The following is a 225,187-nucleotide window of genomic DNA, read 5'->3' on the forward strand; positions in this document are numbered from 1 at the left end:
CGATCAGGCGGTTCCACCAACCATCAACCTGGATAACCCGGATGAAGGTTGCGATCTGGACTTCGTGCCTCACGAAGCGCGTCAGGTTAGCGGTATGGAGTACACCCTGTGTAACTCCTTCGGCTTCGGCGGTACCAATGGCTCGCTGATTTTCAAACGCGTGTAATGGTTTCTTGCCCATAAAAAACGGAGCGCATAGCGCTCCGTTTTTTTTAGTTCACATTTTCGTTACTGATAGGTGAAAGTGAACTGGACGGTGGTGTTAAATTCGCCTGCCGTGACGGTTCCCGTAGGGGTATAGAGGCGGGCCGCGAGAGGAAACTGCGCATTGTGCGTTGTTCTGTCTACATCGACGGTAATCGAGCCCGCGGGTGAGATCTCGTTGAGATGATCGCGGGTCATGATCTGCATCGCCATGCCTGTTGCATCCCCGCTGCTATTGGCAAATTTTGTCTGATCGTCACTGTCTGAATCGCCGGTCAAGGTAGCCTTAACACGTGTCGTTGAGCTGGGGCAGGATGAAAGCGTGAGTGAAAAATCCTGCCATTCTCCGGTTGCCCCAACGCGACTAAAGTTTACCGCTCGTGCTTGATCGAACCTTACTGTCTGATTTTTGGATCCCGCATCCACGGTACAGGCAGACGCCACGACCGTGCCGCTCAGATCGATAGTGGTTGCCTGCGCGGAGCTACAAAGTGCAAACACCAGGCATGCGAGAGTAGATTTTACCCGTTCTATCATCATCCCCATCCTGCATTACTGATAGGTAAAGGTGGCCTGTGCCTGGCCGATAATGGTGCCTGGCATCACGTTGCCGTTGGAAACGGCTCGGGCGCGCATTTTCAAATCATAGGCGTGCGTACTGCTGCTGATGGCGACATTTTGCAACGTGGCGCCACTCTTGTAAGCCGTGTTAGTCGTTTCGTCGGTCAACTCCAGCTTCAGGTTAGTGGCCGTTCCGGTATTTTTATAATAGTTAGTATCGGTATCCGCTGTACCGCCAAAAGTAACGCTAAAGCTGGACGTTGAAGCAGGGCAGTTTGTTAATGCAAGCGTAAAGTTAGTCCAGTTTGTTGCACTTCCGGCAGTGGCCAGACTATCAGCCTGTATATTGTCCCCTAATTTTACCGCCAGCGAGGGGCTATCTCCATTGACCACACAGGGTGAGGCAACAACCGTGCCTGTAATGTCAATATTGACCGAGTTGGCTGAACACGCGCCAGAAAACAGACCTCCGCAGAGCGTTGCCAGAATCGCTATTTTTTTTCCATTCGCGATATTCATTTTCATTCCTTATGTATTAGTTGTAGGTTACTTTAAGTTCAATGGCCGATTTCACATTGCCAGCAGTAACGGTTGCAGCGTCATCAATATAATAAGCGACCTTAAAATCGGGCAGGGTGTAGTCGCCTGAGCCGTCATAAAGGCCCAGATTGATCTCACTGTTGATCTTATGTGCAGAACCATCGGCGTTCTGTACCTGAATATAGACATTGCTGGCGTAACCATCGCCAGTGACCGTATTTAATACCCCATTATTGGCATTGTGTGCGCCGTATACCGCGAATAAGTTATAGGTGATCCCATTAATCGCGCCAGGGCAGTTTTTCAACTCAACTTTTGGAACGTCGGTAATGTTTGATGCGCCACTTGCCAGGCTTGCGCCATACAGTGGGGATAATTTTATTTCCTTTGGTGCGTTAATAGTACAGGCAGTTACAATTGGCTGACTAACTACGCCGGACAGAATCAGGCCCGAATCTAACGCAACCCCATCACCATCAGGGTTATGTACATTCATGGTTACGTCGGGGACAGAAATAATAGTACCTGCTGGTATTTTTTCACTTAATCTGACCAGGCGATACCATACATGGTAGTAACCGTCACGCGCGCTACCATCGACAATTGGCAGATTGATGCGGTAATTGGGAGCTGTGGGATTATCTTGCGGTGAATATCCCGGTACAGATGAAACATGGACCTGATATTGAATACCAATACCTGGATTGCTTGTTGCCCAGGTCACATTGTCGGCAAGTAATTGTCCGTTAACAGACAAATCAATATAGGAGTTTTTTCCTTCGCCGGGGATAGTCTCGGTATAAATGGAATCATTATCATACCAGTCTGTCGTGCCGCCCACGACATTCGGTATAGATAATGTAGAAAATCCATGGTGCATGACATGGAAAGATTGAACTTCAATATAATTTGCGTAGGCGCAATTTATGCCTGACAGACCACATGGAATAAAAATAACAGGGGTTAGCCATTTTTTAAGCATTTTATTTAACGACATGATGCGTTGACCTCTACAATTGCGCTTGATGATGTGCTCTCTGGTAATTGCCAGCGGGTATGACACTGCTTATTTGCACCCCATTTAACGGTTGCACTTCCCTGAAGTGACATACCAGCCAGATAAACCTGTCCACCATCACCGACAATCGAGGTGGTTTTTGCGTTCTTGTCGTCAGTCACGATTGCACCAAACGGAACAGGGCGCCCGTCACGACGGGTTAACGTCATCAAAACGCGTTTACCCACACGTGTGTCAAAATGTGCCCGGACAATAGCCCCTCGGGTTGGCGTAACCGTTTTCGCAGAAAGCTCAACGTCGGCATCATCCGGCAGTTGTTCGGTATTCAGCGACAGCGTGTTTTCACGGTATGGGCTGATAAACGGCACAACGGTATAGCCGCGGAAATCGGTGCTGACGCCCGTCTGGTTAGTGATATCAACACCGCTTGCTCCCGGCGCTTCAACCAGAGCGACGGTCTCACCTAATTCCTGACTCAGCGTAATGCCATTTGCATGCGCAACCACACCGCCGCTGATACCATAATTTACCCGGCGCTGATCGTGGTCGTAACTGTAGGCGCTGTTCATTCTGGCATAGGTACCCTGGTAGTCCAGGCTGGCGCTACCACCGTTACCCCCATCGTGGTTCGTCTCGCTTTCCTGCACGCTCCAGTTGAGGTTCTGATCTTGCAGCGCGGTGCCATTCAGCCCGACCGTATGGCTGGTGCTGCCATGTTTACTGGTATTGAGGTTGTAGGTGGCGCGACTGCTGCTGAGCCAGCGATCCAGCGGCACGCTGATACTCATTGAGAACACCTGGTCCTCGCTGTAAACGGTGTCGCTGTCGCGGGCATCAGTGGTGTTACGGTTAAAGCTGTAGTTCAGGCTCCAGGTGATGCCGTTCCAGCTGTTGCTGTAACCCGCGCCGATTGAGCGCATTGTTCGGTCGCTGTTCCAGTAATCCTCGCTGATGGCGTTTAACGAGATGGACCCCGCGCCTTCCCAGAGATTCTGGTTAAGCAATATCTCGGCACGATTACGCCGGCGTTCGGTATTGTCCTGCCAGTTACTGTCCCGCCAGGTGTCGAGTACTTCCTGCAGGGTGTAATAGCCTGAAGTTGAGTAGCGATAACCCGAAATGGCGATATTGGTCCCCGTTTCGAGAATGTTTTTACTGTAACGAACACGCATTGACTGGCCGATCGCTTTTTCCTGATCCTGTTGGGTTGACCAGGCCTGCGTGCCATCGACGGATACGGCTCCCAGCCCACCAAAGTTTTTACCGATCCCCACAAGTAGCGACTGATAATGTTGCGATAGCTGTCCGCCGCCGTAGGCGGTAAATCCTGCTGGCAGGCCGTAGATGGCCGAGCCCTGAGTAAAGAATGTTTTATCGACGGCGCTGTCGTAAGGACGGTACTGACCGCTGGTCAGGCTGTACTTTAAACGACCTTCACGCTGTAGAACCGGCAGTGAGGCGAAGGGGACCAACTGGTGCTGTTCGCTGCCGTCAGCTTCTTTAATCGTCACGTCCAGATCGCCGCTACTGCCCGTGGGATACATGTCAGTGATCTCAAATGCCCCCGGCGACACATAGCTTTGGTAAATGGTGTAGCCGTTTTGTTTAATGATGACCTGGGCGTTGGTCCGGGCAATTCCGCGAACCACCGGTGCGTAGCCGCGCAGGCTGTCAGGCAGCATGTCGTCATCGGAGGCCAGTTGCGCACCCCGGAAAGGCACGCTGTCAAACAGATCGGAAGGGGAGTTGCTTTCGCCAAGTGTCAGCTGACTTTTGAGCGCGATAATATTTCGCTGAGCGTAGGTATATGCCGAATCCCAGTTATTCTGGGTATTGTCGCCGCTGGTATTGCGTGACCAGGTGCTGTAGTTACGAACGCGCCATGGGCCGATATTTAGCCCTGGGCGCAGGTTCAGGTAATAGCTGTCTGAATCGGTCATATCAGAGTGACGAGCTTGGGTGTTGCCGCCTGTAAAGCTGTAATTAAGCAGCAGCGCATTGATGCCTTCATCCAGGCGTTCTGGAGCAACATATCCACGCGCCTGGTTATTCATCGCCGCCTGAGGGATGCTCAACAAAAGTTGCTGTTTATTGAAGACGAACTGAGTAGCAGCGTTGGGAATAGCGGCCAGGTTTGCGCAATGGTTCTCTCCGGTCAGTTGCGGAAATTGCTCGGTTCGGACGCCAAAGTCACGTAGCATCTCCATGCTTATGCACGGTTGCAATGATGTCTGGCCGTGACTGTCCTTTTGCATGCTAAATTCAATGTCATGTGTGCCAGTCAATGTCTGATTGACCAGCACGTCAACGCGATAAGTACCCGGCATTTGGCCAACACCTTCTTCAAAGGCACTCAGGTCAGAAATGTCTTTACCTGGACCGTCAATACCCAGTAGCGCGGGGTTAAAATATTCCCGGGCACAGGCAGGGTGCGACAACGAGAATGTACACTGCAATGCGATGAAGCAGGCCAGCCTGGTTGGCGAGATCTTATTTTTTTTAGCTCTGATCATTCCGTGATCCTTTCGGAGTCCGAGTATCTAATGAGTGATTACTGCGTCTGGTGTTCCGCGCCAGCTGCGCCGAAGTCACTGATAATTTTCCAGCGAATATTGCCTTTGGCATTTGCCGGAAGACTGAAGGTCGCGCTGGACATGGGCGCAACGTATGTCGCATCCGTAACCGTACTGGCACCGACTTTGACTTCGCTGAAGTTAATGTAATAGGGGGTTGGGTTACTGACCGTAAGCTGTTGATCGCTGCGTTTCCAGCTAGGCTTGCTGGCAAACTTTTCCGGCATTTCAGTAAGCGATGCGGGGCGATAAATGAGTTTGATACGTGTCTTAATCGCAATCTGTAGGGTATTTACGTTGTCTAACTTTTCTGTTGCCGGAATGGTTTTAATGTTCATCCAGAACAGTGACTCACGATCCTGTGGCAGATTCCCGCCCGTATTAATAATACGCAGTTTGTTTTCTTCATTGCCAGCTAAGCGGAACAGGGGCGGCGTGACGATAAACGGTGTTTTACTGGTGTCGTTTTCATCTTTATCAACCCATGACTGAATTAAATAGGAGTATGGGTCTGGGTTTTTGACGTCCAGGGAAGATTCTTTTTTGTCTGCATGATATATAATGCGAGTGCCTCCAATAATAACACCCGCTTGCGCTGTTGCCATTGAAAAAACAAATGCAGCGGCGATTAATGAATTCACTAATTTCATCTGGTTAACCTCAAAATAGCAATGCCGGGAAGCCCCGGCATTGCTTATAGCCAAAGGCGGAAATTTATCGCGCGATGATTAATTGTATGCCAGCGTAAAGTTAGCGGTACCGTTAGCGGAACCCGCCTCAACGGTAGCGGCAGTTGCGATATACTGTGCGCTGAAATTCATGGTAGCGGTGCCAGCAGTCGCATCGATGGTCGCTGCTTTAGATGCGGTTGCCAGCGGTAACGCGGTGCCGTCGCCGTTCAGCAACTGAATAGCAACGCCTTTGGCAACGCCAGTGGTGCCTGCGCCGGTGACTTCCAGATAGTCATTATTAGTGGCGTCTGGTTTGCCGGTGTATTTCACAACAACAGCTTTGCCTTTCAGGTCTGCCGGGCACTCAGACAGTTTCAGGGTAAAGCGAGTATTCGCGGCAACGGAACCAGCCTCTGGCAGAGCAGTTTTAGCGATATCACCTAACTTGACGGTCTGCGGTGCGGTCATGGTGGTGTCAATTTTACAACCTTGCTCGATGATATTACCGGTGAAATTTACCTGTCCATCATCGGCCTGCGCGGCAGAAACCATTCCGAGTGTAGTGATTAAGGCAACAGCCGCTACTTTTCCTTTCATTGATAATGTCCTTGAAGAGTGTGATTGATATAAAACACAGGTGAGTACTCATGGCACACGATGTGATGGTGCTCGATAGTTTTCAGCAAGAAACATTGTCTTGTGTTTTTAAAACCATCTTGCGCACTTGGGTATTCACATGGGGGATTATATCTATGTGCTAAAATATGAACTATAAACTATATCTAATGAGTGTTTTTAATTTAACTTTAATAATCCTCTCCGTGAATAATATTTCATTTATTCATTAATAGATGAATAGCATTTCTCTCATGTATACAGGCGTAGGCGCGCCCAACCTTCCTGTGCTTTTTTACATTTATTCGAAGATAACAGACTTGCGATATCCTCTTTCACCTGCCACCCTAGTCAGGTATTTATATGGAGGGTGAATGTATCTAATTAATGGTGAGTTACAAAAAAAGTTAGATGTGAACGATCGTAGCGTTGAGTTTGGGGATGGTTGTTTTACCACTGCTCGAATTAGCGGCGGCGTTGTTTCACTTTTCAGCCACCATCTGACACGTTTGCAGACGGCCTGCACAAGGTTGGCTATCCCGTTTTATGCATGGGAAACCCTTGCTGCGGAAATGCGGGATATGGCGCAAAAAAAGGGTGATGGCGTATTAAAGGTTGTTATCACGCGTGGAGCTGGCGGTCGCGGCTATAGCCCCGCAGGCTGTCAGCAACCGGTGCGCATCCTGAGCGTTTCTGAATATCCTACGCATTACGCACGCTGGAAAGAAACCGGCGTAACGCTTGCTCTCAGCCCGATCCCCTTGGGTCGCAACCCTTATCTTGCAGGAATGAAGCACCTCAACCGCCTTGAGCAGGTGCTGATTCGTTCTCATCTTGAGCAGACGGATGCCGATGAAGCCCTTGTCCTTGACAGCGATGGGTGGCTTACGGAATGCTGTGCCGCAAATCTGTTCTGGCGCTGTGGGCAGGATGTCTTTACCCCACGCCTCGATCAGGCGGGCGTAAACGGCATTATGCGGCAGTTTATTATCGCCCAACTGGCACTGACCGCGTATCGCGTTGTCGAAGTGAATGCGCCGCTAACGGCGCTCGCGCAGGCTGATGAAGTGCTTATCTGCAACGCGCTAATGCCGGTTGTCCCCGTACAGCGCTACGCAGAGCGAGAGTGGCCCGCGCGCGAACTTTACCACTATTTAGCCCCAATTTGTGAGTCGTCCGATTAGCATGATGAAACTGTTACGCCTTGTTCTGTTACTGTTGGTTGTCCTCGGCGCTGCCGCCGGCGTCGGTGTATGGAAAGTTTTCCAGCTGGCGGACAGTAAGATCCTCATTAAAGACGAGACGATTTTTACCCTTAAAGCCGGTACCGGGCGGATGGCGCTGGGCGAACAGCTTTACAGCGATAAAATCATCAACCGCCCGCGCGTGTTCCAGTGGTTACTGCGTATCGAGCCGGAACTGTCTCACTTCAAGGCCGGTACCTATCGTTTTACGCCCGGCATGACTGTCAGGGAGATGCTGCAGCTGCTGGAAAGTGGCAAAGAAGCGCAGTTCCCGCTGCGTTTTGTCGAAGGAATGCGACTGAGCGATTACCTGAAACAGCTGCGTGATGCACCCTATATCAAGCACACTCTGAAAGATGATCGTTACGAGACGGTCGCCTGGGTGCTGAAATTTGAGCATCCTGAGTGGGTGGAAGGCTGGTTCTGGCCGGACACCTGGATGTACACCGCGGGCACGACGGATGTCGCGATTCTTAAACGGGCGCACAAAAAGATGGTCGCGGCAGTCGATTCCGCCTGGGAAGGGCGTATGGAAGGGCTGCCCTATAAAGATCAAAACCAGTTCGTGACCATGGCTTCGATCATCGAGAAAGAGACTGCCGTTGCTGCCGAGCGCGATCGGGTCGCGTCGGTATTTATCAACCGTCTTCGCATTGGCATGCGTCTGCAAACCGACCCTACCGTTATTTACGGCATGGGCGAGCGCTACAGCGGAAAGATTTCGAGGAAAGATCTCGAGACGCCAACGGCGTATAATACCTACGTCATTAACGGCCTGCCGCCGGGCCCGATTGCAACGCCGAGCGAGGCGTCGCTTAAAGCCGCCGCGCATCCGGCCAAAACACCGTATCTCTATTTTGTGGCTGACGGAAAAGGGGGGCACACCTTTAACACCAACCTTGTCAGTCATAATCGCTCTGTTCAGGACTATCTGAAGGCACTTAAGGAAAAAAATGCGCAGTAAATACATTGTCATTGAGGGACTCGAAGGTGCGGGGAAAACCACCGCTCGCGACGTAGTGGTGGAAACGCTGAACGCGCTTGGCGTCACTGACATGGTCTTCACCCGAGAGCCAGGCGGCACTCAGCTGGCTGAGAAACTGCGCAGCCTGGTGCTGGATATCAAATCTGTTGGTGACGAAGTTATCACTGACAAAGCCGAAGTGCTGATGTTCTATGCGGCGCGCGTCCAGCTGGTTGAGACGGTGATTAAACCCGCTCTGGCCAATGGCAAGTGGGTGATCGGCGACCGTCACGATCTGTCCACTCAGGCGTATCAGGGCGGGGGACGCGGTATTGACCAGACAATGCTGGCAACGCTGCGTAATGCCGTACTGGGTGATTTTCGCCCGGACCTGACGCTCTATCTGGATGTCACTCCGGAAGTGGGCCTCAAACGCGCCCGCGCGCGCGGCGAGCTGGATCGCATTGAACAAGAGTCCTTTGATTTCTTTAACCGCACCCGCGCACGCTATCTAGAGCTGGCCGCGCAGGACAGCTCAATTCGTACCATCGATGCGACGCAATCGCTGGAAGACGTCACGCAAGACATCCAGCAGACCGTTACGCAGTGGCTACAGGAGCAGCAGGCATGAAATGGTATCCATGGTTGCGCCCGCACTTTGAACAGCTGATCAACAGCTATCAGGCCGGTCGGGGGCATCATGCGTTACTGATTCAGGCATTGCCGGGGATGGGGGATGATGCGCTAATTTACGCCATTACCCGTTTCCTGATGTGCCAGCAGCCTGAAGGGCACAAAAGCTGCGGGAATTGCCGTGGCTGCCAGCTGATGCAGGCGGGCACGCATCCTGACTATTACACGCTGGCGCCTGAGAAGGGCAAAAGCGCGCTCGGTATTGATGCCGTGCGTGAAGTCAGTGAAAAACTGTACGAACATGCGCGACTGGGCGGGGCGAAAGTCGTCTGGCTCAACGACGCTGCATTACTGACCGAGGCGGCGGCTAACGCGCTGCTCAAAACGCTGGAAGAGCCGCCGGAGAAAACATGGTTCTTCCTCTCATGCCGCGATCCGGGCCGATTGCTGGCAACGTTGCGCAGCCGCTGTCGTCTTCATCACCTTGCGGTGCCCCAGGAATCATGGTCCTTGAGCTGGCTAGAACGCGAGGTGACAACGTCACAGGAAAGTGCGCTCTCTGCGCTTCGCCTGAGCAGCGGCGCGCCCGCAGCGGCGCTGGCATTACTGCAACCCGACGTCTGGTCGCAGCGAGAAACGCTCTGTAAGGCCGTCGAGGCTTCGCTCAACAGCCAGGACTGGTTGAGCTTGCTGCCTGCACTGAATAGCGATCGGGCCGTTGAGCGTTTGCACTGGCTGGCGTCCTTACTTTTGGATGCGCTAAAGCTCCAGCAGCGGGCAATGCTACTGACAAACCCGGACGCGTGGCCACTGGTGAACCTGCTGGCGAGCCGCCTTTCAGGAACGTCCTTGCACGCTATCCTTCATGATATCTGCGAAAGCCGGGAACAGCTTTTAACCGTAACGGGTCTTAATCGCGAGCTGTTACTGACCGACCAGTTACTGCGTATTGAACATTACCTGCAACCAGGCGTTACGCCGCCTGTTTCCCATCTCTGAGAGAGACATTATGTTTTTAGTCGACTCACACTGCCATCTTGATGGCCTGGATTATCAATCCCTTCACAATGACGTGGATGACGTGCTGGCAAAAGCCGCTGCCCGCGATGTGAAATTTTGTCTTGCCGTGGCGACGACATTGCCGGGGTACCGCGCCATGCGAGAGCTGGTGGGCGTTCGCGATAACGTGGTGTTCTCCTGCGGCGTGCATCCACTGAACCAGGATGAAGCGTACGATGTTGATGAGTTACGCCGACTGGCTGCGGAAGAGGGCGTCGTGGCGATGGGTGAAACCGGGCTGGACTATTTTTACACGCCGGAAACGAAACCGCGCCAGCAGGAATCCTTCCGCAACCATATCCGCATTGGCCGCGAGCTGAACAAACCGGTCATCGTGCATACCCGTGATGCACGCGCCGATACGCTGGCGATCCTCCAGGAAGAAAAGGTGACGGATTGCGGTGGCGTACTACACTGTTTCACAGAAGACAGAGAAACGGCGGGTAAACTGCTTGATCTAGGGTTTTATATTTCGTTTTCCGGGATCGTGACGTTCCGTAATGCAGAGCAGCTGCGTGATGCTGCGCGTTATGTTCCGCTCGACCGCATTCTGGTAGAAACAGACTCTCCGTATCTGGCACCGGTACCGCATCGCGGGAAAGAGAACCAGCCAGCCATGACGCGAGACGTTGCGGAATACATGGCCGTGCTTAAAGGCGTCAGCATCGAAGAGCTGGCCCGCGTCACGACGGAAAACTTCTCTGCGCTGTTCCATATCGACCCCGCCCGCCTGCAATCTGTCTGATACACCTGTTTTTTTTAGGCTCGTAATTAATAAACAAAACGAGTAAAGTTCACCGCCTCATTTGGGGCGGTGAGGATGTATTTAGACACATCCAGACATGCTTTTTGTAAATAACTGCAAGTTTTTCGTCCGTCTTAAGCTGAAACGTGATAGCCGTCAAACAATCCCAGAGGGAATTATTTTACTCTGTGTAATAAATAAAGGGCGCTTAGATGTCCTGTCCACGGCACGGTACTCCCCCCGGGCCAATGCGTGAAAGCGTAAAAAAAGCACAAATACTCAGGAGCACTCTCAATTATGTTTAAGAATGCATTTGCTAACCTGCAAAAGGTCGGTAAATCGCTGATGCTGCCAGTATCCGTACTGCCTATCGCAGGTATCCTGCTGGGTGTCGGTTCTGCAAACTTCAGCTGGCTGCCAGCCGTAGTTTCCCATGTGATGGCCGAAGCAGGCGGTTCCGTCTTTGCTAACATGCCTCTGATCTTCGCGATCGGTGTGGCGCTGGGCTTCACCAATAACGACGGCGTTTCTGCGCTGGCTGCAGTGGTTGCCTACGGCATCATGGTGAAAACCATGGCTGTGGTTGCGCCTCTGGTTCTGCATTTACCGGCAGAAGAGATTGCCGCGAAACACCTGGCAGACACCGGTGTTCTGGGCGGTATCATCTCCGGTGCGATTGCAGCATATATGTTTAACCGCTTCTATCGCATCAAGCTGCCTGAGTATCTGGGCTTCTTCGCGGGCAAGCGTTTCGTTCCGATCATCTCTGGTCTGGCAGCGATTTTCACTGGCGTGATCCTGTCCTTCATCTGGCCACCAATCGGTTCCGCGATCCAGACCTTCTCTCAGTGGGCTGCTTACCAGAACCCGGTTGTCGCGTTTGGTATCTACGGCTTCATCGAGCGTTGCCTGGTGCCATTCGGTCTGCACCACATCTGGAACGTTCCATTCCAGATGCAGATTGGTGAATTCACCAACGCAGCTGGCCAGGTATTCCACGGTGATATCCCACGTTACATGGCAGGTGATCCAACTGCAGGCAAACTGTCTGGTGGCTTCCTGTTCAAAATGTACGGCCTGCCGGCTGCTGCGATTGCAATCTGGCACTCTGCTAAACCAGAGAACCGTGCAAAAGTGGGCGGTATCATGATCTCCGCAGCGCTGACCTCGTTCCTGACCGGTATCACCGAGCCGATCGAGTTCTCCTTCATGTTCGTTGCGCCGATCCTGTACGTTATCCACGCGATTCTGGCGGGTCTGGCGTTCCCAATCTGTATCCTGCTGGGTATGCGTGACGGTACGTCCTTCTCTCACGGTCTGATCGACTTTATCGTTCTGTCCGGTAACAGCAGCAAACTGTGGCTGTTCCCAATCGTGGGTGCGTGCTATGCCGTTGTCTACTACACCATCTTCCGCGTGCTGATCAAAGCACTGGACCTGAAAACCCCAGGCCGTGAAGATGCAACTGAAGACAGCAAAGCAGGTGTGACCAGCGAAATGGCTCCGGCCCTGGTTGCAGCGTTCGGTGGCAAAGAGAACATCACTAACCTGGACGCGTGTATCACTCGTCTGCGTGTGAGCGTTGCCGATGTTGCGAAAGTAGACCAGCCGGGTCTGAAAAAACTGGGCGCAGCGGGCGTGGTTGTTGCAGGTTCTGGTGTTCAGGCAATCTTCGGTACGAAATCCGATAACCTGAAAACCGAAATGGATGAGTACATCCGCAACAGCTAAGCTGTGAGCAGGGGAGACTAAGGCAGCCGAATGGCTGCCTTTTTTATTGCTGCGGTTTGTTGTGCCCGGTAAGCGTAGCGCCACCGGGCTTCTGTCACTCAAAAATCATAACTCGCGCTCACCGAGACGTTCAACGGTGCGCCATAAACCACATAAGAGCCGACGTAATCGTAATACTCTTTGTCAAACAGGTTGTTGACGTTAGCCTGGACGGCAAACTCTTTGGTGACCTGATAACGGCTGAACAGGTTAACCAGCCCGTAACTGCCTTGCTCTGCACGTGATTGTCCCGCCGGGCCGCCGTCCACATCCGTCCACACCTTATTCTGCCAGTTTACGCCACCGCCCACGGTTAGTTCTGGCAGCATTGGCAGTTGATAACGGGTAAACAGCTTCATGGTTGTGCGCGGCTGATCGGAGCTGACTGCGTTGCCGTTTTTATCTTCAGCAATGTAGCGGGTTGCGCCGAACGTTAGCTGCCAGTTATCCGTCAGCGCGCCGTTAAGCTCGAACTCAATCCCTTTACTCACCACACCGTCCAGCGATTCATAAATGGATTCACCGCTCGGCATGTAGGTATAAGTGTTGCTCGCCACGTTATCCTGTTCAATGCGGAAAATTGCCAGCGAGGTGGTCAGGCGGGTATTGAACCAGTCCGCTTTCACACCGGCTTCATAGCTTTTACCCGTGGTTGGGTCGAGGTAACGACCACTGGCATTACGCTTGTCCTGAGGCTGGAAGATTGAGGTATAGCTGACGTAAGTCGACCAGTCTTCATTAATGTCGTAGACCAGGCCCGCGTAAGGCGTGACGTCATCTTTGGTACTTTCCAGACGGGTGTCCGGAGAGCCCGCCGGGTTATAGCGAATGTTATAGTTGGTATAGCGCGCCCCGAGGATCAGGTGCAGCGGATCGGCAAGCGAGAAGCGGGCGGAAGTATAGGCCGATGACTGACGGATGTCGTCCTGGCTATAGAGCTTCCATGGCGTCCACTGAGGATCGGCAATATCCCCGTTCCAGTTTTTGAAATTACCCACGTCGACCATGCCGTATAACGCATCCGGCATCCTATTGTCATAATGGTTGCGCTGGCGGCTGAAGCTGCCGCCAAACATCATTTCGTGCTGACGGCCAAAGAGATCGAATCCGCCGCGCAGGAAGGCATCAACCGCATCCTGTTTGCGCTCGCCTTTGTTCCAGCCACCATAGCCCACCATGCCTGCACCGGTCGCTTGATCGGGATAGCCGGACATATACATCAGTTTGCTGTCGAAATTCGTATCAGCATGCATGCCGTTGATGTGGGCTTCCCAGCCGTTGTCAAAGCGCTGAGTCAGGTTGGCGAAAATGCGGGTGTTATCTTTATCCGAATATGCCCACTTTGGCGCTACGGTCTGGCTACGATCGTAATGGGTTTTACTCCCGTCGCTGTTCCAGGTTGGCAATCCGCCCCAGGTCGGATCCTCGGTGTTGCTTTCCTGGTATTCATAGCCGACAGAAAGGGTCGTGCTGTCGGTCACATCCGCATCCACCACGCCGTAGAGGAATTTTTTACGGTAGTGGTAGTTATCAACAAAGCTGTCGTTATCCTGATAGCCCGTAATCAGGCGGCCGCGTATCTTGCCAGACTCCACCAGCGGCGCCTGCAGATCCAGCACGTAGCGCTGTTTATCCCAGCTGCCGTAGCTGGCACTGACATTACCTTTGAATTCATTGCTGTCTGCATGTTTGCGCACCATATTGACATAGGCCGCCGGGTTTCCCGTCCCGGACATCAGGCCGGTTGCGCCGCGTACCACTTCGATACGGTCATAAATCGCGGTATCGGCGGCAGTATCGCCGAAGTTCCACACTTCGCTGATGGAGGTCGGCAGGTCATCGTACGCATAGTTACTCACGAAGAATCCGCGTGAGTAAAATACGGTACGGTCGCTGTCCTGAACCTGCGCCGTCACGCCAGTGGTATTGGTTAACACCTGACCGATAGACTGCAGGTTTTGATCCGCCATGCGCTGCTGGCTGATGACGCTGACGGACTGCGGAATATCGCGAGGCACGAGGAGCAGTTTGGTCCCGGTGGTGGTGGTCTTGACGCTGTAGTCCCGATCCTGCCCGTCGGACGGGGCTGGCGCGTTATCGAAACCGCCATCAACCACAACGGTATCTTCGTCTGTGGAGGCGGCAAAACTCACGGCTGGCATCAATGCCATAGCAATGCAGGCTGTCAGCAACGAAGGCGTTGCGACAGGCTGACGTTGCCCATCCCTGGTATGATGATTGAAAGACATGATCAAACCCTTAAGAACGGTGAAGGTTGGTAGCATCAGTCCCGCGATCGCGGTCTGACGTCGTTTTCTATGTTAAAAATGCGCATGAAAATGCAAATGCGAAATATACGCATTGCCATTAATGCTGTAAACAGATGTGTCGAGCGGAACTGAAATAATGTTTCAGCCAGTGAATACGCCTGAGCGGTCACTCTTCATTCAGCTGATGAAGATTCAGGAAAGAATTCGGGGGAGAAGGTTGAAAGGACAGGAGAAACTCGCTCATACTCTTGGATTGTGTCACACAGTCTTCCCGAGAGTGTGTTATCAGCGGACGCACCACGCCAGATTTAACAAAAAAGGAAAAGGTCATGGCTGAAGAAACGATTTTCAGTAAAATTATCCGTCGCGAAATCCCCTCGGATATCGTCTATCAGGATGAACTGGTGACGGCTTTCCGGGACATTTCCCCCCAGGCACCGACACACGTCCTTATCATTCCCAATATTCTGATTCCGACCGTAAATGACGTAAAAACCGAGCACGAAGTGTCGTTAGGTCGTATGCTGACGGTGGCGGCGAAAATTGCCGAGCAGGAAGGCATAGCGGAGGACGGTTACCGTCTGATCATGAACTGTAATCGTCATGGCGGCCAGGAAGTTTATCATATTCACATGCATCTGCTGGGTGGACGTCCTCTGGGGCCGATGCTGGCACACAAAGGTCTTTGACATGTTTAAAGGGCGTATTGCAGCGCTGGTAATGACGATGATGATTGTGGGATGCAGCACGCGCCCGGCGATCCCCGTGAGCGATGAACAGACGCTGGTGATGGAGTCCTCCGTGCTGGCGGCGGGTATTACGGCGCAACAGCCCGCGTTAACGGTCAGTGAAATTAAGTCTTCAGCCTCCTCTGCGCTCTTTAACGAACGAAATGAACCCGTGACGGTCCACTACCGTTTTTTCTGGTATGACGTAAGAGGTCTTGAAATGCATCCGCTGGAGGCGCCGCGCAGCGTCACCCTTCCGGCGAGGTCGTCGGTAACGATCTATGACAGCGCCAGCTATTTGGGTGCACATAAGGTAAGACTTTATCTTTATCTGTAAGGGGTGAACTTTGATTAAAAATTTGAGCCGTTATGCGCTCGTGACCGCTTTCGCTCTGTTTCTGGCAGGGTGTGTGACCCGTACTGAACAGCCTGCACCTGTAGAAGAGGCTAAACCGGGTACTGAGCAGCCGACAACGCCAACGGAGCCACAGCCAACCGTGCCGTCTGTACCGTCTATTCCGTCCCAGCCCGGTCCAATTGAGCACCCGGACCAGACGTCACAGCCTACGCCGCGCGTGCGCCATTATGACTGGAACGGTGCAATGCAACCGATGGTCGGTAAAATGCTGCAGGCACAGGGCGTGACGGCAGGCGGCGTGCTGCTGGTCGACAGCGTTAACAACCGTACTAACGGTTCGCTGAACGCGGGCGAAGCGACGGAAACCCTGCGCAATGCCCTGGCGAACAACGGCAAGTTTACGCTGGTCTCTGCTCAGCAGCTCGCGGTGGCCAAACAGCAACTCGGCCTGTCGCCGCAGGATAGCCTCGGCACCCGCAGCAAGGCGATTGGGATTGCCCGCAACGTTGGCGCCCAGTATGTGCTGTACTCTAATGCGACCGGCAACGTGAATACCCCAGCCCTGCAGATGCAGCTGATGCTGGTTCAGACAGGCGAAATTATCTGGTCAGGTAAAGGTGCGGTTACGCAACAATGACAGCACGCGTGATGCGATCCTGACGCGCTATTTTCCGCAGTACCGCCTTATCGCGCCGCAGGCCCACTCCGGGCTTGGCGGCGCGAGTTGTATTCTGGAGCAGGGCGCGCACCGTCTGGTCTTACGACATAATCACGATCCCTTCGCGCCCGCTTTCCATTTTCGTCGTCAGTTTCGTGCCCTCAGACGTCTTCCGTCGGATCTCGTGCCGGAACCCCGTTTTTTCCGACAGGGCTGGATGGCCGTCGACTATCTTGAGGGCGAGGTGAAAAGCGCGCTGCCGGACACCCCGGAGCTCGCGGCGATGCTGTATCATCTGCACCAGCAACAGCGTCTGGGGTGGCGAATCGCGTTACTTCCGCTGCTTGAGCACTACTGGCAGCAAGCCTCCCCGAAAAGACGTACCCCAGTCTGGCTTGCGCATCTCAAACGGCTGCGTAAAGCGGGCGAGCCGCAACCGATTCGGCTCTCACCGTTACATATGGATGTGCACGCCGGGAACATTGTGCATACGTCAGGAGGAGCCAGACTTATTGACTGGGAATATGCCGGAGACGGCGATGTGGCGCTGGAGCTGGCCGCGGTCTGGACGGAAAGTGACGCCGCGCGGCTGACGCTCATCAGAGAGTATGCCAGAGTAGCGCATATTGACGCCGACGCGCTGGCTCGTCAGGTGAGACGCTGGCGACCCTGGGTCATTATGCTGATGGCGGGCTGGTTTGAAATGCGCCTTCAGCAGTCCAGAGATAAACAATTTATTGCGCTGGCAGACGATGCCTGGCGTCAGTTACAAATGAAAGGATAAGAGAGGTGAGTGTGGGTCCAGTCATGTTGAATGTTGAAGGGTTTGAGCTGGATGCGGAGGAGCGTGAAATTCTGGCGCATCCGCTGGTGGGCGGCCTGATCCTGTTTACCCGCAACTATCACGATCCGGCGCAGCTGCGCGAGCTGGTGCGTCAGATCCGCGCCGCGTCGCGTAACCATCTGGTGGTGGCCGTCGATCAGGAAGGCGGGCGCGTGCAGCGTTTTCGCGACGGTTTCACCCATCTGCCGGCTGCCCAGTCTTTCGCCGCGCTGCTCGGGACGGAAGAGGGGGGAAAACTGGCGCAGGACGCTGGCTGGCTGATGGCCAGTGAAATGATTGCTATGGATATCGACATCAGTTTTGCCCCGGTACTTGATGTGGGCCATATCAGCGCCGCGATTGGCGAGCGCTCATACCATGAAGATCCGCGTATTGCGCTGGCAATGGCGACCCGATTTATCGACGGGATGCACGATGCAGGTATGAAAACCACCGGCAAACACTTCCCGGGCCACGGGGCCGTGACGGCGGATTCCCATAAAGAGACCCCGCGCGATCCGCGCCCGGAAGCGGAAATTCGTGCCAAAGATATGTCAGTGTTCCGTTCACTTATCACCGATAACAAACTTGACGCTATCATGCCTGCCCACGTGATTTACAGCGACGTCGACCCGCGGCCGGCCAGTGGCTCTCCGCACTGGCTGAAAACCGTATTGCGCCAGGAGCTGGGTTTCAATGGCGTGATTTTCTCCGACGATTTGTCGATGGAAGGGGCGGCAATTATGGGCAGCTATGCAGAACGCGGTCAGGCGTCGCTGGACGCAGGTTGCGATATGATCCTGGTCTGCAATAATCGTAAAGGGGCTGTTAGCGTGCTGGATAACCTGTCGCCGATCAATGCAGAGCGTGTTACACAATTGTATCATAAAGGTTCATTTAGCCGTCAGGAGCTGATGGATTCGGCGCGCTGGAAGACGGTCAACGCCCGGCTTGAAGACCTGAATGAGCGCTGGCAGGCGCACAAAGCCAGCCTGTAATCCCTCCCGGAAGGCGTAGCATGGTGAGAAGACAATGATCATCTATTTACACGGTTTTGACTCAAACAGTCCAGGTAATCATGAGAAGGTGTTGCAGCTGCAGTTTATCGATCCCGATGTCCGGTTGATCAGCTACAGCACGCGCCATCCGAAGCATGATATGCAGCATCTGCTCAAAGAAGTGGACAAGATGCTGCAGCTTAATATCGACGATCGCCCGCTGATTTGCGGCGTGGGCCTGGGTGGCTACTGGGCAGAGCGGATTGGTTTTCTGTGCGACATACGCCAGGTTGTATTTAATCCTAACCTTTTCCCGAATGAGAACATGGAAGGCAAAATTGACCGCCCGGAAGAGTACGTCGATATTGCCACCAAGTGCGTCAGTAATTTTCGCGATAAAAACCGCGACCGGTGTCTGGTGATCCTTTCGCGTAATGATGAGGCGCTCAACAGCCACCGGGCTGCGGAGCTTCTGCATCATTACTATGAGATTGTCTGGGATGAAGAACAGACCCATAAGTTCAAGAACATCTCCCCACATCTGCAGCGCATAAAAGCCTTTAAAACGCTGGGCTAAGCCACAGTCAGTCACCTCCGGAACCCGGTCGCTAATGCGTACCGGGTTTCTTTTTGTCCAGAATTGTCTACTTTTAAGCCATCAAAACTTGATGCATATCAATTTTGGTATGACCAATGCGCCTGACGTGGTATTCTCAATTCACCTGAATGGTTTCAGTGCTGTAACCTGTTGTTAATTAAGGGTTATTTTTATAACTTTTAATTAACAATTGGTTAATAATTTGAGGGGGTCACGTTGACTACGCCATTGAAAAAGATAGTGATTGTAGGCGGTGGTGCTGGCGGGCTGGAGCTGGCCACACAGTTGGGTAAGAAGCTGGGTCGCGGTAAAAAAGCCAAAATCACGCTGGTGGATCGTAACCACAGTCACCTGTGGAAACCGTTGCTGCACGAAGTGGCGACCGGATCGCTGGATGAGGGCGTGGACGCGCTGAGCTATCTGGCGCACTCACGCAATCACCATTTCCAGTTCCAGCTGGGTTCCGTGGTGGATATCAACCGTGAAAGCAAAACCATCACCTTGGCAGAGCTGCGTGATGAAAAAGGCGAGCTGCTGGTTCCTGAACGCAAACTGGCGTATGACACGCTGGTAATGGCGCTGGGCAGTACCTCTAACGATTTCAACACGCCGGGCGTGAAAGAGCACTGTATCTTCCTTGATAACCCGCACCAGGCACGTCGTTTCCATCAGGAGATGCTGAACCTGTTCCTGAAGTACACCAATAATATGGGTGCGAATGGCAAGGTTAACATTGCGATTGTCGGCGGCGGGGCAACGGGGGTAGAGCTCTCTGCTGAGCTGCACAATGCGGTGAAACAGCTGCACGGCTACGGGTATAAAGGGTTAACAAACGACGCGCTGAACGTCACGCTGGTCGAAGCCGGTGAACGCATCCTCCCGGCGCTGCCTCCGCGTATCTCCGGTGCGGCGCACAATGAACTCACCAAACTGGGTGTGCGGGTGCTGACACAGACGATGGTGACCAGCGCCGACGAAGGCGGTCTGCACACCAAAGACGGCGAGTACATCAAAGCGGATCTGATGGTCTGGGCGGCAGGTATCAAAGCGCCTGATTTTATGAAAGATATCGGTGGTCTGGAAACGAACCGCATTAACCAGCTGGTGACGGAGCCAACGCTGCAAACCACGCGCGACCCGGAAATCTTTGCGATTGGCGACTGTGCTTCCTGCGCGCGCCCTGAAGGTGGCTTCGTGCCGCCGCGTGCTCAGGCTGCGCACCAGATGGCAAGCCTGGTGCTGCATAACATTCTGGCGCAGTACAAAGGCAAACCGATGAAGGCGTATGTCTATAAAGACCACGGCTCTCTGGTATCGCTGTCCAACTTCTCTACCGTCGGTAGCCTGATGGGTAACCTGATGCGTGGCTCGATGATGGTAGAAGGGCGCATAGCACGCTTTGTCTATATTTCACTGTACCGTATGCACCAGATCGCACTGCACGGCTACTTCAAAACGGGTCTGATGATGCTGGTGGGCAGAATCAACCGCGTCATCCGTCCGCGTCTTAAGCTCCACTAATCTTTCACTCCCTCCGGGCCCTCCGGAGGGAGTTTTTAGCATATCATGCTGCCCGTCATGGATTAGGTGCTTAAGAGTTCTCCTAAACATGATATATCCCTCTCCAGTGTCCACTTTTTGATCCTTTGTCTTATTGGCGAAGCCGTGGCTTCATTGCAAAATTGTTACCAATAGCAACAAAGGAGGAAGTCCCGTGAATAAATCTATGTTGGCGGGTATAGGGATTGGTGTCGCAGCGGCGTTAGGTGTGGCTGCTGTTGCCAGTCTCAACGTATTAGATCGCGGCCCGCAGTATGCGCAGGTGGTTTCTGCTACTCCCATTAAAGAAACCGTAAAAACCCCTCGTCAGGAGTGCCGTAACGTCTCCGTGACCCACCGTCGTCCGGTACAGGATGAAAACCGTATTGCCGGCTCTGTTCTGGGTGCAGTAGCGGGTGGGGTAATTGGTCACCAGTTTGGCGGTGGCCGAGGTAAAGATGTCGCGACCGTCGTTGGTGCGCTGGGTGGCGGCTATGCCGGCAACCAGGTGCAGGGTGCGATGCAGGATAACGATACTTACACCACGACTCAGCAGCGTTGTAAAACCGTCTATGACAAGTCGGAGAAAATGCTGGGTTATGACGTGACCTACAAAATTGGCGACCAGCAGGGCAAAATCCGTATGGATAAAGACCCAGGAACGCAAATTCCACTGGATGGAAATGGCCAGTTGGTACTGAATAACAAAGTGTAAAAAAGATGTTCTCTGAACTTAGCTCCTCAAGCGCTCAGGCTGAGGAGCTTTTTTTTACCTCAAATTTTGAGGAGTTCAGGCCACAAGCGTAGTGTGGTTTCGGTTATATTCTGCAGTTTTTCCAGCGTCGCGCCTTCACGCGCGCTGATCGACATACCCTGCAAAATACAGCTCAGGTACTGCGCCAGCATCTGCGGCTGACAATGCGCGGGAATTTCACCGCGCTGCTGGCGTTGAGCCAGAAATGCGCTGAGGGTATCTTCCTGCATGGCATGTCGCGATTTCACCGTATTGGCGATCTCTTTCGACGCTGCCGCCAGGGTGGCGGAGGTGTTAATCATAAAGCAGCCCGCGGGCGTATCTTTACTGGTGAAGCAGGTGGCAACGGCGGTGAAGTAATCCCGTAGCGCCTGTTCAACGCTTTTCTCTTCACAAAACAGCTGGGCTTCGTGTTTCGCTGCAAAGCGCGAAATGTATCTGTCCAGCACTGCCCTGAACAGCCCCTCTTTGTTGGTAAATTCAGCATAGAGCGTCGGTGCTTTGGCGCCGGTGGCTTCTACCAGATCGGAAAGCGAGGTCGCTTCATACCCATGTTGCCAGAAGAGAGTCATGGCCTTATCAAGCGCTGCATCCCTGTCAAACACTTTTGGTCGGCCACGGCTTTTCTTCGCACAACTCGTGACGTCGGTTGTCATTTGCCGTTGGTCCTCTGTTGATTTGTTGAATAACCATTATAAAAATAAACGCAACCCACCACCAGTGCAGAATGCTTAAAAATAAATTAATCATATATGTATGAAAATTAACGACTTTAAAAATTAATTAATGCTCGTTATAAAATTATGTTGACGCGTGAGCTGGATCACATTTATGATTTACCTATCGATCGTTAACTAAATCGCTTACGACCTCCAAATTCATCTGCCAAAGGTAAACATCATGAAAAACGTAAAAACCCTCATCGCTGCAGCCGTACTGAGTTCACTTTCTTTCGCAAGCGTTGCTGCTGTACAAGTTCAGTCAACGCCAGCCGATCAGCATAAAGTCGGGACGATCTCTGCGTCTGCCGGGACTAACCTGGGTTCACTGGAAGATCAGCTGGCACAAAAAGCGGAAGCAATGGGTGCAAAATCCTACCGCATCACCTCTGTGACCGGTCCTAACACGCTGCACGGCACGGCTGTCATCTACAAATAAGCCGGGCATAAACCCTCATTTATGCCACTGCAATAAAAAACGCCCTGCTAAGCAGGGCGTTTTACGTTCTGTTTTACATCGACTGCTGAACGATATCGTGATGCCGGGTGACATCGGTCGGCATGCCTGACCGGGCCTCTATCGCACGTTCCATCACCTGGCTCTCGGTATTCGCATTCGTTTTAAAGCTCACCATCGCAGCATTCAGGTTAATGGGTAACGTCTGCGGATCGTCGCCGATATTTTTTGAGAGCGGCTGGTGAATTTCGACCAGCCGTACGCCGCCCGGCTCCTCAGAGACTTTAATCGGCGTATTGATAATATTCACTTTAGTCCCTGGCGTAACGACGTTGAACAGCGTTTTGATATCGTCATCGCGCAGACGAATACAGCCGGAGCTGACGCGCATACCGATGCCAAAGTCGGCATTCGTTCCGTGCAGCAGGTAAACCCCACCGTATGCCGCCAGGCGGATCGCGTGGTGCCCCATTGGGTTATCCGGGCCAGCCGGAACAACCGCGGGAAGATCGATGCCCTGGGCTTTATAACGGGCGCGAATGTTGGCCGTTGGCGTCCAGGTTGGATTCGCCCGTTTATCCGAGACGGTCGTCACCATCGTCGGTGTCAGGGTGTCGCCGCCCAGTTGACCGATACCGATAGGGTAGACGGTCACTTCATTTTTACCCGGCGGATAATAATAGAGACGTAACTCAGCCAGGTTTATGACGATCCCCTCGCGCGGGGCATCCGGCAGGAGAGTTTGTAACGGGATCGTCAGTACGCTGCCCGCGCGCGGGACATACGGATCGACGCCGGGGTTCGCCTGCAGCAGAGCCAGAAAACCGACGTTATATTTTTTGGCAATGGCTTCCAGTGAACCGCCATTATTTTCAACCACATGAAAGCGGTTTTCCCCGACCAGCTTGCTGCCAGGCGGTGGAAGAGGCCAGGTGTTTGCGCGAGCGGGAAGTGCAACCGCGACGGCGGCAGCCAGCGTAAACAGGGTTATCCAGCGGGTAAAACGCGAAGAGGTCATCATCACCATAATCCATATAAATGATAAGGTTATTGTTTTATAAGGTGTTAATGATAATTATGGCGAAAGGGTGTGTCGGGAAGATCGGGTGAAGTGCAAAGAGTTTGTAAATTGTCCCCCCGGCAGCACTGGCTAACGGGGGGGGAGGGCAGATTACGCGACCGCGTTCTCTTCGAGCTGTCGCATAAAGTTACGCACCCAGTCCATACGGGTTTTGCGATCCGCCAGCTCCTGGGTAAATTTCAGACGGGTTGGCCCATCCAGGCGGAAATACTGCGGCTGTTTTTGCAGCAGGCCAATCAGCCACATCGGGTTGACGTGATTCTTCTCGGCGAATTCAATGACGCCGCCTTTTTCATTACCTTCAAGCTTGCGGATCCCCAGCTTCTGCGCCTGCTGGCGCAGCCGCGCAATATCCAGCAGATTTCTCGCCGCATCGGGCAGCAGGCCAAAGCGGTCAATCAGTTCCACTTTGATCTCTTCCAGCTCATTTTCATTCTTCGCGCTGGCAATGCGTTTGTAGAATGACAGGCGGGTATTCACATCAGGAATGAAATCATCCGGCAGCAGGGACGGCATACGCAACTCGACCTCGGTCTGCTGGCTGGTGAGATCTTCCAGCGACGGCTCGCGTCCGGCCTTCAGGGCATCAACCGCGTTTTCCAGCAGCTCCATATAGAGCGAGAAGCCGATGGTTTCCATGGAGCCGCTCTGATCCTCGCCCAGCAGTTCGCCGGCACCACGGATCTCAAGATCGTGCGTGGCCAGCGCAAAGCCTGCACCGAGGTCTTCCAGCGAGGCGATGGCTTCCAGACGCTTTTGCGCGTCGGTGGTCATCGCTTTCGGATGCGGGGTCAACAGCCAGGCGTAAGCCTGATGATGCGAACGCCCAACGCGACCGCGCAGCTGATGAAGCTGCGCCAGACCAAAGTGATCCGCACGCTCAATAATGATGGTATTCGCCGTCGGGATATCAATGCCGGTTTCAATGATGGTGGTACACACCAGTACGTTAAAGCGCTGGTGGTGGAAGTCGTTCATCACCCGCTCCAGCTCGCGCTCGCGCATCTGCCCGTGGCCGATGGCAATACGCGCTTCCGGTACCAGTTCGGCCAGCCTGTCCGCGGCTTTCTGGATATTTTCAACGTCGTTATAAAGATAATAAACCTGGCCCCCGCGCAGTACCTCACGCAGGATCGCCTCGCGTACCACCAGATTATCGTACTCGCGGACAAAGGTTTTCACCGCCAGACGACGCGCCGGTGGTGTGGCAATAATCGACAGATCGCGCATGCCGCTCATCGCCATGTTCAGCGTACGCGGAATTGGCGTTGCGGTCAGGGTTAGAATATCGACGTCGGCGCGCATCGCTTTGATCCGCTCTTTGTGACGCACCCCGAAGCGGTGCTCTTCGTCGACGATCAGCAGCCCCAGATCTTTCCACTTCACGTCGCTTTGCAGCAGCTTGTGCGTACCGATCAGAATATCGATTTTGCCTTCGCTTGCCTGTTCGAGGATCTGCGTCTGCTCTTTGGCGCTGCGAAAACGTGACAGCATCTCAATGCGCACCGGCCAGTTGGCGAAACGGTCGCGGAAGTTGTCGAAGTGCTGCTGGGCGAGCAGGGTGGTCGGCACCAGTACCGCCACCTGCTTGTTGTTTTCAACCGCCAGGAAGGCGGCGCGCATCGCCACTTCGGTTTTGCCGAAGCCGACGTCGCCGCAGACTAAGCGGTCCATCGCCAGCGGCTGGCACATGTCGCTCAGTACGGCGTTGATGGCCTGGGCCTGGTCCGGCGTGGTTTCAAACGGGAAGCTGTCGCAGAACAGCTGGTACTGCTCTTTATCATGCTTAAAGGCGAAGCCCTCTTTGGCCGCGCGCTGGGCGTAGATATCCAGCAGCTCGGCCGCCACGTCGCGTACTTTTTCCGCGGCCTTCTGGCGCGCGCGCGCCCAGGCGTCGCCGCCCAGCTTATGCAGCGGCGCATTCTCTTCGGCACCGCCTGCGTAGCGGCTAATCAGATGCAGGGATGACACCGGAACATACAGTTTGGCGTCGTTGGCGTAGGTCAGCATCAGGTATTCACCTTTAATGCCGCCGGCTTCCAGCGTGGTCATTCCCTGATAGCGCCCAACGCCATGCTCCAGGTGAACAATGGGCTGGCCCGGATGCAGTTCGGCCAGGTTACGGATCAGCGTGTCCGGGTTAATGGTCCGACGGCTGTCCTGACGGCGCCGCGCGACGCGCTCACCCAGCAGATCGCTTTCGCAAATCAGCGCCAGGTTGTTGAGCGTATCAATAAACCCGTGTTCGGCGGCACCAATCATCAGATAACGGCCGTTTCCGGCCGCGTCGCTCAGGCGCTGAATGCGTTTCGGCGCAACTTTTATTCGCCCCAGCAGCTCGCCGAGTGCTTCGCGGCGGCCTTCACTCTCAACGGAGAACACCACCGGGCCGGTAAAGGACTCCAGGAACTTGCGCAGATTATCCAGCGGCGATTTCTGCTGCGCCTGAACGGCCAGGTCCGGCAGCGTCCGGAAGGCGAGGTTGGTGTTGGCGGCCTTATCGGCAAGCGAATCGGTTTTGAGCTGGATCCGCGGCCAGCGCTTCAGCTCCGCATTGAGTTCGTCGGTACGCAGCCACAGCGCTTCCGGCGGCAGCAGCGGACGCATCGGGTCAACGCCCCGGTTTTCGAAGCGGGCGCGGGTTTCGCTTTCGAAACGGCTGGCGCTGGCGTCGATATCGCCGGTGTTCACAATCAGCGTATTTGCCGGGAAGTAGTTGAACAGGGCCGGCAGCGGCTCGTTAAAGAACAACGGCTGCCAGTATTCGATCCCGGCCGGGAGCGTGCCTTTGCTGACCTGCTGATAGATATGCTCGGCATCACGCTTCACATCGAACTTATCGCGCCACTGGCTGCGGAACAGTTCGATAGCAGTTTTGTCCGTCGGGAATTCATGCGCGGGCAGTAAGTTAATGGACTCTACTTCCTCCAGCGTGCGCTGGGTGTCGGCGTCGAACACGCGCAGGCTGTCAATTTCATCATCGAAGAAATCGAGACGATACGGCTGGTCGCTGCCCATAGGATACAGGTCAAGCAGTGCGCCACGGGTTGCGTATTCCCCGTGCTCCATCACCTGATCGACATGGCGATAGCCGGCACCGTCAAGCTGCTCGCGCAGGGCATCACGGGACAGGCGCTGGCCTTTTTTCATCACCAGCGCATGACCATGCAGATAGCTGTGCGGACAGACGCGCTGCATCAGGGTATTCACCGGCACAATCAGCACACCGCGCTGCATGGTCGGCAGTTGGTAGAGCGTCGACAGGCGCGAGGAGATGATCTCCTGATGCGGAGAGAAGCTGTCATAGGGCAGCGTTTCCCAGTCGGCCAGGCTGAACACCAGGCTATCGGTGAACTGGCGGATTTCGTCGTGCAGGCGCAGGGCATTTTGCATATCCGGGGCAACAAGCACCACCGGGCCGGGGTGTCGCTCAGCAATTTCTGCCACCAGCGTGGCGCACGCCGCGCCCGTAAGTTCACCCAACTGGCGCTGGTCGCCCGCTTTGACAGGCAAGGAATAACGATAGTGTTCAGGCATGGCTATGTCAGAGTCTCTTATGGATATACCAACAGTATTGGGGCATATCACTGATACGCAATGTCTTTATTATCCTCGATCGTTTTACATAAGCAAATTGTAACCGCACGGGGTCACTTTCCGCCCCCAAAACGGGGGCGGAGAGGGCATTAGCGGGTGGACGGTGACAGGGAGAGCGTTGACGGAGGAGAGAAGAAAAGATCGCCAAACAGCGCGGTGGAGAGTTTGCGCACCCCGAGCCCGGCAAGGGTGCAGATAAGCAGGCTGGCAAACGGATAGACCAGAATTAAGCCCAGCTCTGCCCAGACCGGCCAGTATGCGGCATTCATCTCGCCAATCAGGAACAGGCTGAAGGCCTCAATGAGGATGCGGTGGGTGGTATAGATCGCAATGGTGTTTGAGCCAATCACATTCAGCAGATTGTTGGGATGCACGGCGTAACGCTGCTCAATACTGTAGAAAAGCTTCATGATCAACACAATCGACAGCAGGGAAAGCAGGAGAGGAACGTTAGCAAACCACAGCACCACGGAGACGGCGGCGAAAGCGCCTGTCGCCAGCCACGTGCGGCGCAGGTTGAAACTTTTCATCCACGCCATCAGCTCTGCGCCATACCACGCCCCAAGGCTGTAGTAGATCATGTTGCGTACCACGCTGTTCATTCCCCACCACGGCAACGGCAGGAAGTTGATCGCGACGCTCGCCAGTGCCAGCAGCCCGAGCACCGGTAGCTTCCAGCGGCTCAGTAGTTTACACAGCGTGAAGTAGACGACCAGAGCATACAGATACCACAGGCTGGTGCTGGCGGTGAGCATACCGCGTACAAATCCTGAGAGGGAATCGGCGTAGGCCGCGTTCGAGGAGGTGGCAAGCTCACGGTCGGGCGCCAGCCAGGCATTCAGGTGGGTCAATGCCTGCCATTGCAGAATCCCCCACAGAACCAGAACCCAGACAATGCTCCAGATCCGTTTGTCGAGACTGGTTCGCCAGTTCACCTCATCGATATAACGACGGATCAGATAGCCGGAGATAAAGAAGAATACCGGCATGCGGAATGGGGCGAGGTAGAGATTAAAATAGACCCAACATTTCGCGAGAAGGCCGGATAGCGGGTGTTGCAGCCCGCTCAGGTGCGGATAAAAGGTGATGACCGAATGATAGATAACCACCAGGCAGATACACAGCCCTTTTATCTGGTTAATCCATAATGCTTTTTGCTTCATTGTTCGCGACTACCTTAAATTGCCATAAACGAACGAGCAATTGTTGTGAAATGAAACCGGGATGTAACGGGTAACAGTCTGTATCAGGAGGTTTTTCGGAAAAGGTGGAGGTTGCGAGGCGACAATTCAGACAATAGCACGCTGATTTATCTGAATTTTTCGGAAAAATGATTACCAAAGCTTACGGTTTCAGTCATTTACGCTTAACGGATTCGCTTATATACTCGTGGGTCTGCTATCAGCAAACAGACGGATTTCATGTATCAACCTGTCGCACTCTTCATAGGCTTACGTTACATGCGTGGGCGCGCCGCGGACCGCTTCGGTCGCTTTGTCTCCTGGCTTTCGACTATTGGCATTACGCTCGGCGTGATGGCACTGGTGACGGTCCTTTCCGTCATGAATGGCTTCGAGCGCGAGCTGCAAAACAACATCCTGGGGCTGATGCCGCAGGCCGTTCTCTCCTCCACCAACGGTTCGCTGAACCCGCAACAGCTGCCGGAAAGTGCGGCGAAGTTACAGGGTGTCACGCGCGTTGCGCCGTTAACAACCGGCGACGTGGTGCTGCAAAGCGCCCGCAGCGTGGCGGTCGGCGTCATGCTGGGTATTGACCCGGCACAAAACGATCCGCTGACCCCGTACCTGGTTAACGTGAAGCAGACCGATCTGGCCGCCGGAAAATACAACGTTATTCTGGGTGAGCAGCTTGCCGGCCAGCTTGGCGTCAACCGTGGCGACCAGCTGCGTGTGATGGTGCCCTCTGCCAGTCAGTTTACGCCGATGGGGCGCCTGCCAAGCCAGCGCCTGTTTAACGTAATTGGTACCTTTGCCGCCAACAGCGAAGTCGATGGTTATCAGATGCTGGTTAACATCCAGGACGCTTCGCGCCTGATGCGTTACCCGACAGGGAACATCACGGGCTGGCGCCTGTGGCTCGACGCGCCGCTGAAGGTTGATACCCTCAGCCAGCAAAAACTGCCGGACGGCACCAAATGGCAGGACTGGCGCGAACGTAAAGGCGAACTGTTCCAGGCCGTGCGTATGGAAAAAAACATGATGGGGCTGCTGTTGAGCCTGATCGTGGCCGTGGCCGCTTTTAACATCATCACCTCGCTGGGTCTGATGGTGATGGAAAAGCAAGGCGAGGTCGCCATCCTGCAAACCCAGGGGCTCACGCCGCGCCAGATCATGGCGGTCTTTATGGTGCAGGGTGCCAGCGCCGGGATTATCGGCGCGCTGCTGGGGGCGGGGCTCGGCGCACTGCTTGCCAGCCAGCTTAATAATTTAATGCCGATCATCGGCGCGCTGCTTGATGGCGCGGCGCTGCCGGTGGCTATCGAGCCGCTGCAGGTTATCGGTATTGCGCTGGCCGCGATGGCCATTGCGCTGCTTTCGACGCTTTATCCTTCCTGGCGCGCTGCCGCCACTCAACCCGCTGAGGCTTTACGTTATGAATAAGATCCTGTTGCAATGCGACAACCTGTCCAAACGCTATCAGGAAGGCGCTGTGCAGACCGACGTGCTGCACAATGTGAGCTTCAGCGTGGGCGAAGGCGAGATGATGGCGATTGTCGGCAGCTCCGGCTCGGGCAAAAGTACGCTGCTGCACCTGCTCGGCGGGCTGGATACCCCAACCAGCGGCGACGTGATTTTTTCCGGCCAGCCGATGAGCAAAATGTCCTCAGCGGCGAAGGCCGAGCTGCGTAATCGCGAGCTGGGCTTTATCTACCAGTTCCACCACCTGCTGCCGGATTTCACGGCGCTGGAAAACGTGGCGATGCCGTTGCTGATTGGCAAAAAGAAACCGGCAGAAATTAACGCCCGCGCCAGCGACATGCTGAACGCAGTAGGGCTGGGTCACCGTGGCAATCACCGTCCGTCGGAGCTTTCCGGCGGCGAACGTCAGCGCGTGGCCATTGCCCGTGCGTTGGTCAACAACCCGCGTCTGGTACTGGCGGATGAACCGACCGGTAACCTGGATGCGCGTAATGCGGACAGTATTTTCCAGCTTTTGGGTGAACTTAACGCCTCGCAGGGCACCGCGTTTCTGGTGGTCACCCACGATCTGCAGCTGGCAAAACGCATGGGGCGCCAGCTTGAAATGCGCGACGGTCATCTGAATGCAGAACTGACCCTGATGGGAGCGGAGTAATGGCTTCACCGTTATCGTTACTCATCGGGTTACGCTTTAGCCGCGGTCGCCGTCGCGGCGGCATGGTGTCGCTCATCTCCGTCATCTCGACCATCGGTATTGCGCTGGGCGTGGCGGTGTTGATTGTCGGCCTGAGCGCCATGAACGGCTTCGAGCGCGAACTGAATAACCGCATTCTGGCGGTGGTACCGCACGGGGAAATCGAGCCGGTTAACCAGCCCTGGACCCACTGGAGCGATGCGCTTAACAAAGTTGAGAACGTCCCGGGCATCGCTGCTGCCGCGCCCTATATCAACTTTACCGGGCTGGTGGAGAGCGGGGTAAACCTGCGTGCCATCCAGGTGAAAGGGGTGAACCCCGCCCAGGAAGAACGCCTGAGCGCGCTGCCGAAATATGTGCAGAACGGCGCGTGGGCAAACTTTAAGGCCGGCGAGCAGCAGATCATCATGGGCAAAGGCGTTGCAGATGCCCTGAAGGTGAAGCAGGGCGACTGGGTGTCGATCATGATCCCGAACGCCAGCGCCGATCACAAATTGCAGCAGCCGAAACGCGTGCGCCTGCACGTCACCGGTATTCTTCAGCTGAGCGGTCAGCTTGACCATAGCTTTGCGATGGTGCCGATGGAAGATGCGCGGCAGTATCTCGACATGGGCGACAGCGTGACGGGCATTGCCATTAAGGTGAACGACGTCTTTAATGCCAACAAACTGGTACGCGACGCGGGCAGCGTGACCAATAACTATGTTTACATCAAAAGCTGGATCGGCACTTACGGGTATATGTACCGTGATATCCAGATGATCCGCGCGATTATGTATCTGGCGATGGTGCTGGTGATCGGTGTGGCGTGCTTTAACATCGTCTCGACGCTGGTGATGGCAGTCAAGGACAAGAGCGGTGACATTGCCGTGCTGAGAACGCTCGGGGCGAAAGACGGTCTTATTCGCGCCATCTTCGTCTGGTACGGTTTGCTGGCAGGATTGTTCGGTAGCCTGTGTGGCGTGGTGATTGGCGTGGTGGTTTCCCTACAGTTGACGCCAATTATCAACGGCATTGAAAAGCTTATTGGTCACCAGTTCCTGTCGGGTGATATCTATTTTATTGACTTCCTGCCGTCTGAATTGCACTGGCTGGACGTTTTTTATGTGCTGGTCACAGCACTTTTACTGAGTCTGCTGGCAAGCTGGTATCCGGCGCGTCGCGCAAGCCGAATTGATCCGGCGAGGGTATTAAGTGGCCAGTAATTACGTCATGATCTAGCGGCTTTTGGGCCGCCAGGTCAAAAGAGGAATGCACTATGTATTATGGATTTGATATTGGCGGCACCAAAATTGCGCTCGGCGTATTTGATAAAGACCTCAGGCTGCAGTGGGAGACGCGCGTTCCCACGCCGCGCAAGAGCTACGACGAATTTTTAACCGCCATTGCCGCGCTGGTGGCGCAAGCAGATGAACGCTTTGGCGTCAAAGGCAGCGTCGGCATTGGTATTCCGGGCATGCCCGAAACCGACGACGGCACGCTGTATGCCGCCAACGTACCTGCTGCCAGCGGCAAACCGCTGCGTGCCGATCTCTCTGCCCGCCTTGAACGCGACGTGCGTTTAGATAACGATGCCAACTGTTTTGCGCTCTCTGAAGCCTGGGATGATGAATTCCGTCAGTATCCATTGGTCATGGGACTGATCCTCGGCACGGGCGTCGGCGGAGGGATCGTGATCAACGGTAAGCCCATCACCGGGCGTAGCTATATCACCGGTGAGTTCGGCCATATCCGCTTGCCGGTGGATGCCCTGGACGTTGTCGGGCGTGAGTTTCCGCTGACTCGCTGCGGCTGCGGCCAGCACGGCTGTATTGAGAACTACCTCTCCGGCCGCGGGTTTGCATGGCTTTACGAACACTTCTATCATCAGAAACTTGAGGCCCCTCAAATCATTACCTTGTGGGAGCAAGGGGATGCGCAGGCGCGTGAGCACGTTGAGCGCTATCTGGATCTGCTGGCGGTATGTCTGGGAAATATTCTCACTATCGTTGACCCGGATCTGCTGGTGATTGGGGGAGGGTTGTCAAACTTCACTGCGATTACGGAACAGTTGTCCGGGCGTTTGCCCCGACATTTATTGCCGGTTGCACGCGTGCCGCGTATTGAACGTGCGCGACACGGGGACGCAGGAGGCATGCGCGGAGCCGCATTCCTTCATCTCACCGATTAGTTTACGAGGTTTCTATGCTGTCGCGTCGCCAGGGTCGACTCAGCCGTTTTCGCAAAAACAAACGCCGCTTACGTGAGCGCTTGCGTCAGCGGATCTTTTTCAGAGACAGAATGATGCCAGAAGCGATGGATAAACCCAGAGTGGTGGTGCTGACCGGGGCGGGGATCTCCGCTGAGTCAGGAATTCGAACCTTCCGCGCGGCGGACGGACTGTGGGAAGAACACCGCGTGGAGGATGTCGCCACGCCGGAAGGTTTTGCCCGCGATCCGGATCTCGTGCAGGCGTTTTACAACGCCCGCCGTCGCCAGCTGCAGCAGCCTGAGATTGCGCCCAATCCGGCGCATCTGGCGCTGGCGAAGCTGGAAGAGGCGCTGGGGGATCGTTTCCTGCTGGTGACGCAGAATATCGACAACCTGCATGAGCGAGCCGGTAACAAAAACATCATCCACATGCACGGTGAGTTGCTCAAAGTTCGCTGTGCCTGGAGCGGCCAGGTGCTGGACTGGAAAGAGGACGTGCTGCCAGAAGACAAATGTCACTGCTGTCAGTTCCCCGCACGCCTGCGCCCGCACGTGGTGTGGTTCGGCGAGATGCCCCTGGGGATGGATGATATCTACAGCGCGCTGGCGATGGCGGACGTGTTCATCGCCATTGGTACATCCGGCCATGTTTACCCGGCGGCGGGGTTTGTTCACGAAGCGCGACTGCACGGCGCCCATACGGTTGAGCTCAATCTGGAGCCAAGCCAGGTGGGCAGCGAGTTTGAAGAGAAACACTACGGTCTGGCAAGCGCGGTCGTCCCGGAATTTGTCGACAAGCTGCTGAAAGGGCTGTAGCGGCAATGGTGTAAAAAGGCACCCGTCCTGCGGGTGCCTGACGATTTACGAATGAAAGAACGCCAGCGTCTTCTCCAGCGATTTAGCCTGCTCGTCCAGTGAGAGCGCCGCGGCTGAGATCTGCTGCACCAGAGCGGCGTTCTGCTGGGTTGTGCTGTCCATCTGATTCACGGCGGTGCTGACCTGGCTAATCCCCCGATTTTGCTCGTCCAGCGCCTGAACGATATCGTTTATCACCAGATGCACATGCGACACCGCCTCGATAACCTGTTTCATCATCACGCCGGTTTCATTGACCAGCTCAACGCCTTTGTTGACGCGGCCAGACGATTCGGCAATGAGCTGAGAAATCTCTTTTGCTGCGTTAGCGCTCCGCTGGGCCAGGTTACGGACTTCACCGGCCACCACCGCAAAACCGCGTCCCTGCTCACCCGCCCGTGCGGCTTCTACGGCCGCGTTTAGCGCCAGGATATTGGTCTGGAAGGCAATGCCATCGACAATGCTGTTGATCTCACCGATCTTACGCGCGCTGTCATCAATCTCGCCGATCACCGTGACGACGTCGTTCACCAGCGTTTCGCCATGTCCGGCGAGGCTGGCGGCGCGGTCGGTCAGCGTGGTCGCTTTGTGCGCATTGTCGGCATTATTCTTCACCGTGGCCGAAATCTCTTCCATGCTGGCCGCGGTTTCCACAATCGCTGCTGCCTGCTCCTCGGTTCGCGAGGCAAGGTCAAGGTTACCTGCCGAAATCTCGCTGGTGCCACCCCGCACGGAATGGCTGGCATCGCTGATGTTGTCGACGATGCGTTTGAGCTGCATCTGCATGGTGTGCAGGGCGTAAAAAATACTGCGAGTATCTCCCGCGCGCACCGGAATTGTATTGTTCAGCTCCCCGCGGGCGACGGCCAGGGCAATTCCGGCGGCGTCAGAAGGTTCGCCACCCACCGGTCGGTCAACTTTACGCGTAAAGATTTGCGCCATGACCAGGCTCACCACTACGCTACTGAGCACCATAAGGACAATGGCTTTCAGCAAAAATGCACGCGCCTCGGCCATCACCTCACTGACCGGGGTGACGATGGCCAGCTTCCACGGCGTCTGGCTGTTACCAATTGTAATATCCTGCCAGGTAATAAATGCCTCCTCCTTCAGCAGTGGATCGTTTTCCCGGATGACATCATGGCCCGTTATCTTCCCCGCGTAAGGCTTTCCGGTGGCCTGTTTGTCCGGGCTGAATACCACTTTATTTTCCGCTGAGAGGAGCAGGGCATAGCCAGTCCCGTTCCACGGTTTTATTGCCCCAGTCATGGCTTGCAGCGTGGCGAGTGAAAAGTCAGAGGTGACCGATCCCAGAAACTTGCCGTCAGCCATAATGGGGGCGGCAATGGAGGTAAGCATGACGTCTACGCCATTGTACGGGTAGATATAGGGTTCGATGATCACCTCTTTTTGCCGTTGCTTCGGCAGCAGGTAATAATCGCCGCTGCCGGGTGTTTCCAGGTCCGTCAGCAGGTGCAGTGCGGGTTTGCCAGAGGCATCGCGGTCGACATAGCGGGCAAAGCGTCCGGCAGGATCCTCTCCGCTCTGTCCGGCAAAGGCGGCATCCTGATGGTCAAACGCGTTGGGCTCAAAAGCCATCGACATGGAGAGAAACTGCGGGTGGGTCGCAAGATAATGGATCAGCAGCTGGTTGAGACTTTGGCGATCGGAGATGCCCGCATCCCTCAGCGCCAGGGCACTGTTGCCCATATCCCTGGCGGCAGCCAGCGCGGAATCCATCTCCTTACTTACCTGCAAAGACTGCACCTCAGCAATCTGGCGGATATGTTTTTTGGCCAGACTGTCCTGCTGCGCCATCCACTGCCACATCATAAAACCAATCGTGGCGGTAAAGCCTACCGTCACGGTGAGAAAAATGGACAATAGCATTAACGTTTTGACGCTCATTTTTGATCTTCGGACCTTGGCGTTTTGCATTCTTATCTCCCGTAATCGTGTGCGTGTCGGTCAGGCACATATTACTTATCGGATATATCACTCTCTTTCTGTAGAGTACCGGGAGTATTTAATTTAAATTCTGAGAATATAAACCCTGTTAATTAGTGTGGATGCTTTTATTTTGTGCATTCAATCAAAATAGTGCTCGATAATGCTCGTTATCGTCGTGTAGAAAGAGGATGCTAATAAATATTAAGTGGTAGAGGAGGATGGGATATGTACGGATTTATCGCCAGACAACCCATTTTTAACCCGGAGATGAAGACGGTCGCCTATGAACTGCTCTTCAGAGAGGGAATGACAAACCGTTTTCCGGATGTCTCGGCGGAATATGCGACATCCAGAATGATATCAGATCAGTTTTTATGTGTACCCGCGCAACGGATCGCCGGGGAGCACACGTCGTTTATTAATTTTCCCTCCCGGATGGTCATCGACCGGAGCGGAGAAGCGCTCGATAAAGAGAGCGTGGTCATTGAGATACTGGAAGATGCGGTTCCGGGGGCTGAGCTGTTGCAGGCCGTCAGAGAGATGAATGCGCACGGCTACCACTTCGCGCTCGATGATTTCACCCTCGCTCCTGAATGGGATGCGTTTTTACCTTATATTTCGGTTCTGAAATTCGATGTCAGAAATTATACCTTAGCGCAAATTAAACAGTATCTGGCATCGCGTAAAAAAGAGACCGCACATATAAAATATCTCGCTGAAAAAATTGAGACTAAAGAGGAATTTATTCGATTCAGAGATGAAGGGTTTTCTCTGTTTCAGGGTTATTTTTTCTGCCGTCCGGAGATGATTAAATATAAACGCTTATCGCAAAATCAGCTTGCGATTTTCCGCCTGCAAATGGAAATCGGACGTAATAAACCTGATTATCGCATTATCGAATCGCTGATAAAAAGTGATCTCACCCTCTCCTGGAAAATTATGCGCTACATGAAGCACACGGCATTTAAACATGTTGGTGCCTGTAATTTCAGCAAGTTAACCCTGAGTGAGGTACTCCGCTATCTTGGGGAGAATCAGCTGAGACGGTTCGTTGCCGTCGTGGTCCTGGCGAGTGCGGACAATGACACCGTTAGCGAGCTTTATCCGTTGAGCATGATGCGTGGGAAATTCTGTGAATTGATCGCAGAGGCGATGAACGAACCAACGCTGGCTGAAAATGCCTTTCTGTGCGGCCTGTTCTCGCTGCTGGATACTCTCCTTGAACTGCCGATGACCGAGTTGATGAAGCAGATTGCGGTGCCGCAGAGCGTGAGCAACGCACTGTGCCATCAGGAGGGGCAGCTAGCTGATATGATCGCACTCTGTCGTTACTACGAGCAGCAGCAGTGGGAGGAGGCGACAAGACTGAGTCACGCACTGGGGCTATCGGATGATGATGTGGTCGAGGCGATGAGAAGGGCGACGATTTGGGCTGGCGAGAATGCGGCCAGTTAATGCTTCCTCACGCCGTTCGCACGGCGTGAGGAATAGCGCGATGCCGTTTATCGGCCCGCTTTTAGTTTCTGGTAATACTCTTCGTAGAGGCGGCTGGCGTCACCAACGTCGTTCTGCCATTCCCCTTTGCTGATGGTGTCGGCATCCGGATAGAGTGACTTATCGTTAGCCACTTCAGGCTTCAGCAGCTTGCGTGCCGCGAGGTTCGGTGTCGGGTAGCCAATCGTTTCGGCAACCTGCTTCGCCACGTCCGGGCGCAGCAGGAAGTTAATCAGCTTCAGCGCACCCTCCACGTTTTTGGCATTGGCAGGGATCGCGAGGCTATCCATCCAGAAGATCCCGCCTTCTTTCGGCCACACTACCTCCAGCGGCGTACCGGCCTGACGGGCAACATACGCGGAGCCGTTCCACACCATGCCCAGATTCACTTCGCCTTCCATATACGGGTTTGCCGGGTTATCAGAGTTAAATGCCGCCACGTTAGGCATCAGCTTTTTCAGCTCGTTATAGGCCGCTTCAATCTCTTTTGGGTCCGTCGTATTGCCGGAGTAGCCGAGCTTACGCAGCGCTACCTGGAACACTTCGCGCGCGTCGTCGGTTAACAGCAGGCTGCCTTTGTATTCCGGTTTCCACAGATCGGCCCAGCTTGTAACGGTTTTCGGATCGATAGCCTCGCTGTTGACACCAATTGCGGTTGCGCCCCAGATGTAAGGAATGGAGTAGTCGTTATTCGGGTCAAACGGCTTGTTGAGCATCTCCGGATCGAGATTGTTGAAGTGAGTGAGCTTCGTTTTATCGATCTTCTGAATCATGCCCTCTTTGCGCATTTTGTCGACAAAGTAGGTAGACGGCACCACCAGATCATATGCGCCGTCCTTGTAGGTTTTGAGCTTGGCATACATGGTTTCATTCGACTCGTAGGTCGAGTAGATGACCTTGATGCCCGTCTCTTTCGTAAACTGTTCCAGCAGGCCCGGTGGCACATACTCGGTCCAGTTATAGAAGTAGAGCGTTTTACCGTCATCAGCGTGCGCGGCACCCATGCCAAGTACCAGTGCCGCAGCGGCGAGCATTTTTTTCATTTCATTGTCCCCTGAGATTTTGTTTTATCACGAGCAATAATCTGGCTGGCAATCACCAGAACCAGCGAAAACACCAACAGAATGGTCGCCAGCGCGTTCACTTCAGGTGAGACGCCGACTTTGACCATCGAATAGATCTTCAGTGGCAGGATTTCGTAACTCGGCCCGGTCACGAACGAAGAAACAACCACGTCATCCATCGACAGCGTAAAGCTGAGTAGCCATCCTGCGGCTACCGCCGGCATCGCAAGCGGCAGAATGATTTTGCGCAGGATGGTCATCTCGCTGGCCCCCAGATCTTTCGCCGCCTCAAGCATACGCACGTCAAACCCTTTCAGACGTGCAAAGACGGTAACCACCACAAACGGCAGGCAGAAGGTGATGTGGGAAAACAGCAGCGACCAGAAGCCAAGCTGAATGCCCAGCAGCATAAACAGCACCAGCAGCGAAATCGCCATCACGATATCCGGCGACATCATTACCACAAACAGCATGCCGCTGACGAACGGCTTACCGCGAAAGCGATAGCGGTACAATGCCACCGCGGTGAGGGAACCGATCAGCGTGGCGAAGGTGGCGGAGAAAATCGCCATCGTCAGCGAGTGCTGAGCGGCCTGCAACAGACTGTCATTATTCATAAGCAGGCTGTACCAGTTGGTGGTAAAGCCCTGCCAGTTGATGCCGAAGCGTGAACTGTTAAACGAATTCACGATCAAAATGATAATCGGAATATAAAGGTAAGCGTAAATGGCGGTCATAAAACCGCCGCGAAGCAGTCGACCGATCATTCGAGTTCCACCTTCTTATTCAGCAACCGTGAGGCGCGCCAGTAGACCAGCAGCATTAGCCCCATTACCACCGTCAGCGTAATGCTGGTCGCGGATCCGAACGGCCAGTCGCGGATGTTCAGGAACTGGCTCTTGATCACGTTACCAATCAGCAGGTTTTTTGCCCCGCCCATGAGATCTGAAACGTAGAACAGCCCCATTGCCGGGAGCATCACCAGCAGACAACCGGCGATAATGCCGGGCATGGTCAGTGGAATGATAATGCGGATAAAGGTTTGCAGCTTGTTAGCACCCAGATCTTTTGCCGCTTCCAGCAGCGGTTTATCGAGCTTCTCGATGCTGGAGTAGAGCGGCATCACCATAAACGGCAGCAGAATATAGACAAGGCCAATAACCACCGCACCCGGAGTAAACATGATGCGTACAGGGGTATCAATCACCCCCAGCCACAGCAGAAACGCGTTGAGGTAGCCTTTGGTGCTCAGGAAGATTTTTAACCCGTAGATGCGAATCAGCGAGTTGGTCCAGAACGGCACGATCAACAGAAACAGCAAAAGCGGGCGCACCTTTTGTGGCAGCCCGGCCAGGAACCATGCGAAAGGATACCCCAGTAGCAGGCAGGCGACGGTAGCAATCAGCGCCATATTCAGCGAGTGCAGAAGCACGTCAAAATAGAGCGGGTCGAGCAGGCGCGCGTAGTTATCCAGCGTAAAGACCAGCTTAACGAAGTGGGCATCGTCGCGGGTCAGAAAGCTGGTGGCGATGATCATCAGGTTGGGTAAAAAGACAAATAACACAAGCCAACCGACGATAGTGGTAATCACCACCTTCTGGAATTTACTTGTGTTCTTCATCAGCCAGTACAACCTCCCAGCTTTCTACCCAGTTGATAACCATTTTCTGGTCGAGAGAGTGGTCGAAGTCAGGATCGTCCTCGTTAAAGAATTCGCTGACCATTACCATTTTGCCATTTTCCAGTTCGACGACGGACTCCAGCGTCATCCCTTTGTAATTGCGCTCGCGGATATAGCCGATAAGCCCTTCGGCTTCGGTATTACCGTGAATTTCATCGACACGCAGATCTTCAGGACGCAGCAGGACGTTGAGTTTTTGTCCCTTCTCGACGGCGAAGTTCACGGTGATATTGCATTCACGTCCTTCCACGTTCGCGCGCACGCGCCGATCGTCCAGACGTTCAATCACCGTGGCATTAAAGATATTGATTTCGCCAATGAAGCTGGCGACAAACAGGTTTTTCGGCTCTTCGTAAATTTCACGCGGCGTGCCGTCCTGCTCTATTTTGCCATCGCGCATCACCACAATACGGTCTGACATGGTCAGCGCCTCTTCCTGGTCGTGGGTGACGAAGACAAAGGTGATGCCAAGCTTGCGCTGTAGCGCCTTCAGCTCGTTCTGCATCTGCTTGCGCAGTTTGTAGTCCAGCGCGGAAAGCGACTCATCTAACAGAAGCAGGCGCGGTTTATTGACCACGGCGCGGGCAATGGCCACGCGCTGCTGCTGACCGCCGGAGAGCTGGTGGGGTTTTCGCTGAGCAAACTCGTCCAACTGCACCATCCGCAGGGCTTCCGTGACGCGCGGGGGGATCTCGCTGGCCGGCGTTTTTTGCATCCGCAGGCCAAACGCCACGTTCTCAAACACGGTCATGTGCGGGAACAGGGCATAGCTCTGAAAGACGGTATTGACGTGGCGATCTTCGGCAGGAACCTGGGTTATGTCCTGGTTCTCAAGATGGATGTGGCCATTATCGACGCTTTCCAGCCCGGCGATAAGGCGCAGTACGGTTGTCTTGCCGCAGCCGGAGGGGCCAAGCAGCGTAAGAAACTCGCCGTCATTGATGGTCAGATTGAGGTCGGAAATGACCTCTTTGCCATCAAAACTTTTACGAATTCGTTCAAGTTGCACCAGCGGTGAACGAGAACGGGGTTGTGTATTCAATTTTTGCACTGTCCCATATAGACGCCTCAGGCAGCAGGCCGAAGCGGGGTTTGTGTGTAACCACCTTGGTGACTCGTAATGAGGGCGGACATTCTACGGCAAACCTCGGGAATCGCCAATCCTTGTCACTGATTCATAAGCTACATTTACTAACGCAGAACGATATAAACGGAAAATATTCTCGTTTGCGGGATAAAAGTGACCTGACGCAATATTTGCGTTTTGATGCTTATTGATAATGTTGTCACAAAAAGTGAGGGTGACTGCATGGATAAATTACTTGAGCGTTTTTTACAGTACGTTTCGCTGGATACCCAATCTAAACCGGGTTTCCGCCAGGTGCCAAGCACCGAAGGCCAGTGGAAGTTATTAAACCTGCTTAAAGAGCAGCTCGACGCCATGGGGCTGGTTAACGTCACGTTAAGCGAAAAGGGCACTGTGATGGGGACGCTGCCGGCGAATGTCCCGGGTGATATCCCGGCGATTGGCTTTATCTCCCATGTCGACACCTCTCCGGATTTTAGCGGTAAACATGTGAACCCGCAGATTGTTGAAAACTACCGCGGCGGTGATATTGCGCTGGGCATTGGCGACGAAGTGCTCTCTCCCGTGATGTTCCCGGTCCTGCACCAGCTGCTCGGTCAGACGCTCATCACCACCGACGGGAAAACGCTGCTGGGCGCGGATGATAAGGCGGGGATCGCGGAGATCATGACGGCGCTGGCGGTGCTGAAAGGCAAAAACATTCCGCACGGGGATATCCGGGTTGCTTTCACGCCGGACGAAGAGGTGGGGAAAGGCGCGAAACATTTCGATGTGGAGGCTTTTAACGCGCAGTGGGCCTACACCGTCGATGGCGGTGGCGTGGGCGAGCTGGAGTATGAAAACTTTAACGCCGCTTCGGTCACCATTAAAATTGTCGGGAACAACGTTCACCCCGGCTCAGCCAAAGGGGTGATGGTGAATGCGCTGTCGCTGGCGTCGCGTATTCATGCTGAAGTCCCCGCGCAAGAGAGCCCGGAGATGACAGACGGGTATGAAGGTTTCTATCACCTGACCAGCATTAAGGGCACCGTGGATAGCGCCCAGATGCACTACATCGTGCGCGATTTTGACCGTAAAGCCTTTGAAGCGCGCAAGCGTAAGATGATGGAGATCGCCAAAAAGGTAGGCAAAGGGCTGCATCCTGACTGCTACATTGAACTCATCATCGAAGACAGCTATTACAATATGCGTGAGAAGGTGATGGCGCATCCGCACATAATTGATATCGCCCGGCAGGCAATGCGCGACTGCGATATTGAACCGATCTTAAAACCGATTCGTGGCGGTACCGACGGTTCGCAGCTGTCATTTATGGGATTGCCGTGCCCGAACCTGTTTACCGGTGGCTACAACTACCACGGCAAGCATGAGTTTGTGACGCTGGAAGGAATGGAAAAAGCGGTGAAGGTGATTGTGCGCATAGCGGAGTTAACCGCGAAGCGGTGAGACATTGCCCGGTGGCGCTGCGCTTACCGGGCCTAAGATCGAAAAGTAGGCCGGGTAAGGCGAAGCCGCCACCCGGCACATCTCAAGACTCAGTCCTCAAAAAACCAATACCCGCTGTTAACCAGCGCGGCCAGCATGGCGAGGAATGAGGGATCTTCCAGCGCATCGCCAAAGGTTTCAGCAGTCAGAACCATATGGCTGGCAATCGCTTCCAGTGCAGGACGGTGCGGGGAATCCAGCTTCTCGCCATTGACGAAGACCTCTTCACCGATGCGCAGCACGCGCAACCCGCCCAGACGAACCAGCTTGTCGCCCTGCTGAAGGGCATCATAAATCTCGTCAGCCTGATAAGGCGGCTCCGGAGGCGCCACGTCCAGCTCGTGGCGGGACTGGCTAATAAACTCGCCAAACCACTGTCTGAAATGTTCCGGCTCGTTGATCAGATCCAGCATCATACCGCGCAGCTTGTCCAGCTCTGCTGGCAGAATATCTGCCGGATGTTCGCGCGCAGGCACATCCGGATCGCTGTAGCGATAGCTGCCCAGCTCGCGTTGCAGAACATAGTCGGCAAAGCCGCTGATCATCTCGCGACCGCTTGGTGCGCGGAACCCAACCGAGTAGTTGAGCGAGTTTTCCAGGGAGTAACCCTCATGCGGGAACCCAGGCGGAATGTAGAGAATATCGCCTGGCTCCAGCTCTTCATCAATAATCCCTTCAAACGGATCCACCTGAAGCAGGTCCGGATGCGGACAGTGCTGTTTCATCGGCACTTTCTCGCCCACGCGCCAGCGGCGGCGACCCGTACCCTGAATAATAAACACGTCGTACTGGTCCAGGTGCGGACCCACGCCGCCACCCGGAACGGAGAAGGAGATCATCAGATCGTCCATCCGCCAGTCGGGCAGGGCGCGGAACGGGCGCATTAGCGCGGCAGTGGGTTCGTGCCAGTGGTTGACGGCCTGCACCAGCAGCGACCAGTTGTTTTCACCGAGATGATCATAGCTTTCGAAAGGACCGTGACTGACCTGCCATTTCCCGTCCTGGTGACTGACCAGGCGGCTGTCGACTTCGTTTTCCATGGCCAGACCGGCCAGTTCGTCAGGCGAGATAGGGTCGACAAAGTTGCTGAACCCACGTTTCAGAACCACCGGGCGTTTTTGCCAGTAACGTTCAATAAACTCGGGCCAGTTAAGCGTTAAGTGATAATCCATATTTTTTTATTCCGCAGGTTCTTACTGACACGGATTATAACGGAAGCTCAGCCCCCCGGCTGCGAGATCCTCGCATTTTTCACATAACGGGTTAACTATCGTTCGATGTGGGCTGCTGGCGACCAAAAATCACTTCCATTCTGGCGCCGCCCAGCAAACTTTCGCTGGTTTCAATTTTTCCATCGTACTGGTCGACAATTTCACGTGCGACGGCTAACCCCACCCCCTGGCCGGGGCGCAGCGTATCGGCGCGCTGGCCGCGATCGAACACCACATCACGTTTATTGCGCGGGATCCCCGGGCCATCATCTTCAACGATAATATGTAACTCGTTATCCGTCTGACGCGCAGACACTTCCACAAACTCCAGGCAGTATTTACAGGCGTTATCCAGCAGGTTGCCCATGACTTCCATGAAGTCATTCTTTTCGCCGACAAAGCTTATCTCAGGCGAGATATCGAGGCTGATGTTCACCCCTTTACGCTGGTACACCTTGTTGAGGGCGGACGTAAGATTATCCAGCAGCGGTGCCACCGGGTGCAGCTCGCGGCTCAGAAGCGCGCTGCCGGAACGCATACTGGCGCGGTGCAGGTAATAGCCAATTTGCTGTGAGATTCGACTGATCTGCTCCAGCATCACCGGCTCGGCATCATCAACGCTCAGCTTTGAACTGCGCATTGAACGCAGGGTACTTTGCATCACGGCCAGCGGTGTTTTCAGGCTGTGAGTGAGGTCAGTCAGAGTTGTACGGTACTTATCATAGCGTTCACGTTCACTTTTCAGCAGGCGATTGAGATTACGTACCAGACTTGTCAGCTCACGGGTGGTTTCCGGATTGAGTTTTTCGCGATGGTGTTCCTCAAGCTCGCGCACCTCTCGCGCCAGGGATTCAATGGGGCGCAAGCTCCACCACGCCGCCACCCAAAGCAGCGGGATTACCAGCAGCAGGTTAGCGGCCAGAACATAAACGAACCAGCTCCAGACCCTGTAGGAGCGCTTGAGCTCGACAGGAATGGTGTCGATCACCACAATGGTCAACTGCGGCATGTTCATCGTCGCCGGGTAGATATTAATCGCCACGGAGTGCGTCATCTCCGTTTCGGCATCATCCTCGCGGATTTCATTGAGTTTCTGCTGCATAGAGCGATCTTCGCGAATCAGCGAGCTGGTGGTGTTAAGATCGGCTTCTATCTCATGAAAACCATTGGTTTTAAGCCACTCCGGACGAATGCTTTTAACCAGCCACGGGATATCTCTTTGCGCCCACAGCAACTTCCCTTTTTCGTTGTAAATCAGGGCTAAAGTAGGGCTCTGTTGATTCAGGTTCTCGGGCATTTCAACGCTGATACGGTTGTTTTCCCATTTCGCCAGAGTGTAAAACAGATTACTTTCGCCACGTAACAGTCGAAAAGTTGTTTTATCGAAGCTGACGCTGTAACCCACCAGGGCGACCATACCGTAGGAGAGCGACAGCACCAGCACCACTGCGGCCGTTGCCAGCAAAAAACGAACCCGCAGTGAGAGGGGCAGAATATGGCGCAAAATCTGTCTCATTTAGCGTAATTCAAACAGGTAGCCCTGGCCGCGGACGGTCGTGATCACATCCTGCGGGTACTGCGCCTGAATTTTCTTACGCAAACGCCCCATCAGCACATCAATAGTATGGCTCTCGCGCAGCTCCGCGTCCGGGTAGAGCTGGAGCATTAAGGAGTCTTTGCTCACAACCTTGCCACTGTTACGGATCAGCGTTTCCATGATGGTGTATTCGAATGCGGTCAGCTTGATCACTTCATTGTTAATCGAGAGCTCGCGTCGGGAGAGATCCACCTGGAAAGGCGGAATGGAGATAACCTGTGAAGCCAGCCCGCTGTTGCGGCGTAATAGCGCCTGCATGCGCGCGGCCACTTCTTCAATATGGAACGGCTTGGTGACGTAATCATCCGCACCGGCGCTGAGCACTTCAACTTTGTCCTGCCAGCCTTCGCGGGCGGTCAGAACCAGCACCGGGAGAGAAACATCATGGCTGCGCCAGCGACGAATTAACGACAGACCGTCTTCATCAGGCAAGCCTAAATCGACAATGGCGATATCCGGCAGATGTTCATTGAGATAATAATCGGCTTCTTTTGCATCTTCAGCATCGTCCACCTGATGTCCCATCTCCTGAAGCTGAACCTTCAGGTGGTGGCGTAGCAATGCGTTATCCTCAACAACCAGTACGCGCATCATCTTTTCTCCCAGAATATGTAGTACGAATAGTTTAACGCTGATTATGTTGCCGTGGGGATAAACATTCAGTAAACCGGGGAAAAGCAACCCCCTTTCCGGGCGGAAAGGGGGGAAGGGGTGTTACTTCAGCTCGTCGACCATGGTAATGGCGCGGCCAATGTAGTTCGCCGGCTTCATGGCTTTCAGGCGCGTTTTCTCTTCTTCTGGCAGTGCCAGACCGTCAATAAACTGTTTCATGCCTTCAGCATCTACACGCTTGCCGCGAGTCAGCTCTTTCAGTTTTTCATACGGCTTTTCGATGCCGTAGCGACGCATCACGGTCTGAATCGGCTCCGCCAGCACTTCCCAGTTGTGATCCAGTTCGTCCAGCAGACGATCGCGATTCACTTCCAGTTTGCTCACGCCTTTCAGGGTGGACTGGTAAGCGATCAGCGCGTAGCCAATGCCCACGCCCAGGTTACGCAGCACGGTGGAATCGGTCAGGTCACGCTGCCAGCGGGATACCGGCAGTTTGCTCGCCATATGCTGCAGCACGGCATTCGCCAGGCCCAGGTTGCCTTCGGAGTTTTCGAAGTCGATTGGGTTCACTTTATGCGGCATGGTGGAAGAACCAATTTCACCGGCGATGGTTTTCTGCTTGAAGTGGTTCAGCGCAATGTAGCCCCACACGTCACGATCGAAGTCGATCAGAATGGTGTTGAAGCGCGCGATGCAGTCAAACAGCTCAGCGATATAGTCGTGCGGTTCAATCTGCGTGGTATACGGGTTCCACTGAATACCCAGGGAGGTGACAAACTCTTCGCTGAACTGGTGCCAGTCCACTTCCGGGTAAGCGGCGATGTGGGCATTGTAGTTACCGACTGCACCGTTGATTTTGCCAAGAATTTCAACCTGTTCCAGTTGGCGGTACTGGCGCTCCATGCGGTACGCCACGTTCGCCATCTCTTTACCCATGGTGGAAGGGGTGGCTGGCTGGCCGTGAGTACGGGAAAGCAGCGGAATGTCGCGGTATTCCACGGAGAGCGCTTTCACCGCGTCGATGATCTTACGCCAGTAAGGCAGCACAACCTCTTTACGCGCGGTAGAGAGCATCAGCGCGTGAGACAGGTTGTTGATATCTTCAGAGGTACAGGCGAAGTGAATGAACTCTGACACCGCGTGCAGGGCAGGGACGCTTTCCACTTTCTCTTTCAGGAAGTACTCAACCGCTTTCACGTCGTGGTTGGTGGTGCGTTCAATGGTCTTAATGCGCGCGGCATCTTCTTCGCTAAACTCAGCAACGATTTTATCAAGGTAATCGTTTGCCTTTTCGTCAAAAGCAGGAACTTCCTTGATTGCTGCCTGGGCGGCCAGCTTCTGCAGCCAGCGTACTTCAACCTGAACACGGAACTTCAGCAAACCATATTCGCTGAAGATCCCGCGCAGCGCGCTGACTTTATCGCCGTAGCGTCCATCGACAGGGGATACGGCGGTCAGTGAGGATAATTCCATAATTCGCAACTCCGGGAGGTTAACAATGAGCAAGAATTTGTTTTGCCTGAGTGGTCAGGCGATTACGAGAAAACATTAACTGCAGACGGCCACCGCCAACCTGATGCCACAGCACGGCGGCGCGGATCCCTGCCAGCAGGGACGCACGTACTTTTGCCTGCACCTGTGGGCTTTGCAGCACGGCAGGGGATCCGGTGACCTGAATACGTGGGCCCAGCGGGCTGATGACATCAACGTAAATACCGGCCATCGCGCTCAGCAGCGTTTCGGATTGCAGATCAAAATGGTCGAGTTGACGCTGGAGCCCGCCGATACGATCGCCCAGGGTATTGAGCGCGCCTTTCGCCGCGCTCAACTTACGCTCAAGTACCATCAGGCTTAAGGTGTAGCGGGTCAGTTCTGCATTTAACCCTTGACGACTACTGGCGTTAAGCACGCCAAGCAGGGTTTCAAGACCGAGACGAAGATTGGTTTCACTCCCACCAAATACACCCAGAGTTGAACCGGGGTTAAGGTCGATAACGCTGTTGAGTGAAACGTGCAGGGCATCGGCATCGCAATGACCTTGATGCGCCAGCTGTTGCACCAGACGGGCAGACTGGCAAATTCCTGCCAGCGCCAGGGTGATGTCGTAGTAGTTCTTCGCCACATGGTCTCCTTTATGTGTGCACTCTGTTAAACAGCGGGCAGCGGCAGGCGCTGTTCAATGATCCCGCCGCCCAGGCAGATTTCGCCGCTGTAGAAGACAGCAGACTGACCCGGGGTGACGGCGGCAACCGGCTCGTCAAAACGCACGTCAATGCGATCGTCATCGAGCGCGGTAACGGTGCAAGGAATATCGGTCTGACGGTAGCGCGTTTTCACCGTGCAGCGCAGCGTGCCTTTCAGCGGCTCGCGATCGACCCAGTGCAGCTGTTGCGCGATAAGGCCAACGGACATCAGACGCGGATGGTCGTGCCCCTGGGCGACAACCAGAATATTGTTTTCGACATCTTTGTCGACCACATACCACGGATCTTCGCTGCCATCTTTGGTTCCACCGATACCCAGACCTTTGCGCTGGCCTAAAGTATGGTACATCAGCCCCTGGTGCTGGCCGATCTCATCGCCATCAACGGTGACAATTTTACCCGGCTGTGCAGGCAGGTAGCGGCCAAGGAAATCACGGAATTTGCGCTCACCGATGAAGCAGATGCCGGTAGAGTCCTTTTTCTTTGCGGTGATCAGGTCCAGCTCTTCCGCGATTTTACGTACCTGCGGCTTTTCCAGCTCGCCAACCGGGAACAGGCTCTGGGCGATCTGTTCGTGGCTCAGGGTATAAAGGAAGTAGCTCTGATCTTTGTTGCCGTCCAGACCGCGCAGCAGTTGGCTTTTGCCATTCACATCTGCACGACGCACGTAGTGGCCGGTCGCAATGTAGTCTGCGCCCAGATCTTCCGCAGCGAATTCCAGGAAGGCTTTAAATTTGATCTCTTTGTTGCACAGAATATCCGGGTTCGGGGTGCGCCCCGCTTTGTACTCTTCCAGGAACAGTTCAAAGACGTTATCCCAGTATTCTGCAGCAAAGTTAACGGTGTGCAGTTCAATGCCGAGCTTATCGCACACGGCCTGCGCATCGGCGAGATCCGCAGCGGCAGTGCAGTATTCCTCGCCATCATCTTCCTCCCAGTTCTTCATGAACAGGCCCTCCACCTTATAGCCCTGTTGCTGTAACAGGTAGGCGGAAACGGAGGAATCGACACCGCCGGACATGCCGACGATCACTTTTTTCTGGCTGTTATCTGACATGGAATACTCACGACATTGAACTTCAAGGCGGCGTATTCTATCACGCCCCCCCACCATTGGCACCCTCTGTAAACGGCCAGTTAAATGCGCCGATGACTTCCAGCGGTAAGCGGCCAGCAGACTGCCAGCAGCGAATGCTTTCCGCAACCAGCGGCGAGCGCAGGTTTGGCGCGTTAAGGATCTCCTCGGCAGTCACCCACAGGCAGCGGTCGATATCGTCATCCTGCGGCTCTGTGGCGCACATTTCGCTAAGCTCGACGGCAAACAAGAAGCGCAGGAACGGGGTGCTATCGGGCGCAATCCACTGATGCAGTCGGATAAAGTGCTGGGGTTCAGCGTGTATGCCGGTCTCTTCCCACAGCTCGCGTTTTGCTGCCTGCAGTAAGGTCTCATTGGCTTCAAGGTGCCCGGCTGGCTGGTTCCACAGCGCTTTACCGTTAATGCTCTCTTCGACCACAAGGAATTTACCCTGGGCGTGGACCACGCAGGCGACCGTAACATGAGGTTTAAACATAGTGACTCCTTAAGCGGTAACGTCTCGCCATTCACCGTTTGCCAGCGTTTCCAGGGTGTAGCTGCCCATGGCGTAGCGAATCAGACGCAGAGTAGGGAAGCCGACGTGAGCGGTCATGCGCCGAACCTGACGGTTGCGGCCTTCATAAAGGGTGATTTTGAGCCAGCTTGTCGGAATGGATTTGCGTTCGCGGATGGGCGGATTGCGCGGCCATAGCCACTCCGGTTCATTCACGCGTTCAATACCTGCAGGCAGGGTTGGGCCATCGTTCAGCGTTACGCCACGGCGTAATTTCTCCAGCGTTTCTTCGTCCGGTTCGCCTTCGACCTGCACGAAGTAAATTTTGCCCGTGCGTTTTCCCGGCTGTGTGAGCTTTGCCTGCAGAGCGCCGTCGTTGGTTAAAACTAAAAGTCCTTCGCTGTCCCGGTCCAGACGCCCGGCGGCGTACACGCCCTGAACGGGAATGTAATCCTTCAGCGTGCTGCGTCCGGCCTCATCGGTGAACTGCGGCAAAACATCGTAGGGTTTATTGAACAAAATAACCCGCTTCGGCTGGGTTTCTTGCGGTCTTCTGGCGGCTTGTCGCGAGCTGAATCGCTCAACCCGGTGTTTTGTAAAAGAAGTTTTCTTCATGGTATTTTCAGGCGTTATCAATTGCCGCATTATAGCCTAATAACGAAGACCTTTCATGGCGCAGGACATTCAGGTACTATCGAAGGGCTCATTACAATTTATTAACATAAGATCAGTAACAACCAGAAGCGCTCGAAGGAGAGGTTAATGGAAAGCAAAGTAGTTGTTCCGGCGGAAGGTAAAAAGATCACCCTGCAAAACGGCAAGATTAACGTTCCTCACAATCCGATTATCCCGTTCATTGAAGGTGACGGTATCGGTGTAGACGTTACCCCGGCAATGCTGAAAGTGGTTGATGCCGCTGTTGAGAAAGCCTACAAAGGCGAGCGTAAAATTTCCTGGATGGAAATTTACACCGGTGAGAAATCGACTCAAGTTTATGGCCAGGACGTCTGGCTGCCAGCAGAAACGCTGGACCTGATCCGCGACTACCGCGTTGCTATCAAAGGCCCATTGACCACCCCAGTCGGCGGCGGTATCCGCTCCCTGAACGTGGCACTGCGTCAGGAGCTGGACCTGTACGTCTGTCTGCGTCCGGTGCGTTACTATCAGGGCACCCCAAGCCCGGTTAAGCACCCTGAACTGACCGATATGGTTATCTTCCGCGAAAACTCAGAAGACATCTACGCGGGCATCGAGTGGAAAGCAGACTCTGCAGACGCAGAAAAAGTGATTAAATTCCTGCGCGAAGAGATGGGCGTGAAGAAAATTCGCTTCCCTGAACATTGCGGTATCGGCATCAAGCCATGCTCCGAAGAAGGGACTAAACGTCTGGTGCGCGCGGCTATCGAATACGCGATCACCAACGACCGTGACTCTGTGACTCTGGTTCACAAAGGCAACATCATGAAGTTCACCGAAGGTGCCTTCAAAGACTGGGGTTACCAGTTGGCGAAAGAAGAGTTCGGCGGTGAGCTGATCGACGGTGGCCCGTGGCAGAAGATTAAGAACCCGAACACCGGCAAAGAGATCATCGTTAAAGATGTGATCGCCGATGCGTTCCTGCAGCAGATCCTGCTGCGTCCTGCTGAATACGACGTGATTGCCTGTATGAACCTGAACGGTGACTACATCTCTGACGCCCTGGCAGCACAGGTTGGCGGTATCGGAATCGCCCCTGGTGCAAACATCGGTGACGAGTGCGCTCTGTTCGAAGCGACCCACGGTACTGCTCCTAAATATGCAGGTCAGGACAAAGTGAACCCAGGCTCTATCATCCTGTCCGCAGAGATGATGCTGCGTCATATGGAGTGGTTCGAAGCGGCAGACCTGATCGTGAAAGGTATGGAAGGCGCGATCAACGCCAAAACCGTAACTTACGATTTCGAACGTCTGATGGAAGGCGCTAAACTGCTGAAATGTTCAGAGTTTGGCGACGCGATCATCGCGAACATGTAATCCAGACTCTGGGTTAAACAAGAGCGGGGGCCTGAGGGTTCCCGTTTTTTTTGCCTCTGCCTGCAGGAAATAACACGATGCTAGCCACTGTTCTTATCGCTGTCGTTGCATTTATCCATCTTTACATCCTTGTGCTGGAAATGTTTCTGTGGGACACCAGAACCGGGCATAAGGCGTTTAATCTCAGCCCGGAATTTGCGCGTGAAACCCGCGTGCTGGCCGCGAATCAGGGGCTATACAACGGTTTTCTTGCGGCGGGTTTGCTCTGGAGCCTCTGGCTCGGTGAAGAGGGTGTTCATGTGGCCATCTTCTTCCTGGCCTGCGTGCTGATTGCCGGTCTCTTTGGCGCAGTGACCGCCAGCCGGAAGATTCTGTATGTTCAGGCTTTACCTGCGCTTGCCGCCCTGCTTGCGCTGCTTATCTGAAGCAACGCGTTGGTCAACCGTGCGTCGTCCGATATACTTGTGGCTTCATCCTGAGAGGTTTAGACAGTTATGAATAACGACATCCCATTGAAGTATTATGACATCGTCGAAGAATACGCGACGGAAGCCGCAAAGCCTGTCAGTGAGTCAGAGCAGGACCCACTGGCGCATTATTTCCAGCTGCTGCTCACGCGGTTATCAAATAATGAGGAGATTGATGAGGAAGCTCAGCAAGAGATGGCGCGTGAAGCCGGGGTTCATGCTAAACGTATTGATGATATTGCGAACTTCCTTAATCAGTGGGGAAATGAATAGCCTACCGCGCCAGACCCAGGAGCCGCTTCGCAAGCTCACGGCGGGAAACAGATTTTGAAAAATACCATCCCTGAACCAGAGCCTCAGGATATCGTTCAGCAATAAAGCGGAATTGTATTTCGTTCTCAACGCCTTCGAAAACCAGCGTTTTATTCAGTTTTGCGAGGGCGTCGCTAAAGATCACAAAAATGTTCTGCTTATAATGCTCACTGATGCCATCGACCAGCGACTTGTCGATTTTGATCTCATCATATTCAAGAAGCGAAAGCCTGGCCAGGTTGGAGTTTTGCACACCGAAGTCATCAATGGATATTCTGACACCAAGGGACTTTAACTTCTGACAGAAGCCCTCCAGAATATTCGCGGTGGAAACGGCTTTTTCAGAGAGTTCGACTTTTATCAGAGACAGCGGAATGTTGTTGGCTAAACATCCACGGCGCAAAATGCTGATAAATTGTCCATCTTCAATTTCCATTCGACCAACATTGAGCGAAACGACCAGTTGATGCTTAAGCACCAGCGGTGCGATGTCCTTAAGGGATTTCTCAAGAATATGGGTATAATATTTTTTATACAAACCAATTTTCTGGATTAATGGAATAAACAATTCCGGCGAGACGTCACCGTGTTTTGCGTCGCGCCATCTCGATAAAACCTCCACGCCCACTATTTTGCTATCCTGAATGCGAATTATGGGCTGGTAGTGAACGCCAATAGTGTTGGTTAAGACGGCTTTAACCAACGTCCGTTCCAGTGAAAAGCGGTCTTCATTGAGTCGAAAGAAAAATAACGTTATCGCAATCCAGATAAAACATAAAATAGCCACGAGAAAGGCAAACACCGCGGGAGATAACGAGGCCAGTCCTGCATGGTGATGCTTCACAATGACGCATAAATCCCAGGAAGCGCTGCACTGTGTGAGGGTGAGGGTAAATAACGTGGAATGTACCCCATCCTGTTCTTTTACCTCATGGGTTGCTGAAAAAAATATTCTGGCAAAGTCTTTGGTGGTTGCGCTGAGGGAGTAATTGTTGGTAACCGGGGTGAATTTATCGTAAGCGTAGCGGGAGGAGAAGATAATAAGATTATTGTAGATGGCCGCATTGCCCGTGAAAAAATCTTTTCTGGAAAATTGCGCGAGCAGGAATCCTCTGGGTGTTTTATGGAGCTCTGCTGGCAGGGGGACTGGGTTAGCGAGTTTTCCCCAAAAAGCGGTACAGATTATTTTTCCCTGCTCTATAAAACCGATGTCTGCAAAATAGAGGCTGTCGAGCTTAATCTGTCTGTAGCGATCAAGGCTGGCTTTGTCGCATCCCTGAGTGGTCAGGCCTTTGAGTGTCTGCGCCACGCTCTGAGACAGGCCTTCTGAATACTGTAAAAGGGTCTGGGAAATCTCACGCAGTTTGCTTTTCTGCTGGCCCATGATAACCGCATTGACCGTATAAAGAGACAGAAAGACCAGAAACGCTGAAACGATAGTAACGGCAACGATCTTTTTCATTTTCCAGATACCTTGTCCGCTCCCTGATTTTTCAAATCTTATCACAGGCTGGGCTTGCTACAACCCCGATAATATGGGTAGTCAGCCTAATCCAGGTGGATGAACTATGCTTAAGTGCAATTCATTTTCCTCTTAACCTGAGCTTTGTTACAGTGACAAGAGTTGTCAGCCAGGAATGTCAGGCGTGATAAGGTGGAAAAGCTCGTGCATGTCAAAAATACTTTTTACACAACAACCATTACCGTCATCATTGTCTCGTTGATCATTTCATTGTCGCTTGCCGTGCAGATTGCAACCTCCCGACAGCAGTCAATCCAGCAGATCAATACCAGCGTTGCCAACCTGAGCCATACCCTGAATGTCTATACAGAAGGGATCATACGCCAAAGTGAAATGTTGATTACCACCGTTTCCGACACCCTTGAAATTTATGGCATGACTCCGCAACAGGCGACCAATATTCAGCGAATGATAAGCAATCAGGATAACCTTCTTACCCAGATTAATAATGTGGTTGTCTATGATGCGCAGGGGGATATCTTCACCGCCTTGCACGAAAGTTTTGCAGGTCCCCGTAAAGGCGCGGACCGGTCATTCTTTGTCTATCACAAGGAAAATAAAAGCCAGCAGATATTTATTGGCGAGCCAGTGATAAGCAGAACCAATGGTAAATGGGTTATTACCATTAGCCGACGCCTTGAGACTCACACGGGGGCATTTAACGGCGTCGTGGTGGTGACCCTGGGTATCGAAAACTTTCTGGCCCTTTATGGACAGATCAATATCGGACACGCAGGCGTTATTGGCTTAACGACACAAACAGGCGTTTTACTGATTCGCTACCCCTTTAAAAATACCTATATCGGCACGATTTTTTCTGATTCACCTCTCTTCAGGAAATACCTGAAAGTACAAAATACAGGGATAGCCAGCTCCGTTTCCCGGTTTGATAAAATCGAACGCATTTATGCCTATGAGAAAAACAGCCGCTACGGACTGGTCACGACGGTGGCGGTCAGCGCGGATGAAGCCCTTTCCCCCTGGCGCAAGCAGGCGATTCAGCTTGCCTTACTTATTTTCGTTTTTACCGCGATACTCATCGTGGCGTCTTATTTCCTGTATTCCGACTTATCCAGAAAAACACGGGATAACAAAGCGCTAAAGATTATTGCCTCGGAGGATGCCCTGACCGGGCTTTATAACCGACGTATTTTCGATGAAAAAATTCTCTCCGACATCGCGATGTGTGCGGCAGAGGACGCGCCGATTTCGCTCCTCCTCGTGGATGTGGACTACTTCAAAAAGTACAACGATAACTATGGTCACCCGGAAGGGGACAGGTGTCTGGCATTACTGGGAAACTGCCTCAGGGAAAGCCTCACTCGCGACAACCAGCTTGTGGCGCGATATGGCGGGGAGGAGTTTGCATTGATATTGCCTGAATCGGATATCCAGGAGGCGCTCCGCCTTGCACAGGCGATTATTCGCAATGTCTTCTCACTCCACATTGAACACGCGTTCAGTCCTTTCGGGCGGGTCACGGTGAGTGTAGGCATCTCCACTGCGCGTGCTGTCGACATCGCGGGCAGTCAGCAGAATATTATTATTGCCGCGGACCAGGCGCTCTATCAGGCAAAACGCGGAGGCCGTAACCGGCACGCTTTTGTTGGGGTATAACCCAAAAAAAAGCCCACGAAAGCGTGGGCAAGAAATACTGGAAGCAATGTGAGCAATGTCGTACTGAATACCTGAGTATTTCTCTCAACTATTCAGTGTTGAGAAAGATAATCTTTCTCAACAAAAGATGCAACCCCACATTTCCTGGGGAAGGGCATTTTGATGGCAAAATGCGCATCCGGCCAGTGTGAGGCTTATCACAAATTTCCTTTCTCAAATCCTGTGCTATCCTTTTTTGTGTCGTTGATTTAATGACAAAAACCATACAGAGAGGAAAGTTATGGGAATTTTATCCTGGATTATCTTTGGGCTTATTGCGGGTATTCTGGCGAAGTGGATCATGCCGGGCAAAGATGGCGGTGGGTTTATCGTCACCGTAATACTGGGTATTGTCGGCGCGGTAGTCGGCGGCTGGATCAGTACGCTGTTCGGCTTCGGGAAAGTAGATGGCTTTAACTTCGGCAGCTTTGCGGTTGCGGTGATCGGCGCGCTGGTTGTGCTGTTTATCTACAGAAAGATCAAAAGTTAAAACTGAAGCGTTAAAAAAGGTTGCCGGATGGCGGCCTTTTTACATCACGGGTTCACCACCAGCCAAGCTGCGTGCCAGCAAAGGCCACAATGGCGATGATTAACATAATGAGCGTGGTTTTTCTCATTTATGCCCCCGGTGCAGCGTAACCACCGACAAAAAACCACGCCAGAAACACGACCGCCGTTATAAAAATAACGACAGGGAAGAGGATCCCTATTCTCATATCATCACCTTTTTCTTTTTATAACGCCGTAGAGTGTACGGGGTTAATCCATCGCGAGAAAGCGTGTTTTGCTTTTTCCTTTCTTATCCTGATACATCGCCACATCAGCAGCACGTAATGCGCTGTCCGGATCGGTTACGTCTGGGTCCACTTCGATGACGCCGAGGCTGGCTCCCGGATAAATAAGGTTAATGTTACCCAGCCAGTATTCCCCTGCAATGCGGGCGCTGAAGCGCGCTTTAAGCTGATTCATGTGCTCCTCATTGTCGACATGACTCAGAGAGGCCACCAGAAATTCATCGCCGCCCAGCCGACCAATGATATCGTCCTGCTGTTTTTCTGCGGTCAAACGCTTGCCCACTTCAATCAGGAACAGGTCGCCTGCTTCATGCCCATACCGATCGTTAATCAGTTTAAAATCGTCCAGGTCGATAAACGCAATGATGGCGTTACGTTTCAGGTGCCGAGCCAGGGAAAACAGAGTAGTCAGATCCTCAAAGATGGCGCGACGGTTGGGCAGGCCGGTAAGGGCATCGGTATAAGAGTGTGCGATGAGCGCCGCGTTGGCTTCCCGAAGCTGGTTCACCAGAGATTCTTTCTGAATGTACTGACCAATCAACCCGGCGAATAATTTTAACATCTGTTCACCGCGCTCGCTGAGCGGCTTTTTAGCCGTGCTGGTGGCGCAAAGCGTACCGTAAAGCGAGCCATCGGCGAGATGAACCGGAATGCTCATGTAAGTGGTAATACCGAGAGCTTTCGCCGCTTCGCACTCCGGCCAGCGCTCGGGGACATCGTTACTGAAGATGGTGTCGCTATCCAGCGCGCGCTTACACAGCGTTTCATCCCAGGGCACGCTCAGCCCCTCCGGGATCGTCATCTGCTTACTGTTTCGGGCATAAAGGATATGCTGCAGCCGCGCCTGGATATCCACCTTCGTCAGGTAAGTCGACTCCATATCGGTGACGATTTCCAGCATCTCCAGCAGCTGACGAACGAGACTTTCAAGGGATTGCTCAGTAACGAGGGTTTCTGAAACACGGGCAAGGATAATATCCGACATGACGTAGAAAGACTCCCAGGCAGAAGACGTCTGCATCTGCATGTTATGCTGAATTCTTAGGCTTCAGGCATAGTAAAACATGAATGCAGAAAATTTTATATATGGAGAAAGCGGCGCTGAGCCGTTACCCTTAGGCAAAGATGATGTCACAAGGATCGATGCGATGAGATTTCTGCTTCTGGCGCTGACGCTTCCCCTGGTCGCCTGTACCGCAAAAACAACCCCACCCGATGCGCCCAAACCGCCACAGGCCGTAGGTATGGCGAACCCGGCTTCCGTTTACTGTCTGGAAAAGGGCGGGGAACAGATCCCGATTCAAAGCCCGCAGGGTGTTCGTACCGAGTGCAAGCTGCCGGGTGGTGAAGTGATCGACGAATGGACGCTCTATCGTCGCGATCATCCGCAACCCACCAGGTGACAGAGGGGCAGGTGCTGCGATACACTTCTCTTTAGGATTATTCTTAGCCAGTATCTGGCTACTGTTACCGCGAGAGAAGTATGTTTCAGCTTAAACCGGGCAGCATGGCGATGATCATCGGTGCCCGCACGGCGTCTGGCCGTCGCAATATTGGTAAATCTGTTGAGTTGTTTGGTCTTTGCCAGCCTGGCCTGCGTTTTGTAAACCCGGTTAACGGCGTGATGACGCAATTACCCGCAAGTGCGGATCGCGCGCTTTGGCTGGTCACCGGAGACGTCTACGCCTTTGACAATCAGCACGGCTTTGCGTTTGTTCGCGCCGAACATCTGATGCCGCTCACCCCTGATCAAGCCCCGCAAATGCGGGATGAGCTGACAATCAGCTGATCACAAATGGCGTAGCCAGTCGGCTAAAACCAGGGCGTGATTCTGTTCCGTGTTTTTCGCGCCATAGAGGAGGGTGAGAGTCTGCTTGTGTGCCAGCGCCGCAAGACGCCTTCCCTCGTCCTTATGCTGCGCCAGTTCCTCCTGATAGGCTTTACTGAAAGTCGAAAAATCAATAGCTTCGCTATGATACTCCTGACGTAATGCGTTCGATGGCGTGAGTGTTTTACACCATTCGTCATGGGCGAGGTCCGTTTTTTTAACCCCGCGCGGCCAGAGTCTGTCCACCAGCACCCGATAGCCATCGTCCTGGCTTGCCTGCTCATAGACGCGTTTGCACTGAATCATAATTCCACCCTCCCAATTTAAGGTATTGTGATAATTGCAGAAGATCGGTAGTCTGAGGTTCCTTATGTTATCTGATAATACTCTGGCATAAGGAAACTTTCATGGAACACCTCCCGGTTAAAACGACGCTCCGCATTGCGCTGGTTGGCGATTACAATCCTGATGTTATTGCACACAAGGCGATCCCGCTGGCCATTGACGATGCTGCGGCCGTTCTTGACCTCACCGCCGATTACGACTGGCTTGCTACCCCGGAATTAACCAGTTCTGAGGATCTGGTGGGCTACGATGCCATCTGGCTGGTTCCTGCGAGCCCCTATAAAAACACAGAGGCCGCCTTTATCGCCGCACGCTACGCCCGTGAAAACAGTATTCCGTTCCTGGGGACCTGCGGTGGGTTCCAGCATGCGCTGATTGAGTATGCCCGTAACGTGCTGGGCTGGCACGATGCGGCACATGCTGAGACGGATACCGAAGGCACTATGGTGATCGCGCCGCTGACCTGCTCGCTGGTGGAAATATCCGATGCCATTGAACTGCGCAGCAATACGCTGATCGCCAAAGCCTACGGCAAACCCGAAATTGAAGAGGGATATCACTGCAACTATGGTGTGTCGCCGGAATTTGCTCAGGCGCTGGAGAGCGGTGATATGCGCGTGACGGGCTGGGACGAACAGGGGGAAATCCGTGCGGCGGAGCTGATAACCCACCCGTTCTTTGTGATCACTTTGTTCCAGCACGAGCGTGCTGCGCTGGAAGGACGTCCGGTGGTTCTCGTACAGGCAATGCTTCGCGCGGCGCGGGGCTAAAACAGGGCAGACCCGATGGTCTGCCTTCGTGTTTAGCGGGGCGCGATTTCCCGGTCGCGCCCGGCAAGTATCCCGCAGACGGCCATGACGATCGCGGCCAGCGCACAGGCGAGAAGGGGGATGCGCCAGTCTCCTACCGAATCGTGGATTTTACCCATCAACGGCGGTCCGCAGGCAGCGAGCAGGTAGCCGATAGACTGTGCCATACCGGACAATGCCGCCGCCTGATGCGCAGAGCTCGCGCGCAGACCGATGAACGTCAGGCCGAGGATCATCGTTGCCCCGGAGCCAAAGCCAAACACCAGCGTCCACATCACCGCCATATCCGGTATAAACCACAATCCCGCTGCGCTTACCGCGCACATCAGCGCCACTGCACCGGCGATCGTCCGCTGATCTTTCAGCCGATGGAGGATCAGCGGAACGGCAAGTCCCGGCACGGCTGTCGCCAGCTGTAAAAGACCATGCACCGAACCTGCCTGCGCCTCGCTGTAGCCGTGGCTAAGCAGTATCGCCGGCAGCCAGCCGATGATGACGTAATAGATAAGGGAGTTAATCCCCAGAAAGAGCGTCACCTGCCAGGCGAGAGCAGAACGCCAGATTGCGCGGTTATGTAACGCGCCTGCGCCTGTTACCGTCGCAACATGTTTCTGACGCCACTGCGGCAGCCAGAGCAGCAAGGCGAGCAGCGGAAACACCATCAGCATCAGCAGCGCGCCCTGCCAGCCCGCATGACCCTGGGCCAGCGGCACGATTAGCGCCGATCCTAACGCGGCGGCTGCCCCCATCGTCAGGGAATAGGCACCGGTGAGTTTCGCCACCTGGCCCGGAAAGTCACGTTTAATTAAACCTGGTAACAGCACGTTCCCAAGCGCGATCCCGCAGCCAATCACTGCCGTGCCGATGAAAAGCAGGGCAGCGGAAGGCAGGGAGCGAATGGCTATTCCGGCGCAAATCAGCAACAGGGCGATAAACAGGCTACGCTCCATGCCAATACGTCGGGCCAGACCTGCGGCGAGCGGGGAGATCAGGGCAAAAGCCAACAGGGGCAGGGTGGTCAGCAGACCGGTTTGCGCCGTGCTTAAGCCATAATCAAGGCGAAGGGTATCCAGCAGCGGGGCTGCGCCGGTAAAGGTGACGCGAAGCGTGGTGGCGATCATCAGGATGCCTGCAATCAACAGCGCGCCGTGTTTTCCTGAGGTGCGAATAGCAGTAGTCATTATGTTCTCATACGTTCAAGCGAGCGCACACAATACCGATTTTCCCGGCGGTTGAAATCAGGCTAAAATGACAGTTTATCGCTAAAATCGGACAACATGATGATTGGACTGGGACTGGACGGCTACGATCCTGATAGCCAGCATGATGCGGCCGTCGCCTTTCGCATCCGTGTGGTGGCGGAGGAACAATATATTCCCCTGCATCATCACCGCAAGGGACAGCTGATTCTGGCGCTTGGCGGCGCGATTACCTGTGAAGTGGAAAATGCCATGTTGATGGTACCGCCCCAGTACGCGGTCTGGATCCCCGGGCAGATGCCGCACAGTAACAGGGCCACGCCGGGGGCGCAGCTCTGCTTTTTGTTCATTGAGCCCGGTGCCGCCAGTCTGCCCGACCGCTGTTGTACACTGAAAATGTCCCCTCTGGTGCGGGAGCTCATTTTATCTCTGGCAGAAAAATCGCAGGCACAGCTTCAGCTTGCGGCCACATCCCGACTGGTCGATGTCCTGTTTGATGAACTGCCGCTCCAGCGTCAGGAGCATTTACAGTTACCCGTCTCGCCCCATCCAAAAATCCGGCTGATGAGCGAGAAGATGGCTGAAGAGCCCGCGGCCTGGCAGACGCTGGCACAATGGGCAAGCCACTTCGCCATGAGCGAACGCAACCTGGCGCGACTGGTGGTAAAAGAGACCGGATTAAGCTTTCGTCGCTGGCGTCACCAGCTGCAGCTTATTGTGGCGTTACAGCATTTGATCGGCGGGAAATCGGTACAGCAGGTGGCGCAGTCACTGGGTTATGACTCGACCACCGCGTTTATTACCATGTTTAAGAAGGGGCTGGGTCAGACGCCGGCGCGTTACATGGCTAGCCTGACTACGACTTCCCGATAAACAGGGAGACCAGCCCGGCTGCAATCAGCGGGCCCACCGGCACGCCGCGAAAGAGCGCTACGCCCAGCACCGTGCCCACCAGCAGACCCGCAACCAGCGAAGGCTGGCTGCTCATCAGCGTAACGCCGCGCCCCCCGAGCCATGAGACAAAAACACCTACCGCGATAGCCACCAGCGATTTCCAGTTGACAAACGAGTGCAGCAGCGTTGAGGCGGGAAGCGTACCGCTGGCGATGGGCGCCATCACCCCGATGGTTAAAATGATTATCCCGATGGTGAGGCCTTGCTTTTCTATCCACGGGAAAAAGGTATTTAACGGCGTGACGCGTACGATAATCAGCACCAGAATCGAGATGGCGACGGTGGTGTTATGACTGATAAAACCCAGCGCGGCGAGTGCCAGGAGAATGAGCAGAGTAGGGTCAAACATAGGGAATCCTTGCCAAAATAATCGTCCTGCTTACTGTACGCGGAAAAAGGGCGGAGAACAGTTTTAAAAAGATTTTACCGCTGTCATAACCTTGTCATTTACTCGGTTTAAAACGAAGGCAGATATCGCAAAGGGGTCGCTATCATGAACGATCACATGTTTGTTGAAACGCTGATTATCTCCTCATCGTTTTTCGCCATTGCCGCGATTCTCGTCGCCTCCGTGCTGTTGCTGGAGAGAAAAGGCTGACAGTCAGCCTTCACGGTTAGACTTTATGGAAAGTCACCAGCTCAGGACGGGCGATGCGCAGGTAATCCTGGGTATCCATGATCACGGATTTTTCCAGCAGGCCGGCGTTAAACGCGATTTCGTCGAAACGCTCGAACAGCAGCGGGTCGGCGACCAGCGTCAGATCGGGGTGGAAACTAAAAGGCGGAATAGCGCCGAATACGCAGGCGGTAAGGGTACTTACCTCGGCCGGGCTGGCGAGGGAGGCTTTAAGCCCGCCGAAATGGCTGGCAAGCCGGCTCAGGTCTGCCTGCAGATCGGCGGCCAGGATCGCCAGAACATGTTTTTTAACACCGTTTCCCTTCACTTTGCAGACCAGGGCTTTTGCGCCCTGACGCAGATCGGTCCCGCGTATTTCACTTACCGCTTCACATTTCCCGACCGCCTCGTGCTCCATAACGCGAAAACGCGCGCCTTGCCCGGTGAGTAAGGTTATCAGTTGCTGGTGGGTTCCTGTCCCCATAACGTCGTCAGTCATCGTGATTTTCCCGGTGATAATCCAGTATGCAGATGGCTACATTAGCACGAGAAGAACGGCGTCGAAAGAAAACAGCCAGCGCGTTCGCTGGCTGTGAGATTATGCGTTGCTGTTAGCAGACTGCTTGTGGAAGAGCTCCCTGAACACCGGATAAATATCATCCTGGTCACGGATATGTTGCATGGCAAAATTATCAAACATCGATTGCAGATGTTCATACTCCCGCCACAGGGTCTGATGCGCGCGACGGGTAATTTCGATATAGCTGTAGTAACGCACCACCGGCAGAATTTTCTTCGCCAGGATGTCGTGACACAGCGGTGAGTCGTCGGCCCAGTTATCACCATCGGACGCCTGCGCGGCATAGATATTCCATTGCGCCGGGTCGTAACGCTCTTTCACGACTTCATCCATCAGCTTCAGCGCGCTGGAGACGATGGTGCCGCCGGTCTCCTGCGAGTAGAAGAACTCATGCTCGTCGACCTCTTTAGCCTGCGTATGGTGGCGAATATAGACCACTTCCACGTTCTTATAGGTTCTGCTCAGGAACAGGTAGAGCAGGATATAAAAACGCTTCGCCATATCCTTGGTGGCCTGGTCCATGGAGCCGGAGACGTCCATCAGACAGAACATCACTGCCTGGCTGGAGGGCTCTGGGCGTTTTTCATAATTCTTGTAACGCAGGTCGAACGTGTCGATAAACGGAACGCGATCGATCTTCGCTCTTAGCTCGGCAATCTCTTTGCGCAGGCGCTCCTCTTCCAGCAGTTGCGCCGGCTCCGTGTTTTCCACGACCTTCAGGCTACTCTCAAGTTCGCGCAGTTCACGACGTTTGCCTGCCGTCATGGCCGTGCGCCGCGCCAGCGAATTCTGCAACGAACGCACGACGCTGATGTTGGCGGGGACGCCGTTGGCGGTATAGCCCGCGCGATGGGTTTTGTACTCGTTAAGCTGACGATGCTGATTCTTTTTCAGATTCGGCAGCGCCAGGTCCTCAAACAGCAGGTCGAGGTATTCATCTTTTGAAATCTGGAAAACGAACTCATCCTGACCTTCACCGTCCTGGCTGGCCTGTCCCTGACCGCTTCCTGAACCACCGCCGCCGCCCTGAGGACGCTCAATTCTGTCGTTCTGAACGAAGTGGTCATTACCTGGGTGTACGCGATGGCGCAGACCGCCTCGCCCCTGATGAAACATCGGTTCGCTGATGTCATCGGTGGGGATGGAAACAGACTCGCCGCTGTCGACGTCGGTCACCGAGCGTTTGTTGATGGCCTCGGAGATCGACTGTTTAATTTGCGCTTTGTAACGGCGCAAGAAGCGCTGGCGGTTCACCGTGCTCTTGTTTTTGCCGTTAAGACGCCGGTCAATAAACCAGGTCATATACCCCCCGTACTGCATTTGCCAACTTGCGTTTTTGTTGGCCCGGCAGGCGCTAGCGCTGCCGGGCACTTGTTTTAGGACGATTTACGCACGCGCAGATACCATTCGCAGAGCAGGCGAACCTGTTTGCGGGTGTAGCCTTTTTCCATCATACGGTCGACAAAATCGTCGTGTTTCTTCTGCTCATCGGTTGAGGTTTTCGTGTTAAACGAGATAACCGGCAGCAGCTCTTCGGTATTGGAGAACATTTTCTTCTCAATAACGGTGCGCAGTTTCTCGTAGCTGGTCCAGTTCGGATTGCGTCCGTTGTTATGCGCTCTGGCGCGCAGGACGAAGTTCACAATCTCATTACGGAAGTCTTTCGGGTTGCTGATCCCGGCAGGCTTCTCGATTTTTTCCAGTTCCGCGTTCAGGGATTCACGGTCAAACAGCTGGCCGGTATCCGGGTCGCGGTACTCCTGATCCTGGATCCAGAAGTCAGCGTAGGTGACATAACGGTCGAAAATATTCTGTCCGTACTCTGAATAGGATTCCAGGTAGGCTGTCTGGATCTCTTTGCCAATGAACTCGGCGTATTTCGGGATCAGATAGCCTTTCAGGAACTCAAGATAGCGTTCAGCCTGCTCCTGCGGGAACTGCTCGCGTTCAATCTGCTGCTCCAGCACGTAGAACAAGTGAACCGGGTTGGCCGCCACTTCCGCATGGTCGAAGTTAAAGACGCGGGAGAGGATCTTAAACGCGAAACGGGTGGACAGGCCGTTCATCCCTTCATCGACCCCGGCGTAATCACGATACTCCTGATAGGATTTCGCTTTCGGATCGGTGTCTTTCAGGCTTTCGCCATCATAGACGCGCATTTTTGAGTATATGCTGGAGTTTTCCGGCTCTTTCAAACGCGAAAGGATAGAGAAGCGCGACAACGTTTCCAGCGTGCCTGGCGCGCAGGGAGCGTGCACCAGCTCACTGTGGTTGAGCAGTTTCTCGTAAATCTTGATCTCTTCGGAGATCCGCAGGCAATAAGGCACCTTGACGATGTACACGCGGTCAAGGAAAGCCTCATTGTTTTTATTATTACGGAAGGTCACCCATTCGGATTCGTTCGAGTGGGCGAGGATTATCCCGTTAAACGGCAGGGCGGAGATACCTTCCGTCCCGTTATAGTTCCCTTCCTGGGTCGCCGTCAGCAGAGGATGCAGCACTTTGATTGGTGCTTTAAACATCTCCACGAATTCCATGATCCCCTGGTTGGCGCGGCACAGCGCACCTGAATAGCCATAGGCATCCGGGTCATTTTGTGCGAAGTTTTCCAGCTTACGGATATCAACTTTACCCACCAGCGCCGAGATATCCTGGTTGTTCTCATCACCCGGTTCCGTTTTGGCGATGGCGATCTGCTCAAGGATAGACGGCCACACTTTCACCACGCGGAATTTGGTGATATCGCCCCCAAACTCATGCAGGCGTTTTGCCGCCCACGGCGACATGATGGTGCCGAGGTAGCGGCGCGGAATGCCAAACTCTTTATCCAGAATTTGCGCATCTTCCTGTGGATTAAACAGGCACAGCGGATGGTCGTTCACCGGGCTGCGTTCGCCATTAGCGCTCAACACATAAATCGGCACGCGCTGCATCAGCGACTTCAGGCGTTCAGCCAGCGAGGATTTACCGCCACCGACCGGGCCGAGTAAATAGAGGATCTGTTTCTTCTCTTCCAGACCCTGAGCGGCATGCTTCAGATAGGAGACAATCTGTTCAATGGCATCTTCCATGCCGTAGAACTCTTCGAACGCCGGATATCGGGCGACCACCCGATTCGAAAACAGACGGGAAAGCCGTGGCTCCAGGGCAGTATCAACCATGTTTGGCTCACCAATAGCCATCAATAGCCGTTCTGCCGCATTGGCATAGGCACTGCGATCTTGCCGACAAATGGTAAGAAACTCCTGCAGTGTGAACTCTTCGTCCTTGGCAGCTTCATAGCGCTGGCGATAGTGATCGAATATATTCATGGCATGCCGTCCTTTCGTTTTTTAGCACAGGATAAGAGCCGTTCGTATGAGTAGTGGAGGCTCCCGGAAGAGAATCTCTCGCACCTCACTGCCAGAGCAGCAACCTGTGTGCCAGGTCAGAGGCTAAGAACCGCAGGGCGTTCAGGAAAACTCTTCTTAAAATTAAGCGTAGATGGCATTTGCCAAACTTGCATGCTGAGAAAATCTAATTTCAATGACATATCAATAACTCATCCAAAAATTTCCACCTGGGTTATAAGGCTTAAGCACGTTTTTCATTCAGTGGTCATATAAATGAAAGCGTGCTGTCATCTGAAAAGTGAAAAATAACGGGTTAATCAGACTGATTAGCAGGCAAAAAATTTTGGGTTGTACGGGAATGGCGGTTACACTTCTCCCGCTGATTATTTGACTACAGGAAAGAATGGATTGTGACCAAACTCAAACTTCTGGCATTGGGCATCCTTGCCGCGACCGCAGTTAGCACCGCTCAGGCGGAAAGTCAGTGGACGGTTGGCGCGGGTGTTGGCGTCATTAACAGCCCATACAAACAGTACGATCGTGACGTATATCCTGTTCCCGTTATCACCTATGAAGGCGAGAACGTCTGGTTCCGCGGTCTCGGCGGCGGCTACTATCTCTGGAACGACACGGCCGACAAGCTCTCTATCATGGCCTACTACGATCCAACGCACTTCAAGCCGGGAGACAGCGACAGCCGCGCGCTTCGCCAGCTCGATAAGCGCAAAAGTAGCATGATGGCCGGGCTTTCATACGTGCATAACACCGAGTATGGCTTCCTGCGTACTGCCCTGGCAGGTGATACGCTGGACAACAGCAACGGCTTTATCTGGGATCTGGCATGGCTGTACCGTTATACCAACGGCGGGCTTACCCTGACGCCGGGCATCGGTGTGCAGTACAACAGTGAAAACTACAATGACTACTATTACGGCGTCTCTAAAAACGAGTCTCGCCGCAGTGGTCTGAAAAGCTACAGCGCAGATGATGGCTGGGATCCCTACCTGGAGCTGACCGCGAGCTATAACTTCCTTGGCGACTGGAGCGTCTACGGTACTGGCCGTTATGAGCGTCTGAGCGATGAAGTGAAAGATAGCCCGATGGTCGATAAGTCATGGGCGGGTATCTTCTCTGTGGGTGTGACCTACAAGTTCTGATTGTGCATTAATTCAGTGCAATTATTGCATCAAAACGGGGCGCTTGCGCCCCGTTTGCTTTTTTGTGGTGCAGGGCGATTATCGCTTAACAATACGGATCGTCTGCCCTAAACGAGACGGTTTTTCTTCGCTCGCTTTCTGCGGCGTGGTCACGCAGGCTGTTTCTACACAAACGAATGTTTTGTAACCGTCATCAGGAATATCGGCCATGCTGACAGACAATGCCGGACCTGGGTTCCAGCCCACCACATTGCTGTGATGATGATGAACGACCTCAATGCCGCGGTTCAGGGCACCATCGTGGATCACGCTGCAGGCTTCCGGGTGGAGATAGACGCGGTCGGTACGATCGGGGAAAGCCTGAACGCCGTCGCTCAGCTTGCCCTCTTTCGCATTATCAACTTTGTCGATAAAGGTATCGCCGAGGCCGCTCACCTTCACTGCGTTGATGTCACCCACGTTGAAGTAGGTGTGCAGGGCAGACGTGGTTTCGAACTCGCCATGCGCTTCCAGCTCAATTTCGCAGGTTTTACCCAGCTTGAAACGGGCGTACAGGGTGAAATCATGCGGCCACAGGGCGCGGGTTTCATCATTCGCCTGCAGCTCAAAGGTCAGCACGGCACCGTTGTCATCTTCATTGTGCGCTTTCAGCGTCCACTGCTGGTTACGGGCAAAACCGTGAGACGGCAAACCCTGCTGTGTGGACGGGCCGAACCATGGCCAGCAGATGGGGACGCCGCCACGGATAGCAGCCCCTTTTTTGAACGAGGTGGCCTCGCTCAGCCACAGTCCTTCCTCTTCGCCCTCAGGCTTCCAGGAGAGCAGGTGGGCGCCATTCAGCGCCACGGAGGCTTTCACGCGCGGGTGGTCAACGACGATAACATCAGCGCCGTCAATCTGGCGGCGGGAGAGCACAGGGGTAAGTTGTTCGACTACCGGAAGTGCAAATATTTTATTAATCATTAAGCAATCCTCTGTCTAAAAACAATAAAAAAGGCGACCGAAGTCGCCTTTTTGGATCAAACACTCATCTCAACTTATTTGGAGATGTGAGCGATCAGGTCCAGTACTTTGTTAGAGTAGCCAGTTTCGTTGTCGTACCAGGAAACCAGTTTCACGAAGTTGTCGTTCAGTGCGATACCAGCTTTAGCATCGAACACGGAAGTGCACACTTCGCCGTTGAAATCAGTAGATACAACGTCGTCTTCGGTGTAACCCAGAACGCCTTTCATTGCGCCTTCGGAAGCAGCTTTGATTGCTTTCTTAATTTCTTCATAAGAAGCAGCTTTTTCCAGACGAACGGTCAGGTCAACAACGGATACGTTAGGCGTTGGAACGCGGAACGCCATACCAGTCAGTTTGCCATTCAGTTCTGGCAGTACTTTACCTACAGCTTTAGCAGCACCGGTAGAGGATGGGATGATGTTCTGAGCCGCGCCACGGCCGCCGCGCCAGTCTTTGTGAGACGGGCCGTCAACGGTTTTCTGAGTAGCGGTGGTAGCGTGAACGGTAGTCATCAGACCTTCGATGATGCCGAAGTTGTCGTTGATAACTTTAGCCAGCGGTGCCAGGCAGTTGGTGGTGCAGGATGCGTTGGAAACGATGTCCTGGCCAGCGTAAGTTTCGAAGTTTGCACCACGAACGAACATTGGGGTGTTGTCTTTAGAAGGACCAGTCAGAACAACTTTCTTCGCGCCTGCAGTGATGTGTTTACGTGCAGTTTCGTCGGTCAGGAAGATACCGGTAGCTTCAGCTACAACATCAACACCGATTTCGTTCCATTTCAGGTTAGCTGGGTCTTTCTCAGCAGTAACGCGGATGGTTTTGCCGTTAACAACCAGGTGGCCGTCTTTCACTTCAACGGTGCCGTCGAAACGACCGTGAGTTGAGTCGTACTTCAGCATGTACGCCATGTATTCAGCGTCCAGGAGATCGTTGATACCAACGATTTCGATGTCAGAACGTTTCTGAGCAGCACGGAAAACAATACGGCCGATACGGCCAAAACCGTTGATACCTACTTTGATAGTCATATATTCCACCAGCTATTTGTTAGTGAATAAAAGGTTGCCTGTAAAATTACAAAAACCTTACGCAGCGTCAAGCGGAATCGTGTCAATCATTGCGACAAATCAATCCTGTGACTAACGTTTGTGCGACTGACTCGCCTCACTTTCCCTTTGAGCTTGCAACCACATGGGGGCTGCGCCCGGAATTTTAAAGTCCTCGCAGGATAAAAATGTGAACATGATCACAATTGCCTGACCGCCTTTTCGCGACACATAAGTTTAGAACAAAAGTGCACGCAAGGGTGTTAATGTTTTGTTAGAATCCGGGTTAAAAGATGTCTGTTTCTACAGCGAGATGTAAGCATATGTCGAACCAACGTAACCCTGACGATTTGAAAAAAAACCTCACAGAAATGCAGTTTTACGTGACGCAGAACCACGGCACGGAACCGCCATTCACCGGGCGTTTACTGCACAACAAGCGAGACGGCGTCTATCACTGTCTGGTCTGTGATGCCCCGCTGTTTAACTCACAAACGAAATTCGATTCCGGCTGCGGCTGGCCGAGCTTTTACGAGCCGGTGAGCGATGAGGCCATCCGCTATTTGACTGACACCTCGCACGGCATGGTGCGCACGGAAATCCGTTGCGGGACCTGCGACGCGCACCTGGGGCACGTCTTCCCGGATGGTCCACAGCCAACGGGGGAGCGTTTCTGCGTCAATTCGGCCTCCATGAGCTTCACGGATGATGAAAACGGCGACCAGATCAAGGGTTGAAAAAACGATTCAGCAAATTATTCCTTTGAAAGGGAGAGATCGTGAATATTGATGACATGATTAACGGGATGACCCAGGATGTTTATCAGCGTCTGGTCACCGCCGTTGAACTGGGAAAATGGCCGGATGGCGTGGCGCTTACCCCTGAGCAAAAAGAGAACAGTTTGCAGCTGGTGATGCTGTGGCAGGCGCGCAACAATACTGACGCGCAGCACATGACGATCGATACCAACGGCCAGATGGTGATGAAAAGCAAGCGAGAGCTGAAAGAAGATTTTGGCATCACGCCGAAGCCAATTGCGACGCTGAAAATGCAATAAACGTGCGGGCTGATGCCTTCATCCAACCCTCTCCCACGGGGAGAGGGTTTGAATGCGTCGCTACTTTTGCGGGATCCCTAATGACTCTGCCAACTGCTTCGCTAACTGGTTGTTATCGTCCGCGCCATACTCCCAGAACATCGCCCCGGCGAGACCTTTCTGTTTAATGTAGTCCGCTTTGATCGCCACGGAACGTGGGTTCTCATACGAAATCGCAAAGAGCGCCTTGCCGTCGGCTGCTTCCACGGAGAGCCAAGGCACTTTCGCCTGGTCGTCCCAGTGCTCGGTAAAACGCTTCTGCGGATCGTTCAGCAGCTTTTTCACGATATCGTTGTACTTCACGTAGGTATCTTTGGACAGGTCATAGCCGAGCGACCTGAACAAGCCGAGCTCCTGCGGTCCAAAGTAGGGCTGGGTGACCGGATTTTTTTGTGCGTCCGGCTTGCTCCAGTCGATACCCGGCTCAACGGCGCGTTTCGGTACGCGACCGTAAAACCCGATCCCGAGGTTCATCTGCTGTGGTTTCAGTCCCGCGGCCAGATAGTTATTTACCACAAAGTCCACGCTGTATTTATCGGCAGCAGCCACCGTCGGCCAGGCGCTGGAATCATAGAGGTTGGCGTTAAAATACTGGGTACCATACGCCATGTCGTAGGTCATCAGGTTGATGTAGTCGAGCAGGGGAGCGATGGCTTTGACATCCACCCAGCTTTTCGGACTTTCCGCATTGGCACCTACCGCAATGGTCACCAGCTTTTTCTGCCCGAATGCGTCGCGCATCTCTTTCAGCAGCGCGGTGAAGTTGTCCCTGTCGGCTGGCGTGCTGGCAACCAGTCCCCACGCGCCGTTGACCGGGTACTCCCAGTCGAGATCAATCCCGTCCAGACCGTATTTGTCGACAACCTCCTGGGCGGATCGGATAAACACCGCACGACTCTCTTTGGTGGCCGCTGCGCCAGAGAAACCACGCGCACCCCAGCCGCCAACAGAGAGCAGCACTTTAAGGTGCGGGTTTTGTTTACGCAGAGTGGGGATTAAGGCCAGATCGGATGCCACTTTTGGCGAAAGCCAGATCTGATGCAGTTTCGTCGGATCTTTCAGCGCGGCGTTGGTTTCGTCTTTCTCGTTGTTGTAGACCAGACCAAACGAATAGTTCAGGTGGGTGATCTGGCGGACATCCAGTTTATTAATGTCGCCACCCGGTCCGGCGGTGACATCGCCACCCCCGTTGAAATAGCCGACGGACATCAGGGGCGCAGCGGAAGCCAGTGACGCGCAAAGCAAGGGTAATGCTGCCAGCAAGGGCAAACGTTTCATATAATTTCCTCTTTGACTTAATAAAAATAACCACGCCACAGATAAGGCGTGGCGAAAAAACAACCTGACGAGAATAGCATTGCCGCTTCGCTGAGGATGCGAGGGAGTTCACTTTATGGGGATTGGAGAAGAAATGCCGGGTGGCGCTGCGCTCCAGAGAAAGTAGGCCGGGTAAGGCGAAGCCGCCACCCGGCTTAAAAAACTACGCCTGCGTTTCCAGCCAGTCTGCCAGGGTATACAGCGTCGCGCCTTCGGCTGCCATCTCCATAAACGCCTGAGCACTGTCCTGAGGGTGAATGTTGACCCCGCGGCAGCCGTCGGTGATCACGCTGACGGTGTAGCCTGACTGGAGCGCGTCCAGTACGGTAAACTTCACGCAGTAATCTGTCGCCAGCCCCAGCACAATCAGCTCCGTGATTTCATGGTGGCGTAACCACGCGTCCAGCGCGGTCTTCTGACGATGACCGTTATCAAAAAACGCGCTGTAGCTGTCTATTGTCGGGTTTTCACCCTTATGGAACACCGCGTCGATGGCTTTCTGATTCAGGAGCGGATGCAGCGCCGCGCCTTCCGTTTGCTGCACGCAATGATCCGGCCAGAAGGTTTGCGCCAGCCCGTCGAGTTCACCCTGAGTGAACGGTTCGACATTGTGCTGGCTGGCAAAACTGCCGTGGTTAGCCGGGTGCCAGTCCTGGCTGGCGACCACCGCTTCACCGCGGGCTTTACACCAGTCAATCAGCGTATTCGCCACGTCAACGGTGCTGTCACCTTCGGCGACGGCCAGCGCGCCGCCTGCGCAGAAATCATTTTGCAAATCGACCAGTAGCAGGGCGCGTTGCGTCATGAGGCCTCCTTATTCGTCCGGGGTCAGTTCACCGCGCAGATTTTGCATCATGGCGTTGCGAATGGACTGAATGTCCAGATCCTGACTCAGTAAATAGTGAAGTTTAGTCAGCGTCGCCTCAACGGTCATATCGAAACCGCTGATGACACCCGCATGTGCCAGCGCGTTGCCGGTGGCATAGCCACCCATATTCACTTTGCCGGACATACACTGGGTCAGGTTCACCACCACAATTCCGCGTTCGCTGGCTTCCTGAAGCTCTTTCAGAAACTCACCGTTCTGCGGGGCGTTGCCCACGCCGTAGGAGCGCAGGATCAGCGCTTTCACTGGCTGGCGCAGGAAGTTGCGGACCACGTCGGCGGAAATACCCGGGTAAATGGTAACCACACCGATGGGCTGCGGGGTAATCGGATGCACAATCAGCTCGCCAGCGGTATTCGGTGCAGGCGGCGTGCCCAGACGACGGATATGAATCCCCGCTTCCAGCAGCGGCTGCAGGTTCGGTGAGGCGAAGGCGTCAAAACCATCGGCATGGGCTTTCGTCGTGCGGTTGCCGCGATACAGACGGTTGTTGAAGAACAGCGAGACTTCGTTAATCGGGTAATTTGCCGCCACGTACAGGGAGTTCAGCAGGTTGATCTGCCCGTCGGAGCGTAACTCCGCCAGCGGAATTTGCGACCCGGTGACGATAACCGGCTTGCTCAGGTTCTCCAGCATGAAGGAGAGCGCCGAGGCCGTGAACGCCATGGTGTCGGTACCGTGCAGGATCACGAAGCCGTCGTACTGGTCGTAATGCGCTTTAATGTCATCCGCGATGTGCTGCCAGTCTTCTGGCGTCATGTCGGAGGAGTCCATCAGCGGCTCGTATTCATGGATGGTAAAGTCAGGCATTTCCGGACGGTGGAACTCAGGCATCAACGCAAGCTGACGCTGAAGGTGGCCGGAGACAGGAATATAGCCATTTTCAGAGCGCTGCATACCGATGGTACCGCCAGTGTAGGCTACATAAATCGATTTCTTCTGCATGGTAGTGAGTTCTTGTTCTTCAAAAGAAAAAAATCCCCTCTTCGTGAGAAGAGGGGACGGTTTTTAACGGACGTTCGCGCAGGTCAGGCAAAACGCGTAACGACTTTGTGGATCGTTAAAGGCCGCGAGCTTATCGCTTTCCGTCTTCATCGCCTTCGCTGCCGTGGCAACCGGCGCAGGCAGGTAAGCCTGCAGCGCCTCCGGCAGCATGGCGCGAACGGAGACAGACATGCTGTCCATCACCATATCGAAGAATGACGGCTCATCCTGATAATACTCAATGTGCCATTGCTTGAGCTTCGCCAGGTCGGCCGCTTTCTTCACGGCGTCGTCAAAGTCACCCAGACTGTCCACCAGTCCGTTGTTCTTCGCGTCCTGACCGGTCCAGACGTGGCCCTGAGCAATCTGGTCAATCTGTTCTGGCGTCTTTTTACGCGAGTCAGCCACCAGCGTAATAAAGCGCTTATACCCGTTCTCAATGCTCATCTGCATCATCTCCGACACTTCCGGCGGCAGGGATTTCGTTATCGACACATCTGCCAGCGGCGACGTAGAAACACCGTCGGTGTGCACGCCCAGATAATCCAGACTGTTTTCCACAGTGTTAATTACCCCGAAGATGCCGATAGAACCGGTCAGCGTACTTGGGTTAGCCACAATGTAGTTGGCTGGCGTGGAGATCCAGTACCCACCTGATGCCGCCATTCCGCCCATGGAGACGACGACAGGTTTGCCCGCAGCGCGGGCCGCGGCCAGCTCAGCGCGGATCACTTCGGAGGCGCTCACGCTGCCGCCCGGGCTGTTTACGCGCAGAACAATGGCTTTCACTTTCGGGTCAAGGCGCGCGTCACGGATTTGCGACGCGGTGGTGTCACCGCCGACATTACCCGGGGTTTCCTGACCGTCCATGATGGCGCCGTTGGCAAACACCACGGCTACGCTGTCACCGCTCTCGTCCGGTTTTTTCGCAGCGTAGTCATACATACTGATCGCGCTGAAGTTTTTGTCCTCTTTGCTCCAGCCAAACTGTTTGGTCAGGGCTTTTTCGATATCCGCACTGGTACCCAGCGCATCAACGAGTTTATTGTCGAGGGCATATTTCGCGGTATCGCCGTCAACCTTACGCAGACCCTCCAGCACGCCACGTGCGCCCGGGAAGACCTGCTCAGCGGTAATTTGGCGGTTAGCGGCCACGGTGCCCAGATAGTTCTGCCACAGCTCGCCAATCCAGCGGCTGTCCGCTTCACGGGCAGCAGGGGACATATCGTCGCGAATAAACGGCTCCACGGCTGATTTATAGGTGCCGACGCGGAAGACGTGGGTCGTCACTTTCAGCTTGTCGAGCAGCGATTTGTAGTACAGGCCGTTGGTGGCAAAGCCGTGCAGATCGACCGTCCCCTGCGGAGAGAGCCAGATCTTGTTGGCGAAGCTTGCCAGATAATATTGCCCCTGGCTGTAGCTGTCGCCCACGGCGATCACTGGCTTACCGCTGTCGCGGAATTCACGCAGCGCTTTACCGATGTACTGCATTGAAGGCTGGTCGCCTCCGGCAAAATCTTTCAGATCCAGTACGATCCCGGTGATATTTCGGTCGTCTTTGGCCTGACGGATAGTATCGACAATATCGAACAGGGAGTTTTCCTGCAGGCGGTCGGACGTCGCACCAAACAGCTGACGGCCAATGACCCCCAGACGGTTGCTGGTGGACGGTTTATCCACGATGACGCCGGTGATATCGAGTAACAGCGCCCCGCGAGTTGAATGCTGCGCCTGATTCGCATTGCTGATATGCATCCAGATGCCTGCGCAAACCAGAACCAGCAGGATGAAGAAGATGTTCATCACCAGGTTGCGGACGAAGTTGAGCAGTCGCCACGTCCATTTAAAGAAACCGGCAAAGATTCGCCAAAGGGTTCGCATGTATTCTCCCTAACCAGAAAATGACTGTTTCCGTCGCCACTGGACGGTAATGTTGGGTTATCGTAATGACCCAACCGCCACTTGTCAGCAGGAATCGCCTGCCAGGCTGTAACAAAATCTGCGGCCGTGTTAATTTTGTGAGTAAATTTCAATAAAGGAGTTAACCAATGGACGCACTTGAACTGCTTGTTAACCGCCGCAGCGCGTCACGTCTGGCCGAACCTGCCCCGGTGGGCGAGCAGCTGGAAAACATTCTGCGTGCCGGGATGCGTGCCCCCGATCACGGCACGCTGCAGCCGTGGCACTTCTTTGTGATTGAAGGTGAAGGCCGCGATCGTTTCAGCCAGCTGCTGGAGCAGGGCGCGGTTGCCGTCGGGCAGGATGAGAAAGGTATCGATAAAGCGCGCAATGCGCCGTTCCGTGCGCCGATGATCATCGCCGTCGTGGCGAAATGTCAGGCTGGCCATAAAGTCCCGGTCTGGGAGCAGGAAATGTCTGCTGGCTGCGCGGTAATGGCGATGCAAATGGCCGCTGTCGCACAGGGGTTTAACGGTATCTGGCGTACCGGTCCGCTGACCGAGAGCCCGGTAGTCCGTGACGGTTTTGGCTGCGGTGAGCACGATAAAATTGTCGGTTTCCTCTACCTCGGTACGCCGCAGCTTAAAGCCTCCAGCACCATCAGCGTGCCGGACAGTACGCCTTTCGTCAGCCGTTTCTGATAACCCACGCTAAACTGTCTGGATTCTGAGCATCTGCCGCAGAATTCAGACAGTCATACTTACCTCTTTATGGAATGAGCGCTACCATAGCGCGATTGAGATGACAGGAGACGTCCATGAGCGAGCAAACCATTCGTTTAACGCAGTACAGCCACGGAGCCGGTTGCGGTTGTAAAATTTCCCCGAAAGTGCTGGAGACCATTCTGCACAGTGAACAGGCGAAGTTTGTCGACCCGAACCTGCTTGTCGGCAATGAAACGCGTGACGATGCTGCAGTTTATGACTTAGGTAACGGCACCAGCATTATCAGCACCACTGACTTCTTTATGCCGATTGTCGATAACCCCTTCGATTTCGGGCGCATTGCGGCCACCAACGCCATCAGTGATATCTTCGCGATGGGCGGTAAGCCGATTATGGCCATCGCCATTCTGGGCTGGCCAATTAATACCCTCGCGCCGGAAATTGCCCGCGACGTCATTGATGGCGGCCGTTTCGCCTGTCAGCAGGCGGGAATTGCGCTGGCCGGTGGTCACTCGATTGACGCGCCTGAACCTATTTTTGGCCTGGCCGTCACGGGCGTGGTGCCGACCGAGCGCGTGAAGCGCAACAGCACCGCGCAGGCGGGCTGCAAGCTGTTCCTCACCAAGCCGCTCGGCATTGGCGTACTCACGACCGCCGAGAAAAAATCCCTGCTGAAGCCGGAACACAAAGGTCTGGCAACGGAAGTGATGTGCCAGATGAACCTTGCGGGCGCGGCATTCGCCAATATCGACGGCGTAAAGGCGATGACCGATGTGACCGGTTTTGGTCTGCTGGGACACCTCTCCGAAGTGTGTCAGGGCGCGGGCGTGCAGGCACAGGTCTGGTATCAGGACGTACCGAAACTGCCGGGCGTGGAAGAGTACATTGCGCAGGGCGCGGTGCCGGGCGGTACTCAGCGCAACTTTGCCAGCTACGGTCACCTGATGGGCGAGATGCCTGAAGAATGGCGCAACCTGCTGTGCGATCCACAAACTTCCGGCGGCCTGCTGCTGGCGGTCACACCGGAAGCCGAAGCTGACGTTCAGGCAACGGCCGCCGAGTTTGGCATTACCCTGACGGCGATCGGCGAGCTGGTGACCGCACGCGGTGGCCGACCGATGATTGAGATCCGTTAATTCGATGCGGTTGTTTATTGCCGAAAAGCCGAGCCTGGCGCGCGCCATCGCCGATGTGTTGCCGAAGCCGCACCGCAAGGGCGACGGCTTTATCGAATGCGGTAACGGGCAGGTGGTGACCTGGTGTATTGGTCACCTGCTTGAGCAGGCGCAGCCGGACGTCTACGACAGCCGCTACGCCCGCTGGAACCTCAACGATCTGCCCATCGTGCCGGAAAAATGGCGCCTGCAGCCCCGGCCTTCGGTGACCAAACAGCTGAACGTGATCAAGCGTTTCCTGCACGAAGCCTCTGAAGTGGTTCACGCAGGTGACCCGGACAGGGAAGGGCAACTGTTGGTAGATGAAGTGCTGGACTACCTCGAGCTGGCGCCGGAAAAACGCCAGCAGGTACAGCGCTGCCTGATAAACGACCTCAACCCGCAGGCGGTAGAGCGTGCGATCTCGCGTCTGCGTGCCAACAGCGAGTTTATCCCGCTGTGCGTCTCGGCGCTTGCGCGCGCGCGCGCTGACTGGCTGTACGGGATCAACATGACCCGCGCCTACACCATCCTCGGGCGTAATGCGGGCTATCAGGGGGTACTCTCCGTGGGCCGCGTGCAGACGCCGGTGCTGGGGCTGGTGGTGCGTCGTGATGAAGAGATTGAGAACTTCGTCGCCAAAGATTTCTTTGAAGTGAAAGCGCATATCGTTACGCCTAAGGACGAACGCTTTACCGCCGTCTGGCAGCCGAGCGATGCCTGTGAATCGTACCAGGATGAAGAGGGGCGTTTGCTGCACCGTCCGCTGGCGGAGCATGTGGTTAACCGTATTACCGGTCAGCCTGCCATCGTCACCAGCTATAACGATAAACGGGAATCAGAACCCGCACCGCTGCCATTTTCGCTCTCGGCCTTGCAGATTGAGGCGGCGAAGCGCTTTGGCCTCAGCGCACAAAACGTGCTGGATATCTGCCAGAAGCTCTATGAAACCCACAAGCTGATCACCTATCCGCGTTCGGATAGCCGTTATCTGCCGGAAGAACATTTTGCCGGTCGCCACGCGGTACTGAACGCGATAAGCGTACACGCCGCCGATCTCCTGCCGCAGCCGGTGGTGAACCCGGACACCCATAACCGCTGCTGGGATGATAAAAAGGTGGACGCCCACCATGCAATTATCCCGACGGCACGCGCCAGCCACGTTAACCTGACGGATAACGAAGCGAAGGTCTATAACCTCATCGCCCGTCAGTATCTGATGCAGTTCTGCCCGGACGCGGTGTTCCGCAAATGTGTCATTGAGCTTGAGATTGCCAAAGGTAAGTTTATCGCCAAAGCGCGTTTCCTCGCGGAAGCGGGCTGGCGCACGCTGCTCGGCAACAAAGAGCGAGACGAGGAGAACGACGGTACGCCGCTGCCGGTAGTCGCGAAAGATGACGAGTTATTGTGCGAGAAAGGTGAAGTGGTTGAACGTCAGACCCAGCCGCCACGCCATTTCACCGATGCGACGCTGCTGTCGGCCATGACCGGGATTGCCCGATTCGTGCAGGATAAAGATCTGAAGAAAATCCTGCGCGCCACCGACGGTCTGGGTACGGAAGCGACGCGAGCGGGGATCATCGAACTGTTGTTCAAGCGCGGCTTCCTGGAGAAAAAAGGACGCTATATCCACTCCACGGAGCCGGGTCGGGCGCTCATCCACTCCCTTCCGGAGCTGGCCGCGAGGCCGGACATGACCGCGCACTGGGAATCCGTGCTGACGCAAATCAGTGAAAAGCAGTGCCGCTACCAGGACTTTATGCAGCCGCTGGTGGGGACGCTGTATCAGTTGATCGATCAGGCACGCAGTACGCCGGTGAAGCGGTTCAGAGGGATGGTTGCGCCGGGTGCGGGCAAGAAAAGCACATTTAAACGTAGCGGAAAAAAAACACGCGCTAAGGACGAGCAGGCCGAACAGCCCTCTTCCTGAGGGCTATTCATGCTGACGAAAGGACAGAGTTTACTCTTCAAGTGCGCCATAGATCTGATCAACAATCCAGCCGTACGTTGCCGCGGGCAGTAACCCACTGACGAAAATATTTGGATTTGTTTTGGGATCGGCAACGGGCGAGTGTGGTCTGTTACTCAGGATCGCAATCGCCATTTTCTTATCGGGATCGATGGCCGTGAGCGTACCTGTCCAGCCCGTATGACCGTATGTTTTTGAACCTGCCAGCACGCCAAAGGTGGGCGTCATGGATGAATTACCGTTAACCCGCCAGCCCAGGCCAAAGGTGGCATCAGCGGTTGAATGATGGGTAAACTCATCTACCGTATGCTTGTCAAATACCGTTACGTTGCCATAACACCCTCCGTTAAGCAGAGTCTGCATCAGAACGGCAATATCCTGCGTATCTGAGAACAACCCCGCGTGCCCGGACACGCCACCCATGGAATACCACGCCTTTTCATCATGCACCTGGCCCCAAAGGGTAGTTGTACGAATATGGGGGAAACTGATGACGCCATCGCGCGTGTTACCGTTAAGCTCCGTTGCGGCAATTTGTTGCTGTTTAAAACCTTTCAACAGCGGATTAAACACCGTGTGCTTCAGGCCGAGAGGGGTGTAAATTTGTTTTTCTACATAGGTATCAAGCGGCATCCCGGTAACGGCCTCAATGATAAATCCCAGGATCATGTAATCAACATCGCTGTAGACATGTTTTGAACCTGGTGAGTAAACCAACGGCGTTCGCTTGATCATTTCCAGCGTGGTCTGCTTGTCCTGTGAATACAGTTCCCCGGCAACGCGCTTATTGTGATATTGCGGATCGGCCGGGAAGCCCGCCGTATGGTGCAGGATATCGATAATCCGCAGGGACTTTTTCCCCTTTATCTTATCGGTTGTCGCGTTCGAAAACCCCGGAATGTAGTTCGCGACAGGATCGTTCACGTTGATTTTGCCTTCATACACCAGCTTCTGCAGCGCAAAATTTGTTGCATACATTTTGGTATTGGAAGCCAGGTCATACAGCGTGTCCGTCGTAGCCCTGACAGGGTGAGTGGACAGATGTGAACCCTCATATTTTTTGGCATAGCCCCAGGCTTTCTGAAAAACGATACGATTGTCTTTCACCACCAGCACATTCATACCCGGGTACCCGGAATCCACCTGTTGCTGGATCCAGCGATCGAGGTTGTTTAATTTTGTTGTATTAAAGCCCACCTCTTCCGGCTGAGCATGTCTAAGCACCGGACAGTCTGCCGCGAACGCCGAGGCAGATAAGGCAATCAGAGAAGCCAAAAATGCACAGTGTTTCATCATCGTTCCCTCAATGTCAGTCCACATTTAGTAATCAAAAGCAAACGGGAATAATAAACCCGAACGGTCATGAAAAAAGTTTGCCTGCGTCACAGGCAATCATCCCGACAACGGCCATCACGTTGGCCGGTGGCTGCTGCTGATGGATCTGTTGCGCCATAAAGCGCATATACGGATCCATATGGCTGAACATGGCTTTATAGCCTGCGCAAAGATGGTTGTGCCAGCGTTCACCACTTTTATGGATGCGGTGTTTTGGGCATCCGCCGTGGCATGCGAAGCGCCAGTCGCAACGCATGCACTCTGCCGAGACTGCAGCTTTCGCTAAGCCAAATCTCCGCTGCTGTTTACCGTTGGCCATTTTTGCCAGGCTATCCCTACGCACATTGCCCAGGCGGTGTTCTGGGTAAACATAGTGATCGCAGCTGTAAACATCACCATTTTGCTCAACGACCAGCCCAAAACCGCATGAGGATTGCATCACGCACAAAGAGGGCGTTTCCCCAAGCCACGCGGCAAGGGCACTGTCAAACAGCTGAACATAAACCTTGCCCACATCGTGGCGAACCCAAAGGTCAAAAACGCCATTCATAAACGTTCCCCACTGCTCACCGGATACTGACCATTCGGTAACACTTCCACCGGAAAGCGACTGCGGATACAGGAGTTCGCCGTATTTTTCCGCCAGCGGCCTTTGCTCCACGGCAGGGATAAATTGCACAAATGTGGCCCCCAGGTCGCGGGTGAGAAAATGATAGATCTCCTGCGGATGATCGGCAGTAACGTTGTTGACGACTGTCAAAACATTCACGTCGACATGGTGCTGTTGTAGCAGCGACATCGCGCGGACAACCTTGTCAAATACGGAGCCCTGGCTACGGGTTTTGCGGTAACGATCGTGCAACCAGGCGGGGCCATCAACCGACAATCCCACCAGAAAATGGTTTGCGGCGAGAAACGTTGCCCAGGCTTCGTCAATGAGTACTCCATTGGTTTGAATACTGTTCGTGATGCGTTTTCCGGCGGCATATTTTTGCTGGAGCCGCAGGGCCTGCTCGTAAAATTCGATGCCCGCCAGCGTTGGCTCGCCGCCTTGCCAGGTGAATTCCACTTCAGAGCCAGGGTTTGCGGCAATGTACTGACGGACAAAGGCCTCAAGCGTCGTGTCATCCATATGTCTCGACGGCTGGCGGGGCTTTAACGTCCCGTGCTCTTTTTCCAGATAAAAGCAGTAGTCGCAGGCGATGTTGCACTGATAGCTCACGGATTTGGCCATCAGATGAAAAGGACGGTTCATACAGGCTCCTTAACCTTCAAGAAAAAAGGTGATGCTGTTCACCTTTCTCTCACTGTGTTTTGACTTTATAAAAAAACGATCGAAATATATATTTTATATAAACACTAATAACGTGAAATATAAACTTCATTACGCCAATATCAGGGGCTTTTATGAGCAAATTGTTTGCGGGCGCACAAAATCTGGGTAAGTCGTTCATGTTGCCAATTGCCGTTTTACCCGCTGCCGGGCTGTTGCTGGGCATTGGCGGCGTCTTTACCAACCCGGTGACGCTGACGACCTATCCGATGCTGGATAACGCGTTTTTCCAGGCTGTTTTCACCGTTATGAAGCTGTGCGGCAGCGTGGTGTTCGATAATCTTGCGCTGTTGTTTGCGGTGGGGATCGCGGTTGGCATGGCGCGCAGCGACAAAGGTACAGCCGGGCTGGCAGCGGTGCTCTGCTACATCGTCATGAATAAGGCCATTAACGCCTCGTTGCTGCTTTCAGGCACGCTGGCCTCAGACAATCTGGCCGCTGCGGGACAAGCAAATGTCCTTGGGATCGTCAGCCGGCAAACCGGCGTGATGGGCGGGATTATGAGCGGGCTGCTGGCCTGGTGGGTACAAAAACGCTTTGGTAAAACGGCGTTGCCGGACCTGCTGGCCTTTTTTAGCGGCTCGCGTTTGGTGCCCATTGTCAGTTCGTTCTTCGCCATATTTCTCGGGGTGGCACTTTTTTTTGTCTGGCCGCATATTCAGGCGGGTATTAGCCACCTCGGTGGTCTGGTGGAAAAAACAGGCTATATAGGGACATTGTTCTACGGCATGATCCTGAAATGTCTGATCCCACTGGGTCTGCACCATCTTTTCTATCTACCGTTCTGGCTGACCAGCGTGGGCGGCGAGGCGGTAGTGAATGGTCAGGTAGTGCAGGGGACGCAGAAAATTTTCTTTGCCCAGCTTGCCGACCCCACAGTGACGCAGTACTACATCGGTGTGTCGCGGTTTATGGCTGGCCGCTTCGCTGACTTTATGTTTGGTCTGCCTGGGGCTGCACTGGCTATCTATCACTCTTCGCGACCGGAAAATCGCAAAAAAGTCGCCAGCCTGATGCTTTCCGCCGCGCTGACTGCATTCGTCACCGGCATCACTGAGCCGCTGGAGTTCGCGTTCATGTTTTGCGCGCCACTGCTCTACGGTGTCCATATTGTGTTAACCGGTGTGGCATTTATGTTGACGCATATCCTACAAATCACGGTCGGGCAAACTTTCTCTGGTGGACTTATCGACTTTTTGTTGTTCGGTGTGCTGCAGGGCAACGCCAAAACGAATTGGCTTCTGATGCTGCCACTCGGCGTCGTGATGTTTTGTCTCTACTACTTCTCTTTCCGCTTCCTGATCCAGTGGCGACACCTGAATACACCGGGTCGTGAGCAGGAAGAGGATGCCACTGATACAGCCATAATTGCCAATGAACGCGCCGCAGGCATCGTGCGTGCGCTGGGCGGACGCGAAAATATTGTCGACGTTGACTGCTGTGCCACGCGCCTGCGCGTAACGGTTAAGAATGCAAAACATGTCGTTGTTGATGACTTTAAACGGCTCGGTAGCCGCGGTGCTTTTATCCGTGGGGAAGGGGTGCAGGTTGTCTATGGTCCCCATGTCACCTTGATCAAAAACGAAGTCGAAGAATTTATCGGTTCATAAAGAGAGACGTCTTATGAAAGCAGTCATGTTGATGTTTGACACGCTTACCCGCCACCATCTTGCTCCCTATGGCGGCGATGCGATAACCCCAAATTTTACCCGGCTTGCGCAAGAGTCGGCACAGTTCGACCGCTTTTACGTTGGCAGCATGCCCTGCATGCCCGCCCGTCGGGAATTACATACTGGCCGCTATAACTTTTTGCATCGCAGCTGGGGCCCAATGGAGCCATTCGATTTCTCTACCTTCCAGGCTTTGCGTCAGGCAGGGATCCATACTCATCTGGTGACCGACCACAAACATTACTGGCGAGACGGCGGCGCCACTTACCATACTCGCTACTCCACCTTTGAGTTTATTCGTGGCCAGGAAGGGGACTGCTGGATAGGCCGGGTCGATAAACCGACCATTGCCTGGCAGGGGCTTGAAGATGAAGAAACCTTGCGCAGACGTAGCGGGCGGATGACCCAGGATCTGATTAACCGGGCGGCAATGCCCACACAGGACGATCACTATACGCACCGTACTATTCAGGCGGGGATGGACTTTCTTGAGGTTAATCAGCATCAGGATAATTGGTTTTTGCAGATCGAATGTTTTGACCCTCACGAGCCGTTCTTTGTACCGGAAAAATACCTCGCGCAGTATGGCTGTACCGGCGATGAGTTTGACGGCTGGGTGCCCTATTATTGCGGTGCACCCGGCGGTCAGAACGACGAAAAGGTGCGGAAGTTTTACCAGGCGTTGGTCACCATGTGCGATGACTATCTTGGTCAGGTGATGGATAAACTGAAGGCGTTGAACCTGTGGGATGACACGCTGTTTATCGTCTGCACCGATCACGGTTTTCTGCTCGGGGAGCACCAGTGGTGGGGCAAAAACATCATGCCGGTTTATAACGAAATCGCCAACACGCCGTTTTTTATCCGCGATCAGCGTAGCCGCAGTCACGGGGTGAGACGGCAGGCTTTGGCGCAGACTATCGATATTCCAGCTACGCTGCTCGACTATTTTAATTTACCCCGCCCGGCAACAATGACAGGCCGCCCGCTCGGCGAGGCTGTCGCGCACGACACACCAGTACGAGACTACGCACTGTTCGGTTACTTTGGCGGCCATATTAATATCACCGACGGTGATTACGTCTATATGCGCTGTCCACGGGAGGAGGGTAAAGGCAGTCTGTATGAGTACACGTTGATGCCCACGCGCATCGATAGCATGTTTAAGGTGGACGAATTGCGAAATATCACGCTCCATTCAGGGTTTGATTTTACGCAAGGCGCGCAGGTACTCCAGATCCCGGCCACCTTCGGTTACCTCAATCCATGGCGCTTCGGCGATAAGTTGTTTGATCTGCGAGCCGATCCGGGGCAGACGGTTTCGCTGGCGGACAGTGATACAACGCTGCATTACGCACAGGCGATGCGCACAATGATGCAGGCACATGATGCACCTGTGGAGTTGTATGCCCGTTTCGAACTGGAGGTTATCAGCGAGGCTCGCGAGATGGCCTTCGCCGGGCGCTGGTCACGGCTGAATCTTCTGGCCGAGTGCGACCATCATGGTGTTGAAGAGGCGCTGCGCTTTATCCTCTCTGCCGGGCAGACGCAGGGAATTACCCGCGAGGCAATACTGGCACATTTGCCAGCGGGGAAAACCATCCGTGACGCCGATATCTTTACTCTGATCGACACTTTTTTTAAAGGGGACCCGCATCGGGCGTTGGTCTATCAGGCACGGTTGTTGTTAAGGACAGAATAACGCATGTGGATCCTGGAAAATGAATGCTTTACGGCAACGGTGCAGGCCGCAGGCGGTGAACTGGTCAGTCTCTGGCACAAGCCAACGCGAACCGAGCGCTTATGGCAACCGCAGGCGGATGTCTGGAATCATACGGCAACGCAGTTATTTCCCGTCGTGGGGCGGTTGATACAAGGGGGACTCTGGCTGGACGGCCAGTTCTGGCCACTCCCGGCACATGGTTTTCTTCGGGAGCAAACGTTCTACTGTGTTACGCAGACCCCGGATACGTTGATGCTGGAAGCCTGTTCCAGCACGCAGACTCGTAAACAGTGGCCGCGTCACTGGCGGATACGGCTGGTATTTGTCCTTGAGGCCTGTGGGCTGACTTTTCACCAGACGATCGTTAATGACGACAGCCGAACATTGCCTTATTCGACGGGCTGGCATCCGGGTTTCGCTCTGGCTGTTTCCTCCTGCAGCGGCTGGTGGGTGGAGTTTAGCCCGGCGGTAAGCGGCCCGTACTTTACCGTCAATCGCACACTGAAAACAGACGGGGGACAGCGGAATGTTACCCGTTTTGCGCTCACAGGGGTATGCTTCGCTGCAGGGGCTGTCTATTTTGGCGACTGCCAGCACAGGGTGATTCATGTTCGGGCCCCCGACGGGGCTCTCGCCCTGACGCTTGAGACAGGTGAACAGCCCTGGCTGGCGTTGTGGGGCGTGCCGGGGGCAGATTTACTCTGTGTTGAGCCGTTAGCTGGCACCACCGACGCACCGGATGCGGATGGACATACGCTTAATAAGCGCGGCGTGCAGTATCTGAATGCAGGAGAAAGCCAGACATTTACCGTTCGGCTACGCTTTGCGGTGGACGCATGAGCGGGGGATTGCCAGAATACGCGCAGTCTTTTTCGCAAAAGGAGCGAAACGTCGCCATGAGCGTAAATCGGGAAAACGTGCGGGTTTATATCAGCAATATTTTGGGCGGTTTAAGCGAGACCGATCGCCACATCGCCGGGTTTATTCTTGGACAACCCGCTCAGGTGGCACAGATGCCAGTAAGCCGACTGGCAGAGGCGATTCAGGTTAGCGAGGCAACGATCGTACGTTTTTGTAAAAGGATCGGCTATGGCGGTCTGCTGGATCTCAAGGCGGCGCTGAAGCGGGAACTGCTTGAGGAGAGCGAGCAGCCGCTGCCTGTGTCGCCGGACATTTTCCTGGATGATTCACGCAACGAGGTGGCGCAGAAAATTGCGCTGACGCTGGAGACGACGGTAAAAGAGACCATAGGTCTGCTCGATATGAAAGTGGTACACCCTGTTGTCGATCGTTTTCTTGCGGCCAGCCGGGTACTTTTTGTCGGGTTTGGCGCGTCCGGTCTGTCTGCCATGGAAGCCAGAGATAAAATGAACCGCCAGGGAATTGACTCGGAGGCTTACACCGATCGCTTTACCATGACCCTGAAGCTCGCGAATCTTAAGCCGGAAGATCTGGTCGTGGCCTTTTCTCACTCGGGCGAAACGCCGGAGGTGGTCAACGCGTTCCGTCTTGCGCGTAAAGCTGGGGCGCACTGTCTGGCGATAACCCATAATCTTCAGTCGCCGCTCATCGAGCTTGCAAATACCTGGCTGATAACCTGCGGCAGTGCAGGGCCGTTTCAGGGTGATTCCATCGCCACGCGGCTTTCTCAGCTTTTTATAATTGAATTCCTTTGTACCGAAATCACCCGGCATAATCTGCGCGACAGTGCTTCAACCGGGCTTTCCATCAAAGAGCTGTTGATAAAGGAAAGAATCAAACGTGAGTCTTCAGGAGAATAATTCGTCTGTTCCCCCACGTCCACGTGGTAAATGGTGGCTGGCGGGAAAAACGCCGGACTACCGCTTTACGCTGGCGAATGAGCGTACTTTTCTGGCGTGGATCCGAACTGCACTGGCCCTGATGGCGGGAGCTGTGGGTATAGAACAATTTTCACCTCAGCTCTCCTCCGTGGGGCTGCGCATGACACTCACGGCGTTGCTGCTCAGCGTAGCATCTGCGCTGGGGATCATTGCCTGGCGGCGCTGGCGTCACAATGAATACGCAATGCGTCTGGGAAGCGATTTACCCTATACACGCGGGCTACTCCTGCTGGGGGGATTTATTATGGTATTGGCCTTGTTGCTTGCGGTTATGCTCTGGCAGGGGGCGCGGTGAACCGGGACCCAGGGCGACAGCCGGAGCGAACGTTGCTGGCATGGCGTCGTACCGGATGGGCGGCGCTCGTTCCGGCACTTCTTTGCCTGCGCCGCTGGCTCCACGGCGGCGAAACGCAGTATGCGGTGAGTGCATTACTTTTGCTGATGCTTGGCCTGACGATGTTATGCGGCATATTACGCAGGCACGACGTTGTTTCATTGCTGATTACCTGCAGCGGAATGCTTCTGTTGGCAGGCACAGTGATGCGGTTATAGCCCGGCGAAAGCATACGCCGGGCAGTTCCCGGTTAAATCACACCCTGCCCAATCATCGCATCCGCCACTTTCACGAATCCGGCGATATTCGCTCCGCGCACGTAGTTAGTTTGCGACGCTTCACCGCCGTACTCCACGCAGGCGTGGTGAATATCCAGCATGATATGGTGCAAACGGGCATCCACTTTCTCCGCCTTCCAGCCAAGACGCGCGGCGTTTTGCGCCATCTCAAGGCCGGAGGTTGCCACGCCGCCCGCATTGGCGGCCTTGCCTGGGGCAAACAGCACGCCCGCTTCGAGGAACAGATCCGTCGCATCGATGGTGGTCGGCATATTTGCCCCTTCGGCCACCGCCTTCACGCCGTTGCCGATCAGCGTGCGCGCGGCGTCCACGTCCAGTTCGTTTTGCGTGGCGCACGGCAGGGCAATATCCACCGGAACACCCCACGGCTGCTTGCCTTCCAGATACGTCAATCCAAATTCCTGGGCATAGTCTGCGAGCCGCCCGTCGCGGCTGGCTTTAATTTCGCACAGGCGCGCCAGTTTTTCTGCCGTAAAGCCCGCTTCATCCACCACCGTGCCACGGGAGTCCGAGGCCGTCACCACGCGGGCGCCAAACTGCATCGCTTTTTCGATAGCGTATTGCGCCACGTTACCGGAGCCGGACACCGCCACGCGCATCCCTTCAAACCCTAACCCGTGACGTTTGAGCATCGCCTCGGTGAAGTAGACCAGACCATATCCGGTCGCCTCCGGGCGAATCAAACTCCCGCCAAACGACAATCCTTTGCCGGTAAAGACGCAGGCGCTGTTGTTGGAAAGCTTTTTCATCATCCCGGCCATAAAGCCCACTTCGCGGGCCCCCACGCCGATATCCCCCGCCGGTACGTCGGTGTCCGGACCAAGGTGGCGCCAGAGCTCGGTCATCAGCGCCTGACAGAAACGCATCACTTCACCTTCGCTTTTCCCCTTAGGATCGAAGTCACTCCCGCCTTTCCCGCCGCCCATCGGCAGGGTGGTGAGCGCGTTTTTAAACGTCTGCTCAAAGCCGAGGAATTTCAGGATCGACAGGTTCACGGAAGGGTGGAAACGCATGCCGCCCTTAAACGGGCCGATGGCGGAGTTAAACTGCACGCGCCAGGCGCGGTTGACCTGGACCTGATTGCGGTCATCCACCCAGGTCACGCGGAACTGGATCACCCGTTCTGGCTCAACCAGACGTTCCAGCAGCGACAGTTGACGATAACGCGGGTTTTCTTCAAGGAAAGGCCACAGGGTGGTCATCACTTCACGAACGGCCTGAGCGAACTCGCTCTGATGCGGGTCGCGCTGCTGAACATGGGCAAGAAAGCTTTCCAGAGAGCGTGTCTGATCCATAGATATAAGAACCCCTTATAGTCATTTATGTGTATTGCTTATGCGATTTGTGTTGTTTTTTTGACTATACCACCCGTGCTGCTTTGTGAAGCAAGCAGAAATGTAGGGTGAAAGGGAAATTAATGACCCGCGCTGCGTCATAACAAAAAGCGATGATGTGTGAAATTAAAGATTCTGCCCGATTAACCGTTATAGTCATTATCAGGACATAACAGGAAGACAAGTCTATGAATCGTTACGTGATGGCTGCATTTTCGTTGATGTTGACCGCTGGCGCGCAGGCTGACCGCATTCGCCCGGACGTGGAGGTGAATGTCCCGCCGGAGGTCTTTAGCTCCGGCGGCCAGCGTGCGCAACCCTGTAACCAGTGCTGTATCTATCAGGATCAAAATTATTCTGAAGGAGCAGTGGTAAAAGCGGACGGGGTTTTGCTGCAATGCCAGCGTGATGAACGCGCGATCAGCACGAACCCGCTGGTCTGGCGGCGCGTAAAAGAATAAACGCCTCCAGCAGCGGAATATCCGCCGGGGCCAGGTCGTAGCTCAACGCCTCTTCCGGCGTGCACCACGCCAGCGCGCTGTGGTAGTGTGCGGTTAACGCTCCGCTAAAGGCAGGAACATACCAGGCGTGCAGGTTGATTAACCGCTGCGACACTTCGCGCTGGTGGCTTGCCACATACTGCACGGGCTGCGCCTCAATACCCAACTCTTCACGCAGCTCGCGGATTAGCGCCTGAGGCTGGGTTTCACCGGCCTCGACTTTTCCGCCAGCGAATTCCCACATTCCCGGTTGATCGGCGTGAGCAGGGCGCTGCGCCAGTAAAATTTTGTCGTCTTTTTCGATGATGGCCGCAACGACATCGACTGTTTTTAGCATGGTCGTCAATACTTGATAGCGAAAAACGACATATTATCGTGCCCTTTCAAAGAGTCCAGTCATCAGGAGAAACAGGTGAAAGAGTCGTCCACCTGGGTAGAACCCATCCCAACCCTTCCGGCGAGCGTAAAACCGATTGCCGCCATGCAGCGAAAACACTTTGGTGCGGTCCTGAATCCCACGCGCTGGTGGGGGCGCATGCCGCGTCTGTTCTGGCTGGTCGCATTGTTTGTCGGTTTTCTGGAGCGAAGAAACGCGCGCCTGACGCCGCAACTCCGCTCGCTGCTGATGACGCGGGTATCGCAGCTGTGCCACTGTGCTTTTTGCATTGATGCTAACAGCCTGCGTCTGGCCGAGCGCAGCGGGGCGCTGGATAAAGTCCAGGCCGTGAGCGACTGGCCAGACTCTGACCTGTTCAGTGAACAAGAGCGCGCGGCGCTGGCCTATGCTGAGGCGGTCACCGCCACGCCGCCCAGGGTGGATGAAGCAATCAAAACGGCGCTGAAACGCCACTTTACCGATGAGGTTATTACTGAAATGACGGCGCTCATCGCCTTTCAGAATCTCTCCGCCCGCTTTAACGCCGCGCTGGATATTCCGGCGCAGGGGCTGTGCGCCACGTTTAAAGGGAAGCCTGATGCTTGACCGTCACCTGCACCCACGGATAAAACCCGGGCTGAATCGTCTGGTCTCTGTGCTGGATAAGCCGGGCATCACGCCCGACGGACTTACCCTTGCGGGGTTTGCCATCGGCCTGCTGACGTTGCCATTTCTGGCCCTCGGCTGGTACCCGGCAGCACTGGTCGCCATCGTCCTGAACCGCCTGCTGGATGGTCTGGACGGTGCGCTGGCGCGCCGGAGAGGGCTCACGGATGCGGGAGGGTTTCTGGATATCGCGCTCGATTTCCTGTTCTATGCGCTGGTGCCGTTTGGCTTTGCGCTGGCGGCACCTGAGCAGAATACGCTGGCTGCCGCTTGGCTGCTGTTCGCATTTATTGGCACCGGGAGCAGCTTTCTGGCCTTTGCGGCACTGGCGGCGAAGCACAATATCGACAACCCCGGCTATGCGCACAAGTCGTTTTACTACATCGGCGGGTTAACGGAGGGGACGGAGACCATCGTGCTGTTCGTGCTCTGCTGCCTGTTTCCGGCCCATTTTGCCGTGTTCGCGTGGATATTTGGCGCGTTGTGCTGGCTGACCACCACAACGCGCATCTGGAGCGGTTATGTGACGCTAAAGTCACTCAAACCTTAACGCGTACTCTCGGGCCCGCGCTCACCGCGGGAGACCGGGTTCTGCGGGTGACTGCTCCACTCATACCAGCCGCCGTCATAGACGGCGACGTTCTTCCAGCCCATCGCCCGGGCGTACATAAAGGTTTCAGCCGCTCGCCAGCCGGTGCCGCAGTAAAAGGCGACGTGCTGCTCCGGCAGGATATCCCACGTTTTCCACATGGCGGTGATGTCGTCGGCGCTGCGCATGGTGCCGTCCGGGTTGTGGAAATCTTCCATGTGGGTGGCATCGCTTCCCGCGTGGCCCCAGCGGGCGCCGGCAATGTCACCTTTTGGCTTGATGTAGCTGTAGCCGCTGGTTTCGCCGATAAATTCCGGCCACGAACGAATACTTACGAGAGAGGCATCCTTGCGGTGCAGCATACCGCGCGCCTGTTCCATATCCACCATCAGTTGCGGCTGACCAGGGATTGGTGCGCCAAAATCAGGGGCGGGTTTCACTTTCCCTGGCGTACCGCGTTCAACCGGCAGACCCGCATCTGACCACGCCTTCCAGCCGCCATCGAGTATGCGCACATCCTTCACGCCTGCATACAGCATAATCTGCGCCACGCGCGCGGCGGCGTAAACGTCACGACCATACAAAATGACGGTGGTATCGTGACGGATCCCGCGCTTCGCCAGCATCGCTTTCAGCTTGTCGTCGGAAACTTTATTCCACAGCGGCTCGCTTTCCACTTCGTTGGTGTCGATGTATCCCGCGCCGGGAATATGGTTCAGCAGATAAAACTTCGGCGCACCCCAGGCCGCTTCTATGACTTTCCATTCACCCGCGGGCGCGGCTGTCACCGGTTTACCCTGCTGGAGCTGGTGGATCCACTGCGGATAGACCAGCTGTTCAAAGTGCGGCAGACGCTGCAGGCGGTCCGGGGTTTGCAGGGCATCGCTGAGCAGCGAGATAGCGTGATATCCGGCTTTCTCCAGGCGCGCTTTCACCGCCTGGTTGGCGCTATCGTCGCCGTACAGCGCGACAGGCGTCGCAGGCGAAAGCTGATGCTGTTTAGCCCAGCGCGCCAGCTGTTCGTCGCTCATTGCGTCAAGCCAGCTGGCCGCAAGGTTGAGCGCTGCGGGTTCATGCCCGGAAGGACCGCTGAGGGTCTGCGGCCAGCCGTTGTAGAACGCGCTGGCGCGGGTGTCGACAGGCGTACCGTGCTGCGCCTGAAGCTGGGACAGCGTGAGTGAATTGGCCATTTCAGCCGCCTGAGAGGAAAACGAAGCGAGGCCGCAGAGCAGGGCCAGCGCGGTCAGTTGAGAAACACGTTTCATCGAATAACCTGACGTCAGTAAAAGAGGGGGGCATTGTCGTCTCTCCCGAAACGGAAAACATTGCGTTAGCACATTATTGCCAGCGAGAAATCTCAATCACCTCGCCGGCGGGCGGAATATCGTCCTCATCATGGGTGACCAGCACCACCGGAATATTGCGCGCCCGGACGGTGTCAAACACCCAGGCCCGAAACGTCGTGCGTAACGCTTTATCGAGGCGACTGAAGGGCTCATCCAGCAGCAGTGCCTGCGGTTCAGCGAGCAGGGCGCGCAGCAGACTCACCCGGGCGCGCTCACCGCCGGAAAGGGTTGCCGGGTCGCTGGCGTAACGGTCGCCAAGCCCGGCGGAATTCAGCGCCAGCTCGACGGCTTCCCGACGTGCGCGTCCGGCGATCCGCTCAGGCAACGCCAGCAGCAAATTTTGCCCGACGCTGAACGCGTCAAACAGCAGCGCGTCTTGAAAGAGAATGCCCAGCCCGCGAGATTCGACGGGAAGGCCGTCGCAGCGACGCTCATCGAGCCACAGCTCGCCCCGTGCCTGAAAATCATCTGACAGCGCGCCGACCATCCAGGAAAAAAGAGTCGATTTTCCGCTGCCGGAGGGACCCATCAGGGTGACGATCTCCCCGCGGGGAACGCAAAAATTGACCTCGCGGAAAAGCGGTTCGATGGTGAGATCCTTTACCTTCAACATTAACGTAATCCCTGACGATAGCGGCCCGCAAGGCGGGAGAAGAGTGAGGCCAGACCGAACACCATGCCCGTGACCAGCAGTAAACCCAGCGCCCGGTTAGCGAGAACCGGGATGCTGCCCCCGCTGCTGAGCGCGACGGTCTCGGTGGTCAGCGTGGCGAAACGACCTGCGCCCAGCCACAGCGTCGGCATATATTGCGCCATGCTGACTGAAAAACCGGTGGCAAAGGCCAGCAGCGCAGGGCGCACCAGCAGAGGGCATTTTAGCAGGCAGAAGATTTTTGCCCGCCGCCAGCCGAGCGTCCTGGCGGTAAGAATAAGCCGGGGATCGAGCCTTTGCCAGGCCGGTTGCAGCACCAGCAGCATCCAGGGGAGTACCCAGAGCAGATGGCTCCAGAGCACGGCGGCATAGTGCCCGTCGAGGCCCAGATGTAACGCAATGGCATATTGCCCCGTGACCAGCGGTAGCGCCGGGAGCGCGAGCGGTAACCACACCCACGGAGCGCCTCGCTGCGGCCCCCATTCCAGCCAGAGAAAAATGACGATCAGGGCGACAAGGCTCGAAAGCAGACCGAAAGAAAGGCTGGTACTCACCGGGCCAACATCGTCCCGTTGGGCCAGCATCAACAGCACCGCGGCGCAAAGTATCCCGCACGCGGGCAGAAAGCCGCTGAATACACGCGCTGGCAGGGCGAGATGAGACCTTTGGCGTGCGCCCGTCGGATGTGCAAACGTGCGACGCCACACCTTCCACAGCCCGTAGCCCAGCGCAGCAAGCGCGGCCAGCAGCAGAAGGAGAAGCAGGCACAGCAGCGTCCCTTTTGCCTGCTGCTGTACGTCGCCCTGGCTCAGCCACTGCCAGGCCAGCACGGCCAGCGTCGGCGGGTTACCGGGCCCGAGAACGAACGCCACGTCCACGACGGACAGCGACCACGCCAGCACCGCCAGCATCACCGCGCCGAGTACCGGCGCGATCGCCGGAAGAAGCAGCCAGTTAAGCGTCTGAAAACGCCCGTAGCCTAAGGTCTGCAGGACAATCTTCTGCGGTGCGAGCCGTTTTTCCGGCAGCACGGCGTAAATCGCCCACAGTACAAACGCGCTCTCTTTGACCGCGAGCGTCAGACCCAGCCCGATGCCGTAGCGGTCATACGGAGGTGAACAGACGGTGCAGACCTGATAAAACAGACCGCCTTCGGCAAACAGCAGCAACGCGCTGGAGGCGAAAGCCACATGGGGCACGGCCAGCAGCCACGGCAGGCGCGTACTGAGACGCCGCCAGCGTTTGCCGGGCCAGAAAAGGGCCACGAGAGAAAGGGCGATAAACAACGCCCCCAGCGTGGCGATAAGCGTTGAAACCAGGGTGGCGATGGCTGCCTGAGGCAATTGTGGGTCGTTCAGCAGCCGCTGCCAGTTAACGACAGAAAATGCCGGAGCAAGCAGCATGGCACCGGCGGGAAGGAGCGGCAGATAAATAATCGCCATCGCCAGCCAGACAAGCCAGCTTAACGGGTGCCGTAACGACGCAGCCATTCCTGCTCCAGCGCGTTAACCCAGGCGGACTGCGGCTCTGCCAGAACCTTCGGCAGCCCCTGCGGCGTATGAGCCAGCAGCTGTTTTGCTTCATCTTCGGGCAGCGTTTTCACATCCAGCACGCTCGGGTCACCCCAGATGGCCGGGTCGGCCTTGCGGATTTGCGCCCGCGGTGACAGCAGGAAGTTGGCGACGACTTTTGCGCCAGCGCTTGCGCTGGCATTGGCCGGAATCGCCACAAAATGGACGTTGCCGAGCATCCCGTTGCGAAAACCAAAGCTGTAGCTGTCGGCAGGCAGTTCGCCGCTCGCCACTTTCTGCTGCCCATGCGCCGGGTTAAAGGTCAGCGACAGATTCAGGCTCCCGCTGGCAAGCAGGGTATCCATCCGGGCGGGCGAGGGAGGGAAGTCTTTCCCTTCACGCCACAGCAGCGGGTGCAGTTTATCGAGATACGCCCAGAGCGGGGCGGTCACCTGGGCAAAGGTGTCATCGGGTGCTTTTTGCAACGCATCCGGATGAGCCGTGAGCGTCATCAGCAGCTGCTCAAGGAACGCGGTACCGGTAAAATCGGGCGGGCGGGGATAGCTGAGCTTGCCGGGGTTCTGCCTTGCGTAATCCAGCAACGCCTGCGGATCTTCTGGCGGCGTCGGCATGCTGGTTTTGCGGGCGATAAAGGTCAGCTGCGCGCCGCCCCACGGCGATTCCGCGCCGTCTGTAGGAATGGCGAAATCTTCGGTGACAGGTTTGCGGGTATCGACATAGCGCCAGTTGGGCAACCTCTGCGCCCACCCGGTTTGCAGGAGATTAGCCTCTTTTAGCGTGCGGAAGTTTTCGCCGTTGACCCACAGCAGGTCGACCGAGCCATTCGTTTTGCGCCCCGCGGCGGCTTCGGTCTGGATCCGTTTTACCGCATCGGCAGCGTCGGCCAGCGGGACGATTTTAAGGGTAATGGCGTAGTGCGTTTGCATCTCGCCGCTCACCCACTCAAGGTAGCGGTTGACCGCCGGATCGCCTCCCCAGGCGTTAAACCAGACAGTCTGCCCGTTGGCTTGTTGCTGGATACTTTGCCAGCTGTCGGCGGCATACAGGGGGGCGGCCAGCAGCAGGCCTGTCAGAAACGTGCAAAAACGCACACGGCGCATAATGCCTCACTTTTTGAACGAAGAGGTGTAACGGGAATACAGCCAGCGGGTAGCCAGCGGCAATAACCCCAATAGTGTAAAGGCGAAGACCATACCCGGCGACACAATATCGTGCAGCGATGTCACTTTTCCCAGCTCGCGCCCGGCGTTGAGGAAGACAACTGTGGCGGGCAGCATGGCGACCTGGCTAACCCACCAGTAGCGCCTCACCGTGATGCGGGTCACCCCCATCAGCAAATTCACCACAAAAAACGGGAACAGCGGCATCAGGCGCAGGGCAAAAAGATAGGCCGTACCCTCGCGTGCCATACCGGTATTCACCGTTTTCATCGGCCGGGCAAAGCGCTGCTGAACCCAGTCGCGAAGGAGATAACGGCTGGCAAGCATGGCCAGCGTAGCCCCGAGCGTAGAGGCAAACGAGACCAGCACGGTGCCTTCCCACAGGGAAAACAGTGTCCCGCCCAGCAGGGTCAGGATCGCCGCGCCGGGAAGCGACAGGGCGGAGACCGCTACGTAGAGTGCAAAAAAGATCATTGCGCTCTGCAGCGGCGCGCGGTCGACATAGGAGAGTAACGTCTGCTGGTGAGTTTTAATCCCTTCCAGAGAGAGCGTGCCCGGTGGCAGCATGACAAACGTCAGAATAAATGCGCCCATAAGGGCGCACAGGAAGAGTAATTTTCGACTGTTCACGCGCGATCAGAGCTTGAATTTAGCCCATACCGGCGCATGGTCCGATGGCTTTTCCATGCTGCGGATATCGTAGTCGATCCCGGTTTCGATGCAGCGCTCAGCCAGCGGCGAGCTGGCCAGCAGCAGGTCGATACGCAGGCCACGGTTGTCGTCAAAGCCTTTTGAGCGGTAGTCAAACCACGAGAAGCGATCCTGGGTTTCAGGGTTCGCATGGCGGAAGGTATCCACCAGGCCCCAGCCTAGCAGGCGTTCCATCCACTCGCGCTCTTCCGGCAGGAAGGAACATTTGCCGGTACGTAGCCAGCGCTTGCGGTTCTCTTCGCCTATGCCGATATCCCGATCCGTCGGGCTGATATTCATGTCGCCCATGATCAGCACCGGATTCTCTTTTTTCAGTTCGGTTGTCAGGTAGTTCTGCAGATCCTGATAAAACTTCGCTTTGGCGGGGAATTTTGTCTCGTGGTCACGGCTCTCACCCTGTGGGAAATAGCCGTTAATGACCGTGATATTGCCAAGTGCAGAGGGCACTTCCGCCATGATGATACGGCGCTGCGCTTCTTCATTGTCCCCGGGGAAGCCGCGACGCACGGAAACCGGCGTTTCTTTGGTGAGCAGCGCGACGCCATAGTGACCTTTCTGACCATGGTAGAAGACGTTGTAACCCAGTTTCGCGACCTCTTCGAGGGGGAACATGTCGTCGTGAACCTTGGTCTCCTGCAGGCCGATAACATCGGGCTGATGTTGCTCAACAATGGCTTCCAGTTGATGAGGACGGGCGCGCAGGCCGTTGATATTAAAAGAGACAAATTTCATAGTCGCTGCCAGTGCAAGGTGAATAGTGCATGGATGGTAGCAGAATTTGCATCAACTGTTACCGGGTTCGACCAATAACTGCGACAGATAATGCCGGTGGTGCAATATTTGCACCATCCTGACGCGTTTTGCCCCCGAACAGGGCGTAAACGGCCGGGAAATTTCGCGAGCGATCACAATTCCAGAATTATATTTGGCCTTTGCATACTCTTTCTTATTTTCATGCGGCAAAGCGCCGCTTATCGTAAAAATATTCACTTTTTATGCAGTAATAGTGAATAACTCCATATCATAACTCATTGATATTCTGTTTCCTCAACTCGTTTATGCATTTTTATCGCTGGCTGGCACGAAGGCTGCAATCTACATTCACAGTGCAAACACTCAATTATTTAACATTCAAATAACCTTTTATTTACCGGATGAGGTCGCTATGTCTCTGTCAATTACGCGTGAAAATTTCGATGAATGGATGATGCCGGTATACGCGCCGGCGGCGTTTATTCCGGTTCGCGGGGAAGGCTCACGCCTGTGGGATCAGCAGGGGAAAGAGTACATCGACTTTGCCGGGGGGATTGCGGTGAATGCGCTGGGTCATGCGCATCCGGCGCTGCGTCAGGCGCTGAACGATCAGGCCGCGAAGTTCTGGCATACCGGTAACGGTTTTACCAACGAGCCTGCGCTGCGTCTGGCGAAAAAGCTGATTGACGCGACGTTTGCCGAAAAAGTCTTTTTCTGTAACTCCGGAGCGGAAGCCAACGAAGCGGCGCTGAAGCTGGCGCGTAAATATGCCCACGATAAGTTCGGTACCCACAAGAGCGGCATCGTGGCGTTTAAAAATGCCTTCCATGGGCGCACGCTGTTTACCGTCAGCGCGGGCGGCCAGCCTTCCTATTCGCAGGATTTCGCCCCACTGCCGCCGGATATTCGCCACGGCATCTATAACGATCTGCAGTCTGCCAGCGAGCTGATTAACGACACCACCTGCGCGGTGATCGTCGAACCGATGCAGGGCGAGGGCGGCGTGCTTCCGGCGCAAAAAGCGTTCCTTCAGGGGCTGCGCGAATTGTGCGATCGCCATAATGCGCTGCTGATTTTCGACGAAGTACAGACCGGCGTCGGCCGCACCGGCGAACTGTATGCGTATATGCACTACGGCGTGACGCCGGATATTCTCTCAACCGCCAAAGCGCTGGGCGGCGGCTTCCCGATTGGGGCCACGTTGACGACCGATAAATTCGCCAGCGTGATGACTGTGGGCACCCATGGTACCACCTACGGCGGCAACCCGCTGGCGACCGCTGTGGCCGGACAGGTTCTCGACATCATTAACACCCCTGAGGTGCTGAAGGGCGTTAAGCAGCGTCACGACTGGTTTGTTGAACGCCTGAACGCCATCAATGGCAAGACCGGACTGTTCAAGGAAATTCGCGGCCTGGGGCTGTTAATTGGCTGCGAGCTCACCCCTGAGTTTGCCGGAAAAGCTAAACTTATTTCACAGGAAGCGGCAAAAATGGGCGTGATGGTGCTGATTGCCGGTGCCAACGTGGTGCGTTTTGCTCCCGCGCTGATTGTCAGCGAGGAAGAGGTGCAAACCGGTTTGGATCGATTTGCACTGGCGTGTGAAAAAGTGAAGTCCGGGGTGTCATCATGATGGTCATCCGTCCCGTTGAGCGCGGCGATATCGCCGGGCTCATGCAGCTTGCCGGTAAGACGGGAGGCGGGCTGACCTCGCTTCCTGCCGATGAAAAAACGCTGTCGGCGCGCATTGAGCGCGCCCTGCAAACCTGGCAGGGGACGTTGCCAAAAAGCGAACAGGGCTACGTGTTCGTGCTGGAAGATACCGAGACGGGGACGGTGGCCGGGATCTGCGCCATTGAAGTGGCCGTCGGCCTTAACGACCCGTGGTATAACTACCGCGTCGGCACTATGGTTCACGCGTCGAAAGAGCTGAACGTCTACAACGCGCTGCCGACCCTGTTTCTCTGTAATGACCACACGGGTGCCAGCGAGCTCTGCACGCTGTTCCTCGACCCGGCGTGGCGCAAAGAGGGCAACGGTTATCTGCTCTCCAAATCGCGCTTTATGTTTATGGCTGCCTTCCGCGATCGCTTTAACGAAAAGGTGGTCGCCGAGATGCGCGGCGTGATCGATGACACCGGCTACTCGCCGTTCTGGGAGAGCCTGGGCGAGCGCTTCTTCTCTATGGAGTTCAGCCGTGCAGACTATCTCTGCGGCACCGGCCAGAAAGCCTTTATTGCCGAGCTGATGCCGAAGCATCCTATCTATACCCATTTCCTTAGCCCGGAAGCGCAGGCGGTGATCGGCGAAGTGCATCCGCAAACCGCGCCAGCTCGCGCAGTGCTGGAGAAAGAGGGCTTCCGCTACCGTAACTATGTCGACATCTTTGACGGCGGACCGACGCTTGAGTGCGATATCGACCGCGTTCGCGCGATCCGTAAAAGCCGCCTGGTAGAGGTCTCTGAAGGTCAGCCCGCGCCAGGCGACTGGCCGGCATGTCTGGTGGCGAACGAAAATTACACCCACTTCCGCGCCATGCTGGTGCGGACTAACCCGAAATGTGAACGTCTGGTGCTGACGGCTGCAGAACTGGATGCCCTGAAATGTAACGCCGGCGATACGGTTCGTCTGGTGCGTCTCTGCCCTGAGGAGAAAACAGCATGACATTATGGATTAACGGTGACTGGGTAACGGGCGAAGGCGAGCTGCGCGTAAAGACCAATCCGGTAGGTAATGAGGTGCTCTGGAAGGGAAATGACGCCAGCCCCAGCCAGGTGGAACAAGCCTGTCATGCCGCGCGTCGTGCGTTTCCGGCGTGGGCCAAACAGCCTTTCGCCACGCGCCAGGCCATTATTGAAACGTTTGCCGGGCTGCTGGAGGCGAATAAAGCTGAGCTCACGCGCATTATTGCTTCCGAAACCAGTAAGCCACGCTGGGAAGCAGCAACGGAAGTGACGGCGATGATCAACAAAATCGCCATTTCGGTGAAGGCATACCATACCCGCACCGGCGAGCAACACACCGAGATGCCGGACGGCGCGGCGACGCTGCGCCATCGTCCGCACGGCGTGCTGGCGGTATTTGGCCCGTACAACTTCCCGGGACATCTGCCGAACGGCCACATTGTTCCCGCACTACTGGCGGGCAATACCGTTATTTTCAAGCTGAGCGAGTTAACCCCCTTAACCGGCGAGGCGGTGGTGAAGCTGTGGGAACAGGCCGGGTTGCCGCCGGGCGTGCTGAACCTGGTGCAGGGTGGTCGCGAAACCGGTCAGGCGCTCAGTGCGCTGAGCGATATTGACGGCCTGCTGTTCACCGGCAGCGCCGGAACGGGCTATCAGCTGCATCGCCAGCTGGCGGGACAGCCGGAAAAAATTCTGGCGCTGGAGATGGGGGGCAACAACCCGCTGATTGTTGAAGACCCCGATGATATTGACGCCGCGGTGCACCTGACGATCCAGTCCGCCTTTATCACCGCCGGACAGCGTTGCACCTGTGCCCGCCGCCTGCTGGTGAAACGAGGCGCACAAGGGGATGCTTTCCTGAAACGCCTGGTCGACGTGAGCGCACGTCTGGTCCCCGCCGCGTGGGATGCCGATCCGCAGCCGTTTATGGGTGGACTGATTTCCGAACAGGCCGCGCTGAATGTGCTTAACGCCTGGCAAAACCACGTTGCGCGCGGCGCGAAAACCCTGCTGGAACCCAGGCAGGTACAGCCGGGAACCTCGCTGCTGACGCCGGGTATTGTTGAGATGAGCGGCGCGAGCAACGTGCCGGATGAAGAGGTCTTTGGCCCGCTGCTGTGCGTCTGGCGTTACGACGATTTTGATGCGGCGATTGCGATGGCAAACAACACCCGCTATGGCCTGTCGAGCGGACTCATTTCGCCGCATCGCGAGAAGTTTGATCAACTGCTGCTGGAAGCGCGCGCCGGGATTGTAAACTGGAATAAACCGCTGACCGGTGCGGCGAGCACCGCGCCATTCGGCGGCGTGGGTGCGTCGGGTAACCATCGCGCCAGCGCGTGGTATGCCGCGGATTACTGTGCATGGCCGATGGCGAGCCTGGAAACCCCGGCGCTGACGCTGCCGGAGACGCTCAGTCCGGGGCTGGATTTTAGCGAAGGGGATCGTCATGAAAGCGCGTGAAGTCAACTTTGACGGGCTGGTGGGGCTGACCCACCACTATGCCGGTCTCTCCTTTGGTAATGAAGCCTCGACGAAGCATCAGTTTCAGGTCTCCAACCCGAAACTGGCGGCGAAGCAGGGCCTGCAGAAAATGAAAGCGCTGGCAGATGCCGGGTTTCCACAGGCGGTGATCCCGCCGCAGGAACGGCCGAACGTGGCGGTGCTGCGCCAGCTCGGCTTTACCGGGAGTGATGAGCAGGTGGTCGAAAAAGCGGGCACGCAAACGCCGCATCTGCTCTCGGCGGCGAGCTCCGCCTCCTCTATGTGGGTGGCGAACGCGGCGACCGTCGCACCGTCAGCCGATACGCTGGATGGCAAAGTCCATCTGACGGTGGCTAACCTGAACAACAAATTCCACCGCGCCACCGAAGCGGAAACCACCGAGCGCGTGCTGCGCGCTATTTTCAACCATGACGCCCATTTTGAGGTGCATCAGGCTCTGCCGCAGGTGGCGATGTTCGGCGACGAAGGCGCGGCCAACCATAACCGTCTCGGAGGCGACTATGGCGAGCCTGGCGTACAGGTGTTTATCTACGGGCGCGAGGAGGGCGGTCATTCTGCCCCCGTTCGCTATCCTGCCCGCCAGACGCTGGCCGCCAGCCAGGCGGTCGCTCGCCTGAACCAGGTCAATCCTTCACAGGTGATTTTTGCCCAGCAGAACCCGCAGGTGATTGACCAGGGCGTGTTCCATAACGACGTGATTGCCGTTTCCAACCGTCAGGTGCTGTTCTGCCATGAGCAGGCGTTTGCGCATCAGGAGAAACTGCTCGCGACACTGCGCGAACGCGTACCCGGCTTTATGCCCATTCAGGTGCCCACGCATGCCGTCAGCGTGCAGGACGCGGTTGAAACGTATCTGTTCAACAGCCAGCTGCTGAGCCGCGATGACGGCAGCATGATGCTGGTGCTACCGCAGGAGTCACAGGATCATAAAGGCGTCTGGCAATACCTGACGCAACTGGTTAAGGCCGATAACCCCATTGACGAACTGCGCGTGTTTGATCTGCGTGAAAGCATGGCTAACGGCGGCGGTCCTGCCTGCCTGCGTCTGCGCGTGGTATTAACGCCGAATGAAATGCAGGCCGTTAACCCGGCAGTCATCATGAACGAAGCGCTGTTTACCACCCTTAATGACTGGGTGGATCGCTACTATCGCGACCGGTTAACGCAGGCGGATCTGATTGACCCGCAGCTTCTGCGTGAAGGGCGCGAGGCGCTGGACGCGTTGACATCAATCCTGCAACTGGGATCGGTTTATCCGTTCCAGCGCTAAAGGAGTGGGTATGGAAAATTTACTGGCGCTGACCCTGGCCGATGAAACGCCGGAACAGGAAGAGGGGGACGGCCCCTCATTCCGCTGGCGGTGGCTGGGGCGCGGGGTGCTTGAGCTGACGCCGACTACCGACAGCGAGCTGTCGCTGCTGCTCTCAACGGGCATTCACGGCAATGAAACGGCGCCCGTTGAGATTGTCGATTTGCTACTGCGTGCGTTATATCGCGGAGATATCACCCTTACGTGTCGCGTACTGGTGGTGCTGGGCAATCCGCCTGCGCTGGCGCAAAACAAACGTTACCTGGTGAGTGACATTAACCGCATGTTTGGCGGTCGCTGGTCGCAGTTTCCGCAAAGTGAAGAAACGGCAAGGGCCGCGTGGCTTGAGAATGTCGTGACCGCGTTTTTCTCCACGGCGGGGCCAGTGCGCTGGCATCTTGATCTCCATACCGCGATCCGCGCGTCTTACCATGTGCGCTTTGGCGTGTTACCGCAGCGGAATCAGCCCTGGGATGAAGCGTTTCTGCGCTGGCTGGGGGACGCCGGGCTGGAGGCGCTGGTCTTTCATCAGTCGCCGGGCGGAACGTTTACCCATTTTACCTGCGAACATTTTGCTGCCCTGGCCTGTACGCTGGAACTGGGAAAAGCGCTTCCTTTCGGTGAGAACGATCTGACGCGTTTTGCTCCCACGCATCTCGCGCTACGGGCTCTGCTCGGGGGCGAGGCTCCCGACCATGAGCATCCGCCCGTTGAACGGTATCGCGTCGTACAGCAGATCACCCGCCGCAGCAATGCTTTCCAGCTTCATATGGCCGCGCACACCCTGAACTTCACGCCGTTTCGCAAAGGAGCGCTGCTGGCGGAAGATGGTGAAGAACGTTACGAAGTGCAGAAAACAACGGAATATGTGTTGTTCCCTAACCCTACCGTCGCGTTTGGCCTGCGAGCGGGTCTGATGCTGGAAAAAATATCATGAACCTTTCCCCTCTCATCATCCGGGAGGGGAAAGTAAAAACGTTTCTTAACGTTTAAAGCGCTGGTCCTTGTTTTGCGGAATATTCCTGGTGAATTGCTTTATTATTCATCTTTACTTCGCTATGCTTTTTCGAAATCGCTTTAAATTCATCGTTTTGAATATTCTTTGTTGCAACTCTCCACGCTTTATCCTTATTTCCTCCACATTTGGCGAAAAATTGTTTTTTACACTTTCATTGTTTTACTGTTGCTCTGACTAATTGACGATAAACCCCGTAAAGTTAATCTCGTCAACACGGCATAGCGCCGAAGAATAACTGAAAGAAAGGAAATAAATTATGCGTAAGTTTACTGCACTGTTTGTTGCTTCTACCCTGGCTCTGGGCGCTACCAGCATGGCGTTCGCCGCAGATACCGCAACCACGACTGCCGCACCGGCCGAAGGCAAAATGATGATGCATCATAAAGGCCCGGGTATGCACAACGAGATGATGATGTTTAAGGGGCTCAACCTGACGGATGCGCAGAAGCAGCAGATCCGCGACATCATGAAAAGCCAGCGCGACCAGATGAAGCGTCCTCCGCTGGAAGAGCGCCGCGCAATGCATGACATCATTGCCAGCGACACCTTCGATAAGGCGAAAGCCGAAGCGCAGATCGACAAAATGGCCGAGCAGCATAAAGCCCGCATGCTGGCCCACATGGAAACCCAGAACAAGATCTACAACATTCTGACCGCGGAACAGAAAAAACAGTTTAATGCCAATTTTGAGAAGCGTCTGACAGAACGTCCGGCGATGGAAGGTAAAATGCCAGCACCGACCGAATAATCGGTTCAACATCTTAAGACCGCCGGGATCCTGTCCACAAAAGCGCAACCGCTGTGGACAGGACCGGCGGTTTTTCTTTCCTGCCCTCTTGTCTGCCGCTGCCAGCGCGGTATTCTCCTGTAGTCGCTTCAGAGAATGTTTGTAGAGTCATGGCGTTAGCAATTTTATTGACGTTCCGCTAAGGCCTGCCCGCTTTGCTGCCGATACTGTGTCTGTGAATACCTAACGATAACAAACAAGACTGCAAGGGTAGCGATATCCTTGCCCTGGCACGGGTTGTGCCATTCAGGAGTGGTGATGGAGTTCTTTGATATCCGTAAAATGCCGGTCAGCCTCTGGCGTAATGGTGCTGGCGAAACGCGAGAAATTTGTTGTATCCCTCCCGCAACGCGCGATTTTTGCTGGCGAGCCAGTATTGCGACGATCGCCAGCAACGGCGAATTCTCCGCTTTTCCCGGAGTTGACCGGGTCATTACCTTGCTGGAGGGCGGGGAGGTGACGCTGGATGCCGGACAGGCGTTCCGCCATACTCTTAAACCGCATCAACCTTACCATTTTGCCGGCGATTTGCCGGTAAAGGCATTGCTTTCAGATGGCAGGATGGCGATGGACTTCAACATCATGACCCGGCGTGACTGCTGCAAGGCGAAAGTGCGCGTTGCCGACCGTACCTTTACTACGTTTGGCTCGCGTGGCGGCGTGGTGTTTGTGCTAAGCGGGGCGTGGCAGCTGGGTGATAAACTGCTGACGGCCGATCAGGGCGCCAGCTGGGAGGAGGGGACCCATACTCTGCGTTTGCTGGAGTCTCAGGGTACCCTGCTGTTCAGTGAAATTAACTGGCTGCCGGGTCACTGAGCATAATGACCTCAAACTTGCCGGTTAAGACGGGCTTGCAGAGGATTTTATAGCCATCCTGATCGAACCCGGCGGGGGTGCGTAACAGGGTTGCCGCGTCGCTTAAATCATCGACAGCCCCCAGCCAGAGCCAGTTATTGACGATGTGATACTGCGTCATCGTTTCACCCACTTCTTTTAGCGCCACGGCGCCCTCCCACGGCCAGCAGTTGATGCTGATGGCCGCAAGACCGCTCAGGAGGCGGGCGTGATGCGCCTCAACGCTCTCTTTGCCGCAGCAGGCGCCTGCGCAGCGCTTCAGCGCGGAGCGAAAACAGGCGCGGCCACGCGTGGTGCCTTCTAAACCTAAAAGGCTGTAGCAAAGCTGTAGCTCGTCGGCCAGTGTTTGCAGAGCCTGAAGGGCCGCGCGTTTGTTGGCAAATAATCCAAAAAGGTTTGGCGCATGAGAAAAATCGACGTCGCGGGCGTAAACCACCTGCGGCTTACCGTCGCTGATCTGCAGGGAACAAAGCTGACGGTTGCGGCGCAGGCGCTTATTAAAGAGCGGTTGTTGCTCTTTTATCAGCCGGGCCTCCAGCAACAGCGCACCCATTTCTCCAGCCGTCTGAAACCAGGTGATGCGCCGCGACTGGCGCAGCATGGCGGCCTCATCCGGGGCACGCAGGTGGGATAACACCCGGCTGCGAATATTGACGCTTTTGCCGATATAAAGCGGCAAGGTGTCACTTTCACCGTGAAAAATGTACACGCCAGGCTGTTTTGGCAGCGCCTCAAGCCAGGGGCGAAGGTGCTCGGGATATTCGTAGATAGCCGCCGCTTCAAACTCAAGACGCGGGGCGGATTGACGCCTGCTCACATATTACTCCGTATACTGTTCAGGTATACAGTGTAGCAGGTGCGCTGTGGTTAAAAAAGAGCCGGGTGGTGGCTACGCCTTACCCGGCCACATCGTGCGGTCTGTTGCCCTCACCCCAACCCTCTCCCACGGGAGAGGGGGCAAACACTAAAAACGGCAACGGGGTTGCCGTTTTGCGTTTATTTCCAGAAGTCGTCAAACACCGTAATCGGCGTGTGGCGCTTGTGTTCGGTTTTCAGATACCAGCTTTCAATGATCTTCGCGGTACCTTCATCCAGCTGTTTGCCTTCCAGATAATCATCAATATTGTCATAGGTGACGCCAAGGGCCGCTTCATCCGGCAGGGAAGGGCGATCGTCTTCCAGATCCGCCGTCGGTGCCTTTTTATACAAGTGCTCAGGACAGCCCAGCGCGGCAAGCAGCTGTTTACCCTGACGCTTGTTCAGACGGAAAATCGGGTTAATGTCGGTGCCGCCATCGCCATATTTGGTGAAGAAACCGGTGATGGCTTCTGCCGCATGGTCGGTGCCGACAACCACGCCTTTGGTCATTCCGGCGATGCTGTACTGGGCTTTCATACGCTCGCGAGCTTTCTCGTTGCCGCGAACAAAATCGCTCAGCTCAATGCCCGCTTCGCGCAGTGCCTGCTCGCTTGCCAGCACCGCCCCTTTAATATTGACGGTGAGTACGCGATCGGGCTGGATGAACGCGATGGCATCCTGGCAATCCTGTTCATCGGCCTGCACGCCATAGGGAAGACGCACGGCGATAAACTGCAATTTCTCATCGCCCGTTTCTTCGCGAAGCTCTGAAATCGCCATCTGACAGAGTTTACCGGTCAGGGTGGAGTCCTGCCCGCCGCTGATGCCCAGCACCAGGGATTTCAGGAAAGCGTTCTTTCTTAAGTACGATTTTAAAAAATCCACGCTACGGCGGATCTCTTCATGTGCATCTACCGCGGGCTTCGCGCCCAGTGCCTGAATAATCTCGTGTTGCAGAGCCATCACGCCCTCCATATGCAGAACATAAACAGAATGTGTTAACTGTTAAAACTAACCCTTTGGACGAGAAACGACAAGGATCACAGTTTCGAGTGCGCTAATTTGCGCCGATTTAGCAGGTTATCGTTGTTTTATTAGAATTTTCCGAAATTCGTCTGGCGTAATTCACAAAGTTGAACAATAGTACTTTTTATTCCATGCTTAGATAACACGCTGATAAACAAGAGGACGGAATATGAACAAGAACGTAGCAGGAATTCTTAGCGCAGCGGCAGTACTGACGATGCTGGCAGGGTGTACGGCTTACGATCGCACCAAGGATCAGTTTACACAGCCCGTGGTTAAAGACGTTAAAAAAGGGATGACCCGTTCGCAGGTCGCTGCGATCGCCGGTAAACCTTCTTCTGAAGTGACAATGATTCATGCGAAAGGGACCTGCCAGACCTATATCCTGGGTCAACGTGATGGTAAGGCAGAGACCTACTTTGTCGCCCTGGATGACACTGGTCATGTTATTAACTCCGGTTATCAGACCTGTGCTGAATACGACACCGATCCCCAGGCTCCAAAGGCTCAGTAACCCAGCTTGTCTGAAGATGTTAACGAACCGGCCCATGGGCCGGTTTTTTTGTGTATACGTAAATCTTATTTCTTTGCGCGAATTATTTGCCCGAAATGTGAAGGTAGTCAACAAGCCAGGTCAATGAGAGACAATTTCAACCTGTTCAGAATTATCCCCTGTCTGTACCATTGCGTATACTCACTCCAACGACAAACAACAGTATGCAAACTACCTGTCTGCCGGGACAGCAAGTCGAGTGATAGCGCGATGGCAGGTAGACCTACAAGAGGGAAATTACGATGGAAAAGAAACATATCTACCTGTTCTGCTCAGCGGGCATGTCAACCTCACTGCTGGTGTCAAAGATGCGTGCGCAGGCTGAAAAGTATGAAGTCCCTGTGGTGATTGAAGCGTTTCCAGAAACGCTGGCGGGCGAGAAAGGCCAGAAAGCCGATGTTGTTTTACTGGGGCCACAAATCGCCTATATGTTGCCCGAAATACAACGACTGCTACCCAACAAACCGGTCGAAGTGATCGACTCGGGGCTGTATGGCAAGATTGATGGTTTAGGTGTTCTGAAAGCTGCTGTGGCAGCCATTAAAAAAGCTGCTAATTAATTTTTATTTTTCCCGTCAAAGAGTTATTTCACACACAATACGCCGTAACACGAGTTACGGCATTTAAGGGTATTTACCTATGAGTAAAGTCATCGCTTCACTTGAAAAGGTACTCCTTCCTTTTGCTGTTAAAATAGGAAAGCAGCCTCACGTTAATGCCATTAAAAACGGCTTTATTAAATTAATGCCGTTGACGCTGGCCGGGGCCATGTTCGTTTTAATTAACAACGTTTTTCTGAGCTTTGGTGAAGGTTCCTTCTTTTATTCATTAGGCATTCGGTTAGACGCTTCCACAATTGAAACCCTTAATGGTTTTAAAGCCATCGGCGGCAACGTATATAACGGTACGTTAGGTATTATGTCGCTGATGGCGCCTTTCTTTATTGGCATGGCACTGGCAGAAGAGCGAAAAGTGGATCCGCTGGCTGCCGGGTTATTATCCGTTGCTGCATTTATGACCGTCACACCTTACAGCGTAGGGGAGGCGTATGCCGTCGGCGCCAACTGGTTGGGTGGGGCTAACATCATCTCCGGTATTGTTATCGGTCTGGTGGTGGCGGAAATGTTCACCTTTATTATTCGTCGCAACTGGGTTATCCGCTTGCCGGATAGCGTACCGACGTCCGTTTCTCGTTCATTTTCCGCGTTGATTCCGGGCTTTATTATTCTCTCCATTATGGGGATTATTGCCTGGGCGCTCTCTCACTGGGGCACGAACTTCCACCAGATCATCATGGATTCTATCTCCACGCCGCTGGCGTCGATGGGTGGTGTGGTCGGTTGGGCGTATGTGATTTTCACCTCTCTGCTGTGGTTCTTCGGCGTACATGGTTCACTGGCACTGGCTGCGCTGGATAGCGGAATTATGACCCCGTGGGCACTGGAAAACGTGGCACTTTACCAGCAGTACGGCTCCGTTGACGCGGCGCTGGCAGCAGGTAAAACCTTCCATGTGTGGGCGAAGCCGATGCTTGACTCCTATATCTTCCTGGGTGGTACCGGGGCGACCTTGGGTCTGATCATCGCGGTCTTTATTGTCTCTCGTCGTGCTGACTATCGTCAGGTAGCTAAACTGGCGCTGCCATCAGGTATCTTCCAGATTAACGAACCGATTCTGTTTGGCCTGCCAATCATCATGAACCCGGTCATGTTCATTCCGTTCATCCTGGTTCAACCACTGCTGGCAGCCATCACCCTGACGGCTTACTACATGGGCATTATTCCGCCGGTGACCAACATTGCACCGTGGACCATGCCAGCGGGGCTGGGCGCGTTCTTCAATACCAACGGTAGCGTCGCGGCCTTCCTGCTGGCGATATTCAACCTCGGGATTGCAACCCTGCTCTACATGCCATTCGTGGCGATTGCGAACAAAGCTGCCACCATCATTGATGAAGAAGAGAGCGAAGAGGACATTGCCCTCTCACTGAAATTCTAAGATTGACCGACGCGGGGAAACCCGCGTCAGCCACAAGGAGCTTAAACATGTTAGATTTGGATAGTATCGTCGCAGACGACGCCGCAGAGAACGATCTTGAAGAAGTGGTGATGGGGCTTATCATCAACTCCGGGCAGGCCCGCAGCCTGGCGTATGCCGCACTGAAGCAGGCCAAGCAGGGTGATTTTGCCGCCGCGAAAACCATGATGGAACAGTCTCGTACCGCGCTGAACGAAGCGCACCTGGTGCAGACAAAGCTTATTGAAAGCGATCAGGGTGAAGGGAAGATGAAGGTCAGCCTGGTGCTGGTACACGCGCAGGATCACCTGATGACCTCCATGCTGGCGCGCGAGCTGGTGGCGGAGTTGATTGAGCTTCACGAGAAAATGCACTAAGTCGGATGTTGCAGCAGGAGGTCAGCACGATGGAAATTAAAACCGCACTTGAACAGCAGCTGTTTAATGGCAAAAATTTTCACGTGGTTATCTACAACAAGACGGAGAGCGCCAGTGGTCTGCACCAGCATGACTACTACGAGTTCACGATTGTTCTGACCGGCCGCTACTACCAGGAGATCAACGGTAAGCGCGTCCTGCTTGAGCGAGGGGATTTTGTCTTCCTGCCGATGGGGTCCTATCACCAGAGCTTTTACGAATTCGGTGCAACCCGCATTCTGAATGTCGGCGTCAGCAGGCGCTTCTTTGAAAAGCACTATCTGCCGCTGGTACCGTTCTGCTTTGTGGCGTCTCAGGTTTATCGCGTGAAAAACGAGTTCATGACCTGGATTGAAACGGTTATTGCCTCGCTTAACTTCCGTGAAAATGAATTTGACGAGTTTATTGAAACGGTGACTTTCTATGTGATGAACCGGCTGCGTCATCATCGTGAAGAGCAGCAGGTGACGGATGATATTCCACAGTGGCTGCGCAGCACTGTTGAACTGATGCACGATAAAGCCCAGTTCAGTGACAATGCGCTGGAGAATATGGTTTCCCTGTCGGGGAAATCCCAGGAATATCTGACCCGCGCGACGCAGCGGTATTATCGTAAAACACCCGTGCAAATTATTAATGACATTCGCATTAACTTTGCCAAAAAACAGCTGGAAATTACTAACTACTCGGTCACCGATATTGCTTACGAATCGGGATACAGTAGCCCCAGCCTGTTTATTAAAACGTTTAAGAAATTAACGTCATTCACCCCGAACAGTTACCGCAAAAGTTTGACGGTAATGAATTAACTTTCGGCGGTTTTATCCGCCACGAATATTGCTTTAATGGCTTGCCCAAATAGCGGGAAGAGTACGCTATACCTTGCAGGCGATTAACCTGATACGCAAAGGGAGATATTATGCAAAAGAAATTAAAAGTCGTAACCATTGGTGGCGGCAGCAGCTATACCCCGGAATTACTTGAAGGTTTTCTGAAACGTTATCATGAATTACCGGTCAGCGAATTATGGCTGGTGGACGTGGAGGAAGGTCAGGAGAAGCTGAATATTATTTTCGACCTGTGCCAACGCATGGTTGAGAAAGCGGGCGTACCTCTGACCGTGCATAAAACGCTGGATCGTCGACTGGCGCTGAAAGATGCAGATTTCGTAACCACCCAGCTGCGCGTTGGCCAGTTGAAAGCGCGTGAACTGGACGAGCGTATTCCGTTGAGCCACGGTTATCTCGGTCAGGAAACTAACGGTGCTGGTGGCCTGTTCAAAGGCCTGCGTACCATTCCGGTTATATTCGACATCGTTAAAGACGTGGAGGAAATCTGTCCAGACGCGTGGGTAATTAACTTCACTAACCCGGCAGGGATGGTGACCGAAGCAGTTTATCGTCATACCGGTTTCAGGCGCTTTATTGGCGTCTGTAATATTCCAGTCGGCATGAAAATGTTTATCCGTGACGTGCTGGAACTGACTGATAATGACGATCTCTCTATCGATCTGTTCGGTTTGAACCATATGGTGTTCATTAAAGATGTCATCGTGAACGGAACATCGCGTTTTGCTGAACTGCTGGACGGGGTCGCCTCGGGTCGTCTGACCGCTGCGTCTGTGAAAAACATCTTTGACCTGCCGTTCAGCGAAGGGCTGATCCGCTCGTTGAATCTGCTGCCGTGCTCCTACCTGCTTTATTACTTCAAGCAGAAAGAGATGCTGGCCATCGAAATGGGCGAGTATTACAAGGGGGGCGCGCGGGCGCAAATCGTTCAGAAAGTTGAGAAGCAGCTGTTCGACTTGTATAAAGATCCGAACCTGAACGTCAAGCCGAAAGAGCTTGAGCAGCGCGGCGGGGCCTATTATTCCGATGCGGCGTGTGAAGTGATCAACGCCATCTACAACGACAAGCAAGCGGAGCACTATGTTAACGTGCCGCACCACGGCCACATCGACAATATCCCGGCTGACTGGGCCGTTGAGATGACCTGCATTCTGGGACGCGATGGCGCTAAACCGCATCCGCGCATTACTCATTTTGATGACAAAGTCATGGGTCTGATCCACACCATTAAAGGCTTTGAAGTGGCGGCAAGTCAGGCGGCGCTGAGCGGCGAGCTGAATGACGTGCTTCTGGCACTGAACCTCAGCCCGCTGGTGCATTCCGACCGCGATGCGGAGCTGCTTGCAGCAGAGATGATCCTGGCGCATGAAAAATGGTTGCCGAACTTTGCCGCCACGATCGAGAAGCTGAAGTTCAAACACCACTGAGAGGACGCACAATGGAAAACCTGCTGATCGTTAATGCTGATGATTTTGGCCTCTCGAAAGGTCAGAACTACGGCATTATTGAAGCCTGTCGCCGGGGGGTTGTGACATCCACTACGGCACTGGTTAATGGTGAAGCGGTTGAACACGCGGCGCAGCTAAGCCGCGACGTGCCTGAGCTGGGCGTCGGGATGCATTTTGTGCTGACGCTCGGTATGCCGCTTACGCCAATGCCGGGCCTGACCCGTGACGGACAGTTAGGTAAATGGATTTGGGAACAGGCGGAGCAGGACGCTCTGCCGCTGGAAGAGATTGCGCGCGAGCTGGACTGTCAGTTCAACCGCTTTGCTGATCTGTTTGGTGATCTGCCAACACACATCGACAGCCATCACCACGTGCATATGATCCCGGCAATTTTCCCGATCGTTGCGGCGTTTGCTCAACGCAAAGGCGTAGCGATGCGCGTGGATCGTGAGGTGCAAGGGTTGCCGGACAGTGCGGTGACAACCACCGCAGGGTTCAGCAGCGCGTTTTACGGCGAGGCGATCGACGAAGCGCTGTTCCTGAAGGTGCTGGATGATTCTGCAGCCCGGGGAGAAAAGTCACTGGAGGTCATGGCGCACCCCGCATTTGTCGATAATATCGTGCGCAAGAGCGCGTACTGCTGGCCGCGCCTGGCGGAGCTGGATGTGCTGACGTCGTCGTCGCTGAAATACGCGATTGCCGAACGTGGGTATCGGTTGGGGACATTCCGGGATCTGTGAGAAGTGCCGGGGGGCGGCTTCGCCTTACCCGGCCTACGAACGACCTGCAAACTGTTGTAGGCCGGGTAAGCGCAAGCGCCACCCGGCTTTTTTTACGCCGGGATCTGGTCAATCTTGCTGCTGCGTGACCAGACACGGTGCGCGGCGAGCAGGTCAAACAGCGTCGTCATAAAGGCGTCGTCCACGTTATCGCCCTCGACAATGCCGTCCTCACCTTGCTCGGCAACCTTCAGCTGCGCTTTAAACTGACGCGCATCGCCGGACAACGCGATCGGTTTCAGGTGCTTATAAGCTTCCAGCAGGTAATAGACGGCGTCACCGTTGGTCAACAGGCTGGCAATATCCCCGCACGGCACAATCACCGCATCGACGGTCAGCGAGGGTGCCCCGGCAAAGGTCGCAGCCACCGGCAGCACGGAACCGTCATCAGCCGTCACTTCACCCATTCGGGAATAAAGCAGTTTGGCGTGTACGCCCTGGGTTTTCAGCGCCTGCATAATGCCCAGTACGTCACTGGCCCGGGTTTTATCGTTCAGCAGGATGGCGACCACGCGGCCTTTAATTGAGCCACCTGGCACCGCATACAGACTCAGCGACGGATCTTTCTTCACGCCGTTGACCTCTTTTGGCGGAGCAAGGTTGCGCTGCTCGTCGGTGAGGGTAATACCCAGGTTATCCGCCACGCTCTGGGCGAGCTGAATATCAATGTGCGCAAGCTGATCGACCACGCGCTCGCGGATGTAGGTGCGCACCACCTTACTTAACTCGAAGCTAAAGCCGCCGATGATGTGCTGCTGCTCAATCGGCGTCTGGCTGTTCCAGAACAGGCGAGGATGGGCGTAATACTCGCCGAAGGAAGGGCTGCGCTCGCGAATTTTGTTGCCATCGATACGCTCCTGGTACGACTCAAAACCTCCGCGTTTCGGGCCTGGCGGTGTTTCGCGCGGCCAGTTATCGTTGATCGAGTTAGGCTCGTAGTTAGCCGGATTGGTATCAATATCCTGACGATGCATCCCGTCGCGCTGGAAATTGTGGTACGGGCAGGTCGGACGGTTAATTGGAATTTCGTGGAAGTTCGGCCCGCCAAGGCGGCTGATCTGCGTATCGGTGTACGAGAACAAACGTCCCTGTAAGAGCGGATCGTTGGTGAAATCCAGTCCCGGCACGATATGCCCCGGGTGGAACGCGGCCTGCTCGTTCTCGGCAAAGAAATTATCCGGGTTACGGTTGAGCACCATTTTCCCCACCAGTTGAACCGGCACCAGCTCCTCGGGGATCAGTTTGGTCGGGTCAAGAAGGTCGAAATCAAACTTAAATTCGTCCTCTTCCGGAATGAGCTGCAGGCCCAGTTCATATTCAGGGAAATCGCCGGCTTCAATGGACTCCCACAGCTCACGACGATGGAAGTCTGGATCGCGCCCGGTCAGCTTCTGCGCCTCATCCCACACCAGCGAGGCTTTGCCCGCCACCGGCTTCCAGTGGAACCGGACGAACGTGGCTTTTCCTTCCGCGTTAATCATACGGAAGGTGTGAATACCAAACCCCTCCATCGTGCGATAGCTGCGCGGAATACCCCGGTCAGACATCGCCCACATCACGTTGTGTAACGTTTCAGGTTGCAGAGAGATATAGTCCCAGAAGGTGTCGTGCGCACTTTGTCCCTGCGGTATGGCCCAGTGGGGCTCCGGTTTTACCGCATGGACAAAGTCAGGAAATTTATGCGCATCCTGAATGAAAAACACCGGGGTGTTATTGCCCACCAGATCAAAAATACCCTCTTCGGTATAAAACTTGGTGGCGAAACCGCGAATATCACGCACCGTGTCTGCCGAACCCGCGCCCCCCTGGACGGTGGAGAATCGGACAAACACCGGGGTAATTTTATCCGGGTCGGAGAGGAAATCTGCTTTGGTGATCGCTTTCAGGCTCTTGTACGGCTGGAAGTAGCCATGTGCAGCCGAGCCGCGCGCGTGAACGATACGTTCCGGAATTCGCTCGTGGTCGAAATGGGTAATTTTTTCCCGCAGGATAAAGTCCTCCAGCAGGGTGGGGCCGCGCGAGCCGGCGCGAAGAGAGTTTTGATCGTCAGCAATGCGCACGCCCTGATTGGTCGTGAGTGCAAAACCTTCACCACCTTTACGGTGTGGCTCAAGCGATTTCAGCTTCTCGTTCCCGGTGTCCGGCGATTTCATGCTTCCCGGTGCGGTAGGCTGTTCGCCGGGGGCGGAAGGGCCTGGCGAGGGGCGGTGAGAGCCGTCAGCAGGGGCGAGAGAGTCCATACCCGGTTGAGATTCTTCAGTGCCATGAATCGGTGATTGATGTGTATTATCTTTGTTCGACATTGCACGCTTCTCCTTTATCCATTGCTAAAAACCCTATTAAGGATAGAACAATGTCGTGAGATAGCTCGCGAACTAAGAGTTTTCACATGCCGCCATTAACGAAAGGAGCCCTCTCAGCCATTAGGAGCGCGACGGAAGGGAGCAGAATCGGCTATCATAGAATTTTCCTGCTTCAAGAATTTGCTTTAGTGAACCCGTCGCTTATGAAACCTCTTCGTCAACAAAACCGCCAGGTTATTAGCTATGTGCCCCGCGTGGAACCCGCGCCGCCTGACCATGCCCTGAAAGTGGAGGGTTTTCGTGATGTCTGGCAGCTTCGTGGTAAATATGTGGCGTTTGTCCTGATGGGGGAGCATTTCCGTCGATCGCCGACGTTTTCCGTGCCGGAGTCTGCCCAGCGATGGGCGGTGCAAATCCGCCAGGATGAAGAGGTTGAAGAATAACAGCCATAAAAAAACCGCCTGATGGCGGTTTTTTTTATTTCCCGGCGATTACCGGTGCGCCAGTTCGGCGTCGTCTTCACTTTCCAGAATGGCTTTGTCGGTCTGCTTCAGCCACTGGCTGGTCAGCGTACCGGCGGTCATGGAGCCGCTCACGTTCAGCGCGGTACGACCCATGTCGATCAGCGGTTCAACGGAGATCAGCAGCGCGACCAGCGTCACTGGCAGACCCAGTGCAGGCAGCACAATCAGCGCAGCGAAGGTCGCGCCGCCACCAACACCGGCAACACCGGCGGAACTGATGGTCACAATGCCGACCAGCGTGGCGATCCAGACCGGATCCAGAGGGTTGATACCCACGGTCGGGGCAACCATCACCGCCAGCATCGCCGGGTAGAGACCCGCACAGCCGTTCTGGCCGATGGTGGCACCAAAGGACGCAGAGAAGCTGGCGATAGATTCTGGCACGCCCAGGCGACGGGTCTGCGCTTCAACGTTCAGAGGAATAGACGCGGCGCTGGAGCGGCTGGTGAAGGCAAAGGTCAGTACCGGCCAGACTTTGCGGAAGTATTTCAGCGGGCTGACGCCGTTCACGCCCAGCAGGATACCGTGCACCACGAACATGATGCCCAGGCCCAGATAAGAGGCGACGACAAAACTGCCCAGCTTAATGATGTCCTGCAGGTTAGAACCCGCAACCACTTTGGTCATCAGCGCCAGCACGCCGTATGGCGTCAGCTGCATGACCAGACGCACCAGCTTCATCACCCAGCTTTGCAGGGTATCAATCGCCGTCAGCACACGCTCGCCTTTCGGCGCATCGTCTTTCAGCAGCTTCAGTGCGGCCACACCGAGGAATGCCGCGAAGATCACCACGCTGATGATGGACGTTGGGCTGGCGCCGGTCAGGTCAGCAAACGGGTTCTTCGGAATGAAGGAGAGCACCATCTGCGGAACCGTCAGATCGGCCACTTTACCCACGTAGTTGGTTTGAATCGCGGTCAGGCGTGCCGTTTCAGCCGTGCCCTGCACCAGACCTTCGGCCGTCAGGCCAAACAGGTTGGTTACCAGCACACCCACCAGCGCGGCGATCAGCGTGGTAAACAGCAGGGTACCAATGGTCAGAAAACTGATTTTACCCAGTTGAGTGGCGTTATGCAGGCGGGCAACGGCACTCAGAATAGAGGCGAACACCAGCGGCATCACGATCATCTGCAGCAGCTGGACATAGCCGTTGCCGACAATGTTGAACCACTGAATAGAGTCTTTCAGAACTGGATTATCGGAGCCATAAATCGCCTGCAACGCCAGACCAAATACGACACCCATGGCCAGACCAACCAGCACTTTTTTCGCCAGGCTCCACTGTTTGTGGCGCGTCTGCGCGAGAAGCAATAGCAATACAACGAACACAACAACGTTCGCGATGAGTGGAAAATTCATCCCCGTTCTCCTGATTTATTATGGGATCGGTTTTTCCCGATCCTGTTGGCGGAAGGTTAGCAGAAGTGTGATGTCGCGCTTATATCCAAATGGAATGGTTTATGACAAACGGAATGATTTTGTTGGTTTACTGTTCAATCTGGTGGTGAATAAAGCGATTGAACTGAAATTGCAGCGAATTGATCATCTGCGAAGACCAGCGCACTGCACTGTTTTCGGGCAATGTCTGTGGCATCCAGACGGCGTAAGCGAAGAGCGCCATGCACAATACGCGCTCAAGCTGGTTCCCTTTCTGTGGCGCAAGGATGGGAAAACGAAAGCGCCAGCGACACGGCCAGAGAAGTGGAACGCCAGCGGGCGTCAGCATATCGGCAAGAATATGGCTTAAGTAGCCGAGCACCATCCCCTGAATGGCATCAGCAGGGACGATCCAGCTTTCGGGCACTTTTAAATAAAAAAGGGTAAGCAGCCCAAAAACGGCCAGCAGGCTGTGCGTAAACCCCCGGTGGCCGAACGCGCGGGCGATGGGTTTCGAGACCCACTTCAGGCGTTGCCCAAGAAATGATTTGGGATGATCAATATCGGGCAGCAGACAGGTCAATACGGCGGAAGGGACAATATGCCACCAGTCTCCCTGTGCGAGCACGGGAGTGAGTTCAGCGTTTTTGGCAAATACTGCGCACGCTATGGAAAAAAGGAGGTGGCCTTCCGCCGTCATGATAAAACCCACGAAACTGTCAATTCATACAGTATAGGGTTTTTATACAGTAGGCGGAAGAGGTGACGGTGTAACTGTTTGTCACAAATGGAGCATGTTGTTAGCCGCCCTTAAGGTGATGCGCCGTGAGTTCTGTCAGCGAATTAAGCTTCACATCGGCAAGGGCAAAACGGGGATCGTGGCGGCCTTCCTCTGCCGGAACCACAATGGAGCGCATACGTGCGGCTTTGGACGCGATCATGCCGTTAACGGAATCTTCCAGCGCGACACAGGTAAGCGGATCAAGACCCAGCTTAGCGGCACAGTCCATATAGACCTGCGGGTGCGGTTTGCTGTAGGGCAATTTTTCAGCTGACGCCAGGGCGTCAAAACTGTCGCGCAGCTCAAACATAATGAGCACTTTTTCCAGCATATGCAGCGGTGAAGCGGAGGCCAGGCCCACCTTCAGCCCCTGAGCCTTACACAACGCGACCGCTTCACGCACGCCAGGCAATAGCGGCTTGTTCTCCTCAACCAGCGCGATGGCGCGGCTGATAATGCGCGCGGTGACTTCGTCGCGATCTGGGCCACTCCACGGCTGGTGGGTGTACCAGAGGTCTACGACCATATCAATGCGCAGGCCCAGCATGTCGGGAAGTTCATTACGGCGGCTGATATCAACGCCCAGGCTGGCCATCACGTCCAGCTCGGCGCGATCCCACAACGGCTCGGAATCAATCAGTAATCCATCCATGTCAAAAATAGCGGCAAGTATCTGGCGCGGTGTCGACATCACAACGTCTCCTTATCCAGGGTGTTCGACAGACGATAAGTGCTAAGCACACTTAGCAATTTAGCATATTGCTTTCAAAGATCGGGCGAAAATGCTGTCCAGCAGGTAGACTTAGCCACAAATAACGCGTCTTTATGAAGAGGAACTGATGACGTATCAACAAGCTGGACGCATTGCTGTCTTAAAACGTATTGCTGGCTGGGTGATTTTTATTCCCGCCGTCATCTCTACGCTGATTTCTGTGCTCAAATTTATGTACGATCACAGCGAAAAACAGCCAGGCATTAATGCCGTCATGCTTGATTTTGCGCATGTCATGATTGAGATGATGCGGTTCAACACCCCGTTCCTGAATGTCTTCTGGTTCAACTCGCCAACGCCGGATTTTCACCAGCAGCTTAATATTGGGTTCTGGGTCATCTATGCGTTGATTTTTATTGCCATGGCGTTACAGGCATCCGGTGCGCGAATGAGTCGCCAGACCCGTTTTCTGCGCGAAGGCGTTGAGGATCAGTTAATTCTGGAACAGGCGAAAGGCCCGGAAGGAATGAGCCGGGAGCAGATTGAATCCCGCATTGTGGTACCGCGTCACACCATTTTCCTGCAAATTTTCCCGCTCTATATTCTCCCCATTATCATCATTGTGGCGGGATACTTCTTCTTCTCTCTGCTGGGTTTTCTCTGACAGATGAGGGTGGCGGCACGGCCACCCGATTTGTCCCTATGCCGCAAGTACGCGTTCAAGCGCACGCTGGGCGTTGACCAGATGCTGCCCGCCAAAAAGGATAGCGCGGTTCATCAGCGTATAAAGCTGATACACCGGTTGGCGCTCGAGAAAATCGGACGGCAGAGGGGAGACTGACTGATAGCCATCATATATTTGCGGGGGCTGCTCTGGATGCAGGGGCAGCATGGCCAGATCGCACTCTCTGTCACCCCAGTAGCAGGCCGGGTCGAAGATATAGGGGCCGTTGGGACCCAGCGCGCAGTTGTCGGACCATAAATCGCCGTGCAGTAGAGATGCCTGCGGCTGATGGGAGGCCAGGCGCTGCTGTACATGCTCAACGATGGCATCAATATTGCCAAATTCCAGCCCTTTTTCGGCGGCCAGTTCAAGCTGCCATCCGATGCGCTGTTCGGCAAAAAACGTCGACCACCGACGCTGCCAGGCGTTGGGCTGTGGGGTAGTGGAAAGGTCGTTGTCAAAATCGAGCCCAAACTGGGGCTGGTCGCTCCACTGGTGCAGTCGCGCGAGCTGTTGCCCGAGAATGAAGGCGTTATGGGCATCCAGCGGGCGGGGAGGGAGATAGTCCATGACCAGGAAACTGTAGTCCCGGTCGCTGCCCAGAGCCAGCACCTGCGGTACTGTCACCGTTTTACTGCGAGACAACAGTTCCAGCTGGTCGGCTTCAGCGGTGAATATCGGGAGCAGTTCTCGCTCATCACACTTCACGAAAAGATCGCGTCCTGCGTAGCGTAAATGCCACGCGGCGTGGATCTCTCCGCCTGGCAGTTCGTTACGCAGTTCAATTTCACCTTCACCCAGTTGCTCACTTAAAAGATGACTGATAGCCTGCCACATGTTGACTCTCCCATGTTGTCTGCCAGATCATAAAGTTAGCGCATAATTGCGGTAAAAAAATACGAACTAACGCACACCTGAGCGGTTTAAATTCATGCAGCGCACTTATTGTTCTTTTTTGTGCCAGCTTTCCCACGTTTCCACGGTGATGTCGGCGGGCTTGTCGGTCACACTTTCCACCAGGCTGGCGGCCAGGGCGTGAACGTCTTCTTCACTCAGGGCAGCGATCAAACCAAATGTCAGCGTGCCTAAATCATGAATATGGCCGTCATCGTCCGTCAGCGTGAGCAGAAAATTCGCGCGAGTAAAGGCGTTATTGAGCTCGTTCAGCTCGGTCAGTGACGCTTCACGAAGATTGATGGTTGCGACATAGCGGGTGATCTCACCACTGCTCATAATTCACCTCGTTGTTATTCTGAAAGTTTTTTTAGCATAGTCGATATGCCATATTTGGCGACTTTAAGGTAAATTCCCCTTCGATTGTGAAGGGGAATAGAGGTCAGTCTTTTGAAAGGTAATCGACGATTTTCTGCGTATCGGCAAGCGAACACAGCCGCGTCCCCTGATTAATGGTGGCGGCACTCCCCGCCGCGACGCCATAACGCGTCATTTCCAGAAGAGAAGCACCCTGCGCCAGTTTTAGCGCCATCGCGCCAACCATGCTGTCGCCCGCACCCACGGTACTCTGGCTTTTCATGGGCGGCGGCACAACCTGCACAAAGCCCGTCTTGTCGACAGCCAGTGCTCCCTGAGGACCGAGAGAGACGACCACGCGGTGCGCTTTGCCGCTGCGAACCAATTCTTCTGCGGCGGTGCGCACGTCATCAGGCTGGTTAAGTTCACGATTGACAAGCGCGCTAAGCTCTTTCTGGTTAGGTTTAACGAGTTCAAGCTGCCCGGGGACTAACGCTGCCTGCAGGGCTTCACCTGAGCTGTCGACGATGCAGCGGATACCACGTTGAAGCACTGCCTTAACCAGCGCCGTCAGCTTTTCCGTTTTGACGCCTGGCGGCAGACTACCGCTGATAACCAGCAGTGAGCCGCTTTCAATGGTCAGTACCTTCTCTTCCAGTTGACGAAACTCATCATCGCTCAGTCTGGCGCCCGGCATCACGAAACGATACTGCTCCCCACTGGATTCGACGTGGACATGCAGATTCTGCCGGGTCCAGTCCTGGGCCGCTACGGTGTCTACGGCAACCTGTTCATCCGCCAGCAAAGAGACAAGATGTTCCCCCGTGGCACCCCCGGCAGGGAATATGGCGGTGGCTTTACCGCCAAGATGGGTAATGGCGCGCGCCACGTTAATGCCGCCGCCGCCCGGCTCAAACAAAGGGGCGCTACAGCGTAGTTTACCTTCAGGGTAAATGTGCGGGGTGATAGTCGCGGAGTCGAGGGAAGGGGAGAGTGTCAGCGTATAAATAGAAGCCATCATAACCTCCTTTTAGTATGGGTTCTTTTAAGCCTGGCACCGATCGACAGGAAGGCAATGTAAATAACAGTATGATTTTAAAAATGAATGCTGAAACAAGCGTGATAAAAGATATATAAAATAAAACGCGCTTTGGGATCGTTCTTATTCAAAAAATGAAATAAGAAAATATTGCTATGTTATTTGCGCCTTTTTATAATTTGTTACCTTTCTCTGGACGCCTTGTCATTGATCCTCAAGAAAGTTTCCGAGACCGTGGTGGTCTCTTTTTTTGTTGTACGGACTCCTTAAATAAAATGAAGCTTTTGAAGACAGTACCCGCAGCACTGATGCTGGCGGGTGGCGTATTTGCATCACTGAATGCAACCGCCGATGACACCGTTTTTACTGTCATGGACGATCCCTCCACTGCCAAAAAACCCTTCGAAGGTAATCTGAATGCCGGGTATCTCGCGCAATCAGGTAACACAAAAAGCTCTTCTCTGACGGCGGACAGCACCCTGACCTGGTACGGTAATACCACAGCATGGTCGCTGTGGGGGAATGCCAGCAACACGTCCGCTAACGATGAACGCTCTTCCGAGAAATATGCAGCAGGTGGCCGTAGCCGTTACAACATGACCGACTATGACTACATATTCGGTCAGGCAAGCTGGTTAACCGACCGTTATAATGGCTATCGCCAGCGTGATGTATTCACGACGGGTTATGGTCGTCAGTTCCTGAATGGGCCTGTACACAGCTTCCGTTTTGAATTCGGTCCTGGTGTTCGCTACGACGAGTACACCAACGGCGAAGATGAAACCCAGCCGCTGGGTTATGCGTCAGGTACCTACGCATGGCAGATGACCGATAACACCAAATTCACTCAGGGTGTGTCTGTGTTTGGTGCCGAGGATACAACGCTGAACTCTGAAAGTGCCCTGAACGTGGCTATCAATGAACACTTCGGTTTGAAAGTGGCCTACAACGTGACCTGGAACTCTTCACCACCAGCAAGCGCGCCTGAACATACCGATCGCAGAACCACCGTTTCACTGGGTTATAGAATGTAATCATGGCGGGCCGAAAATATCGGCCCGTTTCTCATTTCTGCCAGACGTCCCTTCTGATTCTCTAACCCCAAATCATTGCCGCCCAACGAAGTAGCAGCATTGCGCCGCAGATGGCAATCAGCACCAGCACCATTTTCCAGTGTTTTACGGCAAATCGTTTTGTTGGCATAACCTAATCCTTGTCCGTTGATACGCATAGTCTATCAAACGGGGCCGAAATATGCCCCTTCCCGGGAGCAATCGTGTTATGCCGGTATGGGGTTCAGCTCAGAACCAGTGGAATCGATCGGCGAGAATCAACAATAAACCGGTTGCTGACAGGATATTTAATATCACTACCGTTCTACTGGATACGTTCATGGTAAGCACCTGTGGATTTTAAAGGCCTGTTCAAAGTTAGCTCAGCATCGGCGAAATGCGAGTGCCAGAGAGACGCAATCTGCAACTATCTGCAACATGCCAGTCCTTCATTGTGGCAGCAGAGGGTGCAATCCCCTTGCTGTTAGTGTTAACATTAAGTCCCTTGCCGTAAACCCGCATTTATCTGAATTCGGCAGGTGCAGGATAACGAACCAATTTGACGATTGTTGGTCAGATGTTTCGTAATCTACTGTTTAATCACGATTATTTTCTTTGTATATGCTCTTATGTGTGGGGCATCACTGCAAATAAGGATATAAAATGCCTGTAATTACTCTTCCTGATGGCAGCCAACGCCATTTCGACCGCGCTGTTAGCCCAATGGATGTTGCCCTGGATATCGGTCCTGGCCTCGCGAAAGCGACCATCGCCGGCCGTGTGAACGGTGAGCTGGTTGATGCGTCCGATCTGATTGAAAACGATGCGACGCTTGCAATCATCACCGCGAAAGACGAAGAAGGTCTGGAGATCATTCGTCACTCCTGTGCGCACCTGTTAGGTCATGCTATCAAGCAGCTGTGGCCAAACACCAAAATGGCGATTGGTCCGGTTATCGACAACGGTTTCTACTATGACGTTGACCTTGACCATACCCTGACCCAGGAAGATATCGACGCGCTCGAAAAACGTATGCACGAGCTCGCCGAAACGAACTATGACGTCATCAAGAAGAAAGTCAGCTGGCACGAAGCGCGTGAAACCTTCGTCAAGCGTGGCGAGAGCTATAAAGTCTCTATTCTTGACGAGAACATCTCTCATGATGACAAGCCAGGCTTGTACCATCACGAAGAATACATCGACATGTGCCGTGGACCGCACGTGCCGAATATGCGTTTCTGTCATCACTTTAAACTGATGAAGATTGCAGGCGCCTACTGGCGTGGCGACAGCAACAACAAAATGTTGCAGCGTATTTATGGTACCGCATGGGCCGATAAAAAAGCCCTGAACGCCTATCTGCAGCGCCTGGAAGAAGCGGCGAAGCGTGACCACCGTAAAATCGGTAAACAGCTTGACCTGTATCACATGCAGGAAGAAGCGCCGGGTATGGTATTCTGGCATAACGACGGCTGGACCATCTTCCGTGAACTGGAAACGTTCGTACGCTCCAAGCTGAAAGAGTACCAGTACCAGGAAGTAAAAGGCCCGTTCATGATGGACCGTGTGCTGTGGGAAAAAACCGGCCACTGGGACAACTACAAAGATGCGATGTTCACCACCTCGTCCGAGAACCGTGAATACTGCATTAAGCCAATGAACTGCCCGGGCCACGTTCAGATCTTCAACCAGGGTCTGAAATCCTACCGTGACCTGCCGCTGCGTATGGCGGAGTTCGGTAGCTGCCACCGTAACGAGCCATCAGGTGCGCTGCACGGTCTGATGCGTGTTCGTGGCTTTACTCAGGATGATGCGCATATCTTCTGTACTGAAGATCAGGTTCGTGATGAAGTTAACGCCTGTATTCGTATGGTCTACGATATGTACAGCACCTTTGGCTTCGAGAAGATCGTGGTCAAACTCTCAACGCGTCCGGAAAAACGTATCGGTAGCGATGAGACATGGGATCGCGCAGAAGCGGATCTCGCCGTGGCGCTGGAAGAGAACGGTATTCCGTTCGAATACCAGCTGGGCGAGGGCGCATTCTACGGTCCGAAAATTGAATTTACCCTGTATGACTGTCTCGACAGAGCTTGGCAGTGCGGTACTGTACAGCTGGACTTCTCCCTGCCGCAGCGTTTAAGCGCCTCTTATGTTGGCGAAGACAACGAACGTCAGGTACCGGTTATGATTCACCGTGCAATCCTCGGTTCACTGGAGCGCTTCATCGGCATCCTGACCGAAGAGTTCGCGGGCTTCTTCCCAACCTGGCTTGCGCCAGTGCAGGTAGTGGTGATGAACATTACCGATTCTCAGGCAGATTACGTTAAAGAATTGACGCAGAAACTACAAAATGCGGGCATTCGCGTAAAAGCAGACTTGAGAAATGAGAAGATTGGCTTTAAAATCCGCGAGCACACTTTACGTCGTGTCCCGTATATGTTGGTCTGTGGTGATAAAGAGGTGGAAGCAGGCAAAGTTGCCGTTCGCACCCGCCGTGGTAAAGACCTGGGCAGCCTGGACGTAAGTGAAGTGATTGAGAAGCTGCAACAAGAGATTCGCAGCCGCAGTCTTCAACAACTGGAGGAATAAGGTATTAAAGGCGGAAAACGAGTTCAAACGGCACGTCCGAATCGTATCAATGGCGAGATTCGCGCCCAGGAAGTTCGCTTAACAGGTCTGGAAGGCGAGCAGCTGGGGATTGTGAGTCTGAGAGAAGCAATCGAAAAGGCTGAAGAAGCTGGAGTAGATTTAGTTGAAATCAGCCCTAACGCCGAACCGCCAGTTTGTCGTATCATGGACTACGGCAAGTTCCTTTATGAAAAGAGTAAGTCTTCTAAGGAACAGAAGAAGAAGCAAAAAGTTATCCAGGTTAAGGAAATCAAATTCCGTCCTGGTACCGACGATGGCGATTATCAGGTAAAACTCCGCAGCCTGATTCGCTTTCTGGAAGATGGCGATAAGGCCAAGATCACACTGCGTTTCCGCGGTCGTGAAATGGCCCACCAACAGATCGGTATGGAAGTGCTTAACCGCGTCCGTGAAGATCTGAGTGAACTGGCAGTAGTCGAATCCTTCCCTACGAAGATCGAAGGCCGCCAGATGATCATGGTGCTCGCTCCTAAGAAGAAACAGTAAGGCCTTCAAGCAGCAAAATCTGTGGAGCCTTCGGGTTTCATAGGTTTTGTTCGCCTATGTTTCGTTTATTTAACAATGCGAAGTGGAAGTTATTAAAATGCCAAAAATTAAGACCGTACGCGGTGCTGCTAAGCGCTTCAAAAAAACCGGTAAAGGTGGTTTTAAGCACAAGCACGCTAACCTGCGTCACATTCTGACTAAGAAAGCTACCAAGCGTAAACGTCACCTGCGTCCAAAAGCCATGGTTTCTAAAGGCGATCTGGGCCTGGTAATCGCGTGCCTGCCGTACGCATAAGTCGTTAACGTTTAACTTTTTTAACTTAGAATAGATACAGGAGAGCACACATGGCTCGCGTAAAACGTGGTGTAATTGCACGTGCACGTCACAAGAAAATTTTGAAACAAGCTAAAGGCTACTACGGTGCGCGTTCACGCGTATACCGCGTTGCCTTCCAGGCTGTTATCAAAGCAGGTCAGTACGCTTACCGTGACCGTCGTCAGCGTAAGCGTCAGTTCCGTCAACTGTGGATTGCGCGTATCAACGCAGCAGCACGTCAGAACGGTATTTCTTACAGCAAATTCATCAACGGCCTGAAAAAAGCCTCTGTTGAAATCGACCGTAAGATCCTGGCTGACATCGCAGTATTCGACAAAGTAGCGTTCACCGCTCTGGTCGAAAAAGCGAAAGCAGCACTGGCATAAGCCAGTTGAGAGAGGGGGCTTTGCCTCCTCTTTTCATTTAACACCATCAGAAGATTGACATTTATCCGTGCAGGCTTTTCAATAAGTTCTCAACGGTTTTTACCCAACAAGGTAACGCAAGCATGAATGCTGCTATTTTCCGCTTCTTCTTTTACTTTAGCACCTGACTCCAGGAGGCTAGCGCGTGAAAGATGAAACGAAAAACAGCGCCAGATAAGCCTCCCGATGGAGGCTTTTTTTGTATCTGAATTTGAGAGAATAACTCCACCAAATCGGTGTCTGCACCGACATAATGAGGAAAATCATGTCACATCTCGCAGAGCTGGTTGCCAGTGCAACAGCCGCCATTAATCAGGCCTCAGATGTTGCCGCGTTAGACAATGTCCGCGTCGAATATCTTGGGAAGAAAGGGCACCTGACCCTTCAAATGACAACCCTGCGTGAACTACCGCCAGAAGAACGCCCGGCAGCGGGTGCGGTGATTAACGAAGCTAAAGAGCAGGTGCAGCAGGCACTGAACGCGCGTAAAGCCGAGCTGGAAAGCGCGGTGCTGAATGCGCGCCTGGCCGCAGAGACGATCGACGTTTCTCTGCCGGGTCGCCGTATCGAAAACGGGGGGCTGCATCCGGTTACCCGTACCATCGATCGCATTGAAAGTTTCTTCGGTGAGCTCGGCTTTATCGTGGCGACTGGCCCGGAAATTGAAGATGATTATCACAACTTCGATGCCCTGAATATTCCTGGCCATCATCCGGCACGCGCTGACCACGACACTTTCTGGTTTGACGCCACGCGTCTGCTGCGTACCCAGACCTCTGGCGTACAGATCCGTACCATGAAGGATCAGGAACCGCCAATCCGCATCATCGCGCCGGGTCGCGTCTATCGTAACGATTACGATCAGACCCATACCCCAATGTTCCACCAGATGGAAGGTCTGATTGTTGATAAAAACATCAGCTTCACCAACCTGAAGGGCACGCTGCACGATTTCCTGAACAACTTCTTTGAGGAAGACCTGCAGGTTCGTTTCCGTCCATCCTACTTCCCGTTCACTGAACCGTCTGCGGAAGTTGACGTGATGGGCAAAAACGGCAAATGGCTGGAAGTGCTGGGTTGCGGCATGGTGCATCCAAATGTACTGCGCAACGTCGGTATCGATCCGGAAGTGTACTCCGGCTTTGCCTTCGGTATGGGCATGGAGCGTCTGACCATGCTGCGTTACGGTGTGACCGATTTACGTGCATTCTTCGAAAACGATCTGCGTTTCCTCAAACAGTTTAAATAAGGGCAGGACAGAACAATGAAATTCAGTGAACTGTGGTTACGCGAATGGGTCAATACCACGCTGGACAGCGACGCGCTGTCTGACCAGATCACCATGGCGGGCCTGGAAGTTGACGGCGTTGAGCCGGTTTCCGGTGCCTTCACCGGCGTCGTGGTCGGTGAAGTGGTCGAGTGCGGCCAGCATCCGAACGCCGACAAACTGCGCGTGACAAAAGTGAATGTCGGCGGCGACCGCCTGCTGGACATCGTTTGCGGTGCGCCAAACTGCCGTCAGGGCCTGAAAGTCGCCGTGGCAACCGTGGGTGCGGTACTGCCGGGTGATTTCAAAATTAAAGCGGCTAAACTGCGCGGTGAGCCTTCTGAAGGTATGCTGTGCTCCTTCTCCGAGCTGGGTATTTCCGACGATCACAACGGCATCATTGAGCTGCCGCTGGATGCGCCAATTGGCACCGATATCCGCGAATACCTGAAGCTTGATGACAACACCATCGAGATCAGCGTTACGCCAAACCGCGCTGATTGCTTAGGTATCATCGGCGTGGCGCGCGACGTGGCCGTGCTGAACCAGACCGAACTGAACGCGCCGGAGATCGTACCGGTAGAAGCGACCATCAGTGACGTACTGCCTATTCAGGTTGACGCCGCGGATGCTTGCCCACGCTACCTCGGCCGCGTGGTAAAAGGCATCAACGTGAAAGCGCCAACACCACTGTGGATGAAAGAGAAACTGCGCCGCTGCGGCATTCGCTCTATCGACGCGGTGGTTGACGTCACCAACTACGTTCTGCTGGAACTGGGTCAGCCAATGCATGCGTTCGATAAAGATCGTATCGAAGGCGGTATTGTTGTCCGTATGGCAAAAGAGGGCGAAACCCTGGTTCTGCTTGACGGCACCGAAGCGAAGCTGAACGCGGATACGCTGGTGATTGCTGACCACAGCAAAGCGCTGGCGATGGGCGGTATCTTCGGTGGCGAACACTCTGGGGTAAATGACGAAACGCAAAACGTCCTGCTGGAATGCGCCTTCTTCAGCCCGCTCTCTATCACCGGTCGCGCACGCCGTCATGGCCTGCACACCGATGCGTCTCACCGCTACGAGCGTGGCGTTGACCCTGCGCTGCAGTACAAAGCGATGGAGCGAGCGACTCGCCTGCTGATCGACATCTGCGGCGGTGAAGCCGGTCCGGTTATCGATGTCACTCACGAAGCGACGCTGCCGAAACGCGCAACCATTACCCTGCGCCGTAGCAAGCTCGATCGCCTGATTGGTCATCATGTTGCCGATGCCCAGGTGACCGACATTCTGACGCGTCTGGGCTGTGAAGTGACCGAAGGTCAGGACGAGTGGAAAGCCGTTGCGCCATCCTGGCGTTTTGACATGGACATCGAAGAAGATCTGGTAGAAGAAGTGGCCCGTGTATACGGCTACAACAACATCCCGGACGAGCCCGTTCAGGCCGGTCTGGTGATGGGTACCCATCGTGAAGCCGACCTGTCCCTGAAGCGTGTGAAAACCATGCTTAACGACAAAGGCTACCAGGAAGTGATCACCTACAGCTTTGTTGATCCTAAGCTGCAGCAACTGATCCACCCTGGCGAGGAGGCGTTGATCCTGCCAAGCCCAATCTCCAGCGAAATGTCCGCAATGCGTCTGTCCCTGTGGACCGGGCTGCTGGGCACTATCGTTTACAACCAGAATCGCCAGCAAAACCGCGTGCGAATTTTCGAAAGCGGTTTGCGCTTTGTACCGGATAATCAGGCAAATTTAGGCATCCGTCAGGATCTCATGCTGGCTGGTGCTATCAGTGGCAACCGTTATGAAGAGCACTGGGACCTGGCAAAAGGCACGGTTGATTTCTACGATATGAAAGGCGATCTGGAAGCCATTCTGGATCTGACCGGTAAATTATCTGAAATTGAATTCCGTGCAGAAGCGATTCCAGCCCTGCATCCGGGCCAGAGTGCGGCGATCTATTTAGACGGCAAACGCATTGGTTTCATTGGTGTTGTTCATCCTGAGCTGGAGCGTAAGCTGGACCTGAACGGCCGTACCATCGTGTTTGAGCTGGAGTGGAGCCCGGTTGCAGACCGCGTCATTCCTCAGGCGCAGGACGTCTCCCGCTTCCCGGCGAACCGCCGTGATATCGCGGTTGTGGTCGCGGAAAACGTTCCCGCAGCAGATATTTTGGCCGAATGTAAGAAAGTTGGCGTAAATCAGGTAGTTGGCGTAAACTTATTTGACGTGTACCGCGGCAAGGGCGTAGCAGAAGGTTTCAAGAGCCTCGCTATCAGCCTTATCCTTCAGGATACCAGCCGTACACTCGAAGAAGAGGAGATTGCCGCTACCGTCGCCAAATGTGTAGAGGCATTAAAAGAGCGATTCCAGGCATCATTGAGGGATTGAACCTATGGCGCTTACAAAAGCTGAAATGTCAGAATATCTGTTTGATAAGCTTGGGCTTAGCAAACGGGATGCCAAAGAGCTGGTAGAGCTGTTTTTCGAAGAGATCCGTCGTGCTCTGGAAAATGGTGAGCAGGTAAAACTCTCCGGTTTTGGCAATTTTGATTTGCGAGACAAAAACCAACGTCCGGGCCGTAACCCGAAGACGGGGGAAGATATTCCCATTACAGCCCGCCGCGTGGTGACCTTCAGACCCGGCCAGAAGTTAAAAAGCCGTGTCGAAAACGCAACGCCCAAAGCAGAGTAATATGAACTAACCAAAAAGGCCGCCCACGCGGCCTTTTTTCTTTGCGCTCTCTGGCAAACCGACCGTAAAATCAAAGACATCACACGCTAATAAAACCACGCTCATGCTTGATTATGCTCATCGCCAACACCGTTCCGACCAACGTCGCCTGCTATTGCTGGCGCTGTTGCTGATTGTCGCCGCGGGTATAAGCCTCTGCGCGGGCGACAGCTGGATTGGGCCCGAACGCTGGCTGGGGCCTGACGGGCAACTCTTCGTCTGGCAAATTCGTCTGCCGCGCACCGTAGCGGTGATGCTGGTCGGTGCTGCACTGGCGCTGTCAGGTACCGTTATGCAGGCGCTGTTTGAAAACCCGCTGGCGGAACCCGGGCTGCTCGGGGTGTCGAACGGTGCAGGCGTCGGACTGATTGCGGCGGTAATGCTGGGCGGGGGCGAACTCTCCGGATGGAGTATTAGCCTCAGTGCCATTTTCGGCGCATTACTGATCACCATCATCCTGCTTCGCTTTGCCAGACGGCACTTGTCGACCAGCCGCCTGCTGCTTGCCGGGGTTGCGCTGGGGATCATCTGCAGCGCGCTAATGACCTGGGCGGTATACTTCTCGACCTCCTTTGACTTGCGTCAGCTGATGTACTGGATGATGGGCGGCTTTGGTGGCGTTGACTGGCATCAGGGCTGGCTGATGGCACTTCTGGTGCCTGGGATTGTATGGGCAGCCCTGCAGGCGCAGCCGCTGAACATGCTCGCGCTGGGGGAGATCTCAGCCCGTCAGCTCGGCATGCCGATGGCGTTCTGGCGTAACGTGCTGGTCATTGCCATCGGTTGGCTGGTGGGCGTGAGCGTGGCGCTGGCGGGAGCGATTGGTTTTATCGGGCTGGTTATCCCGCATATGCTGCGTCTGTGTGGCTTCACGGACCATCGAACCTTGCTTCCGGCTTCGGCCGTGGCCGGAGCCGTCACGCTGCTGGTGGCTGATATCATCGCTCGTCTTGCCCTGACAGCCGCGGAGTTACCGATTGGTGTGGTAACCGCCACGCTGGGCGCGCCAGTCTTTATCTGGCTACTATTAAAATCCGGACGTTAAAAAACGACCCGTAAGACAACCTGAGGGAATGCTATGCAGACTGATATCCTGAATACCGAAGTGACGACCATTGATGGCGAGAAAACCACGCTGGAAAGCTACAAAGGCAACGTGTTGCTTATCGTCAACGTGGCGTCCAAATGCGGCCTGACGCCACAGTACGAACAGCTGGAGAACATTCAGAAAGCCTGGGAGAAAGACGGTTTCACCGTGCTGGGCTTCCCGTGCAACCAGTTCCTGGGCCAGGAGCCGGGCAGCGAAGAAGAGATCAAAACCTTCTGCAGCACCACCTATGGCGTAACGTTCCCGATGTTCAGCAAAATTGATGTTAACGGCGAAGATCGCCATCCGCTATACGCGAAGCTGATTGCTGCCGCGCCGAAGGCCGTTGCGCCTGAGGGCAGTGGTTTTTACGAGCGTATGGCCAGCAAAGGCCGCGCGCCGCTCTATCCGGACGATATTCTGTGGAACTTCGAAAAATTCCTGATCGGTCGCGACGGCCAGGTCGTTCAGCGCTTCTCGCCGGATATGACGCCTGATGATCCGATTGTCATGGAAGCGATCAAGCTGGCGCTGGCAAAATAATGTCACTGCTGATGCAGCTCACGGACGTCGCCGAGAAGGGGCGTCTGGAGCCGATGACCGGCGCTATCAATGCGGGGGAAATCCTGCATCTGGTTGGGCCAAACGGCGCGGGAAAAAGCACGCTGCTGGCGCGGATGGCAGGGCTGACCACCGGGCCCGGGCAGATCACACTGCTGGAACATCCTCTTGCCGACTGGTCTCCCGGCTCGCTGGCCCACCGGCGCAGCTATCTGGTGCAGCAGCAGGTACCGCCTTTTGCGATGCCGGTCTGGCATTATCTGATGCTGCATTTGCACGACAAACAGAATACGGCACTGCTTACGGAGGTGGCGGCGGGGTTAGGACTGGAAGATAAACTGCCCCGCCATGCCAGCCAGCTTTCCGGCGGTGAATGGCAGCGAGTGCGTCTGGCGGCGGTCATTCTGCAGATCCACCCCGCAGGCAACCCTCACGGGCGGATGTTGCTCCTGGACGAACCCATGAGTGGTCTGGATGTCGCCCAGCAGGCGGCGCTGGATTCGCTGTTAAGCGCGTTGAGCCGGAAAGGTATTGCCGTGGTGATGAGCAGCCACGACCTTAACCATACGTTGCGCCATGCCCATCGGGTGTGGCTACTGTCGCGCGGCAGGATGATTGCCAGCGGCGCGCGGGACCAGGTTCTTACGCCGCCACATCTGGCACGTGCCTATAACATGTCGTTCCGCAGGCTGGATATCGAGGGACATAAGATGCTGATTTCTACGGGGCAGGAGTAACCGTTTCTTGCCTGTTAACACACTTGCGCGCTAAATTACCGAAAGAACAATAAAAGCAGAGGATTCGTCTGAAAATGCGATTCTGGTTTATCCTGGTGGCGGCACTCTTTCTTGCGGGATGCAGCAGCCATCGTGCACCGCCGCCTAATCCGCGGCTTTCAGATTCTATCACCGTCATTGCCAGTCTGAACGACCAGCTGAGCAACTGGCGCGGGACGCCTTATCGCTACGGCGGTATGAGTCGCGGCGGGGTGGACTGCTCTGGTTTTGTGTTGATGACGTTTCGTGACAAGTTTGATTTACAGCTACCGCGCGAAACGCGCAAGCAGGCTGAAATTGGGACTGAAATTGATAAAGACGATCTGCTGCCGGGAGACCTGGTCTTTTTCAAAACCGGTTCGGGAGAAAGTGGCCTGCATGTCGGCATTTATGACACGGACAACCAGTTTATTCATGCCTCAACAAGCCGTGGGGTGATGCGCTCTTCTCTGGATAATGTTTACTGGCGTAAAAATTTCTGGCAGGCACGACGTATTTAATCTGCCCGAACACGTCTCACTGCCGGCAGGGTAACTATTAAATCATGCCGGTTTTTCTTGAATAAGCTGATTAAAGTTAAATTTACCTAAAATTAGCGTCATCCTTATGTGTCTGTTTTATCTAAAACTGGCTATTACTCTGTAACCAGGATAAGATTATTTTAGATTCAGGGATAAATCTGAAAATTAATACGGAACTAATGAAATTAAACTTATTAAAATCAAGACAGTGGAATTGTGTCGGCAATTGCTCCAGGATGTCCTCTCTCATCTTTAATGCGGGGCGAGTGCAATGATGATTACGCTAGATAATGCATACCAGTCTGAACTGATGCTTTTGCCTGCACGTAATAGTGCTGGCGAGCTTAAAGGTTTAGAGGTTCTGGTTAACTTTACTGGCGTCGGCACCGATGTGAGGATCCCCACTGAGCTCGTTATCCCCCGGCTTTCAGCGGCAGAAGAGTTAGCGCTGTTTAACGAAAAACTGCAATTGCTTGATACCTGTAAACTGTTTTTTATTCAGCATCAGTTAATTGCATGGATCAATATTACACCGGCTATTGTTGAATTTTTATTAAGTAATGGGAATGCTGTTTCAATTCTTGAGCGGTATCCTTTTCTTGAGTTTACTGTTAATGAGAATTATCCAGGTTTAAATAACGGAAAGGATGATCTGCAACTGGCGAGAATGGCGATCCATTTCCCCCTGGTCCTCGCAAACTTTGGTGCAGGCGCGGCATCGCTCAAAGCTGTCTATGATGGATTATTTAAACGGGTGATTCTCGATAAAGGTTTCATCCAGCAGCGGGCTTCGGAGCTCTCTTTCGAACCTTTTATGCGCGCTATCCTCTGGCAAATAACGCCGCACTGCCAGTCGGTGATCGTCTCAGGTATTGACGACCACGGTCTGCTGCAACGCGTCTTGTCCTTCAATTTTGGCGCCATGCAGGGCACGCTGTGGCCCGCTGTCCCGGCGGAGCACGTCACGACGCTGGTTCAGTAGCGATAACCCTGTCTTTCGCCCGTGTTTAAGTTCGGGCAAACCCTCTACACTAAAAGCAGGAGGACTTATGACCCTGTCTTTTACTGCTCACTGGCATGACGAGTTGCCTGGCTTTTACACTGCACTCAAACCCACACCGTTACTCAATTCACGTCTTATCTGGCACAACGAGCGGCTGGCCGATGAACTGGCCGTTCCACCTGAGATGTTTAAGCCTTCCGGGGGCGCGGGCGTCTGGGGAGGCGAAACGCTTCTTCCCGGTATGCAACCCCTTGCCCAGGTCTATAGCGGACACCAGTTTGGCGTCTGGGCGGGACAGCTGGGCGACGGCAGGGGGATCCTGCTGGGCGAACAACAGCTTTCCAACGGAGAGACGGTTGACTGGCATCTGAAAGGTGCAGGTCTTACCCCTTATTCTCGGATGGGCGATGGCCGCGCAGTATTACGTTCAACAATACGTGAATGCCTGGCATCTGAAGCCATGCATGCTCTGGGGATCCCCACCACGCGCGCGCTGTCGATTGTCACCAGCGACACGCCGGTTATGCGCGAAACGGTAGAAAAAGGGGCGATGCTGATGCGTATCGCACAAAGCCATCTGCGCTTTGGCCATTTTGAGCACTTTTACTATCGTCGTGAGACGGACAAGGTTCGTCAGCTCGCGGACTACGCTATTCGTCGCCATTGGGCGCATTTGCAGGATGAGGCTGATAAATACGTTCTCTGGTTCCGGGACGTGGTCGCCCGTACCGCCAGGATGATTGCTCGCTGGCAAACGGTGGGCTTTGCTCATGGGGTAATGAACACTGACAATATGTCGCTCCTCGGGCTGACCTTTGATTATGGGCCGTTTGGTTTTCTGGATGATTATCAGCCTGGGTATATCTGCAACCACTCTGACTATCAGGGACGTTACAGTTTTGACAACCAGCCAGCGGTTGGGCTATGGAACCTGCAGCGGTTTGCGCAAACATTGTCGCCGTTTATGGATGTCGATGCCCTGAATGATGCACTCGACAGCTATCAGGACGTTTTGCTGCGGGAATATGGCACGCTGATGCGCAACAAGCTGGGGCTGATGACCCAGGAGAAAGGGGATAACGAGATCCTGAACGATCTGTTTGCACTGATGGCGCGTGAGGGGAGTGATTATACCCGCACTTTCCGGATGCTGGGCCAGACGGAGCAGCACAGTGCTGCCTCGCCGCTGCGCGACGAGTTTATTGACAGGCAGGCCTTTGACGACTGGTTTGCACGTTACCGCTCCCGCTTGCAGCAGGAACAGGTCGATGACTCCGCCCGTCAGACGCAGATGAACGCGACGAATCCCGCGATGGTGTTGCGCAACTGGCTGGCGCAGCGGGCGATTGAACAGGCAGAGCAGGGAGAGTATGACGAGTTGCACCGTCTGCACCTGGCGTTGTGCACGCCGTTTGCCGACCGGGATGATGACTATATCAGCCGCCCGCCAGACTGGGGCAAACGGCTGGAAGTGAGTTGCTCAAGCTAAACATTTCTGGCCGGGTAGCGGCTTCGCCTTACCCGGCCAGAAACTCACTGTGCCACCCAGCCGCCATCCATATTCCACGCGGCGCCGCGAACGTTAACGGCGCTGTCGCTGCATAAAAACAGCGCCAGTTCGCCCAACTGCTCCGGGGTGACAAATTCACCTGAAGGTTGCTTTTCCCCGAGAAGCTGGTCTTGCGCCAGTTCCGGCGGGACGCCATCCGCGATGCGCTTATCGATTTGCTGTTGTACCAGCGGGGTCAGCACCCACCCCGGGCAGAGGGCATTGGCGGTCACGCCGGTGCGTGCGGTTTCCAGCGCCAGGGATTTGGTAAAGCCCACCACGCCATGCTTGGCGGCAACGTAGGCGGACTTCTCTTTCGACGCAACCAGCCCGTGAACGGAGGCGATATTAATGATGCGTCCCCAGTTTTGTTCACGCATGGCGGGCAACGCCAGCCGGCTGGTGTGAAACACCGCAGAAAGGTTAATGGCGATAATGTCGTTCCATTTCTCCACCGGGAAGGTCTCCACCGGAGCCACATGCTGTATCCCGGCATTGTTAACAAGAATATCCACGCCGCCAAACTGCGATTCGGCGTAGCGCATCATGGCTTCAATCTGCAACACGTCACGCAGGTCGGCATCGTGGTAGCCCGGCTTTTTGCCCAGTTGTGCAATTTCTTCTCGCGCTGATCCGCTGTCACCGAAACCGTTGAGAATCAACTGCGCCCCTGATTTCGCCAGCACGCGAGCGATCCCCAGGCCAATGCCGCTTGTCGAGCCGGTCACCAGGGCGATTTTACCGTTCAGATTCATTTTTCTCTCCTTACACAATGCCGGTCAGATAGAACACGGCAATGACAAAAAGCACTGCCAGGCTTTTAATGATAGTGATAGCGAAAATGCCGCCGTAGGCCTGACGATGGCTCAGGCCGGTGATGGCCAGCAAGGTAATCACCGCCCCGTTATGGGGAAGCGTATCCATCCCGCCGCTTGCCATTGACGCCACGCGGTGCAACACCTCAAGCGGGATATTGGCCGCGTGGGCGGCAGCAACAAAGGTGTCCGCCATGGCCGCAAGGGCAATACTCATCCCGCCGGACGCTGAGCCGGTGATCCCGGCGAGAACGGTCACGCTGATGGCTTCGTTCAGCAACGGGTTCGGGATGGCAGACAGCGCTTTAGATAACACCAGAAAACCGGGCAGGGCGGCGATAACCGCGCCGAAACCGTATTCGGACGCGGTATTCATCGCCGCGAGGATGGCGCCGCTCACCGCCGTTCGGCTGCCTTCTGCCAGACATCCCCGGATATTGCGAAAACCAAAAATCAACACCAGCACAATACCGGAGATCAGCGCCGCCTCCACGGCCCAGATGGCGGTGATCTTGCTCACCTCGGTCACAATCGGTTTCGCCAGTCCTGGCAGGGTAAGCTCATGACTCGTACCGTACCAGCCGGGGATCCAGCGGGTAAACAGCAGGTTCAGTATGCCCACGACCAGCAGCGGGGAGAGAGCAATCAGCGGATGCGGGAGATGAATATTGTCCGGCGTTTCAGGTTCGTTTTTCAGGTCCGCGCCATAACCTTCATTGTTATTGATCGCCTTACGCCGCTGCCGCTCCAGCCAGAGCAGGCCAAAGAAGATAATAAACAGAGAGCCGATAAGACCCAGCCACGGGGCCGCCCAGGCGTTAGTGCCAAAGAAGCTGGTGGGAATAATGTTCTGGATTTGCGGCGTGCCGGGCAGGGCGTCCATGGTAAACGAGAACGCCCCCAGCGCCACGGTAGCGGGGATTAACCGTTTAGGGATGCCGCTCTGGCGGAACAGTTCGGCGGCAAACGGGTACACCGCAAATGCCACCACGAATAGCGACACGCCGCCGTAGGTTAACAGCGCACACACCAGGACTATCACGGGGATAGCGTGCCGACGACCGAGGATCTGGATCGCGGCGGCAACGATGGATCGTGAAAAACCGGAAAGCTCAATCAGCTTGCCAAACACCGCCCCCAGCAGGAACACCGGGAAATAGAGTTTAACGAAGCCGACCATCTTTTCCATAAACAGGCCAGTAAACGTCGGGCCGACGGCACCCGGATCGGTCAGCAGCACGGCACCAAGCGCCGCAATCGGCGCAAACAAAATCACGCTGTATCCGCGGTAGGCCGCCAGCATCAGTAATCCCAGCGCCGCCAGGGCTATTAACACACTCATTACGACTCCTTACTTTAATTATTATTCGGGTACCAACGAGAGGTTTAACGCTCAACGGTCAGGGCAATGCCTTGTCCGCCGCCAACGCACAGGGTGGCAAGTCCCTTTGTTACCCCCCGGCGCTGCATTTCATGGAGCAGGGTCACCAGGATGCGACAGCCGGATGCGCCAATCGGATGGCCCAGGGCGATGGCGCCACCGTTAACGTTGACGTTCTGTTCATCCCAGCCAAGCTCTTTGCCCACCGCCAGTGCCTGTGCGGCAAAGGCTTCGTTGGCTTCAATGAGATCGACGTCGTCGAGCGTCCAGCCCGCCCGCGCCAGCGCCGTCCGGCAGGCGCTGACCGGGCCGATGCCCATCACCGACGGATCAACGCCCGTCACTGCGTAACTCACAATGTGGCCAAGAACAGGTAACCCGCTTTCCCGCGCCTTTTCCTCGCTCATCAGCAGTACCGCGGCGGCCCCATCGTTAAGGGTGGAGGCGTTCCCCGCCGTGACCGTGCCCTCGTCATGCAAAAATGCGGGGCGGAGCTGTGCAAGCTGCCCGGCGGTGGTTTCCGGGCGTGGCTGTTCATCATGGCGGACAATCTGTGGCGCACGTTTGCCCTGTTTCACCGTCACTGGCGCTATTTCGGCGTCAAACCGACCAGTCTCAATGGCGGACGCTGCCTTTTGCTGTGACCGGAGGGCGAAGGCATCCTGTTGCTCGCGGGAAATGCCATACTCACGGGCGACGTTTTCCGCAGTGATGCCCATGTGGTAATCGTTGAAGGCGTCCCACAGGCCGTCGGTGATCATGCTGTCCTGCAGGCCCGTATGCCCAAAACGCAGCCCTGAACGTGCGCCATCCAGCAGATACGGGGCGTTACTCATGCTCTCCTGGCCGCCAGCGATAACCACGTCTGCGTCACCGCAGCGGATTGCCTGGGCGGCGAGCTGTACCGCTTTCAACCCCGCGCCGCACACCAGATTGACCGTTGTCGCCGGGGTGCTGACGGGTAATCCGGCAGTGATGGCCGTCTGGCGGGCGGGGTTTTGCCCACACCCGGCCGTCAGCACCTGACCGAAAACCAGTTCGTCTATTTGCTCTGGGTGAAGGCCGCTGCTCTCCAGCAGACGCTGTACCGTGACGGCACCCAGCTCAACGGCTGAAAGGGGCGAGAGCGATCCGCGAAAACTGCCAATGGGGGTTCGCGTTGCCCCGACAATCATGACCTTTTTCATGTTGAGTCCTCAGTTGAAGCGCATCTCGCGAACGTCGTCCGCCACAATGATTTTTCCGGCCGTTTTACGGACAATCTCGTCGATACCGACACCCGGGGCGTATTCCCGCAGGATGAACGCGCCGTCCGCTATCTCCAGCAACGCGAGATCCGTCAGGACCCGACGGATGCAGCCCACACCGGTGAGCGGCAGCGTGCAGCGTGGCAGCAGTTTGGAGTCACCGTTTTTTGCCGCGTGGGTCATCACCACAATGATGTTCTGCGCCCCGGCAACGAGATCCATCGCGCCACCCATCCCTTTCACCATCTTTCCGGGGATCATCCACGAGGCAATGTTGCCCTCGACATCGACTTCAAATGCGCCCAGCACGGTCAGATCCACATGGCCGCCGCGGATCATGGCAAACGACTGGGCCGAGTCGAAAATGGCCGCGCCGGTCCGCGCAGTGACCGTCTGTTTACCGGCGTTGATCATGTCGGCATCAAGGCTATGCTCATCGGGAAAAGCCCCCATTCCGAGCAGACCGTTTTCCGACTGCAGCATCACGTCCATTTCCGGGGGAATATAATTCGCCACCAGCGTAGGGATGCCGATCCCCAGGTTGACGTAATACCCGTCGCGCAGTTCGCGGGCGACGCGCATCGCCATCTGTTCACGGGTTAACATCGTCAGACTCCTTGCGCGCGCAGCGTGCGCTGTTCAATGCGTTTTTCAAACTGGCCGACAATCAGCCTGTCGACGTAAATTCCCGGCGTATGAATAGCCGACGGAGGCAGTTCACCCGGCGGAACAATCTCTTCCACCTCCACAACCGTGATTCGGCCCGCCGTTGCCATCAGTGGATTAAAATTTTGCGCGGTATGGCGATAGATAACGTTGCCGTACCAGTCCGCTTTCCAGCCCTTAACCAGTGCGAAATCACCGGTAATGGCCTCTTCAAGAATGTAATTTTTACCGCCAAACTGGCGCACATCTTTGCCCGCTGCCACGGGGGTGCCATAACCGGTGGCCGTATAAAACGCCGGAATACCGGCCCCGCCCGCGCGGACCTTTTCTGCCAGTGTCCCCTGCGGAGTAAGTTCGATTGCCAGTTCCCCGCTCAGTACCTGCTGCTCAAACAGCGCGTTCTCGCCGACGTAAGACGCCACCACTTTGCGAACCTGGCGCGTTTCGAGCAGTATCCCCAGACCGAAACCATCCACGCCGCAGTTGTTCGACACGACCGTCAGATCTTTCACCTGACGGCGTCGAACCTCTGCAATCAGGTTCTCAGGAATACCGCACAGCCCGAAGCCGCCCGCCAGCAAGGTCATGCCGTCCGTCAGCCCATCCAGCGCCTGCGCATAGCTGCTGACGCGCTTATCCAGTCCTGCCATAGTCATCCCTCCCGTTAACCGTGCCGGTATCATTAGGGGTGGCGACTCATTTGTTAATTTTGAATTTGTGACCCACTCATTTGGATTTCTTATTAATTTCCTGTTAACTAAATTTTTTCAATTAGTTAACAGGATGAAAAATGAGAATGAGTGTCAAACAGTTACGCGCGTTTTTAGCGGTAGCTCACACTCTCAATTTCGCGCACGCCAGCGAACGCTTAAATCTTTCCCAGCCAGCGCTGAGCCTGACGATTAAAAGCCTGGAAGATGCGCTCGGTGGGCCGCTGTTGCAGCGGAGCACGCGCAAGGTTGCCCTCACGCAGGAGGGCGAAACATTTCTGCCGATGGCGCGGCAGCTGCTGGCCGACTGGGATAACGTGGAAGAGGCAATGCACCAGTGCTTTACGCTCCAGCGCGGCAAAATCTCGGTCGCGGCGATGCCGTCGTTTGCCGCCAACGTTTTACCGGAAGTGCTGAAAGCGTTTCGCGATCGCCATGCCGGGGTCAACGTCACCGTGCATGATGTCATCAACGAGCAGGTGATTGAGATGGTGCGGGAAGGGCGGGTTGAGATGGGGATTGCCTTTGAGCCGGCACCCATGCACAACCTGCTGTTTACGCCGCTGGGGCTGGACAGGTTTGTCGCCATTGTGCCGAAAGATTCCGCGCTTGCGGGAAAAAAGCGCCTGGCATGGGAGGAGTTGCTGACGCTGGATTTCATCACCCTGCAGCGCCCTTCGGCGGTACGTCTGATGATGGAGGAGGAGCTGGCGCGGAGCGGCAGAAAGCTGGACGTGGCGCTGGAGAGTCATCAACTGGTGACGGTAGGGCGCATGGTCGCCAGCGGGCTGGGTGGCAGCGCCGTGCCGGCGCTCTGCGAGGCGCAGATGGCTTCCCTGGGCGCGGTCTGTATTCCGCTGGATAACCCGCCCATTGAAAAGTGCATCGGGGTGATCCATCCCGGGCACACGCAGCTCTCTAAAGCGGCGCATGCCCTGCTGGAAACGCTGAAGGACTTTTATCACCCCGCTCAGGGAGCGAGGAACACCTGCGGCACGGCATGAGCCGGATGGCTGCCGACCAGCACCTGCGCGCCATACCAGCGCGCCAGCGCCCCGGCCTGCAAAACGTCCTCCGGTGTCCCCCGGGCGACCAGCCTGCCGTTATGCAGCAGCAGGATACGATCCGCCCACAGTGCCGCCAGATTAAGATCGTGCAGAACCACGCAGACGTGGAGATGCCCCCGACGGGTCAGGGTTTTCATCAGGCGCAGCAGATGTTGCTGGTGGAAGAGATCCAGTGCGGAGGTCGGTTCATCAAGAAACAGCCAGCCGCGTGGGGCGCCGTCGCACCAGAGTTGGGCCAGCGCCCGAGCGAGCTGGATCCGTTGCTGCTCGCCTCCGGAGAGTGCCGAATAGCTTCTGCCCGCCAGGGGTAAACAGCCTGTGATCGCCATGACCTCCTCAACCACTGACGCCTCAGGGGAGCGCGTCCAGGGGGCGCGCCCCATACCGACCACGGCTTCCACCGGCCAGTCGAATCCGGGCTGCGTATTTTGACGCATCACTGCCCGGTAGCGGGCGAGGGTCTCCGTTGGCCAGTCCGCAAGCGGCGTGCCTGCCAGACTGCACCGCCCGCTTGCGGGTGTGAGATAGCCGGTCAGCAGCCGTAATAATGTCGATTTCCCGGCACCGTTAGGGCCAATCAACGCGACCAGCTCACCCTGAGATAAGGTCAGTGATACATCGTCGATCAGCGTCCGTTGCCCGGCGTGAAAGACCAGGTTTTCCGCACAATAGCGTTCAGCCATGCGCACCTCCACGACGAAAGATAAGCCACAGGAACCACGACGCACCGAGAAGGCTGGTCAACAACCCGACGGGCATTTCCGCCGGGGTGACCAGAGTGCGCGCCAGCGTATCGGCAGCCAGCAGCAGTAACGCTCCGGCCAGCACCGAGGCGGGGATCGCGGCCCGGTGGTCGGCCCCCAGCCACATACGCATCAGGTGTGGGACCACAAGGCCAACAAAGCCAATCACGCCGCTGATGGCCACCGCCGCAGCGACCAGCAGGGCGCTGCACAGCAGCAGGATCCGCTGTACCCGGGCAACATCCACCCCGAGATAGTGCGCCTCTTCATCACCCAGCTGCAGCAAATTGAGTGGACCAGCCAGCCGCCAGATAATCAGAACCGCAGGCACCATCAGCGAGGTCACCGCAAGCAGGGTGGACCACTGCGCCTGCCCGAGGCTGCCCATTCCCCAGAGCGAAAGCTGGCGAAGCTGCGCATCGTTGCTAAGCCAGGAAAGGAGACCGACGGCCGCGCCGCACAGGGCGTTGATGGCGATCCCCACCAGCAGTAAACGGGACAGGGAACCGTGACGCTGCTGGCTGAGCAGGAAGATCACAACGGTTGCAGCCAGCGCGCCGAGGAATGCCGCAACCATCGGGGCGTAAAGCATCATCAGGGCCGGCAACGTGACAGGAATAACCACCCACAGCGCGACCGCCAGCGCCGCGCCGCTGCTGATCCCAAGCAAACCCGGGTCTGCCAGCGGGTTGCGGAACAGTCCCTGCATCACGCACCCGGCCAGCGCCAGCGCGCCGCCAATCACCAGCGCCAGCAGTACGCGGGGCAGGCGAATGGTCAGCCAGATCTGACGCATCGCCTCATCGCTGCCGTTCCACAGCAGGCTGACCGGCAGAGGCAATGCCCCAAAGCCTGTTGCCGTAAGGGTCATGATGCTCAGAATTGCGGCCAGCATCCACAGCGACAGTGCGATCCGCCGGGACATCAGGGCAGTTGCTCCGCTTTAGCACGCAACTGCCGGATGGCTTCCGGCGTGCGCACGCTGAAACCCAGCAGCGCCATGTCATCAATCGCCAGCAGCTGTTTGTGCCGTCCCGCCGGGGTTTGCGCCAGTCCGGGCAGCTTCCACAGATTCGCCTCGCCACCCAGCGCGTTCACGCCGTCCTGCGAAATCACCACCATGTCGGGCTGGCTGGCAATAATCCCTTCCTGCGACAGCGGCTGATACCGCGTGAAACCCTGCATCGCGTTCTGTAACCCGGCGGCACGGATGGCGGCATCGGCGCCGGTTTGCTGTCCGGCGGCCATGGCGGTCATTCCCCCGTGGTTGAGGATAAACAGCACCCGCTTGTTGAGCGGTTCTGCGGGCAGAGCCGCCACCGCCTGACGTAGCGAGCGGCGCAGGCTCTCTCCCTGCGCTTCACGGTGCGTGGCCTCGGCAATAATGCGGATCTTTTCGTCAATGACGCTCAGATCGTTGCGGCCAGGAACGGTAATCACCCTGACGTGACTGCGTTCAACCTGCTTTAACGCCAGAGATGGCTGCGCCTGGTCGCTGGCCAGCACCAGCGTGGGACGCATGGACAAAATCCCTTCGGCGTTAAGCTGGCGCAAATAGCCCACATCGGGGAGCGCGTTCGCTGCCTGCGGCCACTGGCTGGTACTGTCGCGTGCGACCAGCGAAGAGTCCGCGCCAAGCGCATAGACAATCTCCGTGACGTCGCCGCCAAGGGTGACAATTTTCTCCTGCGCGGCGGCAAACGCCACCAGTGGCAGGGCGCTCAGCAGGGCAAACCACGTCTTCATGCGGCCAGCCCTTTTGGCGTCAGGGCATCAATCTGGCTACGCCACTGGCTCTGCTCCGGCTCGCCTTCCGTACGCTGACCATAGAGTTGGGCAATTTGCGTGCCGTCTGCGGCAAACAGTTCCAGGCTGGTGACGTGACCGTCTGCAGTTGGTTTGCGCGTGACCCAGCTCTCCGCAATCGTCTCCTCCAGCAGATGCAGGGTAAAGGTGGGGTTAAAGATGTTCAGCCAGCCTTTCATCGGCACGACTTTCTCCACCGCGCCGGTGAAGATCTGCACGCAGCCGCGGTTACCCACGAAGATCATGATTTCGTTGCCGTGCTGGCGCGCGGTTTCCAGCAGCAGTGCCAGCGCGTTGTTTTCAACCTGGCAGGCGAGGTCGTCGCCCACCAGGCGAAATGCCTGCTGGCGGCTGAGGTTGTGGCGTTTCAGCAGGCCGAAGAACTGGTGCACGTCAGTCATCGCACGCCACGCTTTGTCCACGAGGGCGGCATCTGCATTTTCGGCATGCAGCGGGGCCTCGGCAGCCTTCAGCTCAAGCGATGGGTTATCGGCAAAGATAAAGCGGGTCAACACGTCAGCCCAGGCGGCGAGGTCGGTGTTGTCCGTGGTATAAACTTTCAGTACGGCATCACCCTGATGATCGAAAAACTGAATGCTCTGCCGCTCGCCGCGTGCGGTGGTTTCGCTGAGGTGAAACGCGCTTGCCCACTGGTTGAGGAACAGGCGCAGATCCAGTCCGCGCGGGTTCAGCACCAGCCCGGCGTGGCCGTTCAGGTGCTGATGGGTGAAGCTGCCTGCCTGCTCGTGAACGGCATAGTCGTTGCGGCAGATGCATTTTGTTTCCCCTACGGCTTCAAGCGCGCCTAAGATCTCGCGAATTTCACCGCGCAGTCGCCAGGCATCATGGCCCACGCGCGCAAAGGTCAGTTCTGCTTCACTGAGGTTCATTAACCCTGCAATATCGCGCGCATACTTACCCGGGTTTTCTTCTTTTAGCGCCAGCCAGCGCGTGTAGTGATCCATTGTCTTTTCCTTCTGAATAGTTGCCCCGCGGGGAATTACCACTGATAACTCACAAAAATCTTGCCGTTACGACCGTCCTGCGGAATACCCTGAGGAGACCAGTACTCCTTGTCGAAGGCGTTACCCAGCACCAGCGTGGTGGTGATGCCCTTGAGCTGCTCCTGGCCCTTATAGCTGACGTAGATGTCGTTGACCGCATAGCCCGGCTGTTTGCTGTAACTGCTGCTGACATGGGTTGAACGATCGACAAAGGTGCCGATCCAGCCCACGGAGAAGCCGCTTTGCGCCACCGGAATATCCAGCCTGCTGGTGACGGTGTCCGGGTTGATGCTGGAGATGTACTCGCCGGTATCGGTATCTTTTCCGCGCGTGCGGTTATAGGCCAGATCGAGGTTAAACAGGTCAGCCGAGTATTTTGCCATCACGTCCCAGCCCCATATTTTGGCGTTCGGAACGTTGTACGACATGGTGGTCGCCGCGGCAAAATTGACGGTGGTGGAGATGTAATCTTTGGCTTTGGTATCGAAATAGCTGGCCTTGAACTCCAGCCCGTCGTTGGCGAGCATCAGGTCGTCAAAGCGCAGGCCAAAACCAAACTCCTGCGTTTCGTTGGTTTCCGGGCGCAGGTTCGGGTTAGGCACCCAGTAGTTAGTGTAGAAACTGCCGATGGAGAAGTGTTTGGCGTCGTTATACATCTCGCCCATGGTCGGGGCGCGGAAGGCCTGAGCGTAAGAGCCAAACAGCATCAGCCAGTCGGTAGGGCTGACGGTTAACCCGGCGCGGGAGGACCACTTGTCGGCATCCACGTCGTCGTAGCCCTCGCTGCTACCCCGATAGTTGTCATAGCGCGTGCCGCCCAGCAGGGTAACGGGCAGATCGCGCAGGGTGATTTCATCCTGCAGCCAGCCGGAGCTAAAGTCGATTTTCGCCTCCGGGAAGCCGGTGGTGGTGCCACCCGGACGTTGTTCCTGACGATAATATTCCCCGCCGTAGGTCAAAAGGTGAGAGGCAAAGGTGTCGCCAAACAGGCGGGTACGGTTTTCTACTTTGCCGCCTTTGGTGGTCTGCTTGCGGAACTCACCGGTGCTGTCGATGTTCTGGGCATTTATGCGCGCCTCTGACCAGTAAACTTTTGCATCGGCGTTCAGCCAGTCGTTCCCTTCCGGCGCCAGACGGTAACCCAGCTGTGCATCACGCTGGATGGTGGAGCGGTCGGTGATGGGGTTGCTGCTGGTGGCATCGGGGGTTTGCGGGTTTTTCGGCTGCTGCGCGGCGTTGTTGTAGTAGCGCAGGGAGCCGCTTAACGTCTGAGCCGGGTCGATTTTCCAGCTGCCTTTCGCCAGCATGTTATTAATGGATTCGTCGTTTGGGGCACGCTTGCCGTCGCTCTGGCGGATATCGCCGCGGTCACGGCTGGACCATGACACCAGACCGTCAAGCGTATCGGTGCGGCCATAGGCGCTGGCCCCCATCCCGAGGCTATGATCGCCTGTCGCACCGGTACCAAACACGCGGTAACCGCTGTTTTTGCCCGGTTCCAGGAGATCTCTGGCGTCAACGGTGTCATAGGAAATCACGCCACCCAGCGCACCGCTGCCGTAGAGCAGCGCCGACGGACCGCGCACAACTTCGATACGTTTGATCAGCGCCGGGTCGAGGAACGTGCTGTTGAGGTGTCCGGTGTCGGTACACTGACGCACGCCGTCAACCAGCACCAGCACGCCGCGTCGGTCATAACCGCGCAGATTAACGTCCTGACCGTTGGTGCGGCCGGTGCCGTCCAGCGTCAGGCCTGGCACGTTACGCAGCAGGTCGGCGGCAGAGCTGGCGGTCTGTTTTTCCGGGGCAGCGGCGTCAATCACGCTCACCATCATCGGGGCTTCGAAGGCGCTACGGGCGTTGCCGGTAGCGGTGACGGTTATTTCATCTGCGGCAGCAAACGCGACGCCCGGCAGGGTACTGACAATCGCCAGCGCCAGAAGTGACGGGCGTAAACATGCGGTATGCAGGTGTGGCATAGCAACTCTCCATAAAGAATCGAAAGCGCTGGCTGCCTGGGGGTCACCTGGGTGGCTGGCGAATGTTTTGGTTTATTTTGTGAGGATCAATTTTCCGGCATTCGTCTGGCGCAGCAGGTAGTGCTGGCCGTCATGCTCGATAATCACCCGGCCCTCATCACCCAGCAGGCTTTTGCTGTCGATGCGACGATCGGTGGAGGCAGGGGCGGGCGCTGTGTGTTTGTTTGCTGGCGTTGCCGCGCGGTTATCCGTAGGTGACATAATATTTATAAATAACAATCAATGTAACAATGATAATCATTATCAATAAACTACAATTTCACGGCAAGCGTTTTTGTGAAAATAATGTGACGGGATCAAATTTTGGGGGAAGGTGCGGTCTGATGCCCTCACCCCGACCCTCTCCCATGGGGAGAGGGAGAAGGGCACGAACCGTAGGCCGGGTAAGCGCAGCGCCACCCGGCGGGGATCAGAAGCGCGTATCTATCGCAGACGCCAGCTTTTCCAGCAGCAGTTCGCTGTCTTCCCAGCTCAGGCACGGATCGGTGATTGACTGGCCGTACACCATCTGCTGTCCGGCAACGATTTTCTGCGTGCCTTCCTTGATAAAGCTTTCGGCCATAATACCCGCGATGGCGGTTGAACCGCTGCGGATCTGCTGGCAAATTTCATCGCAAACGTCCAGCTGGCGGCGGTGCTGCTTCTGGCAGTTACCGTGGCTAAAGTCCACCACCAGATGTTCCGGCAGATCGAATTCGGCCAGTGTTTCGCAGGCGGCGGCGATATCGTCGGCATGGTAATTGGGTTTCTTCCCGCCACGCATAATGATGTGCCCGAAAGGGTTACCGCTGGTCTGGTAGATAGTCATATGACCACTTTTATCCGGCGACAGGAACATGTGGCTGGCACGCGAGGCGCGGATCGCGTCAACAGCGATACGGGTGTTGCCATCGGTCCCGTTTTTAAAGCCGACCGGACAGGAGAGGGCGGAGGCCATCTCGCGGTGGATCTGGCTTTCAGTGGTGCGTGCGCCGATCGCGCCCCAGCTGATCAAATCGGCAATAAATTGCCCGGTCACCATATCGAGAAATTCAGTCGCCGTCGGGACGCCCAGCTCGTTGACCTGGAGCAGCAGCTTGCGTGCCAGTTCGATACCGTGATTCACACGATAGCTGCCGTTGAGATCGGGATCGGAAATCAGCCCTTTCCAGCCCACCACGGTACGCGGTTTTTCAAAGTAGGTGCGCATCACAATTTCAAGGCGATGCTGATACTTATCCCGCAGTCCCTGAAGGCGTTTGGCATAATCCAGTGCTGCATCCAGATCGTGGATAGAGCAAGGGCCAATCACGACCAGAAGACGCTTTTCTTCACCATTCAGGATTTTTTCAATACGTCGGCGGGAGGCCGTAACATGTTCCGCAACCGTGGCGGAAACGGGATGCCGATGAGCCAGTTCAGCCGGTGTGACCAGGCTGTCAATGCGCGCCGTGCGGAGTTCGTCGGTTTTATTCATGATTTGTCTCAGAAAATTTTTGCTTCATCGGCAGACTACCGGGAAGTGATGGGCATCACATTAAACCAATCCCTGCTGATTTCAAGTTCGGGGCGATACCGCCCCGTTGTTGCAGAGGATGATACCCGAATCTGAGTTAATGTACTAGCATATTAGTACATGCGACGATTAAGTCCCATGATGTCGAGAATTTTGGTGGCGATCTCTTCTACCGAATAGTTAGTGCTGTTCAGCCACGGGATCTGGTTTTTGCGGTACAGCGCTTCCACTTCGGAGACCTCCATGCGGCACTGGCGCATGGAGGCGTAGCGGCTGTTCTCGCGGCGCTCTTCGCGGATCGCGGCCAGACGCTCCGGGTTAATGGTTAGCCCGAACAGCTTGTGTTGTAGCGGCTTGAGTGCAGCGGGCAGCACCAGGTTATCCATGTCGTCGGCAATAAAGGGGTAGTTGGCGGCGCGAATGCCGAACTGCATCGCCAGATAGAGGCTGGTCGGCGTTTTACCGCAACGCGACACGCCAAGTAAAATCACCTGTGCCTGGTCGAGATTGCGCAGAGAAATACCATCATCATGCGCCAGGGTGTAGTCGATGGCGGCAATACGCGCATCGTATTTGGTCAGGTTGCCAGGGTTCAGCCCATGGGTACGGTGGGCGATAGGCGTCGGGTCAAGCTTCAGCTCGCTCTGGAGCGGGGCCACCAGCGCCTGGACGATATCCTGGCAGAAGCCCTCGCTTTGCAAAATGATGTGGCGAATTTCGGGGATAACGATGGAGTAGAACACCAGCGGACGGACGCCGGTCTGCTGGTAGATGGCGTCGATCTGGTCCTTCACCGCTTTGGCGCGGCTCTCATTTTCCACGAACGGCAGCGTGATGCTGTTAATCGATACGGGGAACTGCGACATGACCGCGTGGCCCAGCACCTCGGCGGTGATCGCCGTACCATCAGAAATATAAAAAACGTGACGATCGACAGCATTATCCATTTTACCCACCCTGAATATCATACGTAATTGTCTGAAAGCATAAATTAAAAAAGTAATTTACACAGCAAAGAACTTATCCTAATTATGAATGAAACACTGTTTTTGATTTTCCTGAAAAGTGGATTTCATTTTTCAAATAGCGACTTTATTTTTGTGGTTAACGGCTGAATTTAGAGGAATCATCGGGTTAATCGCTGGTGGGAAACTATCCGAAAAGTTGAAAATTTAAATTGCTTACACGATTCACCGTTTTTTTAGCGCAAATAAATATGCCAGTATAAATACGTAGTCAGGTGTTACTTACTCCGATCAAATATCACAAAAGGATTGTTTCGATGTCCAACAATGGCTCGTCACCGCTGGTGCTTTGGTATAACCAACTCGGCATGAATGATGTAGACAGAGTTGGGGGCAAAAATGCCTCCCTGGGTGAAATGATTACAAATCTGTCCGGTATGGGTGTTTCCGTACCAAACGGGTTTGCCACAACCGCCGATGCGTTTAACCTGTTTTTAGACCAGAGCGGTGTAAACCAGCGCATTTACGACCTGCTGGATAAAACGGATATTGATGATGTGACCGAGCTTGCTAAAGCCGGGGCGCAGATCCGCCAGTGGATCATCGACACACCTTTCCAGCCGGAACTGGAAAAAGCCATTCACGATGCTTACAACCAGCTCTCCGCTGACGATGCGCAGGCCTCCTTTGCCGTGCGTTCTTCCGCAACCGCAGAAGATATGCCGGACGCGTCGTTCGCCGGGCAGCAGGAAACCTTCCTGAACGTTCAGGGCTATGATGCGGTGCTGGTGGCCGTGAAGCACGTATTTGCTTCCCTGTTCAACGACCGCGCCATCTCCTATCGCGTGCACCAGGGCTACGACCATCGCGGCGTCGCGCTCTCCGCTGGCGTCCAGCGCATGGTGCGTTCAGACGTAGGCTCATCCGGCGTGATGTTCTCCATCGATACCGAATCGGGTTTCGACCAGGTGGTGTTCATCACCTCTGCATGGGGTCTGGGTGAGATGGTGGTGCAGGGCGCGGTGAATCCTGACGAATTTTATGTACACAAGCCTACGCTGGCCGCGGGTCGCCCGGCGGTGGTGCGCCGCACCATGGGCTCGAAAAAAATCCGCATGATCTATGCCCCAACCCAGGAGCATGGCAAGCAGGTTAAGATTGAGGATGTGCCGCAGGAGCAGCGCGACCGCTTCTCCCTGACCGACGCCGAAGTGCAGGAACTGGCGAAGCAGGCGGTGCAGATTGAAAAACACTACGGCCGTCCGATGGATATCGAATGGGCGAAAGACGGGAACACCGGCAAGCTGTTTATCGTCCAGGCGCGTCCGGAGACCGTCCGTTCTCGCGGTCAGGTGATGGAGCGTTATACGCTGCACGCCCAGGGCAAAATTGTGGCGGAAGGTCGCGCGATTGGTCACCGCATCGGTGCCGGTCCGGTGAAAGTGATCCACGACATCAGCGAGATGAACCGTATTGAGCCAGGCGATGTACTGGTGACCGACATGACCGACCCGGACTGGGAACCGATCATGAAGAAAGCGGCGGCCATCGTCACCAACCGTGGCGGCCGTACCTGCCATGCGGCGATCATTGCCCGCGAACTGGGTATTCCTGCGGTTGTCGGCTGCGGTGACGCAACCGAACGCATGATGGACGGACAGAACGTAACCGTCTCCTGTGCCGAAGGCGATACGGGCTACGTGTATGCCGATATCCTCGACTTCAGCGTGAAAAGCTCCAGCGTGGATACCATGCCGGATCTGCCGCTGAAAATTATGATGAACGTCGGTAACCCAGACCGTGCGTTTGACTTCGCCTGCCTGCCGAACGAAGGCGTTGGCCTGGCGCGTCTGGAATTTATCATCAACCGCATGATCGGCGTGCACCCGCGTGCGCTGCTGGAGTTTGACGACCAGGACGCGAAACTGCAGAACGAAATCCGCGAGATGATGAAAGGCTACGACTCGCCGAAAGAGTTCTACGTTGGCCGTCTGACCGAAGGGATCGCCACGCTGGGCGCGGCGTTCTACCCGAAACGCGTGATCGTGCGTCTGTCTGACTTTAAGTCAAACGAATACGCCAACCTGGTCGGCGGTGAGCGCTACGAGCCGGAAGAAGAGAACCCAATGCTGGGCTTCCGCGGCGCCGGACGCTACGTGTCCGACAGCTTCCGCGACTGCTTCGCGCTGGAGTGTGAAGCGGTGAAACGCGTGCGCAACGACATGGGGCTGACCAACGTCGAAATCATGATCCCGTTCGTGCGTACGGTGGATCAGGCGAAAGCGGTAGTGGACGAGCTGGCGCGTCAGGGGCTCAAGCGCGGTGAAAACGGACTGAAGATCATCATGATGTGTGAGATCCCGTCCAACGCCCTGCTGGCCGAGCAGTTCCTCGAGCACTTTGACGGCTTCTCTATCGGCTCGAACGACATGACGCAGCTGACGCTGGGTCTGGACCGTGACTCCGGCGTGGTCTCTGAGCTGTTCGATGAGCGTAACGAGGCGGTGAAAGCGCTGCTCTCCATGTCCATCCGTGCGGCGAAGAAACAGGGTAAATACGTCGGGATTTGTGGTCAGGGTCCTTCTGACCATGAAGACTTTGCCGCCTGGCTGATGGAGGAGGGGATTGATAGCCTGTCCCTGAACCCGGACACCGTGGTGCAAACCTGGCTGAGCCTGGCGGAACTGAACAAGTAACGCCAGCATGACCCGAAAAGGCGAGGATATTATTCCTCGCCTTTTTTATTTCATTTCATATTTGCTCCCCATCACAAATAAAGTAAAAAACCAAATATCATAATTTGTCTGTTAATTTAGACAATTGTTAGCGCGCAAAGCGTTGCTAATACTTGAGCCTTACTGCGCATTTCTCTTCAGAAGATGCGCAACTGGTTGAAATACGTTTTAACCTGATAAAAAGGCAAATAACAATGACACTTTCCTCTGTATTGCGTACCAAAGATAAAATAGGGTATGGCCTAGGTGATATGGCCAGCGCGCTGGTCTGGCAAACGGCCACGTTATTTCTTGCTTACTTCTATACGGATGTTTTTGGTTTACCCGCGGCCATTATGGGAACCATGTTTTTAGTGGTGCGCGTGGTTGATGCGTTTGTCGACCCGTGCATTGGCGCACTGGTTGACCGCACCCAGACGCGTCATGGTCGTTTCCGTCCCTGGCTGCTGTGGTTTGCCATTCCTTTTGGCGTAAGCTGCCTGATTACTTTCTATGTACCGGACGTCGGGCCGACGGCTAAAATCGTTTATGCCTGCCTGACCTACGCTATCCTGAGCCTGATTTACTCCGCGATTAACGTGCCTTACTGCGCCATGCCGGGCGCACTGACGCTGGACCCGCGCGAGCGTCACTCCCTGCAGTCATGGCGCTTTGGTCTGTCATTTATTGGCGGGTTGATTGTGACGGTTATCGCATTGCCGCTGGTCTCACTGCTGGGCCAGGGCAACGTGCAGAAAGGCTATTTCTATGCCATGAGCCTGATGGGGCTGCTGGGCATTGTGCTGTTCTTCTGTTGCTTCCTGATGACCCGCGAGCGGTATTCTCCGCGCAATGATACCTCCGGCTCCATGCTCACCGATTTAAAACTGCTGGGCCGCAACAGCCAGTGGCGTATTGTGTTCCTGTTTAATATTTTGCTGCTGACCGCGGTGGTAACGCGCGGCTCCGCCACGATGTATTACGTGAACTATGTGCTGTTGCGCCCGGATCTGGTATTTGCCTTTATTGTTTCCGGAATGGTGGCCTCCTTAAGCGGCGCATTATTATCTGAACGGCTGCTGGGGAAATTTGACCGCGTTCGTGCTTACCAGTGGACGATTATTTCCTTCGTCATTTTCGGCGCGCTGATTTTCTTCCTGCCGCCTTCGCAGGTCTGGCTGATCTTCGGCCTTAACATTGTCTTTAGCTTTATTCAAAACCTCACCACGCCGCTCCAGTGGACCATGTTCTCCGATGTGGTCGACTACGAAGAGCATCGCAGCGGCCGTCGCCTGGACGGGCTGGTCTTCTCCACCGCGCTGTTTGCCATCAAATTTGGCCTGGCGCTCGGCGGGGCGGTGGTGGGCTGGGTACTGGGCATGGTGGATTATGCGCCGGGCCAGGCAGCCCAGACGCCGCACGTGCTGTCGACCATTAACGCGCTTTTCACCCTTATCCCATGCGCGTTGTTCCTCTGCATGGTGGCGCTACTTTCCATCTACAAGCTTAACAGCCGGCTGGTGGATTCCATCGCCCGTGAGCTGGCCAGCAAGCGTGAGGTCAGACCCGAAGCGGGGCAGCTCAGCCCGGCAACCCCTTCCGCACTACAGGAGTAAAACATGACAGCTATCTATAAGGACGCGGGACGTCCCGTGCACGAGCGCGTCGCCGATTTACTGGCGCGTATGACCCCGGAAGAGAAGTTCGCCCAGATGCATGCCTACTGGCTGATCCTCGACGAAAACGGTAACCACCGCGAGCGAAGCGATCTGAGCGACGAATTCGCCGGTGTGAGCGAGCAGGCGTCGCTTGGGGAACGGCTAAAACTGGGCGTCGGGCAGATCACCCGCCCGCTGGGCACCCATATTGTTGACGCAAAAACCGGCGTGCGCGCGGCGAACCGCCTGCAACGTATGATGATGGAAGAGACCCGTCTCGGCATTCCTGCGCTGTTCCACGAGGAGTGTCTGGTAGGACTGCTGTGCAAAGACGCAACGCTGTTCCCGTCCTCGCTGAATTACGGTTCCACCTGGAACCCTGAACTTGTGCAGCGTGCAGCAGAGCAGATTGGCAAAGAGGCGCGCTCTGTGGGCTGCCAGCAGGGGCTGGCCCCGGTACTGGACGTTTCCCGCGACGTGCGCTGGGGCCGCACCGAAGAGACCTTCGGGGAAGATCCGTGGCTGGTGGGGGTGATGGCGACGGCATACGTCAAAGGGTTGCAGAGCGACAAGCGCGATCTGCTGGCGACGCTTAAGCATTACGTGGGTCACTCGTTCAGCGAAGGGGCGCGCAACCATGCTCCGGTCCACCTGGGCTTTAGCGAGCTGAACGACACCTTCCTGCTGCCGTTTGAAATGGCGGTCAAGCTGGCCAATGCCGGTTCGGTGATGCCCGCCTATCATGATATTGATAATCAGCCGGGACACAGTGACAGCTTCCTGTTGACCACCGTGTTGCGTGAGCACTGGGGTTTCGATGGCATCATTGTCGCGGATTATGGCGGCGTCAGCCTGCTGCATCAGCACCATGGCATTTCCCACGATGCGGCAGAATCGGCCGCGCTGGCATTTAACGCCGGGCTTGATGTTGAACTGCCGAAAGATGACTGCGCACGACACCTCGCAGAGGCCGTTGAGCGTGGGCTGATTTCCATGGACAAAGTCGATGAAATCGTGGGGCGTGTGCTGACCGAAAAATTCCGGCTGGGGCTGTTTGAACACCCGTATGCCGACGAAAACGGGATCGATCTGCAAAACGAAGCAACCCGCCTGGTCGCGCGGGACGTGGCGACGCAATCTGTCACACTTCTGGAAAACAACGGCATTTTGCCCCTCGGTGGAAAACCGCGCGTGGCGCTGGTGGGCCCGACCGCAGACGATCCGCTGGCCCTGCTCAGCGGCTACAGTTTCCCGGTTCACCTGATTATCAGCGATATGGTGGAGGAGACTTCGCAGGTGACGACTCCGCGCGCGGCGCTGGAACATTACCTGGGCGCAGCGAACGTGCGCTACGCCAAAGGGTGTCACATTATCGAAAAACGCATGGCGGGTGCACCTGTCTTCCCTGGCGACAGCGGCGGTAAACCGATGCAGCAGTCACCGGTGTCGCAGAGCACCGCCTTGATCCCCGAGGCGGTAAACGCTGCGCAGCAGAGTGATGTGGTGGTGGCCTGCGTCGGCGACCTCGCCGGGCTGTTCCAGAGCGGCACGGTAGGGGAAGGCTCCGATACCGACTCGCTAAACCTGCCCGGCGTGCAGCAACAGCTACTGGACGCGCTGGTGGCAACCGGAAAACCGGTCATCGTTGTCATGACCGGCGGGCGTCCCTACAACCTGCAGGGGCTGGAGGATAAGGTCGCGGCGTTGATGATGGCATGGGCGCCAGGGCAGGAAGGTGGCTGGGCGATTGCGGACGTGCTAACCGGTCGCGCCGAGCCGCAGGGGCGCCTGGTGGTGAGCGTGCCGAAAAGCGCCGGCGCGATGCCGTATTACTACAATCACAAGCTGAAAAGCGGCGGGACGCCGTTCGCGTTCCACTTCGGTGCACGTTATCCGTTTGGTTTCGGTCTCGGCTGGACGCAGTTTAGCTGGGGAGCCGCGAAGGTAGCGGCATCGAGCGTGCCAGTCGACGGCGAGGTGGTCATCAGTCTGGATGTCACCAATAACGGCGAACGCAGCGGCAGCGAAGTGGTGCAGGTTTACGTCAGGGATAAGGTCGCCACGCAGGTACGACCGCTCCAGGAGCTGAAGGCCTTCCAGCGCGTCACGCTCTCGCCGGGGGAGACTGCCACGCTGACCTTTACGCTGCCGGTGGAGATGTTTAACTTCACCCGTCGTGATGGCAAGCGCAATGTTGAGCCGGGTGAGTTTGAACTGCAGATTGGCGCATCGTCGGCGGACATCCGTGAGATCGTGTCGGTCAACGTCACCGGGGAGACGCGGGTTGTACCTGCTGAATGGCGGATGCTCAGTACCTGTGAAGTGACACGCGCGTAGTCAGGATAAAAAAAAGCCCATCGTGGGAGATGGGCAAAGACTACACACAGCAATTCGTTGTTTCACTCAGGGGATTTCCATGCTTATAAATCAAGGTGTTGATCTATAACCGTGAGCTAATAGTAGGCATGTGCGCTTTTAGCGTCGATCAGATTCGTCTCAATAGTTAAAGAGAAGTAAAGATTTCTTGAGGTTTATAGCAGACTTACTGTTGAAAGGGCGGGTCTGACCAGTGTGCAACGAATAAATACTTTAGCAGCATTTAAGTATTGTGGGGAAGGATGTAGGCCGGGTAAGCGTTAGCGCCACCCGGCAACAAAACTTAATGCGTGTTCTTCTCTTCCAGCTCTTCCAGTTCGCCCAGAATCACGTCCGGGTCAGTTTCCGGCGGTGGAATTTCATGCACCCAGGCGGAGAACAGACGCCAGGTCACGGCGAGCAGTACCGGGCCAATAAACAGGCCAATCATTCCGAAGGCAATCAACCCACCGATCACCCCGGAGAGGATCAGAATCAGCGGCAGGTCTGCGCCCATGCGGATGAGGATGGGGCGAATCACGTTGTCCATGGTGCCGACCACGCAGCTCCACACCAGCAGAACCGTTCCCCACGTGGTGTCACCTGTCCAGTAAAGCCAGATAATGCTGGGAACCAGCACCAGTAAGGGGCCCAGTTGCGCAAGACAGGTCATCAGCATGACAACGGTAAAGACGGTCGCGTACGGGACACCGGAAATCGCCAGGCCGATACCGCCCAGCACCGCCTGTACCAGGGCCGTTACCACCACGCCAAGCGCCACGGCGCGCACGGCCTGTGCCGCCAGCAGCACGGCGGCATCGCCGCGTTTGCCCGCCAGTCGGGTGGCAAAGTGACGAACGCCTAACGCCACCTGCTCGCCGCGCCAGTAGAGCAGAGCGCTGAACAGCAGCATCAGGGTACAGTGCATCATAAAGCGACCAATATGGGCCGCCTGACCCACAAACCAGGTGGTGGTGGTGCCAATATACGGACGCACTTTCGCCATCAGCGCGCTGCCGCCCATCTCCAGCAGGCTGTGCCAGCCGCTATAGAGTTTGGCACCCACAACAGGGATGCTGTTCAGCCAGGCGAGATCCGGCAGCGTCAAATCGCCACTGGTAACGGCACGAATCACCGGACCACTAGAGTCCACCAGGCTATTAACCAGCAAGGCAATCGGAATAATAAACAGCAGGAACAACAGTAGCGTCATCACCAGTACGGCGAGGCCGCGACGGCCGAACAGCAGTTTCTGCAAACGCAGCAGCAAAGGCCAGGTGGCAACCACAACGGTTCCGGCCCAGGCGAAGCCGAGAATAAAGGGTTGAACGATCCACAAGCAGGCAATAATCATGAGGGCCAGGAACAGCACCGACAGCAAAATTTGCGCAACATCCCTGGGCTGGCGAACATTGACCATAAATAAAACTTTCCTTAAAAGAACGCCAGTATGGCTGGCGGGAACGGAAAACCGCGTCTCTCTAATCATTAATGATCTCAGCGGTTTTTGACAGGCGGATTTTGCCCGTAATTCTACGAAGCACATAAGAAAAAAATGTGATAAAACTTTCCAGACACAACGCAAACGATTTCACATTACTCTAATTAGGGTCGACAGTAATGATCCCACAGATTTCTCAGGCACCTGGCGTCGTTCAACTGGTGCTTAATTTTTTGCAGGCACTGGAGCAACAGGGTTTTACAGGTGATACCGCCACGAACTATGCCGACAGGCTGACGATGGCCACCGATAACAGTATCTACCAGCTTCTTCCCGATGCCGTCGTTTTCCCTCGTTCAACCGCCGACGTGGCGCTGATTGCCCGGCTGGCCACGCAAGAGCGGTTCGCCTCTCTGGTCTTTACGCCGCGTGGCGGCGGCACCGGGACCAATGGTCAGGCGCTGAACCAGGGCATTATTATTGACATGTCGCGCTATATGAACCGCATCATTGAGATCAATCCTGAAGAGGGATGGGTGCGCGTTGAAGCGGGCGTCATCAAAGATCAGCTAAATCAGTATCTCAAGCCTTACGGTTACTTCTTCGCGCCGGAACTCTCCACCAGTAACCGTGCGACCCTTGGGGGCATGATCAATACCGATGCGTCCGGTCAGGGGTCGCTGGTCTACGGAAAAACCTCCGATCACGTGCTGGGCGTGCGTGCGGTTCTGCTGGGTGGCGATATTCTTGATACCCAGCCGATGCCGGTCGAACTGGCGGAAACGCTGGGTAAAGACAACACCACCATCGGGCGTGTTTATCGCACGGTGCTGGAGCGCTGTCGTGACAACCGCCAGCTGATCCTCGATAAATTCCCCAAACTGAACCGCTTCTTAACGGGCTACGACTTGCGTCACGTCTTTAACGACGATCTGACGCAGTTCGATTTAACCCGGGTGTTGACCGGCTCTGAAGGCACGCTGGCGTTTATCACCGAGGCGCGGCTGGATATCACCCGTTTACCGAAGGTGCGTCGTCTGGTGAACGTCAAATATGACTCCTTCGACTCCGCGCTGCGCAATGCTCCGTTTATGGTTGAGGCGCAGGCGCTGTCGGTAGAAACCGTCGACTCTAAAGTGCTGAATCTGGCGCGGGAGGACATTGTCTGGCACTCCGTGCGGGAGCTGATTACCGACGTGCCGGATAAAGAGATGCTGGGTCTCAATATCGTGGAGTTTGCTGGCGATGACGCGGAACTGATTGAGAGCCAGGTGACGACGCTCTGCCAGCGTCTGGATGATCTCATTGCGCAGGGTGAAGGCGGCGTGATTGGCTGGCAGCTCTGTAACGATCTGGCCGGTATTGAGCGTATCTATGCGATGCGTAAAAAAGCCGTGGGCCTGCTCGGCAATGCAAAAGGCGCAGCGAAGCCGATTCCGTTTGCCGAAGACACCTGCGTGCCGCCTGAGCATCTGGCGGATTATATCGTTGAGTTTCGCGCGTTGCTGGACAGCCACGGCCTGAGCTACGGCATGTTCGGCCACGTCGATGCCGGGGTGCTGCACGTGCGCCCGGCGCTGGACATGTGCGACCCGCAGCAGGAGATCCTGATGAAGCAGATCTCTGACGATGTGGTGGCCTTGACCGCCAAATATGGCGGTCTGCTGTGGGGGGAGCACGGGAAAGGGTTCCGCGCGGAATACAGCCCGGCCTTCTTCGGGGAACAGCTCTATGCGGAATTACGCAAGGTCAAAGCGGCCTTCGACCCGCATAACCGCCTCAATCCCGGAAAGATCTGCCCGCCTGAAGGCGTGGATGCGCCAATGCTGCAGGTGGATGCCGTCAAGCGCGGTACCTACGACAGGCAGATCCCGATTGCGGTGCGATCCTCCTGGCGCGGCGCGATGGAGTGTAACGGCAACGGCCTGTGCTTTAACTTCGATGTGAAAAGCCCGATGTGTCCGTCGATGAAAATCACCAGCAACCGTATCCATTCTCCGAAAGGGCGGGCGACCCTGGTACGCGAATGGCTGCGCCTGCTGGCCGATCGCGGCGTTGATCCGCTCAGGCTGGAGCAGCAGATACCGGAAAAACGGGCCAGCCTGCGCTCGCTGATTGAGCGCACCCGCAATAGCTGGCATGCCAGTAAGGGCGAGTATGATTTCTCCCATGAGGTGAAAGAGGCGATGTCCGGCTGTCTGGCCTGTAAAGCCTGCTCGACGCAATGCCCGATTAAGATCGATGTGCCGGAGTTCCGCTCGCGCTTCCTGCAGCTCTACCACACGCGCTATCTGCGCCCGGTGCGAGACCATCTGGTGGCAACCGTGGAAAGTTACGCACCGCTGATGGCGCGCGCGCCTAAGACCTTTAACTTCTTTATCAACCAGCCGCTGGTGCGCAAGCTCTCCGAAAAGCATATCGGTATGGTCGATCTGCCGCTGCTGTCGGTGCCGTCTCTGCAGCGCCAGCTTGTCGGGCACCGCTCGGCAAACATGACCCTGGAACAGCTTGAGGCGCTCACCCCCGAGCAAAAAGCGAATGTCGTGCTGGTGGTGCAGGATCCGTTCACCAGCTACTACGACGCCCAGGTGGTCGCGGACTTCATCCGCCTGACCGAAAAACTGGGGTATCAGCCCGTGGTTCTGCCGTTCTCGCCCAACGGCAAGGCGCAGCACATTAAAGGCTTCCTGACGCGTTTTGCGAAGACCGCGCGGAAAACCGCTGACTTCTTAAACCGTGTGGCGCAACTGGGTATACCCATGGTCGGCGTCGATCCGGCGCTGGTGCTTTGCTATCGCGATGAATATAAACAGACGCTGGGTGATAAGCGCGGAGAATTCCACGTCATGCTGGTGCATGAGTGGCTGCCGTCAGCCCTGGAAGCGCGCGCGATTCAGGATGTCAGCGGTGAACCATGGTATCTGTTCGGCCACTGCACGGAAGTGACGGCGCTGCCCGGCGCTCCGGCGCAGTGGGCATCCATTTTTGCCCGGTTCGGGGCGAAGCTGGAGAGCGTTAACGTGGGCTGCTGTGGGATGGCCGGTACGTACGGTCATGAAGTGAAAAACCACGCCAACTCGCTCGGCATCTATGAGCTGTCCTGGCACCAGGCCATGCAGCGTTTGCCGCGAAACCGCTGTCTGGCGACGGGCTACTCCTGCCGCAGCCAGGTGAAACGGGTAGAAGGTAACGGCGTACGCCACCCATTACAGGCTTTACTGGAGATAATTGGATGATCTGGAAACGTGCCGTCACGCTGCAGGCGCTGAATGCCATGGGCGAGGGGAATATGGTTGGGCTGCTGGATATCCAGTTTACCCGCATTGGCGACGATGATATTGAGGCCACAATGCCTGTCGATCATCGGACTCATCAGCCGTTTGGTTTATTGCACGGCGGTGCGTCCGTCGTGCTGGCCGAAACGCTGGGCTCGGTTGCAGGGTATCTCTGCACCGAAGGTGAGCAGAAGGTCGTCGGGCTTGAGGTGAATGCCAACCACATTCGCTCAGTGCGCAGCGGACGCGTACGGGGTATTTGCCGCGCGCTCCATGCCGGCAGCCGTCACCAGGTGTGGCAGATTGATATCCTCGATGAGCAGGATCGCCTCTGCTGCTCGTCGCGTCTGACGACGGCGGTCGTGTAAAGTTTTCAGATGAATTGCCTTTGGTCAAAAACTAGCCAGCAGGTTGTGATATACTGGTCAGGATTTGTACATAAGCGAGGACATCATGGATACTGAAATAACCCCAACACAGCTGGCAATTGAATATTTACGTCGCGATAAGAGCAACCTGTCTCCGGCGCAGTACCTGAAAAAGCTGAAACAGCTTGAGCTGGAATTTACAGATTTGCTGGCGCTCTCTTCGAATGAACTGAAAGAAGAGATCTACTTTGCCTGGCGGTTGGGCGTTCACGTCCATTGAGTGAGTGTTGTTGAAAAGGCCGCAATTGCGGCCTTTTTTGTGCCTGACATTCAGTATCTGGCAGGAAGTTTGTTGATTTTAAGGAGACGGCCTTCTTCCATTTCGATAAACCCGCCGGTTTTTAAATCGGCCAGAATGCGCATGACCCCGCTTCGGGAGAGCTGGGTTTTCTCCCTGATATACCTTTCCGCCGTCACGCTGCCGCGATAGCTCTCATCTTCCTCCATCAGCTTTATGAGCTGCTGGCGAATCATCTCATACGCCGTCGGTGCCCCCTGAGGCATCACGTTGTTATAAAGACGGCTATAAACAAACATGAGCTGTTTTGAAAGCAGCCCCCACAAGGCCTTTTCTTTGATGATGTCATTAACCCGCTCGGCGGTGAGCGTGCCTATGAGGCAAGGGCTTACGGTCTTGAGGTAGTCATTAAAATAAATGTCGGTCAGATTAGCGAGGCCGAAGAGGGCGGGGCTGCGGGCCGTGGAGAGCATCATATCGTCGCTTCTTCTGTAGATAGCGACCGTCCCCTCAAGAATTAAATAGCACATTCCCTGACCATCGATCTGAAGGTCAAGTCGTTCGCCGCGAGCGGTTTGTCGTGTCGTACAGTCAGGCAGTAAGTGAGAAATAAGCTCTTGCGCGTAGGGTGAGCCACGTTGAGGCGTTTCTGGAAGGGACATGGTCGCTGCTAACCTTTAAATAAACCTGGCTAAGTATAGCGTCTATCGTCTCTGGCGGCACGGCGGCGGTCAATATTTTCGTGGCAGATGATGAATGTCGAGCAACACGCCACGCTCCATGGTGATGTACTTCCCGGTGCGCAGTTCCGAGAGGATACGCATAATTCCGCTGCGCGAAAGATAGGTCCGGCTTTTGATGTAGGCTGCCGCCGTCGTATTTAACCGGATTGCGTCGGGTTCCTGCATCAGTTCTACAAGCTGGAAGCGGATAATATCGTAGGCCGACATTTGCGATATTTGCGCGCAATGTTCGTAGACCCGCGAGGCGGTATAAATAAGCAGCTTAGAAAAGTGCTCCCATAAATTATGTTGCGACACAATTTGATTGAAGCTCTCCAGCGGCACGCGGGCGATCTCTGCGGTCTCCAGCGCCCGGACATACAGGTGCTCAGAGGAAAACTGACTGCTGACACCGAGAATAAAAGGGGTAGATTCAGAGTTTAAAACAATGCCGTCGCCGCGCCGATGAAGCGCCACGCTCCCCTGGAGAAGCAAAAAGCATTGCCGAATATCATCTTTATAATAATGTACCGTTTCGCCACGGCCGATGATCATTCTGTTGGCCACAGGCAAAACATGTTTAATCAGCGTGTCTATATGGGCGAACGGTTTTAAATCCAGAACTGAGGACTGGTGATTATTCAGTTGGGTGGTTAAACGCGTATTCATAAGATACCTCACAGCGACGCTTTGTATGATCAATTTTTGATCTGCGAAGGGAATTATCTTAAAAATGAAGAACTCAGGGAATATTCCCCGCAGGTCTAAAAGTAGACCGGGGGATCTCAGGAGTCTAACGTTCTGAATCACAGGAGAAAGTGTGTCGGGTCTACAATTAGACTCGCTCACTATTCGATAATTTTCTGCTGTGATAAATGTTGTTTTTTCGTTAAATCACAGTCTACAGCTAGACCATCAAAAAGTTGTTTTCAGGAAAATGATTATATAAATTTTATCCAGTCAGTCAGAAAGACCTTATGCCATCGATTGGGAAATAAAAGAATGTTAACTGGTTCTTTTATCGGCTTTCTGCTACGTGAATTTCAATAATAAATAAAGTTATCCAGTAAACAGGAACATGATGATTATGAAAAAGAATATTATTTTAGCAATGGTAGCGGCAGGTTCCGCCTTAATGATGGGCAATGCCTTTGCGGCTGCGGGCACCGTAAACTTTAATGGCAACATCCTGGATTCAGCCTGCGATGTTGCGGTGGCCTCTCAAAACCAGGTGGTGGTATTAGGCGATTATTATAAAACAGAATTTCCAACCACCGGTTCAAGAACGGCGGCAACGAAATTCAATATTATTCTGAAGAATTGTCCGGTAACCGTGACCAGTGCCAAAGTCCGTTTTGACGGCACGCCCGATATGACCAATACGGATCTGCTGGCGATTGATACGTCCGTCGCCGGTGCCGCAACCGGGGTTGCCATCAATTTGATGACTGCTGATAAAGCTGACCTGCCGCTGCATAGCAGCAATAGCTACAACTATTCGTTAAGCAGCAGTGCTGACAATACGTTGAATTTCTATGCGCAGTATATTTCAACGGCAGCAGCGGTAACATCCGGTCCTGCAAACTCCGTCGCTAACTTCTCTGTTGTTTATAACTAATTACTCAGCAGCAAAAAGTCCGCTCCGCAAGGTGTTGTGTGGGGGCAGTCATTGCCCCCTTGTATCAAGAGGTTCAAAATGAATGTTATTAGCAAAGCCCTGCTGAGCGCGGCTGTTATTATGGCGTCGCTGTCACAGGCTTCTGCCGGGGTTATTATTGGCGGTACCCGCGTTATTTTTGATGGTGGAAAAAAAGAAGCCTCCATCAGCATCAATAATGCGGATGAAGCCCCTTACTTAATCCAGTCCTGGATTGAGATGCCAGAAGGTAATGCTAATAAAGCGCCTTTTATCATCACCCCACCGCTCTACAGGCTTAACGGTGGTCAGCTGAATATTGAACGTATTTTGCTCACCGGCTCGTTGCCGCAAGATAAGGAAAGTCTGTTCTGGCTGAACATTAAAGCGATACCGTCAGCCACGAAACAGGTTAATTCATTGCAGATTGCCGTGAAGACACGCATCAAGCTTATTTATCGTCCGGAAAAGCTGAAGGCGTCAACGCCGGAGGAACAGGTAAATAAATTAACCTGGTCCCGCAGCGGAAATAAAATCCAGGTCTCTAATCCTACACCCTATGTCATTAACTTTAATGACATAAACGTCGGGGGTAAAAAACTGGAGGAGGCCTCATGGGTGGCGCCGGGCGCAGTGGCTGCATTTAGCTTACCGCCCGGCATTTCTGGCAATCAGATCCAGTTCAGCGTGATTAACGATTATGGCAGCCCGGGAATAAGACATCAGGCCAGTTTTTAATAGTTGAAAAACGGGCGCTCTCAATAGTCGGTCAGGTTTATGATGATGGCAACGAAAAATATAAAAATGCAACCCGCGCGTCTGGCTATTTATATCACCTTCGCGCTGACGCATGCTGTATCTGTGGCGCATGCCCGGGAAACCTTTAACGCCGAGCTGGTGGAGCTGGATAATCCCGGGATGGCAAAAGCCGATTTATCTGCGTTTGAATCCGGTTCGCAGGCACCAGGGAAATACCATGTTGATATCATTCTTGACGACCAGCTTATTGAGACGGGCGATATTGATTTTATTGCAGTAAACGATGAGAAGGGAAATGACAGCCTGCTGCCTTGTCTGAGTATTGCACAGCTAAAAAGCTGGGGCGTCAAAACCGCACTGTTCCCCGGCCTGACGAGCGAAACGACATCCTGTGTCAACCTGCAGGCAATCCCGCATGCCAGTACCGATTTTCAGTTCGGCGCGCAGCGGCTGGTCATCAGTATTCCTCAGGCCGCGATCGATCTGCCTGCACGAGGGTATGTTTCCCCGGAACAATGGGATGAAGGGATCACCGCCGCGATGCTCAACTACAGCCTGAGCGGGGCGAACAGCCGGGCAAAACAGGCCGGCATGAAGAACAGTAACAGTCAATACGCCAACTTACGCCCGGGCATTAACGTTGGGCCGTGGCGGCTGCGCAACTACACCACCTGGTCGCGGGATGAGACGGGCCAGGACACGTGGGATACCGTCTACACCTACGCACAGCGGGCCATTATACCGCTCAACGCACAGCTCACCCTGGGCGATAGCGCCGCGCCCGCAGACGTGTTCGACAGTATGCCGTTTCGCGGCGGACAACTGGTTTCCGACGACGACATGCTGCCGGATTCGCTGAAAGGCTATGCACCCGTAGTTCGCGGTATCGCGCGGACCAATGCCCAGGTGGTGGTGCGGCAAAATGGCTATCAGATTTATCAGACCTATGTTGCGCCTGGTGCATTTGAAATTACGGATATGTACCCCACGGGCGGCGCGGGCGATCTGGATGTCACCATTAAGGAAGCTGACGGCAGTGAGCAACATTTCACTCTACCGTATGCCTCGTTGCCGGTATTACAACGCGAGGGGCGCCTGAAATATGCGCTGACCGGGGGCCAGTACCGCTCTTATAACCATAACGTTGATAAGACGCCGTTTGGGCAAATCACCGGGATCTATGGTCTTTCGCGGGGCGTCACGCTCTACGGTGGGTTGCAGGCGTCGAGCAAATACCAGTCTGTCGCAGCCGGGCTTGGGAAAAACATGGGCGATTTGGGTGCGATTTCTGCGGACGTGACCCAGGCCTGGTCCACCCCGCAGGACGGCAAAAAATCCAACGGGCAATCCTGGCGCGCGCGTTACAGCAAGAACTTTGTGGGGACCGGAACCCAGTTTTCGATTGCAGGCTACCGCTACTCGACCCGCGGTTACTACGGCATGCAGGAGATCCTCGATTCCTGGGGTGACAGCACTGCGCTTCAGGACCGGCGTCGCAACCGGGCCGAACTGACGATGAGCCAGACGTTAGGCAACAATCTGGGTTCGCTGACCCTGAGCGCGGCCCGTGAAGACTACTGGAATTCGGGTAAAACGATGGCGTCATACAGCCTGGGTTACAACAACTACTGGCACAACATCAGTTACGGACTGACCTGGACTTACAGTAAAAACGGCAGTGCGGGTTCTTATGATGGTAACAAACGATACGACAGCGATCGGCTCGTGGCTTTCAACGTCAGTATTCCCCTTGAGAAATTTTTGCCGCAAACCTGGGCTAACTATGGCGTGAGCGCCAGTCAGCATAACGGCACCACACACAACATCGGTCTCAACGGGGTGGCGCTGGAAAACCATGCGCTGAACTGGAACGTGCAGCAGGGGTACGGGTCGGATGGCGTGGGCTACACGGGCAACCTGAATGGTGATTATAAAGGAACCTACGCTGAACTGACGGCGGGCTACAGCTATGACAAAAACAGCGAGCGCCTTAACTATGGCCTGCAGGGAGGCGTTCTCGCTCACCGGGAAGGGATCACCTTCTCACAGCCTCTCGGTGAGACCAATGTGCTGGTTAGCGCCCCGGGTGCGCACGATGTTGATATCCGTAATCAGGCGGGGGTCAAAACGGATTACCGGGGCTATACGGTGGTCAGTAATCTCTCCGTTTACCGTAAAAATGAGATCGCCCTTGCTCCGGAAAGTATGCCGGATGATGTTGAGCTGGAGATTAATACCCGCACAGTGACCCCGACGCGTGGCGCGATCGTGGTGGCTGATTATCAGGCGAAGGTTGGGCGCCGGGTGTTGTTTAATTTAACGCATAACGGCCAATTTGTTCCCTTCGGGGCAATGGCGAGCCTGAACGGTGTCGATAACAGCAGCGTTATTGTTGGCGATAAAGGACAGGTCTATCTCACCGGTCTGGATGCACGGGGAACGGTCGTTGTTACCTGGGGGACGGAAAGCGACCGGCAATGCCGCGCACCGTTCGTCCTCCCTCCGCCATCATCGGCAGGCGGAATTACCGAACTCAACGTCAATTGTCTTTAGGGTTTTTTAAAATGCGCTTAATTACGATGATATTTCTGCTGTGTATCGCAGCAGGCTGGAGCAGTGCCCATGCAGGCACCTGCACGACGATTACGCACCAGGAATCTACGTTGTCCATCGGCACCATTACGGTGCAGCGCGATGTGGCCGTTGGTACCGTTTTATTTTCGCGTAATGCGTCAATCACCAGCGCCTATTTAACGGGATGCACGAGTCCGGTAATGCTGGGATTTAGCATGCGATATCTGAATGCAACCCAGAGCGCTTTCGGAAATCACGTCTATGACACAAACGTAAGTGGAATTGGTATTCGTTTTTCATCTGGGGGATATTTTGAAAATCCGACAAATACCTTTTCCTATACCGCGCAGGCCAGCTATGTCGAATGGTGGGGCGGTAAAATAGAACTTATCGTGACCGGACCGGTCGCGTCAGGTTCACTCACGCCGGGAGTACTGGGCGTGGTGATGCTGCAGGGGAGCGATGGCATTTACCGTGATGCTCTGACGACCACGCTGCTGGGGGGAACGGTTAACGTGCTGGCCTGCAGCATCACCACCCCGCAGCTGACGTTCCCTATCGGCGATATTTCTGCGGCGACGTTTGGCTCGACGGTGGGCACCACACTGGCGGGCGCCCGGAATACGCAAAATCTTGGACTTAACTGCGATCCTGGCGCCAACGTGAATGTTTCGATCAGCGGTATTCAGAACCCGGACGTTGCGACGACGAGCGTGCTGGCACTTACAGGGCAAGGGAATACCGGCACGGCGAAAGGGGTTGGCGTTCAGTTGCTCTATAACGGCACGCCGCTGGCGTTAAATACGCGCCTGCCGTTAACCGTTGCCGCGGGCGGTCAGCAGACATTTCCGTTAACGGCGCGTTATTACCAGACAAAAACGACGGTTGAACCCGGCACGGCCAATGCCTCTGCGACCTTAAATTTGACGTATCAGTGATGGATAAAGCGATGAATATTTTGCGCACGGCCGCGCTCGCCGCCACAGTAATAAGCAGCAATATCTTTGCGGCGGACAGCGTTAATGTCAGCGTTACCGGCAATATTATTGCCGCTCCGTGTATATTTAATGGAGGGAATGCCGGTCTGAATATTAATCTTGGCAATATACAGGCATCAAATATGGCTACGCCGGGATCTTCATCCGATCCTGTGCCCTTTAACCTGTTATTTACCCAGTGCCCGACGGGGACGCGCAGCGTGACGGTCTCCTTTACCGGCACTCCCGATCCGGATGCGGGAGCGGATTATTACATGAACAGCGGTTCGGCCACGCACGTTGCGATTGCGATGAGTGAGGCCGCGACAGGCGTGCTGAAAGGAACGGGTGCAAGCCTCACTCAACCTGTTTCAGCAGACAGAACGGCAACGATAGCCATGCTGGCATCGGTTAAATCCTTCACCGGCGGTGCGACGCCGGGGAGCATCAGTGCCGTCGTGGTCATGACGATGCAGTACAACTGATATGCTGAATATTGTGATTAAAGAGACCGACGCATTTTTCAGAGCGGGATTGCAGTGTTTTCTTGAGGATTTCTTCTTTCATAATTTCAAACATCTGCTTCACTTTGACGGCGAACTTTCTCATGAAAATGTCAGTGCCGCCGATATTATTTTTCTCTCTTTATGTCAGGGGGAAACCCTGACCTGTTATCCCGAATTACAGGCGCGGAAAAAAGGAATTGTGGTTGGGCTGGTGGATGATGAACACCGTTTCTCGACATATCCGTCCTGTTTTCAGGATATGATTTTTATCTCGCGCCGCGCGTCGCTGGACAGGATCACCGAGGCGCTGTTTATCGCATGGTACCGCACACAGCTCTCAAGCTTTCACTGGAGGAAGAGAAGCTGCAGCGAATGCCAGCATAAAATATTATCGCCACAGCAAATTCGCGTTATGGTGAGTTTTTACAGAGGATTATCGGTAGGGCAGATCGCGAATAAGCTTAAAACAAGTGATAAAACTATTTTTACCCATAAATATTTGCTGATGCAAAAATTCAACCTGCGCAGTGATTTTGAGCTGGTGGCCTTGATTCACAGGATGGTGGAGAAGAATACCCCTGCAAACCGGTTGCGAGACTATCTGACTCACCATCATGGTTAACCAGTATTCCCAATAACATACCAGGGGCGCAATAGTGTCATTCATTATCGCGCCCCTGATTCTGCGAATTACAAAACCGTTAAGCCTCTTTTCCTTACACGTTCACGGCATTGATCAACCGCGTTTTCATCGTCTGGTAAGACGACGCCGCAAAATCCTCCGCCCAGCGCTGGTCCTCAATGGCTTCCAGCATTACCGCGCAGTACTTGGTTTCCGGCGTTTTAGAGACAGGGTCAAGGTTGTCCTGCGTTAACTCGTTGCAGGCGCCAATCCACCACTGGTAGGTCATATAGACCGCACCGGCGTTGATACGCTCACTGATGCTGGCGCGGGTGATGACCTTGCCCCTGCGTGAACGAACCCACACCAGCTGGCCGTCACGGATGCCCAGCTTATCCGCATCGGATGGATGCATCTGTACCCGGCCAGGTTCGTCGGCCAGGCTTTGCAGCGCGGCGCAGTTCCCGGTCATTGATCGGCACGAATAATGTCCCACTTCACGCACCGTGCAGAGCACAAGAGGGTAGTCATCATCAGGGGTTTCTGCCGGTGCGCGCCACGGTGCAGCAAAGAGCTGCCCCTTGCCGGTTGGGGTGTCGAACTGATTGTCTTTGTACAGGTATGGCGTTCCCGGATGATCCAGCGTCGGGCACGGCCACTGCACGTGGCCCATTTCGCCCATTTTTTCATAGGTCACACCATAGAAAAGAGGGCACAACGCGCGCATCTCGTCCCAGATCTGCTGGTTATCGTCGTAGTGCATCGGATAGCCCATTTCGGTGGCGAGCAGGCTGATGATCTCCCAGTCACGCTTAACGTTGCCGCTGGCCTGAATGGCCTGGCCAAAACGCTGAAACCCCCGGTCGGCACAGGTAAAGACGCCGCCGTGTTCCCCCCATGAGGTGGCAGGGAGCAGCACGTCAGCCACTTCCGCCGTTTTGGTCATAAAGATGTCCTGAACCACGACAAAATCGAGAGCGTCAAAACCGCTGCGGACCAGGCCGAGATCGGCTTCCGTCTGGAGCGGATCTTCCCCCATGATGTAATAGGCTTTGACCTTGCCTTCCAGCGCCAGGTGAGGCACTTCGGTAATGCGCGTCCCGACGCGATCGTCCATCTTGTTGACGTCAATTCCCCAGGCATCGGCGAACTTCTGTCTGACGGCGGGATCGGTCACATCCTGATAGCCGGGGAACATATTCGGCAGCACGCCCATGTCACAGGCACCCTGAACATTGTTTTGTCCACGCACGGGACCGACGCCGACGGCAGGACGGCCGAGGTTGCCGGTCAGCAACGCCAGGCTGGAAAGTCCTTTAACCACATCCACAGCCTGACCAAACTGGGTCACGCCCATTCCCCACATCACGGTGGCGGAAGGGGCCGCCGCGAACGTACGCATTGCCTGACGAACGTCACTGGCGGGAATGCCGGTGAGGTGTTCAACCCGCTCTGGGGCATACTCTTTGACCGTCTGCCGATAGGCTTCTAGCCCTTCAGTAAAGCGTGCGACGTAGTTTTTGTCGTACAGCTCCTCTTCCAGCAGCACATAGCCAAAAGCGTTGACCAGCGCCATGTTACTGCCGTTTTTCAACTGCAGATGCTGGTCGGCAATGCGCGCCGTTTCGATGCGGCGCGGATCGCAGACGATGATTTTTGCACCGTTTTCCCGGGCTTTCAGCACGCGACGGGCGACTATAGGGTGGGAGTCTGCGCAGTTGTAGCCAAATACCAGCAGACATTTTGAGTTTTCAATATCGTTGATTGAATTACTCATTGCGCCGTTGCCAAGTGTCTCCTGTAAACCGGCCACGGAAGGGCCGTGACAAACGCGCGCGCAGCAGTCTACGTTGTTCGTGTTCAACACCGCACGGGCAAATTTTTGCATCACGTAGTTGGTTTCATTACCGGTGCCGCGTGATGAACCGGTGGTCATGATCGCGCGCGGACCGAATTGCGCTTTGATACTGCTGAGCTTGTGGGTGGTGTAGCGGATAGCCTCTTCCCAGGTCACGGGGGTGAATGCCTCTCCCTTACGATAACGGATCATCGGTTGGGTCAGGCGGGGAGTGAGCAGACGGGTGTCGTTGAGGAAGTCCCAGCCGTAAAATCCTTTCAGGCACAAGGTCCCCTGGTTTGTGACCCCCTCTGCCGCTTCGGCGCGGAGGATACGGTTATTTTCAACAACAAGGTTTAATTTGCAGCCTGCACCACAGTAAGGGCAGACGCTGGCGATTTTATTCATCAATAACAGACCTGTTAAGAAATGAAGCAAAATGACTGGTAAGCCCAGTCCCGTAAAAGGGATTAAGCAGAAACCATGCCATATTTAAAGTGCTTGTTTTACAGGGTGTTATGAGGGCGGGGACGTGTCATCGTCAAATGTTCGTCAGTTTTGACGATGACACGAGAGCAGCGGCTGGGAATTAAAGGTCGTCCATGGTGTAACCCACGACGATTTCAAGCGTCTTACGAATAACATCCGCCTGAACAACATCATGGGTGGCTTCCAGCGTCTGGATGAGCCACAGAATGATGGCTTTATTTGACAGATGGCCTTCGGAAGCCAGAACACAGCGTACTGCAGTAGAAAAAACAGCGGACTCTTCAGCAAAACGATCGCCTGCGTGACGGAAATACTCCGACAGCGCGCTTTCTAAAAAAGCAGAATGGTATTCGGGTTGAAGCTGAATATTTTGTCTCATTTGTTCTCACCGTAGCTGTTAAATTGCAGTCAATGTATTTTTTTGGGATCGGACGGTTTTCCATTTCCAAATAACGGCACTACATTGTCTCGGTTATCATTGAGAGGTCCCTCTCTTGTTATTCGTCCTTGCGCGGTTCTGCGACGTTTTAATGGGAAGCTGTTTGAGCCGATTTCGGCAATCACCTTCGCCAGTGTCTCCCGCCGCCGGGGATCCTTTTCATGTACTTTCATATCCCGCAGACGCTGTACAAGAGCCTCAGTGGTGATCGGGCCGTGCTCTTTCAACAGAGAAAGAACGGCTTCCCCAATCAACTGGTCAGTCAGCTTATCTGCGTCACTGCTATTCATAACCTTACCGTTCGAAGAGCAGACCAAGCAGCATGTGATAGTGCTCTTCCTCTTCAGGGCCATCGGCTTTTTCGAGGCGGCTTAACAGCTTGGTACAGAGCGATTTGCGATTAAGGTTTCGCCCGTCGCTCAGGATTTCAACCACAACTTGTCCCAGCGTTTCCTGTTGAGTGGGAAGCGCGGCTTTTTCGAAGTACTGTGCGATCGCTGCTGCGGAATCTGCGACGTAACCTTTCTGCTGCATGTTTCGCTCCTGTAAAATTTTGTAATCAGTAACGTTACATTTAAGGTATACACAATTTCCAAATCTGTACATAAAAAATGTACAGATTTTTAATAAAATCAGGATATATTTTATAAATTCTTTATTTTTCAATTTGTTGTGTGTTGTTCATGAAACGGTAATGTTACAGAATATATTGTACAAATTGACGAGCCACTGTTAAGTTGTACAGCGCCCCATAAATGCACCATTAACGGCCGTAAATGATTGAGATGTAAATTATTTGTCAGGCAATTAATGTGCTATAAAAAGAAGTCTCCCCACATGTTTTTGTGGTAAACCTTAACCCCCCAGGACTCGCATGCTTACAACCATCATTTACCGCAGTCACATCTGCGAGGACGTGCCAGTGAAAGCGCTGGAAAATATGGTCGCTGCTGCAAATAGTAAAAACCGGCAATCCAGCGTCACGGGGATCTTGCTGTTCAACGGCACACATTTTTTTCAATTGCTTGAAGGGCCTGCGGAAAACGTAACGTCCATCTACGAACAGATCTGCTCTGATACGCGCCACCATAATGTGGTCGAGCTGATGCGCGATCACGGGCCTTCACGGCGTTTCGGTAAAGCGGGTATGGAACTCTTTGATTTGCGCCAGTACGACAGGGAAGAGGTGCTCCAGCAGGTGCTTGATAAAGGCACAACCCGCTACCAGTTGACCTACAACGACCGTGCGCTGCAGTTTTTCCGCACCTTTGTCGAGGCCACAGAGAAAGCCAACTATTTTGAGCTGCCGCCTGCGGATTCCTGGGATTTCGTCCCGGAAGAAACGCGCTTATCTGCGCAGCCTGAAGTCGTGGCAAAAGGGGCGGACTGTAGTTTTGCGTTTCAGCCTATCGTCGATCCTTTCATGCAGCAGGTTGTCTCCTGGGAAGCGCTTCTGCGCACTCCATCCGGTGACTCACCGGGAGCGTATTTCGCCAATCGCACGCGTGAAGAAGTGCATTCTTCTGATTTGCAAAGCAAACAGGTGGCTCTCTCCATGGCCAGCGCGCTGGGGTTACAGGATCAGACTTTATCCATCAATCTGCTGCCTATGACGCTGGTCAACGTGCCCAATGCCGTGGACTTTCTGCTCACCGCTATTGATGCAAATGGCTTTGTGCCGGAGCAAATTGTGGTGGAGTTTACCGAAAGTGAAGCCATTTCCCGTTTCGATGAGTTTACGCATTCGGTCAGACAGCTAAAAAGTGCGGGTATCAGCGTAACCATCGATCACTTCGGTGCCGGTTTTGCCGGGTTGCAGCTCCTGGCGCAATTCCAGCCGGACAGAATTAAGATTAATCGCGATCTGGTCGCGAACGTGCATAAAAGTGGCCCACGCCAGGCCATTATTCAGGCGATAATCAAATGCTGTGCCTCACTGGAAATACAGTTTTGCGCGGTGGGCGTGGAGAAGGCGGAAGAGTGGATGTGGCTGGAGTCTGCGGGCATTTCTCAGTTCCAGGGGCATCTTTTTGCCAGCCCCCGACACGGCGGTATCCCGGCTATCGCATGGCCAGAGAAAAAATACGATTTCTGACGAAGCTGTACAAAAACCTGCAGACTTGACTGTACGGCAGGCAAGATTTGTACAACAATGTATTAACAGCTGGATGGCCTTGCAGGCCATTCACCCGTGCAAAATGAGGTCTGAATTCTACAAATGGGTTGTACAATCTGATAAGGTTGGTGTAGTTAGGTATGGAAGTTCTGAGCGTGAGGGAGTTAATGGCCTATTACAGTATCGGCGAAGTGGCCGAACGATGCGGTATCAACCCCGTTACGCTGCGTGCCTGGCAGCGCCGTTATGGATTGTTGAAGCCGCAGCGCAGCGAAGGGGGTCATCGTCAGTTTGACGACGAAGATATCCTGCGTATCGAAGAGATCAAGCGCCTGATGAAAAGCGGTGTTTCGGTCGGAAAAGTAAAATCCTTGCTGGAAAATAAGGAAGTGATGACTCAGGGTAACTGGGCTTCTTTCCAGGAAGAGATGATGACCGTTCTGCGTTGTGCCAGCCCGGCAAAGCTGCGCGCCAAAATCGGTGAATTCCGCCGCGATCACGCGATGGATGCGCTGATCGATAACATCATTTCACCCGTCCGTCAGCGAATGAATCAGGATCAAAACACCGTACGCCATATGGCGAGTCTGTTTGACGGTGTCCTGATTGAATTTGCGATTGCAAGCCTCGCGGAATCGCGCAAGAAAGCGGGTAAAGACGCACTGCTGATTGGCTGGGAATGCGATGACCGTACACATCTTTGGCTTGAAGCCGCGCGTTTAGCCCAGAAAGGCTGGCATATTGACGTGCTGGCGGAACCCATTGATTCGCCGCGTCCTGAACTGTTCCCCGGGCAAAAAATCTTCGTCTGGACGGGAACATCACCAACGCCCCGTCAACAGGAACAGCTCGATCACTGGCGTGAGCAGGGATTTAGCGTTTCATTTCACCACTGATTATCTGAGGCCTTGCGGCCTTTTTTTTGTTTTTTCTCCTTTCCAGAGCAAAAGCTATCTTAAAAATAGGCATTTCCGATGCATATTTTACGTCCTCGTTTTGCGCTTTCTCGCTGATTAAATAAGCCATTATTTTTCAAAGTATTGAACAATTACATCCATCCCGCCCGCATCTTCAGACAGGGTCTATGCTTAATAAAAGTAGACAAAAAGGGCGGTTTAGCCGAATGCCCCTGCTGACAGAGGGTTGAAGTGATAATCGTTATCACTAACATGGTGTTATGCCCTGATGGCTAATCAGATGAGGTGGACCTATGGAACTGCATTCAGAAACCTTCAATCCGGCCGATTTTGCCTGGCGTGGTTTGACGCTCACGCCTGCGGCGGCAGCGCATATCCACGAGCTGGTGGCGAAAAAGCCCGAGATCCTCGGCGTACGTTTAGGCGTTAAGCAGACCGGCTGCGCGGGCTTTGGCTACGTGCTGGATACTGTCACCGAACCCGAAAAAGATGATCTGGTCTTTGAAACCGACGGTGCGAAGCTATACGTCGCGCTGCAGGCCATGCCGTTTATTGACGGCACGAAAGTGGATTACGTACGGGAAGGTTTAAACCAGTTATTCAAATTTCATAACCCGAAAGCCCAGAACGAATGCGGCTGCGGCGAAAGCTTTGGGGTATAGGCGGTACTATGTCTCGTAATACTGAAGCAACGAGTGATGTAAATACCTGGAGCGGCGGGCACCTTAATTATAAAGAAGGGTTCTTCACGCAGCTGCAGACCGATGAGCTGGCGAAAGGCATCAACGAAGATGTCGTGCGCGCAATCTCGGCCAAACGCAACGAACCCGAGTGGATGCTGGAGTTCCGCCTGAGCGCTTACCGTGCCTGGCTGGAGATGGAAGAACCGCACTGGCTGAAAGCCCATTATGACAAGCTGAATTATCAGGATTACAGCTACTACTCTGCGCCATCCTGCGGCAGCTGCGATGATACGTGTGCTTCGCAGCCCGGTGCAGTACAGCAGACCGGTGCGGAGAACAGCTTCCTCAGTAAAGAGGTGGAAGAGGCGTTCAATCAGCTCGGCGTCCCCGTGCGTGAGGGGAAAGAGGTCGCCGTAGACGCTATTTTTGACTCCGTTTCGGTGGCGACCACCTATCGTGAAAAGCTGGCGGAGCAGGGGATTATTTTCTGCTCCTTTGGCGAAGCGATTCATGATCATCCCGAGCTGGTGAAAAAGTACATCGGCACCGTGGTACCGAGTAACGATAACTTCTTCGCCGCGCTCAACGCGGCGGTGGCGTCGGACGGGACCTTTATCTACGTGCCGAAAGGCGTGCGCTGTCCGATGGAGCTCTCCACCTATTTCCGCATTAACGCCGAAAAAACCGGACAGTTCGAACGCACTATTCTGGTGGCGGATGAAGGTAGCTACGTCAGCTATATCGAAGGGTGCTCCGCCCCGGTGCGCGACAGCTATCAGCTGCACGCGGCGGTCGTTGAAGTCATTATTCACAAAGACGCTGAGGTCAAATACTCAACGGTGCAGAACTGGTTCCCCGGCGACGGCAATACCGGTGGGATCCTGAACTTCGTCACCAAGCGTGCGCTGTGTGAAGGTGAAAACAGCAAAATGTCCTGGACGCAGTCGGAAACCGGCTCAGCCATTACCTGGAAGTACCCGAGCTGTATTCTGCGCGGGGATAACTCCATCGGTGAGTTTTATTCTGTGGCGCTGACCAGCGGACATCAGCAGGCCGATACCGGCACCAAGATGATCCACATCGGTAAAAACACCAAATCAACCATCATCTCGAAAGGGATCTCCGCCGGGCACAGCCAGAACAGCTATCGCGGGCTGGTGAAAATCATGCCAACGGCGACTAACGCCCGTAACTTCACCCAGTGTGACTCGATGCTTATCGGGGCCGACTGCGGAGCGCATACCTTCCCGTACGTCGAGTGCCGTAATAATTCAGCACAGCTGGAGCATGAGGCGACGACGTCGCGTATTGGGGAAGATCAGCTCTTCTACTGCCTGCAGCGCGGGATCAGTGAAGAAGATGCCATTTCGATGATTGTGAACGGCTTCTGTAAGGACGTGTTCTCTGAACTGCCGCTGGAATTCGCCGTTGAAGCACAAAAACTCCTCGCCATCAGTCTTGAACACAGCGTCGGTTAAGGGAAAGCACATGTTACGTATTAAAGATTTACAGGTTAGCGTGGAAGATAAAGCGATCCTGCGTGGCCTCAATTTTGACGTCAAGCCGGGTGAAGTTCACGCCATCATGGGGCCTAACGGCTCCGGGAAAAGTACGCTTTCAGCGACGCTGGCGGGACGTGAAGATTACGAAGTGACGCACGGCTCGGTCGAATTTAACGGCAAAGATCTGCTGGAGATGTCGCCGGAAGATCGCGCTGGTGAAGGTATCTTCATGGCCTTCCAGTATCCGGTCGAAATTCCGGGCGTCAGCAACCAGTTCTTCCTTCAGACGGCGCTGAATGCGGTGCGCAAGTACCGCGGACTGGAAGCCCTGGATCGCTTCGACTTCCAGGATCTGATGGAAGAGAAGATCAAACTGCTGAAAATGCCGGAAGACCTGCTGACCCGTTCGGTCAACGTTGGTTTTTCCGGTGGCGAGAAAAAGCGTAACGATATTCTGCAGATGGCGGTGCTGGAGCCACAGCTGTGCATTCTGGATGAGACCGACTCCGGTCTGGATATCGACGCCCTGAAGATTGTCGCTGACGGGGTGAACTCCCTGCGTGACGGCAAGCGTTCGTTCATTATCGTCACTCACTACCAGCGTATTCTCGACTACATCAAGCCGGATTACGTCCACGTGCTTTACCAGGGACGCATTGTGAAATCCGGTGATTTCACGCTGGTTAAACAACTGGAGGAGCAGGGTTATGGCTGGCTTACCGAACAGCAGTAATGCACTCCAGCAGTGGCACCGGCTGTTCGAGGCGCAGGGGAATCGCTCTGAGCTGGCGCAGCAGCACCTGCAGCAGATGCTGCGCCTCGGCCTGCCGACGCGTAAACATGAAAACTGGAAATATACCCCGCTCGATGGCCTGCTGAGCGGCGAGTTTGTGGCGCGTCCGGCGGCGATCGGTCCGGAGCGACGAGATGCCCTGGCGTTGACCGTGGATGCGGTACGGCTGGTCTTTGTCGACGGCGTTTATCACCCTGAACTGAGCGATGACACCCGGGAGAGCGGTTACGGGATTGTGATTAACGACGAACGCCAGAGTCTGGGCGCCCCGGTTCAGCCGGAGGTTTTCCTGCATTTGACCGAGAGCCTCGCCCGCAGCGTGACGCATATCCAGGTTAAGCGTAACCAGCGTCCGGCCAGGCCGTTGCTTCTGATGCATATCACCCAGGGCGTAGAGGGCGATGAAATCAACACCGCCCACTATCGCCACCATCTTGAACTGGCCGAAGGGGCCGACGCGACGGTGATTGAGCATTACGTGAGTCTCAATGACACCCGCCACTTTACCGGGTCGCGTCTGACGATGAACGTTGCCGCCAATGCGCAGCTCCACCACATTAAGCTGGCGTTTGAGAACCCCCAGAGCCACCACTTTGCGCATAACGATATCCTGCTGGGACCGGATGCCGCGGCGTACAGCCATAGCTTCCTGCTCGGCGGTGCGGTGCTGCGCCATAACACCAGTACCCAGCTTAACGGTGAAAATACCACGCTGCGTATCAACAGCCTGGCGATGCCGGTCAAATCAGAAGTGTGCGATACGCGCACGTGGCTTGAGCACAACAAAGGTTACTGCAACAGCCGCCAGCTGCACAAAACCATCGTCAGCGATAAAGGACGCGCGGTATTTAATGGTCTGATTAACGTCGCGCAACACGCCATCAAGACTGACGGGCAGATGACCAACAACAATCTCCTGCTGGGACGCCTGGCGGAGGTCGACACGAAGCCGCAGCTGGAGATTTACGCCGACGACGTAAAATGCAGCCACGGCGCCACGGTCGGGCGGATCGACGACGAACAGATGTTCTACCTGCGTTCCCGCGGTATCGACCAGCAGGCGGCGCAGAAAATGATTATCTATGCCTTTGCGGCGGAGCTTACGGAAGCGCTGCATGATGGCGTACTGAAGCAGCAGTTGTTGGCCCGTATTGGTCAGCGTCTGCCCGGAGGCGAAGCATGAGTTTTCCCGTAGAGAAAGTACGGGCAGATTTCCCGGTTCTGACCCGTGAAGTGAACGGTCTGCCGCTGGCTTATCTCGACAGCGCGGCCAGCGCGCAGAAACCGAATCAGGTGGTGGATGCGGAAGCCGAGTTCTACCGCCACGGTTATGCAGCAGTACATCGGGGGATCCATACCCTGAGCGCGGAAGCCACCCAGCGCATGGAGAACGTGCGCACGCAGGTGGCTGCCTTCCTGAATGCGCGATCGCCGGAAGAACTGGTGTTTGTGCGCGGCACCACCGAGGGGATTAACCTCGTCGCTAACAGTTGGGGTAACGCTCAGGTCCATGCCGGGGATAACATCATCATTACCCAGATGGAGCACCACGCTAATATCGTACCGTGGCAAATGCTGTGTGAGCGCGTTGGCGCGCAATTACGCGTCATCCCGTTGAACCTCGACGGAACGTTACAGCTTGAGCAGCTTGACGCTTTGCTGGACGATAAAACGCGGCTCGTGGCGGTCACCCAGGTCTCTAACGTTCTGGGTACTGAAAACCCGGTTGCGGAGATTGTCGATAAGGCCCATCAGGCCGGGGCGAAAGTGCTGATTGACGGTGCACAGGCGGTAATGCACCACGCGGTGGATGTCCAGGCGCTGGACTGCGACTTCTACGTGTTCTCTGGACACAAGCTTTATGGCCCAACCGGTATCGGCATGCTGTATGTGAAAGAGGACATCCTGCAGGCGATGCCGCCGTGGGAGGGGGGCGGGTCAATGATCGCTACCGTTAGCCTCTCGGAAGGAACCACCTACGCCCGTGCGCCGTGGCGTTTTGAGGCGGGCACGCCCAACACCGGTGGGATCATCGGGCTGGGGGCGGCGGCGTCTTACGTTTCCGGAATCGGCCTTGATGCCATTCAGGAGTACGAACAGCTGCTGATGCATTACGCGCTGCAGGAGCTGGCCAGCGTGCCGGACCTGACCTTGTACGGGCCGGCTGACCGACAGGGTGTGATTGCCTTTAATCTGGGACAACACCACGCCTATGACGTGGGCAGCTTCCTCGACAATTACGGCGTGGCCGTGCGCACCGGGCACCACTGCGCCATGCCGCTCATGGCCTTTTACCAGGTTCCGGCAATGTGCCGCGCATCGCTGGTGATGTATAACACAATGGAAGAGGTCGACAGGCTGGTGGCGGGGCTAAAACGCATTCACCAGTTGCTGGGCTGACAAAGAGGCGAACGATGGCAGAACTGCCGGATAAAGAGAAATTGCTGCGCAACTTTGGGCGTTGCGCAAACTGGGAAGAGAAATACCTCTACATCATTGAGCTGGGGCAGCGTCTGCCGCCGCTTAGTGAAGAGGCGCATACCCCGGAGAACAGTATTCAGGGCTGTCAAAGCCAGGTGTGGATTGTGATGGCGCAGTCTGACGATGGCACGATAACCCTGCAGGGTGACAGCGATGCGGCAATAGTAAAAGGGCTGATTGCGGTGGTCTTTATTCTTTATCACCAGATGTCAGCGCAGGATATTGTCGCCTTCGATGTCCGCCCGTGGTTTGAAAAAATGGCCCTCACCCAACACCTCACCCCGTCTCGTTCCCAGGGACTGGAAGCGATGATTCGTGCCATTCGCGCCAAAGCGGCAATCCTTAGCTAGACTTACAGAACAGCATTCATTCTGTTTCGCGAGGTGGTTCCCGCCTCGCTGGTTTTTCAGCTTTCTGGCATTCTGCCAGTGAATAAGGAATCTCAGCATGAAGCGCGCGTCTCTCATAACTCTATTACTCCTCAGTTCGCTCGGTGCACTTAATTCGGCCCGCGCGATGGACTATCCGTTGCCGCCCGCAGGCAGTCGCCTGATTGGGCAAAATCAAACCTACACCATACAGGAAGGGGATAATAAGCTGCAGACCATCGCCCGCCGGTTTAATACCGCGGCACAGGTGATCCTCGAAACGAACAATACGATTGCGCCGGTAAACCCTGCACCGGGAACCGTTATCACGATCCCGTCGCAGATGCTGCTACCCGACACGCCGCGCGAGGGTATTGTTGTGAACCTCGCTGAGCTGCGGCTTTACTATTTCCCGCCGGGAGAGAACATTGTCCAGGTTTTCCCACTTGGCATCGGGCAACTGGGGCTGGAAACACCGGTGAGCACGACCCGCGTCAGTCAAAAAATCCCGAACCCAACCTGGACGCCGACGGCCGGTATCAGAGCCCGTTCACTTGCGCAGGGAATTAAACTGCCTCCTGTGGTTCCCGCAGGGCCAAATAACCCGCTGGGACGCTATGCCCTGCGTTTGGGTATTGGTAATGGGGAATATCTTATCCACGGAACCAGTGCGCCAGACAGCGTTGGCTTGCGCGTCAGTTCCGGCTGTATGCGAATGAACGCCCCGGATATTAAAGCCCTGTTCGAACAGGTACGGGTTGGTACTCGGGTACAAATCATCAATGAGCCAGTGAAATTCGCGGTTGAGCCGGATGGTAAACGCTATATTGAGGTCCATCGTCCGCTGGCGCAGGTGGAAGGTGAAAACCCACAGATTTCGCCCATTACGCACTCCGCCGACTTTGCGACCTTTGTTTCACAGTCCGGAAGCGATAAGGCGCTGATCGATAAAGCCCTGGCGCGCCGTGCGGGGATCCCGGTTGTGGTTTCTGCGGGAAGCGGCCCGTCGGCCAGTAACAGCGTATTGTCAGTGCAGAACAGTCGTGTGTCCGCGGCGGTAGCGGAAGAGGCAGGGGAGAAGATGACGCAGTAGAGCCGTTTGACGCAGGCAAAAAAAATGGCGCACAATGTGCGCCATTTTATTAACAGGTACTATTACTTACGGTATTTAGTAGCCTGGTTGTCCAGACGCTGGTTAGCGCGAGCTGCGTCGTCTTTAGCAGCCTGAACGTCGGAACGCATTGCGTTCACGTCGTTGCTCAGCTGGTCAACTTTAGCGTTCAGAGTCTGAACGTCAGAAGACAGCTGATCGATTTTAGCGTTGCTGGAGCAACCAGCCAGCAGAGTAGAACCCAGGATTACCGCGCCCAGTACCAGTTTAGTACGATTCATTATTAATACCCTCTAGATTGAGTTAATCTCCATGTAGCGTTACAAGTATTACACAAAGTTTTTTGGGTTGAGAATATTTTTTTGATGGGAATACGCCTATTTTTGATCGTTCGCTCAAAGAAGCATCGAATCGGCCCTTTTTGAGTAAAAAGCTATGTAAAAAAAGGCATTTTTCATCGGATTCATCTTAGATAATTCGCAATTAAATAGAAAAACCCGATTTGCTTTTTGAATGAGTTTGGCTAATGACTGGAATAAAAAAAGCGCCCATTGGGCGCTTTTTATCAAAATTAATTCGTTCGTGAATTATTACAGCACGTGAACGGATGCAGTATTGGTCGTTCCGCTTGGTACCAGCGCACCAGAAACCATAACCACAACGTCGCCTTTCTGTGCCAGACCGCTTTCCAGAGCCATGGCTTTACCCTGAATGTAGAAATCGTCAGTAGAGGCAATCTCTTTAACCAGGTGTGCAACGACGCCTTTGCTCAGCACCAGCTGACGCGCGGTGGTTTCGTTGGTGGTCAGGGCCAGGATAGTAGCATCCGGGAAGTATTTACGCACTGCACGCGCAGATTTACCGCCCTGGGTCGCAACCACAATCAGTGGCGCTTCCAGTTTCTCAGCAGTTTCTACCGCACCGCGGCAAACGGCTTCGGTGATGCGCAGCTTGCGGCTGTCGTTATTGAAGTCCAGACGGCTGGTCATCACGCGGTCAGTACGTTCACAGATGGTCGCCATAATGCCAACCGCTTCCAGAGGATATTTCCCTTTTGCGGATTCGCCGGACAGCATAACAGCATCGGTACCGTCGAGGATGGCGTTAGCCACGTCGCCTGCTTCAGCGCGGGTTGGGCGTGGGTTTTTGATCATAGAGTCCAGCATCTGCGTAGCGGTAATAACCACTTTACGCGCGCGAACACATTTTTCGATCATCATCTTCTGCGCGAAGATCACTTCTTCAACCGGGATTTCAACGCCCAGGTCGCCACGTGCAACCATGATGCCGTCAGACGCTTCGAGGATTTCGTCGAAGTTGTTCAGACCTTCCTGGTTTTCGATTTTGGAGATGATCTGGATCTTCTCGCCGCCGTGCGCTTTCAGGTGCTCGCGAATTTCGACCACGTCAGAACGCTTACGGATGAAGGACGCTGCAACGAAGTCAACGCCTTGTTCGCAGCCGAAGATCAGGTCTTGCTTGTCTTTTTCAGCCAGTGCTGGCAGCGCGATAGAAACGCCCGGCAGGTTAACGCCTTTGTTTTCGCCCAGGTCGCCATTGTTCAGCACTTTACAGATAACCTTGTTACCTTCAATCGCGGTCACTTCCATACCGATCAGACCATCGTCGACCAGGACGGTGTTACCGACGGACAGATCGCTGGTGAAGCCTTCATAGGTGACCGCAACGATTTCGCTGTTACCCACAACGGATTTGTCCGTGGTGAAGGTGAACGTCTGGCCTGCTTTCAGAGAGACGTCGTTGCCGCCTTCCAGTTTGATGGTACGGATTTCCGGACCTTTGGTGTCGAGCAGGATAGCCGCTTTTTTACCGGTTTTGCTCATCACGTTGCGCAAGTTCTGGATACGCTGACCGTGTTCTGCATAGTCACCGTGAGAGAAGTTCAGACGCATCACGTTCATGCCGGCGTCCAGCATTTTGCTCAGCATCTCTTCGGATTCGGTTTTCGGGCCGATAGTACAAACAATTTTCGTCTTTTTCATGACAGTCTTAGTCTTTAAGTTGGGAAGGATATGGAAATCTCGCTCCGGGGGCGCACCGCCGCAGAGTCAAACCTGTGTTGCAAAAGAGTATATGACACGCACTAAGGATAGGAGACATCAAATGAGCGTGCAGAAGAAAGTGTGCCTGAGTGACAGCCCAACGAAGGAGAGGAGAAGTTGTACGTTGTTTTTTGTATTCCAAGCGCTGAAACCATTCACCAGGGATTTGGCGCGCATTATACGCTGATTTTAAGATAAAAGGAAAATGGAAACGGTGTTTCAGAAATAATCAATGCCGTTTTACATAATATTGTTATCAACGCGTTAAGCCATGATGACAACTTATCGCGGCAGGTGATTGACCTGCCGCATTTTGCTTATTTTTGCAGCGCTTGACTGAGGTCGGCGATGAGGTCTTTAGGATCTTCAATCCCCACCGACAGGCGAATCAGCTGTGGCACAATACCGTTTGCCAGCCGTTGCGCCAGCGGAATCGAGGCGTGCGTCATGCTGTAAGGCTGGCTCACCAGACTCTCCACGCCGCCCAGGCTTTCCGCAAGGGTGAACAACGTCAGGTTGCGAATCACCTCTGTGGCGCGTTGCGCATCACCTTTCACCACGACAGAAATCATCCCGCCGGGCAGCGCCATCTGCGTGCGGGCAAGCTGATATTGCGGGTGCGACTCCAGTCCGGGATAAAAGACCCGTTCAACCAGCGGATGCTGTTCCAGCCATTGCGCAATCGCCAGCGCGTTGCTGCTGTGTCTCTCTATGCGCAGCGAAAGGGTACGAATACCGCGCAGGGTCAGGAAGCTGCTAAACGGGTCCAGTACGCCGCCGACCGCGTTCTGCAGGTAGCCAAGCCTGTCCGCCAGCGCCGGATTATCACCCACCACCGCCAGCCCGGCCACCACGTCAGAGTGGCCGTTAAGGTATTTGGTTGCTGAGTGCACCACGATGTCGAAACCCGACGCCAGCGGACGGTGAATGACCGGCGATGCGAAGGTGTTATCCGCCACGCTGATAACGTTATGACGACGGGCGATGTCAGCGATAGCCGCTAAATCCGCCAGCTTCAGCAGAGGGTTGGTAGGTGTTTCAACCCAGATCATGCGGGTGTCCGGGCGAATAGCCGCCTCAAGCCCGGCTAAATCGTCCGGCTTAACCCAGCTGACCTGAAGACCGGTGCTGCGTTTGCGGACATTTTCAATCAGGCGATATGTGCCGCCGTAGACGTCATCAATGGCGACGATATGGCTGTCTTTATCCAGCAGTTCAAGCACGGTTGAGATGGCGGCAAGACCGGATGCAAAGGCGTAGCCGCGCGTTCCGCCTTCCAGTTCGGCGATGGCGGTTTCGAGCGCATGGCGCGTCGGGTTGCCGCTGCGGGAATACTCATAGCCGGTATGCTCCCCGGGAGAGGGTTGCGCAAACGTCGAGGTGGCGTAAATCGGCGGCATAACGGCGCCATGCTGATCATTGAACGCGCCGCTGTGGACGCTCAGGGTTGCCAGGTTTTTCATCATCTGTTCCTTATGGCTGAAGACGGTTGCGCCACGCAGTCAGCACGTCGCTGCGCGTAATCAAACCGAGAAAACGGTCGTTGTCATTAATGACGGCCACCAGACCGCGGTCGAAGATGGCGTGCAGGGCGCTTTCCGGGGCGCGTTTATCGAGAAATTCCACCTGACGCGTCATGGCCTCTGTCACGGGAAGGGCGAAGCGGTCAGCTTCACCGCCGATATGCCGCAACAGATCCCACTCGTCGATAATGCCGACGACCCGACCGTTTTCCAGTACCGGCAGTTGGGAGATGTCGTACAGGCGCATGCGTGCCAGAACGGTGGAGAGCGTGTCATCCGGGGCGGCGGTGACGGTAGCGCCTTCATCGTGGCGCAGGGCAATGTAGTCAGAGAGATCGCCTGCCTGAGGGCGCGTGATGAGCCCCTGCTGGCGCATCCAGTCGTCGTTGAACATCTTCGAGAGATATTTATTGCCGCTGTCGCAGGCGAAGGTCACCACGCGTTTCGGCGTGGTTTGCGCCTGGCAATATTTCAGCGCCGCCGCCAGCAGGGTGCCGCTGGAGGAGCCCGCCAGAATGCCTTCCGTTTTCAGCAGTTCACGCGCGGTGGCAAACGCTTCGCGGTCGGTAATGCGCCACGCGCGGTTCACGCCTTCAATGTGGGCCAGCGGTGGAATAAAGTCTTCGCCAATGCCCTCAACCAGCCAGGCGCCCGCATCGTGGTAGCGACCGGTCTCAACCTGATCGGCGAGCACAGAACCTGCCGGGTCGGCCAGCACAAACTCCGTATGTGGCGAATGCTCTGAAAACCACGCCTGCAGGCCGCCCAGCGTGCCGCCTGAGCCGACGCCGACCACGATGGCGTCAATCCGGCCGTCAAGCTGCTCATACAGTTCCGGTGCCGTGGTGGTACGGTGTGCCAGCGGGTTGGCCTCGTTATTGAACTGGTCGATATAAAACGCGCCGGGCAGTTCATCGGCCAGGCGCTGGGCGTAATCCTGGTAATAGGCCGGATGCCCCTTATTGACGTCGGAACGGGTCAGTACCACCTGGGCACCCAGCGCGCGCAGGTGGAAAATCTTCTCGCGGCTCATTTTGTCCGGCACCACCAGGATAAGCGTATAGCCTTTCTGGGCGGCGATCAGCGCCAGCCCGAGGCCGGTATTCCCCGCCGTTGCTTCAATAATCGTGCCACCCGGCCGTAGCTGGCCGGTACGCTCCGCGTCGTTAATCATCGACAACGCCACGCGATCTTTAATGGAGCCGCCGGGGTTTTGGTTCTCCAGCTTCAGAAACAGCGAGCAGGGACCGGTATCAAGCTTGTGCAACTGGATCAGCGGTGTCCGGCCAATCAGTTCGGTGACGGAGTGGTAGATCGTCATGATGTTTTCCTTTCTGGGTGTCATGACGGGATGATAGGGCGGTGAAATTTTCGCAATAAAGAACACTTCACTGCTTTTTATAACAGAAGGGAATATCAGTGCTGTTTTTGGATGTCAGGACAGCAAGACGTAAAGTTGTCTGGAAGTGAGGATGGCTATCTCGGCATAAAATGCTGCAATAATGACCGTTTTTTTAGCATATCAGTCAAGCGTTATGCGTCTGGCAGATAATCATTGCTGAAATCAATCTAAATACTTCCCGCCGTGTAGCGTCGTTGTTTATTACTGAAAGTTATAACACATGCTTTTTTGTTCATTTAAAAACTGATAACGCCTGTTTACTATCGTTTGGACATCCATACTTCTAAACCGCCATTGGCGGATCGGATAATGAATTAGAATGATTGTACTCAGAAATATTTCGAAGGTTTTTGACAACGGTAAGGCGGCGCTCACAGCCGTTGATAACGTCAATTTGACGATTGAGCAGGGACAGGTTTACGGCATTATCGGCTACAGCGGCGCCGGGAAAAGCACGCTGATTCGTCTGCTGAACGGTCTGGAGAAACCCAGCGCTGGCAGCGTCACGATTAACGGGCAGGACATCTCCGCCGCAAAAGGTGAAGTCCTGCGTCAGGCACGCCTGAAAATCAGTATGGTGTTCCAGCACTTCAACCTGCTGTGGTCGCGCACGGTAAGTGAGAATATCGCGTTCTCCATGCAGATCGCCGGTGTGCCAAAAGCCAGAATCAAGGCTCGCGTGGCGGAACTGGTGGCGCTGGTGGGGCTGAAAGGGCGTGAGAATGCCTACCCGTCACAGCTAAGCGGCGGACAAAAACAGCGCGTGGGGATTGCGCGCGCGCTGGCCAATAACCCGGACGTTTTGCTGTGTGATGAAGCCACGTCCGCACTCGACCCGCAGACCACCGATCAGATCCTCGATCTGCTGCTGGATATCAACCGTAGTTTCAAGCTGACCATCGTGCTGATCACCCACGAAATGCATGTGGTGCGCAAGATCTGCGACCGCGTGGCGGTGATGGAAAACGGTAAGGTGGTGGAAGAGGGGGATGTGCTGAGTGTATTCACCCATCCGCAGCAGCCGATTACGCAGCAGTTTGTCCGCCAGGTAAGTCAGTACGCCGAGGAAGAAACCTTCAATACCGAACTGGCAAACGATCTGGAAGGCACGGTCATCCGTCTGACCTTTACCGGCCACAGCACGCACAAGCCGGTCGTGGGTGAGCTGACCCTGCGCTACGGTCTGCCGTTTAATATCCTGCACGGGAAAATGACGCAAACCGCCCACGGCGTTTTCGGCCAGCTCTGGGTCCACGTCGTGGCATCTGATGAACAACTGAACAATATCCTCGCCGACCTGAAGCACAGCGATATTGAAGGCGAGGTCATTAAACATGGCTGAGAATCTCTTCCCGCACCTCAAATGGGATCAGCTCTGGGCGGCGACGCAGGAGACGCTGTACATGACCGCGCTTTCCGGGGTGGCGACCTTTGTGCTGGGGATCGTGCTGGGCCTGGCGCTGTTCTTAACCGCGCGCGGCGGGCTGTTTCAAAACCGCACGGTCTACAGCGTAATTTCGATTGTGGTAAACGTGTTTCGCTCAATACCGTTCATCATTCTGATCGTCCTGTTGATCCCGTTCACCAAGACCATCGTCGGTACCATTCTTGGTGCCAACGCGGCGCTGCCGGCCCTGATTGTGGGGGCCGCGCCGTTCTACGCACGCTTGGTGGAGATTGCCCTGCGCGAAGTGGACAAAGGGGTAATCGAAGCAACGCGCTCAATGGGCGCACGACTGAGCACGCTCGTGTTTCGGGTTTTACTGCCGGAATCATCACCTGCACTGGTATCAGGGATAACGGTAACGCTGATTGCGCTGGTGAGTTACAGCGCCATGGCGGGGGTGATTGGCGCCGGCGGTTTGGGAAATCTGGCTTATCTGGAAGGATTCCAGCGCAACCATGGTGACGTCACGCTGGTGGCAACGGTGACCATTCTGATCATCGTTTTCATTATCCAGTTCTGCGGCGACGCTATGACTTCTCTGTTAGATAAACGCTAATAAATACACACAGGAACCACATCATGAAAAAAACACTGACACTGATCGCCGCAGCCACCCTGAGCGCCCTGAGCTTCGCCTCCTGGGCGGATACGCTGACTGTGGGCGCATCCAACACCCCGCACGCCGAAATTCTGGAGCAGGCAAAGCCGATTCTGGCGAAGCAGGGGATTGACCTGGAGATTAAACCGTTCCAGGACTACATTCTGCCCAACACCGCGCTGGCGGGTCATGACATTGACGCCAACTATTTCCAGCATATTCCTTACCTGAACAGCGTGCTGAAAGATCACGCGGGCGATAAGGATTACGATTTTGTCAGTGCGGGTGCTATCCACATTGAGCCAATCGGTATCTACTCCAAAAAGTACAAGTCGCTGAAGGACCTGCCGGAAGGCGGTAAGATCATTATGCGTGATGCCGTTTCCGAAGAAGGCCGTATTCTCTCCATCTTTGAAAAAGAGGGCGTGATCAAGCTGAAGCCCGGCATCGACAAAGTGACGGCGCGTATCAGCGACATCGTTGAGAACCCGAAGAAGCTGCAGTTCACGCCTAACGTCGAAGCCTCTCTGCTGCCGCAGATGTACAACAACGATGAAGGCGCTGCGGTCGTGATTAACGCCAACTATGCGATTGACGCCGGTCTGGACCCGGTGCACGACCCGATTGCGGTAGAGAGCGGTGAAAATAACCCGTACGCCAACATCATTACCGTGCATCGCGGTGACGAGAAGAAGAAGGACATCGTCGCACTGGTGAACGTGCTGCACTCCAAAGAGATTCAGGACTGGATCCGCACCAAATACAAAGGTGCTGTGATTCCGGTTAATAACTAATTAGCTGATTTTACAGATGAAGCCCGGCGAGATCCTCGCCGGGCTTCTTTTTTGTATCCGGCAGGAGAATCATTTAAGCTCAACGTTTAAAAGGCAACGGAGTGATGACGATGGGTAACGTGACCAAAGATGAAGCGCTGTACCAGGAGATGTGCCGGGTGGTCGGTAAGGTGGTGCTTGAGATGCGTGATTTAGGGCAGGAGCCGAAGCATATTGTCATTGCGGGTGTGCTGCGCACGGCGCTGGCGAACCAGCGCATCAAGCGCAGCGAATTGACAACCGAAGCGATGGAGACAGTGGTTAAAGCGCTGGCCGGGTGATGCGCCCGCGTTTCGCGCGTTTCTCAGATCCCGCATATCAACAGTCGTTATTGTTATTTCCCCTCCATTGTTAATGGGTGTTTTACTGAACGCAGGTGAAGCAAGAGGGGCAAGACGATGAAAAAATGGATCAGCACGTTACGGCGGTTTTTTGCCACCCGACCTGTGAATGCGGAGAACAGCGCGCAACGTGTTCTTGAGTCAATACTGCCTGCCGCCAGCCTGTACGGCGTGGACGTTGCTAACATAGACCCGGAGTGGTTCCATGATAAAACGTCACGCTGAACTGCGCCGCACGCGCGAAATGTACTGGAATGAGCTGTGCGTTACGTCTGTAAAGCCGCAATGAGGAGAAAAGTACGCGGTGAATCATTCGGTTAATTAACCCGTTGTTTGTTACCTATAGGTCCTTTCATTAATGGAGATAATGATGAAACGGACCACGTTAACCACGGCTCTTTCAGCCCCTGCGCTACTTCTCGCCATGCATGCGGCACACGCTGCGCCACAGGCTCATGTCGTCTGCGGCTACTCCCATACCCTTGGCGATGATGCCATAATGATGTTTGGCAGGCCCAACGAGGCCATGCTGCATGACTTCTTCGGCAATACGCACACCGATGCCAGCTCGAGCCGGGAAACCCTGCGCAAGCTGGAAGAAACCACCTGCGATAACAAAGCGGATAGCTCGGCATACTGGGCACCTTCGCTGCGGCTGCCTGACGGCACTATCGTAAAACCTGCGTATCAAAAAACCTATTATCAGGCCTCGAATGTGGAAACCTGGCCGCTGCAGCCTTTCCCGGCGGGGCTATCACTGCTGGCGGGGGATCACCATGGATCTGCGCCTAACCCGCATATCACGTTCTTATGTGCTAACGGCAAAGGTTACACGACAAAAACAGGCGAAGTGTGCGGGCTACGCAAGGCGGGAGACGCCGTGCAGTTTAATATCGGTATTCAGTTTCCCAACTGCTGGGATGGCGTGAACCTCAAGCCCGCTCACGGCGTTGCCAATGCGACGTACGATACGAAAGGGCAATGCCCGACCGCGTTTCCGGTGAAAATTCCGACCGTGAACATGAACATCGCTTATGTGCTTCCGACAATTTCATCCCTTGATACCAGCAAAGCACAGCTTTCCCTCGATCCCATTATGCATGGTGACGAACGCGAAGAACGCTGGGGAAGTCTCTACACTGCGCATGCTGATTTCATGAATGGCTGGACGGAAGAGGGGGCGCGCTTTATGACCGAGCTGTGTATGAATCGCGGGCTGGACTGTGGCACGACCGTGCCATATGCCTATTCAAAAGCGCAGGCAAACGTCTGGCTAAGCAGCCTTGAGCCGGGGCTCTCCCAGCCTCAGCCGCAGGCTTTGCTGGTGCAGGATAACTGGCAGAACGGAGGCCGAACGCAAAACAGTGAAACCCTCTCACTGGTGAAGTTTACGATCCCGCCGCTGCCAGCGGGACAGGATCCTTCTCTGTTTAAATATCGCGTTCGCATATACGGCGGTAAGGTAGAAACTGACGGCGCCGATCAGATCTTCTTCTATCCGGCCAGCAACGACTGGGATCCTGCAACGGTGAGATGGGCTGACCGCCCGGCCTGCAGCTATCGATCCGATGCGGTGCTGTATCTCAACCACTCGCGCGAGTACAGAATGGTGGATGTCGACAAAGCCGTGCGCAAGGCGCTGGCGGAAGGGAAAACCGAAATCTCGTGGTATATCGGCGGCGACCGCCAGGGAAACCATTACCAGTTTGAACCGGCTTCTTCGGCGCAAAGCCTTGTACTGATGCTGACGGGATTTAAAAAGACGCCTGAACTGTAGCTCTCCGTTGAGTGCCAAAAAAAGCACCGGCTGACCGGTGCTTTTTATCAGATCTTGCAGGCATCACCGCAGTCGTCGTCGGCGACAATCGCCTGGGCTTTTTTGTCCGCGTCATCCAGACGTTCCGCGTTGCGTTCTTCCGCTTCATCCAGTCCGTTAAAAACCAGGTTATCGAGATCAATTTCCATGTTGCACCTGCTATGTTCAGTTATTGATACGGGCACAGTATAGGGCAAAAAAAGCCAGCAATGTACCACGCAGCACATAAGGATAATCCCTGCCATACTCAGTGCTTTATCACTGAGGAGCGCTCATGATTACACTCTGTAAAACCTGCGGTACCTCCTACGATGCACAGCCGGAAAGATGCCCGATTTGCGAGGATGAACGGCAGTATGTCCCGGCCAGCGGCCAGGCGTGGATCGAGTATGAGACGGTAACGGCCACGCACGCGAATAAATGGCAGCAGCTGGAGCCGCAGTTGTACAGCATCAAAACGGTACCGTCTTTTGCGATTAACCAGCGCGCGTTGCTGCTGCGTACCCCACACGGCAATATTTTGTGGGACTGCATCGCCAACCTTGACCCGGCCACCCACGCTATCATCACCGCGCTCGGCGGCCTCCGCGCCATTGCGATTTCCCATCCGCACTATTACACCACCATGCAGGAGTGGGCCGCGGCGTTTGATGCGCCGGTCTATCTGCACGCCAGCGATCGCGAGTGGGTGATGCGCGCCAGTCCGGCGATTAATTACTGGGAGGGCGATGCGCTGGAGATCGTGCCATCGGTTACTTTGCTGCGTCTCGGCGGCCATTTCGCAGGCGGCACGGTGCTGCACTGGCAGGAAGGCGAGGGCGTTTTGCTGGCGGGGGATATTCTGCAGGTCACCCCCGGGAAGGATGCGGTGTCGTTTATGTGGAGCTACCCGAATATGCTTCCGTTGCCTGCCCGCAAGGTTGAGGAGGTCACCCGGCGCCTGGTGGGCAAATCTTTCACCCGTCTTTACGGCGCGTTCGAAGGGCAGAACATTCCGGCGAATGCCGACGCTATCGTACAGCGGTCGGGCCAGAAATATATTGCTTGTCTGAAGTGAAGCGCGATGGGTAAACTTTACGAGTGTGATCGCGATCATACCTAAACTAAAACAGATAAAAGAGAAATTGCTATGCAACATATCATTGAAGGTTTTCTCAGCTTTCAAAAAGAGATTTTCCCGCAACGTAAAGAGCTCTTTCGCAGTTTAGCGTCCAGCCAGAATCCCAAAGCGCTGTTCATCTCATGCTCCGACAGCCGTCTGGTCCCGGAACTGGTTACTCAGCAAGAGCCGGGACAACTCTTTGTCATTCGTAATGCTGGTAATATTGTGCCGCCGTTCGGGCCTGAGCCTGGCGGTGTCTCCGCCACTATCGAATACGCGGTTGTGGCGCTGGGCGTGACGGATATCGTCATCTGCGGCCACTCCAACTGTGGCGCGATGAAGGCGATTGCCGATAACGCGAACCTGGAGCCGATGCCTGCTGTTTCACACTGGCTGCGCTATTCCGATGCGGCCAAAGCCGTGGTTGAGAAGAAAACCTGGGATAAGCCGCTCGATAAAGTGAATGCGATGGTGCAGGAGAACGTGTTTGCGCAACTGAGCAACATTAAGACTCACCCGTCCGTCGCGGTGGGGCTGCGTAACAACTCCCTTCGCCTGCACGGCTGGGTCTATGACATTGAAAGCGGCGAAATTCGTGCCCTGGATAAAGCGACGAAAACCTTTGTCTCGCTGTCTGAAAACCCGGACGTCTTCTTCGAGTAATATCGCGTTGCAGGGCATGGAAGCCCTGTCAGTTCTCTACGTACGGTAATCGACGCCGTAAACCTGTGGCCGGTTTTTCAGCCGCCCTGGCCATCGCCTCTGCAATCTCTGCACACTCCGCCAGCCCCTGAACAAAGGGATGATCGTGCATCAGCCACGGTATCGCGCCAAACGCGATGCGCCCGCGAACCGTTTCAGGCGCATTTAGCGTGTAATCTTCACCGACATCGGGTATCTCGTCGCCGGTCGTTTCCAGCGCTCTGCGCAGTGAGGGGAAAGGCAGATCTTTGGTTTTGAGCGGCTTTTGCCCGCGTGCATCGATGAAAACGTCAAAGCGGTAAACGGTCTCTTTTGTGGACACCACCGTGCGGTCGCTGCCAACATCCAGCGTATAGTCGTCGCCCAGGGCCGCCACGCTGATGATGCCAGCCTCGCGAAGCGCAAGCAGTCTGCGGATAGACTGCGGAGGGATCGCCGCATAGTTGTCGATAAACACGCGGGCCAGCCCGTTTTTGAAGCGCTCTCTGTCCTGATCGCTAAGATGGGGAACAATCTCCTGAACGACCTCATGCAGCCGAAGGACGGTATAGCGCCAGGCGACGGTGCGCCGTTCGCGTTTGTTCCGTTCAACTTCATTGAGGTTCTCTTCCGCCCAGCTAAACGGACCGTGCTGTTGACGATCCTCAAACCAGGCGTCACGCAGGCTGTCGGCGTTGTGGCGTTGCAGAGAAATTTTCTCGCACCATGCCGGGTCGGCACGTTGAAGTTCTTTCACCATCAGGGCAAAAATGCGGTCAAGCAGGCCATCCGATCCTTTGGCTATCTCGCCTTCAACCACGGATGCGGTTAAAACGGACAGCGGTTCGTAAGGGATAGGGCAGTAAAAATCGGCTTCCGGCAGAATGCCTGTCCGCGACATCAGCGTAATGTTTAACGCTTCACTGCCTTCGTCCAGGATGAATTTACCGTCACGGAACTCACCGTGCTGCATCACCACCGCCATCGCCGCATCCAGACCGCTTAACGATGTTCCCATAATGCCAACGCGGCAAGGGGGAATGCGGGCGTCCATCAGACCGGACCACGGGCTTGGGAAGAATGTGCGCGTGGCTTCGTCCTCGTCTGGCCAGACGTGACCGGTGGCGATAACCGCAAGGTCAAAGCGTTCAGGAAAGATGTTGCCATTGACGGAAAGCGTGACGCCGGTTGAGGAGGGAATGACGTCGGTAACGGCGGCGGATTCATGGATGTTAACCTCGAACCCCTGCTTTTTAGCTTCTTTGACGATGGTTCGCAAGCTGTCGCGAAAATATTCACCCAGCAGGATCCGGGGCAGGAACTGCCGATCGTGGAGCGTGGTTTTATCTACCTTAAAACGCGCCAGGTGCGCTTCGCTCTGTCCCTTCAGCCAGTCGAGGTAGGTCATAAAAATGGGCGGGATTTCAATGCTCGCAATGTTCGCCAGCATCAGGCGAGAATTATCGTCGTCGTTATAAGGCATGCCCACGCCAGCGTCATCGGCCTGTTCAAAGACAGAAACTGAGAGCGGGGTGCTGTTTTTAAGCAGATGATAAAAGGTGTAAATCCCTGTCGGGCCGGAGCCGATAATGGCGATACTCTTCATCAACGCGCTTCCTGTATTTTTTCCATAAGAAAAGCGTAGCAGGAGAATAATGATGAAAATAAGGGATTAAGAAAAATCAGGGTATCTGAAGAGAATTTGCACCATTTCAGGACTGAAATGGTGCGTCCGAGTGGACTCGAACCACCGACCCCCACCATGTCAAGGTGGTGCTCTAACCAACTGAGCTACGGACGCAGAATGGTGCGTTCAATTGGACTCGAACCAACGACCCCCACCATGTCAAGGTGGTGCTCTAACCAACTGAGCTATGAACGCAACGTGTTGTCGGTGACAACGGGGACGAATATTAGCGGCACAGCATCAAGGTGGCAAGAGGGAAAATGCATTTTTCTCTCTGATTTCACGCGATTGCTTCATTACCGCGCAAAGTGAAGAGAAAGTAGCCGCCAGCAGGCGGCTACTGCGTATTTAACGCGCAGCGCGTTGCAAAATCACGGTTGATGGCTGGCGCTGCAGGAAGCGCATGCGCATCATCATCATGATCGCGGCTGACGTCAGACCAATGATAAAGCCCATCCAGAACCCGGCGGGTCCCATGCGGTCAACCACCAGATCGGTCAGGGCCAGGATGTAGCCGCACGGCAGTCCCAGTACCCAGTAGGCGATGAAGGTGATAAAGAAGATGGAGCGCGTATCTTTGTATCCGCGAAGCACGCCGCTGCCAATCACCTGGATAGAGTCTGAAATCTGGTACACCGCGGCGAGCAGCATCAGGTGCGAGGCAAGTGCCACCACTTCCGGGTTGTCGTTATAGAGCAGGGCAATTTGCTCGCGTAATGCAACGGTAAAGAGCGCCGTACAGACCGCCATGCAGACACCGACTCCCAGCCCGGTCCGTGCGGCCGTTTGCGCATCCAGCGTCGAGCCCTGGCCCAGGCGGAAGCCGACGCGAATCGTCACCGCCGCCGCCAGCGACATCGGCAGAACGAACATCAGGGAGCTGAAGTTGAGCGCAATCTGGTGCCCGGCCACGTTAACGATCCCCAGTGGGGAGACCAGCAGGGCGACGACGGCAAAGAGCGTCACTTCAAAAAACAGGGCCAGCGCAATCGGCAAGCCTAACTGCATCAGGCGCGTCATGATGCTCCAGTCCGGCGTACTGAATGTTTTCTCATTACGAATATCGCGCATAGAGCGGGCGTGTTTCACAAAGGTAAGCATACAGAAGAACATCACCCAATAAACCGCGGCGGTTGCCACGCCGCAGCCGACGCCGCCCAGCTCTGGCATCCCGAAATGACCGTAAATAAAGATATAGTTCACCGGAATATTCACCAGCAGGCCGATAAAGCCCATCACCATCCCGGGCTTGGTTTTCGCCAGGCCTTCGCACTGGTTACGCGCCACCTGGAAGAAGAGGTAGCCCGGTGCCCCCCAGAGCAGGGCACGCAGATAGCCAACGGCTTTGTCAGCCAGTGCCGGGTCAATGTTATCCATCGCGCGAATGATATGACCGGCGTTCCAGAGCACGACCATAATCAGCACGGAGACAAATCCGGCCAGCCAGAACCCCTGGCGGACCTGATGGGCAATGCGTTCGCGACGTCCCGAACCATTAAGTTGAGCAATAACCGGCGTCAGCGCGAGCAGCAGACCATGGCCGAACAGGATGGCCGGAAGCCAGATTGATGTACCGATGGCGACGGCCGCCATATCAGTGGCGCTATAGCCACCTGCCATGACGGTATCCACAAATCCCATTGCGGTCTGGGCCACTTGCGCGATGATCACTGGTATCGCCAGTGCCAATAACTGCCGCGCTTCATTCATGTACTTCTGCACGTGAACACCTTTATTTTGTAGTTATAAGAGAGACTAAAAAAGCCGCCGTAACGGGCAGCAAGAAGAAAATGCGGGGGGTGCCAGCTATTGTAGCGGGCTTTAGCTATTTATCTAGTGAAAAAATCGCCAGAAAATGCGCTCCGCTGGCAACCTCTTTTTCCAACTGTTATTGTGGTGGGATTAAACGGTGTAACCACCGTCCGGAGAAAACAGGAGTTGTAAGCATGTTTACTGGTATTGTGCAGGGCACTGCCAAAGTGGTGTCCATTGATGAAAAACCTAATTTTCGTACGCATGTTGTAGAGCTGCCGGAATATATGCTTGATGGCATCGAAACCGGCGCCTCGATTGCCCATAACGGCTGCTGTCTGACCGTCACCGAAATTAATGGCAACAAGATCAGCTTTGATTTAATGAAAGAGACCCTGCGTATTACTAATCTGGGCGAGCTGGCTGTGGGTGATACCGTCAACGTTGAGCGTGCGGCGAAGTTCAGTGATGAGATTGGCGGCCATCTGATGTCGGGGCACATCATGACCACGGCTGAAGTGGCGAAAATCGTGACCTCGGAAAATAACCGTCAAATCTGGTTCAAAATGCAGGATCCGTCATTAATGAAATACATCCTCTATAAAGGATTTATTGGCATTGATGGGATTAGCCTGACGGTTGGAGAAGTGACGGCAACGCGTTTTTGCGTGCATTTAATTCCTGAAACGCTGCAACGCACCACGCTGGGTTCGAAAAAACTCGGGCATCGCGTGAATATCGAAATCGATCCTCAAACCCAGGCGGTAGTGGATACGGTTGAGCGCGTGCTGGCGGCAAAAGAAGCGGCAATAATAACGAGCACAGAAGACGAATAAAAAATAACCCCGGGTAACCGGGGTTATTTTTTTTAGCGGGCGACCCGCAAGCCGTGCTCAATCCCTCGGCTGAAAACAACCTGCCAGAGCTGAATATCCCGCGCGCGAAACGCCCCCGCGCAGGCATTCAGATAATAGCTAAACATCCGCTTGAATCGTTCAGAGTAGTTGTCCGCAATCTCCGGCCAGGCTTCCTGAAAACGTGCATGCCATGCCATCAATGTGGTGTCGTAATCCGCGCCAAAGTTATGCCAGTCTTCCATCACGAAATGGGACTCGCTGGCGTTGGCAATCTGGCGCACGGACGGTAAACAGCCATTCGGGAATATGTATTTGTTGATCCACGGGTCGACGTTGTTGTCGGTGCGCTTAGACCCGATGGTGTGCAGCAGGAAAATGCCGTCTGGTTTCAAATTGCGATCCACGACGTCAAAATAGGTGTCGTAGTTTTTCGGGCCAACATGTTCGAACATACCCACGGAGACGATACGATCAAACTGTTCGTTCAGGTCACGGTAATCCTGCAGCCGGATGTCAACATCAAGACCCTGGCAGCGTTCTCGCGCCAGCTTTTGCTGTTCTGCTGAAATCGTGACGCCGACGACGCTGACGCCGTAGTGCTTCGCCATAAAATACGCCAGCCCACCCCAGCCGCAGCCGATATCCAGCACACGCATTCCGGGCTCAAGCTGCAGTTTCTCGCTAATCAGACGCAGCTTGGCCTGTTGCGCCTCTTCAAGCGTCGATGCCTCTTTCCAGTAGGCGCAGGAATATTGCATGAAGGGGTCCAGCATACGGCTGAACAGGTCGTTGCCAAGGTCGTAGTGCTCTTTGCCGACGATCCAGGCGCGTTTTTTACTTTGCAGGTTAAACAGGCGGGCTGAGGCGACGCGCAGGGTGTCTTTCAGATGGCGAGGGAGTTGATTTTCCAGACCAGCACGCAAAACGCGGGTGAAAAATATATCCAGCCGTTCGCATTCCCACCAGCCATCCATATAACTTTCTCCCAGGCCTAACGATCCCTCTCGTAACACGCGTTTAAAAAAGTCGGGATGTTTAACCTGAGGATCGGATGGCGATGATCCATTAATCGTGATGCCTGCTCGACCTAACAGTTCACTGACGATCCGGGACCAGTTATCGTCCGGAACGCTGACTTCTTCTATACACGATGAACTCATAGCTTCTCCATCACCCTACTGTGATCAGAACCTTCAAACAGCGTAGACGCTTTTTTTGGTTTGTGAGAAATCTCACGGTATATACCGCGAGGCTAGTATCCGACGTAGAACAGAGGAAGGGAGATAACCCTTGCCGAAATGCCTTCCATGGTAAAACGGGAGCACTCCGGCTCCCGTTAACACTTAATATTTATCGTATTTAATCGAACCAAATTTAGTATAGGCCGCAAAATTTGGTGATTCAATAGAAAATTGTTAGCAACCTAATCACCGAAAAGTTACATAATTTTTGCAGTAATTACGCATGTGACGTTTCTGCCTGCGCGCGGTTATCCTGCGCACGCTGCGCGGCTGACTGCATACGATAGCCCATGCCGGCCAGCGCAACGGTAACCAGCATCACGCTGGTGGTGGTCAGGAGTGGCGTGGCAATCAGTGCCGAGACCACCAGACTTGCCAGGAAGCACAGCCCCAGTTGCAGCGTATTCTGAAGTGCGGCCGCACGGCCCGTCGCCTGCGGGAAGGGACGAAGCGCCTGCGCCACAACGATAGGGTATATCGCGCCGTTCGCGATGGCCATTACGCAGAATGGAATCAAAATTTCAGCCAGACCGACGCCGGGAATAAAGCCGACGGCCCAGGTCCCGATAACGCTCAACGCATACAGCACCAGCAACCACGGCAGCATCTGCTGGCCTTCCCATTTTTGCAGCGCCGCGCGACAGCCGTACCCGCCTACCAGGAACGCGATGGTCTGCGGAACATAGCTCAGACCGATGGCCGCCGGGCTATAGCCCATATCGTGCAGAATAAAGGGTGAACCGGTCAGCCATGCGAAGAAGCTTGCCGAGCAGGCAGCATAAATCAGCACATTACCGCGATACGCTTTGGCGCTCAGCAGGGAGGCAAAGGTAATTGGGCTGGCGTCGGCATGCGCCTCTTTTTTATGCGCGGGCTTGAGGGCGAACGCCGGCAGCATCAGGATCAGCGTGATGGCAAACAGCGTGGCAAAGATGGCCTGCCAGTCGAAATGTGCGAGGATCCAGCTACCCAGCAGCGGGGCGAGGGCAGGGGAAAGCCCCACCAGCGGCATAATGGTCGCGAAAATTCGGTTTGTACGGTTCGCCGGGTAGTAGTCGGTGACCAGCGCCTGCCAGGTGACGGCTGCGGCGCAGACGCCCACTGCCTGAATAAAACGCAGTACCAGCAGCCAGGTGGCGTCGCGAACCCATAGCATCCCCAGACAGCCCACGGCAAAAATGGCAAGACCGAGCAACAATACCGGCTTGCGGCCAAAGCGATCCGAGAGCGGTCCCCACAGCAGCTGCGCGAAGGCAAAACCGGCGAGGAACAAACTCAGGCTGGCGCTGATCGCGGCGGCAGGGGTTTGCAGATCTTCCTGCATGGCGGCGAAAGCCGGCAGGTACATATCGGTGGCTAAAAAGCCCAGCACGCTTAAGCCGCCGAGCCAGACTAAAAAACCTTTCCTGGGTTGCATTATTTTCTTCTCCTGAGGAGGCAGGTGTACATTGGCGCAGAGTGTAGGGAGTGCAAAGCGGCTTGTGAAACGCTAATATTTGGCGGGTGCATTCAAATTTTTTGCAGGCAGAAAATGTGGTCAGATTATTCTCTTGAAGTGGTCGATGCTGTCGCGCGTAACGGCAGCTTTAGCGGAGCAGCGCAGGAACTGCACCGCGTCCCGTCGGCAATCAGCTATACGGTCCGTCAGCTAGAAGAGTGGCTGGCCGTTCCGCTGTTCGAACGGCGACATCGTGATGTGGAATTAACGCCTGCCGGGGCGTGGTTTTTGAAAGAAGGGCGTTCTGTTATCAAAAAAATGCAGATCACCCGCGAACAGTGTCAGCAGATCGCTAACGGCTGGCGGGGGCATCTTTCCATCGCGGTCGATAATATCGTGAAGCCGGAACGCACCCGGCAAATGATCGTCGATTTCTATCGTCATTTTTCTGACGTTGAGTTGCGTGTTTCGCAGGAAGTGTTCAACGGCGTGTGGGACGCGCTGTCGGACGGCAGGGTAGAAATGGCGATTGGGGCGACGCAGGCGATTCCGGTTGGGGGACGCTATGCCTTTCGCGATATGGGGATGCTGAGCTGGAAATGCGTAGTGGCACGCGATCATCCCCTGGCGGCCATGGAGGGGCCGTTAAGCGACGATACCCTGCGTAACTGGCCGTCGCTGGTGCTGGAGGACACCTCCCGCTCGCTGCCCAAGCGTATCACCTGGCTGCTGGATAACCAGCGTCGCGTGGTCGCCCCGGACTGGGAATCGTCGGCGACCTGCCTCAGTGCAGGGCTGTGCGTCGCGATGGTGCCCGTTCATTTTGCGCGCCCGCGAATCGACACCGGCGAGTGGGTTGAACTGACGCTGGAGAATCCGTTCCCGGATGCGGCTTGCTGCCTGACCTGGCAACAAAATGATGTTTCACCTGCTATGGCCTGGCTGCTGGATTATCTGGGGGACAGCGAAACGCTTAACCGGGAATGGTTACGGGAGCCAGTGTGACTGGCTCCGTAAAGCGATTAACGACGGTAGTCGCGGAACGGACCATCCGCAACGGAACGGCGTTCGATGAGGCGCGGGTGGACTTCAATGGACTGCGACTCTTCACGTTTGTTGACGATCCTGTCGAGCAGCATGTTGAAGGCCGTTTCACCCAGCGAATCTTTCGGCTGGTGAATGGTGGTCAGCGCAGGGGTAAAGAAGCGCGCGTTGCGCACGTTGTCATAGCCGATCACGGAAATGTCCTGCGGGACGCGCAGACCCAGCTCATCGGCCGCACAGAGCGCGCCCATCGCCATAATGTCGCCCCCGCAGAAAACGGCGGTAGGACGATGTTGCTGGGAGACAATCTGCTGCATCGCGCGGTAGCCTGATTCCGGCTCAAAGTCACCCTGTACGATCCAGTTTTCTGGCACGGTGATCAGTGCTTCTTCCATCGCTTTCATAAAGCCAGCCAGACGACCTGCGCCGGTGTTACGCTCAAGCGGACCCGGGATCACGCCAATCTCACGATGACCGCGTTCGATCAAATAACGGCCCGCCATATAGCCGCCTTCAAAGGCGTTGTCGATAACGGAATCCGTGAAATCCGCACGGGCTTCACCCCAGTCCATCACCACCATCGGGATATGCCGATACTCTTCAAGCATCGACAGTACGGATTCCGGGTACTCGGAACACATGACCAGCAGGCCATCCACGCGCTTCTGCGCCATCATGGAGAGATAGGCTCGCTGTTTTTCAATGCTGTTCCACGCGTTGCCCAAAATCAGGGTATAGCCTTTCTGGAAGCAGTTTTTCTCTACCGCTTCAATGATCTCAGCAAAATAGGCCGCTTCGCTGCTGGTCGCCAGCAGACCAATCGATTTGGTGTGATTCACCTTGAGGCTGCGCGCAACCGCACTTGGCGAGTAGTGCAGCTCTTTGATTGCTGCCCAGACGGCGTTGCGCGTCTCTTCCGCCACAAAGCGGGTTTTGTTAATTACATGTGATACGGTTGTAGTGGAAACGTTTGCGCGTTTTGCTACGTCTTTAATTGTTGCCATTAAATGTCACTCCAGACCATATCCTAAACTCCTGAAATACTTGAAGGTAAACGTTTGCCTTCTCTCACCCTTATCACGCAATTTTAGATTGCGGTACGCCAGGAAAACGACACGGGACGTCAGGAGGGGGTCAATGGCCGGTACGCTAATAAATTTAGCGTGGAATTTTGTCCTATCTTGATGAAAAGGGGAAGAGGTAAAGTGGTTATCAGCTTAAATCCGGGAAGATTTTTGACGTAAACTGTGCAAAAATGAGCAAGCTCACTTTTCGTGGGGGGATTAAAAGGAGAAAAATTGATGAGTTCCGATCTGAAGTTTTCGCTGTTCACCACCATCGTTGTGCTGGCGCTGATTGTGGCGGCTGGCCTGACGGCTGCGCTGCACTGATTTACGCGGAGGGAGAATCTTCTCCCTCCCGGTTTACCGGATTGTTACTTCTCAGGCAAAAATCTTTTGCAATTTTGTTAACTTCTCATTTTTTGTGATTGATGTCATGCTTTCTGCTTCTTTGTTCTGTGTCACGACATGACACGGCATCCGGAGTTGACGCATGAAAATCAATTTTCCCCTGCTGGCCCTGGCGATTGGCGCTTTTGGGATTGGCACCACCGAATTCTCCCCGATGGGGTTACTGCCTGTTATCGCCCGGGGCGTGGATGTCTCGATCCCTGCGGCCGGGATGTTAATCAGCGCTTATGCCATCGGCGTGATGGTGGGGGCGCCGCTGATGACGCTTCTGCTTTCACACCGCGCGCGCCGTAATGCGCTGATTTTCCTGATGGCGATTTTCACCCTGGGCAACGTGCTCTCTGCCATTTCACCTGACTACACCACCCTGATGCTGTCGCGCATTTTGACCAGCCTGAACCATGGCGCGTTCTTTGGGCTGGGCTCGGTCGTGGCCGCAAGCGTGGTGCCGAAACATAAGCAGGCAAGCGCCGTGGCGACCATGTTTATGGGGCTGACGATTGCCAACATTGGCGGCGTACCGGCTGCGACCTGGCTGGGTGAAGCGATCGGCTGGCGTATGTCATTCCTGGCAACAGCCGGGCTGGGCGTGGTGGCGATGGTGGCCTTGTTCTTCTCCCTGCCGAAAGGCAGCGCGGGTGAACGTCCGGACGTGCGCAAAGAGCTGTCGGTACTGGTGCGCCCGCAGGTGCTTTCTGCACTGCTGACCACCGTGCTGGGGGCCGGGGCAATGTTTACGCTCTATACCTACATTTCACCGGTGCTGCACGATATCACCCATGCAACACCAATCTTTATTACCGCGATGCTGGTATTGATTGGCGTAGGGTTCTCAATGGGTAACTACCTTGGCGGGAAATTTGCCGACCGTTCAGTGACAGGAACGTTGAAAGGCTTTTTAACCTTGCTGATTGCCATCATGATCGCGATTCCGTGGCTGGCGCGTAACGAGTTTGGCGCGGCCATCGCGATGGTTGTCTGGGGCGCAGCCACCTTCGCCGTGGTGCCGCCGCTGCAGATGCGCGTGATGCGTGTCGCCCACGAGGCGCCGGGTCTCTCTTCTTCAGTGAATATCGGTGCGTTTAACCTGGGGAATGCCCTGGGTGCTGCGGCGGGCGGCGCCGTCATTTCTGGCGGTCTGGGATACAGCTTTGTGCCGGTGATGGGGGCGATTATTGCCGCGCTCGGCCTGCTGCTAGTGATGATGTCCGGCCGGAAACAGCCAGAAGCCGTTTGCACGGCGGAATAATAAAAATAACGCAGAAGGGGGACCCCTTCTGCGTCTCTCTTACGCGGCGAAGTTCTTCGCGACGAAGTCCCAGTTGACCAGTGCCCAGAAGTGCTCCAGGTAGTTCGGGCGCGCGTTACGGTAATCAATGTAGTAAGCGTGCTCCCACACGTCCACGGTCATCAGCGGCGTAGCGCTGGTGGTCAGCGGGGTGCCTGCATTAGAGGTGGACACGATTGCCAGTTTGCCATCCGCTTCTTTTACCAGCCACGTCCAGCCAGAGCCGAAGTTCTTGATGGCGGCATCCGTAAACTTCGCTTTGAAATCGGCGAAGCTGCCAAAGGCGGCGTTAATCGCGGAAGCCAGTTCACCGGCAGGTTCACCACCGGCATTGGGTGCCAGGCAGTGCCAGTAGAAGGTGTGGTTCCACACCTGAGCCGCGTTGTTAAATACGCCACCCTCTGAGCTACGGACGATCTCTTCCAGCGTTTTGCCTTCGAAATCGGTGCCTTTGATCAAATTGTTCAGGTTGGTGACATACGTCTGGTGATGTTTGCCGTAATGGTATTCCAGGGTTTCCGCAGAAATGTGCGGTGCCAGGGCGTCTTTTGCATACGGTAGTGCAGGTAATTCGAACGACATTGCTTCTCTCCTTATTGTATTTAGCGTTGCCAATAACCACACAGACAACAAGGACAGGATAGCAAATTGAAAGGGTATGCAAAAGAGGAACTTACCCTGCCACGGATGCGGCAGGGCAGGGGTTAGCGAATAGTTTTCGGCGTCATCACGCGACGTGCGCCGACGTAGTGACGCACCCAGTAGTCTTCACTCAGGGAGGTGATCTGAATATCCTGGCCGCTGCGCGGTGACTGGATAAATTTCCCGTTGCCGACATAGACACCCACATGGTCAGCCGTGCCGCGGCCTTGCGTGCGGAAGAAGACCAGATCGCCGTTTTCCAGCTCACCACGGCTCACCGGAGAGGCGTCGCGCAGGTGGTACATCTCATTAGCGGTACGCGGAATGCGGAACTTAACCAGATCTTTATAGGCGTAATAGACCAGGCCGCTACAGTCGAAGCCGGTTCGTGGCGAACTGCCACCCCAGCGATAAGGTTTGCCAATTTGCCCCATCAGTTTATTCATCGCGGTTTTTTGCGCTTTCTGTACACGGACTTTATGTACTTCCGCGATTTTCGTGACTTTGGTGCATTTCGCTTTGTGGCCTTTACGCGTAATGCATTTTTCAGTGACGAGGTTAGCAGCGGTCAGCGAAGTTTTACTTTTGGTGGTGTGGGCAGTGCGGGAAGATTTTGTTTTGGTCTTGCTGGAAGCGGTTTGTGTCGTCTTGGTGGTCGTCTTTTTCTTTTCGTTCTTTGTGGTGGTTTTTTTCTTACGTTCTGTGGCTTTCACCAGATGGCTTTTTTGTACAGCAGAATGCCGCGCCTGCTGAGAGGCGTTTGCCACTGGCGTGAGAGTGAGTGATGTAAACAGTAAAGCACAGAGCGTGATCGAGATTTTTGTTATCCGCGCCACTGGGCAGTCCCCTGATAAATGCAGGTCATCAATAATACCCGCGAGTGATTTACAAAGCCCGTCGATTCTAATCCATAAAAACCCGAGAAGTTAATAGCATTTTTCAATCTAAAAACCTGTTTCGTTAGCAAGTGCAAAAAAATTCATCGTTCTGTCGCACAATTGTTCACTCCCTAAGCAAAACCCTGACTGACGCAGGGTTAAACACCATTTGCAATGCAACTTTTGTAGAGTCGCGGTAAAATGTATAAACGTGACGAAAATGTTATTTTCCGATGCCAGCCTGACCCGCTACAATGTCAGACTATTGCCGTAACAGAAGTTAAAGGAAGCAAGACATGAGCACCACTATTGAAAAAATCCAGCGCCAGATCGCTGAAAACCCGATTCTGCTGTATATGAAAGGTTCTCCGAAGCTGCCAAGCTGCGGCTTCTCCGCGCAAGCGGTTCAGGCGCTCTCAGCCTGTGGTGAGCGTTTTGCTTACGTTGATATCCTGCAGAACCCGGACATCCGTGCTGAGCTGCCAAAATACGCTAACTGGCCAACCTTCCCGCAGTTGTGGGTAGACGGTGAGCTGGTAGGCGGCTGCGATATCCTGATTGAAATGTATCAGCGCGGTGAACTGCAGCAGCTGATCAAAGAGACCGCGGCGAAGTACAAAACCGAAGAGCCGGACGCAGAGTAAGTTTGCTGCGCAAATAAAAAAGCGACCTGTTAAGGTCGCTTTTTTTATTCTTCGCTGTCACCTGTCGGCAGCGGCCAGCCGCCCAGACGCTTCCAGCGGTTGACGATCTCACAGAACAGCTCTGCGGTGCGCTCCGTGTCATACAGAGCCGAGTGCGCCTGTGTGCCGTCAAATTCAATACCCGCCGTAATACAGGCTTTTGATAATACCGTTTGCCCCAGCGCCAGACCGCTCAGTGCTGCCGTGTCGAAGGTCACAAACGGGTGGAAAGGGTTGCGTTTGAGCGAGGCGCGCTCCGCTGCGGCCATGGTAAAGGTGTGATCGAAGGTGGCGTTATGCGCCACCATGATGGCGCGGCTGCAGTTACTCTCTTTCATGCCTTTACGCACCATTTTAAAAATGGCGTGCAGCGCATCATATTCGCTTACCGCACCGCGCAGTGGGTTATGCGGATCGATACCGTTAAAGGCCAGCGCTTCCGGCTGTAAGTTTGCCCCTTCGAAAGGTTCAACGTGGAAATGCAGCGTGGTGTCTGGTGTAAGCCAGCCCTGTTCATCCATCTTCAGCGTGATGGCGGCAATTTCGAGCAGCGCATCGGTTTTAGCGTTAAATCCGGCTGTTTCTACATCAATGACAACGGGATAAAAACCACGAAAACGGTCGCACAGACCGCTAAATTGAGCGTTATCGGACATCAGGGTCTCTTACAAGGGGAAAAAGCAGAGCGCATTATGGCAAATTTTGCGGGGTGATGCAGTAAAACTACGGGCGCATATTGCGCCCTGAGGGATCAGTTGCCCAGACCACGACCGGCATCTTTGGCTTCAATCAGCTCGATTTTGTAACCGTCCGGATCTTCCACAAATGCAATCACAGTGGTGCCGCCTTTAACCGGACCCGCTTCACGGGTGACGTTACCGCCGTTGCGGCGGATGCGTTCGCACGCTTCGGCTGCGTTGTCCACTTCCAGCGCGATATGGCCGTAGGCGTTGCCCAGGTCATAGCTGTCCACGCCCCAGTTATAGGTCAGCTCAATCACCGCTTCATCCGTTTCCGGGCCGTAACCCACGAACGCCAGCGAGTATTTGTATTCCGGGTTTTCGCTGGTGCGCAGCAGTTTCATGCCCAGTACGTTAGTGTAGAAATCAATAGAACGTTGCAGATCGCCAACGCGCAGCATGGTGTGAAGTAGGCGCATAATTTCCTCATTAACCAATGGATTTGAATATTTTTTTGAACAGAAACGATGTTTTAGTATAGCGGCGAAGTGTCGCCGCTATCAATGAACAATGGTGAGATTAGAGAGAAGGGTAGTCGGTGTAACCTTCAGCGCCGCCGCCGTAGAAGCTTTCAGGACGCTGCGGGTTCAGAGCGGCTTTCTGTTGCAGGCGGGCGACCAGGTCCGGGTTGGCGATATAGTCGCGGCCAAACGCAACGGCATCGATCAGCCCTTTGCCGATCAGGTCTTCCGCTTTCTCTGGCGTATAGGCACCCGCACCGATGATCACCCCGTGGAAGCGCTCACGCACTTTCTGACGGAAGGCTTCCGTATAAGGTTTACCGCCGGCCCAGTCTGGCTCAGAAATGTGCAGATAGGCGATACCGCGTTTTGCCAGCTCTTCAATCAGATAGAGCGCATCCGCTTCTTCGTTCGGGCCGTTGTCGACGTTCTGGAAAGAACCGATCGGGGAGACGCGAATGCCGATACGATCCGGGCTCCACTCCTGGCATACGGCATCAACCACTTCCAGCACCAGACGGGCGCGGTTCTCGACGCTGCCGCCATACTGGTCGGTACGCTGGTTAGATGACGGTGACAGGAACTGGTGCAGCAGGTAACCGTGCGCGGAGTGCAGCTCAATCAAATCAAAACCTGCTTCACGGGCGTTGGCCACGGCCTGACGGAAATCGTTCACGATACCCGGGATCTCATCCAGCTCCAGGGCGCGCGGCGTTGAGGTATCGACGCGGATCGCGTTACCGTTTTCATCACGCAGCGAGGTGCGGGTGTTAGCATTCAGGGCAGAGGCTGAAACCGGTGCCTGGCCGCCAGGCTGAATGCTGCTGTGGGAGATACGACCGGTGTGCCACAGCTGGACGGCAATGCGTCCCTCTTCAGCATGCACGCCCGCGGTAATTTTCTGCCATGCGGCGATCTGTTCCGGGCTGTGCAGCCCCGGCGCACCCGCATAACCTTTAGCCTGAGCAGAAATCTGCGTAGCTTCGGTGATGATCAGGCCGGAACTGGCGCGCTGACGATAGTATTCACCCATCAGTGGGGTGGGGATGTCACCCGGCTCAATGCTGCGCAGACGGGTAAGCGGAGCCATGAACACGCGGTTTGGCGCGGTAACGGCACCTACTTTTAAGGGGGTAAATAATTTTTCAGCTGACATAAAGACTCCTGAGTAGACCAGTCGACTAGTAATAAGATAAATAAAAACGCCTGTTAAATGCCAGGCGCAGTAATTGTGTTTTTCACATGTGCCAGCGCGCTTTCCAGCGGCACGGCACTGCGCGAAATCTTGGCCTGCAGGTTAGCGCCTAACCATAGCGCGTATAACACCTGCGCCTGAGTCAGAGGCTCACCCGAAAAGGCCAGCGTTTTTTCATTGCGGCCTTTTTCCAGCGCCTGGGCCAGCAGGGCGATAACACCGCTGGCACCTTTATCCATCGCCGTGCGCATATCTTCGGAGAGATCGCACACTTCGGCAGACAGTTTTACCGTCAGGCATCCGCTGATAATGCCCTGCTGACAGAACTGATTCAGCGTTTCCTGATAGTAGTTAAGAACACGATCCCGATAGTTACCTTCACCCGTGGCGAAGTGGGTCGCGAGACGTTGATGGTAGCCCGCATAGTGCCGCTCCAGCATCGCCACGCCAAACGCCTCTTTGGACCGGAAGTAGTGATAAAACGACCCCTTCGGTACCTCAGCGGTTTTTAATAGCTCGCTTAACCCCATGCCGGTGAAACCGCGATGCATGCAAAGCCGCTCGCCAGTCGCCAGTAGATGTTCGCGGGTATCGTGTTCAGTATTTCTGCTCATGGCCTCACTCTAATAGACCGTTCGGTCTAATGCAAGCCTGTTTACTGCCGACAACCATTCAGAATATCCAGCTGCTGTTGATAAACCTTTGATTTAATGTCCATCATACCCAGCACCGTTGAGAATAAATTGTCCTGCGAAACCGCATTTTTTGCCGCATAGTCGCGTAAGCACTGCGCGTTGATGCCAAAGTTTTTTGCATAATCCGGCGATAGCCAGAACATAAACGGGATGTGCGTTTGTTGCTCGGGTGCCAGCATGTATGGCGTACCGTGCAGGTAAATACCGCTTTCACCCAGCGATTCACCGTGGTCTGACAAATAAATCAGGGCGGTGTTCATGTTCGCCTGACGGGCTTTCAGTGCGTCAATGGTTTTGCTGACCATGCTGTCGGTATACAGGATGGTGTTGTCATAGGTGTTCATCAGCGCCTGATGATCGCAATCCTGAATTTCGTTCGTGTCGCAGGTTGGGGTGAATTTACGGAAATTGTCCGGGTAACGGCGATAGTACGCCGGACCGTGGCTGCCCATCAGGTGGATAACCAGCACCGTATCTTGCTTCACGCCATCCAGCACGTTGTCCAGACGGTAGAAGTTCACATCGTCAATACAGGATTTGTCTTTGCAGAACTGATCCAGATTCCACTGCGTCATGTCGGTATGAGGCACGCGATCGCAGGCGCCTTTACAGCCGCCGTCGTTATCGCGCCACAGCAGGTTGACGCCCGCGTGCCTGAGCACGTCAAGCAGCCCTTCCTGATGCCGAGCCAGGTCGGCATCGTATTTGCTGCGCGTCATGCCGGAGAACATGCAGGGAACGGAAACCGCGGTTTCGGTGCCACATGAAGAGGCCTGCGGGAAGTTAATCACGTCCTGCTTTTTCAGCTCGGGGTTGGTTTCGCGCCCGTAACCGTTCAGGGAGTAGTTTGCCGCGCGAGAGGCTTCGCCGACGACAAGCACCAGAACGGTTTTCTTTTGCTGACCCGCAATCAGCGAGCCTTTATGCGCATCTTCGCCAATGCGCACCAGCGTTTGATCGCCGGCAAACCAGCGCATTTTGCTGTACTTCACCACGGCGCTGACATAGTTCGCCGGGGTAACCATTTTGACGATGCTTTTGTTATTGCGGAACAGCGACGCGTAATCTTTATAAAACAGTGCGGCAATCAGGATGATCACCAGCAGAGCGCCCAGCATCGCGGCTACGCGCGTCAGCAGCGCGTACCACCATTTTCCGGTACGAATTCGGGTGAGAGCCAGCACCACGGAGGGCACGAGGCCAGCAACAACAATCCACAGAATCATCTGCGGGGTAACCAGGGCGGTGGCTTCCTGAGAGTTGGTTTCGAACACGTTGACGATCATGTTCTGATCGATGACCGCGCCGTAGGTATACATAAAATAGGTTGCCGCAGCGCAACCGACAGTTAAAACGATCAGCAGCGGCTTACGGATGTAAGGGATATTGAGCAGGCTAAAAACAATTACCCAGCCACAAAACAGCACCACCGGCACGGACGCGGCAAAGAGAATGTCGTGCAGATGCGAAGGGGCAATAATGGCCCAGCTGCGCTGGATAAACAGCCCGTTCAGCAGAGTAAAAAAGAGTGCACAGCCCAGAGTAAATTTAATATCGTTACATTGTAACTTTTTGATTAACTGCATCGATCGAAAAACCTGTTCTTATGATGATGGGCTGAGTATAGAGAGGGAAGATTAGTGAAACCTTAATGCCACAAAACTGTGGTAAAGCCCTTGCACCTGACGCGTTTAGCGTCTTCACTGTAGGTGAGAGTGGTCATGCGGAGGTCAGTGTGGCAGAGCAACTGGAGTTTTTCCCCATCCAGAGCCCGTGCCGGGGTATTTGTCAGGTAGATGAACGCGGATATTGCCGCGGGTGCATGCGCACCCGTGACGAGCGCTTTAACTGGCAAAACTTCAGCGACACGCAAAAACAGGAGGTGCTCCGGCTGTGCCGGCAGCGACTTCTGCGCAAAATCCGCGCAAACAAAGCCGCTGAGACCGAAGAACCTCAGCAACCTTCACTGTTTTAACACGGTAATTGCGTATACTCATGACATCACGTCCTTGAGGAAAATGTTATGGTTCAGCGAATTACCCTTGCCCCCCAGGGGCCAGAATTCTCCCGTTTTGTGATGGGCTACTGGCGCCTGATGGACTGGAATATGTCCCCCCTCCAGCTGGCGAGCTTTATTGAAGAGCATATCGATTTAGGGGTCACGACCGTCGATCATGCGGATATTTACGGTGGCTACCTGTGTGAAGCCGCATTTGGCGAGGCGCTCAAGCTTGTTCCGGCACTCCGCGACCGCATGGAGATCGTCACGAAGTGTGGGATTGCCACCACCGCAAAACCTGAGCACGCCCTCGGCCATTACATCACCGACAGCGCGCATATCATCAAGAGCGCTGAGCAGTCGCTGGTCAATCTGGCGACGGATCGCATCGACCTGCTGCTGATTCACCGCCCAGACCCGCTGATGGACGCCGATGAGGTGGCGGAAGCCTTCCTGCATCTGCATCAGAGTGGGAAAGTGCGTCACTTCGGCGTCTCAAACTTTACCCCGGCACAGTTTGCACTGCTTCAGTCTCGGCTGCCGTTTACCCTGGCCACTAACCAGGTGGAAATTTCCCCTGTCCATCAGCCGCTGCTGCTGGACGGTACGCTCGACCAGCTGCAACAGCTGCGTATTCGCCCGATGGCCTGGTCCTGCCTGGGAGGCGGACGCCTGTTTAATGATGAGGCGTTCCAGCCGCTGCGCAATGAACTGGAAACCATCGCCCGTGAGCTGAACGCGGAGAGCATTGAACAGGTGGTGTATGCGTGGATCCTGCGTCTGCCGTCAAAACCGCTGCCGATTATTGGCTCCGGAAAAATCGAACGCGTTCGTTCCGCACTGGCCGCGGAAGAGCTGGAGATGACACGTCAGCAGTGGTTCCGCATCCGCAAAGCCGCGCTGGGTTACGACGTGCCTTAAACCGCCATAATCTGACTTTCCGGTGAAATCTTTGCCTCTGGTATACACTTAAGGGGCAAAAAATAACCCGCGGAGGTCATATGAAGCGTTTTGCTCTGGCATTGGTCACGCTGGTTGTTTGCGCAGGAGCGCAGGCAGCCAGCGACGAAGTGGAAATGAATCTCGTCACCTCTCAGGGTGTGGGTCAGTCTATCGGGACGGTGAAAATCACTGAGACCGACAAGGGGCTGGAATTCACGCCCAATCTCAATGCACTCCCGCCCGGCGAACACGGCTTTCATGTTCATGCCAAAGGAAGCTGCCAGCCTGCCATGAAAGAGGGTAAACCGTCCGCGGCGGAAGCCGCCGGGGGGCACCTCGATCCGCAACATTCAGGCAAACATGAAGGGCCAGACGGTATGGGGCACCTTGGCGATCTGCCGGTGCTGGTGGTGAACAATGACGGTAAAGCCACCGATCCGGTCGTGGCCCCGCGCCTGAAAAAACTGGATGAAGTAAAAGGCAAAGCGCTGATGATCCACGTGGGCGGCGATAACATGTCCGATCAGCCTAAACCGCTTGGCGGCGGCGGGGCACGTTATGCCTGCGGCGTGATCTGATCTCCAATGGTGCCCGGTGGGGGAGCCTGTTCCAGCTGCGACAGCGAGCAGTGCAGGCGCCAGATGATTGAGGCTAAATCACGGGCTGCGGGAAGATGGTGATGCGCGAGGGTATCGCAGATCCGTTGCAGTTCAGCCAGCGTGACCTCCAGAGGCCGCTGCTGGACACCGCGTTCACTCATCACGTCGCGTAGCAGGGAAATGCAAACATCGCGCACCTGCGACAGCGGGTCGGACCGCGTTTCCCATGCGCGAAGCTGCCAGACCACATGCGAACAGTTCAACAGCACCACGCCCCAGCGCAGCAGCCAGCGGCGGGAAAGCGCGTCATGGCTGTTATTGAGCTGGCTGACATGGTGATACACCAGCGATTCATACTCGCTTTCACGCAGATGCGGTTTGCGGCTGAGCTGGTCGACAAACCCTCTGCGTAATTCCCTGATATGTCGTCGGCTCTTACGTGCATCAGAGCCGGGACGCAATACCGCAAATGCGAGCCATGCCAGCCCCACGCCCAGGATCTTTGCCAGGTTATCATTGAGAAAATCGGCGTAATCATACACCGGCGGATTCGTCACGGAGATAAACGAGCCCATAAAGACAATCAGCTGGCCCCACAGGCCCGCCAGTTTCGGCATTTGCAGCTTGAGGAGTTGCATCGTCGTTAACAGCGGAAACAGGAACAGCAGGAACTGCCAGAGATCGCTTATCTGCACCATCAGGCCAAACTTCACGGCGAAACTGAACAATGACAGGAGTACCAGCGTGCGCAGCAGTAGCGTAAGAGAGTTAAACGGCGAGGCCGCGACGGAGTAAAGCACGCAGCTGATGGCGGCAAGCGTCAGGGCCGCGGCACCGGATTCCCACTGCGTGGTGATGCTCCACGCCCCAACCAGCGTCAGCGCACAAAAGGTGCGAAAACCACTCCACAGCGCTTCCAGATAATCGGTATGTCGGGCGAGAGCCGGGCTGCCGGGGACATTAAATTCCGTTACCGGCGTGGCATTCTCGACGGCGTTAATCCAGCGGCTACTGCGCAGATATAACCGGCAAAAGTAATTCAGGCGCTGCCAGAATGCGCGATGGCGATAATCATACTCATCCGTCGGAGCGAGCGGGGCGATGATCTTCGCGACGGTGTAAATATCCGCGTCCGGACGCGCAAGCGTTGCGAGCAGCGTCTCAATGACGGCGCGGGTATTTTCAGGGGGTGTTGGCCAGTTGAGCAGCATCCGGCGCAGGCTGGAGATGGCGCTGGTCATACGCAGCTGCTGGTGCAGCAAATAGTTGAGCAGCGTGTTCTGACGACGAAAACGGTAATGACTCCAGAAAGCCTGTATGCGCAACAGGTTCATGGTCAGGATCTGCCCGATAACCTTTTCATGCGCGAGACGGATGTCATCACTGGTATCCGGTTGCCACAGCAGGCTTGCATGTTCCAGCAACCGGGTATGCATGGTCTTCAGCGCGGTAATCAGCGTCGTACCGTCGGAGGTGCTGGGCAGGATCATCATCATAAACCCGCCGCTGAGGATCCCGACAATCACCTCACAGACGCGCGCCTGTGCAATATCCCACAGTTCGGTGGTATCGAGCACATTGACGACCGGGAAGGCAATGATGGCCGCGGTATAGCCCGCTAACTGGAAAGCGTAGGCCACGTTATTGGTGAAATGGGCGCAGGCCCAGGTACAACATCCCAGCCACGCCGCCATGCTCAGCAGGAATAGCCACGGATCGTTCAGCGTATGCCCCGCGATAATTAACGCCGCGGTGGCGCCTAACAGACTCCCCGCGATGCGGCCAAGGCTTTTGCTGATCACTCCGCCAACGGTAGGGAAACTCACCACCGCGGCTGAGGTCATCGCCCAGTAGGGTTGGTCAAGATTCAGGTAATAGGCGACCGTCAGCGCCAGACACATGGCGATGCCATTACGCAGCGCGTAGCGCCACTGAGGACGCGTCGCTTTCATCCACGGCGTGTTTTGCCAGGAGAGCGCCTGCAGCTTCATTAACGGCTTCCGATGGAGACGGTGCAGGTGGTGCCGGATACCAGCGTGATGCCCTCGGGTAAACGGTCAAACTCCACGCGCACAGGCACACGTTGAGCCAGTCGCACCCAGGGGACGTTCGGCTTTATGTCCGGCACGAGGCCGGAATCCGTTTCGACGCTTTGATCGTAAATGGCGCGACCCATGCTGGATACGTGACCCTGTAACGTTTGCGAACCACTGTAAAGGGTAATGGCCGCAGGTGAACCCTCGCGAATGTGGCGAAGCTTGGTCTCTTCAAAATAGCCCACCACGTAGAAGGAGTGGCTGTCGACAAGGGCAAAAACAGGCTGGCCGGTGGTGGCGTAGTTACCCACCCGGGCAGAGAGGTTAGTCACCCATCCATCTACAGGTGCGGTAATCACGGTTTGGGTCAGTTCCCACTGTGCCTGCTTAAGCGTCGCCTGGGCTACGTTGACGCTTGCCTGCATGGCCTTGACGTTAAGGTTGGCGGTATCCAGATCTTCCGCTGAGATGTAGTTTTGCGATAAGTGACGGCGGCGATTGGCTTCGTTATTAGCCTTAGCAAGGTCGGACTGGGCTTTCGCCAGCTGCGCCTGGGCATTCAGAACGGCAATATGGTAGGGGGTATCGTCGATACGGAACAGTTCCTCTCCCTTTTTAACATACTGGTTATCCTTCACCAGGAGCGTGGTAATACTTCCCGACACCTGCGGGGTGATGCTGACCTGCTCGGCGCGAACTTTGCCGTCACGCGTCCAGGGGGACTGCATATAAAAATTCCAGAGCCACCAGCCGGCGATCAGCGCGAGGACCAGGACAAACAGGGTGGAAAAGTACTTCAGCGTTTTCAGAGGCATATTCACCACACGGTCAAAACAGCAAGGCCCAGACTGACACAGAGGGCGAACAGGGAGAGATCCATCAACATGGGATGCCAGATTTCGCCGGAATACATCCAGTCGCGAAGCAGGCGGTGCGCAACGAGCCAGAGGATAAAGCCCACCAGCACGGCTTTAAACAGGGGAGGAAAGTAGACTGACGCACCGAAGATCAGGTCCTGGAGGGGTAAACCCTCTGAGCGATGAAAAAAGGTCACAAGCAGAGATCCTTTGCAGTGAACAGAATGCCGCGTTGGCTTGTCTGAGTATAAAGAAGCATCAGAATTCAGTGTAAGTCATACTTTTGAGTTAGATGAATGCAGTATTGCATTTGTTTTGCCAATACAAATGCTGCACACTATTCTAAAATCAGTATAATAACTTAGCAAGCTAATTATAAGGAGATGAAATTGGAATCGCCATTAGGTTCTGATCTGGCAAGGTTGGTACGCGTCTGGCGTGCTCTGATTGACCATCGACTGAAACCTCTGGAATTGACACAGACGCATTGGGTCACGCTGCACAACATTCATCAGTTGCCGCCTGACCAGTCGCAAATTCAACTGGCAAAAGCGATAGGTATTGAGCAACCGTCGCTGGTGCGTACGCTTGATCAACTGGAAGAAAAGGGGCTGATCTCCCGGCAAACCTGCGCCAGCGATCGTCGCGCCAAGCGAATTAAACTCACTGAGAAAGCAGCGCCCATTATTACCGAAATGGAAGCTGTGATTACCAAAACGCGCGGTGAAATCCTTTCAGGCGTTTCACCGGCGGAGCTGGAAATGCTCATCAGCCTCATTTCTCGCCTTGAGCAGAACATCCACGAGCTGCAGTCTCGCGACTGACCAGACAACAAGGCCTTGCATCTGCAAGGCCTTTTTCCTATCTAAAGACAACGACGCGGTTTCGGCCAGTCTCTTTCGCTTCATACATCGCTTTATCGGCGCTTTCCACGCACTCTTCTGCGGTCACGGACGATGATGTTGCCGTAAACACACCCATGCTGATGGTAATGGGCTCCGGTAGCTGACCTTCGCTGGTGGTTTTATCAAAGCTGCTCAGCTTCAGCCGTATGCGTTCCGCCACCTGGCATGCTGCGTCTGAAGGGGTATTAGCCAGCATCAGGACAAACTCTTCACCACCGATACGCGCCGCGATGTCCTGCGGGCGCACGGAGTCCACCAGCAGATTGGCGACAAACTGTAAGACTTTGTCCCCCTGCAGGTGACCATAGTTGTCGTTGATGCGCTTGAAGCGATCGAGATCGCTGACGATAACCGAAACAGGGCGGCTGGATTTTGCAACAGCCAGCGCCTGATTTAACGATTCATAAAAATAGCTGCGGTTATACAGGCGCGTAAGCGGATCGCGAATCGAATTCTGATACGACTGTTGATACTTTGAATGCGATTCACGGTACAAGCTGAAGACATCGCAGAGCAGAACAAAAATAATCAGCAGCGTGGCGACGGTTTCAAATAACCGTGCGCGATACCACGATATGTCTTCGGCATGCCCACCCAATAACAGCATCAAGAGCGTGACGATATAGCAGACACAAAGAAAATTACCGGTCACCCAGAACAGATTACGTACGCGCGTCATATACATCAGCGTAGCTAATGTCACCACCCAGAGGACAATTAATGAAATATTAATGCTGTGGCTCCAGAGAACCATAAACTGCCGCGTTTCATTATCAACCAGATCGAGGGATAAAAAATCAAAATGGCTGGAATACATCCACGCCACCATCACGCCACCGGCAGTAAAAAGAAATGTCGTGCTGACGATAGCGATATGCGTCAGCCGCGAAAGGGGCTGATTACGCAGGGGAAACAGCAGGGCCGAAGCGATGAACAGGACCGCCATGATGAGATGGCGGAACATATAGTAGATCATCGCATCGTTATAGTTCACGACGTTGAACTGGTAGAGATCCAGCCAGGCGGGAAAACTGGACAGCGTTCCAACCATCAGCAATGCCGAACCGGCAAAGGCAAAAGCGATGGCAACCAGATACAGACGCCTCTTATCACACCAGTATTTCATTGCCATAAAACAGGCAATAAACAGGTGAAATACCAGTAAAAAAATGGTGAGCGTGGGGAACAACAGCGGCGAAAAGGAAGGTACCCATTCAACCAGTTTTGAAAATAAACCCTGTAATATTCCGATGACAATAACACAACCGAAACAGAACGAGAGATAACGACCTTTTACGGTAAGACGATTCGCAAGCATATAAATTTTTTTAAATAATTAAAGATGAATGAACAGGAGGTAATAGCGAAGAGTTTAATCAATTGAAACAATAATTACTTTGCGCAGAAACAATATACGGTGGGGTAAATAATGGGCGGGGTGAATATATTTTGTAAATATATTCATGAAAATGATATATATTGTAAAGGGATGTGGCCTGATAGCCACATCCCGTTTTAATTAACGTGGGGAAACGGTCACCTGGCTTCCGTTGCTTGCCAGCACGACACGCTGACCAGCAGAGAAACGGGTATTCCCCTGTTTCTGAACAACCATAATGGTGCTGCCGTCGTCTTTACGAATTTCCAGCTCAACACCCTGCGTTTTGTTCATTGCACCCTGAACGCCCTGGCCTGCAACACCACCCGCCACAGCGCCCGCAGCGGTCGCCAGAGAACGGCCTGTACCGCCGCCAACGGTATTCCCGAGGAAACCACCCAGAACAGCACCGCCGATTGCGCCCATAACGTTGTTGTCATCGCCACCCTGAATTTGTACAGGACGGGCGTTAACAACGGTACCGTAAGTCACGCTCTGAACCTGTTTTGCTTCAGAAGCGCTGTAAACGTCGCCAGACAGTGAGCTGTCATTCACACAGCCAGCCAGGGTTAAACCAATCAGCGAAACGCCCAGTACACGTACAATCATTTGAATCTCCTGTTCACCAAAAACGCCCAATTGGAGGCATCCGTTATGGCTAAATTATATGGCATAAGGGGCCATAGTTCATATCTTTGCACTAACAATAAGAAAATTGTACTTGAATTTGACTTAACGAGACATAAACAGGTTCTGCTCATGTCACCCGCATGACATTGTTAAAAAATATTATCGCTGGATGGCAAAGCCGTGCTGTTTATGGTTGAGTGGATAACCTTAGCCCACGCAACGTAAGGAAAGCGCATGAAATCGGGTCGCTACATTGGTGTGATGTCGGGCACCAGTCTGGATGGGGTAGATGTCGTTCTGGCCGCCATTGATGAACGTATGGTCGCTCAGCAGGCGAGCCTGACCTGGCCCATTCCCATTTCACTGAAAGAGGATATTCTGAGTATCTGTCAGGGGCAGCAATTGACGCTCTCTCAGCTAGGGCAACTTGACGTCCGCCTGGGAGCACTGTTTGCTGATGCGGTACAGGCGTTAATGCAAAAAGAAAATCTTCGACCGCAGGATGTGGTTGCCATCGGATGCCATGGACAGACCGTCTGGCATGAGCCGGTTGGTGATGCGCCGCATACGATGCAAATCGGTGATAACAACCAGATTGTGGCGAAGACGGGCGTCACGGTCGTCGGCGATTTCCGTCGTCGCGATATTGCGCTTGGCGGCCAGGGGGCACCGCTGGTGCCGGCGTTCCATCAGGCGCTGCTGGCACACCCTTCAGAACGCCGGATGGTGCTGAATATCGGCGGAATTGCCAACCTGTCAATGCTCATTCCCGGGCAGCCTGTCCGCGGCTACGATACCGGTCCAGGTAATATGTTAATGGATGCCTGGATCTGGCGGCAGTGCGGGCAACCCTATGATAAAAACGCCGAGTGGGCGAGCGAGGGTAAAGTGATTCTCCCGCTGTTGCAGTCGATGCTCAGCGATCCCTACTTTGCTTTACCGGCGCCGAAAAGCACGGGGCGTGAATACTTCAACGTTGGCTGGCTTGAACGTCAGCTGGCGCCATTCCCGGCACTGGCTCCGCAAGATGTCCAGACGACGCTTGCCGAATTAACGGCGGTGTCGATCTCTGAGCAGGTACTTCTCAGCGGCGGATGCGAACGCCTGCTGGTGTGCGGCGGTGGAAGCCGAAATCCGCTGGTGATGGCGCGTCTGGCCGCGTTACTGCCGGGGACGGAAGTGACGACGACAGACGAGGCGGGTATCAGTGGGGATGATATGGAAGCGCTGGCTTTCGCCTGGCTTGCCTGGCGCACCATCGCCGGGCTTCCGGGTAATTTACCTTCGGTGACCGGCGCGCGCGAGGCCAGCGTCCTCGGGGCGATTTACCCGGCAAATCCTCGTCATAATCAGAGTTAACTGAAATTCAGCACGGCGTCTCGTCGTTAGAATGGAATGAAACAGGAGGGCAGCCATGCCCTCCAGGACCAGGAAAGTCTTCGGAATACGCCCATGAAAAAAATTCTTCTTATTGTCGCGCCTTTATTGCTGTCAGGATGCAGCGTCTACAACCAGTTCCTTGAGCGTATGCAGACCGATACGCTGGAGTATCGCTGCGATGAAAAACCGCTGACCGTGAAGCTGAATAATCCACGTCAGGAAGCCAGTTTTGTTTATGACAATAAACTGCTGACCCTCAAGCAGGGCATGTCGGCCTCCGGGGCACGTTATTCCGACGGTATCTACGTCTTCTGGTCGAAAGGGGATAGCGCCACGGTCTACAAACGCGACCGCATCGTACTGAACAATTGCCAGCTTGAAAATCCGAAGCGTTGAGATTTTTACAGGGGCGGCGCACAATAGCGCCACCCAATCTCAACGTCAGCTAACGCCATGTCAGATAACGACGAACTGCAGCAAATTGCGCATCTGCGCCGTGAATACACCAAAGGCGGCCTGCGTCGCCAGGATCTTCCCGCTGAACCCCTCGTGCTTTTTGAACGCTGGCTGAAACAGGCCTGTGAAGCGAAACTGGCCGACCCAACGGCCATGGTTGTCGCAACGGTAGATGAAAACGGTCAACCGTATCAGCGCATCGTCCTGCTCAAGCATTATGATGAGAAAGGGCTGGTGTTTTATACCAACCTCGGCAGCCGCAAAGCGCACCATTTAGAAAATAATCCGCGCATCAGCCTGCTGTTCCCCTGGCACATGCTGGAACGTCAGGTCATGGTCACCGGCAAAGCGGAACGTCTCTCGACCCTTGAAGTGGTGAAATATTTCCACAGCCGTCCGCGTGACAGCCAGATTGGTGCCTGGGTTTCAAAACAGTCCAGCCGAATCTCTGCCCGCGGTGTCCTGGAGAGCAAGTTCCTGGAACTGAAACAGAAGTTCCAGCAGGGGGAAATCCCACTGCCAAGCTTCTGGGGCGGCTTCCGTATCCCGATTGAGCAGATTGAGTTCTGGCAGGGCGGTGAACATCGCCTGCACGACCGCTTTTTATACCAGCGCGAGAATGGCGGCTGGAAAATCGACAGACTGGCACCGTAATCCCCGAAATTTGTTGATTTAAGCGCTAGCGCACACCGCGCTTGCGCTTTATTCTATGGTCCTTTCGCATCAGGCGAAAAGTCGTGTACCGGCAAAGGTGCAGTCGTTTATACATGGAGAATTTGATGGCAAGCAGTAACTTGATTAAACAATTGCAAGAGCGGGGCCTCGTGGCCCAGGTGACGGACGAGGAAGCGTTAGCAGAGCGACTGGCGCAAGGCCCGATCGCGCTCTATTGCGGCTTCGATCCCACCGCTGACAGCTTGCATTTGGGGCATCTTGTTCCATTGTTATGCCTGAAACGCTTCCAGATGGCGGGCCATAAGCCTGTTGCTCTGGTGGGTGGTGCAACCGGTCTGATTGGTGACCCAAGCTTTAAAGCCGCTGAGCGTAAACTGAATACCGAAGATACCGTGCAGGAGTGGGTGGATAAGATCCGTAAACAGGTTGCACCGTTCCTTGACTTCAACTGCGGCGATAACGCTGCCATTGCTGCCAACAACTATGACTGGTTTGGCAGCATGAACGTGCTGACCTTCCTGCGTGATATTGGCAAGCACTTCTCTGTTAACCAGATGATTAACAAAGAAGCGGTGAAGCAGCGCCTGAACCGTGACGATCAGGGTATCTCCTTTACCGAGTTCTCCTATAACCTGCTGCAGGGCTATGACTTTGCTTGCCTGAACAAACTGCATGGCGTTTCCCTGCAGATTGGTGGTTCTGACCAGTGGGGTAACATCACGTCCGGTATCGACCTGACCCGTCGCCTGCACCAGAACCAGGTCTTCGGCCTGACGGTTCCACTGATCACCAAAGCAGATGGCACCAAATTCGGTAAAACGGAAGGCGGCGCGGTGTGGCTGGATCCGAAGAAAACCAGTCCGTACAAATTCTACCAGTTCTGGATCAACACGGCGGACGCCGATGTTTACCGCTTCCTGAAGTTCTTCACCTTCATGGATATTGCAGACATCAATGCGCTGGAAGAAGAAGACAAAAACAGCGGTAAAGCACCGCGTGCACAGTATGTGCTGGCCGATGAAGTGACCAAACTGGTTCACGGTGAAGAAGGTCTGGCGGCGGCGAAACGCATTACGGCAAGCCTGTTCAACGGTACGCTGAGCGATCTGAGCGAAGCGGACTTCGAACAGCTGGCGCAGGACGGCGTGCCGATGGTTGAGATGGAAAAAGGGGCTGACCTGATGCAGGCGCTGGTGGACTCCGAGCTGCAGCCGTCTCGCGGACAGGCGCGTAAAACCATCGCGTCTAACGCGATCACCATCAACGGTGAGAAACAGGCTGACCCGGAATACACCTTCGTTGACGGCGACCGTCTGTATGGACGCTACACGCTGCTGCGCCGCGGTAAGAAAAATTACTGCCTTGTTTGCTGGAAATAATTAACAGTCTCCAGGGGCGTGGGAAACCACGCCCTTTTTGTTTTTTCAGGGTTTGGTAAGAAAAAGATGAAGAACATCCTCGCCATTCAGTCCCACGTTGTTTTTGGCCATGCGGGCAACAGTGCAGCGGAATTCCCGATGCGCCGCCTCGGTGCTAACGTCTGGCCCCTCAACACCGTGCAGTTTTCCAACCACACGCAGTATGGTAAATGGGCCGGCTGCGTGATGCCTCCCTCGCACCTCACCGAGGTGGTTCAGGGCATTGCGGATATTGACCAGCTCAAACGCTGTGACGCCGTTCTGAGCGGTTATCTGGGCTCAGCCGAGCAGGGGGAGCACATCCTTGGCATTGTGCGTCAGGTGAAAGCAGCGAACCCGGCGGCAAAATACTTCTGCGACCCCGTCATGGGACACCCGGAGAAAGGCTGTATCGTAGCGCCCGGTGTTGCAGAGTTTCACGTTCGCCATGCGCTGCCTGCCAGCGATATCATTGCGCCAAATCTTATTGAGCTGGAGATCCTCTGCGAGCACCCGGTTAACAGCGTAGAAGAGGCGGTAAGCGCGTCTCGCGAGCTAATAGCCCAGGGGCCAGAGATTGTACTGGTAAAACATCTCGCCCGCGCAGGGCTGAGCCAGTCGCGTTTTGAGATGCTGCTGGTGACGAAAGATGACGCCTGGCATATTAGCCGTCCGCTGGTGGATTTTGGCCTGCGTCAGCCAGTGGGAGTGGGGGATGTGACCAGCGGTCTGCTCCTGGTGAAACTGCTGCAGGGTGCAACGGTCAGAGACGCGCTTGAGCATGTGACTGCGGCGGTGTACGAAATCATGATTGCGACGAAAGAGATGCAGGAATATGAACTTCAGGT

226 protein-coding genes, 2 tRNA genes, 1 other RNA gene and 1 other annotated feature (2 of these 230 only partly in view) are annotated in these 225,187 nt (G+C 54.8%); of the genes, 123 read left to right on the top strand and 106 right to left on the bottom strand.

Translation table 11 applies throughout. The features are described from left to right. A protein-coding gene (gene fabF / locus ACOTXR_RS03925; protein ID WP_014883379.1) for a beta-ketoacyl-ACP synthase II crosses the window boundary here: on the top strand, positions 1 to 166 show its end. 1,076 nt of this gene lie to the left of the window's left edge; the window shows 166 of its 1,242 coding nt (coding positions 1,077-1,242); its start codon lies off the left edge, out of view; the stop codon is at positions 164 to 166. Between the two features lie 62 nt (positions 167 to 228). Here fabF and ACOTXR_RS03930 read toward each other — a convergent pair whose 3' ends face one another. From ACOTXR_RS03930 to ACOTXR_RS03955, 6 genes are all read right to left on the bottom strand, one after another. Continuing rightward, the gene (locus ACOTXR_RS03930; protein ID WP_058689757.1) at positions 229 to 750 is read right to left on the bottom strand and encodes a fimbrial protein; all 522 of its coding nucleotides are present in this window, start codon (positions 748 to 750) and stop codon (positions 229 to 231) included. A 6-nt stretch (positions 751 to 756) separates the two neighbouring features. Continuing rightward, the gene (locus ACOTXR_RS03935; RefSeq protein ID WP_023332699.1) at positions 757 to 1,284 is read right to left on the bottom strand and encodes a fimbrial protein; all 528 of its coding nucleotides are present in this window, start codon (positions 1,282 to 1,284) and stop codon (positions 757 to 759) included. Positions 1,285 to 1,300: 16 nt separating this feature from the next. Then, complete coding sequence (locus ACOTXR_RS03940; protein ID WP_023332700.1) at positions 1,301 to 2,302, bottom strand: fimbrial protein; 1,002 nt, start codon at positions 2,300 to 2,302, stop codon at positions 1,301 to 1,303. Next, positions 2,293 to 4,836 (bottom strand): fimbria/pilus outer membrane usher protein, encoded by a 2,544-nt coding sequence (locus ACOTXR_RS03945; RefSeq protein ID WP_058689756.1) that lies wholly within the window; start codon positions 4,834 to 4,836, stop codon positions 2,293 to 2,295. Before ACOTXR_RS03945 ends, ACOTXR_RS03940 begins: the two co-directional genes overlap by 10 nt. Positions 4,837 to 4,874: 38 nt before the next feature. Then, complete coding sequence (locus tag ACOTXR_RS03950; protein WP_222834813.1) at positions 4,875 to 5,546, bottom strand: fimbrial biogenesis chaperone; 672 nt, start codon at positions 5,544 to 5,546, stop codon at positions 4,875 to 4,877. A 78-nt stretch (positions 5,547 to 5,624) separates the two neighbouring features. Then, positions 5,625 to 6,164, bottom strand: coding sequence for a fimbrial protein (locus ACOTXR_RS03955; RefSeq protein ID WP_014883385.1), 540 nt, complete (start codon positions 6,162 to 6,164; stop codon positions 5,625 to 5,627). A gap of 392 nt (positions 6,165 to 6,556) precedes the next feature. Here ACOTXR_RS03955 and pabC point away from each other — a divergent pair, with 392 nt between their 5' ends. The 6 genes from pabC (at position 6,557) to ptsG (ending at position 12,558) form a co-directional block, all read left to right on the top strand. Then, positions 6,557 to 7,366 carry an aminodeoxychorismate lyase gene (gene pabC / locus ACOTXR_RS03960; RefSeq protein WP_421766994.1) on the top strand — a complete coding sequence of 270 codons (810 nt, stop codon included), beginning with the start codon at positions 6,557 to 6,559 and terminating at the stop codon, positions 7,364 to 7,366. A 1-nt stretch (position 7,367) separates the two neighbouring features. Beyond that, positions 7,368 to 8,390 (top strand): cell division protein YceG, encoded by a 1,023-nt coding sequence (gene yceG / locus ACOTXR_RS03965; protein ID WP_058689755.1) that lies wholly within the window; start codon positions 7,368 to 7,370, stop codon positions 8,388 to 8,390. Then, positions 8,380 to 9,021 (top strand): dTMP kinase, encoded by a 642-nt coding sequence (gene tmk / locus ACOTXR_RS03970; RefSeq protein WP_045269414.1) that lies wholly within the window; start codon positions 8,380 to 8,382, stop codon positions 9,019 to 9,021. Before yceG ends, tmk begins: the two co-directional genes overlap by 11 nt. Then, positions 9,018 to 10,022 (top strand): DNA polymerase III subunit delta', encoded by a 1,005-nt coding sequence (gene holB / locus ACOTXR_RS03975; RefSeq protein WP_421766995.1) that lies wholly within the window; start codon positions 9,018 to 9,020, stop codon positions 10,020 to 10,022. The genes tmk and holB overlap by 4 nt, the downstream gene beginning before the upstream one ends. 10 nt (positions 10,023 to 10,032) lie before the next feature. Continuing rightward, positions 10,033 to 10,827: a metal-dependent hydrolase gene (locus ACOTXR_RS03980; RefSeq protein ID WP_023332705.1), complete on the top strand. Its 795-nt coding sequence runs from the start codon at positions 10,033 to 10,035 to the stop codon at positions 10,825 to 10,827. A 297-nt stretch (positions 10,828 to 11,124) separates the two neighbouring features. Continuing rightward, on the top strand, positions 11,125 to 12,558 hold the full coding sequence (gene ptsG / locus ACOTXR_RS03985; RefSeq protein ID WP_014883391.1) for a PTS glucose transporter subunit IIBC: 1,434 nt from the start codon (positions 11,125 to 11,127) through the stop codon (positions 12,556 to 12,558). A 98-nt stretch (positions 12,559 to 12,656) separates the two neighbouring features. Here the strand turns inward: ptsG and fhuE are convergent, their stop codons facing one another. Next, a complete protein-coding gene (gene fhuE, locus ACOTXR_RS03990) occupies positions 12,657 to 14,846 on the bottom strand; it encodes a ferric-rhodotorulic acid/ferric-coprogen receptor FhuE (protein WP_421766996.1) in 2,190 nt (729 codons plus the stop codon). A gap of 350 nt (positions 14,847 to 15,196) precedes the next feature. Here fhuE and hinT point away from each other — a divergent pair, with 350 nt between their 5' ends. The 8 genes from hinT to ACOTXR_RS04030 all read left to right on the top strand — a co-directional run bounded on the left by hinT (position 15,197) and on the right by ACOTXR_RS04030 (position 21,284). Beyond that, a complete protein-coding gene (hinT, locus tag ACOTXR_RS03995) occupies positions 15,197 to 15,556 on the top strand; it encodes a purine nucleoside phosphoramidase (protein WP_058689752.1) in 360 nt (119 codons plus the stop codon). 1 nt (position 15,557) lies between these two features. Further along, positions 15,558 to 15,932, top strand: coding sequence for a YcfL family protein (locus tag ACOTXR_RS04000; protein ID WP_023332707.1), 375 nt, complete (start codon positions 15,558 to 15,560; stop codon positions 15,930 to 15,932). Between the two features lie 10 nt (positions 15,933 to 15,942). After that, positions 15,943 to 16,590 (top strand): penicillin-binding protein activator LpoB, encoded by a 648-nt coding sequence (gene lpoB, locus ACOTXR_RS04005; RefSeq protein WP_014883395.1) that lies wholly within the window; start codon positions 15,943 to 15,945, stop codon positions 16,588 to 16,590. Continuing rightward, entirely contained in the window at positions 16,571 to 17,395 is an 825-nt protein-coding gene (gene thiK, locus ACOTXR_RS04010) for a thiamine kinase (RefSeq protein WP_045269417.1), read from the top strand. The genes lpoB and thiK overlap by 20 nt, the downstream gene beginning before the upstream one ends. A gap of 11 nt (positions 17,396 to 17,406) precedes the next feature. After that, the gene (gene nagZ / locus ACOTXR_RS04015) at positions 17,407 to 18,432 is read left to right on the top strand and encodes a beta-N-acetylhexosaminidase (RefSeq protein ID WP_032637919.1); all 1,026 of its coding nucleotides are present in this window, start codon (positions 17,407 to 17,409) and stop codon (positions 18,430 to 18,432) included. Between the two features lie 34 nt (positions 18,433 to 18,466). Further along, complete coding sequence (ycfP, locus tag ACOTXR_RS04020) at positions 18,467 to 19,009, top strand: alpha/beta hydrolase YcfP (RefSeq protein WP_014883398.1); 543 nt, start codon at positions 18,467 to 18,469, stop codon at positions 19,007 to 19,009. 237 nt (positions 19,010 to 19,246) lie between these two features. After that, a complete protein-coding gene (locus ACOTXR_RS04025) occupies positions 19,247 to 20,551 on the top strand; it encodes an NAD(P)/FAD-dependent oxidoreductase (protein WP_421766997.1) in 1,305 nt (434 codons plus the stop codon). 193 nt (positions 20,552 to 20,744) lie between these two features. After that, complete coding sequence (locus tag ACOTXR_RS04030; RefSeq protein ID WP_008500779.1) at positions 20,745 to 21,284, top strand: glycine zipper 2TM domain-containing protein; 540 nt, start codon at positions 20,745 to 20,747, stop codon at positions 21,282 to 21,284. A 59-nt stretch (positions 21,285 to 21,343) separates the two neighbouring features. Here ACOTXR_RS04030 and comR read toward each other — a convergent pair whose 3' ends face one another. After that, on the bottom strand, positions 21,344 to 21,979 hold the full coding sequence (comR, locus tag ACOTXR_RS04035) for a TetR family copper-responsive transcriptional repressor ComR (protein ID WP_058689751.1): 636 nt from the start codon (positions 21,977 to 21,979) through the stop codon (positions 21,344 to 21,346). Between the two features lie 244 nt (positions 21,980 to 22,223). Between comR and bhsA the strand changes: the two genes are divergently transcribed. Further along, positions 22,224 to 22,481 carry a multiple stress resistance protein BhsA gene (gene bhsA, locus ACOTXR_RS04040; protein ID WP_014883401.1) on the top strand — a complete coding sequence of 86 codons (258 nt, stop codon included), beginning with the start codon at positions 22,224 to 22,226 and terminating at the stop codon, positions 22,479 to 22,481. A gap of 73 nt (positions 22,482 to 22,554) precedes the next feature. Here bhsA and ldtC read toward each other — a convergent pair whose 3' ends face one another. The 3 genes from ldtC to ACOTXR_RS04055 form a co-directional block, all read right to left on the bottom strand. Then, positions 22,555 to 23,520 carry a L,D-transpeptidase LdtC gene (ldtC, locus tag ACOTXR_RS04045; protein ID WP_058689750.1) on the bottom strand — a complete coding sequence of 322 codons (966 nt, stop codon included), beginning with the start codon at positions 23,518 to 23,520 and terminating at the stop codon, positions 22,555 to 22,557. Between the two features lie 150 nt (positions 23,521 to 23,670). After that, positions 23,671 to 27,117, bottom strand: a complete 3,447-nt coding sequence (gene mfd / locus ACOTXR_RS04050; protein ID WP_078310485.1) for a transcription-repair coupling factor — start codon at positions 27,115 to 27,117, stop codon at positions 23,671 to 23,673. A 149-nt stretch (positions 27,118 to 27,266) separates the two neighbouring features. Next, on the bottom strand, positions 27,267 to 28,340 hold the full coding sequence (locus tag ACOTXR_RS04055; RefSeq protein ID WP_047625711.1) for an acyltransferase family protein: 1,074 nt from the start codon (positions 28,338 to 28,340) through the stop codon (positions 27,267 to 27,269). 258 nt (positions 28,341 to 28,598) lie between these two features. Between ACOTXR_RS04055 and lolC the strand changes: the two genes are divergently transcribed. From lolC to cobB, 5 genes are read left to right on the top strand one after another with little or no spacing between them, the layout of a single operon-like run. Then, positions 28,599 to 29,798 carry a lipoprotein-releasing ABC transporter permease subunit LolC gene (gene lolC / locus ACOTXR_RS04060; RefSeq protein WP_078310488.1) on the top strand — a complete coding sequence of 400 codons (1,200 nt, stop codon included), beginning with the start codon at positions 28,599 to 28,601 and terminating at the stop codon, positions 29,796 to 29,798. After that, positions 29,791 to 30,492, top strand: a complete 702-nt coding sequence (gene lolD / locus ACOTXR_RS04065) for a lipoprotein-releasing ABC transporter ATP-binding protein LolD (protein ID WP_023332716.1) — start codon at positions 29,791 to 29,793, stop codon at positions 30,490 to 30,492. Before lolC ends, lolD begins: the two co-directional genes overlap by 8 nt. Continuing rightward, positions 30,492 to 31,736: a lipoprotein-releasing ABC transporter permease subunit LolE gene (gene lolE, locus ACOTXR_RS04070; RefSeq protein WP_058689747.1), complete on the top strand. Its 1,245-nt coding sequence runs from the start codon at positions 30,492 to 30,494 to the stop codon at positions 31,734 to 31,736. The genes lolD and lolE overlap by 1 nt, the downstream gene beginning before the upstream one ends. Positions 31,737 to 31,789: 53 nt before the next feature. Beyond that, positions 31,790 to 32,701 (top strand): N-acetylglucosamine kinase, encoded by a 912-nt coding sequence (gene nagK / locus ACOTXR_RS04075; RefSeq protein WP_078310491.1) that lies wholly within the window; start codon positions 31,790 to 31,792, stop codon positions 32,699 to 32,701. Between the two features lie 14 nt (positions 32,702 to 32,715). Beyond that, positions 32,716 to 33,537, top strand: coding sequence for a Sir2 family NAD+-dependent deacetylase (gene cobB / locus ACOTXR_RS04080; protein WP_014883409.1), 822 nt, complete (start codon positions 32,716 to 32,718; stop codon positions 33,535 to 33,537). 45 nt (positions 33,538 to 33,582) lie between these two features. On the opposite strand, the gene ACOTXR_RS04085 is transcribed toward cobB, so the two are convergent. Then, entirely contained in the window at positions 33,583 to 35,484 is a 1,902-nt protein-coding gene (locus ACOTXR_RS04085) for a methyl-accepting chemotaxis protein (RefSeq protein WP_373371046.1), read from the bottom strand. Between the two features lie 267 nt (positions 35,485 to 35,751). Between ACOTXR_RS04085 and ACOTXR_RS04090 the strand changes: the two genes are divergently transcribed. After that, positions 35,752 to 36,981, top strand: coding sequence for an EAL and HDOD domain-containing protein (locus ACOTXR_RS04090; protein ID WP_058689744.1), 1,230 nt, complete (start codon positions 35,752 to 35,754; stop codon positions 36,979 to 36,981). A gap of 47 nt (positions 36,982 to 37,028) precedes the next feature. Here the strand turns inward: ACOTXR_RS04090 and potD are convergent, their stop codons facing one another. From potD to potA, 4 genes are read right to left on the bottom strand one after another with little or no spacing between them, the layout of a single operon-like run. Beyond that, complete coding sequence (potD, locus tag ACOTXR_RS04095) at positions 37,029 to 38,063, bottom strand: spermidine/putrescine ABC transporter substrate-binding protein PotD (RefSeq protein WP_045282227.1); 1,035 nt, start codon at positions 38,061 to 38,063, stop codon at positions 37,029 to 37,031. Further along, a complete protein-coding gene (potC, locus tag ACOTXR_RS04100) occupies positions 38,060 to 38,851 on the bottom strand; it encodes a spermidine/putrescine ABC transporter permease PotC (protein ID WP_014883413.1) in 792 nt (263 codons plus the stop codon). Before potC ends, potD begins: the two co-directional genes overlap by 4 nt. Next, positions 38,848 to 39,705: a spermidine/putrescine ABC transporter permease PotB gene (potB, locus tag ACOTXR_RS04105; protein ID WP_047027471.1), complete on the bottom strand. Its 858-nt coding sequence runs from the start codon at positions 39,703 to 39,705 to the stop codon at positions 38,848 to 38,850. The genes potC and potB overlap by 4 nt, the downstream gene beginning before the upstream one ends. Beyond that, positions 39,689 to 40,837 (bottom strand): spermidine/putrescine ABC transporter ATP-binding protein PotA, encoded by a 1,149-nt coding sequence (potA, locus tag ACOTXR_RS04110; protein ID WP_198923270.1) that lies wholly within the window; start codon positions 40,835 to 40,837, stop codon positions 39,689 to 39,691. The genes potB and potA overlap by 17 nt, the downstream gene beginning before the upstream one ends. A 237-nt stretch (positions 40,838 to 41,074) precedes the next feature. Between potA and pepT the strand changes: the two genes are divergently transcribed. Then, the gene (pepT, locus tag ACOTXR_RS04115; protein WP_058690428.1) at positions 41,075 to 42,298 is read left to right on the top strand and encodes a peptidase T; all 1,224 of its coding nucleotides are present in this window, start codon (positions 41,075 to 41,077) and stop codon (positions 42,296 to 42,298) included. Between the two features lie 89 nt (positions 42,299 to 42,387). Here the strand turns inward: pepT and ACOTXR_RS04120 are convergent, their stop codons facing one another. The 8 genes from ACOTXR_RS04120 to rluE all read right to left on the bottom strand — a co-directional run bounded on the left by ACOTXR_RS04120 (position 42,388) and on the right by rluE (position 50,195). Next, positions 42,388 to 43,509 carry a cupin domain-containing protein gene (locus ACOTXR_RS04120; RefSeq protein ID WP_014883418.1) on the bottom strand — a complete coding sequence of 374 codons (1,122 nt, stop codon included), beginning with the start codon at positions 43,507 to 43,509 and terminating at the stop codon, positions 42,388 to 42,390. A gap of 91 nt (positions 43,510 to 43,600) precedes the next feature. Beyond that, positions 43,601 to 45,064, bottom strand: a complete 1,464-nt coding sequence (gene phoQ, locus ACOTXR_RS04125; protein ID WP_014883419.1) for a two-component system sensor histidine kinase PhoQ — start codon at positions 45,062 to 45,064, stop codon at positions 43,601 to 43,603. Then, a complete protein-coding gene (gene phoP, locus ACOTXR_RS04130; protein WP_014883420.1) occupies positions 45,065 to 45,736 on the bottom strand; it encodes a two-component system response regulator PhoP in 672 nt (223 codons plus the stop codon). Positions 45,737 to 45,859: 123 nt separating this feature from the next. After that, a complete protein-coding gene (purB, locus tag ACOTXR_RS04135) occupies positions 45,860 to 47,230 on the bottom strand; it encodes an adenylosuccinate lyase (protein ID WP_421766998.1) in 1,371 nt (456 codons plus the stop codon). 19 nt (positions 47,231 to 47,249) lie between these two features. Further along, positions 47,250 to 47,879 carry a high frequency lysogenization protein HflD gene (gene hflD, locus ACOTXR_RS04140; RefSeq protein ID WP_014883422.1) on the bottom strand — a complete coding sequence of 210 codons (630 nt, stop codon included), beginning with the start codon at positions 47,877 to 47,879 and terminating at the stop codon, positions 47,250 to 47,252. A gap of 26 nt (positions 47,880 to 47,905) precedes the next feature. Continuing rightward, positions 47,906 to 49,018: a tRNA 2-thiouridine(34) synthase MnmA gene (gene mnmA / locus ACOTXR_RS04145; protein WP_014883423.1), complete on the bottom strand. Its 1,113-nt coding sequence runs from the start codon at positions 49,016 to 49,018 to the stop codon at positions 47,906 to 47,908. Positions 49,019 to 49,058: 40 nt separating this feature from the next. Continuing rightward, entirely contained in the window at positions 49,059 to 49,532 is a 474-nt protein-coding gene (locus ACOTXR_RS04150; protein ID WP_014883424.1) for an NUDIX hydrolase, read from the bottom strand. Between the two features lie 9 nt (positions 49,533 to 49,541). After that, a complete protein-coding gene (rluE, locus tag ACOTXR_RS04155; protein ID WP_014883425.1) occupies positions 49,542 to 50,195 on the bottom strand; it encodes a 23S rRNA pseudouridine(2457) synthase RluE in 654 nt (217 codons plus the stop codon). Positions 50,196 to 50,312: 117 nt separating this feature from the next. On the opposite strand from rluE, the gene icd reads away from it, so the two are divergent. From icd to ACOTXR_RS04170, 3 genes are all read left to right on the top strand, one after another. Beyond that, on the top strand, positions 50,313 to 51,563 hold the full coding sequence (gene icd, locus ACOTXR_RS04160; RefSeq protein ID WP_014883426.1) for an NADP-dependent isocitrate dehydrogenase: 1,251 nt from the start codon (positions 50,313 to 50,315) through the stop codon (positions 51,561 to 51,563). Positions 51,564 to 51,640: 77 nt separating this feature from the next. Beyond that, entirely contained in the window at positions 51,641 to 51,988 is a 348-nt protein-coding gene (locus tag ACOTXR_RS04165) for a DUF1304 domain-containing protein (RefSeq protein WP_014883427.1), read from the top strand. A 69-nt stretch (positions 51,989 to 52,057) separates the two neighbouring features. Further along, a complete protein-coding gene (locus ACOTXR_RS04170; protein WP_058690427.1) occupies positions 52,058 to 52,303 on the top strand; it encodes a YmjA family protein in 246 nt (81 codons plus the stop codon). Position 52,304: 1 nt separating this feature from the next. On the opposite strand, the gene ACOTXR_RS04175 is transcribed toward ACOTXR_RS04170, so the two are convergent. Further along, positions 52,305 to 53,804, bottom strand: a complete 1,500-nt coding sequence (locus ACOTXR_RS04175; protein WP_048996956.1) for an EAL domain-containing protein — start codon at positions 53,802 to 53,804, stop codon at positions 52,305 to 52,307. A 192-nt stretch (positions 53,805 to 53,996) separates the two neighbouring features. Here ACOTXR_RS04175 and ACOTXR_RS04180 point away from each other — a divergent pair, with 192 nt between their 5' ends. Beyond that, positions 53,997 to 55,481 (top strand): sensor domain-containing diguanylate cyclase, encoded by a 1,485-nt coding sequence (locus ACOTXR_RS04180; protein ID WP_373371628.1) that lies wholly within the window; start codon positions 53,997 to 53,999, stop codon positions 55,479 to 55,481. Positions 55,482 to 55,761: 280 nt separating this feature from the next. Next, positions 55,762 to 56,010, top strand: coding sequence for a GlsB/YeaQ/YmgE family stress response membrane protein (locus ACOTXR_RS04185; RefSeq protein WP_008500746.1), 249 nt, complete (start codon positions 55,762 to 55,764; stop codon positions 56,008 to 56,010). A 127-nt stretch (positions 56,011 to 56,137) separates the two neighbouring features. Here the strand turns inward: ACOTXR_RS04185 and ACOTXR_RS04190 are convergent, their stop codons facing one another. Together ACOTXR_RS04190 and ACOTXR_RS04195 are read right to left on the bottom strand one after the other, a co-directional pair. Continuing rightward, on the bottom strand, positions 56,138 to 56,236 hold the full coding sequence (locus tag ACOTXR_RS04190; protein ID WP_014883431.1) for a YoaK family small membrane protein: 99 nt from the start codon (positions 56,234 to 56,236) through the stop codon (positions 56,138 to 56,140). 43 nt (positions 56,237 to 56,279) lie between these two features. Beyond that, entirely contained in the window at positions 56,280 to 57,299 is a 1,020-nt protein-coding gene (locus ACOTXR_RS04195) for a sensor domain-containing diguanylate cyclase (RefSeq protein ID WP_058690430.1), read from the bottom strand. A 163-nt stretch (positions 57,300 to 57,462) separates the two neighbouring features. On the opposite strand from ACOTXR_RS04195, the gene ACOTXR_RS04200 reads away from it, so the two are divergent. Together ACOTXR_RS04200 and ACOTXR_RS04205 are read left to right on the top strand one after the other, a co-directional pair. Beyond that, complete coding sequence (locus tag ACOTXR_RS04200; protein WP_014883433.1) at positions 57,463 to 57,717, top strand: DUF333 domain-containing protein; 255 nt, start codon at positions 57,463 to 57,465, stop codon at positions 57,715 to 57,717. A gap of 80 nt (positions 57,718 to 57,797) precedes the next feature. Next, positions 57,798 to 58,103: a periplasmic protein gene (locus ACOTXR_RS04205; RefSeq protein WP_045269430.1), complete on the top strand. Its 306-nt coding sequence runs from the start codon at positions 57,798 to 57,800 to the stop codon at positions 58,101 to 58,103. Here the strand turns inward: ACOTXR_RS04205 and ACOTXR_RS04210 are convergent, their stop codons facing one another. After that, a complete protein-coding gene (locus ACOTXR_RS04210; RefSeq protein ID WP_047344170.1) occupies positions 58,104 to 58,448 on the bottom strand; it encodes a DUF488 domain-containing protein in 345 nt (114 codons plus the stop codon). It abuts the gene before it with no gap. A gap of 101 nt (positions 58,449 to 58,549) precedes the next feature. On the opposite strand from ACOTXR_RS04210, the gene ACOTXR_RS04215 reads away from it, so the two are divergent. Then, on the top strand, positions 58,550 to 59,257 hold the full coding sequence (locus ACOTXR_RS04215; protein WP_023332733.1) for a CTP synthase C-terminal region-related (seleno)protein: 708 nt from the start codon (positions 58,550 to 58,552) through the stop codon (positions 59,255 to 59,257). Between the two features lie 32 nt (positions 59,258 to 59,289). Here the strand turns inward: ACOTXR_RS04215 and ACOTXR_RS04220 are convergent, their stop codons facing one another. After that, positions 59,290 to 60,477, bottom strand: a complete 1,188-nt coding sequence (locus ACOTXR_RS04220; protein WP_014883437.1) for a CynX/NimT family MFS transporter — start codon at positions 60,475 to 60,477, stop codon at positions 59,290 to 59,292. Positions 60,478 to 60,576: 99 nt separating this feature from the next. Here ACOTXR_RS04220 and ACOTXR_RS04225 point away from each other — a divergent pair, with 99 nt between their 5' ends. Continuing rightward, positions 60,577 to 61,368 carry an AraC family transcriptional regulator gene (locus ACOTXR_RS04225; protein ID WP_023332735.1) on the top strand — a complete coding sequence of 264 codons (792 nt, stop codon included), beginning with the start codon at positions 60,577 to 60,579 and terminating at the stop codon, positions 61,366 to 61,368. Here the strand turns inward: ACOTXR_RS04225 and ACOTXR_RS04230 are convergent. Further along, positions 61,352 to 61,798 carry a DUF441 domain-containing protein gene (locus tag ACOTXR_RS04230; protein ID WP_023332736.1) on the bottom strand — a complete coding sequence of 149 codons (447 nt, stop codon included), beginning with the start codon at positions 61,796 to 61,798 and terminating at the stop codon, positions 61,352 to 61,354. The genes ACOTXR_RS04225 and ACOTXR_RS04230 overlap by 17 nt on opposite strands. Positions 61,799 to 61,942: 144 nt before the next feature. Here ACOTXR_RS04230 and yoaI point away from each other — a divergent pair, with 144 nt between their 5' ends. Further along, on the top strand, positions 61,943 to 62,047 hold the full coding sequence (gene yoaI, locus ACOTXR_RS04235) for a small membrane protein YoaI (RefSeq protein ID WP_023332737.1): 105 nt from the start codon (positions 61,943 to 61,945) through the stop codon (positions 62,045 to 62,047). A 16-nt stretch (positions 62,048 to 62,063) separates the two neighbouring features. On the opposite strand, the gene ACOTXR_RS04240 is transcribed toward yoaI, so the two are convergent. From ACOTXR_RS04240 to yeaG, 3 genes are all read right to left on the bottom strand, one after another. Further along, a complete protein-coding gene (locus tag ACOTXR_RS04240) occupies positions 62,064 to 62,564 on the bottom strand; it encodes a YbaK/prolyl-tRNA synthetase associated domain-containing protein (protein WP_023332738.1) in 501 nt (166 codons plus the stop codon). Between the two features lie 99 nt (positions 62,565 to 62,663). Beyond that, on the bottom strand, positions 62,664 to 63,947 hold the full coding sequence (locus ACOTXR_RS04245) for a YeaH/YhbH family protein (protein ID WP_014883442.1): 1,284 nt from the start codon (positions 63,945 to 63,947) through the stop codon (positions 62,664 to 62,666). 74 nt (positions 63,948 to 64,021) lie between these two features. Beyond that, positions 64,022 to 65,956, bottom strand: coding sequence for a protein kinase YeaG (gene yeaG, locus ACOTXR_RS04250; RefSeq protein WP_014883443.1), 1,935 nt, complete (start codon positions 65,954 to 65,956; stop codon positions 64,022 to 64,024). Positions 65,957 to 66,387: 431 nt separating this feature from the next. Between yeaG and ACOTXR_RS04255 the strand changes: the two genes are divergently transcribed. Next, a complete protein-coding gene (locus tag ACOTXR_RS04255; protein ID WP_058690426.1) occupies positions 66,388 to 67,134 on the top strand; it encodes a MipA/OmpV family protein in 747 nt (248 codons plus the stop codon). A 78-nt stretch (positions 67,135 to 67,212) separates the two neighbouring features. Here the strand turns inward: ACOTXR_RS04255 and ACOTXR_RS04260 are convergent, their stop codons facing one another. Beyond that, entirely contained in the window at positions 67,213 to 68,097 is an 885-nt protein-coding gene (locus tag ACOTXR_RS04260; RefSeq protein WP_058690425.1) for a D-hexose-6-phosphate mutarotase, read from the bottom strand. A 74-nt stretch (positions 68,098 to 68,171) separates the two neighbouring features. Beyond that, positions 68,172 to 69,167 carry a glyceraldehyde-3-phosphate dehydrogenase gene (gene gapA, locus ACOTXR_RS04265; protein WP_014831506.1) on the bottom strand — a complete coding sequence of 332 codons (996 nt, stop codon included), beginning with the start codon at positions 69,165 to 69,167 and terminating at the stop codon, positions 68,172 to 68,174. Positions 69,168 to 69,508: 341 nt separating this feature from the next. Between gapA and msrB the strand changes: the two genes are divergently transcribed. After that, positions 69,509 to 69,922 (top strand): peptide-methionine (R)-S-oxide reductase MsrB, encoded by a 414-nt coding sequence (gene msrB, locus ACOTXR_RS04270; protein WP_023332742.1) that lies wholly within the window; start codon positions 69,509 to 69,511, stop codon positions 69,920 to 69,922. A 41-nt stretch (positions 69,923 to 69,963) separates the two neighbouring features. Then, positions 69,964 to 70,242, top strand: coding sequence for a YeaC family protein (locus ACOTXR_RS04275; protein ID WP_045135041.1), 279 nt, complete (start codon positions 69,964 to 69,966; stop codon positions 70,240 to 70,242). Between the two features lie 60 nt (positions 70,243 to 70,302). On the opposite strand, the gene ACOTXR_RS04280 is transcribed toward ACOTXR_RS04275, so the two are convergent. The 4 genes from ACOTXR_RS04280 to sppA form a co-directional block, all read right to left on the bottom strand. Then, positions 70,303 to 71,559, bottom strand: a complete 1,257-nt coding sequence (locus ACOTXR_RS04280; protein WP_048996953.1) for a glycoside hydrolase family 18 protein — start codon at positions 71,557 to 71,559, stop codon at positions 70,303 to 70,305. Positions 71,560 to 71,761: 202 nt separating this feature from the next. Further along, a complete protein-coding gene (gene pncA / locus ACOTXR_RS04285; RefSeq protein ID WP_014883449.1) occupies positions 71,762 to 72,403 on the bottom strand; it encodes a bifunctional nicotinamidase/pyrazinamidase in 642 nt (213 codons plus the stop codon). Positions 72,404 to 72,412: 9 nt separating this feature from the next. After that, entirely contained in the window at positions 72,413 to 73,429 is a 1,017-nt protein-coding gene (ansA, locus tag ACOTXR_RS04290) for an asparaginase (protein WP_014883450.1), read from the bottom strand. 63 nt (positions 73,430 to 73,492) lie between these two features. Further along, positions 73,493 to 75,349, bottom strand: a complete 1,857-nt coding sequence (gene sppA, locus ACOTXR_RS04295; protein WP_058690424.1) for a signal peptide peptidase SppA — start codon at positions 75,347 to 75,349, stop codon at positions 73,493 to 73,495. A 167-nt stretch (positions 75,350 to 75,516) separates the two neighbouring features. On the opposite strand from sppA, the gene ACOTXR_RS04300 reads away from it, so the two are divergent. The 3 genes from ACOTXR_RS04300 (at position 75,517) to ACOTXR_RS04310 (ending at position 79,176) form a co-directional block, all read left to right on the top strand. Beyond that, on the top strand, positions 75,517 to 76,068 hold the full coding sequence (locus tag ACOTXR_RS04300; RefSeq protein WP_058690423.1) for an NAD(P)H nitroreductase: 552 nt from the start codon (positions 75,517 to 75,519) through the stop codon (positions 76,066 to 76,068). A gap of 116 nt (positions 76,069 to 76,184) precedes the next feature. Beyond that, complete coding sequence (selD, locus tag ACOTXR_RS04305; protein ID WP_014883453.1) at positions 76,185 to 77,228, top strand: selenide, water dikinase SelD; 1,044 nt, start codon at positions 76,185 to 76,187, stop codon at positions 77,226 to 77,228. Positions 77,229 to 77,232: 4 nt separating this feature from the next. Continuing rightward, positions 77,233 to 79,176: a DNA topoisomerase III gene (locus ACOTXR_RS04310; protein ID WP_058690422.1), complete on the top strand. Its 1,944-nt coding sequence runs from the start codon at positions 77,233 to 77,235 to the stop codon at positions 79,174 to 79,176. Positions 79,177 to 79,206: 30 nt separating this feature from the next. Here the strand turns inward: ACOTXR_RS04310 and pbp4b are convergent, their stop codons facing one another. Together pbp4b and ACOTXR_RS04320 are read right to left on the bottom strand one after the other, a co-directional pair. Beyond that, entirely contained in the window at positions 79,207 to 80,508 is a 1,302-nt protein-coding gene (gene pbp4b / locus ACOTXR_RS04315) for a penicillin binding protein PBP4B (protein ID WP_078309829.1), read from the bottom strand. A gap of 67 nt (positions 80,509 to 80,575) precedes the next feature. Continuing rightward, positions 80,576 to 81,805, bottom strand: a complete 1,230-nt coding sequence (locus ACOTXR_RS04320; RefSeq protein WP_058690420.1) for an anaerobic sulfatase maturase — start codon at positions 81,803 to 81,805, stop codon at positions 80,576 to 80,578. A 152-nt stretch (positions 81,806 to 81,957) separates the two neighbouring features. Here ACOTXR_RS04320 and ACOTXR_RS04325 point away from each other — a divergent pair, with 152 nt between their 5' ends. Genes ACOTXR_RS04325 through ACOTXR_RS04350 form a run of 6 tightly spaced genes read left to right on the top strand, consistent with a single transcriptional unit; the run spans position 81,958 to position 87,690 of the window. Further along, positions 81,958 to 83,493 carry a PTS transporter subunit EIIC gene (locus tag ACOTXR_RS04325; protein ID WP_058690419.1) on the top strand — a complete coding sequence of 512 codons (1,536 nt, stop codon included), beginning with the start codon at positions 81,958 to 81,960 and terminating at the stop codon, positions 83,491 to 83,493. Positions 83,494 to 83,506: 13 nt separating this feature from the next. After that, positions 83,507 to 85,255: a sulfatase gene (locus ACOTXR_RS04330; RefSeq protein ID WP_058690418.1), complete on the top strand. Its 1,749-nt coding sequence runs from the start codon at positions 83,507 to 83,509 to the stop codon at positions 85,253 to 85,255. Positions 85,256 to 85,258: 3 nt separating this feature from the next. Next, positions 85,259 to 86,116, top strand: a complete 858-nt coding sequence (locus ACOTXR_RS04335; protein ID WP_058690417.1) for an aldose epimerase — start codon at positions 85,259 to 85,261, stop codon at positions 86,114 to 86,116. Positions 86,117 to 86,172: 56 nt separating this feature from the next. Then, positions 86,173 to 87,057 carry a MurR/RpiR family transcriptional regulator gene (locus ACOTXR_RS04340; RefSeq protein ID WP_078309827.1) on the top strand — a complete coding sequence of 295 codons (885 nt, stop codon included), beginning with the start codon at positions 86,173 to 86,175 and terminating at the stop codon, positions 87,055 to 87,057. Next, positions 87,038 to 87,433, top strand: coding sequence for a YidH family protein (locus tag ACOTXR_RS04345; protein ID WP_058690415.1), 396 nt, complete (start codon positions 87,038 to 87,040; stop codon positions 87,431 to 87,433). The genes ACOTXR_RS04340 and ACOTXR_RS04345 overlap by 20 nt, the downstream gene beginning before the upstream one ends. Then, positions 87,430 to 87,690: a DUF202 domain-containing protein gene (locus ACOTXR_RS04350; RefSeq protein WP_218055247.1), complete on the top strand. Its 261-nt coding sequence runs from the start codon at positions 87,430 to 87,432 to the stop codon at positions 87,688 to 87,690. Before ACOTXR_RS04345 ends, ACOTXR_RS04350 begins: the two co-directional genes overlap by 4 nt. 32 nt (positions 87,691 to 87,722) lie before the next feature. Here ACOTXR_RS04350 and gdhA read toward each other — a convergent pair whose 3' ends face one another. Beyond that, positions 87,723 to 89,066 (bottom strand): NADP-specific glutamate dehydrogenase, encoded by a 1,344-nt coding sequence (gene gdhA / locus ACOTXR_RS04355; RefSeq protein WP_014883455.1) that lies wholly within the window; start codon positions 89,064 to 89,066, stop codon positions 87,723 to 87,725. Positions 89,067 to 89,293: 227 nt separating this feature from the next. On the opposite strand from gdhA, the gene ACOTXR_RS04360 reads away from it, so the two are divergent. After that, positions 89,294 to 89,566, top strand: a complete 273-nt coding sequence (locus ACOTXR_RS04360; protein ID WP_014883456.1) for a YnjH family protein — start codon at positions 89,294 to 89,296, stop codon at positions 89,564 to 89,566. On the opposite strand, the gene ACOTXR_RS04365 is transcribed toward ACOTXR_RS04360, so the two are convergent. Continuing rightward, complete coding sequence (locus ACOTXR_RS04365; RefSeq protein WP_045281786.1) at positions 89,526 to 89,942, bottom strand: pyrimidine (deoxy)nucleoside triphosphate diphosphatase; 417 nt, start codon at positions 89,940 to 89,942, stop codon at positions 89,526 to 89,528. The genes ACOTXR_RS04360 and ACOTXR_RS04365 overlap by 41 nt on opposite strands. Positions 89,943 to 90,017: 75 nt before the next feature. On the opposite strand from ACOTXR_RS04365, the gene ACOTXR_RS04370 reads away from it, so the two are divergent. After that, the gene (locus tag ACOTXR_RS04370) at positions 90,018 to 90,587 is read left to right on the top strand and encodes a carboxymuconolactone decarboxylase family protein (protein WP_014883458.1); all 570 of its coding nucleotides are present in this window, start codon (positions 90,018 to 90,020) and stop codon (positions 90,585 to 90,587) included. Further along, positions 90,580 to 91,197, top strand: a complete 618-nt coding sequence (locus tag ACOTXR_RS04375; RefSeq protein ID WP_050862223.1) for a CDP-alcohol phosphatidyltransferase family protein — start codon at positions 90,580 to 90,582, stop codon at positions 91,195 to 91,197. The genes ACOTXR_RS04370 and ACOTXR_RS04375 overlap by 8 nt, the downstream gene beginning before the upstream one ends. Here ACOTXR_RS04375 and ACOTXR_RS04380 read toward each other — a convergent pair. From ACOTXR_RS04380 to xthA, 6 genes are all read right to left on the bottom strand, one after another. After that, on the bottom strand, positions 91,194 to 92,501 hold the full coding sequence (locus tag ACOTXR_RS04380; RefSeq protein ID WP_058690413.1) for a sulfurtransferase: 1,308 nt from the start codon (positions 92,499 to 92,501) through the stop codon (positions 91,194 to 91,196). The two genes, ACOTXR_RS04375 and ACOTXR_RS04380, sit on opposite strands and share 4 nt — an antisense overlap. Positions 92,502 to 92,574: 73 nt before the next feature. Beyond that, a complete protein-coding gene (locus ACOTXR_RS04385; RefSeq protein WP_023332753.1) occupies positions 92,575 to 93,195 on the bottom strand; it encodes an ATP-binding cassette domain-containing protein in 621 nt (206 codons plus the stop codon). Then, positions 93,195 to 94,724 carry a thiamine ABC transporter permease gene (locus tag ACOTXR_RS04390; protein WP_078309824.1) on the bottom strand — a complete coding sequence of 510 codons (1,530 nt, stop codon included), beginning with the start codon at positions 94,722 to 94,724 and terminating at the stop codon, positions 93,195 to 93,197. The genes ACOTXR_RS04385 and ACOTXR_RS04390 overlap by 1 nt, the downstream gene beginning before the upstream one ends. Beyond that, positions 94,697 to 95,857 (bottom strand): ABC transporter substrate-binding protein, encoded by a 1,161-nt coding sequence (locus tag ACOTXR_RS04395; RefSeq protein WP_121528309.1) that lies wholly within the window; start codon positions 95,855 to 95,857, stop codon positions 94,697 to 94,699. Before ACOTXR_RS04395 ends, ACOTXR_RS04390 begins: the two co-directional genes overlap by 28 nt. Positions 95,858 to 95,872: 15 nt before the next feature. Beyond that, positions 95,873 to 96,520 (bottom strand): TVP38/TMEM64 family protein, encoded by a 648-nt coding sequence (locus tag ACOTXR_RS04400; protein WP_198925894.1) that lies wholly within the window; start codon positions 96,518 to 96,520, stop codon positions 95,873 to 95,875. Between the two features lie 42 nt (positions 96,521 to 96,562). Next, positions 96,563 to 97,369 carry an exodeoxyribonuclease III gene (gene xthA, locus ACOTXR_RS04405; RefSeq protein ID WP_014883464.1) on the bottom strand — a complete coding sequence of 269 codons (807 nt, stop codon included), beginning with the start codon at positions 97,367 to 97,369 and terminating at the stop codon, positions 96,563 to 96,565. Positions 97,370 to 97,802: 433 nt separating this feature from the next. On the opposite strand from xthA, the gene astC reads away from it, so the two are divergent. The 7 genes from astC to ves all read left to right on the top strand — a co-directional run bounded on the left by astC (position 97,803) and on the right by ves (position 105,510). Beyond that, positions 97,803 to 99,023, top strand: coding sequence for a succinylornithine/acetylornithine transaminase (gene astC, locus ACOTXR_RS04410; protein WP_023332757.1), 1,221 nt, complete (start codon positions 97,803 to 97,805; stop codon positions 99,021 to 99,023). Then, positions 99,020 to 100,054, top strand: coding sequence for an arginine N-succinyltransferase (gene astA, locus ACOTXR_RS04415; RefSeq protein WP_023332758.1), 1,035 nt, complete (start codon positions 99,020 to 99,022; stop codon positions 100,052 to 100,054). Before astC ends, astA begins: the two co-directional genes overlap by 4 nt. Further along, positions 100,051 to 101,538 (top strand): succinylglutamate-semialdehyde dehydrogenase, encoded by a 1,488-nt coding sequence (gene astD, locus ACOTXR_RS04420; RefSeq protein WP_058690412.1) that lies wholly within the window; start codon positions 100,051 to 100,053, stop codon positions 101,536 to 101,538. The genes astA and astD overlap by 4 nt, the downstream gene beginning before the upstream one ends. Continuing rightward, the gene (gene astB, locus ACOTXR_RS04425; RefSeq protein WP_058690411.1) at positions 101,525 to 102,850 is read left to right on the top strand and encodes an N-succinylarginine dihydrolase; all 1,326 of its coding nucleotides are present in this window, start codon (positions 101,525 to 101,527) and stop codon (positions 102,848 to 102,850) included. The genes astD and astB overlap by 14 nt, the downstream gene beginning before the upstream one ends. A 10-nt stretch (positions 102,851 to 102,860) precedes the next feature. Beyond that, positions 102,861 to 103,826 (top strand): succinylglutamate desuccinylase, encoded by a 966-nt coding sequence (gene astE, locus ACOTXR_RS04430; RefSeq protein ID WP_058690410.1) that lies wholly within the window; start codon positions 102,861 to 102,863, stop codon positions 103,824 to 103,826. A 337-nt stretch (positions 103,827 to 104,163) separates the two neighbouring features. Beyond that, complete coding sequence (gene spy / locus ACOTXR_RS04435; protein WP_058690409.1) at positions 104,164 to 104,655, top strand: ATP-independent periplasmic protein-refolding chaperone Spy; 492 nt, start codon at positions 104,164 to 104,166, stop codon at positions 104,653 to 104,655. 297 nt (positions 104,656 to 104,952) lie between these two features. Next, on the top strand, positions 104,953 to 105,510 hold the full coding sequence (gene ves, locus ACOTXR_RS04440) for an environmental stress-induced protein Ves (protein WP_014883471.1): 558 nt from the start codon (positions 104,953 to 104,955) through the stop codon (positions 105,508 to 105,510). Here ves and cho read toward each other — a convergent pair. Together cho and nadE are read right to left on the bottom strand one after the other, a co-directional pair. After that, on the bottom strand, positions 105,488 to 106,366 hold the full coding sequence (cho, locus tag ACOTXR_RS04445; protein WP_058690408.1) for an excinuclease Cho: 879 nt from the start codon (positions 106,364 to 106,366) through the stop codon (positions 105,488 to 105,490). The genes ves and cho overlap by 23 nt on opposite strands. A gap of 179 nt (positions 106,367 to 106,545) precedes the next feature. Continuing rightward, entirely contained in the window at positions 106,546 to 107,370 is an 825-nt protein-coding gene (gene nadE, locus ACOTXR_RS04450) for an ammonia-dependent NAD(+) synthetase (protein ID WP_023332763.1), read from the bottom strand. 232 nt (positions 107,371 to 107,602) lie between these two features. Here nadE and osmE point away from each other — a divergent pair, with 232 nt between their 5' ends. The 7 genes from osmE to chbG all read left to right on the top strand — a co-directional run bounded on the left by osmE (position 107,603) and on the right by chbG (position 113,454). Then, the gene (gene osmE, locus ACOTXR_RS04455) at positions 107,603 to 107,947 is read left to right on the top strand and encodes an osmotically-inducible lipoprotein OsmE (RefSeq protein WP_010430142.1); all 345 of its coding nucleotides are present in this window, start codon (positions 107,603 to 107,605) and stop codon (positions 107,945 to 107,947) included. A gap of 281 nt (positions 107,948 to 108,228) precedes the next feature. After that, a complete protein-coding gene (chbB, locus tag ACOTXR_RS04460; protein WP_014883474.1) occupies positions 108,229 to 108,546 on the top strand; it encodes a PTS N,N'-diacetylchitobiose transporter subunit IIB in 318 nt (105 codons plus the stop codon). A 79-nt stretch (positions 108,547 to 108,625) separates the two neighbouring features. Then, positions 108,626 to 109,984, top strand: coding sequence for a PTS N,N'-diacetylchitobiose transporter subunit IIC (chbC, locus tag ACOTXR_RS04465; RefSeq protein WP_014883475.1), 1,359 nt, complete (start codon positions 108,626 to 108,628; stop codon positions 109,982 to 109,984). Between the two features lie 47 nt (positions 109,985 to 110,031). Further along, positions 110,032 to 110,379 (top strand): PTS N,N'-diacetylchitobiose transporter subunit IIA, encoded by a 348-nt coding sequence (gene chbA, locus ACOTXR_RS04470; RefSeq protein WP_014883476.1) that lies wholly within the window; start codon positions 110,032 to 110,034, stop codon positions 110,377 to 110,379. A 5-nt stretch (positions 110,380 to 110,384) separates the two neighbouring features. After that, positions 110,385 to 111,227 (top strand): transcriptional regulator ChbR, encoded by an 843-nt coding sequence (gene chbR, locus ACOTXR_RS04475; protein WP_071819744.1) that lies wholly within the window; start codon positions 110,385 to 110,387, stop codon positions 111,225 to 111,227. Between the two features lie 110 nt (positions 111,228 to 111,337). Further along, positions 111,338 to 112,693: a 6-phospho-beta-glucosidase gene (locus tag ACOTXR_RS04480; protein WP_058690406.1), complete on the top strand. Its 1,356-nt coding sequence runs from the start codon at positions 111,338 to 111,340 to the stop codon at positions 112,691 to 112,693. Between the two features lie 11 nt (positions 112,694 to 112,704). Next, complete coding sequence (gene chbG, locus ACOTXR_RS04485) at positions 112,705 to 113,454, top strand: chitin disaccharide deacetylase (RefSeq protein ID WP_058690405.1); 750 nt, start codon at positions 112,705 to 112,707, stop codon at positions 113,452 to 113,454. 92 nt (positions 113,455 to 113,546) lie between these two features. Here chbG and katE read toward each other — a convergent pair whose 3' ends face one another. Further along, positions 113,547 to 115,796, bottom strand: a complete 2,250-nt coding sequence (gene katE / locus ACOTXR_RS04490; protein ID WP_032636894.1) for a catalase HPII — start codon at positions 115,794 to 115,796, stop codon at positions 113,547 to 113,549. Positions 115,797 to 115,963: 167 nt separating this feature from the next. Here katE and cedA point away from each other — a divergent pair, with 167 nt between their 5' ends. Further along, positions 115,964 to 116,239 carry a cell division activator CedA gene (gene cedA / locus ACOTXR_RS04495; RefSeq protein ID WP_226862265.1) on the top strand — a complete coding sequence of 92 codons (276 nt, stop codon included), beginning with the start codon at positions 115,964 to 115,966 and terminating at the stop codon, positions 116,237 to 116,239. A 48-nt stretch (positions 116,240 to 116,287) separates the two neighbouring features. On the opposite strand, the gene tcyP is transcribed toward cedA, so the two are convergent. From tcyP to hxpB, 3 genes are all read right to left on the bottom strand, one after another. Continuing rightward, the gene (tcyP, locus tag ACOTXR_RS04500; protein WP_014883482.1) at positions 116,288 to 117,679 is read right to left on the bottom strand and encodes a cystine/sulfocysteine:cation symporter; all 1,392 of its coding nucleotides are present in this window, start codon (positions 117,677 to 117,679) and stop codon (positions 116,288 to 116,290) included. 127 nt (positions 117,680 to 117,806) lie between these two features. Next, the gene (locus ACOTXR_RS04505; protein WP_014883483.1) at positions 117,807 to 118,397 is read right to left on the bottom strand and encodes a metal-dependent hydrolase; all 591 of its coding nucleotides are present in this window, start codon (positions 118,395 to 118,397) and stop codon (positions 117,807 to 117,809) included. A gap of 100 nt (positions 118,398 to 118,497) precedes the next feature. Continuing rightward, positions 118,498 to 119,169, bottom strand: coding sequence for a hexitol phosphatase HxpB (gene hxpB / locus ACOTXR_RS04510; protein ID WP_058690404.1), 672 nt, complete (start codon positions 119,167 to 119,169; stop codon positions 118,498 to 118,500). 148 nt (positions 119,170 to 119,317) lie between these two features. Here hxpB and ACOTXR_RS04515 point away from each other — a divergent pair, with 148 nt between their 5' ends. Next, positions 119,318 to 119,854, top strand: coding sequence for a YniB family protein (locus tag ACOTXR_RS04515; RefSeq protein ID WP_023332771.1), 537 nt, complete (start codon positions 119,318 to 119,320; stop codon positions 119,852 to 119,854). A gap of 36 nt (positions 119,855 to 119,890) precedes the next feature. Here the strand turns inward: ACOTXR_RS04515 and ACOTXR_RS04520 are convergent, their stop codons facing one another. The 3 genes from ACOTXR_RS04520 to pfkB form a co-directional block, all read right to left on the bottom strand. Beyond that, entirely contained in the window at positions 119,891 to 120,751 is an 861-nt protein-coding gene (locus ACOTXR_RS04520) for a fructosamine kinase family protein (protein ID WP_014883486.1), read from the bottom strand. A gap of 105 nt (positions 120,752 to 120,856) precedes the next feature. After that, a complete protein-coding gene (gene ghoS / locus ACOTXR_RS04525) occupies positions 120,857 to 121,147 on the bottom strand; it encodes a type V toxin-antitoxin system endoribonuclease antitoxin GhoS (RefSeq protein ID WP_045135059.1) in 291 nt (96 codons plus the stop codon). A 103-nt stretch (positions 121,148 to 121,250) separates the two neighbouring features. Next, positions 121,251 to 122,183, bottom strand: coding sequence for a 6-phosphofructokinase II (gene pfkB / locus ACOTXR_RS04530; protein ID WP_058690403.1), 933 nt, complete (start codon positions 122,181 to 122,183; stop codon positions 121,251 to 121,253). A 296-nt stretch (positions 122,184 to 122,479) separates the two neighbouring features. Here pfkB and ACOTXR_RS04535 point away from each other — a divergent pair, with 296 nt between their 5' ends. Further along, positions 122,480 to 123,238 carry a DUF481 domain-containing protein gene (locus ACOTXR_RS04535; protein ID WP_014883489.1) on the top strand — a complete coding sequence of 253 codons (759 nt, stop codon included), beginning with the start codon at positions 122,480 to 122,482 and terminating at the stop codon, positions 123,236 to 123,238. Positions 123,239 to 123,299: 61 nt separating this feature from the next. Here ACOTXR_RS04535 and yniD read toward each other — a convergent pair whose 3' ends face one another. Next, positions 123,300 to 123,407, bottom strand: a complete 108-nt coding sequence (gene yniD / locus ACOTXR_RS04540; protein WP_008500658.1) for a small membrane protein YniD — start codon at positions 123,405 to 123,407, stop codon at positions 123,300 to 123,302. A gap of 98 nt (positions 123,408 to 123,505) precedes the next feature. After that, positions 123,506 to 123,598 carry a stress response membrane protein YncL gene (gene yncL / locus ACOTXR_RS04545; RefSeq protein WP_071819746.1) on the bottom strand — a complete coding sequence of 31 codons (93 nt, stop codon included), beginning with the start codon at positions 123,596 to 123,598 and terminating at the stop codon, positions 123,506 to 123,508. 321 nt (positions 123,599 to 123,919) lie between these two features. Here yncL and thrS point away from each other — a divergent pair, with 321 nt between their 5' ends. The 14 genes from thrS (at position 123,920) to selO (ending at position 136,567) form a co-directional block, all read left to right on the top strand. After that, on the top strand, positions 123,920 to 125,848 hold the full coding sequence (gene thrS, locus ACOTXR_RS04550; RefSeq protein ID WP_014883490.1) for a threonine--tRNA ligase: 1,929 nt from the start codon (positions 123,920 to 123,922) through the stop codon (positions 125,846 to 125,848). A 3-nt stretch (positions 125,849 to 125,851) separates the two neighbouring features. Continuing rightward, positions 125,852 to 126,394 carry a translation initiation factor IF-3 gene (infC, locus tag ACOTXR_RS04555; protein WP_059287945.1) on the top strand — a complete coding sequence of 181 codons (543 nt, stop codon included), beginning with the start codon at positions 125,852 to 125,854 and terminating at the stop codon, positions 126,392 to 126,394. 97 nt (positions 126,395 to 126,491) lie between these two features. Continuing rightward, positions 126,492 to 126,689 carry a 50S ribosomal protein L35 gene (gene rpmI / locus ACOTXR_RS04560; RefSeq protein WP_001124225.1) on the top strand — a complete coding sequence of 66 codons (198 nt, stop codon included), beginning with the start codon at positions 126,492 to 126,494 and terminating at the stop codon, positions 126,687 to 126,689. Between the two features lie 50 nt (positions 126,690 to 126,739). Further along, the gene (rplT, locus tag ACOTXR_RS04565; RefSeq protein WP_000124850.1) at positions 126,740 to 127,096 is read left to right on the top strand and encodes a 50S ribosomal protein L20; all 357 of its coding nucleotides are present in this window, start codon (positions 126,740 to 126,742) and stop codon (positions 127,094 to 127,096) included. Between the two features lie 117 nt (positions 127,097 to 127,213). Then, positions 127,214 to 127,338: a sequence feature (Phe leader region), on the top strand. Beyond that, complete coding sequence (gene pheM / locus ACOTXR_RS04570) at positions 127,219 to 127,263, top strand: pheST operon leader peptide PheM (protein WP_001386830.1); 45 nt, start codon at positions 127,219 to 127,221, stop codon at positions 127,261 to 127,263. (Overlaps the previous feature by 45 nt.) Before the next feature lie 62 nt (positions 127,339 to 127,400). Beyond that, positions 127,401 to 128,384: a phenylalanine--tRNA ligase subunit alpha gene (gene pheS, locus ACOTXR_RS04575; RefSeq protein ID WP_032636890.1), complete on the top strand. Its 984-nt coding sequence runs from the start codon at positions 127,401 to 127,403 to the stop codon at positions 128,382 to 128,384. A 15-nt stretch (positions 128,385 to 128,399) separates the two neighbouring features. Beyond that, positions 128,400 to 130,787, top strand: coding sequence for a phenylalanine--tRNA ligase subunit beta (gene pheT / locus ACOTXR_RS04580; RefSeq protein WP_032636888.1), 2,388 nt, complete (start codon positions 128,400 to 128,402; stop codon positions 130,785 to 130,787). 4 nt (positions 130,788 to 130,791) lie between these two features. Beyond that, the gene (gene ihfA / locus ACOTXR_RS04585; RefSeq protein WP_003857805.1) at positions 130,792 to 131,091 is read left to right on the top strand and encodes an integration host factor subunit alpha; all 300 of its coding nucleotides are present in this window, start codon (positions 130,792 to 130,794) and stop codon (positions 131,089 to 131,091) included. 103 nt (positions 131,092 to 131,194) lie between these two features. Further along, a complete protein-coding gene (gene btuC, locus ACOTXR_RS04590) occupies positions 131,195 to 132,175 on the top strand; it encodes a vitamin B12 ABC transporter permease BtuC (protein WP_058690402.1) in 981 nt (326 codons plus the stop codon). A gap of 33 nt (positions 132,176 to 132,208) precedes the next feature. Further along, a complete protein-coding gene (locus ACOTXR_RS04595; protein WP_200923871.1) occupies positions 132,209 to 132,760 on the top strand; it encodes a glutathione peroxidase in 552 nt (183 codons plus the stop codon). Then, positions 132,760 to 133,515 carry a vitamin B12 ABC transporter ATP-binding protein BtuD gene (gene btuD, locus ACOTXR_RS04600; RefSeq protein WP_058690401.1) on the top strand — a complete coding sequence of 252 codons (756 nt, stop codon included), beginning with the start codon at positions 132,760 to 132,762 and terminating at the stop codon, positions 133,513 to 133,515. Before ACOTXR_RS04595 ends, btuD begins: the two co-directional genes overlap by 1 nt. Before the next feature lie 74 nt (positions 133,516 to 133,589). Next, complete coding sequence (locus ACOTXR_RS04605; protein WP_014883495.1) at positions 133,590 to 134,054, top strand: C40 family peptidase; 465 nt, start codon at positions 133,590 to 133,592, stop codon at positions 134,052 to 134,054. Between the two features lie 292 nt (positions 134,055 to 134,346). Continuing rightward, positions 134,347 to 135,057, top strand: coding sequence for an EAL domain-containing protein (locus ACOTXR_RS04610; RefSeq protein WP_014883496.1), 711 nt, complete (start codon positions 134,347 to 134,349; stop codon positions 135,055 to 135,057). Between the two features lie 67 nt (positions 135,058 to 135,124). Beyond that, a complete protein-coding gene (gene selO / locus ACOTXR_RS04615) occupies positions 135,125 to 136,567 on the top strand; it encodes a protein adenylyltransferase SelO (protein ID WP_058690480.1) in 1,443 nt (480 codons plus the stop codon). A 44-nt stretch (positions 136,568 to 136,611) separates the two neighbouring features. Here selO and ACOTXR_RS04620 read toward each other — a convergent pair whose 3' ends face one another. The 5 genes from ACOTXR_RS04620 to ACOTXR_RS04640 are packed head-to-tail and all read right to left on the bottom strand — an operon-like array spanning position 136,612 to position 141,386. Further along, entirely contained in the window at positions 136,612 to 137,382 is a 771-nt protein-coding gene (locus tag ACOTXR_RS04620) for a 3-hydroxybutyrate dehydrogenase (RefSeq protein WP_023332776.1), read from the bottom strand. Between the two features lie 10 nt (positions 137,383 to 137,392). After that, the gene (locus ACOTXR_RS04625; RefSeq protein WP_058690481.1) at positions 137,393 to 138,784 is read right to left on the bottom strand and encodes a GntP family permease; all 1,392 of its coding nucleotides are present in this window, start codon (positions 138,782 to 138,784) and stop codon (positions 137,393 to 137,395) included. 44 nt (positions 138,785 to 138,828) lie between these two features. Further along, positions 138,829 to 140,010 (bottom strand): acetyl-CoA C-acetyltransferase, encoded by a 1,182-nt coding sequence (locus ACOTXR_RS04630; RefSeq protein ID WP_047626044.1) that lies wholly within the window; start codon positions 140,008 to 140,010, stop codon positions 138,829 to 138,831. Positions 140,011 to 140,019: 9 nt separating this feature from the next. Continuing rightward, entirely contained in the window at positions 140,020 to 140,676 is a 657-nt protein-coding gene (locus ACOTXR_RS04635) for a 3-oxoacid CoA-transferase subunit B (protein WP_045269456.1), read from the bottom strand. Between the two features lie 2 nt (positions 140,677 to 140,678). Beyond that, positions 140,679 to 141,386, bottom strand: coding sequence for a CoA transferase subunit A (locus ACOTXR_RS04640; RefSeq protein ID WP_014883501.1), 708 nt, complete (start codon positions 141,384 to 141,386; stop codon positions 140,679 to 140,681). A gap of 140 nt (positions 141,387 to 141,526) precedes the next feature. On the opposite strand from ACOTXR_RS04640, the gene ACOTXR_RS04645 reads away from it, so the two are divergent. Then, complete coding sequence (locus tag ACOTXR_RS04645; protein ID WP_222834818.1) at positions 141,527 to 142,450, top strand: LysR family transcriptional regulator; 924 nt, start codon at positions 141,527 to 141,529, stop codon at positions 142,448 to 142,450. Here the strand turns inward: ACOTXR_RS04645 and ACOTXR_RS04650 are convergent. From ACOTXR_RS04650 to ppsR, 8 genes are all read right to left on the bottom strand, one after another. Then, entirely contained in the window at positions 142,417 to 143,196 is a 780-nt protein-coding gene (locus ACOTXR_RS04650; RefSeq protein ID WP_058690482.1) for a heme ABC transporter ATP-binding protein, read from the bottom strand. The genes ACOTXR_RS04645 and ACOTXR_RS04650 overlap by 34 nt on opposite strands. Beyond that, on the bottom strand, positions 143,189 to 144,181 hold the full coding sequence (locus tag ACOTXR_RS04655; protein WP_058690483.1) for a FecCD family ABC transporter permease: 993 nt from the start codon (positions 144,179 to 144,181) through the stop codon (positions 143,189 to 143,191). Before ACOTXR_RS04655 ends, ACOTXR_RS04650 begins: the two co-directional genes overlap by 8 nt. Next, a complete protein-coding gene (locus ACOTXR_RS04660; protein ID WP_014883505.1) occupies positions 144,181 to 145,002 on the bottom strand; it encodes a heme/hemin ABC transporter substrate-binding protein in 822 nt (273 codons plus the stop codon). Before ACOTXR_RS04660 ends, ACOTXR_RS04655 begins: the two co-directional genes overlap by 1 nt. Continuing rightward, complete coding sequence (locus ACOTXR_RS04665) at positions 144,999 to 146,027, bottom strand: hemin-degrading factor (RefSeq protein WP_058690484.1); 1,029 nt, start codon at positions 146,025 to 146,027, stop codon at positions 144,999 to 145,001. Before ACOTXR_RS04665 ends, ACOTXR_RS04660 begins: the two co-directional genes overlap by 4 nt. Before the next feature lie 35 nt (positions 146,028 to 146,062). After that, the gene (locus ACOTXR_RS04670) at positions 146,063 to 148,045 is read right to left on the bottom strand and encodes a TonB-dependent hemoglobin/transferrin/lactoferrin family receptor (RefSeq protein ID WP_058690485.1); all 1,983 of its coding nucleotides are present in this window, start codon (positions 148,043 to 148,045) and stop codon (positions 146,063 to 146,065) included. A gap of 72 nt (positions 148,046 to 148,117) precedes the next feature. After that, entirely contained in the window at positions 148,118 to 148,306 is a 189-nt protein-coding gene (gene hemP, locus ACOTXR_RS04675; RefSeq protein ID WP_014883508.1) for a hemin uptake protein HemP, read from the bottom strand. Between the two features lie 208 nt (positions 148,307 to 148,514). Further along, complete coding sequence (aroH, locus tag ACOTXR_RS04680; protein ID WP_222834820.1) at positions 148,515 to 149,561, bottom strand: 3-deoxy-7-phosphoheptulonate synthase AroH; 1,047 nt, start codon at positions 149,559 to 149,561, stop codon at positions 148,515 to 148,517. 152 nt (positions 149,562 to 149,713) lie between these two features. Beyond that, complete coding sequence (gene ppsR / locus ACOTXR_RS04685) at positions 149,714 to 150,547, bottom strand: posphoenolpyruvate synthetase regulatory kinase/phosphorylase PpsR (RefSeq protein WP_014883510.1); 834 nt, start codon at positions 150,545 to 150,547, stop codon at positions 149,714 to 149,716. 335 nt (positions 150,548 to 150,882) lie between these two features. Here ppsR and ppsA point away from each other — a divergent pair, with 335 nt between their 5' ends. The 3 genes from ppsA to ACOTXR_RS04700 all read left to right on the top strand — a co-directional run bounded on the left by ppsA (position 150,883) and on the right by ACOTXR_RS04700 (position 157,274). After that, positions 150,883 to 153,261, top strand: a complete 2,379-nt coding sequence (gene ppsA / locus ACOTXR_RS04690) for a phosphoenolpyruvate synthase (protein ID WP_058690487.1) — start codon at positions 150,883 to 150,885, stop codon at positions 153,259 to 153,261. A 233-nt stretch (positions 153,262 to 153,494) separates the two neighbouring features. After that, complete coding sequence (locus ACOTXR_RS04695; protein WP_014883512.1) at positions 153,495 to 154,895, top strand: MFS transporter; 1,401 nt, start codon at positions 153,495 to 153,497, stop codon at positions 154,893 to 154,895. A 3-nt stretch (positions 154,896 to 154,898) separates the two neighbouring features. Next, positions 154,899 to 157,274, top strand: coding sequence for a glycoside hydrolase family 3 N-terminal domain-containing protein (locus ACOTXR_RS04700; protein WP_149410243.1), 2,376 nt, complete (start codon positions 154,899 to 154,901; stop codon positions 157,272 to 157,274). Positions 157,275 to 157,279: 5 nt separating this feature from the next. Here ACOTXR_RS04700 and rprA read toward each other — a convergent pair. Then, positions 157,280 to 157,387, bottom strand: an RNA gene (gene rprA / locus ACOTXR_RS04705) — antisense sRNA RprA. A 209-nt stretch (positions 157,388 to 157,596) separates the two neighbouring features. Then, positions 157,597 to 158,712: an AI-2E family transporter YdiK gene (gene ydiK, locus ACOTXR_RS04710; RefSeq protein ID WP_014883514.1), complete on the bottom strand. Its 1,116-nt coding sequence runs from the start codon at positions 158,710 to 158,712 to the stop codon at positions 157,597 to 157,599. A 200-nt stretch (positions 158,713 to 158,912) separates the two neighbouring features. On the opposite strand from ydiK, the gene ydiJ reads away from it, so the two are divergent. From ydiJ to ACOTXR_RS04725, 3 genes are all read left to right on the top strand, one after another. Continuing rightward, positions 158,913 to 161,969: a D-2-hydroxyglutarate dehydrogenase YdiJ gene (gene ydiJ, locus ACOTXR_RS04715; protein ID WP_058690489.1), complete on the top strand. Its 3,057-nt coding sequence runs from the start codon at positions 158,913 to 158,915 to the stop codon at positions 161,967 to 161,969. Beyond that, the gene (gene menI / locus ACOTXR_RS04720; protein ID WP_014883516.1) at positions 161,966 to 162,376 is read left to right on the top strand and encodes a 1,4-dihydroxy-2-naphthoyl-CoA hydrolase; all 411 of its coding nucleotides are present in this window, start codon (positions 161,966 to 161,968) and stop codon (positions 162,374 to 162,376) included. Before ydiJ ends, menI begins: the two co-directional genes overlap by 4 nt. A gap of 85 nt (positions 162,377 to 162,461) precedes the next feature. After that, a complete protein-coding gene (locus tag ACOTXR_RS04725; protein ID WP_003857766.1) occupies positions 162,462 to 162,656 on the top strand; it encodes a YdiH family protein in 195 nt (64 codons plus the stop codon). A gap of 50 nt (positions 162,657 to 162,706) precedes the next feature. Here the strand turns inward: ACOTXR_RS04725 and ACOTXR_RS04730 are convergent, their stop codons facing one another. Then, entirely contained in the window at positions 162,707 to 163,336 is a 630-nt protein-coding gene (locus ACOTXR_RS04730; protein ID WP_047344136.1) for a helix-turn-helix domain-containing protein, read from the bottom strand. A gap of 69 nt (positions 163,337 to 163,405) precedes the next feature. After that, positions 163,406 to 164,065, bottom strand: coding sequence for a helix-turn-helix domain-containing protein (locus tag ACOTXR_RS04735; protein WP_014883518.1), 660 nt, complete (start codon positions 164,063 to 164,065; stop codon positions 163,406 to 163,408). Positions 164,066 to 164,483: 418 nt separating this feature from the next. On the opposite strand from ACOTXR_RS04735, the gene ACOTXR_RS04740 reads away from it, so the two are divergent. From ACOTXR_RS04740 to ACOTXR_RS04765, 6 genes are all read left to right on the top strand, one after another. Continuing rightward, the gene (locus tag ACOTXR_RS04740; protein WP_058690504.1) at positions 164,484 to 165,014 is read left to right on the top strand and encodes a fimbrial protein; all 531 of its coding nucleotides are present in this window, start codon (positions 164,484 to 164,486) and stop codon (positions 165,012 to 165,014) included. A 78-nt stretch (positions 165,015 to 165,092) separates the two neighbouring features. Further along, entirely contained in the window at positions 165,093 to 165,770 is a 678-nt protein-coding gene (locus ACOTXR_RS04745; RefSeq protein ID WP_058690490.1) for a fimbrial biogenesis chaperone, read from the top strand. Between the two features lie 45 nt (positions 165,771 to 165,815). Then, on the top strand, positions 165,816 to 168,344 hold the full coding sequence (locus tag ACOTXR_RS04750) for a fimbria/pilus outer membrane usher protein (protein WP_058690491.1): 2,529 nt from the start codon (positions 165,816 to 165,818) through the stop codon (positions 168,342 to 168,344). Positions 168,345 to 168,355: 11 nt separating this feature from the next. Further along, positions 168,356 to 169,303, top strand: a complete 948-nt coding sequence (locus ACOTXR_RS04755; RefSeq protein WP_421766999.1) for a fimbrial protein — start codon at positions 168,356 to 168,358, stop codon at positions 169,301 to 169,303. A gap of 11 nt (positions 169,304 to 169,314) precedes the next feature. After that, entirely contained in the window at positions 169,315 to 169,827 is a 513-nt protein-coding gene (locus ACOTXR_RS04760; protein WP_058690492.1) for a fimbrial protein, read from the top strand. Position 169,828: 1 nt separating this feature from the next. After that, entirely contained in the window at positions 169,829 to 170,470 is a 642-nt protein-coding gene (locus tag ACOTXR_RS04765; protein ID WP_058690493.1) for a helix-turn-helix transcriptional regulator, read from the top strand. A gap of 94 nt (positions 170,471 to 170,564) precedes the next feature. On the opposite strand, the gene fdhF is transcribed toward ACOTXR_RS04765, so the two are convergent. From fdhF to ycgZ, 4 genes are all read right to left on the bottom strand, one after another. Then, positions 170,565 to 172,715 carry a formate dehydrogenase subunit alpha gene (gene fdhF, locus ACOTXR_RS04770; RefSeq protein ID WP_222834821.1) on the bottom strand — a complete coding sequence of 717 codons (2,151 nt, stop codon included), beginning with the start codon at positions 172,713 to 172,715 and terminating at the stop codon, positions 170,565 to 170,567. Positions 172,716 to 172,896: 181 nt separating this feature from the next. Beyond that, a complete protein-coding gene (locus tag ACOTXR_RS04775; protein WP_014883526.1) occupies positions 172,897 to 173,175 on the bottom strand; it encodes a biofilm/acid-resistance regulator YmgB/AriR in 279 nt (92 codons plus the stop codon). A gap of 29 nt (positions 173,176 to 173,204) precedes the next feature. Further along, a complete protein-coding gene (locus ACOTXR_RS04780; RefSeq protein ID WP_032628871.1) occupies positions 173,205 to 173,525 on the bottom strand; it encodes a hypothetical protein in 321 nt (106 codons plus the stop codon). A gap of 4 nt (positions 173,526 to 173,529) precedes the next feature. After that, positions 173,530 to 173,769, bottom strand: coding sequence for a regulatory protein YcgZ (gene ycgZ / locus ACOTXR_RS04785; protein WP_008500634.1), 240 nt, complete (start codon positions 173,767 to 173,769; stop codon positions 173,530 to 173,532). 340 nt (positions 173,770 to 174,109) lie between these two features. Between ycgZ and ACOTXR_RS04790 the strand changes: the two genes are divergently transcribed. From ACOTXR_RS04790 to ldtE, 9 genes are all read left to right on the top strand, one after another. Next, positions 174,110 to 175,330, top strand: coding sequence for a diguanylate phosphodiesterase (locus ACOTXR_RS04790; protein WP_058690495.1), 1,221 nt, complete (start codon positions 174,110 to 174,112; stop codon positions 175,328 to 175,330). Between the two features lie 188 nt (positions 175,331 to 175,518). Further along, on the top strand, positions 175,519 to 176,247 hold the full coding sequence (locus ACOTXR_RS04795; protein ID WP_058690496.1) for a MerR family transcriptional regulator: 729 nt from the start codon (positions 175,519 to 175,521) through the stop codon (positions 176,245 to 176,247). 314 nt (positions 176,248 to 176,561) lie between these two features. Next, positions 176,562 to 176,930 (top strand): Fe-S cluster assembly scaffold SufA, encoded by a 369-nt coding sequence (gene sufA / locus ACOTXR_RS04800; protein ID WP_058690497.1) that lies wholly within the window; start codon positions 176,562 to 176,564, stop codon positions 176,928 to 176,930. Between the two features lie 8 nt (positions 176,931 to 176,938). Next, positions 176,939 to 178,429 carry a Fe-S cluster assembly protein SufB gene (gene sufB / locus ACOTXR_RS04805; protein WP_014883530.1) on the top strand — a complete coding sequence of 497 codons (1,491 nt, stop codon included), beginning with the start codon at positions 176,939 to 176,941 and terminating at the stop codon, positions 178,427 to 178,429. Between the two features lie 10 nt (positions 178,430 to 178,439). Further along, complete coding sequence (gene sufC / locus ACOTXR_RS04810; protein WP_014883531.1) at positions 178,440 to 179,186, top strand: Fe-S cluster assembly ATPase SufC; 747 nt, start codon at positions 178,440 to 178,442, stop codon at positions 179,184 to 179,186. Then, the gene (gene sufD, locus ACOTXR_RS04815) at positions 179,161 to 180,429 is read left to right on the top strand and encodes a Fe-S cluster assembly protein SufD (RefSeq protein WP_058690498.1); all 1,269 of its coding nucleotides are present in this window, start codon (positions 179,161 to 179,163) and stop codon (positions 180,427 to 180,429) included. The genes sufC and sufD overlap by 26 nt, the downstream gene beginning before the upstream one ends. Further along, the gene (gene sufS, locus ACOTXR_RS04820; protein WP_058690499.1) at positions 180,426 to 181,646 is read left to right on the top strand and encodes a cysteine desulfurase SufS; all 1,221 of its coding nucleotides are present in this window, start codon (positions 180,426 to 180,428) and stop codon (positions 181,644 to 181,646) included. The genes sufD and sufS overlap by 4 nt, the downstream gene beginning before the upstream one ends. Before the next feature lie 14 nt (positions 181,647 to 181,660). Further along, the gene (gene sufE / locus ACOTXR_RS04825; RefSeq protein ID WP_014883534.1) at positions 181,661 to 182,077 is read left to right on the top strand and encodes a cysteine desulfuration protein SufE; all 417 of its coding nucleotides are present in this window, start codon (positions 181,661 to 181,663) and stop codon (positions 182,075 to 182,077) included. 97 nt (positions 182,078 to 182,174) lie between these two features. After that, the gene (ldtE, locus tag ACOTXR_RS04830; RefSeq protein WP_014883535.1) at positions 182,175 to 183,188 is read left to right on the top strand and encodes a L,D-transpeptidase LdtE; all 1,014 of its coding nucleotides are present in this window, start codon (positions 182,175 to 182,177) and stop codon (positions 183,186 to 183,188) included. Positions 183,189 to 183,250: 62 nt separating this feature from the next. Here the strand turns inward: ldtE and lpp are convergent, their stop codons facing one another. The 5 genes from lpp to ACOTXR_RS04855 form a co-directional block, all read right to left on the bottom strand. Next, positions 183,251 to 183,487 (bottom strand): murein lipoprotein Lpp, encoded by a 237-nt coding sequence (lpp, locus tag ACOTXR_RS04835; protein ID WP_001082307.1) that lies wholly within the window; start codon positions 183,485 to 183,487, stop codon positions 183,251 to 183,253. A gap of 309 nt (positions 183,488 to 183,796) precedes the next feature. Further along, positions 183,797 to 185,209: a pyruvate kinase PykF gene (gene pykF, locus ACOTXR_RS04840; protein ID WP_014883536.1), complete on the bottom strand. Its 1,413-nt coding sequence runs from the start codon at positions 185,207 to 185,209 to the stop codon at positions 183,797 to 183,799. Positions 185,210 to 185,216: 7 nt separating this feature from the next. After that, positions 185,217 to 185,411: a hypothetical protein gene (locus ACOTXR_RS04845; protein WP_418251742.1), complete on the bottom strand. Its 195-nt coding sequence runs from the start codon at positions 185,409 to 185,411 to the stop codon at positions 185,217 to 185,219. 175 nt (positions 185,412 to 185,586) lie between these two features. Continuing rightward, entirely contained in the window at positions 185,587 to 186,732 is a 1,146-nt protein-coding gene (locus ACOTXR_RS04850; protein WP_045282009.1) for a trans-sulfuration enzyme family protein, read from the bottom strand. 10 nt (positions 186,733 to 186,742) lie between these two features. Continuing rightward, the gene (locus tag ACOTXR_RS04855) at positions 186,743 to 188,113 is read right to left on the bottom strand and encodes a pyridoxal-phosphate dependent enzyme (protein WP_078309808.1); all 1,371 of its coding nucleotides are present in this window, start codon (positions 188,111 to 188,113) and stop codon (positions 186,743 to 186,745) included. Positions 188,114 to 188,513: 400 nt separating this feature from the next. On the opposite strand from ACOTXR_RS04855, the gene ACOTXR_RS04860 reads away from it, so the two are divergent. The 6 genes from ACOTXR_RS04860 to ACOTXR_RS04885 all read left to right on the top strand — a co-directional run bounded on the left by ACOTXR_RS04860 (position 188,514) and on the right by ACOTXR_RS04885 (position 193,190). Beyond that, positions 188,514 to 189,536, top strand: a complete 1,023-nt coding sequence (locus ACOTXR_RS04860; RefSeq protein ID WP_058690501.1) for a methionine ABC transporter ATP-binding protein — start codon at positions 188,514 to 188,516, stop codon at positions 189,534 to 189,536. Beyond that, positions 189,529 to 190,197 carry a methionine ABC transporter permease gene (locus tag ACOTXR_RS04865; RefSeq protein ID WP_014883540.1) on the top strand — a complete coding sequence of 223 codons (669 nt, stop codon included), beginning with the start codon at positions 189,529 to 189,531 and terminating at the stop codon, positions 190,195 to 190,197. Before ACOTXR_RS04860 ends, ACOTXR_RS04865 begins: the two co-directional genes overlap by 8 nt. A gap of 23 nt (positions 190,198 to 190,220) precedes the next feature. Then, positions 190,221 to 191,033, top strand: coding sequence for a MetQ/NlpA family ABC transporter substrate-binding protein (locus ACOTXR_RS04870; protein ID WP_003857677.1), 813 nt, complete (start codon positions 190,221 to 190,223; stop codon positions 191,031 to 191,033). Positions 191,034 to 191,143: 110 nt separating this feature from the next. After that, complete coding sequence (gene fumD / locus ACOTXR_RS04875) at positions 191,144 to 191,353, top strand: fumarate hydratase FumD (RefSeq protein ID WP_014883541.1); 210 nt, start codon at positions 191,144 to 191,146, stop codon at positions 191,351 to 191,353. 117 nt (positions 191,354 to 191,470) lie between these two features. After that, positions 191,471 to 191,638 carry a hypothetical protein gene (locus tag ACOTXR_RS04880; protein WP_014883542.1) on the top strand — a complete coding sequence of 56 codons (168 nt, stop codon included), beginning with the start codon at positions 191,471 to 191,473 and terminating at the stop codon, positions 191,636 to 191,638. A gap of 145 nt (positions 191,639 to 191,783) precedes the next feature. Beyond that, positions 191,784 to 193,190: a DUF1996 domain-containing protein gene (locus ACOTXR_RS04885; RefSeq protein ID WP_058690502.1), complete on the top strand. Its 1,407-nt coding sequence runs from the start codon at positions 191,784 to 191,786 to the stop codon at positions 193,188 to 193,190. Positions 193,191 to 193,237: 47 nt separating this feature from the next. Here the strand turns inward: ACOTXR_RS04885 and ACOTXR_RS04890 are convergent, their stop codons facing one another. Then, positions 193,238 to 193,378 carry a hypothetical protein gene (locus ACOTXR_RS04890; protein WP_003857665.1) on the bottom strand — a complete coding sequence of 47 codons (141 nt, stop codon included), beginning with the start codon at positions 193,376 to 193,378 and terminating at the stop codon, positions 193,238 to 193,240. 125 nt (positions 193,379 to 193,503) lie between these two features. On the opposite strand from ACOTXR_RS04890, the gene ACOTXR_RS04895 reads away from it, so the two are divergent. Together ACOTXR_RS04895 and ACOTXR_RS04900 are read left to right on the top strand one after the other, a co-directional pair. After that, complete coding sequence (locus ACOTXR_RS04895; protein WP_045282013.1) at positions 193,504 to 194,286, top strand: MBL fold metallo-hydrolase; 783 nt, start codon at positions 193,504 to 193,506, stop codon at positions 194,284 to 194,286. A gap of 72 nt (positions 194,287 to 194,358) precedes the next feature. Beyond that, positions 194,359 to 194,994, top strand: a complete 636-nt coding sequence (locus ACOTXR_RS04900) for a carbonic anhydrase (RefSeq protein WP_014883545.1) — start codon at positions 194,359 to 194,361, stop codon at positions 194,992 to 194,994. Positions 194,995 to 195,022: 28 nt separating this feature from the next. On the opposite strand, the gene ACOTXR_RS04905 is transcribed toward ACOTXR_RS04900, so the two are convergent. The 4 genes from ACOTXR_RS04905 to mdtK form a co-directional block, all read right to left on the bottom strand. Continuing rightward, complete coding sequence (locus ACOTXR_RS04905) at positions 195,023 to 196,618, bottom strand: FAD-NAD(P)-binding protein (protein ID WP_058690503.1); 1,596 nt, start codon at positions 196,616 to 196,618, stop codon at positions 195,023 to 195,025. Between the two features lie 118 nt (positions 196,619 to 196,736). After that, a tRNA-Val gene (locus tag ACOTXR_RS04910) sits at positions 196,737 to 196,813 on the bottom strand. Between the two features lie 4 nt (positions 196,814 to 196,817). Beyond that, positions 196,818 to 196,894: transfer RNA gene (locus ACOTXR_RS04915), tRNA-Val, on the bottom strand. A gap of 153 nt (positions 196,895 to 197,047) precedes the next feature. Continuing rightward, positions 197,048 to 198,421 carry an MdtK family multidrug efflux MATE transporter gene (gene mdtK, locus ACOTXR_RS04920; RefSeq protein WP_032628875.1) on the bottom strand — a complete coding sequence of 458 codons (1,374 nt, stop codon included), beginning with the start codon at positions 198,419 to 198,421 and terminating at the stop codon, positions 197,048 to 197,050. Between the two features lie 224 nt (positions 198,422 to 198,645). On the opposite strand from mdtK, the gene ACOTXR_RS04925 reads away from it, so the two are divergent. Next, on the top strand, positions 198,646 to 199,287 hold the full coding sequence (locus ACOTXR_RS04925) for a riboflavin synthase (protein WP_014883548.1): 642 nt from the start codon (positions 198,646 to 198,648) through the stop codon (positions 199,285 to 199,287). A 32-nt stretch (positions 199,288 to 199,319) separates the two neighbouring features. On the opposite strand, the gene cfa is transcribed toward ACOTXR_RS04925, so the two are convergent. Then, entirely contained in the window at positions 199,320 to 200,468 is a 1,149-nt protein-coding gene (gene cfa, locus ACOTXR_RS04930; protein ID WP_014883549.1) for a cyclopropane fatty acyl phospholipid synthase, read from the bottom strand. A 298-nt stretch (positions 200,469 to 200,766) separates the two neighbouring features. Beyond that, positions 200,767 to 201,966 carry a purine nucleoside transporter PunC gene (gene punC, locus ACOTXR_RS04935; protein ID WP_050861839.1) on the bottom strand — a complete coding sequence of 400 codons (1,200 nt, stop codon included), beginning with the start codon at positions 201,964 to 201,966 and terminating at the stop codon, positions 200,767 to 200,769. Positions 201,967 to 202,080: 114 nt separating this feature from the next. Between punC and punR the strand changes: the two genes are divergently transcribed. Next, positions 202,081 to 202,992 carry a DNA-binding transcriptional activator PunR gene (punR, locus tag ACOTXR_RS04940; protein WP_014883551.1) on the top strand — a complete coding sequence of 304 codons (912 nt, stop codon included), beginning with the start codon at positions 202,081 to 202,083 and terminating at the stop codon, positions 202,990 to 202,992. A gap of 17 nt (positions 202,993 to 203,009) precedes the next feature. Here punR and purR read toward each other — a convergent pair whose 3' ends face one another. Beyond that, positions 203,010 to 204,035, bottom strand: coding sequence for an HTH-type transcriptional repressor PurR (gene purR / locus ACOTXR_RS04945; RefSeq protein ID WP_014883552.1), 1,026 nt, complete (start codon positions 204,033 to 204,035; stop codon positions 203,010 to 203,012). Positions 204,036 to 204,332: 297 nt separating this feature from the next. On the opposite strand from purR, the gene ACOTXR_RS04950 reads away from it, so the two are divergent. Then, complete coding sequence (locus tag ACOTXR_RS04950; protein WP_014883553.1) at positions 204,333 to 204,422, top strand: YnhF family membrane protein; 90 nt, start codon at positions 204,333 to 204,335, stop codon at positions 204,420 to 204,422. Between the two features lie 163 nt (positions 204,423 to 204,585). Continuing rightward, positions 204,586 to 205,752, top strand: coding sequence for an MFS transporter (locus ACOTXR_RS04955; protein WP_014883554.1), 1,167 nt, complete (start codon positions 204,586 to 204,588; stop codon positions 205,750 to 205,752). Between the two features lie 39 nt (positions 205,753 to 205,791). Here the strand turns inward: ACOTXR_RS04955 and sodB are convergent, their stop codons facing one another. Both sodB and ACOTXR_RS04965 read right to left on the bottom strand, forming a co-directional pair. Further along, positions 205,792 to 206,373 carry a superoxide dismutase [Fe] gene (gene sodB / locus ACOTXR_RS04960; protein ID WP_032636815.1) on the bottom strand — a complete coding sequence of 194 codons (582 nt, stop codon included), beginning with the start codon at positions 206,371 to 206,373 and terminating at the stop codon, positions 205,792 to 205,794. Between the two features lie 122 nt (positions 206,374 to 206,495). After that, positions 206,496 to 207,269: a C40 family peptidase gene (locus ACOTXR_RS04965; protein ID WP_014883556.1), complete on the bottom strand. Its 774-nt coding sequence runs from the start codon at positions 207,267 to 207,269 to the stop codon at positions 206,496 to 206,498. Positions 207,270 to 207,607: 338 nt separating this feature from the next. Here ACOTXR_RS04965 and grxD point away from each other — a divergent pair, with 338 nt between their 5' ends. Beyond that, positions 207,608 to 207,955: a monothiol glutaredoxin 4 gene (gene grxD / locus ACOTXR_RS04970; RefSeq protein ID WP_003832760.1), complete on the top strand. Its 348-nt coding sequence runs from the start codon at positions 207,608 to 207,610 to the stop codon at positions 207,953 to 207,955. A 44-nt stretch (positions 207,956 to 207,999) separates the two neighbouring features. On the opposite strand, the gene rnt is transcribed toward grxD, so the two are convergent. The 5 genes from rnt to eptA all read right to left on the bottom strand — a co-directional run bounded on the left by rnt (position 208,000) and on the right by eptA (position 212,671). Continuing rightward, on the bottom strand, positions 208,000 to 208,650 hold the full coding sequence (gene rnt / locus ACOTXR_RS04975) for a ribonuclease T (RefSeq protein ID WP_023332811.1): 651 nt from the start codon (positions 208,648 to 208,650) through the stop codon (positions 208,000 to 208,002). A gap of 95 nt (positions 208,651 to 208,745) precedes the next feature. Continuing rightward, positions 208,746 to 209,153, bottom strand: a complete 408-nt coding sequence (gene gloA / locus ACOTXR_RS04980; protein ID WP_032636813.1) for a lactoylglutathione lyase — start codon at positions 209,151 to 209,153, stop codon at positions 208,746 to 208,748. A 100-nt stretch (positions 209,154 to 209,253) separates the two neighbouring features. Continuing rightward, positions 209,254 to 210,351 (bottom strand): alkene reductase, encoded by a 1,098-nt coding sequence (locus ACOTXR_RS04985; protein ID WP_058690713.1) that lies wholly within the window; start codon positions 210,349 to 210,351, stop codon positions 209,254 to 209,256. Positions 210,352 to 210,404: 53 nt separating this feature from the next. Continuing rightward, a complete protein-coding gene (locus ACOTXR_RS04990) occupies positions 210,405 to 211,004 on the bottom strand; it encodes a TetR/AcrR family transcriptional regulator (protein ID WP_014883560.1) in 600 nt (199 codons plus the stop codon). A gap of 41 nt (positions 211,005 to 211,045) precedes the next feature. Further along, on the bottom strand, positions 211,046 to 212,671 hold the full coding sequence (eptA, locus tag ACOTXR_RS04995; RefSeq protein WP_023332812.1) for a phosphoethanolamine transferase EptA: 1,626 nt from the start codon (positions 212,669 to 212,671) through the stop codon (positions 211,046 to 211,048). 149 nt (positions 212,672 to 212,820) lie between these two features. On the opposite strand from eptA, the gene ACOTXR_RS05000 reads away from it, so the two are divergent. From ACOTXR_RS05000 to sodC, 3 genes are all read left to right on the top strand, one after another. Then, on the top strand, positions 212,821 to 213,060 hold the full coding sequence (locus ACOTXR_RS05000; protein WP_014883562.1) for a DUF1289 domain-containing protein: 240 nt from the start codon (positions 212,821 to 212,823) through the stop codon (positions 213,058 to 213,060). A gap of 48 nt (positions 213,061 to 213,108) precedes the next feature. Next, on the top strand, positions 213,109 to 214,005 hold the full coding sequence (locus tag ACOTXR_RS05005; RefSeq protein WP_014883563.1) for an aldo/keto reductase: 897 nt from the start codon (positions 213,109 to 213,111) through the stop codon (positions 214,003 to 214,005). 80 nt (positions 214,006 to 214,085) lie between these two features. Further along, positions 214,086 to 214,604, top strand: coding sequence for a superoxide dismutase [Cu-Zn] SodC (gene sodC, locus ACOTXR_RS05010; RefSeq protein WP_058690712.1), 519 nt, complete (start codon positions 214,086 to 214,088; stop codon positions 214,602 to 214,604). Here the strand turns inward: sodC and ACOTXR_RS05015 are convergent. From ACOTXR_RS05015 to ACOTXR_RS05025, 3 genes are read right to left on the bottom strand one after another with little or no spacing between them, the layout of a single operon-like run. Then, the gene (locus ACOTXR_RS05015; protein WP_014883565.1) at positions 214,583 to 216,616 is read right to left on the bottom strand and encodes an FUSC family protein; all 2,034 of its coding nucleotides are present in this window, start codon (positions 216,614 to 216,616) and stop codon (positions 214,583 to 214,585) included. The genes sodC and ACOTXR_RS05015 overlap by 22 nt on opposite strands. Further along, positions 216,616 to 217,476 (bottom strand): HlyD family secretion protein, encoded by an 861-nt coding sequence (locus tag ACOTXR_RS05020; RefSeq protein WP_058690711.1) that lies wholly within the window; start codon positions 217,474 to 217,476, stop codon positions 216,616 to 216,618. The genes ACOTXR_RS05015 and ACOTXR_RS05020 overlap by 1 nt, the downstream gene beginning before the upstream one ends. A gap of 2 nt (positions 217,477 to 217,478) precedes the next feature. Then, a complete protein-coding gene (locus tag ACOTXR_RS05025; RefSeq protein WP_014883567.1) occupies positions 217,479 to 217,715 on the bottom strand; it encodes a DUF1656 domain-containing protein in 237 nt (78 codons plus the stop codon). 186 nt (positions 217,716 to 217,901) lie between these two features. Between ACOTXR_RS05025 and slyA the strand changes: the two genes are divergently transcribed. Further along, positions 217,902 to 218,342, top strand: a complete 441-nt coding sequence (gene slyA, locus ACOTXR_RS05030) for a transcriptional regulator SlyA (RefSeq protein ID WP_032628878.1) — start codon at positions 217,902 to 217,904, stop codon at positions 218,340 to 218,342. Positions 218,343 to 218,379: 37 nt separating this feature from the next. Here slyA and ACOTXR_RS05035 read toward each other — a convergent pair whose 3' ends face one another. Both ACOTXR_RS05035 and slyB read right to left on the bottom strand, forming a co-directional pair. Then, on the bottom strand, positions 218,380 to 219,741 hold the full coding sequence (locus ACOTXR_RS05035) for a sensor domain-containing diguanylate cyclase (RefSeq protein WP_058690710.1): 1,362 nt from the start codon (positions 219,739 to 219,741) through the stop codon (positions 218,380 to 218,382). A 201-nt stretch (positions 219,742 to 219,942) separates the two neighbouring features. Further along, positions 219,943 to 220,410 carry an outer membrane lipoprotein SlyB gene (gene slyB / locus ACOTXR_RS05040; RefSeq protein ID WP_014883569.1) on the bottom strand — a complete coding sequence of 156 codons (468 nt, stop codon included), beginning with the start codon at positions 220,408 to 220,410 and terminating at the stop codon, positions 219,943 to 219,945. A 255-nt stretch (positions 220,411 to 220,665) separates the two neighbouring features. Here slyB and anmK point away from each other — a divergent pair, with 255 nt between their 5' ends. The 5 genes from anmK to pdxY form a co-directional block, all read left to right on the top strand. Next, positions 220,666 to 221,790: an anhydro-N-acetylmuramic acid kinase gene (anmK, locus tag ACOTXR_RS05045; protein WP_014883570.1), complete on the top strand. Its 1,125-nt coding sequence runs from the start codon at positions 220,666 to 220,668 to the stop codon at positions 221,788 to 221,790. Between the two features lie 93 nt (positions 221,791 to 221,883). Further along, complete coding sequence (mliC, locus tag ACOTXR_RS05050) at positions 221,884 to 222,207, top strand: C-type lysozyme inhibitor (protein ID WP_014883571.1); 324 nt, start codon at positions 221,884 to 221,886, stop codon at positions 222,205 to 222,207. 57 nt (positions 222,208 to 222,264) lie between these two features. After that, complete coding sequence (gene pdxH, locus ACOTXR_RS05055; RefSeq protein ID WP_008500575.1) at positions 222,265 to 222,921, top strand: pyridoxamine 5'-phosphate oxidase; 657 nt, start codon at positions 222,265 to 222,267, stop codon at positions 222,919 to 222,921. 125 nt (positions 222,922 to 223,046) lie between these two features. Then, on the top strand, positions 223,047 to 224,321 hold the full coding sequence (gene tyrS, locus ACOTXR_RS05060; RefSeq protein WP_014883572.1) for a tyrosine--tRNA ligase: 1,275 nt from the start codon (positions 223,047 to 223,049) through the stop codon (positions 224,319 to 224,321). 66 nt (positions 224,322 to 224,387) lie between these two features. Further along, positions 224,388 to 225,187: the 5' portion of a pyridoxal kinase PdxY gene (gene pdxY, locus ACOTXR_RS05065; protein ID WP_014883573.1), read on the top strand. The gene runs 61 nt beyond the window's last position; 800 of the gene's 861 nt are visible here — the first part of the coding sequence; it begins with the start codon at positions 224,388 to 224,390; its stop codon lies off the right edge, out of view.

Source organism: Enterobacter cloacae complex sp. IR53030, assembly GCF_049238365.1.
GTDB lineage: Bacteria > Pseudomonadota > Gammaproteobacteria > Enterobacterales > Enterobacteriaceae > Enterobacter > Enterobacter kobei.

What these genes read in the sequence shown, in the direction of transcription:
- ACOTXR_RS03930 (WP_058689757.1), bottom strand. Translation starts at nt 750, where the DNA reads ATGGGGATGATGATAGAACGGGTAAAATCTACTCTCGCATGCCTGGTG.
- ACOTXR_RS03935 (WP_023332699.1), bottom strand. Translation starts at nt 1,284, where the DNA reads ATGAATATCGCGAATGGAAAAAAAATAGCGATTCTGGCAACGCTCTGC.
- ACOTXR_RS03940 (WP_023332700.1), bottom strand. Translation starts at nt 2,302, where the DNA reads ATGTCGTTAAATAAAATGCTTAAAAAATGGCTAACCCCTGTTATTTTT.
- ACOTXR_RS03945 (WP_058689756.1), bottom strand. Translation starts at nt 4,836, where the DNA reads ATGATCAGAGCTAAAAAAAATAAGATCTCGCCAACCAGGCTGGCCTGC.
- ACOTXR_RS03950 (WP_222834813.1), bottom strand. Translation starts at nt 5,546, where the DNA reads ATGAAATTAGTGAATTCATTAATCGCCGCTGCATTTGTTTTTTCAATG.
- ACOTXR_RS03955 (WP_014883385.1), bottom strand. Translation starts at nt 6,164, where the DNA reads ATGAAAGGAAAAGTAGCGGCTGTTGCCTTAATCACTACACTCGGAATG.
- pabC (WP_421766994.1), top strand. Translation starts at nt 6,557, where the DNA reads ATGTATCTAATTAATGGTGAGTTACAAAAAAAGTTAGATGTGAACGAT.
- yceG (WP_058689755.1), top strand. Translation starts at nt 7,368, where the DNA reads ATGATGAAACTGTTACGCCTTGTTCTGTTACTGTTGGTTGTCCTCGGC.
- tmk (WP_045269414.1), top strand. Translation starts at nt 8,380, where the DNA reads ATGCGCAGTAAATACATTGTCATTGAGGGACTCGAAGGTGCGGGGAAA.
- holB (WP_421766995.1), top strand. Translation starts at nt 9,018, where the DNA reads ATGAAATGGTATCCATGGTTGCGCCCGCACTTTGAACAGCTGATCAAC.
- ACOTXR_RS03980 (WP_023332705.1), top strand. Translation starts at nt 10,033, where the DNA reads ATGTTTTTAGTCGACTCACACTGCCATCTTGATGGCCTGGATTATCAA.
- ptsG (WP_014883391.1), top strand. Translation starts at nt 11,125, where the DNA reads ATGTTTAAGAATGCATTTGCTAACCTGCAAAAGGTCGGTAAATCGCTG.
- fhuE (WP_421766996.1), bottom strand. Translation starts at nt 14,846, where the DNA reads ATGTCTTTCAATCATCATACCAGGGATGGGCAACGTCAGCCTGTCGCA.
- hinT (WP_058689752.1), top strand. Translation starts at nt 15,197, where the DNA reads ATGGCTGAAGAAACGATTTTCAGTAAAATTATCCGTCGCGAAATCCCC.
- ACOTXR_RS04000 (WP_023332707.1), top strand. Translation starts at nt 15,558, where the DNA reads ATGTTTAAAGGGCGTATTGCAGCGCTGGTAATGACGATGATGATTGTG.
- ycfP (WP_014883398.1), top strand. Translation starts at nt 18,467, where the DNA reads ATGATCATCTATTTACACGGTTTTGACTCAAACAGTCCAGGTAATCAT.
- comR (WP_058689751.1), bottom strand. Translation starts at nt 21,979, where the DNA reads ATGACAACCGACGTCACGAGTTGTGCGAAGAAAAGCCGTGGCCGACCA.
- bhsA (WP_014883401.1), top strand. Translation starts at nt 22,224, where the DNA reads ATGAAAAACGTAAAAACCCTCATCGCTGCAGCCGTACTGAGTTCACTT.
- ldtC (WP_058689750.1), bottom strand. Translation starts at nt 23,520, where the DNA reads ATGATGACCTCTTCGCGTTTTACCCGCTGGATAACCCTGTTTACGCTG.
- mfd (WP_078310485.1), bottom strand. Translation starts at nt 27,117, where the DNA reads ATGCCTGAACACTATCGTTATTCCTTGCCTGTCAAAGCGGGCGACCAG.
- ACOTXR_RS04055 (WP_047625711.1), bottom strand. Translation starts at nt 28,340, where the DNA reads ATGAAGCAAAAAGCATTATGGATTAACCAGATAAAAGGGCTGTGTATC.
- lolC (WP_078310488.1), top strand. Translation starts at nt 28,599, where the DNA reads ATGTATCAACCTGTCGCACTCTTCATAGGCTTACGTTACATGCGTGGG.
- lolD (WP_023332716.1), top strand. Translation starts at nt 29,791, where the DNA reads ATGAATAAGATCCTGTTGCAATGCGACAACCTGTCCAAACGCTATCAG.
- lolE (WP_058689747.1), top strand. Translation starts at nt 30,492, where the DNA reads ATGGCTTCACCGTTATCGTTACTCATCGGGTTACGCTTTAGCCGCGGT.
- nagK (WP_078310491.1), top strand. Translation starts at nt 31,790, where the DNA reads ATGTATTATGGATTTGATATTGGCGGCACCAAAATTGCGCTCGGCGTA.
- cobB (WP_014883409.1), top strand. Translation starts at nt 32,716, where the DNA reads ATGCTGTCGCGTCGCCAGGGTCGACTCAGCCGTTTTCGCAAAAACAAA.
- ACOTXR_RS04085 (WP_373371046.1), bottom strand. Translation starts at nt 35,484, where the DNA reads ATGAGCGTCAAAACGTTAATGCTATTGTCCATTTTTCTCACCGTGACG.
- ACOTXR_RS04090 (WP_058689744.1), top strand. Translation starts at nt 35,752, where the DNA reads ATGTACGGATTTATCGCCAGACAACCCATTTTTAACCCGGAGATGAAG.
- potD (WP_045282227.1), bottom strand. Translation starts at nt 38,063, where the DNA reads ATGAAAAAAATGCTCGCCGCTGCGGCACTGGTACTTGGCATGGGTGCC.
- potC (WP_014883413.1), bottom strand. Translation starts at nt 38,851, where the DNA reads ATGATCGGTCGACTGCTTCGCGGCGGTTTTATGACCGCCATTTACGCT.
- potB (WP_047027471.1), bottom strand. Translation starts at nt 39,705, where the DNA reads ATGAAGAACACAAGTAAATTCCAGAAGGTGGTGATTACCACTATCGTC.
- pepT (WP_058690428.1), top strand. Translation starts at nt 41,075, where the DNA reads ATGGATAAATTACTTGAGCGTTTTTTACAGTACGTTTCGCTGGATACC.
- ACOTXR_RS04120 (WP_014883418.1), bottom strand. Translation starts at nt 43,509, where the DNA reads ATGGATTATCACTTAACGCTTAACTGGCCCGAGTTTATTGAACGTTAC.
- phoQ (WP_014883419.1), bottom strand. Translation starts at nt 45,064, where the DNA reads ATGAGACAGATTTTGCGCCATATTCTGCCCCTCTCACTGCGGGTTCGT.
- phoP (WP_014883420.1), bottom strand. Translation starts at nt 45,736, where the DNA reads ATGCGCGTACTGGTTGTTGAGGATAACGCATTGCTACGCCACCACCTG.
- purB (WP_421766998.1), bottom strand. Translation starts at nt 47,230, where the DNA reads ATGGAATTATCCTCACTGACCGCCGTATCCCCTGTCGATGGACGCTAC.
- mnmA (WP_014883423.1), bottom strand. Translation starts at nt 49,018, where the DNA reads ATGTCAGATAACAGCCAGAAAAAAGTGATCGTCGGCATGTCCGGCGGT.
- ACOTXR_RS04150 (WP_014883424.1), bottom strand. Translation starts at nt 49,532, where the DNA reads ATGTTTAAACCTCATGTTACGGTCGCCTGCGTGGTCCACGCCCAGGGT.
- rluE (WP_014883425.1), bottom strand. Translation starts at nt 50,195, where the DNA reads ATGCGGCAATTGATAACGCCTGAAAATACCATGAAGAAAACTTCTTTT.
- icd (WP_014883426.1), top strand. Translation starts at nt 50,313, where the DNA reads ATGGAAAGCAAAGTAGTTGTTCCGGCGGAAGGTAAAAAGATCACCCTG.
- ACOTXR_RS04165 (WP_014883427.1), top strand. Translation starts at nt 51,641, where the DNA reads ATGCTAGCCACTGTTCTTATCGCTGTCGTTGCATTTATCCATCTTTAC.
- ACOTXR_RS04170 (WP_058690427.1), top strand. Translation starts at nt 52,058, where the DNA reads ATGAATAACGACATCCCATTGAAGTATTATGACATCGTCGAAGAATAC.
- ACOTXR_RS04175 (WP_048996956.1), bottom strand. Translation starts at nt 53,804, where the DNA reads ATGAAAAAGATCGTTGCCGTTACTATCGTTTCAGCGTTTCTGGTCTTT.
- ACOTXR_RS04185 (WP_008500746.1), top strand. Translation starts at nt 55,762, where the DNA reads ATGGGAATTTTATCCTGGATTATCTTTGGGCTTATTGCGGGTATTCTG.
- ACOTXR_RS04190 (WP_014883431.1), bottom strand. Translation starts at nt 56,236, where the DNA reads ATGAGAATAGGGATCCTCTTCCCTGTCGTTATTTTTATAACGGCGGTC.
- ACOTXR_RS04195 (WP_058690430.1), bottom strand. Translation starts at nt 57,299, where the DNA reads ATGTCGGATATTATCCTTGCCCGTGTTTCAGAAACCCTCGTTACTGAG.
- ACOTXR_RS04200 (WP_014883433.1), top strand. Translation starts at nt 57,463, where the DNA reads ATGAGATTTCTGCTTCTGGCGCTGACGCTTCCCCTGGTCGCCTGTACC.
- ACOTXR_RS04205 (WP_045269430.1), top strand. Translation starts at nt 57,798, where the DNA reads ATGTTTCAGCTTAAACCGGGCAGCATGGCGATGATCATCGGTGCCCGC.
- ACOTXR_RS04210 (WP_047344170.1), bottom strand. Translation starts at nt 58,448, where the DNA reads ATGATTCAGTGCAAACGCGTCTATGAGCAGGCAAGCCAGGACGATGGC.
- ACOTXR_RS04215 (WP_023332733.1), top strand. Translation starts at nt 58,550, where the DNA reads ATGGAACACCTCCCGGTTAAAACGACGCTCCGCATTGCGCTGGTTGGC.
- ACOTXR_RS04220 (WP_014883437.1), bottom strand. Translation starts at nt 60,477, where the DNA reads ATGACTACTGCTATTCGCACCTCAGGAAAACACGGCGCGCTGTTGATT.
- ACOTXR_RS04225 (WP_023332735.1), top strand. Translation starts at nt 60,577, where the DNA reads ATGATTGGACTGGGACTGGACGGCTACGATCCTGATAGCCAGCATGAT.
- ACOTXR_RS04230 (WP_023332736.1), bottom strand. Translation starts at nt 61,798, where the DNA reads ATGTTTGACCCTACTCTGCTCATTCTCCTGGCACTCGCCGCGCTGGGT.
- yoaI (WP_023332737.1), top strand. Translation starts at nt 61,943, where the DNA reads ATGAACGATCACATGTTTGTTGAAACGCTGATTATCTCCTCATCGTTT.
- ACOTXR_RS04240 (WP_023332738.1), bottom strand. Translation starts at nt 62,564, where the DNA reads ATGACTGACGACGTTATGGGGACAGGAACCCACCAGCAACTGATAACC.
- ACOTXR_RS04245 (WP_014883442.1), bottom strand. Translation starts at nt 63,947, where the DNA reads ATGACCTGGTTTATTGACCGGCGTCTTAACGGCAAAAACAAGAGCACG.
- yeaG (WP_014883443.1), bottom strand. Translation starts at nt 65,956, where the DNA reads ATGAATATATTCGATCACTATCGCCAGCGCTATGAAGCTGCCAAGGAC.
- ACOTXR_RS04260 (WP_058690425.1), bottom strand. Translation starts at nt 68,097, where the DNA reads ATGATTAATAAAATATTTGCACTTCCGGTAGTCGAACAACTTACCCCT.
- gapA (WP_014831506.1), bottom strand. Translation starts at nt 69,167, where the DNA reads ATGACTATCAAAGTAGGTATCAACGGTTTTGGCCGTATCGGCCGTATT.
- msrB (WP_023332742.1), top strand. Translation starts at nt 69,509, where the DNA reads ATGTCGAACCAACGTAACCCTGACGATTTGAAAAAAAACCTCACAGAA.
- ACOTXR_RS04280 (WP_048996953.1), bottom strand. Translation starts at nt 71,559, where the DNA reads ATGAAACGTTTGCCCTTGCTGGCAGCATTACCCTTGCTTTGCGCGTCA.
- pncA (WP_014883449.1), bottom strand. Translation starts at nt 72,403, where the DNA reads ATGACGCAACGCGCCCTGCTACTGGTCGATTTGCAAAATGATTTCTGC.
- ansA (WP_014883450.1), bottom strand. Translation starts at nt 73,429, where the DNA reads ATGCAGAAGAAATCGATTTATGTAGCCTACACTGGCGGTACCATCGGT.
- sppA (WP_058690424.1), bottom strand. Translation starts at nt 75,349, where the DNA reads ATGCGAACCCTTTGGCGAATCTTTGCCGGTTTCTTTAAATGGACGTGG.
- ACOTXR_RS04300 (WP_058690423.1), top strand. Translation starts at nt 75,517, where the DNA reads ATGGACGCACTTGAACTGCTTGTTAACCGCCGCAGCGCGTCACGTCTG.
- selD (WP_014883453.1), top strand. Translation starts at nt 76,185, where the DNA reads ATGAGCGAGCAAACCATTCGTTTAACGCAGTACAGCCACGGAGCCGGT.
- ACOTXR_RS04310 (WP_058690422.1), top strand. Translation starts at nt 77,233, where the DNA reads ATGCGGTTGTTTATTGCCGAAAAGCCGAGCCTGGCGCGCGCCATCGCC.
- pbp4b (WP_078309829.1), bottom strand. Translation starts at nt 80,508, where the DNA reads ATGAAACACTGTGCATTTTTGGCTTCTCTGATTGCCTTATCTGCCTCG.
- ACOTXR_RS04320 (WP_058690420.1), bottom strand. Translation starts at nt 81,805, where the DNA reads ATGAACCGTCCTTTTCATCTGATGGCCAAATCCGTGAGCTATCAGTGC.
- ACOTXR_RS04325 (WP_058690419.1), top strand. Translation starts at nt 81,958, where the DNA reads ATGAGCAAATTGTTTGCGGGCGCACAAAATCTGGGTAAGTCGTTCATG.
- ACOTXR_RS04330 (WP_058690418.1), top strand. Translation starts at nt 83,507, where the DNA reads ATGAAAGCAGTCATGTTGATGTTTGACACGCTTACCCGCCACCATCTT.
- ACOTXR_RS04335 (WP_058690417.1), top strand. Translation starts at nt 85,259, where the DNA reads ATGTGGATCCTGGAAAATGAATGCTTTACGGCAACGGTGCAGGCCGCA.
- ACOTXR_RS04340 (WP_078309827.1), top strand. Translation starts at nt 86,173, where the DNA reads ATGAGCGTAAATCGGGAAAACGTGCGGGTTTATATCAGCAATATTTTG.
- gdhA (WP_014883455.1), bottom strand. Translation starts at nt 89,066, where the DNA reads ATGGATCAGACACGCTCTCTGGAAAGCTTTCTTGCCCATGTTCAGCAG.
- ACOTXR_RS04360 (WP_014883456.1), top strand. Translation starts at nt 89,294, where the DNA reads ATGAATCGTTACGTGATGGCTGCATTTTCGTTGATGTTGACCGCTGGC.
- ACOTXR_RS04365 (WP_045281786.1), bottom strand. Translation starts at nt 89,942, where the DNA reads ATGCTAAAAACAGTCGATGTCGTTGCGGCCATCATCGAAAAAGACGAC.
- ACOTXR_RS04375 (WP_050862223.1), top strand. Translation starts at nt 90,580, where the DNA reads ATGCTTGACCGTCACCTGCACCCACGGATAAAACCCGGGCTGAATCGT.
- ACOTXR_RS04380 (WP_058690413.1), bottom strand. Translation starts at nt 92,501, where the DNA reads ATGAAACGTGTTTCTCAACTGACCGCGCTGGCCCTGCTCTGCGGCCTC.
- ACOTXR_RS04385 (WP_023332753.1), bottom strand. Translation starts at nt 93,195, where the DNA reads ATGTTGAAGGTAAAGGATCTCACCATCGAACCGCTTTTCCGCGAGGTC.
- ACOTXR_RS04390 (WP_078309824.1), bottom strand. Translation starts at nt 94,724, where the DNA reads ATGGCTGCGTCGTTACGGCACCCGTTAAGCTGGCTTGTCTGGCTGGCG.
- ACOTXR_RS04400 (WP_198925894.1), bottom strand. Translation starts at nt 96,520, where the DNA reads ATGGGCGCATTTATTCTGACGTTTGTCATGCTGCCACCGGGCACGCTC.
- xthA (WP_014883464.1), bottom strand. Translation starts at nt 97,369, where the DNA reads ATGAAATTTGTCTCTTTTAATATCAACGGCCTGCGCGCCCGTCCTCAT.
- astC (WP_023332757.1), top strand. Translation starts at nt 97,803, where the DNA reads ATGTCTCTGTCAATTACGCGTGAAAATTTCGATGAATGGATGATGCCG.
- astA (WP_023332758.1), top strand. Translation starts at nt 99,020, where the DNA reads ATGATGGTCATCCGTCCCGTTGAGCGCGGCGATATCGCCGGGCTCATG.
- astD (WP_058690412.1), top strand. Translation starts at nt 100,051, where the DNA reads ATGACATTATGGATTAACGGTGACTGGGTAACGGGCGAAGGCGAGCTG.
- astB (WP_058690411.1), top strand. Translation starts at nt 101,525, where the DNA reads ATGAAAGCGCGTGAAGTCAACTTTGACGGGCTGGTGGGGCTGACCCAC.
- astE (WP_058690410.1), top strand. Translation starts at nt 102,861, where the DNA reads ATGGAAAATTTACTGGCGCTGACCCTGGCCGATGAAACGCCGGAACAG.
- spy (WP_058690409.1), top strand. Translation starts at nt 104,164, where the DNA reads ATGCGTAAGTTTACTGCACTGTTTGTTGCTTCTACCCTGGCTCTGGGC.
- ves (WP_014883471.1), top strand. Translation starts at nt 104,953, where the DNA reads ATGGAGTTCTTTGATATCCGTAAAATGCCGGTCAGCCTCTGGCGTAAT.
- nadE (WP_023332763.1), bottom strand. Translation starts at nt 107,370, where the DNA reads ATGGCTCTGCAACACGAGATTATTCAGGCACTGGGCGCGAAGCCCGCG.
- osmE (WP_010430142.1), top strand. Translation starts at nt 107,603, where the DNA reads ATGAACAAGAACGTAGCAGGAATTCTTAGCGCAGCGGCAGTACTGACG.
- chbB (WP_014883474.1), top strand. Translation starts at nt 108,229, where the DNA reads ATGGAAAAGAAACATATCTACCTGTTCTGCTCAGCGGGCATGTCAACC.
- chbC (WP_014883475.1), top strand. Translation starts at nt 108,626, where the DNA reads ATGAGTAAAGTCATCGCTTCACTTGAAAAGGTACTCCTTCCTTTTGCT.
- chbA (WP_014883476.1), top strand. Translation starts at nt 110,032, where the DNA reads ATGTTAGATTTGGATAGTATCGTCGCAGACGACGCCGCAGAGAACGAT.
- chbR (WP_071819744.1), top strand. Translation starts at nt 110,385, where the DNA reads ATGTTGCAGCAGGAGGTCAGCACGATGGAAATTAAAACCGCACTTGAA.
- ACOTXR_RS04480 (WP_058690406.1), top strand. Translation starts at nt 111,338, where the DNA reads ATGCAAAAGAAATTAAAAGTCGTAACCATTGGTGGCGGCAGCAGCTAT.
- chbG (WP_058690405.1), top strand. Translation starts at nt 112,705, where the DNA reads ATGGAAAACCTGCTGATCGTTAATGCTGATGATTTTGGCCTCTCGAAA.
- katE (WP_032636894.1), bottom strand. Translation starts at nt 115,796, where the DNA reads ATGTCGAACAAAGATAATACACATCAATCACCGATTCATGGCACTGAA.
- tcyP (WP_014883482.1), bottom strand. Translation starts at nt 117,679, where the DNA reads ATGAATTTTCCACTCATCGCGAACGTTGTTGTGTTCGTTGTATTGCTA.
- ACOTXR_RS04505 (WP_014883483.1), bottom strand. Translation starts at nt 118,397, where the DNA reads ATGACGGCGGAAGGCCACCTCCTTTTTTCCATAGCGTGCGCAGTATTT.
- hxpB (WP_058690404.1), bottom strand. Translation starts at nt 119,169, where the DNA reads ATGTCGACACCGCGCCAGATACTTGCCGCTATTTTTGACATGGATGGA.
- ACOTXR_RS04515 (WP_023332771.1), top strand. Translation starts at nt 119,318, where the DNA reads ATGACGTATCAACAAGCTGGACGCATTGCTGTCTTAAAACGTATTGCT.
- ACOTXR_RS04520 (WP_014883486.1), bottom strand. Translation starts at nt 120,751, where the DNA reads ATGTGGCAGGCTATCAGTCATCTTTTAAGTGAGCAACTGGGTGAAGGT.
- ghoS (WP_045135059.1), bottom strand. Translation starts at nt 121,147, where the DNA reads ATGAGCAGTGGTGAGATCACCCGCTATGTCGCAACCATCAATCTTCGT.
- pfkB (WP_058690403.1), bottom strand. Translation starts at nt 122,183, where the DNA reads ATGGCTTCTATTTATACGCTGACACTCTCCCCTTCCCTCGACTCCGCG.
- ACOTXR_RS04535 (WP_014883489.1), top strand. Translation starts at nt 122,480, where the DNA reads ATGAAGCTTTTGAAGACAGTACCCGCAGCACTGATGCTGGCGGGTGGC.
- yniD (WP_008500658.1), bottom strand. Translation starts at nt 123,407, where the DNA reads ATGCCAACAAAACGATTTGCCGTAAAACACTGGAAAATGGTGCTGGTG.
- yncL (WP_071819746.1), bottom strand. Translation starts at nt 123,598, where the DNA reads ATGAACGTATCCAGTAGAACGGTAGTGATATTAAATATCCTGTCAGCA.
- thrS (WP_014883490.1), top strand. Translation starts at nt 123,920, where the DNA reads ATGCCTGTAATTACTCTTCCTGATGGCAGCCAACGCCATTTCGACCGC.
- rpmI (WP_001124225.1), top strand. Translation starts at nt 126,492, where the DNA reads ATGCCAAAAATTAAGACCGTACGCGGTGCTGCTAAGCGCTTCAAAAAA.
- rplT (WP_000124850.1), top strand. Translation starts at nt 126,740, where the DNA reads ATGGCTCGCGTAAAACGTGGTGTAATTGCACGTGCACGTCACAAGAAA.
- pheS (WP_032636890.1), top strand. Translation starts at nt 127,401, where the DNA reads ATGTCACATCTCGCAGAGCTGGTTGCCAGTGCAACAGCCGCCATTAAT.
- pheT (WP_032636888.1), top strand. Translation starts at nt 128,400, where the DNA reads ATGAAATTCAGTGAACTGTGGTTACGCGAATGGGTCAATACCACGCTG.
- ihfA (WP_003857805.1), top strand. Translation starts at nt 130,792, where the DNA reads ATGGCGCTTACAAAAGCTGAAATGTCAGAATATCTGTTTGATAAGCTT.
- btuC (WP_058690402.1), top strand. Translation starts at nt 131,195, where the DNA reads ATGCTTGATTATGCTCATCGCCAACACCGTTCCGACCAACGTCGCCTG.
- ACOTXR_RS04595 (WP_200923871.1), top strand. Translation starts at nt 132,209, where the DNA reads ATGCAGACTGATATCCTGAATACCGAAGTGACGACCATTGATGGCGAG.
- btuD (WP_058690401.1), top strand. Translation starts at nt 132,760, where the DNA reads ATGTCACTGCTGATGCAGCTCACGGACGTCGCCGAGAAGGGGCGTCTG.
- ACOTXR_RS04605 (WP_014883495.1), top strand. Translation starts at nt 133,590, where the DNA reads ATGCGATTCTGGTTTATCCTGGTGGCGGCACTCTTTCTTGCGGGATGC.
- ACOTXR_RS04610 (WP_014883496.1), top strand. Translation starts at nt 134,347, where the DNA reads ATGATGATTACGCTAGATAATGCATACCAGTCTGAACTGATGCTTTTG.
- selO (WP_058690480.1), top strand. Translation starts at nt 135,125, where the DNA reads ATGACCCTGTCTTTTACTGCTCACTGGCATGACGAGTTGCCTGGCTTT.
- ACOTXR_RS04620 (WP_023332776.1), bottom strand. Translation starts at nt 137,382, where the DNA reads ATGAATCTGAACGGTAAAATCGCCCTGGTGACCGGCTCGACAAGCGGC.
- ACOTXR_RS04625 (WP_058690481.1), bottom strand. Translation starts at nt 138,784, where the DNA reads ATGAGTGTGTTAATAGCCCTGGCGGCGCTGGGATTACTGATGCTGGCG.
- ACOTXR_RS04630 (WP_047626044.1), bottom strand. Translation starts at nt 140,010, where the DNA reads ATGAAAAAGGTCATGATTGTCGGGGCAACGCGAACCCCCATTGGCAGT.
- ACOTXR_RS04635 (WP_045269456.1), bottom strand. Translation starts at nt 140,676, where the DNA reads ATGTTAACCCGTGAACAGATGGCGATGCGCGTCGCCCGCGAACTGCGC.
- ACOTXR_RS04640 (WP_014883501.1), bottom strand. Translation starts at nt 141,386, where the DNA reads ATGGCAGGACTGGATAAGCGCGTCAGCAGCTATGCGCAGGCGCTGGAT.
- ACOTXR_RS04645 (WP_222834818.1), top strand. Translation starts at nt 141,527, where the DNA reads ATGAGAATGAGTGTCAAACAGTTACGCGCGTTTTTAGCGGTAGCTCAC.
- ACOTXR_RS04650 (WP_058690482.1), bottom strand. Translation starts at nt 143,196, where the DNA reads ATGGCTGAACGCTATTGTGCGGAAAACCTGGTCTTTCACGCCGGGCAA.
- ACOTXR_RS04655 (WP_058690483.1), bottom strand. Translation starts at nt 144,181, where the DNA reads ATGTCCCGGCGGATCGCACTGTCGCTGTGGATGCTGGCCGCAATTCTG.
- ACOTXR_RS04660 (WP_014883505.1), bottom strand. Translation starts at nt 145,002, where the DNA reads ATGAAGACGTGGTTTGCCCTGCTGAGCGCCCTGCCACTGGTGGCGTTT.
- ACOTXR_RS04665 (WP_058690484.1), bottom strand. Translation starts at nt 146,027, where the DNA reads ATGGATCACTACACGCGCTGGCTGGCGCTAAAAGAAGAAAACCCGGGT.
- ACOTXR_RS04670 (WP_058690485.1), bottom strand. Translation starts at nt 148,045, where the DNA reads ATGCCACACCTGCATACCGCATGTTTACGCCCGTCACTTCTGGCGCTG.
- hemP (WP_014883508.1), bottom strand. Translation starts at nt 148,306, where the DNA reads ATGTCACCTACGGATAACCGCGCGGCAACGCCAGCAAACAAACACACA.
- aroH (WP_222834820.1), bottom strand. Translation starts at nt 149,561, where the DNA reads ATGAATAAAACCGACGAACTCCGCACGGCGCGCATTGACAGCCTGGTC.
- ppsR (WP_014883510.1), bottom strand. Translation starts at nt 150,547, where the DNA reads ATGGATAATGCTGTCGATCGTCACGTTTTTTATATTTCTGATGGTACG.
- ppsA (WP_058690487.1), top strand. Translation starts at nt 150,883, where the DNA reads ATGTCCAACAATGGCTCGTCACCGCTGGTGCTTTGGTATAACCAACTC.
- ACOTXR_RS04695 (WP_014883512.1), top strand. Translation starts at nt 153,495, where the DNA reads ATGACACTTTCCTCTGTATTGCGTACCAAAGATAAAATAGGGTATGGC.
- ACOTXR_RS04700 (WP_149410243.1), top strand. Translation starts at nt 154,899, where the DNA reads ATGACAGCTATCTATAAGGACGCGGGACGTCCCGTGCACGAGCGCGTC.
- ydiK (WP_014883514.1), bottom strand. Translation starts at nt 158,712, where the DNA reads ATGGTCAATGTTCGCCAGCCCAGGGATGTTGCGCAAATTTTGCTGTCG.
- ydiJ (WP_058690489.1), top strand. Translation starts at nt 158,913, where the DNA reads ATGATCCCACAGATTTCTCAGGCACCTGGCGTCGTTCAACTGGTGCTT.
- menI (WP_014883516.1), top strand. Translation starts at nt 161,966, where the DNA reads ATGATCTGGAAACGTGCCGTCACGCTGCAGGCGCTGAATGCCATGGGC.
- ACOTXR_RS04725 (WP_003857766.1), top strand. Translation starts at nt 162,462, where the DNA reads ATGGATACTGAAATAACCCCAACACAGCTGGCAATTGAATATTTACGT.
- ACOTXR_RS04730 (WP_047344136.1), bottom strand. Translation starts at nt 163,336, where the DNA reads ATGTCCCTTCCAGAAACGCCTCAACGTGGCTCACCCTACGCGCAAGAG.
- ACOTXR_RS04735 (WP_014883518.1), bottom strand. Translation starts at nt 164,065, where the DNA reads ATGAATACGCGTTTAACCACCCAACTGAATAATCACCAGTCCTCAGTT.
- ACOTXR_RS04740 (WP_058690504.1), top strand. Translation starts at nt 164,484, where the DNA reads ATGAAAAAGAATATTATTTTAGCAATGGTAGCGGCAGGTTCCGCCTTA.
- ACOTXR_RS04745 (WP_058690490.1), top strand. Translation starts at nt 165,093, where the DNA reads ATGAATGTTATTAGCAAAGCCCTGCTGAGCGCGGCTGTTATTATGGCG.
- ACOTXR_RS04750 (WP_058690491.1), top strand. Translation starts at nt 165,816, where the DNA reads ATGGCAACGAAAAATATAAAAATGCAACCCGCGCGTCTGGCTATTTAT.
- ACOTXR_RS04755 (WP_421766999.1), top strand. Translation starts at nt 168,356, where the DNA reads ATGCGCTTAATTACGATGATATTTCTGCTGTGTATCGCAGCAGGCTGG.
- ACOTXR_RS04760 (WP_058690492.1), top strand. Translation starts at nt 169,315, where the DNA reads ATGAATATTTTGCGCACGGCCGCGCTCGCCGCCACAGTAATAAGCAGC.
- ACOTXR_RS04765 (WP_058690493.1), top strand. Translation starts at nt 169,829, where the DNA reads ATGCTGAATATTGTGATTAAAGAGACCGACGCATTTTTCAGAGCGGGA.
- fdhF (WP_222834821.1), bottom strand. Translation starts at nt 172,715, where the DNA reads ATGAATAAAATCGCCAGCGTCTGCCCTTACTGTGGTGCAGGCTGCAAA.
- ACOTXR_RS04775 (WP_014883526.1), bottom strand. Translation starts at nt 173,175, where the DNA reads ATGAGACAAAATATTCAGCTTCAACCCGAATACCATTCTGCTTTTTTA.
- ACOTXR_RS04780 (WP_032628871.1), bottom strand. Translation starts at nt 173,525, where the DNA reads ATGAATAGCAGTGACGCAGATAAGCTGACTGACCAGTTGATTGGGGAA.
- ycgZ (WP_008500634.1), bottom strand. Translation starts at nt 173,769, where the DNA reads ATGCAGCAGAAAGGTTACGTCGCAGATTCCGCAGCAGCGATCGCACAG.
- ACOTXR_RS04790 (WP_058690495.1), top strand. Translation starts at nt 174,110, where the DNA reads ATGCTTACAACCATCATTTACCGCAGTCACATCTGCGAGGACGTGCCA.
- ACOTXR_RS04795 (WP_058690496.1), top strand. Translation starts at nt 175,519, where the DNA reads ATGGCCTATTACAGTATCGGCGAAGTGGCCGAACGATGCGGTATCAAC.
- sufA (WP_058690497.1), top strand. Translation starts at nt 176,562, where the DNA reads ATGGAACTGCATTCAGAAACCTTCAATCCGGCCGATTTTGCCTGGCGT.
- sufB (WP_014883530.1), top strand. Translation starts at nt 176,939, where the DNA reads ATGTCTCGTAATACTGAAGCAACGAGTGATGTAAATACCTGGAGCGGC.
- sufC (WP_014883531.1), top strand. Translation starts at nt 178,440, where the DNA reads ATGTTACGTATTAAAGATTTACAGGTTAGCGTGGAAGATAAAGCGATC.
- sufD (WP_058690498.1), top strand. Translation starts at nt 179,161, where the DNA reads ATGGCTGGCTTACCGAACAGCAGTAATGCACTCCAGCAGTGGCACCGG.
- sufS (WP_058690499.1), top strand. Translation starts at nt 180,426, where the DNA reads ATGAGTTTTCCCGTAGAGAAAGTACGGGCAGATTTCCCGGTTCTGACC.
- sufE (WP_014883534.1), top strand. Translation starts at nt 181,661, where the DNA reads ATGGCAGAACTGCCGGATAAAGAGAAATTGCTGCGCAACTTTGGGCGT.
- ldtE (WP_014883535.1), top strand. Translation starts at nt 182,175, where the DNA reads ATGAAGCGCGCGTCTCTCATAACTCTATTACTCCTCAGTTCGCTCGGT.
- lpp (WP_001082307.1), bottom strand. Translation starts at nt 183,487, where the DNA reads ATGAATCGTACTAAACTGGTACTGGGCGCGGTAATCCTGGGTTCTACT.
- pykF (WP_014883536.1), bottom strand. Translation starts at nt 185,209, where the DNA reads ATGAAAAAGACGAAAATTGTTTGTACTATCGGCCCGAAAACCGAATCC.
- ACOTXR_RS04850 (WP_045282009.1), bottom strand. Translation starts at nt 186,732, where the DNA reads ATGAAAAACCTGGCAACCCTGAGCGTCCACAGCGGCGCGTTCAATGAT.
- ACOTXR_RS04855 (WP_078309808.1), bottom strand. Translation starts at nt 188,113, where the DNA reads ATGACGATCTACCACTCCGTCACCGAACTGATTGGCCGGACACCGCTG.
- ACOTXR_RS04860 (WP_058690501.1), top strand. Translation starts at nt 188,514, where the DNA reads ATGATTGTACTCAGAAATATTTCGAAGGTTTTTGACAACGGTAAGGCG.
- ACOTXR_RS04865 (WP_014883540.1), top strand. Translation starts at nt 189,529, where the DNA reads ATGGCTGAGAATCTCTTCCCGCACCTCAAATGGGATCAGCTCTGGGCG.
- ACOTXR_RS04870 (WP_003857677.1), top strand. Translation starts at nt 190,221, where the DNA reads ATGAAAAAAACACTGACACTGATCGCCGCAGCCACCCTGAGCGCCCTG.
- fumD (WP_014883541.1), top strand. Translation starts at nt 191,144, where the DNA reads ATGGGTAACGTGACCAAAGATGAAGCGCTGTACCAGGAGATGTGCCGG.
- ACOTXR_RS04880 (WP_014883542.1), top strand. Translation starts at nt 191,471, where the DNA reads ATGAAAAAATGGATCAGCACGTTACGGCGGTTTTTTGCCACCCGACCT.
- ACOTXR_RS04885 (WP_058690502.1), top strand. Translation starts at nt 191,784, where the DNA reads ATGAAACGGACCACGTTAACCACGGCTCTTTCAGCCCCTGCGCTACTT.
- ACOTXR_RS04890 (WP_003857665.1), bottom strand. Translation starts at nt 193,378, where the DNA reads ATGGAAATTGATCTCGATAACCTGGTTTTTAACGGACTGGATGAAGCG.
- ACOTXR_RS04895 (WP_045282013.1), top strand. Translation starts at nt 193,504, where the DNA reads ATGATTACACTCTGTAAAACCTGCGGTACCTCCTACGATGCACAGCCG.
- ACOTXR_RS04900 (WP_014883545.1), top strand. Translation starts at nt 194,359, where the DNA reads ATGCAACATATCATTGAAGGTTTTCTCAGCTTTCAAAAAGAGATTTTC.
- ACOTXR_RS04905 (WP_058690503.1), bottom strand. Translation starts at nt 196,618, where the DNA reads ATGAAGAGTATCGCCATTATCGGCTCCGGCCCGACAGGGATTTACACC.
- ACOTXR_RS04925 (WP_014883548.1), top strand. Translation starts at nt 198,646, where the DNA reads ATGTTTACTGGTATTGTGCAGGGCACTGCCAAAGTGGTGTCCATTGAT.
- cfa (WP_014883549.1), bottom strand. Translation starts at nt 200,468, where the DNA reads ATGAGTTCATCGTGTATAGAAGAAGTCAGCGTTCCGGACGATAACTGG.
- punC (WP_050861839.1), bottom strand. Translation starts at nt 201,966, where the DNA reads ATGCAACCCAGGAAAGGTTTTTTAGTCTGGCTCGGCGGCTTAAGCGTG.
- punR (WP_014883551.1), top strand. Translation starts at nt 202,081, where the DNA reads ATGTGGTCAGATTATTCTCTTGAAGTGGTCGATGCTGTCGCGCGTAAC.
- purR (WP_014883552.1), bottom strand. Translation starts at nt 204,035, where the DNA reads ATGGCAACAATTAAAGACGTAGCAAAACGCGCAAACGTTTCCACTACA.
- ACOTXR_RS04950 (WP_014883553.1), top strand. Translation starts at nt 204,333, where the DNA reads ATGAGTTCCGATCTGAAGTTTTCGCTGTTCACCACCATCGTTGTGCTG.
- ACOTXR_RS04955 (WP_014883554.1), top strand. Translation starts at nt 204,586, where the DNA reads ATGAAAATCAATTTTCCCCTGCTGGCCCTGGCGATTGGCGCTTTTGGG.
- sodB (WP_032636815.1), bottom strand. Translation starts at nt 206,373, where the DNA reads ATGTCGTTCGAATTACCTGCACTACCGTATGCAAAAGACGCCCTGGCA.
- grxD (WP_003832760.1), top strand. Translation starts at nt 207,608, where the DNA reads ATGAGCACCACTATTGAAAAAATCCAGCGCCAGATCGCTGAAAACCCG.
- rnt (WP_023332811.1), bottom strand. Translation starts at nt 208,650, where the DNA reads ATGTCCGATAACGCTCAATTTAGCGGTCTGTGCGACCGTTTTCGTGGT.
- gloA (WP_032636813.1), bottom strand. Translation starts at nt 209,153, where the DNA reads ATGCGCCTACTTCACACCATGCTGCGCGTTGGCGATCTGCAACGTTCT.
- ACOTXR_RS04985 (WP_058690713.1), bottom strand. Translation starts at nt 210,351, where the DNA reads ATGTCAGCTGAAAAATTATTTACCCCCTTAAAAGTAGGTGCCGTTACC.
- ACOTXR_RS04990 (WP_014883560.1), bottom strand. Translation starts at nt 211,004, where the DNA reads ATGAGCAGAAATACTGAACACGATACCCGCGAACATCTACTGGCGACT.
- eptA (WP_023332812.1), bottom strand. Translation starts at nt 212,671, where the DNA reads ATGCAGTTAATCAAAAAGTTACAATGTAACGATATTAAATTTACTCTG.
- ACOTXR_RS05005 (WP_014883563.1), top strand. Translation starts at nt 213,109, where the DNA reads ATGGTTCAGCGAATTACCCTTGCCCCCCAGGGGCCAGAATTCTCCCGT.
- sodC (WP_058690712.1), top strand. Translation starts at nt 214,086, where the DNA reads ATGAAGCGTTTTGCTCTGGCATTGGTCACGCTGGTTGTTTGCGCAGGA.
- ACOTXR_RS05015 (WP_014883565.1), bottom strand. Translation starts at nt 216,616, where the DNA reads ATGAAGCTGCAGGCGCTCTCCTGGCAAAACACGCCGTGGATGAAAGCG.
- ACOTXR_RS05020 (WP_058690711.1), bottom strand. Translation starts at nt 217,476, where the DNA reads ATGCCTCTGAAAACGCTGAAGTACTTTTCCACCCTGTTTGTCCTGGTC.
- slyA (WP_032628878.1), top strand. Translation starts at nt 217,902, where the DNA reads ATGAAATTGGAATCGCCATTAGGTTCTGATCTGGCAAGGTTGGTACGC.
- ACOTXR_RS05035 (WP_058690710.1), bottom strand. Translation starts at nt 219,741, where the DNA reads ATGCTTGCGAATCGTCTTACCGTAAAAGGTCGTTATCTCTCGTTCTGT.
- slyB (WP_014883569.1), bottom strand. Translation starts at nt 220,410, where the DNA reads ATGATTGTACGTGTACTGGGCGTTTCGCTGATTGGTTTAACCCTGGCT.
- anmK (WP_014883570.1), top strand. Translation starts at nt 220,666, where the DNA reads ATGAAATCGGGTCGCTACATTGGTGTGATGTCGGGCACCAGTCTGGAT.
- mliC (WP_014883571.1), top strand. Translation starts at nt 221,884, where the DNA reads ATGAAAAAAATTCTTCTTATTGTCGCGCCTTTATTGCTGTCAGGATGC.
- pdxH (WP_008500575.1), top strand. Translation starts at nt 222,265, where the DNA reads ATGTCAGATAACGACGAACTGCAGCAAATTGCGCATCTGCGCCGTGAA.
- tyrS (WP_014883572.1), top strand. Translation starts at nt 223,047, where the DNA reads ATGGCAAGCAGTAACTTGATTAAACAATTGCAAGAGCGGGGCCTCGTG.